The organism is Providencia sp. PROV150, from assembly GCF_028481025.1.
GTDB classification, from domain to species: Bacteria; Pseudomonadota; Gammaproteobacteria; order Enterobacterales; family Enterobacteriaceae; genus Providencia; species Providencia hangzhouensis.
Genome location: NZ_JAMPPJ010000024.1, coordinates 1 through 161,979 on the forward strand (window position 1 = coordinate 1; position 161,979 = coordinate 161,979).

Consider the following 161,979-nt stretch of genomic DNA (forward strand, 5'->3'; position numbering starts at 1 on the left):
CCGCTCGCGTCCGGAAGCCACTTGCTCAAGGTGCAGGTCACCGATATTGCGGGAAATAGCGAGAAAATCAGCGAGACGGTATGGGTCGACACGACGCTACCGGCTGCGACTGCGAATCTCACCGAAAGCAGCGACTCCGGTGCCAAAGGGGACAATCTTACGCAGCACCAAGCGGTCACACTGGAAGGAATAACCAAACCGCAATCGGCGGTAGTGATCCAGTTTGCGGGGCAGGAGTACAGCACCCTTGCTGATAAAGACGGGCAGTGGCAAGTGGCATTACCCGCAGTCAATCAAGACGGTGAGTATGATTATCAAGTGAGTGTGACCGATACTGTCGGAAATATCGGGACGTCCAACGGGCAGTTTATTGTCGATAGCAATATCACGCTGACTGCACACTTAGACCCAGCGAGCCAAGACAATTCGAATGCGTTGATAACCTACTCAAAACGGCCACAAATTAGTGGAGAAGCAGATCCCGAAAGTAAAATTACCGCTGAGTTTAAAGGACAAATTAAAACGGTTTACGCCGATAGCCAAGGAAAATGGTCTCTGATTTTTGATGTTGATGCGAATGAAGGCAAGGATAATCACTACAAGGTCATCGCAGAGGACGCTGCTGGTAACAAAGAGACAATTAGTCAGAGTTTTACATACCTGCCCTCATCAGTAGGATCTGGAGACATTCACCCCCCGACTCTAACCGCCACATTAGATGCTGCTTATGATAGTGGAAAGCAAGGTGACTATATCACTAATATTAAAGCGCCTAAATTTACTGGGAACGCCACGGTGGGGGCTAAAGTTAGATTGACCATCGGGAATGAAAGTTTCTCTACATTGGCAGATAAAGTCACTGGAAATTGGGAAATCCAAGTTAAAGAGCTCACTGAAGGGAACTGCCAGTATCTTGTGACGGCGGAACACCCAATAAATGGGCAAACAAAGGATATTACTGGGAATATTTTTATTGATACTACTGCTCCTACATCCACAATTGAATTAAGTACAGAGACAGATACAGGAACTAAAGGAAACTTTATTACTGCACATCGTAAACCTGTTTTTACAGGAAAAAGTGAGCCGGGGAGTGAAATCACACTGGAACTAAATAATGAGTCGGTTTCGACAGTTGTTGATAACAACGGTTTCTGGAGTTTATCTTTACCCAATGAATTACCAAAAGATTTTATTGGTGATTATAAAGTTACCGTTACGGATACGGCAAATAATCAATTTGAAACAATAGACACACTGACGATTAATTCGAGTAAACCGGAGATTACCGATGCTGCTCTGGCTTCACCTTGGAATAAAGGTAAATTTTATGGTGAGAAATCGACTAATGATTTGATGGCGACTTTCCAAGGAAAAGTAACCCCTGGTTCAAGTTTACAATTTAAATTTAGATTGAGCCAGAATCATGAGTATGCATTTCCCATTACAAAGATTGATAACGATGGAAATTGGTCTTTTAGCTTATCGCCAGGTTTTCTTAAAGTGGATCGCCGTTATGACCTTGATAATTCGGTATTAATTGCAACGTCTCCAGCTGGGTTGACGACAGAAAAGGTGATTGAAGAAAAAGGGATTCAAATAAAGGATTGCGTTTTAAATGTGGCATTTCAAGTTGCGGCAGAGTCGAGTAGCACTGGGGAAGTTGATAACTCACTAAGCTCAAGTCGTTCCCCAAAGTTACAGGGAAAGATTTCAGGGGCATCGGATAGAGATGAGCTTACAGGGACCATTTTTATTGGTGGAAAAACTTATTCAATAGCTTTTGGTAAAAGCAGAAGCTCATGGAATTTCAAAGTCCCCGACGATGTCCAGCTTCCTTTAGGAGAAGTCCCCTATACTCTCACATTTAAAGATGTTTATGGTTCGGTAAGGGAAGTATCTTCTTCTGTATTTATCAGTGATTTCAAGTTTTACCTTGACCCAGATACAGATTCTGGCCAAATCGGTAACCACTATACCAATCATAAAAAACCCGTTTATAAAGGCAAAATAACAGCCGGTGGCACGATCTCAGCCAAAGTAAATGGTAATAGTTATCCTATTCAAGCCAATGATCAGGGAGAGTGGCGTTTCGAAGTGCCGATTAAAGGGGATGGCGCTTACCATATTAGTTTTATCCAAGACGATGGTACAGTTTCAGTTGGGCAAACAACACTTAATATCCTTACTAAGGCACCCATATTTAATCATTTTCAGGTTGCTGAGGAGCAACTTCATGCGGGTACACAAGTTGCGAATGTAACCAATCCTAAATTAGTTTTCACTTATAATGGAAATATGGATTATTACTTGATAAACGTGAATGGAAAAACGACTCGACATAATAAGCTAAAAACTAAATATAATGGCTCTAAAACAGTTTTTGCTAATGAGCTGGCATTACCTGACGGCGAGCATGTGGCAAAAATAACTGCATTTGATATCGCGGGTAATAAAACTGAGCATGAAGTAATTATTAAAGTGCTCAGTGATGAATCCGGTAAGACTGCCCCAAGTATTGAATTTGGTGTGAATGATAAACAATTAATTTCTGAGAAAGATGGCAAATTACTTTTCAACCAAAATGATTTAACACTCACGGGTACGACAAGTGTCGCAAGTCTGATTACCATCAAAGACATAAATGGAAAAATACTTGGTACGACAAAGGCAAATAATCAGGGGGGTTGGCAGCTGAAATTACCCAGTGATGTTGTTCCTGTAGGTATTAAGGATGGTGAAAAAATTCAATTATCGGTTACGGCAAAGGATTTAGCTAATCGTGAAACGCAGTTTGAGTTTGATTTGGTATATGACATTACTCCTCCAGTATTGAATGCGGTATTAGACGAACAATCATCAAATGGCGGCACTATTCATGTTAACCAACCAACATTTAATGGAACAACCAAAGCCAATTCGGAAGTACGCTTGACGATCAATGGAAATATTTATCGTACGACCGCTGATCATGATGGTAACTGGCAGATTAAATTATCTGATAAGGAGGCCCTTGCTGAGGGAACTTACTCGTATGAAATCGAAGCTCAAGACATTTTTGGCCAAATTAGTCTACAACCTATTTCAGGCAATTTTACAGTAAAAACCATTGCTGTGGCGACCGGAGGGTTAACGTCAGACTCAGATTCGGGCATTCTGGATGATAATTGTACAAATATAAATAAGCCTATATTTACTGGGATAACTGAGCCGAATGCGATAATCCGATTAGTTTTCGATAATAAAATTGCCTCAACATTTGAAACTATCGCTAATGAAAAAGGGGAGTGGTCTATTCACGTTGATACTGAGTTAAGTGAAGGTCTTCATGATTATGTCATTTTTGCGATTGATAATATTAAAGGTATTAAAGGACAAGTTTCTGGGCAATTGGTGATTGATACATTAGCACCTGATTACCTTATTGGTGGTGTGGTAGATCCTATAGACTCCAGTACTAAACCGAATATTTTAACCAGTATGACGAGGCCGACTTTTGCTGGGATTGCAGAGCCTAGCGCTTATTTGGAAATCACAGTTGGTCAAGAGATCTACAAGAATATCCTTGCTGATAAACAAGGGGAGTGGAGCTTTACGTTAACAGAACCACTAAGCGATGGGACACATGATTATCATATAAGGGTAACTGACATTGCCGGGAACTTAGGGGCAGACAATTTAACCGGAAAAATTACTGTTGATACTCAAGCGCCAGAAATTTTAGGGGGGCTAAATAACACCACTGACTCAAGCCACAAGGGCGATAATATAACGAATATCAATAAGCCAAAATTTAGTGGGGTGACAGAGGCTGAGGCAGTTATTGCGCTTGAAATTGACGGTAAAATCTATCAAGGGGTGGCGGATGAAAAAGGAAACTGGGCGATATCTGTTACTGATGCCTTGATTGATAAAACCTATGATTATCGTATTGAAGTTAAAGATGCCGTGGGAAATAGGCAGGCGCTTACAGGGCAAATGACGATTGATACTAAAGCCCCTGAGCTTGTTGGCCACTTAGATGTTATGACTGACTCTGGCGAAAAAGGCGATGATATAACTAATATTAATACGCCAAAATTCAGTGGGACAACGGAGCCAGACACTCAGGTATTTTTAACCATTGATAATCATACCTATGAACAAAAAGCGAATAAATTAGGCCAATGGGAGATCTCGGTGTCGAACCCATTAGCTGAGGGTGTGTATGACTATGAAATTAATGCATACGATCAAGCGGGTAATCAGGCACAGCAATCAGGAAAGGTGACTATTGATACTAAAGCCCCTGAGCTTGTTGGTCACTTAGATGTTATGACTGACTCTGGCGAAAAAGGCGATGATATAACTAATATTAATACGCCAAAATTCAGTGGGACAACGGAGCCAGACACTCATGTATTTTTAACCATTGATAATCATACCTATGAACAAAAAGCGAATAAATTAGGCCAATGGGAGATCTCGGTGTTGAACCCATTAGCGGAGGGGGTGCATGACTATGAAGTTAATGTATATGATCAGGCAGGAAATCAGGCACAGGTTCAAGGTAATCTTACTATTTATTCCGATTTGCCCGATGCAACTGTAACGCCAATAGATAATACAGGCGGTACTCAGGTGGATATCCCGCCAATAGATACCTTAGCGCTTCCATCTGATATCGAGGAACACTATTTTTAATTGAATAATAGCCCTACCATGAAAATGGTAAGGCTAAAGTTTAAAGGTGAATAAAGTACTAAATCAAGGAATGGGGGAAGCTTGGCTGCGCATGAAAGCTTTTAAATGCCAGTAAAAAATAAGGGACATCATCATAGCCGACTTCTTGGGCGATACGTGTCATAGGCATATTTTCTGTTCTAGATAATATCATTGCTTTGTTCATTCGGGACATTAAGCTAATTTTGGAAAAACTTGTATATTCACTGGCTAGTCGTCGTTTAAGGGTTGAAGGACTCATATGGAGTTTTTTTGCGATAGTATCTAGAGTATGGCATTGTTTACCTGCGCTATGAAAAATTAAGTCATACACTTTATCTTTTATCGAGATATTCATTGAGGCATATAATGTAGAGGTAAATTCATTCACCAGTAAAAAAAATGATAGAATAAAGTTTAAATGAATATGAATAACATTATGGCTGGTCGGTGAGTTAGCTTCTTTAATTGCAGAATGAAATACATCTTCAATAATCGGGTTTTCTTGTAAGCTAGTACAACAAATTTGGCTTATTGAGTGTGTCTTTTTCTTATTAATAAATAATGCTGCATGCTGTTGGTAAAAGGATTTTAACATATCGGTGGTCATTGGAAGTACATCTACAGCCAGCAGATTGTGATTATCAAGATTGATTATCTCAATTGAAGATCCTTTGGGGAGAAAACAGATATCTGCAGCCGTTAGTATTTGCCATGGGCCTTCTTCTATCCGTATTTCAATTTCGCCAGACCTCACTTTAAATAGTAGAGAGTGAGTTAGATAAAAGCTATTTTTTATTTTATTTGATAGGGTTTCAATATAGGTATGAAACGATTTAACACAGAAATTAGTCGACATTTTTGAACCTAAATAAATATTACCTACGATTATTACCGTAAAATTATTCTGGTTGTGTCAAAGAATTGTTCACGGCTTCCATATTTTTAACAACAAACCTTGAGCTTGCATAAGCTGAAAGATCGATTTGTTATTACTTCCTGACTTAATAAACTTCAGTGTATAGCGATGTGGTTTATTAAAAGGAACGCAGGGATACTAATTTTATATAGGGTATATTGATTTAATTACTGGTCACGATTTTTTATGTTTTTGAGAGAGAACAATAAATTCTTAACGAGTCAGTAATATTCCGAGAGTCATTATTTTAACTCATTGTTTTTATTTAAAATAATTATTTTTATTTTAATATTGGAATTATGTTTTTAGAGTAAAAAAAAGATAAGTAAGAAAAAAACAAAGTGAAATGACAACTATTAGGTGCTTAACATTAAAAAATAGTAGGAGTAAATAAAAAGGCAGAGTACGTTGAATATACTTCTGCCTTATCGTGCGTTGGACCAGTAATCAATTCAATATTTGGTTTAACTGACTATATAGGCCTTGTGCGCTCTTCTTATAACCTTCGACGGAGAGGTGCACATTGTCAGGTCGTGCTAAATCTTGTGCTGCCCATGTGCGAATTGAACAAGGGCCACCCATGAAGGCTTGCCAGTCCCAAAATAGCGTATTTTCCTGAGCGGCAACCGCCTTTTGAATTTGAATCACACTCGTTAAATTCACTGGCATCTGAGCTTGGCAACTCGCCGCATCATTAAATTTAAGTGAATCATTCGGGCCGATAAGTAAAATAACGCTATTTGGCATTTGTTGGCGAATTAAGCGAATTTTGGCGCGTAAATTTTGCTCGTAAGCGGCTAAATCTAATGTATCGTTAAAAGCTTCATTGGTTCCATAGGCTAAAATCACCATATCAGGGGACATTTGAGCTAAGGTTTCGCTCCATTGTGGTTGCCATTTATCTGTCATACTCAGTGTTGCACCATTGAGCCCAAGAGCTGAAAACATTACTCCTGGTTTTTGCGAACGCACTAACCACCCACCAATTTTCAACCCATCACCTTTATTAACAGTAACTTGGGCTGGAAGCTGGGTATTTACAGGGGACGAAAATACCCACTGGTTGCCTGTGGCTGGCAATGCAACATTGGGGGAGACTGCAGGAGCGACACGCATTTGTGAGTCACTTGTGCTTTGGTATAGAGTTTGTAGCTGATAAGCACCTAGCGCAGGCTGTAAAGGCTTGAGCACTACTTTACTGTTGGCTGCTTGTGGCTCGGCAATTAGCCCACCAAGTGGGTAATCAAAGCGTTCATCTTTGCGGCTTGAAGCCAGTGACCACTCTTTCTTTTCGCTCATACGGTTAATGGTCGCTGTTCGTTGTCCAGGTACCGAAATCGGAGGAATGAAGCCTGGACCCGCGTCACCATAACGTTGCTGAAATAATGTTCTTAAATTACCGCTGAAAAAGTCAGCGGCTGTATGTGAATCACCAATTTGGACAATGTGAACTTGTTGGTTGCCTTGGCGCAACTTATTTGCCAACTGTGGCAAATTAGGCTCTGCGTTATTGACCAACTGCCCTTGTGCAACGACTGGCTGTCCTTTAGGCAGGCTAGTCGTGCGAGTTTTGTCTGATGTGTTCTGGCAAGACAATAAGCCCAGCGACAAAAGCGCAATCACGCTACCCGCCAATATTTTGGACTTAGCTTGACACAGTTTGTTCAGTTTCATGAGGTTCCTTTTCTTCCTCTTCTTCGAAATGAATGAGTGAGAATACTTTTTCAGCAATCAATTGTTGACCTTTTCCGCTGAAATGGATCCCGTCACCACTTCGCAATTTAATGGTACTACTCGCATCACCGATATAGTCAGAATAGGTATCGCCTTTATATTTAAAGACATCATTGACCGAAAAGTAAATTTCACCGTTGTCTTCAACTTCAGATTGGTAGAGGCTACTTAAGAATTTCATGCCATCGGAGAGCGTATTTTTACGCATATTAGGAGGCCCAACCCAAATAACATCAACATTGTGCTGGCGAGCGGTCGATATTATATCACCAATTCGTTCACGGTACACTTTTTCCCAATCTTCACTTTTAAATTTGACGTATTTATAACCCGTTTGTGGTGGCATATCCCAAGGGTCGTTAGGTCCTAAAAAAACGACTAAAACCTTAATGTTGGGGTTATCATTCAATGCCTTAGCAATGGTTTGGGGCCAATTGAAAAAGCGTGGATACGCCAGTCCTGTACTTTGCTTGCTTAGATTAATGCTATCGATATTATATTTTTTCAAGAGCATGTTTTTAACATGTGGAGCGACGCCTTGCATCATGGAGTCCCCCGCGAACAGGACTTGTTGGCCCTTTTCGATATTGGCAATATGTTTTGCCACGATTGGCTGATCTTTTTTGATTGTAAAACCACCAAAGTTAATTTTCTGGTTTTTCTCTCTAACTTGTGGTCGTTTAAGCCGCTCAGGGAAAGTAATCGATAAGCTTTCAGCTGGATAAATATAGCCATTTACGAAATGAAGACCAATTTGAAACTCTTTGGGGAAACTGAGTTTTTTATCTTTATTGGCCAGTTCAAGCTCTGCGGCTTGTTTGTCTTCCTGCGCTTTTTGCCCTGATGCGTAATAAGTGAATAAGCTTCCTGCTTCAAGCGCACCATCATGTAAGTAAGCACCATAATCCCAGATAGGATTCCCTGCCATTTTCGCCCATGGGGTATCTTGGTGATATTTTTGCTGCCAAAATCGTTCTAGTGAGCTTTGATTCAACCAAATTAATAATAGGCCAGCAATTAGGACAATAAATAAAATCTGCCCAACTTTGATTAGGGTATTTTTAAACTCAGAAGTTAGCATAAATAAACCCCGGCATACCTGAAGGAGAAAGCATAAACATAATAGTTAGAATAATCGCGAGCGGAATAGGATAATAATACCAAGGAATGGTTTGGTATTTTTTTGCCACATAATGGTAGCCTTGTACAAAATAAGGGTAGGTAATCAGTAGTAGCCAAAATGCGATTAGTAAGCCTAGGCTTGCATTAATTGAAGCAATAAAACCAGGTGCAATGATTTGATTGGCCATTAACAGGGCATCATCAAATGAGGGGCTACGGAAGAAAATCCATGCAAAGCAGACAAAATGGAAAGTAATAATTCGTGACACCCAAACGGATAATGTTTTATTAGGAATCACTTGGGTCCATCCTAATTTTTCCATGCATAAACTCTTAAGATTGAGTAGCACAATTCCTAATCCATGAATGGCTCCCCAAACTACAAATGTCATTGCTGCACCATGCCATAACCCTGAAATGACCATCGCAAGGAATACATTGGTATTCATACGGCTAAAACCTTTGCGGTTACCGCCTAGGGGGATATAAATATAGTCGCGAATAAATGTAGATAAGCTGATGTGCCAACGGGCCCAAAACTCTTTTAAATTTGCAGCTAAATAAGGCGCATTAAAGTTAACAGGGACTCTAAATCCTAATAATAACGCGATGCCCGTCACCAGATTGGTATAACCTGAGAAGTTAAAGTAAATATTCCAAGCATAGGCATAGGTTGCTACTAGGATCTCTCCCGCATTGTAACCCACGGGAGAATCAAAGACTGGATTTACAAAATTTTCAGACAAGTAAGAGCTAAATAAAAACAATTTCACTAGTGCTAATGAAATAAGCAATATCGCTTTTCGAGGATCTAAAACCTCACGGCTTTCCGCTTGTATTTGGGGAAGAAAGTTCTTCGCGCGGTTGATTGGCCCTGCGACGATGCTCGGAAAAAATGCAAGATACAATGTTACATCAAAGAAATCGGCTTTAGGAATTTCTTTGCGACAAACTGATACCGTATAGCTTACCGAATGGAATACATAAAATGAGAGTCCAAGTGGTGCGAGTATTTCCAATATAGGAAGACCAACACTAAAACCAAATTTATCGAGTGTTTGCTGAATAGTCTCTTGGAAGAATGAGTAATATTTAAAGGTGGTAAAGAAGCCAACAATGACAGCGGTAAGAATACCGTATATCCATCGACTAGAGAGCCAATTGGTTGCCACGTTGGTAAGCAAATAAATAATCAGTGTGTAGCTAAATAAGATATAAGCAAAGTCAGGACTAAATGAATAAACAAAAAAATAGCTAGCAGTGATTAATAAGCCATTTTGTAACTTTGCACTGGGCTGACAACCCCAATAAATAAGAAAAAAAATCAAGAAAGAGCCAAGAAACTCAAAAGAGAAGAAATTCATATTAGACTCAAAGATGTTAATTATTTTGTTAGAAGGTTAGGGTATATGATATTTGATCTCTTTTTCTATGCAATCAGAATATTGCTTGTCGTATTGCTCGTCATATTTCGAGCGGTGACTTTGTTGGCTACGTTCAGCTACCCTAGTCACATACTTATGTATGCTCCTAGGGATAGCTTCTCTTGCCGCCTCGCCACCACTCGAACTATTTAGAGCAATGTGGTGAAACTGAAATACCCAATAAAAGACAATTAAACCATCAGATTAAAAACGAGAGATAGCTTCTCTTGCCGCCTCGCCAACACTCGAACTATTTAAGGCAATAGAGTAAATCTAAAAAAACATAAAAAATGAATTGGTCGAATGAGTTAAGTAAGTTCAATGCGGTTTGTGAGGGATAAAAAAAATCCACTTAGTTAAGTGGATTTTTATGTCTTGTACCTGGTGATACAAAATTAAATGCGAGTGGCTGCTCTTTGCTGAGCTTGTGTAATCAATTCTTCATTACTCGCGTACATCTCTTGTAAATAGCGGTTATAAGTAGAACCTAACTCTGAGTACCCTTTCATATCATTGATTAACTTTTTAGTATCTAGCTCATCTTTTGATAGACGCTGTTTTGCTCGTGAAGTACGTAGTGACTCATAAGCATTATGGGTATTCATATTTTTCATATAAGCAGTCACGGTCTCTTCTACAGAAGAATATGTAGAATAGCCTTTAATCTTTCCTTGTTTGGTCTGGCAGCCACTACCGCAGCGCATACCAAATAAATTACCGTTTTGCAGAGCAAGTTGTGATGTACCCCAACCAGACTCTGTTGCTGCTTGTGTGGCAACTAAGTGTGTTGGCATGATGTCGACACGACTCAATAGTTTGTTCCAATTTAAACGTTTTGGATTACTACATTTCATACCATAGCTATTACAGATTTGTTCAAGACGGCGCAACTCTTGTGCGCTCCACTTCTTATTAGCCCGTACTGATAGCAACCAAGTACGTTCAGCCATAATCTGCTTATTCACTTTTTCAATAACAGGGACAACCGTTTTCAAAAATGCTTTCTTTCGAGGCGTACCAGAAGGGTATTTACGCAAGTCAGGGAGTGAGGTTTTAGCCTGACTTACATTCTGTTGCACAGTTTTATTAGTATACTCTTTATTGAGCATTGTGCTGGTACTGGTGGAGCCCATACTCAGGCTCGAAAATAAAAGTAAAAATAAGAAAGCGAAGACGGCGTTTGTCCTCATCGTTCGAGAGGGCATTTGCTTCTCCTAAGTATCTCTGAACAAAATTCGAGCGAATATTAGCAGATTAATTTTTCACGAGCTACATTTATCCGGGTGACATTAAGGAAACTTCTGTATTATTTTGTGGGTTTTTTTATATTAATATGAATGTATTGATTTTAAATGACCTAATGGTTTCGTTTGGTATATTTTCATATGATGAATGATAAATTAAACTGTTTATTCCCGTGGCATTTGCGCTTTACTTAAGTTAAATTTGAGTAAAAAACACACAATTCATTTAGTTATTATAGGGTTATTTTGTCTGAAAAATAAGCAGTTGGTGGTCTATTTTTTGACCGAAATGAGTTCTCCATCGTTTTATTAAAGCCTATCGAGGCGACAAAAGTGAAATAAGATTATTATCTGCAAATGAGTAAAAAGTGACATTTACCTTAAATTTTAAGCGCAACAATGTCAGGATAAAGTCCTATAGGGTGAGTCATATGGATATCACAAATAGTCCCTTTAAGGTTTTAAAATTTGTTGCAGTAAATCTTGTTGCTTCGCATCTTCCGCCAGCTGTGGAAAATCTGCCACTGTCCAATAAGAGGTCGGTTTGGGGAGCTGTTTCATATTTCCAGTAGGGAGCAAACGCAGTTGTGCGAGTAATGACAAATCATATTTGAGATAGCGGTCAGGCAACGTTAAAAATAATCCTTCAGATGGCATAATTTGTGGGGGCATCAGAGGATAACGTTGGTCACTTGTTTGGTAATCTCTTGTTAAAACAAGAAATTTCTCTGGTACTCTACGGTAACTGTTCCACCATAAACCATCAACGCTATCAAATATTTTTCGCGTGGTTTTTCTATCTTTGCTACCGAGTTGGTGAAGGGCCAGTGGAAGAATATTTTCCATTGATTGAGAGTAAGTGGCTAAAGAGCCTGCTCGGCCTTGTAGTATCAAAGTTAAGGCGAGACGGGAACCAAGTAAATTTGAGTACAGGTCTTCAGGGGAAAATGCGGAAACCCCTTCAGAAAACCCCGGTACAGATTGATAGCCATACCACTGTGCAATTTCATGCCATACCGCGAGTTGGAAAGCCAATTTTGCGGCTAAGTAGGCGCTTAGTGTATAGCGCTGTTTGGCGGATTGTGGCGGTTCAAATGCACTGAAATGTATTTGTCTATCCGCTAATTCTTCACTCAGTGACAACGACCATTGTTGGCCTAGACGTGGGTAAATTTGGCTAAATAAGTAAAAAGTATAATCTGCAGTATCTCTGACATGGGAAATATCAATAAACCCGCTTTTATCCGTATAGAGTAAGCCTATTTTTTCATTACTGAGCCCCATTAATGCCGCAGAGGCACCTAAAAAGCTGTCATTATAATGATGTTCTCCTAGGCTATTTGCTTCAACGATATTATCGATAGTGTAAAACGGGACAGGTAATCCCCATAGCTCAGCTTGCAAGTTGTAGCCAAAGGCGCAGCAAGCGCGCAAACCTTGTGGTGGGGCTAAGGAAGCAATAACAGGCCAATTTTGTGAGGCTTCTTCAAAAGTATAGGGGGTAATGACAGGCTCAATAGTGGGTAATTCCAGTTTGTCATGACTTTGGCAGGCGGCTAATAAAAGTCCAATTCCCATTGCCAGAACCCATTTGAACATTAAAATGCCTCCCCAACTTGAAAATATACCCCTGTACTGTTGCGGCCGACACCGAAATCCAAGCGAACATTCATTCTTGGTTTAAATTCAAAACGATAGCCTACGCCAACGGTGGGCAACCAATGCCCTTGGCCTAATTCAGAGGCAGTATCACTCATGGTTCCTGTTCCTAGCCAGCCTACAACGCCATGACGCCAATCGAGTTTATGACGAAGTTCTATTTGGCTGGTGAATATATTGTTATCACGATAACGACCTTCATAATACCCGCGCATGCGGTTACCATTACCGAGTAATGATAGCTGGTTCCACGGTACATTTCCGGTTGAAAACCTCGCATAATTGTCGAATGCAATAACAGTCTCTTCGGCTAAGGCATGGTAATAGGCATATTGTAATTGGGTGGTTTGGAAACGTGTATCGCTACCGAGGCTAGGCGCAAAATAAGTATAGATGGCCTCAAAAGCTTGCCCATGATAGGCATTGGGCAGAAAATCTCGTGTGTCATAACTGTAGTATGCACTAATGCCTGAATTTAACACCGAACGACCCCCAATTGAATTGGAGAAATACTGTTTGGCGCCATCATCAGGATCGCTGGCATTGATTGATGAAAAGTCCCAACCAAGACCAATATAAGTCGAATCGGCTAATTGATATAAGACTCTTGGGGTTATTTGGAATTCTTGGGAATGGTACTTTTCTTTATTGTGATCGTTTTTCCCTGCAGAATATCCCTTACCCCAGTAATACGTGGGAATATTGTTAATGGTGCCGGAAACAAATAACCGCCACTGGTCGTTATCAATAAAATTATAATTGGTAAAATTTAAGCCAAACGCGCCTGTAGACGACGCAAAACCACTTAAGCCAATAGAAGACGGCTGGGTTTGTTTATCTTCTTTATCTATTCGATATAAACCAACCAGCGCAGTACCAATACCAACGCCCATTTCGGGGGTATAAAATGGCCCCGGTAATACGCCCCAATCGACAGTTTTACTTTCATCAAAGCTATTTTTTCCACCGAGATCGTTTAACCAGCCATCGATTTGCTGGCGATCAGGGAGTAAATCAGCTTTAGCGGGAAAAATAATAAAAAGGCTGAGCAAGGCCAGCCTTTGGATAATTGCCGAATGCCACATTAAAAACGGAATTCCCCAGAAATATAAAAACTATTTCGGTTATTAAAACCGACTTCTGTTAACACATTAAAGTTTCTAGTGAGTTCGACACGGGCACCGATAGTATTATTCCATTTATGGGCAAGATGTTGTTTAACATCGAATTTTGCATCGTCTGGCGCTAATGCCATCAACCCACTCAATTCAGGCGGTAAATCTAGTTTATTAATATCACCTTTGAATCGTTGGGTAATATCTTGATACATGGCACCAGTCCAAATTTGTAGCTTTGTATTACCTTGACCAGGGATTAAAGGTTCAAAGATAAATTCATAACCAACCCGAGGAGTTACAACAAAAGCAGTAATGTCACCGTCTAAGATATCAAGGCTTGTTCTGGTATAGTTAAAATCTAATGTACTAAAGAATTGGTTATACCCACCAGCGAAGGTAACACCACCACCATACGTTTTTCCTTTATAATCTAATTCAAAAGGCAGATTTTTACCGATATCAATTATATTTTCTTTGCCAAAAATTTTGACCCGAGCTTTTACACTATCAAGATTTGTGGTTGATGTTCCTTTGGTTTTTCCATAAACGCCATATACGTTCATAAATGGAAAGACCCAAGTATCGAGTTTTAACATATGTGATTCATTCTTACTGCGTGTATGTCCTGTTTTAATCATTAAGTCATCATTTAAATCGAATTTAACAAAAGGAATATTTACGCCCTTTTCTGATTTAAAGGCTATTTTGTCAACTTTTATATCTTGACGTAGGTTCATATATCCGTAGCCGATCCCAAAAGGTTCCGGTAAATCATACCCTCGAGCGCGGGCTTCATCGCCCCAAATCGGCAGTACTCGTGACTCTGTGGTAGAAGAACGAGTAATGCCGCCTTCGCTGTTACTTTGTGGGACTCCAGACTCACTTACAGAGACCGAAAATAACGGACGATCACTATCGGCAAAGCTCACAGACATGCTCATAATAGAAGAAAGAATCAGTGCAGTACTGAATTGAATGCGTTTCATAAAATTGGCTCAATCTTTAGATAATAGAGAGGTGTAGTTAGGTATATCTATAATAGTTGGAATTTTAACATTGATAATTTTTTTATCGATAGCGCTTAATGCTTTTTTATGAAGATCTAAAACTAGATACCTGTATGTTAATTATTTATTTAAGATTATCATTTTTCATACCTAAAATAGCTGCCGATGCAAGAAATAACATCGGCACGATAGGGCTGAAAATACTACTTTTTGTTTTGTTGATGAAACTTAACACGCTCATGAAAATAGGCTTTTAAATGGTCTTCCATTTGGTGAATCTTTTGTTCTAAGGCGTTGACCAGCACTTCATCGCTATTCATATCGAAAACGCGCTGCATCGCCAGTTCATCAACATATTCTTTTTGTGCCTTGGTTAAATCAGCCATATTTGAATTACCTTTATTGAAATAGAACTTTTGCTTTATCAATTTAAAGCAAATTAAAGAAAGTGCATTATTGTGCCTCAGTCAATACAGTATGAAAAGTAGAATAACTGATTGTCGAATAATGATTATTTATTAACTTAGTTGCAATACGAAGGATCAAATCACAATCTCTGTTTGTTAAGAATAATCACAATATTCTTAATGAATATAAGCTGATATCCTCGCCAGAGTCACTTATTAATAGGTCTGAAAATGAATAATAAACAACACTACCTTGATACCGCAGCAGGTGAGGGTGAAAAAGAAGCATCAATGATGGTTGCTATCCCTGGTTCTGAGCTGACGTCTTTATTATTAGAGCAGCGTTTAGAAGAGCAAACTTATTTCACCGATGGTGAAATAGACTACATTCCTGAGGATGGCGGTTTTTTCTTTAGCTGTAAAAAAGATGAAGAAGAATTACGTTTTTATATCTCTTTAGTGGATAGCGACCCTGAATATACCATCAATCCTTATTTTGCCACTGATCCAATCAGCCCTGAGCTGTATGCAGAGGCCAGTGCTGCTCCTCAAGCAGTGATTGTTGAATGTTTATTTCAAGGGCAGCCATTAGCTAATTACCTTCAGCAGCTGAAAATTATTCAAATATTAGTGCCAGATTTATTACTAGGCTTGGATATTTCTGCCGCAGGGAAAGTGTTTACTCGTGAGTGGCTTAATTTCCAACTCATTGATGATTTGATGCCAAGCATTGATTCTTTGTATGTTGTTCATGCTATTTATGATCAAGAAGACAACGAAGACAAGCCGGAAGAAGAGCGTGCTCCGACCATGTATTGGTTCCATACTCACGGTTTGGCACGTTGTGGTTTATCGGAAGCAGAAATTATTATACCGCACCCGATTGCTTCTTATTATGGTATTCCCGAACTATTTTGGAGCTTCGTGAATAACAGTATTACTCACGGAAAAATCGTGTTTAATGAACCTATTTTTATTGGTCAAACCCAAGCAGGCTATGAGTATTTAGTTGCAGTACCGTTTGAAGAAGGGCTGTTGCATGTGGGTAAATCAACGCCAATTGATGATTTGAAGCCACTTGAAGAGATGAATTTCGAGTTTGGTGATGCGTCATCAGAGCGTTTCATGGGGGATTGGCATGATCGAGACGAATCTCATCAGCACCCATCCGCGATGTTGTTTCGTGTGACACAAGAAAACCCAGTATTAGAAAGTTTCTTTGAAGGTTTTGAAGATCAAAACGCCATGATGTTTATGCGCACCGATGAAGAAACGGCAGATATGTCGCGTAAAGCTAAATTGCGTTGGGAATATTTCACCCATATGTTAGATAACTATGGGCCAAAACAGGTCGCTCAGAAGAAAGGCTTTTTTGCCAAATTCCTTGGTAAAAACGAGGAAGCTGAAGATTCTGAATGGCGCTTTTTAGTGAAATGCGGTATTGGTTACCATGATGCAGAAGAAGATTTCGATGGTCATGAACATATGTGGTTTGAACCTGTTTCTTGGAATGGAGACCAGTTTGAAGGGCGTTTAATTAACCATCCTTTTTATGTGAAAAATATGCAAGAAGGGGAAGTTTATCCATTAACGCGCGACGATATTACGGATTGGACAATTTATTTCCAAGACGGCAGTTATACCCCTGATACGATATATAAATTGTTAAGTGGCGCTCAAGTTCACTAACTTGTCATACTCGTCATACTTCAAGCTGCATGGGTGTTGACTGCGCTCAGCCAGCCGAATCACATACTTATGTATGCTCATCGGTCTGTCTTCGTTTGTCGCCTACATGCAACTTGAATTATTTAGAGTATATACGCGCCACGATTCAAACCGCATGGGTGTTGACTGAGCTCCGCCAGCCGAATCACATACTTATTCAAGCTAGAGTACAAAGGTTTATGTTAGACTGGGCGCGCAATGCGCCCAATTTAATGATGAAAATTTAACGCCATGAATGAATCCGAGCTTTACCAATATGCCTTGTTTATGCTTTCCCGTCGTGATTATGGGAAAGCAGAGCTATTTGCTCGTATGAAACGGCGTATGTATGAAAAAAATGAAGGTATTATTGATGAGCCTTTAATTGAATTGGTGCTTGAAAGGCTAAGTGAGCAACATTTTCTTGATGACGACCGTGTCGCGGGGTTATTAATGCAAGGTTATCTCCGTAAAGGGTATGGACCATTGCGGATAAAACAAGAAATGCGGCAGAAAGGTTTCACTGAAACGGTTGTGGAAAAGCATTTTGCTACTCTAGATGTAGATTGGTTTGAAAAGGCCGCATTGGTTCGTAGTAAAAAATTCGGTGATGACCTTCCTCATGATTTCAAGGAAAAAAGCAAACAAATTAGATATTTACAGTATCGTGGTTTTTTTGGCGATATGATTTATGAGTTATTCAATGGTTAGTTTTCATATTGTTAATTTATAAAATCACTTACTTTTCAACTGGTTGAAATAAAATTTGAACATAGTTTTTGACGTTGTTTATTTTAGATTAATCAGTGAATTGTGAGTTCGATCTTTCTTTTATCAATTTAATGTTAACGTTAACATATCTTTGATCATATACTGTGTTCATGTTCTGGGCAGCTCACTTCACGATAAATCAAAAAAGAGAAGAAAGCGCTAGCAATGATATTTATTGGTTTAATTCAAATAGGTATTAATATGAAGATGTTACCGTTATCTGCGATTGCAGCGGCTTTTGTCATCCTATTCCCTTTGGTGGGGGATGCTCAAACGGATTTAAGCCGTATTGAGGCAAGGCTGGAGGCGTTAGAGAAAAGAGCTGAGTTGGCAGAACGACGTGCCGAAGCTGCTGAACAGAAAGCAGAAAAGCTCGAACGAGTGATGAATATGCATGAAACTACCAAACAACCCATATCAACCGTTGTTAAGGAGCCTATTTCCAATACAAATGTACCAAGGGAGAGTGAAGAAAAACCAACATCTGGGATCCAATACCACAATGATTACGGTGAACTTAAGCTTTATGGCGATGTTGAGTTCAATATGGATGGGGCGAGTCGTCAGGGACAAATTACATCTGTCAGAACGGCTCTTGGGAAAAACAACCAACCAAATAAGAGTGATAATTGGGATATTAATGGACGAATCTTGATTGGGGTAGATGGTAATCATTTGAAAGATAATGGAAATTATGCAGGGTTTTCTGTGCAGCCGCTTGCGGATATGACAGGAAAAATGAACCTTGATGATGCCGCTTTTTATTTCGGGCAAAAGGATCGCTGGCAAGTAAAGCTCGGCCGTTACGAAGCTTATGATATGTTCCCATTAGGACAAGATACGTTTGTACAGTATTCAGGCAATACGGCGAATGATTTGTACAGTGATGGGTTCGGTTATATTTATATGATGAAAGAAGGGCGTGGGCGTTCAGGTGATGGTGGTAGTGTTCAACTTTCCCATTCATTAGATGATTGGTATTTTGAAATTAACGCATTGGTTGAAGATGGTACCGCTTTATTCGATGATTCTAATTACCATGGTTATCAGCTAGATAATAAGAAAAATGTTATTTATTTAAGGCCTGTGGTGGCTTGGCAGCCGAATGATTTTAAAGTGGCTATTGCGATGGAATCCCAAGTTATCAACAATGCCTATGGGGATAACGTTGATGGTCATTGGAAGGATATGTCCAAACGTAATGGATATGGTATGACTTTAGGATGGAATAGCGTAGAAAAAGACTCAGATAATGGCGTGCAGCTAACATTCAGTACTGCATACCTAGATGCAATAGCAGAAACAGATTTATCGTTAGGTGGCTATGCCTTGTGGCGTCGCGCTCAACTAGGTTATATCTATGCGCATAATAATATTAAAGATTTTAATGCAGTAAATATTTCGACAGACCCTAATTCAGTATTGAATAACATCCCAGGTAAATATGATATTCATACTTTATATGCTTCTTATGAGTTACCTCAAATTTTAGCTATAGATAATTACAAAATTTATCTTGGTGCTTATTACTCTAAAATTAATGCAGATAACCCTAATTTGATTAGTCATCATGATGATGAACGCTATGGTGTTCGTGCTCGCTTCAAATATTTTTTCTAGTCTAAGTTAAGCCGTTCTTCCTATGTGTTGTTAATAAATAGGAAGATCGGCTGCAAAATAACTATCAAAAAGATTTTTTATTTATTTCTCTTGTGTTTTAACGCATTTCTATATTAAAAATCATCTGCTGACATGATCATTGTCAGTGAATTTTGCTTAATGATTAGGCAGAGTAATTTTTTTATAATTACAAAATAAGACAGGCAGGAGAAATAAATGATTGAGCTCTTAATCGGCGTTATTGTCGCCATTGGAGTTGGGCGTTATATCATAAAAGGGTATTCCGCAACGGGTGTGTTAATGACGGGAGGGATTTTACTTCTAATCATTACCGCTATTATGGGCAAAAGTATTTTACCAGGTTCTGTTCCAACGACGGGGTGGCGTGTAACAGATATTCTGGAATACATAAAATTCCTATTAATGAGCCGAGGTGGCGACCTTGGTATGATGATCATGGTGTTATGTGGGTTTGCATCTTATATGACTCACATTGGGGCGAATGATGTTGTGGTGAAAATCGCTTCTAAGCCATTAAAAATGATCAACTCACCTTATTTGTTGATGGTTGCTGCTTATATTGTGGCATGTTTGATGTCACTGGCGGTATCTTCTGCGACAGGCCTCGGTGTATTACTGATGGCGACATTATTCCCTGTAATGGTGAATGTCGGGATCAGCCGTGGTGCAGCAGCAGCAATCTGTGCATCGCCAGCGGCAATTATTTTAGCGCCGACATCTGGTGATGTTATCTTAGCGGCAAAAGCGGCCGAAATGCCATTAATCGACTTTGCATTTAAAACGACCTTACCGATTTCTATCGCGGCAATTGTGGCAATGTCAATCGCTCACTTCTTTTGGCAGCGTTACCTCGACAGAAAAGAAAATGTCACGACTGAAATGTTAGATGTGAATGAAATTAAAACCCATGCTCCTGCTTTCTACGCTATTTTACCTTTTACGCCAATTATCGGTGTTTTAGTGTTTGATGGTAAATGGGCGCCTGAATTGCATATTGTTACCATTATTGTTGGCTGTATTATTTTGGCTGCAATCATTGAATTCATCCGTAGCTTCAGCGCTAAACATGTCTATAGTGGCTTAGAAGTTTGCTACAAAGGTATGGCAGAAGCATTCGCAACGGTCGTTATGTTATTAGTGGCGGCTGGGGTATTTGCTCAAGGTTTAAGTACCATTGGCTTTATTAAAGGGCTCATTGACCTTGCACAGTCATTCGGTTCTGGCGCAATTGTGATGATGATTGCACTGGTGGTGATTACGATGTTAGCTGCGATGACCACAGGTTCAGGGAATGCACCGTTCTATGCATTTGTTGAACTAATTCCTCATTTAGCAAAACAAATGGGGGTCAATCCTGCTTACTTAGTGATACCAATGCTACAAGCCTCTAACTTAGGGCGGACTTTATCGCCGGTATCAGGGGTTGTCGTGGCCGTATCTGGTATGGCAAAAATCTCTCCGTTCGAAGTCGTGAAAAGAACGTCAATCCCAGTATTAGTTGGATTGGTTGTGGTTGTAATTGCGACAGAAATATTAGTGCCTATATATCTATAACATTTCAGTTTCTCAGGTAAAAAAAATGGCTGAGCGAATAACTCAGCCATTCCTCGAATTAAAAATTAAATACTTTATATCTAAAATTTACTCTTTTAATTGATTGCGAAATTATTTTTTTACAGAATAATTACGTGGTGTTTGTTCTTTTACGTTATTAACGAGATCTACCCCAAAAAGTTGAAAGAAATAGAGTAATTAAATTAGGTACTGTTGCCCATTTAATGCAAAATCTGCACATCTTATTTTAATAACGTTAATGATGAAGAACACAAGATGAGCACAATTGAAAAAGCAGTAGTTACAGAAGATAAACCTGTCAGTAAGTGGACTTATAAGGATTTTACTTGGGTACTTTCTTTATTTGGTACCGCCGTGGGGGCAGGCGTTTTATTCCTACCAATTAAAGCTGGTGCTGGGGGGTTTTGGCCATTAGTAGTATTAGCAATAATTGCAACGCCAATGATTTGGTTGGCTCATAAAGGGTTAGCTCGCTTTGTCTTATCCTCAAAAAATCCAAATGCCGATATTACCGATACGGTAGAAGAGCATTTTGGTAAAGTAGGCGCAAATATTATTACATTTGCCTATTTCTTTGCTATTTACCCTATCGTATTGATTTACGGTGTCGGTATCACGAATACTGTTGATTCGTTCTTAGTAAATCAATTAGGAATAGACCCACTACCACGATGGTTATTGTCTGGAGTATTGATTGCTGCAATGACTGCTGGTGTGGTATTTGGTCGCGACCTTATGTTAAAGCTCACCTCCCTAATGGTTTATCCTTTGGTATTCATTTTGTTAGCTTTATCATTGTATCTAATCCCTGAGTGGAATATGTCCATGCTAGAGGTGGCTCCTGATTGGAGTGCAATGCCTGTGATTGTTTGGATGGCGATCCCACTTATCGTATTCTCATTTAACCATAGCCCAATCATCAGCCAATTTACTAAAGACCAACGTCAGCAGTTTGGTGATAATGCAGTGGTAAAAACGGATATGATTACTGGTGGTGCAGCATTGATGCTGACTGGTTTCGTGATGTTTTTCGTTTTCTCTGTGGTGTTATCACTAAGCCCAGCAGAGCTTGCCGTTGCGAAAGAACAAAATATCAGTGTGTTATCACATATTGCGAATATCAACCCATCGCCAATCCTATCTTATTTAGGGCCTATTGTTGCTTTCGCTGCGATTGTATCAAGTTACTTTGGTCACTTCTTAGGCGCTCACGAAGGTTTGGTTGGGTTAATTAAATCTCGCTCTTCTTTCTCTGTGAAGAAAATTCAAACGGCATCCATGTTATTTATTGTGATAACAACCTGGATTGTGACTATTCGTAACCCAAGTATTTTAGGCATGATTGAAACGATGGGGGCACCAATGATTGCCGCTATCCTATTCATTCTACCTGTTGTTTCGATGAATATTGTTCCTGCAATGAAGAAATTTAGCACTTCAAAACTGGCACAAATCTTTACTTTTATCTGTGGATTAGCGTCTATTACTTCGGTTATTTATGGTGCATTTTTATAATGACTAAGTGATTCGTTAAGGGCTCTCACTCTATTAGTTAAGTGAGAGCCCCTTGTTGTTTAATTACTGTATATTTAATTAATCTTATTAAAGAATACTACTAACATGTTAAAGCCATCAATTTAGTAGTTATCAGGACGACCAAATCCAGGGTCGCTATAAGTTGGGTAGGTATCGAAAATATTGCCATTTCCTGTTGCTCTTGGATCGCCATGCTCTTTTAAAGTTGTCATTAATTGAGTATCTAGCTGTTCAAGAACGTCTGCATATTCTTTATTCTGAGCTAAATTATTGAGCTGATCTGGGTCCTTTAGAATATCATATAACTCAACATTAGGTCGTTTACCTGTCGCCAAGGTATAAAAAGGTTCTATTTCTTTCTTATCTTTTTCGGTAATGATGAATGCTTTTGTTGGGCTGGCATCAATATTAGCATAGCCGCTATAAACTTTATTGGCATATTCCTTAAATGTAACGTCGTCCTTGCCTGGTTTTCCTGCTGGCCAGCGGTTAGGTTCAAAGTTTTTGATATATAAATATTGATGAGTACGTAATGCACGAATAGGATAAGTTTCTAGTGGAACCTCTCCACCATCCATGTGCCTTTCCATAGCAGTAATAACCGATTCACGATGTGGCTGGTCATATTGCAAGGTTGGAAGCAGGCTTTTCCCAACCATTGATGATGGCGGATTAACTCCTGCTGCTTCTAAAAAGGTAGGAGCTAGATCGGTTAAGGATACAAGTGAGTCATTTGTACGTGATGGTTTGATGACATTATTCCACATAATGGCAAGTGGAACGTGTGTTCCTGCATCATATAGGGTTGCTTTCGCCCTTGGGAATGCCCAACCATTATCACCAGTAATAACAACAACGGTATTATCTAAAAGACCTTCTTTTTCAAGTTTATTAAGAATATCACCACAATTCTTATCAAATATCTGAGCTGCATCGATATAATCCGCGATGTCATCACGTACTATCTGGTTATCTGGTAAATAGTTAGGAACACCATCATCTTTAACTTTTATTCCTTTTTTAACTCCTTCTCCCGTTGTAAAAGGGCGATGAGGTTCAGGGCTACCGTACCAAAAACAGAATGGTGTATCTTTTGGTCGCTCAGCCATAAACGTATCAAAGTTTTTATATCGAGCGCCGGCTGGGTTTTGACTTCTTCCTCCTGGCTCAGTTTTACCAGGTGCCCAGCCTTTACCAGAGAAACCTACATAATAACCATTGTCCTTTAAGATATCGGTATATGTTAATAATTTTGAGGATAATGTACCTGCGAGATTAGCTCCTTGTTCTAGTTGGTAAATAGGTTTACCCGTTAAAATAGATCCCCGTGAGGCTGTGCATGTGGGGGCAGCGGTGAATGCATTAGGAAAATTAACTCCTGAGCGTTTAATTCGTTCAAAAGTTGGAAGGTTTAAACCAAGCTTATCAACGGCTTCGGAATTCTGCCAACTCCAATCATCTGCGATGAGAAAAAGAATATTTGGTCGAGGTCTAGCTGTAGCTGCAAAAACATTAGTGTTTGTTATTGCAAGTACAGATAAAGCCATCAACCCTTCACAAAGTGTTCTACGAGTGACATCTACCATTTTACAATCCTCATATACTTTACATTATCCCTTAAGGTAAATTAATACTGCTGATTTGATTTATATACTTATAAATAAAGAAAATATAATCTTTCTATTTGATATAGATTGGTATAGATTCATGAATATAATTACAAGTTAATTATGTATAGTAAAAATAATTAATTTGTAATTATAATATGTAATATAGTTCACATTTATTGTTCATGATCTATCAATAATAATATAAACTATCAAAATATGTTGGTGGGGGTAAAATGTTACCAAAGATTGATGTAAATGTATGTAAATCAGAGGATTGTAAGAATTTTGCACTAGTTGATTGCGCTGATTACGTTAAACCATCATTCAAACTTGGTTATAGAGCCATATATTGTCCTAAATGTGGCGGTAATAGTTATCTAATTAATAACGATGACTTAAAAAAAATATTTTATCCATATTGGTCTTTCTATATGAAAAATATAGAAAAAGCTTGTCCAAGCTGCTATTCAACTGAAAATATAAAATATGGAACAACAGCAATTGGTACTGTTAGGTATCAATGTAAGAATTGTAATAATGTTTATTCATTAAAAAATCTAAACAAATTTGATGATGTTGATAACAAACTCATAGAAAGCTTATTAAAAAACACCAAGGTTAGTACTATTTTTAAAGAGTTAAAAATTACACCGGCATCTTTTTATCGAAGATTAGAAAATATAAATGAAATATTAGATATATTATGTAGGAAAGTTGAAAAATATAAAATAAAAAATAAACTTTCATCAATAGAGACAAGTTTATTTAATTTAAATTGTAGGGTTGAAAATAAAACGGGACTATCTAATAATTTACACTGTATAGTTAGTTGCTGTTCTAAAACAGGTTATGTATTGTCTATTACGACAAATTGGAATGATCAAGAGTTATCACTAGAAAGTATTTATAAATCACAAAATATCCCAGCGGAATCTATTAATTTATTAGAAGAAAATACAATAGAAAAAATATATAAGAAATATGAATCATTTCATAAGCGTCATAGCTTTGATCATATCCACTATACGAGTGATAATGTGTCAAAACATGTTATAGAGCCTGTTGTTGCTGGCCATAGTCATTTTAAAACATTAGAGATATTGTTAGCACCGAATGTAAAACATCACTTTATTCATCATGAGGTTTATATTCGAGGAGCAGTATTAACAGCTTATGGGAATGCAATTAGAAATGAGAAATGTGATGTTTTCTATGTTATTTCTAATGAAAATAGAGATGGCATTCAATATAAACATACTGGAAGCTATAAAGTTGGATGGTGGAAGAATATTTGGCATGAATATAAAGATATTAATGGGGAAGGGTATAAATATATTTGTAATTTGACTAGTTCTAAAAACAATCAACCCTATGAGTATCTAAAGTTAAACCCATCATTAAAATATTCTGAAGAATTTATAAAAACGTTCTTGTATTTCTTCCCAAGTAAAAGAATAAATTCACTATCACCAAAAATTTTAGTTAAAATTCTTTCTTTATTTAGTAAATATTATAATTACTGCTGTATTCCTCCAAATGAAACACTAACAGCTGCTCAGCGTATAGGAGTGGCAAAACAACAGTATGACTTAAGTATGATATTGAATGTAGACTTGTATTCTGATAGCGAAGAGTAAAATATAGAGATATACCAACATAAATTGATAGTATTTTTCTGTTGATGATGAAATCAGTGGTTAAACGTGACTAAAATCACATATGTTCCAGTACGATTATTATTAACTACAGTCATCAAAAATGATGGCAATATATTTATTCTGGAGCAATTGTTATGAATAAAAAGTTATTAGTTTTACCCATAATTATAGGTTCGCTATTAGGTAGTACTCTTTCATATGCAAAAGATATTACTATCTATCATACTAATGATTTACATGCTCATGTTTCACCATTTAAAGTTCCTTATATTAGTAAAGATAGACAAGTAGGCGGGTTTGCTAATATAGCTAGTGTAGTTAAAGATGCTAAAAATAAAGAACAAGGTGTTTTTTTCTTTGATGCAGGTGACTATTTTACAGGGCCATATATTAGTACGTTAACAAATGGTGAAGCTGTAGTTGATATTATGAATGAAATGTCATTCGACGCAGTTTCAATTGGTAACCATGAATTTGATCATGGTGTTCCTAATATGTTAACTCAATTAAATAAGGCTAAATTTCCTGTTTTATTAGGAAATGTTTTTTATGAGAATTCAGAGAAACCTGTCTGGGATAAACCGTGGACTATTATAGAAAAAGATGGTGTTAAACTAGGTGTTATTGGCTTACACGGAAAATTTGCTTTTTACGACACAGTGAATAAAGATAAAAGAGAAGGTGTAGAAGCTAGAGACGAAGTCGAGTATTTACAAAAATATATTAATGAGCTGAAAGATAAAGTTGATATTACAGTATTACTGGTACATGAAGGCGTCCCTGCTCGTCAATCAAGTTTCGGTGCGACTGATGTATCTAGAATGCTACAAAAAGATATTGACCTAGCTAAACAAGTCGATGGTATCGATGTTTTAATTACAGGCCATGCTCATGTAGGGACACCAGAGCCCATTAAAGTAAATGATACCTTAATTGTTTCAACAGATTCTTATGGCATTAACTTAGGTAAGTTAGTGTTAGACGTTGATGATAATACAAATAAGATCAAAGGATATAAAGGGCAACTAATTAATATGTTCGCAGATGAACATACGCCAGACCCTGCAACTCAAAAGAAAATTGATGATTGGACTAAAAAGCTAGAAACAATCACGCTAGAAAAAATTGGAAATGCTAACGTCGAATTAACACGTGCTTATGGTGAATCATCTTTATTGGGTAACTTAATTACAGATGCTTTCTTGCAAACAGATTCACGCGCGAAAATTGCTTTTGTTAATAGCGGTGGTATTCGAAGCGAAATAGAAAAAGGTAATATTACTCTTGGTGATGTAATCAGTATGTTCCCATTCCCTGATGAACTTACTTACATGGAAATCAGTGGAAAAGATCTTCGTTCATTAATGAACCATGCCGCAAACTTGACAAATGGCGTATTACAAGTCTCTTCAGGCTTAGAAATGAAATATGACAGTAAGAAAAATCCAGACAGTCGAGTCGTTTCATTAAAATTAAATGGTAAAGATATTAATGATAACGAATATTATCCAATTGTTGTTAATTCTTTCTTAGCAACAGGTGGCGATGGTTTTGAAGCATTTAATAATGGTAAAAATACTAAAACAATCCCAGGTATCAGTGCTGCTGATGCGGTTATTGAATTTATTAAAAAGCAACCAAATCAAAATCCAAAATTAGATTTACGTATTAGTGATATAGCAAGTAAGTAATATATATAAAATAATGTCGATTAATTTCGGCATTATTATTAACTCTAACACTTTAATATATTTAAAATATAAGTTCCTTCTGAGGGAAATATGAATAAATCAAATATTCAGAGGCTATTTGCTATAAGCTGTCTGTCTTATTCATTCACTGGTGCATTAATTATAGTAACAGGAATGGTAATGGGTGATATTGCACAGTACTTTGGAGTGCCAATCACTAGTATGAGTAATACATTTACATTTCTAAATACAGGTATATTAGTTGCTATATTTCTTAATGTTTGGTTAATGGAAGTATTTGTAATTAAAAAACAACTAATATTTGGCTCTATTTTAATATTGTTATCTATAACGGGGCTTTTCTTTGGAAAATCCTTAATTATATTTTCTATTTGTATGTTTATTTTAGGTACCGTCAGTGGAATCACGATGTCTATTGGGACATTTTTGATCACTCAGTTATATGAAGGTAGACAGCGTGGTGCACGTTTATTATTCACCGATTCGTTTTTTAGTATGGCAGGAACGATATTCCCTGTTATTGCTGCTGCGATATTGACTCGCCATTTAGGCTGGTACTGGGTATATGGGTGTATCGCATTAATTTATCTAGGAATAATATCACTAACATTGCTCTCTGATTTTCCTGCCATTGGTAAAAAAGTTAATGCAGAAGAATCGTCTAAAAATGGAAGTAATGTATCAGTAAAGGTAACCTCTGAAAAATGGGGACTGAATGTTGTATTACTTTCCGCTGCTGCTGTTTGCTATATATTGGGACAGTTGGCTTTTATTCAATGGATACCTGAGTATACAACTAAAGACCTAGGAATGGATATCAGTGAAGCTGGCGTACTAGTGAGTTATTTTTGGACATCTTATATGATCGGTATGTGGGTGTTTAGTTTTGTTATCAAGTTTTTTGATTTACAAAGAGTCCTTGTATTTCTTGCGGCTTTAGCGACTATCGCAATGTATATATTTATTCACAGTGAACAAGTCAATCTATTACAATATATCATTTTTGGATTAGGTTTTGTTTCTAGTGCAATTTATCCAACTATTATTACTTTAGGTTCACAACAAACGAGTGTGTCATCGCCTAAATTAGTTAATTTTATTTTAACCTGTGGAACAGTTGGTACAATGTTAACTTTTGTCGTAACTGGTCCAGTGGTTGAGCACTTTGGTGTTCAGACCGCATTAATTACAGCTAATATTTTATATTTTACTGTTTTTGCTTGTTGTTTCTTACTTGGTTTCTTTACTAAACATAGAGTATTAAATTTAAGTCAGTCACACTAATAATGATAATTTATTTAAGATATGGTTCATTGTTTATAATAAAACAGGGATAGATAGAGTTATTTTAGAATGATTTTCTATCTACCGCGTAATTAATAAATACCTCTGATTTATCTATAATGTTTATTTTCAATAGCCTTTCTATATTTATTTTGAAATAAGCAGGGGTATTTCAAATGAAATTAATAAAAGTTTTTATTCGGAGATTATAATGGCAACGCCTCATATCAATGCGGAACTCGGTGATTTTTCTGATGTAGTTATCATGCCAGGAGATCCATTGCGAGCTAAATATATAGCAACTAAATTTCTTGAAGAAGCTAAAGAAGTTAATAATGTAAGAGGAATGCTTGCTTATACAGGAAATTATCGCGGGCGGAAAGTCTCTGTAATGGGGCATGGAATGGGTATTCCATCATGCTCTATTTATGCAAAAGAACTGATCACCGATTTCGGTGTTAAGAAAATTATACGTGTAGGTTCATGTGGTGCAGTGCGGCAAGATGTTAAGTTACGTGATGTAGTTATTGGGCTGGGTGCTTGTACTGATTCTAAAGTTAATAGAATGCGTTTCAAAGGGCATGATTATGCTGCAATTGCTGACTTCAATATGGTTTGTAGTGCTGTGCAAGCTGCAAGTGAGCATGGAATTTCTACTCAGGTTGGCAATTTATTTTCTGCAGATTTATTTTATACACCTGAACCGGATATGTTCGATATTATGGAAAAATACGGTATTTTAGGTGTCGAAATGGAGGCCGCGGGAATTTATGCTGTTGCTGCGGAATATGGAGCTAGAGCATTGACCATTTGTACGGTTTCTGACCATATACGAACTAATGAAAAATTATCAGCTGAAGAACGTCAAACTACGTTTGATGATATGATCAAAATTGCTATGGAGTCAGTACTGATTTGTGACGAGAAAACACCCTCATCCCGTAAAGGTTTTTCGTTAAATAGAGTTTTATTTCAAATTGAATAATGATAACTCAAACATGCTTAGGGCAGAAATTGCTCTAAGCATATTTGTTATTATAGGATCATTAATGGTGTTATTTGTCTGATTTCTTGAATAGAGTGACCTTGCTGTAATAGCGCAGCTAAGGTCTTCATTGGGGGAATAGAATGCTTGAAAATACTTTTATACCCTTCACATAAATAATTATGCGCTTTTCCATTTATAGAATTAATTCTTAGTTTTGGGCATCCGCCTTGACAAACGAATCGGTAGTCACATTCTAAACATACTTTAGAAAAGTCACTTTTACTCATTCCAAAATTTTTTTGTTTTTTACTATAAACTAAGTCAGTGAGGTTATCAGTCAATATATTACCAAGTTTATATTCTGGATATACAAAGTGATCGCAACTATAGATATCACCATTTTGCTCGATAACTAAACTTAATCCACATGTTGCACGCATTACGCACATACCAGGACTCTGTCCCATAACTGCTGCTAAGGTGTTCTCAAAAATCTGTACAAAAACACTGCCAATATCATTTTTGAACCAATAGTCAAAAATACTATTAATAAATGAAGCGTAAAGAGGGCCTGTTACAGACCATGGAGTGACATAAGCAAGAGTTTCAAGATTGGGACTAATTAGTTCACCTTGAAATACCCCCTGAGGTCGACGATCTACAGATGGGATAAACTGCAGATAATTCGCTTTCACTTCTTGTGTTAAATATTTATAGACTTCAAGCGGGTATTTGGCGGTATATTCATTTACTACGATCAATACATTAAATTCTACATTATATTTTTGTAAAATTCTCACTGCATTAACAACTTTATCATGAGTTGATTTCCCTGCATGAGTTTTTCTGTATTTGTCGTGGATGTGTTTAGTACCATCAAGAGATATACCCACTAAAAAATTATTTTTTGAAAGAAATTCTCCCCAATTGTCATCAATCAAAATGCCATTAGTTTGTAGTGTATTGGTTATCTTTTTCCCGTTAGCATATTTTTTTTGTAGTGAAAGTGCTTTTTGATAAAAATCGATACCAGCCATTGTAGGTTCACCACCCTGCCATGCAAACTCAACTAATTGAGTTGGGTTTTGTATTATATATTTTTTTATGTAGTTCTCTAATACATCATCACTCATGAATCGAGAAGGCGTTTTTTGGCTTAATGTCCCACTATCTTTGCCTTGATAGAAACAGTAGACACAATCAATATTACAAGTATAGCTTGTTGGTTTGGCCATTAGGTGAAAAGCAGGTTTCATGCTCAAAATCTCAGTAAAAGAACAAAAGGTCATAGTCAAATTTTTCCAAAGAAAAATATGAGATCTTCGTCACATTGACAATGTATTTAGTATATAACATTTTGGGTGTTATCAGTTTATGTTGTTTCAATAAAATAATTTTTACCCACACCAACATATAATGATAGTGGTTAATGAAATTTAAATTATGATTTTATTTTTTGTGATGCTCTTCAACTAATATTAAGAGACTGTAAATAAAATTATAGCGATGAGTTAGTTAATTTTTAGGCTTTATATGAAATATTTTAATAATAAAAAATACAGTTGGAGGTTTTAGTGAATAATAGAATTGGTTTTGCTATCCCTATTTTATCATTATTAATTTTGAGTCAGAATGCATTTTCTAGTAATGAGTCAAATGGATTTATTGACGGAGCTAAAGGTAATTTATTATTACGCAATTATTTCATTAATAAAAATTATGTTGGTGATTCAGCAGTTAAAAACTATTCTAGAGAATGGACTCAAAATTTCATATTAGAAATTAAGTCAGGTTATACACCAGGAGTCATTGGATTTGGGGTTGATGGGCTAGGGTTATTATCGGTAAAACTTGACGGAGGTAGAGGTACTACTGGTACAGGGCTTTTACCTGATGATTCACCGCATTCTTATGGTTATGTTGGAGCTACTGCGAAATCAAAATTTTCTAAATCAGAATTAAGATATGGAGACTTAAGACCTAGAAACCCGATGGTAATTGCGACAGATACTCGTTCTTTACCTCAGGTTTTTCGTGGACTAGATTTTTCTAGTAAAGAAATTGATGGCTTAGAATTACAATTTTCTGTACTCCAAAAAGGAAAGTCGAGAGTTTCAGAAGATATGGAAACACTAACATATAATAAAATCAAAGGTGGTGATTTTTATTATGGTGGTGGTAAGTATGTATACAGTAAAGATACATCATTTTCCCTTTGGAGTAGTAAATTCGAAGATATCTATCAGCAAAACTATGTAAATTTGACTCAATTCTATAATATAGACAATGTAAGGTTGGGGGCAGATTTAAATTATTGGTGGGGTAAGGATACAGGCAGTTCAAAAGCAGGAAAACTTGATAATAAAACATTCAGTTCTGCACTTACAGCTCAGTATGGCGGTAATAAATTAATTTTCGGTTATCAACACTTAGAGGGCAGTTCTAAATGGATGCGTTTAGATGGTGCTGGTGGTGGCTTTCTAAGCAATGACTCATTGAGTAATAGTTTTGATTCGCCGAAGGAACGTTCTTACCAAATCAGACATGAATATGATTTCACTCATGTGGGTGTTCCAGGGTTGAAAATAATGAATCGATATACTAAAGGGACTAATATTCATAATAAGTTTACGGATAATGGTCGCGAGTGGGTCCGTGAAACAGAACTATACTATACTTTCCAGACAGGCGCTTTAAAAAAACTTTCTGTGAGTTATAAAAATATTACGTTAAGACAAACTCATGGCACAAGAAATGAAAATGAAAACAGAATAACATTTAATTATCCATTAGGATTATTTTGATGTTATACCGTTTCTGTTATAGGTAATGACTGATTGGTTTCGCATGATTAATTAGGAATAATATATTATTTAATGAGATTTTTAGTGTCAACTTTGAATTTTATTATTATAGAAACTATTCATTAGATTAAATATAGAGGGGCTCTAGTTTGATTTATGACTCATGATCCCTTCTTTATCTCTTTTCTGTATCACATGAAATAATTTCAAGTAGATCGGGTTGTCTGTAATACGATCTGGGGTAATATCTATTGTTATCATAGAAAAAATATAACGACGTAATAATTACGTCCTTTGGCCATATTTTTCTGATGTGCCATAACAAGGATAACTAATGAAATTAGAAACATTATCGATTCACGCCGGTTACTCTCCTGACCCTACCACTAAGTCCGTTGCCGTGCCAATCTACCAAACCACCTCTTATGCTTTTGACGATACTCAGCATGGTGCTGACCTCTTCGATTTAAAAGTCGCGGGTAATATTTACACTCGTATCATGAACCCGACTAACGATGTTTTAGAGCAACGAGTTGCTGCGCTTGAAGGCGGTGTCGCTGGCTTGGCCGTTGCTTCTGGTATGGCGGCAATTACTTATGCGATTCAAACTATCGCGCAAGCTGGAGACAACATTGTTTCTGTAGCTAAATTATACGGTGGAACCTATAACTTATTTGCCCATGCTCTGCCGCGTTTAGGAATTGAAACACGTTTTGCGGAGCATGACGATCTCGCCGCATTTGATGCGCTTATTGATGATAAGACGCGGGCTATTTTTTGTGAGTCAATTTCAAACCCAGCGGGCTTTATTGTTGATATTGCGGCGCTCGCTGAAGTTGCACACCGCCATGGTATTCCTTTGATTGTCGATAATACGGTGGCGACACCTTATTTATGCCGTCCATTTGAACATGGGGCAGATATCGTCGTTCATTCATTGACAAAATATATTGGTGGTCACGGTACATCACTTGGCGGAATGGTTATTGATTCAGGTAAGTTTCCATGGACAAAATACCCGAATCGCTTTTCGTTATTGATAGAGCCGGATGTGGCATACCATGGTGTCAGTTATACCGAACATTTTGGTGCAGCGGCCTTTATTGCTCGTTGCCGTGTTGCGCCATTGCGCGGAACGGGTGCTGCATTATCACCGTTTAACGCATTCTTGATTTTACAAGGTTTAGAAACCCTCGCGCTAAGAATGGATAGACATACCGAAAATGCGCTAAAAGTTGCGAACTACCTGGAAAATCATCCACAAGTAGAGTGGGTGAAATATGCAGGGCTACCGAGTAACCCTGAACATGGCTTAGCGAAAAAGTATATGAACGGCAAGCCAGCAAGTATTATGTCGTTTGGTATTAAAGGTGGCCAAGAAGCAGGGGCGCGCTTTATTGATGCCTTGAAACTGATTGTGCGGTTGGTAAATATTGGTGATGCTAAATCACTAGCCTGTCACCCTGCATCAACGACACATCGTCAACTTAATGATGCAGAGTTAGCGCAGGCAGGAGTTTCTCGGGATATGATCCGCTTATCAATTGGCATAGAACATATTGATGATATTTTAGCAGACCTTGAACAGGCGTTAGCTGCTGCCAAATAGTTTTACTTTGTATGAATAACAACCGGTTATGGTGAATACCCTGACCGGTTTTTGTTTATAAACTGCCGTACACTTTTTTGTATTAATGACTAATATTAAGAACGAATTAAATTTTCACCTTATTTTTAAATACTGAACTATTCTTTAAACACTCAGTCTTATTATTTGATTCTTATCTCTTTTTGTATATGAGTTGTAGTATTCATTTATTGATTGTTTATATACAGCGACCTTTCTACCAACTAACGTTCGATTTGTTTAAATGAGGTTTAATTGCCATAACGATAATAGCTAAATAAAAGAGCGCGTTTGCTCAAACGAAATAAATAAAATGATTAAATATCAATAAAAAGAATGGTTGAGATGAGATGATTATGGCAAACAATAGAATTGCCTACCTTAAATGGTGTCTGTTATTTGGTTTTGTCCTAGTGACCTATTTTTTACCCTTAAATGGTAGGTTACTGTGGCAACCGGATGAACTGCGGTATGCAGAAATTAGTCGGGAATTGATTATAAGTTATAACTGGAGTGTTCCTGAACTTTTAGATATTCGTTATTTTGAGAAACCCATTTTTGGTTATTGGGTAGGGGCTGTTTTCCAAATGTTATTTGGTGAAAATAACATTTCTGTTCGTCTTGGAGTAGTATTTAGTACATTAGTCAGTGGGTTATTTGTTTATCTCAGCGCTAAAATGGCTTGGAAAAACTCACGTATTGCGTTTAATGCGGCCTTTATTTACCTTTCAATGTTGATGGTCTTTACCATCGGTACCTACAATATTCTTGATCCCATTGTGACAGCATTTATCACTATGGTGATTTTCTTTTTCCAATGGGGGTTAACGACAAAATACTTCTCTCATAAATTACTCGCTTTTATGATGATGGGAGTAGCATGTGGGCTAGGGGTATTAACAAAAGGTTTTCTCGTTTTAGTGCTGCCAGTACTTGTTTGCTCAGTTGCCGCTATTTACTTTAAGCAATTCAAAGAAGTATTTGTTTTCTCGTTTGTTTCACTGTTCACTGCTTTTGTCGTGTGCTTACCTTGGGCCTTTGTTATTGCCAGCCGTGAGCCTGATTTCTGGAACTATTTCTTCTGGGTTGAGCATATTCAACGTTTTATGGCGAATAACGCGCAAAACAAATCCCCATTTTGGTTTTATATCCCTATCTTGCTCGCTGCGGTATTACCTTGGCTAGGGTACCTTTTTGGTGCGCTACGTCACGCATGGCAGCAAAAAGGGTTACATATTTATTTTCTATTATGGTTTATCGTGCCATTTGTTTTTTTCAGTATTACTAAAGGAAAATTACTGACCTATATTTTGCCTTGTATTGCACCGATCGCGGTTCTTATGGCAGCCTACATTGAAAAAATACTGACTGAGAAAAACACACTCACTATTCGTTTGAATGCATTGATTAACACACTGATAGGTGGCGTTATTGCTGGTGGAATTATTGCTTCTGCTTATTACCCTAAACTGAATGTATATCAGGCCGATGAAAGTGGAAAGCTATGGTTAGCCGCTGGCGCATTTATTTTTTGGTTATTGGTTGCGTTGCTTTCTTTCAAACAACGGTTTTGGTATTTAGCCGCAGTGTGTACGGTGGCAATTAGCTTAACGGTAGGGCATGTGATCCCATCTCGTATTGCCAGTAATAATACGCCACAAGAGGTGATTGCGAAGTATCATCACCAGTTAGCTGATAAATCTGTATTGTTAACCAATAATGTCGGGCTAGGCACCACATTGGCATGGGTACTTAAACGCAGTGATATTACGATGCTTCACCAAACAGGGGAATTAGGCTACGGGCTAAAATACCCAGATGCTGCTAATCGGTTTTATAGCTTAAAGCAGTTACCTGATTTATTAAAAAATTATCATTATAAAGATGTGGCGGTGGTCGTAGAAAGTTCTCAGCGTGAATTGTTGGACGCATTACCCGGCAACCCAATTATTATTCGGGAAGGTAATCTTGTTTTAGCTTTTTATGAAGGCCAATAGAGACAGTACGTTGGGATGTTATTTGATAATCGCCGCCATACCATTTAGGTTTGGCGGCTATTTACATTAGCGTGTAGGCTTATTTAAAGTGCTCGAGTTTGACGCTGAATGAGATTTTTCCAGACCTGCGGGGAGACCATGATAAATTAATAGCATGGCCATGCTATTACTCATTGCATTCACTTCCACTTCGTTAACTGTACGGCTGTTACGTTGATGACGGCTAGTTAACGTATTTCTCATTGGGACGTCTCCTCAGTTTCTTTGATTAGGCGATTCGCTTCGGCAAGCTCATAGCGCCTTGGTGTTAGTGCGGTTGCACTGTGATTACGGGCTAGCAAGGTATAAATGGTTGGTAAAACAAACAGGGTAAATAATGTGCCAACTAACATACCAGTGACTATCACTAAGCCTAAGCCAAAGCGGCTATTTGCTCCTGCTCCAGTGGCGAATAGCAGAGGAACTAAGCCAATCACCATTGCTGCGGTTGTCATTAGTATTGGGCGTAAACGAATTTGTGCTGCTTTGAGAATGGCATGTCGTCTATCTAACCCTTCATTGGCTTGTAATTCATTGGCAAACTCAACCATCAATATTCCGTGTTTACTGATTAAGCCAATCAATGTGACTAAGCCGATTTGGGTGTAAATATTTAATGTTGCATAACCAAGTGCCAATGGAATTAACGCACCACAAATTGAAAGTGGAACAGTAATCAAGATAATCAATGGGTCGACTAAACTTTCATATTGTGCCGCTAAGACTAAGTAAATAATGATGAGCGCCGCCATAAAGGCAAAGGCGAGGGTGTTTCCTTCTTGTTTATATTGGCGCGAATCGGATTGCCAGTCATGGCTAAAACCTGCTGGTAGCTCATTGGCAATATTATCTAAATAAGCAACAGCTTGGCCTAATGTGACACCAGGAGCAGGTATTGCTTGGAAAATTGCCGCATTTTGCTGATTAAATTGCGTGAGTTTATTCGGTTCAACTTGGGTATTGATATCAACCACCGTTGACAGTGGGATCATAGTTCCCGCTTCCGATTTCACATAATGGCGTGAAAGGGCTTCCGGTGTTAAGCGTTGGCTACGAATACTTTGAGGGATCACATCATAAGAACGGCCATCCATCCCAAAGCGGTTAATATAGTTTTCCCCCACTAATAAGGTCAGTGATTCCCCGATATCTTGCATACGAATACCTAAGCTATTCGCTTTTGAACGGTTTATGCGGACTTCTACCACTGGGTTGTTGTAGTCGAGGTCACTATCTACCACCATAAACAGACCGCTTTCACGTGCTTGTTGCTTGATCTCTTCCATGGTTTTATAGAGTACCGAATAATCTTGCGGGCTTCTGAGAACCATTTGGATTGGCAAGCCACCCGTTGAACCTGGCAAGGCGGGTAACTGGAAAACGAAAATACTGTTCCCTTCGACATCACCGACGCGCCCTTGTAAGTCACCTTGGATCTCAGATGCGGCGCGGTCACGCTGCTCCCATGATGTCAAGTTAGTTCCCCCAAAGCTGGCGGAGGGGCCATCGGTTCCGTTAATAATCCAAGTACTTTCTGTTTCTGGCAACTCCATGAAAACATCATGTAATTTACGCGAAAAACGTTCTACATACTCGAGGTTAGCGTGTTGCGGAGATTTGATCGCCGTTAATACACTAGACTGGTCTTCCACAGGGGCTAATTCACGAGGAGCCGATTGATAAAGCAGTGGTAAGCTAATGAATACACCAACGGCAATAACACCTGTTAACCAACGGTTTTTCAAAGAGAAATTCAATACAATGGTATAGTAATGGGCTAAGGTAGAAAAGAAGGTTTCTGCCATACGTGCCATACGCCCTTCATTCTGTTTTGAGTTCAACATAAACGAGCTCATTACAGGGGAAAGGGTTAATGCCACAATACCCGAAACAATCACCGCCCCGGCCAACGTGAGTGCGAATTCTTTAAACAAAGCTCCCGTTAAACCTGACATCAGCCCTATTGGAGCATATACCGCTGCCAAGGTGATCGTCATCGCGATAACTGGGCCTGCCACTTCACGAGCACCAATTAAAGCCGCTAAAACTGGTGATTTCCCTTCTTCAATATGGCGATGGACGTTTTCGACCACAACGATAGCATCATCGACGACGAGACCAATTGCTAATACCATGGCCAGTAGCGTCAGTAAGTTAATACTAAACCCAAATGCCATCATGAGTGCGGCTGCACCTAACATAGATAGCGGAATAGCTAAAATTGGGATGATGACGCTGCGAATTGACCCTAAACACAGGTAAATAACCGCAATAACAATCAGTAGCGCCTCAACTAATGTGCTAATCACTTGGTCAATAGACGCTTTAATAAAGCGCGAAGTTTCAAATGCCATTTCCACCTTAACACCGGGTGGTAAGGTTTTGGTGATGTCAGGCATTAATTGATTCATGCCGTCAACGATTACTAGAGGGTTACCGGTTGGTGTGGCAAATAAACCAAGGTAAATAGCAGGCTCACCATTCATTAAACCACTGGTTTCTGTGGAAGCGGCTCCTAATTCAATGGTTCCCACATCTTTTAACCGTACTAATCCATTGCCGTCGTTGCGGATCACTAGATCACGAAACTCATCGACATTAGTGAGGTCGGTATTAACATAGACATTAGAAATCACGAACTCGCCTTTGACTTTACCGGGTGCCGCTTGGTAGTTGTTTTGGCGAACTGCTTGTGCAACATCCGCAGCGGTTAGCCCTCGGCCAGCTAATTTATCGGCATCCAGCCATAAACGCATTGCTAATTGTTGGCCTCCGAAGACTTGAACTTTAGCGACACCATCAATTGAGGAGTACATTGGTTCAATGACGCGAGAAATATAGTCTGTCAGGGCAGGAATGGATAAATTGGTGCTGGAAAAACCGATATAAGCAACCGCAGTAGATTCCCCAGAGGAAAGTTCAATCACAGGGTCATAAGCTTCTTTCGGTAATTTATAACGAACTTGGTTCACTTTCGCCATTACTTGCGCAAGGGCTTGAGTGGAGTCTCGGTTAAGTTCCATTCGTACGGTGACAAGGCTACTTCCTTGCACAGAAGAAGAAGACAGATAGTCTACGCCTTCCACAGAGGAAACCGCTTGTGCGATGGGCTGTGTCACAAACCCTTGCATCAATTTAGCTGATGCGCCAGGGTATTGCGTAGTAATGGTGATCGTCGAGCTTTCAAGTTGTGGATATTGGCGAATAGGCAACTTACTCAACGCAAATAAACCAATTAACACAATCAGCGCACTGACCACGAGAGCCAGAACAGGTCGGCGAACAAAAATATCAGTAAATTTCATTACGCCTTCCTTATGAACCTTGAGCCGTATTAGTGACAGGTTCAGACAATGTATCTTGGGCAACAGGGGTGACAGCAGAGCCGTCGTTTAAGCGTAATTGCCCAGAAGTGACGACTTTATCGTTAGCACTTAAGCCGTGTTCTATTTCAATTTTGCCATCCCAACGTTGCCCCGTTTTTACGGACACCCGCTTGACGGTCATCGCATCCCCTTCACCTTGCGTAATAAATACGGTATCGCCATAGGCGGTATACGTAACAGCGGTTTCTGGGATTGTAATGACTTCATTACTGGCTTGGCGTACCACATTCACATTGGCGTACATCCCAGCTTTTAATGTGCCATCGCTATTTTCTAATGTGGCTTGCAGGGCGATAGTACGTGATTTACCAATGAGTGGGTCAATGGCCGTAATACGGGCTGGAAAAGTTTTATTGGGATAAGCATCAACTGTAATATCAACAATTTGGCCTTGATGCAGTTCCGGTGAGGCCTGTTCATCTAAGGAAAAGTTGAGCTTTAAGGTTTTGGTATCCACCAGGCTGGCAATGGCTTCCCCTGGGTTTAAATACTGTCCTTCATGGACTTGGCGAATACCTATCGTACCGTCGAATGGCGCTCGGATCGTCTTTTGCGCAATCAATGCTTGGGTTTGGCGGATCAGGCCTTGGGCAATATCACGTTCAGCACGTGTACTGTCCACTTGAGCCTCTGCCACTAAATGTTGCGCAGATAATGAACGTGTTCTTTCATATAAGCGAGCCGCATTGCGCAACTGTGCTTGGTAACGTGATAAATCAGCTTGTTCAACGGCATCATTGAGTTGCACTAACAATTGGCCTTTTTTGACTTGCTGGCCAGATTCAAATGCAATTTTTGTTATACGGCCATTGGTTTCTGCGGCGACTAAGACTTGGCTGCCAGCTTCTAACTCACCTACACCGTAAAAAGTACGAGGCGCGGTATCTAAGCTAACAGGAGCCAATGCCACTTTTACGGGTGGGTATTGGTAGGCTGCTTGTTCGTCTTCTTCATTTTGTGCATAGGTCGAATAAATCGCGCTACCCGCCCCAACAGCGATCAAAACGGAACAAAGTGTCATTATTGTTTTTTTATTCATTAAATTTTCCTTCTATTTCTGCGTCTTTAACGCGAAATAAAGACCTCGAAAATGCCCTGCAATGGCGATAGCGATTAAGCCCCCAATAACAGCGATATGTTCAATTACCCAAAACATGGCGATTTGAGCTTGTTCTCCCGTGTAGCTCCAAAAGGTGTGGACAACCACAATAGTGAGGAACAAAAACACGGCTAACGCGCCAGTTCCAAGCCATAAAAGACGGTTAAATAGCACAAGAACAGAGCCAATTAACATGACAGCAGCAGAAGCAATATTGAAAAACCAATCTGGGTGAAGACCTGCGGCACGCATTTCGGCCAGACTATTTTCATAATCAAAAACTTTGGCTAAACCAGATGAAATAAATAAGACCAAGACTAGTAAGCGAGCAATAACCCATAAGCTATTGCTTTCTAACATTTTGGTAATCACCGATGGCATAAACCTATCCCCTTTTAAAAAATAACCTCAATTGACAAACTAGCAGGGTGGCACTATAAAACCTTAAGTTAAGTTGAGGTCAAGCAAAGGTGAGCTAAAATGGCAGACAAAGACACAAAAACGATAAAACCTCAGAAGAACGAGGGGAAAAAAATTGATTTTACTCGAGCATTAACGGTGGGCGAAGTGGCAAAACGCTCGGGAGTGCCTGTTTCTACAGTCCATTTTTATGAATCAAAGGGGCTAATTCAAAGTACACGAACTCAAGGGAATCAGCGACGATTTCACTCTGTTGTACTTCGTTACATCGCCATTATTAAGGTTGCTCAAAGTACGGGGATCCCACTACATGAAATTCAAGAGGCATTGGGGCGTTTTCCTGCAAATAGCGCGCTAACTTCGGAGCAATGGAAGGAGATGTCGACGCAATGGCGTAAATCTTTAGATAAGCGTATTCGGCAATTGACACGTTTACGTAATGAGTTGGATAACTGTATTGGTTGTGGTTGCTTATCACTCAGTGACTGTCCGCTGCGCAATCCTGATGATGTACTTGGTAGGAAAGGCCCTGGTGCCCGTATTTTAGAACGTCCATAAGTTATTTTATTAATTTCTGCGATTAATCATACTTTTCATTATTTGGATAGCCACTGCTGAAAGTGGCTATTTAACGATTTATATCATCACCTTACTATTTAAATTACCGCACATAATGGATATTTTTTGCGCCCATCGGCTACCCCTTTCCAGCATATTTGCGTAACTATTCGTTATGTTAATTTTTTGTAAACTCATTGTAACTAAATGAGAGAAAAAGAGGGTGACAAAGATGAAAGGCTTGAATAATAAGATTGCCATTGTGACTGGGGGAGCGACCAAAATTGGTGCAACCGTTGCGAAGGTATTAAGTGATTACGGCGTTAAAGTCACGATTTTTGACATTGATACCTTGAATGGTGAAAAGGTAGCTCAAAGTGAGCCCAATATTGATTTTCTTCCTGTCGATATCACTGACGACCAACAACTTAAACAAGGCATTGACCGTGTTGCGCAAAAATATGGGCAACTCGATTTTTTAGTTAATCTGGCTGCCACTTATCTTGATGAAGGCCAGTTATCTACAAGGCAGGATTGGCTCACTGCGTTGAATATTAATGTGGTGAGTGCAGTGATGGCTGCGCAGCTTGCAAAAGTACATTTCGCAAAATCGGGTAAAGGTGCCATCGTCAATTTTACCAGTATTTCTTCTTCTGTCGCCCAAACGGGTCGTTGGCTCTACCCTGCATCTAAAGCCACCATGTTAGAGGTAACTCGCAGCCAAGCAATGGATTATGCGGCTGAAGGAATTCGTGTAAATTCCGTTTCCCCTGGGTGGACTTGGTCCCGAGTTATGGATGAAATCACAGGGGGAGACCGCCAAAAAACAGACCGTGTTGCTGCTGATTACCACTTATTAAAGCGCGTTGGTGACCCAGAAGAAGTAGCTCAAGTTGTCGCGTTCCTACTTTCTGATTTGGCCAGCTTTGTTACAGGTGCGGATTACGCTGTCGATGGCGGTTACTCCGCTATGGGGCCTGAACAGGCTAAACCGGCAATTCCCCGTCTTGCTGAATAAGACACCATTTTAACTATTTTGTAGAGGAAAATACTATGCGCCGTATTGCTATCGTCGGTGGTGGTCAAGCGGGTATGCCATTAGCTTTGGGTCTACTCAATAAAGGTTATGAAGTCACTGTTGCAACAAACCGCACTCCAGATGACGTTAAAAATGGCCGAGTGATGTCGAGCCAGTGCATGTTCGATATTTCACTGCAATTTGAACGCGATTTAGGTATTAATTTTTGGGAAGAACAGTGTCCGCCGGTTGAAGGAATTGGCTTTACGGTTCCTCATCCCGAAAAAGCGGGGGAAAAAGTAATTTCTTGGCGTTCACGTCTCGATAATTATGCCCAAGCTGTCGACCAACGTATCAAAATGCCTTACTGGATGGAGTTATTTGCAGCTCGTGGCGGTAATTTACGAATTGAAGATGTTGGTATTGCAGAACTGGAACGCTTAGCGCAAACACACGATTTAGTCGTATTAGCGGGTGGAAAAGGGGAAATTGTTAAACTGCTTGAGCGCGATGCCTCCCGCTCACCTTATGACAAACCACAACGGGCCTTGGCACTGACTTATGTGCATGGCATGTTACCAACGCCAGAGTATTCACAAGTTTCTTTCAACTTAATACCCGGTGTTGGTGAGTATTTTGTGTTCCCATCACTGACGAATAGTGGTGATTGCCACATTATGGTGTTTGAAGGGATCCCCGGTGGGCCTATGGATCAGTGGAATGAAGCTCGTACTCCACAGGAACACTTGGCATACAGTAAAAAAATACTCAATACCTATTTACCTTGGGAAGCAGAACGTTGTCATAATGTTGAGTTAACTGATGATAATGGCATCTTAGCCGGAAGATTTGCACCAACAGTGAGAAAACCGGTGTTAACTTTACCATCAGGTAACATTGTGTTTGGTTTAGGAGATGCGTTAGTCACCAATGACCCACTAACGGGTCAAGGTTCGAATAACGCTACCAAGGCTTGTAAAGTCTATTATGACGCTATTTTAGCCCATGGTGACAAACCTTACACTGCAAAGTGGATGAATGACACATTTGAGCAGTTCTGGAAGTATGGTCGTCATGTTGTGGAATGGACCAATTCCTTACTCGCCCCACCTGAGCCGCATATTTTACACCTATTGGGTGCAGCCCAGCAGCTGCCATCCCTCGCACACACCATCGCGAATGCCTTTAATTACCCGCCCGTATTATTCCCTTGGTGGAAAGATGAGGCTGCTTGTGAGGCGTATATTCAATCGCAAATGATGGAAGAAGCTCGAGCTTAATGGGAGATATCAGTATGTCTATGATTGCAGAGGATACACTCATGTGTGATAGGGAATGGGGCGATACCGAATTTGAATCAAAGATATTGCGTAATCTGTTGGGATGTTACCCAACAGGCGTGGCTATTGTTACCACCCGAACTGCAGATGGCCGTGATGTTGGGTTAACTATTAACTCATTTGCGTCGTTATCACTTGACCCACCATTAGTGCTATGGAGCTTAGTGAATCATTCACCAAACCTAGCGGTATTTCGTGATTGTACTCATTTTACTATCAATATATTAGGCCACGGACACCAAGAACTAGCGATGCGTTTTGCGAACCCACGTATCGAAAATAAATTTGCAGATGTGGCTACCCACCTAACACCAGAAGGCGTTCCTGCATTGCATGGTGCTATTGCTACATTGGTGTGCGAAAACCATAAGCAAGACACGATTGGTGACCACTTATTAATGGTGGGGCATGTTCGCCGTATCGGTAGTGAAGCGGGTAAACCGTTAGTGTTCCATGGCGGTAGTTTTACTGCATTACATGAAGCGCCTTAAGGAGGGAGTGACTATGAACCAGCAAATTTTAATGACATTCGCGACACAATTGCAGCAAGGGAACATCCAAGTTATCGACCTGACACAAACCTTATCGCCTTCATTTCCGGCACTGCAATTACCTGAACAATTTGGGCAAGTTTGGTCATTTAGCATGGAACAAATTTCTTGCTACGACGATAACGGCCCTGCATGGTATTGGAATAATTTTAGTTGCGGAGAACATACCGGCACGCATTTTGATGCACCAATTCACTGGATCAGTGGCAAAGACCAAATCAACAACACCGTTGATACTATTCCAGTGGAAAACTTTGTAGCGCCAGCCGTTGTGGTAGATGCCAGTGCGGAAGTGGCTCAAAACCCTGATTGGGTGTTAACTGTAGAGTTTTTGCAAAAATGGGAAGAAAAGCACGGCACAATTCCTAAAGCAGCTTGGGTACTTTTCAGAACGGATTGGTCGAAAAAGGCGAATGACCCGGTTGCCTATGTAAGTATGCGTGAAGACGGTGCACACACGCCCGGACCATCGCAAGAAGCGGTTGAATGGCTTATTCATCAGCGTGATGTCAAAGGGTTTGGTGTTGAAACCATCAATACAGATGCAGGGCAATCATACAGTTGGCCAGTACCTTACCCTTGCCATACTTTAATGCATGGTCACAATAAATATGGCCTGCAATGTTTGACGAACCTCGACAAACTGCCTGCGACAGGTGTCGTGATTGTTGCTGCGCCACTTAAAATTGAAGGTGGCTCTGGCAGCCCATTACGTGTACTCGCACTTGTGGGGTGAGGTATGACAGCAAGCTCAACTCCTCAAGTGATAGTCGTGGGCAGTGGAATGAATTCCTTGATGTGTGCAGCCTTGTTGGCAGTACGTGGAAAATCAGTCCTCGTTCTTGAGCGAAATGACCGCTTAGGGGGCTGTATCCGCACTGAGAATTTGTTTGAGGGCTATACCCACGATTTACTTTCTTGCTGGTACTCCTTATTTGTTGGTAGCCCTGGGTACCAAGAGCTCGAACCCTATTTAAAGCAGTATGGATTAGAATTTGCTCAATGTGATTATTCAACGGGGTTAGTGCAACCGGATGGTCAATCGATTGCGTTAAAACGGGATATTTCTGAAGCGGCTAAGCAACTCGACCAGTTGGCTCCGGGGGATGGCCTTGCATTTCGTAAGATGGCGGAACAGCTATTTACGCAAGATGCAGCGCTTACATTTGGCCTATTAGGGCAAAACCCATATAGCGCCAATATGCTGAAATTATTATTTTCAGAATGGCGAAAACGTGGAGTTGATGGCTTGCTTGATTTTGCAAAAGCAGGAATAGAAAGCTTTCGCCGTTGGTCAGAACGTGAATTACAGCACGACTTTAGCCGAGCTTTGATGGCGCCATGGGTATTACATACCGGACTTGGGCCGGATGAAGCCAGTTCTGCATTAATTGGGAAATTAACCTTTGCGGCGGTGGTGGCTGGCGGTATGCCAGTGGTGAAAGGCGGCAGTGCTCGTATCGTGGAGGCTTTTGCGAAGGTTATTGAAGCGCATGGTGGCCAGCTAAAAACGGGTATGAATGTTGAAAAAATCATCACTACAGGTGAGGGGAGAAACCAACGAGCAACAGGAGTGATGGCGAATGGGCAAATCATTGCTGCGTCTGAAAGCGTAGTTTGTAACGTTACCCCAACGCAGCTGTATGGGTCATTACTCGAAAATACTTCACTGCAAGTGAGGGAAAAAGCGAGAGGTTACCGTTATGGGCGTGCGGGTATGCAAATTCATTTTGCTTTAAGCGCCCCTCCCCCTTGGTGTAATCCTGAACTGTTAAATGTACCACTGGTTCATTTCACTGAAAGCATGGAGCAAGTGTGTTTATCGGTGACACAGGCAAATAATGGTTATTTACCAGATAAACCGACATTTGGTATTGGCCAACCTACCGCGCTCGATCCCAGTCGAGCCCCAGAAGGAGGGTGGATCTTATGGATCCAAATGCAAGAGTTGCCTCGAGTGTTAAAGGGGGATTCTGCTGGTGAAATTTCAGTACCGGATGACGGGGGTTGGGATGAGCAAGTGCGAGAGGCTGTTGCAGATCGAATTCAACAGCGTTTAGAGCTGGTAATGCCAGGTTTTTCTAATTTGATAGTGGGACGCAAGGCAATTTCTCCCGCCGACCTAGAAAATTATAACTGTAACCTTGTTGGTGGTGACCCTTATTCAGGAACTTGTTCACCTGATCAGTTCTTCTGGTTGCGGCCTTTTGCTGCGACTGGCCAGACGAAAACGCATCAAACCGCAGTCAAAAACCTTTTTCATATTGGCGCCTCAACCCACCCCGGTCCGGGTTTAGGTGGTGGTTCAGGTTACCTTGTTGCACAAAAATTAGCAGTCAAACGCAGGACATAATAAATCAGCAAAGGATTTGTGACTTAACAGGTAAAGCACACACAGTAAGCAACCCACTATGGCAGGAAACATGATGAAAAAAACAACAATCGGTAAGCTTGTAGCAGGTTCGTGTCTCAGCATATTTTCGTTTGGTGCGATTGCCACCGAAGGTGGTGGTTTAGGGGTATACCCCGATGGGCTAGAAAACTTTATGTCAGGTGCATTGCCACCGCAAGGGGTACATGTACTGGTGTATGGTGGAAATGCGCATTATGACAGTATTCGCGATAACAAAGGCGATAAGATCCCTGTTCCGGGGTTTAGCGTCAATGTGAATGTACTCGCTCCTCGACTTATTTGGGTAACTGACCAAAAAGTCTTTGGTGGTGATCTGGCTTTTCATACGATTGTGCCATTATTGGATGTGACTGCAAAAGCGGCTGGGCAAAAAGATACTAGCCGCGGCCTCGGTGATATTACATTTGGCCCCGCATTAGGGTTTCATCCATCAGCCGATTTGCATTATGTGGTTGGGCTAGATGCGTATGCTCCAACAGGTAAATACAGCAAAACAGACCCATCAAGTTTAGGTAAGAATTATTGGGCGCTGCAACCAGTTTGGGCAATCAGTTATATTCCACCTGTTGGTGTAAATGCGGATTTGAAGATGATGTATGACTTTAACTTCCGCAATAACGATACGAAAACACGTTCAGGGCAAGCATTTCACGCTGATTATGCACTAGGTTGGGGGTTCGGCAATGGTTGGGTGGCAGGTATTGGGGGCTATGCATTTTGGCAAACGACAGATGATAGCGGACCAAATTCAGCACAAGGAAAAGCTCGAGCCTATTCTATTGGGCCTTCAATTCGCTATGCTAACCCGCAAGGGTGGCTATTTACTGCTAAATGGGAAAAGGATTTTGAAGTTAGAAACCGTCCAGAAGGTTCCCAAATTTATTTGAAGGCATCGATACCTTTTTAAACACGTTTGTATATCAAAACCCCATATTGGCATTACATAACAATATGGGGGGTATTTCTAAGAAAGTGATGATTGGGAATTTAGGCTTTTTTCATACTCTGACTTGGAGTTTCACCATAGCGTTGTTTGTAATCTGCACTAAAGCGACCCATATGGGCAAATCCCCAACGTAAAGCTACCCCAGTGACGCTAGTTGCTTCCCCTGAAAGGAGCTCTGCTCGAACTCGCTCCATCCGTAAATCACGTAAATACTGCATTGGGCTGATATCTAAGAACTCTTTAAAACCAGCATATAAACTGCGTAAGCTGACGCCTGCAATATGAGCTAGCTGCTCAACAGTGATAGGTTCATGGGCGTGAGCTTCTAAATATTCTTGCACTCTGCGTACGTGACGAGGACGAATTGTTGACCTTCGCATGCCTGAGTCTTCGATATAATTATGGCCTTGGGTAGAAAGTAAAGTGACAGAAACCAATTGTTCAACTTGAGTCGTGATCAATTTATGTTGTAAGAGATCGGGCGCGCGAGTTGCGCATTCAATCAGGTAATTCATCAAAGTGCGCCATGCAATGCAAGATTGCCAAGCAAAACCCAACTCAAAAACTAACGGTTTATCTAAAGTATGCCCTAGTTGGCCTACTAAGGATCTTTCGAGTAAAGAACGGGAAATGCGTAACATAAATTGATCGTTATCGCTATTCCAACGCATTATTGTTGATTCTTCAGGGCTAAGAAGTGAGGCCATCTGAGGAGTTGATTCAATACATTTTCCACCACTTTCGATGACTGCTGTACCTGATAGAGGCATTTGAACCAAAAAAAAGTCCTGTAGTTGCCCTGGAATAATGGAGACATCGGCACCATAGCGTAAGCGGCTTAGAGAAATATCCCCCATAGGAATATAGTGCATACGAGCATCAAGGCGTTGATGTGGATTAAGTAAGTTAAATTGATGTGGCTTCATGACTCGACCAACCATCGATTTAATCTCTTCAGGGTCAGCTGAGGTAAATAATAAACGCTCTGAAGAACAGAGCTGATTTTCAATCTGAGATGCAGATGAATGGGACCACGAGTTGCTCAACATCGGAGGTTCCTCCAAAATGATTTGCCAGCCCTGCTTTATAGAATAACCAAAATAGGGCCCGACTAATATTGCTTGTTATGTGTTTTTCTCAGTAAATTCAATTTATTATAATATTTTGCAATGACTTATTATATTAGGGAGGAATGCTTTCCATTTAAGTCAAATGAAGCCTTCCTTTTTGTTAACATTTTATTGACTATTTTTTAACTAGTCATGAGTTGAACATAACATAAACAAATTTTCTTACCTAGATAAAAACATGCAGAAACTATCCTAAAACTGCAAAAAAATAGAAACTATGCGGTTGTTGTGATAGCGATAACAATATAAAAAATAAAGTTATTTTTATTTCAATAACAGTAAAATATATATGATTTTTCATATTAAATTTTATGTTTACCTATCTTTTTCTTATTTAATTAATGTAATGCTCTAATTAATTATTTTATGGCGATGTTTTTTTCTGATTTGTTTGCTTTTGTGAGGCCTATTTTCTATTTAAACATGCTATTCAGTATTTTTTATTTATTTTATTGTTCTTTTTTTTCTACGCTATTTGGCGGAAAAACTAATTTTCTAGTTGTTTTAACTCACTATTTGTCCCTTATCTGCAAGCCTTATCCACTCTCTGCATAAATCTAATTTACATGATTAATCATGGATTGACCTGTTATTAACAAAAGATATACAAATAATAAACACAAAAAAGATAAAAACGTTCTGATGTTGATTGGTGAGGTTAAAATGGCTGAGCGATCGTTTGTACAAGAAGTTCAAAAATTACGGCAAGGGCAAGGTGAAACCTTCAGTGGTGAAGGGATCCTTGCTGTTACAAAAGCGCTATTAGAGTCGGGTGTATCTTATGTTGCGGGATATCAAGGTGCTCCTATCTCCCATTTGATGGATGTCCTTGCTGACGCACAAGATATTTTATCTGAATATGGTATTCGCTTTGAAAATAGCGCAAGTGAAGCAACTGCAGCGGCAACCTTAGCAGCCTCAGTTAATTATCCACTACGTGGAGCTGTGACTTTTAAAGCAACAGTGGGGACGAATGTCGCATCTGATGCCTTAGCTAACTTAGCTTCGGGTGGTGTGTTAGGTGGTGCTTTAATTATTGTTGGTGAAGACTATGGTGAGGGCTCTTCTATTATGCAAGAGCGTAGCCATGCTTTTGCGATGAAATCGCAGATGTGGTTGCTTGACCCTCGGCCCAATTTACCGTCTATCGTTCAAGCCGTGAAAGATGGTTTTGAGCTCTCTGAAGCCAGTAATACACCCGTTATGTTACAAATGCGTATTCGTTCTTGTCACGTTCACGGGCAATTTGTTTGCGCAGATAATCAGCGCCCTAAATTTACCGTCAAAGATGCGCTTGAGAACCCAACTCGAGACGTCAGTCGCATAGTATTACCCCCTGCTAGTTTCTTACATGAAAAAGAAAAAATTGAAGCTCGCTGGCCCGCTGCAATTAAATTTATTCAACAACATGAGTTAAATGAATTTTTTTCAGAAGACTCGGATGATGTTGGAATTGCGCTACAAGGCGGTTGTTACAACACGCTGATCCGCGCATTAAATCAGCTAGGGCTAGCGGATGTTTTTGGTAATAGCCAGATTCCTTTATATGTGATGAATGTGGCTTATCCATTGATTGACGATGAATTTGAACGCTTTTGTCGTCATAAAAAAGCCATTCTAGTTTTGGAAGAAGGCCAGCCAAATTTTGTTGAGCAAAATGTGGCGAATATTTTGCGTCAACGCAAGATTGATATTGCCCTGCATGGTAAGGATATGCTGCCAATGGCGGGGGAATATAATACTGCAACAGTGCTTGCGGGTTTACGTTCGTTTTTTGAATGCTATGGAAAGATAGCTCCACAAGTCAAAGTGGCTGCAAAACAGATTCGTATTCCAACGATTAATATTGCCACTCAAAAATCTGAAGAATCTTTACCTGAATACGTGAATGCAGCAGAGCCAACATTAGATGAATCTGTCCATGCGCGCCCACCAGGGTTTTGCACAGGTTGCCCCGAAAGGCCTATTTTTACTGCGATGAAGTTGGTGGAGCGTGAATTAGGCGAACATCATGTGAGTGCGGATATCGGCTGTCATTTATTTTCTATTCTACCGCCTTTTAATTTGGGGAATACCACCATGGGCTATGGGCTAGGAGGCGCAGGGGCTGCGGCTTTGAATGCAAAGGCTGGGAAACGTGCGATTTCAGTGATGGGAGATGGGGGGTTCTGGCATAACGGTTTAACCAGTGGTATTGCCAATAGTGTTTTTAACCGTAGTGATAACTTAACTATTGTGGTTGATAACAGCTATACCTCTGCGACAGGAGGGCAAGATATTCTCTCTTCGACAGCGTTGAATCCAACCCGTAGTACTGGTCATGAAATTGAAAAAGCGGTGAAAGGGGTGGGTGTTAATTGGGTGAAAACCATTAAACACACCTATGACTTAAAAACCATGACAAATACGTTACGTGAAGCTTTAACAACCGATGAGCAAGGGCCCAAGGTTCTGATTGCGCAAAGCGAATGTATGTTGAACAAACAACGCCGCGAAAAGAAAAAAGTGCGTAGTGATGTTGCCGCAGGCAAACGAGTGGTACGTGAGCGTTTTGGTGTCGACCCTGATACCTGTACCGGGGATCACTCTTGTATTCGTTTATCTGGTTGCCCGTCTTTATCAATTAAACCAAGCCAAGACCCATTAAGAACAGACCCGGTTGCAACAGTGATGGATAGCTGTGTCGGTTGTGGGCTATGTGGTGAAGTCTCTCACGCTGCTGTCTTGTGCCCTTCTTTTTTTAAAGCTCAAATTATTACTAACCCTAATGGTTGGGACAAATTGCGCCATCGTGTACGCGGTTGGTTTATTGGCTATTTACAGCGTCGTGACGCACGTCGTCGTGAACAATTTAGTTTCTAAGGGGGATGCATGAATTCTTTATCAACTGCATTACCATCAACAAAAGTCGCATTACAGCCGATTAAAATTGCCATTTTAGCCATGGGCGGCGAAGGCGGTGGAGTCCTTGCCGACTGGGTTGTCAACCTAGGTGAAGAAAACGGTTATTTTGCTCAAACGACTTCAGTGCCTGGCGTGGCACAGCGCACGGGGGCAACAATTTATTATGTGGAATTATTCCCAGGTGCTGATAACCCACAAACGCCTTCTCCTGTATTAGCGCTTATGCCGATGCCCGGTGATGTTGATGTTGTTTTGGCCTCTGAATTAATGGAAGCAGGCAGAGCAGTACAGCGCGGCTTTGTTACCCCAGAGCGCACAACATTGATCAGTTCAACACACCGTGTTTACTCTATCGCGGAAAAATCAGCCATGGGTGATGGGCGAGTCGATAGCCAAGCATTAATTCGCCACACTGCGGCATCTGCGCGTCAGTTTATTCACTTTGATATGGCACAAGCAGCACAAGAAAGTGGCAGTGTGATTAGTGCTGTTTTATTTGGTGCGCTGTTTGGTTCCGGTGTTTTGCCATTTAGCCGCGCACAATTTGAAGAAACGATTGTACGTGGAGGTGTTGGCGTAAAGCCAAGCTTGCGAGCGTTTACATTAGGAGCAGAAAAAGCGGCTAAACCCGAAGATGCATATCAGCCGGAGTCCACAAAGAACACCGTATATTCACCAAAAAATAAGCAGGTATCGCAACTATTAGCTCGTATCCAACATGAATTCTCTCCTCATGTGCAGTATCTCGTGACTGAAGGGACTCGCCGACTTATAGACTACCAAGACCCTGCCTATGCCACTTTATATTTGGATCGCCTCAATAACCTCTTTGCGCAAGATGGCGGGCAAGATGAGCGTTTGCAACGTGCGCTTGCGCGCCACTTAGCCCTTTGGATGTCCTATGAAGACACCATCCGAGTGGCTGATCTTAAAATTCGTGATAGCCGCTTTTCTCGCGTTCGCAATGAAGTACAGGCAAAAGATAATCAATTATTGGAGATCAATGAATTTATGCATCCAAGAATTGAAGAAATTTGCGAAACGCTTCCCAAAAATTTAGGTCGTTGGTTAATGCGTCCACATTGGTTACACAAAGCGCTTCGCAAAATGACCGAAAAGGGGCGCACGATAACTACCAGTTCTTTATTAGGTTTTTTACAGTTGTATCTATTAGCCGCATGGCGAAAAGGCCGACGTTCGACGTTACGTTATCAACTAGAAACGCAGCGCATTGAAAAGTGGTTAGCTGCTGTAATTAAAGCAGCGAAAGCTAACCCTGCACTTGCAACCGAAATTACCGAATGTCAACGCGTGGTTAAGGGGTATAGCGACACTCATGCGAGAGGGTTGCGTAATTTTAAAATCTTAATGGACATCGTTGCGCAGCAAGGTAACAAACTCACCCCCATTAATTTACGTGAACTACGTGAAGCCGCATTGGCCGATGAACATGGGAAAGAATTGGAAAAATGCCGTCAACGTTTAGCGATGAATTAAGGATAACATCATGAGTTTACTGATATTTACTAAGCCACATAAAATTCATTTTTCGGAGTGTGACCCCGCAGGGATTGTGTTTTACCCCCAGTATTTCGTGATGTTTAACAATTTACTTGAACGTTGGGTTGATGAATTAGTCCCTCAAGGCTTTGCGGGTTACATCATGGAACAACGCTTTGGCTTGCCGACAGTACACCTAGAAGCGGAGTTCAAGGCCATTAGCAAAATGGGGGATAACGTGATGTTAGAGCTACATGTACAGCGTATTGGTCGCAAGTCTCTGACGTTACATCAACGCTGTGTCAGTGTTGATGGAGTACTGCGCATGCAAGTGACGCAAACCTATGTGACAACATCATTAGAAACGCATCAAGCAATTCCTATCCCAGACGCCTTGTATCAGGTATTAACCGCTCAGCAACCAGTGTAAGCAAAGGAGAAATTCCATGAATATCGTGTGTATTGGCGGTGGTCCCGCAGGGCTTTATTTCGGGTTGCTGATGAAATTACAAAACCCACAAAACCGTGTAGTGGTGGTGGAACGTAATCGCCCTTATGACACTTTTGGTTGGGGGGTAGTATTTTCTGATGCCACGCTCAGTAATTTACGCCAAGCGGACCCTGTTTCTGCTGAAACTATTTCTGCGGAATTTAGCCACTGGGATGATATTGATGTGCACTTTAAAGGTGTATGTAACCGCAGTGGTGGCCACGGGTTTATCGGCATTGGGCGTAAAAAGTTACTCAATATATTACAAGACCGCTGTGTGGAGTTGGGTGTGGAGTTAGTGTTCGAAACCCAAGTAACGGATGACCAAGCGATTGCTCGCGAGTACCAAGCTGATTTGCTTATCGCTTCTGATGGCATTAATAGTACGGTGCGTACGCGTTATGAAAACGTATTTAAACCCGATATTGACCCACGTCGTTGCCGTTTTGTTTGGCTAGGTACAAAGAAGATTTTTGACGCCTTTACCTTCTTATTCGCTAAAAATGAGCACGGATGGTTTCAAGTTCATGCCTATCAATTTCAAGAAGGGTTATCGACCTTTATTGTGGAGACGACGGAAGAAACCTGGCTTAAAGCCGGTATTGACCAAATGTCTCAAGAGGATGGCATCGCTTATTGTGAAAAACTATTTGCGCCGTGGCTTGATGGTGAAAAACTGATTGCTAACGCAGCGCATTTACGTGGTGCCGCAATTTGGATCCGCTTCCCTCGGGTCATTTGTGGAAATTGGGTGCATTGGACGCAGCCCACACAAGGTAAAGACGTTCCCGTAGTATTGATGGGAGATGCCGCTCATACCGCCCATTTCTCTATTGGCTCTGGAACTAAATTAGCACTAGAAGATGCTATCGAGCTGTGTGAAAGCTTGAAAACTTCAGGGGGTGATTTACGTAAAGGGCTTGAGCATTACCAGAAGGTTCGCAGTGTCGAAGTTCTGAAAATTCAGAATGCGGCACGCAATTCGACAGAATGGTTTGAAAATGTCTGTCGTTATGAAAATTTAGCGCCAGAGCAATTTGCCTACTCTCTCTTAACGCGTTCACAGCGTATATCTCATGAAAATTTGCGCGTGCGTGATGCTGTATGGTTGGAAAACTATGAGCAGTGGTTTGCGGAACAAACAGGTGTGACTTCAAAGGCAAAAGTGCCCCCTATGCTGACACCTTATCATGTACGAGGTATCACTCTTAATAACCGCGTGGTCGCGTCACCAACATTGTTGTATTGCGCTAATCAGGGTATACCCGATGATTTTCATTTGGTACATCTGGGAAGCCGCGCATTAGGTGGTGTGGGTCTAGTGATGACTGAAATGACGGCTATAGCCCCCGATGCCCGTGTGACAAAAGGCTGTGTCGGTATTTGGAATGACGAGCAAGTTACTGCTTGGCAACGTGTGACTGATTTTATTCATCAAAAAACGGATGCCAAAATTGGCATTCAATTAGGCCATGCAGGGCGTCGTGGTTCAACTCAGCGAGGGTGGGAGAAAGAAAATCACCCAATGGATGCAGATAACTGGCCGTTAGTTTCTGCTTCAGCGTTGCCTTATTTACCGAATATCTCACAAACTCCGGTAGAGCTATCCGAGGCACAAATGACTACGGTGATTGACCAATTTGTTGCTGCAGCAAAACGAGCAGAAACGGCTGGTTTTGACTGGCTTGAACTGCAAGCCGGGCACGGTTATTTGCTGTCGAGCTTTATTTCTCCATTAACTAATCAGCGTACAGATAACTACGGTGGAGCGTTAGAAAATCGCTTACGTTTTCCGTTAGCCATCATTAGTGCTGTGCGTCAGGTGTGGTCAAAACCTTTGAGTGTACGTATTTCATCGACGGATTGGGTGGATGGCGGGACTACGGTTGATGACGCGGTGGAAATTGGCCGTGCAATGAAGCAAGCGGGCGCAGATATGATTGACTGCTCTTCAGGTGAAGTGTCACCGCAACAGCAACCGGTCTATGGTCGGATGTACCAAACACCAATGGCAGACCGTATTCGTAATGAAGCTGGAATACCGGTTATTGCCGTAGGTGCTATTACTGATGCTGACCAAGTCAACAGCATTATTGCCGCTGGGCGGGCGGATTTATGTGCTTTATCTCGGCCATTACTTTCTGACCCTGCATGGGTCTTACATGAATGTGCGCGTTATGGGTGGGAAACTCGTTGGCCGGCACCGTATGAATATGGGCGTCAGCAACTCGTTCAATCCTTGAAGTCGCGTTAAAGGCTTTGGCAAACAAAGAGGAAAATAGCATGAGTACACACTCCCATGACCAATACCGAGAAAATGTGGCAGGGCGTGCCGATGTGGCAGATACCCCTGAGCTAGTGGCGTATTACCAAGAACTAGATGCGTTGAAGACAGGTGCATTATGGACGGTCGCAAACAAGATTGAACCGTGGCAACCCAAATCAAGCTCAGTTCCTGTGTTGTGGCGCTACCGTGATTTACGCGAACATGTGTTGCGCTCAGTTGAACTGGTGACACCAGAAAAAGCGGGGCGTCGCGTAATCTATCTGAATAATCCCGGCCGCCAAGAAGTGGCTGCTGCAGTAGGTTGGCTGTACTCAGGTTTACAAGTCATGCACCCAGGAGAAGCCGCTTCGGCTCATGCCCACTCATCCTCAGCATTGCGTTTTATTATGGAAGGGCGTGGGGCATATACCATTGTCGAAGGGCAAAAAATGATGCTAGAAGCCAACGACTTTGTACTGACGCCGAATGGGACATGGCATGAACACGGCGTTGCAGAAGATGGTTTACCTTGTATCTGGCAAGATGGATTGGATATCCCGTTAGTCAATGCCATGGAAGCTGGGTTTTACAAAGTGCATCCTGACTTACATCAAGCACAAACACGACCTATCGATTACCCCGTTGGTATGTGGGGAGGAACCGCATTACGTCCTCACGATATCGGCTGGGATAAACCTTATTCACCATTATTTAAATACCAATGGGGGCCAACCTACGAGGCGTTGTGCCGTGCAGCGAAGGCAGCGGATGGCTCAGTATTTGATGATGTTTTGATGCACTACACTAACCCGCTCACAGGAGGACCTGTGATGCCAACCATTGGAGCGAGTATGCAATTACTGCGTCCGGGCTTTGTTGGTAAAGCTCATCGCCATACGGGAAGTTTTATTTATCAAGTAGCGAAAGGGCAAGGGTACTCCGTGATCAATGGGCAACGCTTTGATTGGCAAGAGCGTGATATTTTCTGTGTGCCATCGTGGATGTTCCATGAACATGTGAATACCTCACAAACCGAAGATGCTTGTCTGTTTTGCTTTAATGATTTACCCGTAATGCACTCTTTGGGGCTCTATTATGAAGAGGCTCTAGTAGAAAATGACGGTCACCAGAAAGTCGTTACCTAGGTGAGTATTATATTTCTTATTGATTAATATAAATAATTTTATTATTCCAATTTACGTGAAGAAGTGAGTGAGGCAATCACCTCATTCAAGGAGAAAGAAAATGCGCTTAATAACTTATCGTTCTGATGTGACCGCGGCAGCCCGTTTAGGAGCAGTTGTTAATCAACAAGTAGTGGATTTAGCCCTTCTGGCACAAGAGCAAGGGCTGTACTTGCCTGATAATATGTTGGACTTTATCGATTTAGGCCCACAAGGTGTGCGTGTTGGTACAGAACTTCTGAATACATATCAAGGGCAATTCCCAGCAGGGACTGCGTGGCCTGTACAAAATGTGAAAATTTTGGCGCCGATACCTCGCCCACGTAAAAATATTTTTGGTATTGGCTTAAACTATGTTGAACACGTGGCGGAATCCAGCCGTACATTAGACACCTCAAAAGATCTTCCAAAACAACCCGTTATCTTTTCTAAGCCCCCAACCACAGTGATTGGGCCGGGAGATGCCATTGAACATAACGCCAAAATTACCCAACAATTAGACTGGGAAGTGGAGTTGGCGGTGATTATTGGCACTCGTGCGAAAAGTGTCGTGGCAAAAGATGCTCTTAATTATGTGTTTGGCTACAGCTTGATGATTGATATGAGTGCGCGTGATTGCCGCCGTGCTGGGCAATGGATTTATTCTAAAGGGCAAGATACCTATGCACCATTTGGGCCATGCATTGTCACTGCTGATGAGATTCCAGATCCTCATACCTTAGATTTAAGCTTGAAGGTGAATGGTGTAACCAAACAATCCTCAAATACACGCCACATGTTATTTAATGTGAATACATTGATTGAAGATATTAGCCAAGGGATCACATTAGAACCAGGTGACATTATTGCAACAGGCACTCCTGAAGGGGTAGGGGCGGGAAGAACACCTCAAGAATGGGTCTGGCCGGGGGATGTGATTGAAGCATATGTTGAGAATATTGGTGAATTGCGCCATCCAGTTGTCGCCGTTTAAGGGGGAAGTATGCTTAATTTGCAGACGTTTAAAGCCGCTGCGGTACAAGCCGCTCCGGTGTTTCTCGATACCAATGCTACGGTAGATAAAGTTTGTCGTTTAATTGAAGAGGCGGCGGATAACGGAGCGAAATTGGTTGCATTTCCAGAGGTTTTTATTTCTGGTTACCCTTATTGGAGTTGGGTGATGAACCCGATAGATGGCAGTCCATGGTTTGAAAAACTGTGCAAATCTGCCATTGAAGTCCCAGGGCCTGAAATACAAAAAATTGCTCAAGCTGCCGCACGCCACCACATCAATGTTGTAATTGGTGTGAATGAGCGGAACCCTAATGGAATCGCTACGTTATATAATACATTAGTGACGATTTCTGATGAAGGAAGAATTCTGGGGCGCCATCGTAAATTAGTCCCAACATGGGCAGAAAAACTGACGTGGGCAAATGGAGATGCCTCTTCACTAAAAGTTCATCAAACCAGTATTGGGCCTCTTGGGGCGTTGGCCTGTGGGGAAAACACCAATACATTGGCGCGTTTTGCTCTATTGGCGCAAGGCGAGTTAGTCCATATTGCGAGCTATATCGCCTTACCCGTTGCACCAAAAGACTATGACATGGCCGAAGCGATTCGTTTACGCGCATCTGCCCACTGTTTCGAAGGCAAAGTTTTTACGATTGTTTCCTGTTCGACAGTGTCAGAAGAGATTATGGATGCAATGTCTGCAACTCACCCAGAAGCACGTGAGTTACTGGCTCGGCCAAATAGCGCTTTCTCAGGAGTTATCGGGCCTGATGGACGAGTTGTAGGCGAACCATTGGTTGACAAAGAAGGGATTGTTTACGGTGAAATTGATTTAAATCGCTGTATTCAACCACGACAAATGCATGATATTACAGGGCATTATAACCGTTTTGATATCTTTGATTTACAGGTGAACCGCCGGCCATTAACGGCAGCACGTTTTCACGGTAATGGGCAAGAAGATGAAGCTTTAAATGTATTTCCAGAATCAGGTGAGTCATTTGGGGAGAGGGAGATATGAGTTTAGCACGTACATATCGTATTGGGCAGATTGTCCCGTCATCAAATACCACGATGGAAACAGAAATTCCGGCTATATTACGGGCAAGAGAAGCTCTGTTTGCGGAGCGCTTTACCTTTCATTCAAGCCGTATGCGTATGCAAAAAGTTACCAAAGAGGAGCTGGCAAAAATGGACTCCGATAGTGACCGCTGCGCTATTGAATTGTCAGATGCTGCGGTTGATGTGCTGGGATATGCCTGTTTAGTTGCGATTATGAGCATGGGGAAAGGTTATCATCGCATTTCAGAAAAACGTTTGTTTCAACGTACGGTAGATAACGGTCATCCAGCACCTGTAGTGACTAGCGCTGGGGCATTAGTTGACGGCTTACATGTAATGGGCGCTAAAAAAGTGTCTATTTTAACGCCTTATATGAAGCCGTTGACGCAGTTAGTGATTGATTATATCGAAAGTGAAGGCATTGAAGTGGTAGATAGTATTTCATTGGAAATTCCAGATAATTTAGATGTGGGCCGACAAAACCCATTAGCACCAGTGGAAATTACGAAAAAACTCAATACCCAAGTAGATGCAATTGTGGCTTCTGCATGTGTGCAAATGCCTTCGCTACCCTCAATACAATTAATTGAAGACCGAGTTGGTTTACCTGTACTGTCTTCTTCGGTGGCGACGACCTATATGATGTTAAAAAAGTTGGGTTTAGAAACTCGTGTTGATGGGTTTGGTTCATTGCTAAGTGGAAAGTTTTAGCTGAATTATCGCCGACTTCTGCTACTCTTGAGGGGTTGTAATCAAATGCAATAATTCAAGATGTTATCAAGGGGAGCGAATGGCAAACTCAAAGGTTTTTGTTGATAATTATTTGCCTGCCCTATTGGGGCAGGCTTGGATGTTGGTTTCATCTGAGTTTCATGCCATTGTTGAAGAAAAAGGTTTGTCAATATTAGAGTGGAGAGTGTTATCCACACTAGCAGGTAATGGCTCGATGGGGATTACAGAGCTCTCACAAAAAACAGTCAGTAAACAACCGACAATTACTCGCGTACTACAACGGCTAGAACAGCAAGGGCACGTGGTTCGCCACAGTAACCATAATGGTAGTGATAAGCGCATAACACTTGTCAGTGTGACATCAAGTGGAATGTCACTAGTTGATGGTTTACTTATTGCAGCTCAGCAACACGAAGAAGTTGTTTTAGCTCCCTTGGGGCTACGTAAAAGTAAGATTCTTAAGCAAGTGCTACAAGAATTAATTGAGCGGCATAGTATAGAAAACACCAATACTGCAGATAAAAGCAATTCCGATAAAAATAATGAAAAAAAGCTAAAAAGAAAAAAATCAGGTAGCCTAAATTTATCTAAAGAAACAACAAAATAGTCGATTAATGATGGTTTAGTTCTATTTTTGATGGCAATACATAACTTATTATTGATATTGCGTTTAAATATTTATTTATCAAATAGATAAATAAGTTTCTTATGGGGCATTTAAGTCAGTGGTAATTTTTGCAACCTGATGATAGATAGGCTATTTCTTAATTTTATTATTTTTGTATCGATTGATTAATTGCCACTTTACATTGATTCATTTTATCTATTTACTTCATAACTGATAATTAATGATTAGCTAAACATGGAGCAATCAATGTCAGTAGTGACACTTGTACTCGTTTTTTTATTAGCCGTTGTTGTGAGCGTTTTTGTTTCACGACTGCTCAAAGATATTATTCCATTACCCCTGATCCAGATAGCACTAGGGGCTGGCTTGTCTTTATACGGTTTTACAGTTGAATTTGAACCTCATCTATTTCTATTTTTATTTATTCCTCCTTTATTATTCCTTGATGGATGGCGTATTCCTAAAGAAGCCTTATTTCAAGAAATTAAACCGATCATGTCGCTAGCCATAGGTTTAGTGGTTGTAACAGTGATTGGTATGGGCTTCTTTATACATTGGTTAATCCCAGCCATTTCTTTAGCTGTTGCCTTTGCGTTAGCGGCCATTTTATCGCCAACGGATCCCGTTTCCGTGTCTGCCATGACTGTCAATTCCCCATTGCCATCTCGAATGGCGCATATTTTGGAAGGGGAGTCATTGTTGAATGATGCAACGGGTCTGGTGTGCTTTAGTTTTGCAGTGGTCGCTGCGTTAACAGGTACATTTTCCCTTGCTTCAGCGGCTGGGCAATTTGTATTAGTGGCATTTGGCGGAATTTTAATTGGTTTGCTGGTGGCTTGGGCAATTGGCTGGTTAAACCAACTGCTCGTTAAGCGTACTGGGGAAGAACCTGCAATTCAAATTATGATCAGCTTACTGATGCCATTTACGGCTTATTTATTAGCTGAACATTTGCATGTTTCCGGTATTTTAGCGGCAGTAGTTGCCGGTATTGCCATGCACTATGAAAAAATTGCAGGTCGCATGCAAGCTGCTACACGTATGCAAAGTAAAGCGGTGTGGGATACGGTACAAACTGCGTTGAACGGGATGATTTTCATTTTGTTAGGCGAACAGTTACCGGGTATGTGGACAAATATGCCTGCTGTAGCAGAGGCCGCGGGTGCGAGCCATCCTTGGATGCTGTTTGTTTATGTGGCAATTATTACTGTGGCATTGGCAGTTTTACGGTTTAGCTGGGTGTGGATCTCGATGACTTTAACCGTCTTCCATAAACGCCGTCGCGGTAAAGAAGCGGATGTTATGCATATTCGTATGATGGCAGTAATGGCGACAGCAGGTGTGCGCGGAGCGATCACGTTAGCGGGTATTTTAACGTTACCTTTATTGATGCCAGATGGTTCATTATTCCCGAATCGTGACGTGGCTATTTTCTTAGCGATGGGGGTGATTTTATGCTCACTATTGATTGCCAGTATCGCACTGCCTATTTTAACGAAAGGGTTAGTACAAGACTTACCTTATGATAATGACGAAATTCGAGCGCGTTTAGCTTTAAATGAAGCCGCGATGGCACATTTACGTGAATTAATGAACCACCCATCGGATGATATGGATGAAATTGCTATGCGTACTGAAGTTGGGGCGCAACTATTAGAAATTTATGGCAGACGACTCGATAATTCGGATGAAACTGAGTCAGATGTCTATGATTTACATAAGATGATTAATATGGAACGCGAAATGTCTAAGTCGGCGTTAAAAGCGAAACGCGACGCGTTATATCAAATGCGTAAAAGTAAAAATATCAATGAAAGGGTGTATCACCGTTTACGTGATGAACTTGATTTAAAAGAAGAGACTCTGAATCACCATAAAAATGGTAAACATTAATTAGCGAAAACAAACGACCTGAATTTATTCAGGTCTTTTGTTATTGTAATTCAACTGAATTTGACGGCTTGTATTGAGTTCTGATAGGTTGGTTACAATTCAATTTAGGAAATTTATATGTCACAGGTTGTAGCAAGCTTAAGCATTATTATTACCATCACATAGTGGTGGGGATAAGCTACATCCTAAACCCGCCAGATAAGGCGGGTTTTTTGTCCTTATCTGGTTAATTATTCAGTAAGGAACTATTTATGAATTTAACAGAAGCATCTCCATTATTAAAAAAACAACCTCGTTTGCATTTTCTTTGTGGGAAAATTGCCTCTGGGAAATCGACATTAGCGAAACAACTGGCTAACCTCCCTCGTACTATTTTGCTCTGTGAAGATGAATGGCTTGCCGCTCTTTATCCTAATGAAATTACTGAATTGGCTCACTATGTCGAAAAAAGTGCTTTAGTAAAACAGGTATTGGAAGGCCATATTAGGCAATTGATACAGGCTGGGAATAATATCGTGATGGATTTTCCCGCCAACACACCAATACAGCGTCAATGGTTAATGTCTTTGGCGCAATCATCTGATGTATCTTATGTATTTCATGTATTGCAGGTAAGTAATGATGAGTGTAAGGCAAGGCTTGCTGCTCGTAATTTAGCAGGGGAAAACCCATTTCAAACATCTGAAACGCAGTTTGATTTAATTACGGCACATTTTTCTTATCCAACAAGTAGCGAGCGGTTAATCTGTAAATTTTATCCATAAAGGTAACATACCTGAGTAATAAACTTATGGAGGAGACTTATTACTCAGATTTATGGTCACTTAGGTCGATACATTTTGAGGTTTTGCTGCTGTTCAATCCAATAGTAATCAGCTGGCCCTCCAGCACGCAATAGTGGTTTCTGGCTAGCACAATCATATAAGCCATTATTCAAGGCTGATTCATCAATATGCACCATGACGACTTCTCCCATCACCATCCAAGTATCCAATAGTTGCCCATCCGCCCGTTTAAGTTGCTGATATTGTGTGACAACACATTCCATTGAAACGGGTGTTTGAGCGATACGAGGCGGTGAAACGAGTGTTGAAGGGAGGGGGGATAGCCCCGTTAATGCAAATTCGCTTTCACCATGTGCGAGTGTGGCACTACTCATATTTACGTGTTCACCGAGTGAAAGCGTAGCAAGGTTATAAACAAACTCCCCTGTTTCGATGGCATTAGTTACTGAATCTTTTTTACCAACACTCGAAAAGGCCAATATAGGTGGTGAATAATTGAAAATATTGAAAAAACTATAAGGAGCTAGATTGGTTCTACCTTTACTATCACAGGTTGATATCCAACCAATAGGTCTAGGACCAATGAGTGATGGGATAGGGTCATGGGGTAGCCCGTGACCCTGCTGTGGTTGGTAACTATAAAACTTTGCTATCATTTTGGAGTCCTTTTTAACATTACTTTAACGGATATTTGAACAAGGTGTTAGGTATTTAAATAATAAATGCTATTAATGCATAAAGAATGCAGTAAGTGGATATTTTATTTTTAATTTTTCTTATATTAACGTTTGAGGATGTAACTTAATATAATAATATTAAATTAAATAGTAATTGATGATTATCTTTATTTTATTTATGAGTTTTAGTATTGACTTTATTGCTTAACTCTATTTTTGTGTAAATCCAGTGGATTGATTTATTTTAATTAGAAGCTTTAATTTATTCTTTTAATTTCGTTATTTTCTGCATGTTAATATTTTTATATTTAATTAATCCGCCTTGCTATTATCTTGATTTATTTGTTTTTAACCTTTTGATTTTTAATATTTATTGTGTGTTCATCTAAGTTATATTACATGGGTTATATAATTTAATAGGAAATAGCTATCAAATTATATAAGTTCGATCGATACAAACGTATTTACAGAATTAATTAATAAACCTATATTTAAATTAAATTATTCTTTATTTTTATTAGATGTAAAAACAAACTGATTCTTAAGTTCGTAACGAGTCATTTAAAATTTCAAATGGGAGTTTTATTCATTGGAATTAATATGATAAAAACAAATGCGTTATTACGTCGGGATGTTGGGTTATTTTTAAGACAAGCCAGAATTGATAAATCATTAACAGGGTACCAACTAGCTAAAATACTAAAAATAAGTCAACAACAGGTTTCTCGTTATGAAAGAGGGGAAACCGGTATTAATGTTGAAGTATTGAATACTCTTTTGGGCGTATTAGAAAGAAATTGGCTAGAATTTTTTTTCAAAGTCCTAGTGAATCATTCGAATGAAATTGCAGATATAAGAATACAAAATGAATTTTTTAATCTCATCGAAAGATCACTTTTCTACTATTATGGGGAATCAAAAAAAAGATAATTTTCAATTGGGTATGTGGTTGGAGTAAAAAATCACTCATATGGTGATGCTTAGTTTTATGTCCTCTTTAATTGAATTAAATATCGAAATTAGATTTACGCTATTGAATATTTAATGGCGTATTTATTGTAGTTTAATTTTTTAATTGAAAGGAAAAATATATGCAATTTACCAAATTAAATATTGCACCCTATTTATCAAAATCATCTCGGTTATTTATTTTTACTGCATTAATAGCTGGTATTTTTTCAACAAATTCTGCTGCCGACAACACAGGTACAGTTGATTTCGAAGGTGTCGTTGTTAGTACTCCTTGTAATATAGCGCAATCCTCACTAAAGCAAGTTATTGATTTTGGACAATTATCTCGTCGAGCATTGGAAAATGGTCGCGTGGCTGAGGTGAAATTTAATATTGAATTTACTGGGTGTGATTTCACTGACTTTGATATTGATACAGCTGGAAAACCTATTGCTGTTAAATCAATGGAATTAGTGTTTACAGGGCAAAGCTATGCGGATGCAGCAAATACTTTACTTTCTACTTCTGCGGGTAATACCAACAATGTAGGAATTGGTATTGATGGATTTGAGTTTGGAAAAGCTAAAGATGTGCTTTCACGTATCATCAATAAAAAAGGAGATAACGTATTATCTTTCAAAGCGTTAGCAAAAGCTGTTGATACAACGAAAAGTGTATCGGAAGGTAAGTTCAGCGCAGTAACAAACTTTCGTATTACCTATCAATAACTAAATGGTTTAACCGCCAGAATTGACTGGTGGTTAAATATTGATTCGCTAGAGGGGGGGGCATGGTTAGTTATCAAAGGGTTATGAATATAATAGTCTTGTCGATAATGCTTATTTTTAGTATTCACTCATATGCAGACCCCAAAATTATTAAGCCCTACAACGTCAATGCAAGAACATTACTTAAAGGCAGTGTTATCGATGCGCCGTGTTCAATAACGTTGAAAAATCGCTATCAAACTATTGATTTTTCTTCTTTGGCTCTCGCTTTTTTGTCAAATAGCTTGCAAAGAGAAATGCATGATCAGCCTTTTATTATCGAGCTACAAGATTGTGGTAGTGCTTATTCAACCATTGACCTAAAAACATGGAAAATACGCTTTGTCGGCCAACGTGCGCAATATATTGATGCTTTTACGCTACAAGGTGCTTCCGAAGGGCTAGGCGTATCGGTATTAGACAATTCAAAAATACGATTACAGCCTAATAAGGTTTATTCATTATCTGACAATGTGTTGTATCAAGATAAATCAGGATACAGCCTTTTCCTTCGCTATTTCTTACGTTTGGAATTAACCGGACAGCCGATTCAAGCGGGCCGTTATTACGGGCTGATCCGCTTTTTCATCGATTACCAATAACACGCACGAAGAATATGTTTTTATGAGCTTCATTTTGAAGATGAACTCTTATTGCATTTAATCTGGTATAGCTAGGATGGTATAGAGCATGGTGTTCAAAACTAACGAAAAATTGAAGCTAGCTTGGCTCATTGCTTTTCTGTTACCGAGTTTTATAGGATGGAAAGCATTTGCAACTGAATTTAATACAGATGTTTTAGATGCAGATGATATGCAAAATATTGATATGAGCCAGTTTTCGGTAGCAGGGTATACGCTACCGGGGGATTATGTTTTTACTCTCTTTGTTAATGGGCAACGTTTAGGGGCACCCCGCAATATCTCCGTTTATGAAAATAAGCCTATTGCAGGCGAATCAACCCAAGCGACACAAACTATTTGTATTCCTCCTGATATCCTTGAGTTAATTGGGTTAAAGCGTTCTGCGATGGAGAAAGTGACACTTTCTCATAGTGGAAAATGCCTCGATTTTTCTGCGCTATCAGGCGTTCAAACAGCCATAGAGCTCAGCACCTTATCGCTGAAAATGACTATTCCGCAAATATGGATGGAATATCGCGACCCTTACTGGGTTCCTGCTAATTTATGGGAAGAAGGAATAGGTGGCGCATTTATTGATTACAATGCGAATATTTCTGCAACCAAGGAAACGAATAGTAATCGGCAAATCTATTTATCAAGTAATGGAATCACAGGGGTAAATTGGGGGGCTTGGCGCCTACGTGGTGATTACAGTACATCTTATCAGAAGCAACGGGGGGATTATCCTCAAGAAAAACATAACTTTGATTTTACTCGTCTTTATGCATTTACTTCATTGAAAGATAGTGCCTCAATCTTTACGTTGGGAGAAAATTATTTTTATTCGGATATCTTTGAATCTTGGCAATATACTGGTTTTTCTTTAGAAAGTGATGACCGCATGCTACCGCCTAAATTAGTGGGGTATGCACCTGAAATTATTGGTGTTGCAAATACTAATGCGATTGTAATTGTTCGCAGCCAAGAACGCATTATTTCTGAAACGGCAGTGCCTCCTGGACCATTTCGTATTCAAACACTTGATAGTGGGATCCGTGGTGTATTAGATGTGACTGTACGTGAAGAAAATGGGGAGGAGAGCAAGTTTAGTCTTAGTACAGCCTCGTTACCTTATTTAACACGTCCCGGACGCGTTATTTATAAAGTCGCAATGGGAAAGACGCGTTATGACAATCGGCATTTGACAGGTGAGCCTGTTGTAAGTGGTGAATTATCATATGGTGTTTCAAATGCATGGTCATTATATGGAGGAACTCAACTTAATGGTTATTACCAAAGTGCAGCATTAGGGATCGGACGGGATCTTTTTTCAATAGGCGCGGTTTCTTTTGATATCACACAATCTTTTGCCGATTTTTCAGATAAAAGACGCCAAGGCCGCTCTTATCGCGTTAATTACGCAAAATCTTTCGATGAGCTACGTACAGATATTACCTTTGCAGGCTACCGTTTTGCCGACAAAGAATACCGAACACTAACGCAATTTATGGATGAAGAGAGAATAGGTTATGGTACTCAGGCAGCAAAAGAAAATTATCAATTATATTTAAATAAATATTTTGATGATTTTAATATTTCTCTTAATTATCAATATAGTACTTATTGGCAGCACGATTCACAAACGCAATACGGTTTATACATTAATGCGCCTTTAAATTTTCCTCTTCTGTCCCAGAATGCCGCAAATTTATCATTATCAGCAACTCGTACTGAACGGGACAATGGCAATGAAGAAGATGCAATTAATCTCTATCTCACAGTACCATTATTCCGCGGTCATAGCATCACATTTTCTGAACTCTACTCACGGTCAGCGGGTAATAATCAATTTAATCATCAGGTTGGCTATAGTGGTTATGGGGAACAAGATAATTACAATATCAATGTTGGTTATAACCACGGCCAACATATTGATAATCAAGTGAGTTTGAGTGGCTTTTATTCACGAGATATCTCTCAAGCAAGTACATCTATAAATGCGAGCTATGTGCCTGATCAATACCACAGCATTGGCGGGTCAATCAATGGTGGGCTCACATTAACCTCGAAAGGGGCGGCACTGCACCGCTCAGCGCATGGTGATACACGACTTATGGTTGAAACCCCCGACGTGAGCGGTATTCCTCTCGATAATGGGGTGATTAAAACCAATGCATTTGGGTTGGCTGTTATTCCCAATGTGAATAGTTATCGAAAATCAACTGCTTCAATTAATACCAGCCAGTTACCCGATGATATCGAAAGCCTCGATCCCTCGACAGATATTACGTTAACCAAAGGTGCCATAGGCTATCGCAGCTTATCGGTGATGAAGGGGCATAAATTATTTGTTGTTTTTGCTTTGTCAGATGGAAAGCACCCACCTTTTGGCGCCAGTGTACGTAATAAAAATAACCAAGAAGTAGGGCTAGTGGGTGAAGGCGGTGTGACGTGGCTAGTGGGGGTATCACCTCAAGAAAAGTTGTCGTTGTATTGGAATAACCAGCCACAGTGCGAGTTATCTCTACCTGAAAAATTAAATGAGCTTACGGATTTGTTGTTGCTGCCATGTTCTTCAGCCAAAGCGGTCCGTTCAGTTTATTCATCATCAAGTAAATGATTGTGAGGCTAATTATGTGGAAGTTAGATATTTGTTATCAATGGATTGTGAGAGTACTGCTTGTCATACCTATATTATCATTTAATACCTACGCAGCAGTGACCCTGGATCGAACTCGGATTATTTTTCCTGGGGATGTGAAATCGATTAATATCAAGATAACTAATGATAACCCAGAAGAGGCGTATCTCGCACAAAGTTGGATTGAAGACCAACAAGGTAAGAAGCTAACAAAAGGAGCGTTATTGGCTACGCCGCCACTACAACGCGTAGAGCCGAATAGCCAAAGCTTAGTTCGCTTGAGTCTGACGCCTTTATTTAGTCAGTTACCGCAAGATAGGGAATCCGTATTTTATTTTAATTTGCGAGAAGTCCCGCCTAAATCTCATGATGCGAATACCTTACAAATTGCTTTGCAATCGCGAGTGAAGCTTTTTTATCGACCTCCGTCCATTTTAGCCAAGTCAGAAACAAACTGGGCACATAAGGTCACATTAATGAAAACGAATAAAGGGTATCAGCTCAATAATTCAACGCCTTTCAATTTGACGGTTATTGGCTTAGGTAATAACCAAAAACAGTCGGAACAAAGCCAATTTGAAGTGGTGATGGTGCCGCCTAAATCGACTCAAGAGTTTATTTCCCAGCCACTAACAAGACCTCATTTAACCTATATCAACGATTATGGCGGAAAACCGACTTTGGCTTTTCATTGCCAACAAGACGTTTGCACAGTGGTGGATGAACGTTAGTTAGCTGAGGGGGATATATGCCTAGCATCAATAATAGAAGGAGTAATGCATTGATAAAACATATGCTTATCGGTCTATTTTTCATCAGTGGCATGATAGGAGTGATGGCTTCAGCGAACGGACTTTTAAATCATACTGCGGTGAATGAATCACATTATGAAGATTTAAATAGTGGATGGTTAGAAGTGAGCGCTCGATTATTCAATTCGCCTTGCCACTTAAAACTATCAACCTCAGCGGTGATGTTGACTCAATGTGGCGCAGGCGGTGCATTTTCTGCGGATAAAACGCAAACAACGCCCGCACAAATACGCTTCTATGATGTGCAGAATGGAAATGTTACGGCCATAGAGAAAATGAATTTATTAAACGGTAATAATTTTATTCACCCACCTGTTTCAATGCATAAATCGAATTTATTACGGTTGGAGGTGGTTTATGAGTAAGGCAATTTTACTTTTAATCCTTGTACTTCCTATCTTTGGTTGGAGTAAGGAAAGCCTAGATGTGGAATTTAGCGGCATTTTAGTCAACAAAACCTGTCAGTTAGCGGCTGATTCCATCAATAAGCGGGTAAAAATTGAAAATATACGTTTGAAGTCGATTAATGACAACATTCCTAGTGATATTACACCATTTTTTATCACGATTGAAAAATGCAGCCAAGCCGACCTTAATAAGATGATTAAGATTACCTGGAAAAGCCCAAAACAAGTCACTGTAGAGGGAGGGAATTACCTTGGAACGGATGGAAGTAGTGGTGTACTGCTTGGTGTAGTTGATAAGCAAGGCGCACTTGTTACTTGGGATAAATCGATTGAGGTAACACCTGTTACGGTTACGGATGGGAGTCAACAATTGGAATTTGGTGTATTTGTGCGTAAAAATCCGTTGAATGAAGCAAAAAAAGGGGTTTTCTCAAGCTCAGCGACTTTTTCATTGGAGTATGAGTAATGAATACGATCAATTGGTTATCTAAATTTGTTTTGTGTTTTTTATTCCTCCCATTTATGTCTAAGTCGGATGTTTTAATCGATGTGAGTGCGACGTTAGTCGACCCAGCCTGCCACCTGCGTAGCGAAGATAACAGTACACCGTTAAAAATCAATTTTGGGGTGATTAATCTACCGCATAACTCTGATGATATTTCCCAATCCCATACATTTCCATTGTATTTAACTGGCTGTAATTGGAATAAATCACTCGGTATTATGATTAACCCCAAAAATAGTAACACTATGGTTTATCAAGGAAAAAGTATTTTATCCACTAGTACTGATGGCTTTGGCATTAATATCAATAATATAACTGGTGGTGTGGCTCATCCACTTGAAGTTAATCAAATTCAACAAATATTTCCAGAACAAATAGATGCCACTTTACAGCGAATTATTTTACAAGCTGAGCTAGTCAATACCCTACCAGCGAGCCAACTCCGTGCTGGAAAATTTAGTGCTATTGCCATGATTTCGGTCACTTACTATTAAGGCGGTAATATCGGTTATGTCTAATTTTCAAATCCTGTTTCAGGCGGTTTCTAGCTCTATGGTGAAAATACCATTTCCCTTATTTTTTAAGGGAGAGTTTTTTAAACAACCATCTAGCTTATTAATGTATTTTCTGGTGGCCATTCTTAGTTTGTATGGAATGAATGCTCATGCAGATTATGCATCTCGAATACAAAATTCCAATTCAGGTTATTCAATTCGGATCGATAGTAATAGTGTTATTGAACCCGTTGCACGAGTTGGTTCTGATGGCAAAAATTATTATCGTGTAGGAAACCCTATTGTTATTGATGGTAATAGTGCTCAAGTGAGTGTGTCTGGCTTGGTTGATTGTGTTGGGAGACGATGGGGGAGCAGCAATACAAGAATTCATTCATCACAGGCATTTCATCGTTTGTTTATGTATGTAGCTTCTGCGGGAGTCACGATTGATGGAAAAACAGCCTACCGGATCAATAACAATTTAGTGATGACGGTGGAAACTCCAATAATGAATTGGATAAATATTGATGCAGGAATGTGCTCATATGCTTATGTGGGGCTTGTTAGGGCTGCCCAAGAGTTTACCAGTCAATTTCCAGTTACTATTACATTTTTTATTAATGAGCAAATTATTGATGGAAAACTGGTTATTCCTGCAATGGATTTAGCGGGCTATGTTCGCGCTTTTACTGAGCCTAAAGCAGTGCCACCCTTTGATAGCTGGCCTTTATCTGACTCAACAGTGCCAATGCGTCTTGCCGCTTCTCAGTTAAATGTGAAAGCAATGTGCTCCACGCAAACGAGCTCTGGGCAGGCTAGCACAGTCAATTTGCGACACGGTCAATTAAGTAGTATTCATTACGATAGCTTGGTGACGGAAAGTATCAGATACACGTGCAAATTTGCTGCCTTAACGAAGGTAAGGTTACGGTTAGACTATGTGACAGATGGCGACCCACAAAAGCGCTTGCCAATGAAAGATGCTTCAAATAGAACGATTTACAGTAAGTTAGACATTGTGGATGAACAAACCGGCGCGACAGGTACAGATATTCGTGTGGGAATTCATTCAAATCGCACTATTTATATTCGTAGTCGTATTCAAGGAAATAATGCAGACGCAGGAAGTTATCAAGGGTCTGCATGGTTAATTGCCACATTTGACTAAATTGAATTTTTGAATGGTTAGGTGTTATCCACTAATTCTCTGAATAAAACTGGATGGACTTTGCCCTAACCATTTTTTAAACATGGTCGAAAAAGACCCAACGCTGCTGTAGCCTAAATCAAATGCGACCTCAGTAATGGATTTACCTGCAGAAATATGGGTAATCGCACTTAATAAGCAAGCTTGCTGCCGCCAGTCAGAGAAAGATAACCCCGTTTGAGCACCAAAAAAACGGCTAAATGAGCGCTCACTTTTATGTAGTTTTGCCGCCCACTCCTGTGGTAATGAGGTGATTTGTGGCGCTTTTAGGAATTCCCGACACAACTGGGCTAAATGTTCATCTCGTGGGATGGGGGCGTAGAAAGGCAGGGGCTCTGCTTGTGCAATTTCATACAAAATCAATTGGTACATCACACCATCACGACCATTTAAATCATATTCAATTGGGGTATCAACTGCTTCAAGCAATAGCTGACGAAGTAAGGGGGAAACCCTGAGTACTTCGCATTTGTTTCCCCTACGTGGAGCGGCTTTGGGCTCAATGTATAAGCTACGCGTACTGACATTCAACATGCGCGTTTCATGAGGTGTATTACAGGGGATCCAAACACCACTATCAGGCGGTATGACCCACTCGCCATCTGCGGTACTCACTTCAATCAAGCCTGTCGCACCATATAGAAACTGGGCACGGCGGTGAACGTGAGAATCAAGCAGCACGTTTGGTAAATAGTCTGTTCCGATAGCTAAAACATCACGCGGAGTTGCATCGACAGTTTTCAGAGGAATATTTCGCATAGGAATTTTTCTTGGCTGAGATTCAAAAGTTATCATATATTTTCTGAATATAGGCAATTTTTATTGATATAACCACATGTTTTTCATGGTTGGCTGGAATTCCAATGTGTTTGGCGGTTTTTCGAAAGTTGGTAAACAGGGAAATGTTTACCCTATCGCGGCAACCTAATGTATGCCAGAGGTAGAGTTATCATGGAAAATTATTACGATCAGGCGGGTAGTGAGAGTCTGATTGAACCCCTAACCCGTCGTCGGTTTATTCAAGGCAGCTCTGCGCTCATGGCTGTCCCATTTATTGCGACAAATACTGTTGCATCGACAGCAGAAAACCCGAATATCATCCCAACCACAACGCTGCAAAATGAAGGTGAGCGAGTGGTCTCCACCTGCAGTAGTTTTGACTGTGGTGGCAAATGTGATATTCGAGCACACGTTAAAGAAGGCGTGGTGACACGAATTAGTACCCGTCCAGATGCCGATTTAGACGAAGAGATGCCAATCATGCGTGCTTGCGTGCGTGGCCGCAGTTACCGGAAGTTCGTTTATCACCCAAATCGCCTGAAATACCCAATGAAAAGAGTGGGCAAACGTGGAGAAGGGCGCTTTGAGCGAATTAGCTGGGAAGAAGCGACAACCTTGATTGCTGACAACATGCAGCGTATCAACGCCCAATATGGCCCTGCATCGCGCTTTGTTAGTCTCAGTACTGGGGTGACTGGGGGAATTTTCTCCGGTGCCAATATGTTGCGTCGGTTGTTTAATATCACGGGTGGTTTTTTAGAAAATTACCACTCAGTGAGCAATGGCAATACCATGGCGGTTACGCCTTATACCTATGGCACGTCAGCAAGTGGTAGCACGCTAGACACATTAGAAAATACGCCATTGGTGATCTTGTGGGGACATAACCCGAACGAAACCATTTTTGGTCACACGAATCATTATTTCCAAAAAATGAAAAAAAATGGCACTAAATTTATTGTTGTCGACCCACGTTACTCGGATACCGCGTCGTCATTAGCGGATCAGTGGATCCCCATTTTGCCGACAACAGATAATGCGATGATGGATGCCATGATGTATGTGATCATCAGCGAAGGCCTGCATGATCAATCTTTTATCGACAAATTCACTATTGGTTTTGATGAGCACCAGATGCCCGACGGCATCCCTGAAAATGAGTCATTAGTGGCATATTTAATGGGGAAAAAAGATGGTGTGGTGAAAACTCCTGAATGGGCAGAACCTATCACCAAAGTCCCCGCTGATACCATTCGTCAACTGGCTCGCGAATATGCCAATACAAAACCGGCGGCCTTAATGCAAGGTTGGGGGCCTCAACGTCACATCTGTGGTGAACGTTCCGCCAGAGGGGCCACTCTGTTAGCCACAATTACCGGAAATGTAGGCGTAAAAGGGGGCTGGGCTGCGGGCTATGGCATGGCTGTGACCCCTGATTTACGTAAAACGTTAGCGGGCCCGAGCCTATTTGAAAACCCAGTTAAAGCGAAAATCAATATCACCAATTGGGTGCAAGCTTGTGAAGATAAAGCATTAGTTACGCCAGATAACGGTTTAAAAAACGCGGAAAAACTCGATACGGAAATCAAAATGATTTTTTCGTTAGCGGGTAACTATATGACTAACCAGAACCCCGATATTTTGCATGCTGCTAAAGTTCTGGAAGATGAAAGTAAAGTTGAGTTTATCGTTTACAGTGACTTATACATGACACCCAGCGCCAAGTATGCCGATATTTTATTGCCTGAAACCAGCTTCTTAGAACGTTGGAATGTGGGGGGAACATGGGGAACGGGCAACTACATTATTTTATCGGAAAAAGTGATTGAACCTGAGTTTGAGCGCCGTAGTGACTATGAATGGCTGCGAGAGGTAGCTGAAAAACTCGGCGTTGGTGAGAAATTCAGTGAAGGGCGTACAGAAAAACAGTGGATCGAGCATTTAGTCAATGATGCCCATCAGAAACGCGCTGAAGATGGCATTCCAACTTTTGATGAGCTGCTGGTTAAACGTCGTCATTTGTTAAAGCACAAACCCCATGTTGGCCATGTCGCTTTTGAGAAAAATATTAACGATATCGATAATAACCCATTTGAAACGCCATCTGGAAAAATTGAGATTTTCTCTCAGCGTCTTTATGAACGCAATGATGTGGATATCCCTGCGTTATCCCATTATGTGCCTGCCATTGAAGGGCCTGAAGATGAACTTGTTTCCCGATATCCATTGCAGTTGATTACTTGGAAAGGCCGTAACCGTGCCAATTCAACGCAATTTGCTAACCCGTGGCTACAAGAGGTACAGCGCCAAGAGTTGTGGATCAACCCCATTGATGCCAAAAAACGAAATATTACGGATGGAGAGCGCGTCAAAGTGAATAACGACCGCGGTATCACTATGGTGCCCGTCAAAATCACCCAGCGGATTATGCCCGGAGTGGTGGCTTTACAAGCAGGAGCATGGTGGCAACCTGATGAAAATGGCGTTGACCAAGGTGGTTGCGCTAACGTTTTAACATCAGCCCGTAGCACAGCAATGGCACATGGAAATGCTCATCAAACCTTATTGGTGGAGGTAAGCAAAGCATGAGTAAATTTCACGTTTATCCCGCTGTAAGCAGCAAACAGCTTGGTTTTTATATTGATTCTGCACGTTGCTCAGGTTGTAAAGCCTGTCAAGTTGCCTGTAAAGACAAAAATAATCTTGATGTGGGGCGCAAATATCGTCGCGTATACGAAGTCGCTGGCGGTGAGTTTATTGAAAATGGTACGGGAGGACTGGTGAATAACGTCTTTGCTTATACGTTATCCATTTCCTGCAACCACTGCGCCGACCCAATGTGTGTGAAAAACTGCCCGACAACGGCGATGCACAAGCGTGAAGGGGATGGCATCGTGATGGTCAATACAGACAAATGCGTGGGTTGTGGAACTTGCGCTTGGTCTTGCCCATATGGCGCACCGCAAATGAACCCTGAAACCAAGCAAATGTCGAAATGTGATTTTTGCATCGACCTGCAACTCAAAGGGGAGCAACCCGTCTGCGTCGCTACGTGCCCATTAGGGGCCATTCAGTTCGGCCCAATAGATGAACTCAGACAACGTTATGGCGAGCTGGCGGATGTCCGTGGGTTGCCAGACTCATCGATTACCCATCCCAATTTAGTGATCCACCCACATCTTGGGGCTGGTCGCACTCAAAACTCACAAGGAGAAGCCAAATGAATGAATGGCCATTATTGTTATTCACATTTTTAATGCAAACATCCATTGGGTTGAGTGTGATGTTAGCGCTTTTTGCGAAAAAATTATCAGCGGTTTTACCTCATAAAACGAATACACAATTTTTGCAGCAATACGTGTTTGTTGCCTGTGTATTTGCGGGGGTAGGTTTACTGTCTTCAATCACCCACTTAGGGGTTCCTTTGAATGCGCCTAATTCCTTGTTAAATATCTTTTCATCGTGGTTAAGCCGTGAAGTGGTTTTCACTGCAACCTATTTTACTTTTCTTGGGCTGACTTTTTTGTGGCTATGGTTCAAAAAGGAATTGTCGTTTCTGCTGCTTGGTTTGGCTATCATTGCTGGGTTATGTGATGTGTATGCCATGGCTTCAATTTATCGTTATACATCAATGTTAACGTGGATGAATGATAATACTTATTTGATGTTCTACGGCACGATGTTAACTGCGGGAGCTGCTGGGTATTATTTATTAATCAATTTGTTATTGCGCTTCCATGCAGGCTCGCCAGCGGCTCAAGTCTCAACGCGTGGGTTATGGGTGCTATGGGCGGTTATTGGCATTAGCTTATTAGCCCGTTTAGTTTATCAACCTGCCTATGAAAATTACTTAGTTAGCACGAGTTATCATAATGAATCGATTACATTTCCTATCGACTCTATTCATGCCTACCAAAGGATTTGGTCGCTGCGTATCACTAGCTGGGTAGTTGGAATACTGGCGGTGATTTTATTGGGATATGGATTATTTCGCCATATGCGACAGACTGCGAGTGGGGTTATGACTTCGAGCAGCAAAGGGTATTTAGTGGTGGGTTTTGCGGCTGCCATAATTGCTGAATTTATGCTGCGTTACTGTTTCTATACTATTCATCTGTAAATAAATAACAGTTTATCGCTTAGGAAATTACCTTTTTTATGATCCATTTTTCACACTATGCAGCAGCGTTTAATATCTTAGGCACTTGCTATTTATTTTCTCCAAATGATGATGCAAGCCATTATGCGATAAGTTTCTTCAAGCTAAATGACTTTGCATCTCAGTGGCCTTGTAAAATCAGTACTCAGCTTAGCGAACGCATCTCGGCATCGCTAAGCATCGAAATAGCGACGCTGCATACTCAGTGGACAAATTTATTTATTGGGCCTGAAGCATTACCTGCTCCGCCATGGGGCTCGGTATACCTCGACCCTGAAGGCGTATTACAGGGCTCTTCGACACTGGCGCTGAGCGAGTTTTTACAACGAGAGCGTTTAAAAATTCAGACGCGTTATCCAGAGCCTTCTGACCATGTTGGTTTAATGTTATTTCAAGCGGCAGTTTTGGCTTCACAAGTCAGGGAGGCAGCATTAAAAGAATTGCTAAATGACCATTTTGGGAGTTGGTTACCCCAGTTTTCTCAGCAATTAAATCGAACAACATGTAGCCCGTTTTATAACGCATTAACGGAATTAGCGCTGGTTACTGTAAAGTCATGTATATAATATTGTTCAGTATATTTGACTGTTTAATGGTTAATTAAACGTAATATTTGAATGGGTGAAAAGTTAACAAAATTTAATTAAATGAAAATTGATTTAGTTATAAGAAATGCAAATTAAAATGATTCTTACTTTACCTTTCTAAGCCATAATGCATTTTTAAGTCATACTACTTAATGATGTTTTTGGATATCCATAGGGGGTATAAAGTGGTCAATTTATTAAATCGTTTGTTGTCCCATGAAGATGCTGGCAGGTTGTTATTGCGTCTTTCCGTCGGTGGGCTCATGTTATTTCATGGTATGAGTAAATTAATGACAGGGGCGAGTGGTATTAAAGCGCTGCTAGCTTCTTATGGCTTACCTGAATTTATCGCTTATGGAACAATTTTAGGTGAAGTTGTTGCGCCTATTTTCATTATTTTAGGGATTTTAACTCGCCCATCTGCATTATTAGTTGCCTTCACTATGGTGATTGCATGGCTGATGATTGGGCTAGATAAAACATTCGTGCTTGATAAAACAGGCGCATGGGCGATTGAAAGTATCGTGTATTTCTTCTTGAGTGGTATTGCATTGGCATTTTTAGGTGCGGGTAAATATTCCATTATCAAAAACCCGAACTGGCGATAAATCCGTTTTTCTTTCGTGTTTGACATTGCCTTTGAAAAAAGACCATCAAAAATGTTCTGATGGTCTTTTTTTAATCATGATAGTCAATTAGTTGCTAGCACAATTGTACGCAAGAACTCGTCTAATAATCGGCTGTCACGGCAAGCGGGCTCAGGAAATTGCATTCGCTCTGCGTTGGCAATAACTTCCAAAACGAGCTTATCAATAGCTGGTCGCCTCGCGCCATAATCACTTTCAACTGCTTGGTGCTTAATAACCAGCAATTCATCTATCTCTGTGAGTACCTTGTTATCGGTAACTGTGGCCGCGACTAATTCAGAAAATGCCATTGGTGGCATGCTCTTACTTACTTCTATCCAACGCAGGGCTAATACCGCACGCAGCAGATAAAGATATTTTTTCAGTTTAACGCGCTCACCTTTAAAGTCAGTATGTAAATTACGCTTACTTATTGATAAATAGTGATAGCGTGATTTTAATGGTGAATAAAATTGCGCAGCCAGTTGCTCCAGTTGAGCAAAAAATGCTTCATCCTTAAAATAAACAATGGGTGAATGCAACCACTCTATTAATGCAGGGTTAGAATTACGCATTAATTTCAATGCCTTAGATAGCTCCCAACCCGATACATCCAGCTCATCATCAATTGGCTTTTCTATCACATCGCGCTTTTTATCTAGCGTTAGGTACCAAGCAAGTTTGTGAACATAGATAAATCGGACATCATAGTCGCTGTCGCGGGAGGCAAAGCCCCAACCGCGACTTCCGGACTCACACGCAAACAGTATTTTAACGTGATGAGTTTCTTCTATTTCTTTGAGTGTATTTCCTATCCGTTCTTTCATCAGCACGGATACACTTTCATGGCCAGTTTCCATGCTTTCTCCTGTTACTTTTTATATTTACCCTTTCACACACACCACTTGGCGTAGGGTATGAACAATTTCAACCAGTGATGATTGAGCCGCCATAACTGCGTCGATGTCTTTGTATGCCATCGGTATTTCGTCAATCACATCACTGTCTTTTCGGCACTCAACATGGGCGGTCGCCATTTTTTGGTCGCTTACAGAGAAACGTTTTTTCGCCTCTGTCCGGCTCATTACGCGTCCTGCGCCGTGGCTACAGGAACAAAAACTTTCTTCGTCACCTAAACCGCGCACGATAAAACTTTTTGCTCCCATAGACCCTGGAATGATCCCCATTTGGCCCTTTCGAGCCGACACGGCACCTTTTCGGGTTACCAGTACCTCTTCACCAAAGTGCTGTTCTTTTTGCACATAGTTATGATGGCAATTTACGGCTTCTTGCTCTGTGATAAACGGTTTTGGAATTTCGCGTGATAGTGCTTCCAGAACGCGGTGCATCATCACTTCACGGTTATGGCGAGCAAAGTCCTGCGCCCAACCTACCGCTTCCATATAGTCATTAAAATGCACGCTTCCTTCTTCGAAATACGCGAGGTCTCTATCCGGCAAATTGGCGATATGCTGTTGCATATCTTTTTGCGCTAATGTGATAAACAGATTACCAATCGCGTTTCCTACACCACGTGACCCGCTATGTAGCATTACCCACACGCGGTCTTGTTCATCCAAACACAGTTCAATAAAGTGGTTTCCCGTTCCCAATGTTCCTAAGTGGTTGTAATGATTGGTTCCACGCAGTTTTGGGTACTTATCACAGATACGTTTGAACTCTTCATCCAAGTGTGCCCAGTGGGTATCGACAATATCTGGTGTACGATGCCAAGCCCCTTTATCACGTCCATGTCGATGTGTAGTTCGACCGTGCGGAACCGCCGACTCAATAGCAAAACGGATGTTTTGCAAGCTATCCGGCAAATCCGATGCGGTTAAGGACGTTCGCACGGCAATCATTCCACAACCAATATCCACGCCGACTGCCGCAGGAATAATGGCCCCTTTGGTTGGTATCACACTTCCAATCGTCGAACCTTTCCCAACGTGTACATCAGGCATTACCGCAAGGTGCTTAAAAATAAACGGCATTTTAGCGGTGTTTTGTAGTTGTGTTACCGCTTTCGGGTCTACAGGCACGCCGTTGGTCCACATTTTTACAGGCACGCCATTTTCTTGAATTAATTGATTAAATTTATTGTTATTCATTGTTATTCCTTAATTTTTACCAATCCGTTTAATACTTGATCTAATCCACCGTAAACGGAAATTTGGTCGATTCGATGTGCGATACTTTCTAAGGTCTCAAGTTCTTTTAAACGCAATGCAACCGGGTTGTTTTCCATTACTTTTGCGGTATTTAACAGTGAACGAGTCGCGGCAGTTTCTTCGCGGCGGCGGATCACGTTAGCTTGTGCCGATTTTTCGGCTTCAACGACTTGGGATAAAATAGTGCGCATATCTCCCGGCAAAATGATGTCTTTTACACCGATACTGTCAATTTCTAGGCCAAATTCAACCACGCATTGCGCGACTTGAGCTAACATCAGCTCATCGACTAATTGTTTGTTTTCTAATAGTTCATCTAAGGTTCGAGTCCCCACGATTTCTCGTATTGAAAACTGCAATTCACGATATAAATGCTCTACAGGCTGACTCAATTTTGAGAACGCCAGTAAAATATCGTGATAGCGCCAGTTGGCGCACAGGTTGATGCGTAATGTGACTTTGTCTTTGGTTAAAATCTCTTGTCCGCTAATTTCTAATGATTGTAAACGGGTATCTATTATCTCAACTTCCGGTTTGTGGTTGATTTTCCAATAACCGTAAGTTCCCGGTTGTAATAAATCTTGTATCTCACCATCAATTTTTAACATACCGACATGCCATGCAGGTACTTGGCTAATCAAGGCCAACTCATTGCCTTTAATGCGTTTTTTACCCATCAGACGTGCAACGAATGCAGAGTCAATAACGCTATTTTCTAGCGACTGCGGCTCCACTTTTAAATTATTGCCATTTTTCCAATACAACCGACGGGTCGCTGGTGGCAATATTTCTGTCAAACTATTGTGCAAGTAAATAAAACCAATCTCGTCATCAGTCAAAGCGATGTCAATACAGTGGTCATCAACCCAATCAGGGTGAAATTGGCGTAAGTGGTCTGCTAGTTTTTCATCAATAGGTTCGTTATCAAGTGTGAACAATGACACAGTCAATCGATTGAACCAATCGTTTAAACGGTGCTCACCCGCAGTCAGTAATTGTTTAAAATCCCCATTTTTAGCGGTCAATGCGATTTGTCCTTGAGCGATATTTATTTTTTTCATTATTTTTCCTTTTTCAATATTTATCCGGCACTGAAGAAAAAAGCGAAGTGGTGAGGGGAAAAGTAGAGTGCCAAAATTGGCTGTCTAAATTTCTGCTCATCACTCGGCAAAGCTCTCGAGTGGCGGTTTTAAGCTTAACTTCTGCTTAGTTTTATACAGTTGGATTTGTATTTTTTTCAGGAGTCGAACCTGATAGCTAGGCTATTACCAAGGTATCTTCCTGACGGCGGCATACAGACCATGTAGTGGCTAAGCCACCATGTCTGCACCGGTTGAACTTGCAGTTCATACAATTTCCGGCAGTGGATGAATATAGTATTGCCAGAAGCGTGCCAACTTTTTTTAAAATGAAATAAATATTTCTACTACATTGAAAAATAAGTAAAAAATAATATTAAGAGAAAAGTGGGTAACATTGGCGTGGTAAATGGATTATGCTATTTATTATCTTTTTATATCGTAACTTATAAATTTATATAAATACTATGAGCAAGAAACGTAAGGTTGTGATTGGTGTATTGGGCACAGTACTCGATAGAAGAGGCAAAAAAGCCAATCGCTGGACAAAATGGCGGCCAACGGTTGGTCTTTGCCAACAGCCTGATTTGGATATTGGTCGTTTTGAATTACTGCATCAGGTGAATGACTATGGCATGGCGCACCGGGTGAAAGAGGATATTGAACAAGCTTCTCCCAATACGGAAGTGGTACTGCATGAGGTGGATATTGCTGACCCGTGGGATTTTGAAGAGGTTTATACCTCATTACTGGATTTTTCTTCGCATTATCAATTTGATACTGATAATGAAGAGTATCTTGTACATATCACTACGGGTACCCATGTGGTGCAAATCTGTTGGTTTTTATTAACGGAAGCTCATTATTTACCAGCCAAATTAATTCAAACTTCACCGAGCCAAAAAGGGCGAGAAAAAGACCCTATCGGCATTCATACCGTGATTGACCTTGATTTAAGCCGTTATACCCATATCACCAGCCGTTTCCAAACAGAGCAGCAACAGCAGGTTTCGTTTTTAAAATCGGGTATTGCCACCCGCAACGCGGCATTTAATACCATGATTGAGCAAATCGAACGTGTCGCACTGCGTTCTAAAGCCCCGATTTTACTCAATGGGCCAACGGGGGCGGGGAAGTCTTTCTTAGCTCGGCGAATTTATCAACTGCGTGAAAGTCGCCACCAAGTTAAAGGGCGCTTTGTGGAAGTAAACTGCGCTACCTTGCGTGGTGATAACGCTATGTCAACGCTGTTTGGTCATGTAAAAGGGGCATTCACAGGGGCAATCAACCCAAGGCGTGGATTACTGAAAGAAGCGGATGGCGGTATTTTATTTCTCGATGAAATTGCGGAACTTGGGCTAGATGAACAAGCAATGCTATTGAAAGCCATCGAAGAAAAAAGCTTTTTCCCTTATGGTTCAGATGAAGAAATTCACAGTGATTTTCAATTAATTGCAGGGACTCACCGTAATTTGGCGCAGCAAGTGGAGGAGGGCAAATTTCGTGAAGACCTATTTGCCCGTATCAATATGTGGACGTTTGCGTTACCGGGCTTGCGTGACCGCCGTGAAGACATCGAACCGAATATTGATTATGAATTAGCCAAATTTTGCCAAGAGCAACAAAGCCAAATTCGTTTTGATAGCGAAGCTCGCAATGTGTATGTGAAGTTTGCCTGTTCCTCTCAGGCCCTGTGGCGTGGCAATTTTCGTGAGTTGGGTGCATCCATTAGCCGGATGGCAACGTTTGCCGAACGCGGGCGTATTACTAAAGCGGTGGCCGAAGAAGAAATTGGCCGTTTGCAAGCCCAATGGCAGTCAAAATCAACCAATACATTACCAAAGCAAATTGGTGAAATTGATTTATTCGACCAGCAACAGCTGGCAACAGTGCTGGAAGTTTGTCGCCGTTCATCTACCCTTTCCGAAGCGGGGCGTGAGCTGTTTGCCGTTTCGCGGCAACATAAAAAACAGCCCAATGATGCAGATAGGCTGCGAAAGTATCTCGCTAAATTTGGATTGGATTGGGATGGGTTGAAGGGGAACGGTTGAAAAAATTTATAGTAGAAAGCCCCTATTAAGGGGCAAATTGTGACGCTGAAAGGGCAGTTAAATTAAGTCTATTTTATTGTTAGCAGTGTTATCCCATATTTTGAAATAGCTCCCTTAGCAAACTTAACGGTGTGCGTGTAGGACTATTTTTCTCATTTACTGTAGATTTAAAAAGAGTCCCAATACTCGGCTGAATATTTATCGCAGATCCATCCCTTAGAAAGTTAACTTGTATTGTTCGACTATCGCCATTCAGGGTGGCAATGATATTTATAGAACCTTCGACTAAGCTGCTGATTTCTAATTCTGTATTTCCATATTCATCAGTCAATTTAATTGGTGAGATAATGGCATTTGCTGCTTCAAAGTGAACGTGTGCTCCTGCGATGCTTTGTCGGCTATTATTCACAATATGCAGTTTAATTTTGTTTTTACTGATCCCATCTGCCACTGCATTGTTTTGAATGATATCGACGCTACCAATAAATGACTGGCTAATATCGGATTTAAAGTTATATATTTCATTAATTTCTGTACCATGCTCAATATTTGCTTTTATTGCATAACTTCCTGATACCAAACTAGTAAATTGAATGGAAGCTTCACCTTTACTGTTAGCGATGATGCTATGGGATTGTTCAGAAACTGATTTTTCTGCCTGAGCCTTCCACATAAAATGATTAAGTAATGAATAATATCCCGTATTTTTTTGATTAATAGAATTAAGATTTGCAGGCAATGTGAAATTGACTTTCGCATTGGGTACTGGGTGGCCAAGAGTATCTTTAATTACTACAGTGAATATATTTGTATTTTTACCATCAGCGACAGCATTATTTCTTTTTGCGGTATTCTTATGGGTGATAGTGAGAGCGCCTGTGTTGGTAACTTCAATTAACGTTTCTGCTTGTGGGGAAACATTTCCGTTAATGTCATAAGCCGTCACGGTTAAGCGATAAAGATTGAGTTGTGAGTTTTTAAATGAATGATTGGCAATTTTATAAGACGGTAGTTTTACTGAACTTTCTCTGCCATTAAGGTGTATTTCCCCCCCAGCGGCTATCAATTCAGGGGCTTCTATCACTATTTTTTCTAGCGGGTATTTCGTGGTTAAATTGCGGATAATAGAAAGTTCTTCTCCTGTCATACCCTGAATAACTTTCGGTAATGATAATGAAATTAAGCTTTTCTTTTGGTATTCCAACACAATATTGTTATTACGGTTAATAAAATCATAGCGATTGGTGGAAATATGGCGAGTGGCCGCTACCGCCGAAGTATCAAGATGTTGCGCTAAGCTCCTTCCTAGCAACCAATTAAACGCCACTTTAGCATTTGTCTCATTTGTTCCACTATTGCCTATTTTATGTTCTGCATTTATTGCGAGCAGGGGAAATGGAGACCAATTGACGCCGACGGTAGCCGCCATTGGGTCTTTCTGGCGCTCATTTTTGCCAAATAAAGCGACGTCATCTCCGTAATATTGTTCCAGTTTTAGGTTCGCACCTAAATTCGCATACGTGGGTAGCCAACCTTCAAGTTGAATATCCCAGCCGTTGGCGGGGCGTGCGTTATAATCATCGGCTAATTTGGATGCACTGCGCCAAGTCGATAGCCCCAAATAGCTATTCGCACTCATTCGAACGTAATCTTGAGCATATTCCACACCAAACCCTAAGCGCGAATGGTAATGGGATAAATCATGATCAAAGAAAGCATTTACCCCTATCATGCTACTTTGTTGGAAATGACGTAAACCAATACCGTTATTGGTCTGTAGCCGGCCATCAGTGCGGTGAATACTGTGCTGAGAAAATAACAACAAATCTTGTTGTTCATACCAAGGTACTAACCAATCTAATTGAGATGTCTTAATTGACAATTTTTTATCGAGATTAATATTTAGCCTGGCATTACCGGCTTTGGATAACCAATGTGTTATTTCATCCGTCGCCATATTTGCGGCTTTATGGCGAGCGTAATCTTGTGCCATATCTGCCAGATTTTTGGTGTTTTTTTCTTCAGAAGCAAAGTTTGCGGCATTTTGTCCATATTCCGCTAAAAAACGTTCAGTACTATCTTCGGGTTGGGTTCCTTCAAATTGAATGGCCTGACTACCGAGTGTAGGTAAATCGTCTAAATGGACGATTTGGGCATAACTTGGCACCATTGGCAAAATAGCCGTAGACCAAATTGCCGTAGAGAGGAGCAAACTGTTCGGTAGTTTAGGTTTCAATTTTGACGAAGGGGGATTCATCGAACATATTCCTGATATAAATATTAATATCGCTATTTTCAGGGCAGACAATGATCAGTGCTTGTGAATTGATCGGATGAATATGGAAATACGATTTGTATATTGGAAATATTTGGAATAACTGGCTTTGGTTGATAATCAAAAAATACGGAATACTATACAGATTAAAATAAATGATTTTTTTATTGGAAAAAATCTTACCATAATAAAAACAACAAATTAGATGAGGAAGTTATGGAGTTAACATTTTTAGGAACCAGTGCTGGGGTGCCGACAAAAGAGCGCAATGTCACCAGTATGATATTAAATTTAGTCGGTATCCGTAAAAGCTACTGGTTATTTGATTGTGGAGAAGGGACACAACATCGCATTTTAAATAGCCCATTTAAAACGCCAAAAATTGAGAAAATATTTATTACCCATTTACATGGCGACCATATTTTTGGTCTACCCGGTTTGTTATGTAGCCGCTCAATGGGTGGGGCAACAGACCCACTGACTGTTTATGGTCCAAAAGGGTTAAAACACTATATTGAAACGGTATTAGCCGTGAGTGTGTCTTATATGACATACCCGTTGGAAATCGTTGAAATTGAAGCTGGGCAGTTATTTGATGATGGGGTGTTAATTGTGACGGCTTATGCTCTTGACCACCGTGTTGAGTGCTACGGCTATCGTATTGAAGAACATCCAAAAAGTGGTGCATTAGACGCAGTCAAATTAGCCAATGACAATATTCCTCGCGGCCCTTGGATGCAAGCGCTTAAAGCGGGTGAAACCATCGTTCTTGATGATGGGCGAGTCGTGAATGGGGCTGATTACCTTGGTGAGCCTATTCCCGGTAAAGTCGTTGCGATTTTTGGTGATACTCAACCAACAGAACAAGCACTGGAGCTTGCGAGAAATGCCGATGTGATGATCCATGAAACCACCTTAGAGGCTGAATTTGCTCAAAAAGCCAATGAGCGTGGCCACTCGACTACGGTACAAGCGGCTGAGCTAGCACGCGCGGCAGGGGTTAAGCGTTTTATCGCAACCCATATTAGTGGTCGTTACGTGAGTGAAGATATACCAAGATTGCTTGCAGAGTGCCAATCGGTGTTCCTCGCAACAGAAATTGCAGAAGACTATTTAACCGTGAAGATTTAATGTTAGCGGGCAAGATATTGTCCGCTAAATCTATTGGCGATTTTAATAAATCACTTTCACAAAGCCATTACGGCAATATGTTTCATATTCATCAGAAAGCTGCCTATTTGTGACTATCACATCAAATTGTGATAATTCCCCCATATTGGCGGTCGCGACTTCATCGAACAGGTTATAAGGGGCGAGTAAAATCTTACGGATAGATTTTTCCATCGCTTTTTTCTTCATTGGTAAATCATCGAGATTATAGCAAGTTACGCCAAAATTTCCGTGCACGCCAGCCGCTGAAATAAAGGCTTTTTTAGGGTTGATTGAATCAAGTAATGAAGGGAGTGAAGGGTTGTAAAAAGAATCACTTTTAGGGCGATACTCCCCACCACATAAAAGCGCGGTGGCATTTTTCTTTTGGCTAAGGGCGAGAAAAACATTATGTGAGTAACAAATGCCAGTGAAATTAATCTCTTCGGGGATGAGTGAAATCAAGGTGGCCATTTCAATGCCATTATCAAAGAAGATCACATCATCTTCTGTCACCATACTCGCGGCAAGATTAGGGATATATAGTTCTTCGGTCTGGTCTGGGGTAAAAACATCGGCTTGCGGCTCTTGGGTAGCTAAGTTGGCTGGTTGGGTAACAGAAACAATATAGCCGCCAAGGAGTGACATAGGAATAGGGCCTTCTGTGTCTGCGCTGAGATCTCGTCGGATAGTCATCTCTGAAACTTCGAGTATTCTAGCGGCTTCTTTTAAATGAATGCGTCCTGAACGCTTTAAACATTCACTTAAACGGCGAAGGCGTTCTTTTTGTTTAGTTTCTATCACCCTACAATCCTTTTTAAATGCACAAAATTGGCGCGGTTAGACCGCGCCCCATCACTTAGTAGTCACTCGGCTTGGTCGCCGTTCCTGTGACAATTGATACACTCGCGCTGGCACCTACACGGTTTGCGCCAGCTTCAATCATTTTAATTGCGGTTTCACGGTCACGCACACCACCGGAGGCTTTTACACCGACTTCATCGCCAACCACTTTACGCATCAGGGCGACATGGTGCTCTGTTGCACCCATTGTACTGAAACCTGTTGAAGTTTTCACAAAACCGACTTTAATTGTGCGGCAAATTTCACAAACTTGTGTAATTTCTTCATCAGTTAATAGGCAGTTTTCTAAAATAACTTTTAATGTTGCTTTACCGCAGGCTGCAAATACCGCTTCGATATCACGACGGACAAAGTCTAAGTCGCCACTTTTTAGCATGCCAATGTTGATAACCATATCGACCTCATCAGCGCCACGGCGGACAGCTTCTGCGGCTTCAAATGCTTTGGCTTCAGTTAAGCATGCCCCTAGTGGAAAGCCTACCACACAGCAAACTTTAACGTCGCTGTTTTTTAAAAGTTCGCTGGCTAAAGGAACATAACCTGTGTTTACACATACAGAGGCAAAATGGTGTTCAGCAGCTTCCGTACACAGTTTAGTAATATCGCTGACAGTCGCATTCGCAGCAAGTAAAGTGTGATCAATATATTTTGCTAAGTCTTGCATTTTCAACTTTCCTATATAAATGTGGGATAGACAACAAAGAATGAGGAAATGTGGTAGATATAACACTTGATCATTCGTTATTCGAGATCCTAATCACAAATGATATTTTTGCAACATGATAATGTTACTATCATATCATTATGTGATTTATTTAACACGAGGGACATTATGGATATAGCAGTTATTGGTTCAAACATGGTTGATTTGATCACTTATATCGATCAAATGCCAAAAGAAGGCGAAACGTTAGAAGCGCCAGCTTTCAAAATTGGTTGCGGTGGTAAAGGTGCGAACCAAGCGGTTGCTGCTGCTAAGTTAAATTCAAAAGTGATCATGTTAACCAAAGTCGGCGATGATATTTTTGCAGATAATACGATCCGCAATCTTGAGTCTTACGGTATTAACACTCGTTATGTGGAAAAAGTACCTTGTACCTCAAGTGGTGTCGCGCCTATTTTTGTTAATCAAAATTCATCAAATAGCATTTTGATCGTCAAAGGGGCGAATAAATTTTTATCACCTGAAGATATCGATCGCGCAGCGGAAGATCTGAAAAAATGTAAATTGATCGTCCTGCAATTAGAAGTCCAGCTTGAGACGGTTTATCACGCAATTTCATTCGGCAATAAACATGGGATCCCAGTGTTGCTCAACCCAGCTCCAGCGCAACGTACGCTCGATCTCGATTTTGCTTGCCGATGTGATTTCTTTGTACCTAATGAAACGGAATTAGAAATTTTAACCAATATGCCAGTAGACACGATGGATAACATCCGTCGTGCCGCACAGTCTTTGCTGGATAAAGGGTTAAAAAATGTCATCGTGACATTAGGAGATAAAGGGGCGTTATGGATGACTCGCGACAGTGAGTTACATATACCCGCAATTAAAGTGAATGCCATTGACACCAGTGGTGCAGGGGATGCCTTTATCGGCTGTTTCTCTCATTACTATGTCCATACGGGGAATATTGAAGAAGCACTGAAAAAAGCAGTGATGTTTTCGGCCTTCAGTGTGACAGGGAAAGGGACTCAATCTTCTTATCCAAGTGTTGAGCAATTTAATGAATTTGTGCAAATCAACACAGCTAATGAATAGCTAAATAATAATAGTCCAACGTAGCTATATACCCTTTGAATAATTAAGTGGTCATCAGAGCCACATAGCCACTCATCGGGTATAAATTATAAAAATATAAGGGTTACTATGAACATTAAGAACATCACTCAGTTACCGGATGGCTACCTGAGTAAGACTCCTCTATTCCAATTTATCCTACTATCGTGCCTGTTCCCATTGTGGGGATGTGCAGCAGCATTAAATGATATTTTAATCACACAGTTTAAAAGTGTCTTTGAACTCAGTAACTTCGCCTCTGCTTTAGTGCAAAGTGCATTCTATGGTGGTTATTTCTTAATCGCTATTCCAGCGTCGTTAGTGATCAAAAAAACCAGTTATAAATATGCCATTATGGTGGGGCTGATCCTATACATCGCGGGTTGCAGTATGTTCTTCCCTGCGTCTCATATGGCGACTTACACCATGTTCTTGGCAGCTATTTTCGCCATTGCGATTGGTTTAAGCTTCCTTGAAACCGCAGCAAATACATATAGCTCAATGATAGGGCCTAAACAATACGCGACATTGCGTTTAAATATTAGCCAAACTTTCTACCCAATTGGCGCAGCGGGTGGGATCTTGCTAGGTAAGTATCTGGTATTTTCCGAGGGGGATAGTTTACAAAACCAAATGGCAGGAATGAATGCGGAACAAATTCATGAATTCCGTTTAGCCATGTTGGAAAATACTCTCGAACCTTACCGTTATATGATTATGGTATTGGTTGTGGTAATGATTTTATTCCTTATCACCAAGTTTCCTAAATGTAAAGTGGCAGAAACTCAAGATCATAAACGCCCAACCGCGGTAGAAACCTTAAAATATTTAGCGAAAAATAGCCGCTTTAGAAAAGGAATTATTGCCCAATTTTTATATGTCGGTATGCAAGTGGCTGTGTGGTCATTTACCATTCGTCTCGCATTAGAGATGGGGGATATTAACGAACGCGATGCCTCAAACTTTATGGTGTATAGCTTTGCCTGTTTCTTTATTGGGAAGTTTATCGCCAATATTCTAATGACTCGCTTTAATGCAGAAAAAGTCCTAATTATCTACTCGGTGATTGGGGCGTTGTTCCTGATTTATGTTGCGTTTATTCCGAGTTTCACTGCGGTGTATGCAGCGGTCATGGTGAGTATTTTGTTTGGACCTTGCTGGGCAACCATTTATGCAGGTACTTTGGATACCGTTGATAATGAGCATACCGAAATGGCTGGGGCGGTCATTGTGATGGCGATTGTCGGTGCTGCGGTTGTTCCTGCCGTTCAAGGCTATGTCGCAGATATGCTGCACTCATTACAACTTTCATTCCTCGTTTCCATGCTGTGCTTCGTGTATGTCGGTATTTACTTCGTTGGTGAACGCCGCTTTAAAGCCAAACAAGCTGCAAAATAGTGCTCAAATTGGGTAGTGTGAGCTACCCAATTCCATTTATCTTATTAAACCGTGAGTATGAAAATGAATACATTGATACCTCTTCACAAAAGCTTATTTACGGAAAACCCGACGCTTATTTTAAAAAATAACCAATTTACTGCCACTGCATTTCGTTACCAAACTGGCGTGGAAGGGCTACGAATTGAAAATCAGCAAGGGTATTTAACGATTTTACCTTTTTTAGGACAAATGATTTGGGATGCACAATTTTGTGGCCAAAATCTGAAAATGGAAAATATGTTTTCAGCGCCAAAACGTGTTCCAACGGTAGTTGAAACCTACGGTTGCTTTGCATTCCATTCAGGTTTAATCAGTAATGGTTGCCCTTCACCAGAAGATTCACATCCATTACATGGGGAAATGCCTTGTGCAGCAATGGATAGCGCTTGGCTTGAACTGACTGGCGAAAGTTTAAAAGTCGTCGGCGAATATGAGTATGTGATGGGTTTTGGTCATCATTATCGTGCGACACCGTCAGTGCAATTAAACTCAGATAGTGCATTATTTGATATTCATATGTCAGTCACCAATTTAGCATCGGTGCCTATGCCTCTCCAATATATGTGCCATATGAATTATGCTTACGTGGAGAATGCAACATTGACACAAAATATCCCCGAAAATGCGATTAAATTGCGTGAATCAATACCGGGGCATGTACAGCCAACTGAAAAATGGCTCGCATTTAATGAAGCGTTGAAATCTGGCAAAGTCACATTAAATCAGCTTAATCAGCCACAAATGTGTGACCCTGAAATTGTGTTTTTTATGGATGATCTTAGTCAATATACCGCAACGCCTGAGTTTAGAATGGTTTCACCCGCAGGAGATACGTATGTAACGCGTTTTAAATCTAATGAGCTAAATTATGCAACTCGTTGGATTTTGTATAATGGTGACCAAAAAGTTGGCGCATTTGTACTCCCTGCAACTTGTCGTCCAGAAGGTTTCCTTGCGGCGAAAAATAACCAAACACTGATTTGGTTAGAGGCAGGGCAAACTCGTGAATTTACTGTCACTACTGGTGTTGAAAAGTAGTTTTTTACTTTAAAAAGGCAGCACATTGCTGCCTTTTACTCATATTGCTGACATTCTTCTTCTAAATCGCGTAGAAGCGCCGCAGCATCATAAACTAATGTTTTTTCCCCATCAGACTGCATCATCAATGCAACCTTAATATTTGCTTCATGCATATCAGGCAGAATTTCTGTCATCAGGTGTTTAAGGGTAAATAGCATTGGCGTAAAATTTGCCCATTCACCCGTTAAACACAACTCAACAAATGCTTTGGCAGGCCATAGGGGGAGAAAAAGACATTTTTCATCATTCCATGCGGTAACGAGATTTTTCCCATCACCGAGGCTCCATACCTGTTCCCAGTCAGCGATTTTACCGACAAAATAGTTATACTGTTGGTATGGTCTAAGCGCATGGACATTTTTTATTTCTTTATCATTTGGGGAAAATAGGTTGTTATTCATTATTGGATAATCTAAAAAGTACCTGATAATTATTGGGAAAATTATCTTTATAATTGTTATCTTAATAACAAGATAACGAAAAACAATACACAGTAAAACAAATAAAAATAAGATCTATCAGGTAAATTTTAGGGCGGTTAGAAATGATAGAAGCATTACTTGAAAAATATGCGATTGGTATGACCTTAATTGCGACTTTTCTCGCAATCTATTTAGCTTTTGAGATTGTACATAAACGCCGTAAGCATAAACATAAGCGCAAAAGTATTTTGATCAATGTGATTCAAACTGTTGTGCTGTGTGGCGTGGTTATTGTTATTGCTCAATATGTAGACATGGCCGCAAAAGATTTTGATTTAACCTTTATTTCCACTTCTCTGGTTAATTTTATTACCATCTCATTGATTGCATTGATTTTAATGCGAAAACTGTTCCAACTAGCGAACCGACTAGAAAAAGCACAGATTAAAAAAGGCAGTGACCCCACTTCGGCACGTATTGTTGCCCGCGTGTTTAAAACAGCGATATTTGTCATTATGGTACTGCTGTTTGGCGAGCATTTTGGGATGAGCCTTTCTGGTTTGATGGCGTTTGGCGGGATTGGCGGTATTGCTATCGGTATGGCCGGTAAAGATATCCTGAGTAATTTTTTCTCTGGGTTAATGCTCTACTTTGACCGGCCCTTCAATATTGGTGATTGGGTCAGTTCACCGGATAGAAACATTGAAGGCACGGTGGTTGAAATCGGCTGGCGGATCACTAAAATTATTACGTTTGACCACCGTCCGCTATACATTCCCAACTCGGTTTTTTCTTCTATTAGTGTGGAAAACCCGGGGCGCATGACTAACCGACGTATCAAAACTGAAATTGGTTTGCGTTACGAAGATTCAGACAAAATTGGAGCTATTGTCGATGATATCCGCACGATGTTACAACAAGATGCGAATATCGATACCAGCCAAACCTTACTTGTTTATTTCGATGCTTTTGCCGACTCTTCGTTAAATATTATGGTGTATTGCTTTACCAAAACAACGGTTTGGGCTGAATGGCTAGCCGCACAGCAAGCGGTGTATTTGAAGATCATTGAGATAGTTAAACGCCACGATGCGGACTTTGCATTCCCATCACAGACTTTGTATGTGGAAAAAAACAACTAACATCCCATTACGGATAAATTGACCGATTAATTTGTGGTGTTCACAGGGTTAATTGGTTAATTTATCTTTTTATTATCTTTATGACGGCCTGAAGTATGGGGGAGCAGGTTGTGATGAGATAGAATTTTTATGCTATTAACCAGTGGCTTATAAAATATATTCGACTTTCCAAATCTTGCCCTCTTTTCTTACCATGCTAGTCATTTCAATTCCCTGATCTATCAAGTATATTGTCCGCCTCTTTTCCTCAGCTAACTAAGAGCCAGACTGCTATGAACAAAATCAATGTGGCATGTAGCCAGGGGATCGCAATCTATTTCACTAATGAATTTCAGTGGGTAGATATTCGCGATGCACAGTTAAACAATATTGCCGCTGTCGTGCTATCTGAACAAGATGCCAACCAAGGGCTGTGGGAAAGAGTTGTTGAGAGTCAGCTGAGTATTCCGCTGTTTATCATTAGTGATAAACAGCTGCCAACCGATGAAAATTTACCACCTTATTTAACGGCGCTATTACCGCCAGCCCCGGCTGCTCGTGAAGAAAATAGTCGTCAATTGCTCGATGCTGCAAATCAGTACCTTGAGCAGTTATTACCGCCATTTTTTGCTCGAATGATGGATTATGCTGCGGGCCATAATGTGACTTTCGCCTGTCCGGGGCACCAAGGCGGCCAATTTTTCCGTCGCCACCCAACAGGGGAGCAGTTTTATCAATTTTATGGTGAAAACCTGTTTCGTACCGATTTATGCAATGCCGATGTGGCAATGGGCGATTTATTGATCCACGAGGGCGCAGCGAAAGAGGCACAAAAATTTGCCGCGAAAGTTTTCAATGCGGACAAAACTTATTTTGTCTTAAATGGCACCTCATCATCCAACAAAGTCGTGCTAAATGCGCTATTAACACCGGGTGATTTAGTTTTGTTCGATCGTAATAATCATAAATCAAACCACCATGGGGCGCTGATACAGGCGGGGGCAACACCGGTCTACCTAGAAACGGCACGTAATCCTTTTGGCTTTATTGGCGGTATTGATGCGCACTGCTTCGATGAAAGTTATTTACGTGGGCTTATCCAAGAAGTGATGCCTGAAAAAGCACAAGCCCAACGGCCATTTCGCTTAGCGGTGATCCAACTTGGAACTTATGACGGTACTGTGTATAACGCAAGGCAAGTGGTTGATAAAATTGGCCATTTGTGTGATTACATTTTATTTGATTCTGCGTGGGTGGGGTATGAACAATTTATTCCAATGATGCGCCAGTGCTCGCCATTGCTACTTGAATTAAATGAAAATGACCCCGGTATTATGGTGACTCAGTCAGTTCATAAACAACTGGCTGGTTTCTCACAAGCGTCACAAATCCATAAAAAAGATAACCACATCAAGGGGCAAGAGCGCTTTGTTTCACACAAAAAACTCAACAATGCTTTTATGATGCACGCTTCGACGAGCCCATTTTATCCCTTGTTTGCCTCTTTAGATGTCAATGCACGTATTCACCAAGGTGATGCAGGCAAAATGATGTGGATGGACTGCGTGAAAGTGGGGATTGAGGTAAGAAAATCGATACTTCAGCACTGCCGTTATTTTAAGCCTTTTGTTCCTGAAATCGTTGATGGCAAGTTATGGCACGAATACCCAACAGAGCAAATCGCTGCTGAGCAACGCTTCTTTAACTTCATACCGCAAGAACGTTGGCATGCGTTTGATGGTTATGCACAGGACCAATACTTCGTTGACCCCTGTAAATTGATGCTAACGACGCCAGGTATTGATGTCGAAAGTGGAGAATATGACGCTTTTGGCGTGCCTGCGACGATTTTGGCGCATTTTTTACGTGAACACGGCGTGATCCCTGAAAAATGTGACTTAAATTCAATTTTATTTTTGTTAACACCCGCAGAAACCCGTGAAAAACTGGAACTGCTAGTATCCCATTTAGTCCGTTTCGAACAGCTACTGGATGAAGATGCGTTATTAGAAGATGTATTGCCTTCGGTTTATCAGCGTTATCAAGACCATTATCAGGGTTATACATTACGCCGTTTATGCCAAGAGATGCACCAACTCAGCGTTAATGACAATATTAAACAGCTGCAAAAAGAGATGTTCCGTAAAGCTCACTTCCCGGAAGTGAAAATGGCACCTCAACAAGCACATTTAGAGTTTATTCGTGGTAACTGTGAATTATTGCCATTAGATGAATTGGAAGGGCGTATTGCCGTTGAAGGGGCATTACCGTATCCACCGGGCGTATTATGTGTCGTACCTGGGGAAGTATGGTCGGGGCCAGTACTGCGTTATTTCAAAGCACTAGAAACGGGTATTAATGCATTACCGGGCTTTGCTCCTGAGTTACAAGGTGTGTATATTTCGAAAAATGAAGGTGAGAAAAAACGTGTCTATGCGCATGTTTTAAAATAAATTTCTAAGTATTCAGATATTAAGCATAGATTTTACCTTGCTAGCTGGTTAAATTGGGGTCAGTGCCATTTCTGACTCCAATTTTAATAAGGTAAGGTATGAGCAAAAAAATAATCCTCGATTGTGACCCCGGCCATGACGACGCTATCGCTTTATTACTGGCTTATGGTAACCCTGACATTGAATTATTGGCGGTAACAACCGTTGCTGGTAATCAAACCCTCGAAAAAGTCACTCATAATGCACTAGCTATCGCTGAAATGGCGAAGATTAGCGGTATTCCATTTGCCGCAGGCTCGGTACGCCCTTTAGTTCGGGAAATTGAAGTTGCGCCTGATATTCATGGGGAATCAGGGCTTGATGGGCCTGTATTACCGACACCAACATTGAAGCTTGATGAAAGACATGCAGTTTCACTGATTATCGAAACCATTATGTCTCACCCGCCTAAAACGGTGACTTTAGTTCCTACTGGCGCATTAACGAATATTGCGCTTGCTGCTCGTCTTGAGCCTCGCATTGTCGAACGAGTTAAAGAAGTGGTGCTGATGGGAGGGGGCTATCATGTTGGGAATTGGAGTGCGGTAGCTGAATTTAACATCAAAATTGACCCAGAAGCGGCTCATATTGTTTTCAATGAAAAATGGCCGTTAACCATGGTGGGCTTAGACCTTACCCATCAAGCGCTAGCAACTCCTGATGTAGTGAAGCAAATTGCTGCGATTGGTAGTGATTGTTCGCAATTTGTCGTCGAACTACTGGATTTTTTTGGGAAAATGTACAAGCAAGCTCAAGGCTTTGATGCTCCGCCAGTACACGACCCTTGTGCGGTTGCTTATGTTATTGACCCTAGCGTAATGACCACACAAAAAGTGCCTGTAAATATTGAACTGACTGGGACGCACACGTTAGGCATGACAGTGGCTGACTTCCGCCATCCTGCGCCTGAAAATTGCCATACTCAAGTTGCTGTTAAATTAGACCATCATAAATTTTGGCAGTTAATTATCGACGCATTAAAAAATATTGGGTAATAAATGGATAATGAAATAGAACAAATGCCCTATGAGGCATTAATTGAACGTAGCATGAATGCGTTACAGGCCAAAAACCAATTTCATTGTGATACATGGAAATTAGATGAAGCCGATTGGTCAGTGAACCAAGACGAAGGAACCATTATTTTTCATGCGCCTGATAATATAATGGCAACAGCGCCCGTTCAAATTGTTGGTACTTATGACCAAAGCCAAGGCAGTTGGATGTGGAGCTGGGCAAACAGTTCTATCGACAGCGCTTTAACACAAGATGCAATCGCGGTGAAAGCTTATGGCGAGCGGAAAGACAACGCATTATTAACCGCCCGCATTAGTCAAATTGAGGAGTATGACGCATGGCAATTAACGGCATTGGCTTGCGAACTCAATAATCAGCAAGGGGTGTACCGTGGAATTGCGGGGCATACTTTGGTATTTATGACATTTGGTGAAGTTTCTCTTAAACAAATTTAGGTTGTATTGGTGCTTTATCTCTGGTCGATAAGGCATTTTAGCGCCTTTATTCCATAACCTATCCGTTATACTCATTTTCTTTTTCAATGGGGAGCTTGGTCATGTTAGATATTGCACTCGAAGCTGCTAAATTAGTCAAAACCATGACAGTAGACGCTTTTGAAGGGGCGGGAAAGTTTGATTATAAACCCGATCGTTCCGTAGTTACGGAAACGGATACCCGAGTTGAAGAAGAAATTAGGGCATTCTTTGCACAAAAAACACCGAATATCGCTGTTTTAGGTGAGGAGTTTGGCTTTGTCGGTGAGCAGCAATTCAGTTCTGGTTGGGTAATTGACCCGATTGATGGTACGCGTGCATTTATTTATGGAGTGCCGTTATTTAGTACGTTAATTGCTTATGTGGAAAATGGGGAACCATTACTTAGTGTGATTAGTTTTCCCGCGATATCCACACTCTACTTTGCCTCACAAGGGGAAGGGTGCTGGGTGCAAACAGCTAGTCAGGCTCCAAGACAGCTTAAACTCGAAAGCCAATCGCCTAAATCATTATCAGAAGCAGTGGTAAGCGCATCAGGCATTCATAATAGTAATTATAATTCCCGAGAAGGGTCGCAAATTTATCATTTGGATGCGGTTGTGGGCCAAGCAAGGGATTTCATTTTTGCTAATGACGCTTATCAGCATGCCATGGTTGCCAGCGGTCGCATTCATGGTGCGATTGATACCATTATGAAACCTTGGGATAGTGCGGCGCTTATTCCGTGTATCCGAGAGGCGGGCGGGGAAGTTTGTGCATTAAATGGACAGCGTAAGCAAGCCATGTTTGCGGGAAGCTTGCTATCAGCCGCAACGCCAGAATTAGCGGAGCAAATTATTGAACTGATGAATAGTTGAAGATGAGAGCGTGAAGATAAGCCTCTTCACGCGATTTAGTTGATATAAATTAGCTAAAATCAAAATGCAAACGTAGTTTTTTGCAATGTAAGCAACGGAATAAATAACCTTGAGCAGCGCTGTCTTGATGGAGAATATTCGCGAGCTCTGAAATTGAAAAACCATAATCAGCGATATCATTTTCAAGGGAAACAAATTCATCGAGTCTATCTTTGATGTCATCCCAGTAAACATAGCCTATGAATTCACAAGGCTCTTGGCAGTGTGCGAGCCAAATTTCTTGTTGCCACCCTTGATAGCCCGGTGTTCGTTTAATTAGTTCATCAAACATTTCAGTAGGGTAGGGGTTTAGAGTATGTGAAAACTCGCCGTCCTCGTCATATTCGCAATCAATACCTTCAACACTGGCAGGGTCTTGAAACTCACCATCAAATTTTGCACTGGCAGAACCATCAGCAATACACCAAGGACACAAAGCATCAATATCCTCAGTAGAATAAAACGGGCTTTCATAATAAATATCAGTAGGTTGCTTACAACAATCACAGGTTACTGTTTTATCCGTCAGAAAAGCTTCTGTTTCAATAGGGTTCGGGTGGTACCTAAATGTAGGGAGTGTTCGGTTATTGAGTGGCATATACAGTTCCTATTAAAGGTTGCGCGAGAAGTAAACCAACTTTGGGAAAGCATACCACAAGGCTGCTTGATTATATCTTTCGATTTTATTCCATTGTGAGTTTCAGATAAAGTACATTGTTCAGTTAATTTGAATAAATTGAGCTATATTATTAGCTTTAACCTAAATAACATTGTCGATATGATGCCTTCATCGCAGACAACAAGGGTTGTCTCATCGAATAAAAAATGAAGGAATTAGACTATGAACATGTTAAAAACTTTGATGGCAGCTTCTGTATTATCTTTTGTCGCATTTGGTGCATCAGCAGCAACAATCACCGCAACAGGTGATACGCTAGCTTCAACAGAAGCGAAAATTGCAGCTAAAGCTAAAGCAGCGGGCGCAGATAGCTATACAATTACCAGTGCTCGTATGGGGAATTTTGTCACAATGAGCGCAGAAACTAAATAACGAATTGTGTGAATTCATCTTGTTGAAATATTTTTGATAAAAAGTGGTGTTTTAGGCGCGATAAGCAGATTAAATACCACTTTTGTTTTATCTGAACCCACATAGAGTACTTTTCTAATCATTGAGGAGTCGTTGATATGAGTTTCAAATATAACCGCCTAGATAAAGATAATGCAGCTGTATTACTTGTTGACCATCAAACGGGTTTGTTATCGCTAGTTCGTGACCAAGACCCAGATAAATTCAAGAACAGCGTGTTAGCACTGGCCGATTTGGCAAAATATTTTAACTTACCAACTATTTTGACTACATCTTTTGAAAATGGTCCTAATGGCCCGTTAGTTCCTGAATTAAAAGAAACATTTCCTGATGCCCCTTTCATTGCTCGCCCTGGTCAAATCAACGCGTGGGATAACGAAGAGTTCGTTAAAGCTGTCAAAGCCACAGGTAAAAAACAGCTGATTATTGCCGGTGTTGTGACAGAAGTATGCGTGGCATTTCCTGCACTATCTGCACTGGAAGAAGGCTATGAAGTTTTTGTGATCACTGATGCCTCAGGTACATTTAACCCGATTACACGTGATGCCGCGTGGGATAGAATGTCAAAAGCAGGTGCTCAATTGATGAGCTGGTTTGGTGCCGCTTGTGAATTACACCGTGATTGGCGTAATGATGTGGAAGGGTTAGGCACTTTGTTTTCAAACCATATCCCTGATTACCGCAACTTAATGACCAGCTATGCACTGCTTTCTGCGAAAAAATAGTGCGTAACTGGGTATTAAAATGACATAATTGGTTTAAAAATCCTCGATACGACATTGCTCATATCGGGGGTTATTTCGTTAAATTAACTGAGTTCAGCCGCTCATTTTCGTCATCATCGCACTTAATTCGCTCTATGTTATAATAGCCTGCTGTTTTTGCTTGGCTCCTTACTTTTGGGGGCTATCCATTTGATTTCAATACACAAGACCACCATGCATCAAAATACCTCAAAACAAGGCTACACCAACCTAAACCGATTTTCCGTTGCCCCTATGCTCGATTGGACAGATCGCCATTGCCGTTATTTTCATCGCTTATTAAGCAAAAACACCTTGCTGTATACCGAAATGGTCACAACAGGGGCGATTATTTACGGAAAAGGGGACTATCTTGCTTTTAGTGAGGAGGAACATCCTGTTTCCTTACAACTTGGTGGTAGCGACCCTGCTGCATTAGCCCAATGTGCCAAATTGGCACAAGAGCGTGGTTATGATGAAATTAATCTAAATGTGGGGTGCCCATCAGATCGCGTACAAAATGGGCGTTTTGGTGCTTGTTTAATGGGAGATGCACAGCTTGTTGCTGATTGTGTGAAAGCCATGCAAGACGTGGTTTCTATTCCTGTAACCGTAAAAACTCGTATTGGTATTGATGAGCAAGACAGCTACGCGTTTTTATGTGATTTTATTGAAACCGTTTCTGATAAAGGCGGTTGTGAAATGTTTATTATCCATGCACGTAAAGCATGGTTGTCCGGCCTTAGCCCAAAAGAAAATCGCGAAATCCCACCACTTGATTACCCGCGAGTTTATCAATTAAAACGTGATTTTCCTCATTTGACCATGGCGATTAATGGTGGAGTCAAAACGCTGGAAGAAGCAAAAGAGCATCTTCAACACCTAGATGGCGTCATGGTGGGGCGCGAAGCCTATCAAAACCCGTCTATTTTAACGGCGGTTGATAACCAATTGTTTGGTGAGCACTTTCCTGTCACTAATGGTGTTGACGCTGTTAGAGCGATGTACCCTTACATCGAAAAAGAGTTATCGAAAGGCGCTTATTTAGGCCATATGACCCGCCATATGTTAGGGATTTTCCAAGGTATCCCCGGCGCACGTCAGTGGCGTCGTCATTTAAGTGAAAATGCGCATAAAAAAGGGGCTGACTTAGCCGTTGTTGAGCAAGCTCTCGAATTTGTGACGCGTGGTGAGTGAGTATAAATTACTCGTAAAGGCAAAACTCTAGCTCAATTACAGTTACTTTATGTAACTTTATGGATTGTATAATATTTGTTCAGTTTGAGTGCGATCTTAATTGAACAAGTATAGGAATGTTTAAATGCATACGGTTATGTAATTCATTGAAATACTAATATCTTATTGATTTCGCACGTTGCCAACACCTAAGCCAGCTTTCGCTGGCTTAGGTCTTTGAAAAGGGGTGACATATGCAGCGATCCTCTCTATTTTCTTTACTCATTTCATTCTTTATTTGATGGGCTTCCTTGGCGAAAATTCCATCGAGAGAATCGATTATGTAAAAGCCAATTATCGTCAATCGCAGACTACAATGACATTTCTTGAATATAAAAGATCTAGTGAATGGTAAGTTCTATTTCTTGAATGGATATTTGTTACTATGTTTATTATATAATTTCATATTAAATATATGTGAATATTAATATCGAAATTTTGGTGTTTTTTGGATTAAAAAACTAATTGGTTATTGACAGAATAAAAATGTCGATGCTATAAGTGTTAATGAAATGTTTTTTTAATGTTTCATTTCACCTTCATGACATAAACATACCTATATACTTTTTAATCTAAAGTAAGGAGCTCATATGAGCGAAATTCAAAATATAGCCCGCCTATACAAATCTCCAAAAAGTGTTGAAGTAATAAATGCAGAAGGAAATAGTTTTACTGACATGATCCTACAGACAAAATCTGTGGCAACTGTTGCTTTAGATAAGCTTGCTTATCTGGCTGGAATCAAAAATGCACCAGCAGATGATAAATATTATCAACTTAATACAAGTAGCCTAAGCGAACTAATAAAAAGTGCAGAAAGTGCAGGTTATGACATAGAAGTGGTCAATATTTAATTATCTTGGCGGCCTGTAGGTTAGGGCTGCCACCTTAAATGAGGTTTTATATGGATGAAATTAATGATCTCAACCAAAAAATAACTATTACAGGGTTACATTGGATCTCACGATGGAGAGTTAATAATGGAAAGTCAGACTCATATGTTATTCCTTTCGTTACTACCTACCCTATAAATATTATCTATCATGGTGAGCATGAATTTAAATACGGTCAGTATGGGATTCATTTAGGCCAGCAAGATACGCTGACTTTCATCGGAAATACAGAGCAAATCATAACTGCAAAATTCATCGATTGCCGTGCAAATTCCCCCACATTCAGAGTGTCATTGGAATTTAATATTACTCCATCTTCGGCAAAAACACTTGTAATTCCACCTGGCATTGCTCATACATTTCATAATCTGGAAAATATATTCACAATTAATTCCTATGCACTTTTTCTTCCTGATATTGAAACATTATCGCGACCTGACCTTACTTGGTTTCCTGACAATGATGTTATAAATATACCAGAAAATGTTCATCCTTTAGAGGTATCTGGCTACTTTCCAATGACAGAAGAAGCAGCTGATATTGTTTATCATCGTATTGCTGAATATCAGCATAAAAATTTAATGAAACACAAATTTCAACATTTTGAAACTCGAGAGCTTAACTTAGATGATGGAAGCAAAATAAATGTACGTATCAGAGAGAAAATTAATGATGATGAGGTTTTGGTTCTACCTAATTCAATAATTATTGGTGTTGAATTTAAAGAAATTCCATCAGTCAAAACAGGGAAATACAGTGGAATTGTCCCACTGACAAGAATGTCACCGATGTATATTGTAGAACATGGTTATGAACATTACGATTTTGATTCTTATGGATTACATTTGGGCCAAGAAGACCATTTAACTTTTCTGGGTAAAGCCGAACATCAAATTACACTAAAGCTAGTTGATATGAGGGAAGGTTCGGATACTATTTTCGTTGAAGATGAAATAACATTCACTCCTTTGCCTAATGTGGAATTAGTTATTCCATGTGGTGTAGCGCATGCCCTGATGAATATGGCTGGCGTGGTTACTGTTAATAGACCGATTATTTATATCAGTGAGGATAAAGAATATATTCCTGGTCATGATGTAATAGACTGGCCAATAAAAAATCTAAATTATATGAGTTATAAGACAAATAATATCAAAGCAGATAAAAAATACTATGAGTTTCTGATTGAGAAGCAGAAGGAAATAGTCAGAGAGGCACCCACGCACAACACACCTAAATCAGTAGTGGTATTTGATGATAAGTTAGGTCGATATGTTAAAGTGTTATTGAAGGAGAAGGTATAAAAATATAAGTTATGAGCAACCTATTCTTTTTAATGCTTTTTTGCGTACTTACTGCGGATGGCCTTATGGTCTTTCTCACGCCAGTTCTAGTTTACCAGTTAACAGGTAGTATTGAATATTCAGGTTTATCCTATGCTCTATGGTGGTTACCAAGAATATTAATTATTCCACTTATTGGTAAATACATTGATAGACTTGGAGTACGCCCACTTTCTATTTTATCTGATGTTATCAAATCAATAGGATGTCTATTTTTAGCTTTCAATGATTTTTCTTCAGACCTAATAATTGCAGTCGCATTTGGTATTGTGGGTAGCCTAATATCAATAGGAAACTCTCAAACTATTATTTCTTATGAGAAAATTATCTCATTAATAAGTTACAAAAAGGAATATCATGTTAATTTAATATCAAGAATGGACTTTTCTGGAATGATAGTAGGTCCATTGATTGGCATGATAATTATCGACTATGGGATTCGTACAGTACTTATCATTCCACTTTTACTTTATATTATTAATGCTCTTTTTTTTATTTTAAAGAAAAAAGAATTGAGCAATATGAAGCATGAAGATAATCAGAATGTTTCAGGTCAGGAAAATGGGCTGTTCAAACACCATTTTATCTATATTTTTTCTATACCAATATTGTTTTTAACCGTATTACTCGCCATTGGTAATAATATGTTTGATAGCATTATTGAATCGAGTGGTACGGCATTGATTGACAAAGAAATGGGGCTTCCTGCGAAGTATTTCGGTTTTATTGATGTTGCGGCTGGCCTTTGTGGTGTCACTGGAACCTATCTCTATAGTTCATTAACTCACTTTATTCAGCGGAAAAAACTTCTACTTAGCGCGGTTCTGATTATTACGGGGAGTTCGATTTTTTTAATATCATATCCTTCATCATTTATAATATTCGTTTGTTTCTACGCAATTTCTATTATTGGTAAAGTCTTTACAGGAAATATTTGTCGAATGGTACGTATAGAATGTATTCCGTCAAATTATTTTGCTGGAGTCTCATCTATTATTGTATTGCTTAATCAGTCTGTGCTCCCTTTTATTGGAATGGTTATATACTTTTTTGGCGATTCAACAACTGTTATTTATTATTTTATGTCAGTAGCAGTAATGATTTCTTTTATATCTGGCGTCTATGTTTATCGGCACATAGCTTCCTCTGTTTAAGCTCTAGAATTAAATCTTAAAAATAGATAAAGCCCCTTAACTAGCAAAAATGACTGGCTAATTAAGGGGGCTATTTATCACGGAATAAGCAAACTCGAACCTTGGGTTTTTCTTGATTCGATAGTGAGATGGGCTTTCTGTGCATCTTTTAAAGCAAAAATTTGTGATTGCGGCACATCTACATTCACTTTTCCGCTTAAAATCATATCAAATAAGGCATTACTAGCTTGGTCTAGCTCAGCACGGTTAGTCACATAGACACCAAGTGATGGGCGAGTGACGTATAATCCGCCTTTTTGGTTTAAAATTCCTAAGTTTACACCGGTAACAGGACCAGAAGCGTTACCAAAACTCACCATTAAGCCGCGACGCTTGAGCGAGTCTAAAGAAGCAATCCATGTGGATTGGCCCACTGAGTCATACGCCACATTCACTTTCTCGCCATTAGTGATTTCTTTCACGCGAGCTGCAATGTCTTCTGTTTGGTAATTGATGACTTCCCATGCTCCGGCATCTTTGGCTCTTAACGCTTTATCTGCAGAACCCACCGTGCCTATCATCTTGGCGCCTAGCGCGTTTGCCCATTGGCAAGCTATCAACCCAACGCCACCTGCAGCGGCGTGGAACAGAAAGACTTCGTCACGTTTCAGTTGATATGTCTGATGGAATAAATAATAAACCGTCATGCCTTTTAATGAGCTGGCTGCGGCTTGTTCAAACGTAATGCCATCAGGGAGATGGGCTACAGCATTTTCAGGAACATTATGGACTTCGCTATAAGCACCTAGAGGGCCTTGCGCATAAACGACACGGTCACCGGGCTTGAAACCTGTGACATGGGCACCAGTTTTCACAACAACACCTGCCGCTTCTGTACCAAGGCCACTTGGTAGCTTAGCAACAGGGTATAAACCGCTGCGAACATAGGTGTCGATAAAGTTAATCCCGATAGCACGGTTTTCTATTTGAATTTCATTATCTGCTGGGTTTGCTGGGGAATAATCTACTAAGTTAAGTACATCAGCGCCGCCATGTTGCGCGAATTCAATACGTTTTGCCATGACAATCTCCAATAAGGACTATTCATTTTAATTACAATAACAATCGTTTTATCATAACGCCATGTTTCAATCAGAAGAATTATAGGTTTGTGCTTTCAGTGATGTATTTTATCTTGTGATTACTTTGCGCAAAGACGCAAAGAAAACCACAAAAAAATAAGATTGGCGTATACTAAGCGCAGATCGTTAATTATAGACTTGGATATTAATGTATGGCTAAAAAACCCTCATCAAATTTTAAAACGGATGCCCCACGAGACCACCAAATGGAAGGGTTAAAACTTCCACCACATTCTCTCGAAGCGGAGCAGTCTGTTTTAGGGGGGTTAATGTTAGATAACGAGCGTTGGGATACCGTTTCTGAACGTGTGACCCACGCTGATTTCTTTAGCCGCCCCCACCGTACCATTTTCTCACAGATGCAATTTTTGCTTGAGCAAGGCAAACCTATTGACCTTATCACCTTATCAGAATCACTAGAACAGCAGGGTGAGTTGGATAGCGTCGGTGGTTTTGCTTATTTGGCTGAGCTATCTAAAAATACGCCAAGTGCGGCGAATATTAATGCTTATGCAGACATCGTCCGCGAACGTGCGATTGTTCGGGATATGATTTCAGTCGCTAATGAAATTGCAGATGCAGGTTATGATCCACAAGGGCGAAGCAGTGAAGATCTCCTCGATTTAGCCGAAACCAAAGTATTCCAAATCGCTGAGTCAAGAGCGAATAAAGACGAGGGACCAAAAGGTATTGAAGCCATTTTGTCTGAAACCGTTGAAAAAATTGAGCAACTTTACCAACAACCGCACGACGGTGTTACTGGGGTTTCAACAGGTTACCAAGACCTCGATAAAAAAACCGCAGGTTTACAAGGTTCTGATTTAATTATTGTGGCCGCGCGTCCATCGATGGGGAAAACCACTTTTGCAATGAACTTGTGCGAAAACGCGGCGATGACGGAAGAAAAACCTGTTTTAATCTTCAGTTTAGAGATGCCAGGAAACCAAATCATGATGCGTATGTTGGCATCATTATCCCGTGTTGACCAAACCCGTATTCGTACTGGGCAACTTGATGATGAGGATTGGGCGCGAATTTCAAGCACGATGGGTATTTTGATGGAAAAGCGCAATATGTACATCGATGACTCTTCGGGCCTGACTCCCACAGAGGTTCGTTCACGTGCGAGGCGTATTTATCGTGAACATGGTGGTTTAAGTTTGATCATGATTGACTACCTCCAATTGATGCGAGTTCCTGCTCTTTCTGACAACCGTACGTTAGAAATTGCCGAAATTTCACGTTCACTTAAGGCGCTAGCGAAAGAATTAAATGTACCTGTGGTGGCTCTGTCGCAGTTAAACCGTAGTCTTGAGCAACGTGCCGATAAGCGCCCTGTTAACTCGGATTTACGTGAATCAGGGTCTATCGAGCAGGATGCGGACTTAATCATGTTTATCTATCGTGATGAGGTTTATCACGATAATAGTGAGCTCAAAGGGGTTGCGGAAATCATTCTCGGTAAACAGCGTAATGGGCCGATTGGTACGGTGCGGTTGACGTTTAATGGGCAGTGGTCGCGCTTCGATAATTATGCAGGGCCAGCTTATAATGATGAGGACTAAATCCTCATCATAAATACTCGTCATATTTTGCGCTGTCACGGTGTTGGCTGCACTCGGCTACGCGAATCATATACTTATGTATGCTTCTTGGATTAGCTCAATCGCCGCCTAGCGACAATGCAAACTATTTAGAGTATTAAAGTTAAACTAGTTTGAATAATTTTTTCTTTATACAGAAACAAGATCGAATGGAAATTGATATTTTTTAGCGTATAACAAATAGAGAATATATTGGGCTGCCAAAGGGCAGCTTAATTTTTAGCGGGTTTAGAGAAAAAGAACGAGGAAACAATGAAAGCGGCAACCGCATTGATAAACCGCCGCGCTCTGCGACACAACTTGCAACGGGTGAAAGAAATTGCACCAAATAGCCAGATGATTGCAGTTGTCAAAGCAAACGCTTATGGTCATGGGTTAGTAGGGGTTGGTCAGGCAGTAGAAGAGCTGGTGGATGGCTTTGGTGTGGCAAGACTCAATGAGGCGCTACTATTACGGCAGCACGGTGTGATAAAACCGATTGTTTTACTGGAGGGTTTTTTTGAACAATCTGACTTGTTGTTAATGGCAGAACACCAGATTGACACCGTGATCCACTGTATAGAACAGCTTGAAATGCTAGAAGCTACCAAATTACCCTATCCTCTTAAAGTTTGGATGAAACTGGATACAGGTATGCACCGCCTTGGCATACTTCCTAAAGATGCCGAAGGCTTTTATCAACGTTTACAACGCTGCCAGCAAGTTCAGCTCCCTATCAATATTGTTAGTCATTTTTGCCAAGCGGATGCCCCCCATTTACCGACAACTGAAAAACAAATTGCCTGCTTTAAACAGTTTATTGACGGTAAAGAGGGTGAGAAATCCATTGCCGCCTCCGCAGGAATTTTACTTTGGCCAGAAGCTCACTATGACTGGGTTCGTCCAGGGATCATGATGTATGGCGCTTCGCCACAAGAAGGGAAAAGTGCAGAAGACTTCGGTTTGCTTCCTGTGATGACACTAAAATCAACATTAATTGCGGTTAGGGAGCATGCGGCAGGACAATGTGTAGGTTATGGTGAAACATGGTGTAGTGACAAAGACACACTGCTTGGTGTTGTTGCAATCGGCTATGGTGATGGTTATCCACGTAACGTACCTTCAGGCACACCGGTGTTAATTAATGGGCGAAAAGTGCCTATTGTTGGGCGAATTTCCATGGATATGACAGTGGTGGATTTGGGACTAAATGCCGATGATAAAGTGGGGGATGACGTTATTTTGTGGGGAAATCAACTACCGGTTGAAGAAATTGCCACACAAACAGGCATTATCAACTATGAGTTACTGACGAAGTTAACCTCTAGAGTTGCAATGGAATATGTAGACGAATAGCCAGCAAAGGGTTATTTTCAGATAACAACGTAAAAATGGCGCTAAATATGGCAAATCATCGCTTGGTTTATTTAGCGTAAAATAATGATTAGGAGATGTCCTGTGTTCGAACATGTTGATGCTTATCCGGGCGACCCAATTCTGTCGTTAATGGATGAATTTAATAAAGACTCTCGTGAAAATAAAATTAATTTGAGTATCGGTCTTTACTATGATGGTGACGGGAAAACCCCTGAACTGGCGACAGTCGGTACGGCAAAAGCGGCGTTAAATAAACTGCCTGCAAGCGCATCACTGTATTTGCCTATGGAAGGTTTGAAAGATTACCGTACTGAATTACAAAAATTAGTATTTGGTGAGGATTGCCCGCTAATTGCACAGGAACGTATCGCTACCGTCCAAACGATTGGTGGTTCTGGTGCGTTAAAAATTGGTGCTGATTTTTTACATCAATATTATCCCGATTCCGAAGTGTGGTGCAGTGACCCAACTTGGGAAAACCATGCCTCTATTTTTTCAGGTGCGGGAACAAAAGTGCATTACTACCCGTACTTTGATGAAAAAACCAAAGGTGTTAAATTTGATGAGATGCTAGCGACATTCAAACAATTGCCTGCTAATAGCATCATCCTAATGCACCCGTGCTGTCATAACCCAACAGGCTCCGACCTGACTCCTGCACAATGGGATGAAGTCACTAAGGTAGCATTAGAACGCAAATTGATCCCATTTTTAGATATTGCTTATCAAGGTTTTGCAGAAGGCATTAATGAAGATGCTTATGCTATCCGAGCGATGGTTAAAGCTGGCTTACCCGTGTTTGTCAGTAACTCATTTTCTAAAATCTTTGGTATCTACGGTGAACGTGCAGGTGGGCTTTCTGTGATCTGTGAAAACCAAGATGAACGTGACCGTGTGTTAGGCCAGTTAAAAGCGGGTGTTCGCCGTTTATATTCTAGCCCGCCATCTAATGGTGCAAAAATTGTTGCTGCGGTATTAACCAACAGCGCTGAAAAAGCCAAATGGTTAGCGGAAGTGGAAGAGATGCGCTTACGTATTTTAGACATGCGTACGGTATTGGTCGATGAGCTAAAAAAAGCATTACCAAATCAAAATTTCGATCACTTATTAAAGCAGCGCGGCATGTTCAGCTACACTGGTTTTTCTAAAGAGCAAGTGGCTCGCCTGAAAGACGAATTTGCGGTTTACTTGGTTGGAACTGGCCGTGTTTGTATGGCAGGTGTCAATCGCCATAATGTTAAACGCATTGTTGAAGCATTTGCTGCCGTTAGCCAATAATTCTTAGCTATCGTAATAATTATCAGGGAACAAAATGCTCCCTGATAATCTTCTTACTTATTTTTTAATGGCCTTTCTACTTAGTAGCCGCGTTCTAAAATCGTTTTTAAGAACCGTGCGGTGTGAGATTTTTCACACTCAGCCACTTCTTCTGGTGTGCCTGCAATTAAGATTTCACCGCCGCCACTACCCCCTTCAGGGCCTAAATCGACAATCCAGTCCGCTGTCTTAATGACATCAAGGTTGTGCTCAATCACCACAATGGTGTTTCCTTGGTCACGAAGCTGATGTAAAACGACTAAGAGCTGTTGAATATCAGCAAAGTGCAGGCCAGTTGTTGGTTCATCCAAAATATAGATAGTTTGCCCTGTACCGCGTTTAGATAACTCTTTAGCTAATTTCACACGCTGTGCTTCACCACCAGAGAGCGTCGTCGCTGATTGACCGAGGCGGATATAGGATAAACCAACGTCCATCAGCGTTTGTAACTTGCGGGCAAGGGCAGGTACGGCATCAAAAAATTCACGAGACTCTTCGATGGTCATATCCAGCACTTCATGGATATTTTTACCTTTATATTTAATTTCTAGCGTTTCGCGGTTATAGCGTTTGCCTTTACATTGGTCACAAGGGACATACACATCAGGCAAGAAGTGCATTTCAACCTTGATAACCCCATCACCTTGGCAAGCTTCACAACGACCGCCTTTAACGTTAAAGCTAAAACGTCCTGGGTTATAACCACGAGTCCGAGACTCAGGCACACCGGCAAATAGTTCACGCACAGGTGTAAACACACCAGTATAGGTGGCAGGGTTCGAACGTGGTGTACGGCCTATTGGGCTCTGGTCAATATCAATGACCTTATCAAAGTGCTCTAAACCTTCTACATCTAAATAAGGGGCAGGGGTGATGGTTGTCGCCCCATTTAATTGGCGTTGAGCAATAGGGAATAGCGTATCGTTTATCAGTGTTGATTTACCTGAACCAGACACGCCAGTGATGCAGGTAAATAACCCAACAGGGACTTTTAACGTCACATTTTTCAGGTTATTACCCTTTGCCCCAAACACCGTCAGCATTTTATCTTTATTAATTGGAACGCGTTTCTGCGGGATATCAATTCTGCGCTCACCACTTAAAAATTTACCAGTGAGTGAATCAGGGTTTGCGACAATATCTTCCAGTGTTCCTTGGGCAACAATTTGCCCACCATGCACCCCAGCACCCGGGCCGATATCAATCACATGGTCTGCGGCGCGGATCGCGTCTTCGTCATGTTCAACGACGATCACGGTATTTCCTAGATCACGCAGGTGGATCAAGGTTTCAAGTAAGCGGTCATTATCACGTTGGTGTAAGCCAATTGAAGGTTCATCAAGGACATACATCACACCGACTAAACCTGCTCCAATTTGGCTTGCTAAACGAATGCGTTGTGCTTCGCCACCAGACAAGGTGTCAGCAGAGCGTGAAAGTGTCAGATAATTAAGCCCAACATTGACGAGAAATTTCAGGCGATCGCCAATTTCTTTTAAAACTTTTTCTGCGATTTGAGCGCGCTGGCCTGTGAGTTTTAGATTTTGGAAAAATTCCATTGCGTGGCCAATGCTGTAATCTGCGATTTCGGGCAATGTTGTATTTTCAACAAATACAAAGCGCGCCTCTTTACGTAAGCGCGTCCCATGGCAAGAGACACATGGACGGTTGCTGATATATTTCGCTAATTCTTCACGGACAGCCGTTGATTCTGTTTCTTTATAACGGCGTTCCATATTATTGAGCACGCCTTCAAAAGGGTGCCGGCGCACAGTGATGTCGCCACGGTCATTACGGTATTTAAACTCAATCGTTTCTTTGCCTGAACCATATAAAATAATTTTTTGAATGGCAGGACTCAGAGTGTCATAAGGCGCTTCCACATCAAATTTATAATGCTCAGCTAATGACATCAGCATTTGGAAATAGTAAAAATTACGGCGATCCCAACCCCGAATTGCACCACCTGCGAGTGAGATTTCAGTATTTTGAATGACTCTTTCGGGATCAAAAAACTGCTGAACACCTAAGCCATCACAGCTTGGACAGGCCCCTGCAGGGTTGTTAAAAGAAAATAGGCGAGGTTCAAGTTCCACCATACTGTAGCCGCAAACAGAGCAGGCAAAATTGGCAGAAAAAACCAGTTCTTCTGCATTCGCATCATCCATATCCGCGACAATTGCGGTACCGCCAGAGAGTTCTAGTGCGGTTTCAAAGGATTCGGCTAAACGCTGAGCAATATCATCACGAATTTTAAAACGATCGACAATGACTTCAATCGTATGTTTTTTCTGTAATTCGAGCTTTGGTGGATCGGATAGATCGCAAACTTCCCCATCAATTCGGGCACGGATATAGCCTTGGCTGGCTAAGTTATCGAGTAACTTAACATGCTCCCCTTTACGTTCTTTAACGACAGGAGCAAGTAGCATCATTCGGCGATCGGTGGGTTGAGCCAGAACATTATCGACCATCTGGCTAACAGTTTGAGCCGCAAGCGGTATGTCGTGATCAGGGCAGCGAGGTTCACCAACACGTGCAAATAATAGCCGCAGATAGTCATGAATTTCTGTGATGGTTCCGACCGTCGAACGTGGGTTGTGTGAAGTGGATTTTTGTTCAATCGAAATTGCAGGGGATAACCCTTCAATATGATCGACATCCGGTTTCTCCATTAAAGAAAGAAACTGGCGAGCATAAGCAGATAAAGATTCAACATAACGGCGCTGACCCTCTGCATACAGGGTATCAAAAGCTAAAGATGATTTCCCTGAACCAGATAACCCAGTAATAACAATGAGTTTGTCGCGAGGGATGATGAGATTGATGTTTTTCAGATTATGCGTGCGTGCGCCGCGGACTTCGATATTATCCATTTACCACTTCCCGGATGATTTGATATTGAACAATCGCAAGAGACTATTATCACATATTTATGGCTGAATGGATATACAGTATTTCCTATTCGTCATATTTCAAACCGTGGCGTTGTTGGCTGCTCTCAGCTACGCAGGTCACATACTTTTGTATGCTCCCCGCGATACCTTCGCTTGCCGCCTAGCCACAGCTTGAACTATTTAGAATAGGTTCTGCTCGTCATATTTCAAACAGTGGCGGTGTTGGCTGCTCTCAGCTACGCAGGTCACATACTTTTGTATGCTCCCCGCGATACCTTCGCTTGCCGCCTAGCCACAGCTTGAACTATTTAGAATAGGTTCTGCTCATCATATTTCAAACCGTGGTGTTGTTGGCTGCTCTCAGCTACGTAGGTCACATACTTTTGTATGCTCGCTGCGATATCTTCGCTTTATTTTTACTCGTCATATTTCAAACAGTGGCGGTGTTGGCTGCTCTCAGCTACGTAGGTCACATACTTTTGTATGCTCCCTACGATATCTTCGCTTGCCGCCTAGCCACTGCTTGAACTATTTAGAGTAAGATTTTAATGGTGAAACAGAAAAACAGAAAAACAGAAAAACAGAAAAACAGCGATCTGAATTTATCGAAAAGATAGATGCGGTGTGTATTATTTTGTGTCTATACTGACAAAAGCACTATGGAATTTCACTAAAAGCTGGAAAGCGTTTCGCAAATTAACAAGCTTAATTTCAAATATTGGTGCAAATCAGCTCTGTCGTGGTAAACTTCACGGCTAATCCAGAGATTAAAATTCAATGCATCAGGAGTAATAAATGGCCAGCAGAGGCGTAAATAAAGTAATTCTTATCGGTAACCTAGGACAAGATCCAGAAATCCGTTATATGCCTAACGGCGGAGCTGTGGCAAACCTGACTCTGGCAACTTCTGAAAGTTGGCGTGACAAGCAAACCGGTGAGATGCGTGAAAAAACCGAATGGCACCGCGTGGTTATTTTCGGCAAATTAGCGGAAGTGGCAGGTGAATACCTGAAAAAAGGTTCACAAGTCTATATCGAAGGTTCTCTGCAAACACGTAAATGGCAAGACCAAAGTGGTCAAGACCGTTACACGACAGAAGTTGTTGTGAATATCGGCGGCTCAATGCAAATGCTAGGTGGCCGTGGCGGTGATGCAGCATCACAAGGTCAAGGCGGCCAAGGCGGTTGGGGCCAACCTCAACAGCCACAAGCAGCACAACAATTTAGTGGTGGCGGAGCTCCAGCCGCACGCTCACCAGCACCTGCTCCACAAACTAATGAACCACCAATGGATTTCGATGACGATATTCCGTTCTAATTTATTGGCTGATTAGAATGCACAAAAAATAAAGGCTTCCTTGTGAAGCCTTTATTTTTTAATAAAGATAAATGTATAAAATTATATACCCAAAAAATTATTATTTTTTTATTAAGATAGTAAAGTAAATATAAAACTAAAACCTTAAGGTTTTATTAATTTTAAATTAAGGTTTTCTTAACTAAATGGGAAATAATAAAGCCCCAGTAGTTAACTTACATGGGGCTTTGTATTGGTAGTGTTATTAAAAAAGGAAATATAAATTTTATTTTCATATTAGCGTATCAAGCTACTTTAGGTTCCAGTAGTAATGGGTCATTTTGACTTTCACCCGATAGGCGATAGATTGACGGTGACGTACCTAAATAAGCTCTAAATCGCTTTGCAAAAGATTGTTGGGAGTCGAATTGGTATTTTAATGCAATATCAATAACTTGAAGCTCGGTGGAACATAGGTCTTTAGCGGCTTCACAAATTCTCCTTCGGCGAATATATTCACCTAAAGGCATACCTACGACTTTTCTAAATACTCTTTGTAAATGCCATTTTGTATATCCTGATCTGAGTGCGATATCATCGAGTAATAAACGACTGGTTAAGTTCATTTCAATCCAAACTAATATTTCATTAACAACTGTAGATTGAAATTCTGTGTATTTCCCATTACAGGGAACAGGGATTTCTTTATACATAATATCTTCCTATTAGTTACTTTTTAATCTTATCCGTCATTAAGTCAATAGCCAATAAATAAATGGTAAACAAAACCGAATACAGTTTGTTAATTTGTAAAATAGACAAAACACCGATTTTTAATTAGTTTATAGCCAGTAGAGTTTATCTTAAGGAGATATATTCATAATGATATCGATTAGCAACAGATGAAACTATTACGCCATTTGAATATAAAAACACGGTACTATGGTAAAGCTCTTCATTGGTTGCTGGGGATATATTTCTTTAGCTTCCAGAAACTAATTAAAATTATGGCTGAGATGACGACAGATAGGGTATTCATCGTCTGCCAACCGAATGTGAAGAAAAGAACCCCTGCTCCTAAGCTACCTATTCCACCGAAGAAATAGATAAGAAAATCGGTCATTCCCTGCACTTTAGCGCGTTCATGAGCTTCATAGGTATGTGGTAATAGGTTAGTAGTGCTGATTAAAATTAAATTCCAGGCGACACCGACAAAAATACCCGCCAACAAATAATTGTAAAAATGGTTACCTAGCAGGTTCATAGTCGCTGATAAAATTAACAATATGATACCGCAGAAAATAATGCGTTTTGTCCCTAAATGATGAATTAATGTTCCAGTGAAAAATGACGGTGCAAACATACCTAATACATGGAATTGAAATACAATTGCAATAGAGGAAAAGGCGAAATCATGTTGTTTCATAGATAACGGTATCGAGGCAAAGGTGAAAACCACAATGGCATATCCAACCGCGCTAACAATGGCGATTAATTTTAAAATAGGTTGTGAATACAATGCACTGTAGTCGCGTTTGACTAACACTTCATCCGATGGCGTTTTCACTATTTTCTTTAATGGCACAATTAATAATAGAATAAATGCGATTACATAAATGGCGGCTAACGTGATGAACGGCCCTGCAAACGGGTATTCTGTAAAAAATCGTTGGGTGGTAATAGCTAATGTTGGGCCGATTAAGGCTGCGGCAATGCCTCCACTCATAACTAGGCCAATGGCTTTTGCTCGTAAAGAAATGGGGGCTTCTTCAATTGCGGCAAAACGGAATTGTTGTGCAGTACCAATAGCAATCCCAGTAAAAAACAGTCCAATAGAAAAATAAATTAAATGGCTTTCTATCACGCCCAGAATAGAAAAGCCTGCGCCGATTAACCCACCGATGTTACCAATAATAAAGCCTACTCTTCTCGAATACTTTTGCATTAAAAACGCGATCGGAATAGTTGCTAGGATTAAGCCAACGTACTGGCTTACCAGTGGAATTGTTGCATAAGTTGGGTTGGTAGCCAGTTTTTCGCCAATAACCACTGCTACAGAAAGGACAATAGCATTTCCTGTGATAAATAATGCAAGTGTGATGGCTAACCACCAAACGGATTTTGGCATATATCCCTCTATTTATTAATTAAAAATCAATTAGTTAATATTTCCATCAAGGCGCAATCCCCTTGATTGGAGCAAAGGATACAACTTGAAGTTGACTTTAAGTCAAGGTTTTTTTGGGTGATTTAAAATAGCGATTAATGCTGTATTTTTTTATTTTTGTAGATAATATCTCCATTAGAGTGGTGTGTGATGAATGTCGCAATTACCATTCCTTTGGAATAAAACAAGAAAAAATGATTGTCATCCTGAGAAATTTATGTTTTCTTAAGAAAAGAAACTGAAAAACAACAATCAATAAATTAGACAGACTAAACAGGAAAATCCCGTGAACATGATTACTAATCACTCAAACCTACTACTAACCGCGCCATGTGCCGCGGTGGTCGTGCGTGTGGTGGTGGTCGTGGGCTTAGCGCCGTAACGGGTACAAATCAACGCAGATTTAGAAACCCCGCCGGCGCAAACCGAGCGGGGTTTTTTATCACCTCTCGCTCGGATCCGCAGGCTAGCAAAGGATAATTATGATGAGCGAATCGGGCACCACAACACCACATAAAACCCGCTTTACGGGTGCGGAATTAATCGTATATTTACTGGAAAAGCACGGTATTACTATCGTTTCAGGCATTCCAGGTGGAGCGGCTTTACCTTTTTATGACGCATTAGGTCAAAGCCAGAAAATCCGCCACATACTGGCACGTCATGAGCAAGGTGCAGGTTTTATAGCTCAGGGAATTGCTCGTACCACGGGAAAAGCCGCGGTTTGTATCTCTTCAAGTGGCCCTGGTGCGACAAACTTAGTGACCGCTATCGCAGATGCAAAGCTGGACTCTATCCCGCTGGTTTGTATTACTGCTCAAGTTTCTTCATCAATGATTGGTACAGATGCTTTCCAAGAAGTTGATACCTATGGTATTTCGATTCCAGTAACGAAACATAACTATTTGGTTCGTAATATCAATGAATTGCCACAAGTGATTTGTGATGCTTTTCGTATTGCAGAGTCAGGCCGCCCTGGACCTGTTTGGATTGATATTCCAAAAGATGTTCAAACAGCCACAATTGAACTAACTGAAATACCAGAAGTATTACCGAAAGATAAAGCCCCTGCATTTGACATGGAAAAAGTGCTACAAGCGGCTGAAATGATTAATAACGCGAAACGTCCAGTACTGTATTTTGGTGGTGGGGTAATTAGCTCCGATTCCACAGAAACGGCGATTGCATTTGCGGAAAAAGCAACGTTACCGACAACCATGACACTAATGGCACTTGGTACTATCCCGATGCGAAACCCCTTATATTTAGGGATGTTAGGTATGCATGCTGCCGCAAGTACTAACATGATTATGGAAGAATCGGATTTGTTAATTGTGATTGGCGCGCGTTTTGATGATAGAGCGATAGGGAAAGCTGAGAAATTTTGCCCTAACGCAAAAATTATCCATGTGGATATCGATAAAGCAGAAATTAGCAAAATTAAGCGCCCAGATATCGCCATTCATGCTGATGCGGGTCAAATATTGGAATTGTTATTGCCTTTAGTTGAACGTAATGAGCGCACAGAATGGATGGCGCAAGTTAATCAATTAAAAGAGAAATATCCATTGAATTTTAGCGAGGCTGATAACCCGTTAAACCATTATGGTTTAGTTCTGTCTACGGCACGTGCAGCAGGCGAAGATGCGATTGTGACAACGGATGTTGGTCAGCACCAAATGTGGGCAGCCCAAGCTTATCCTCTGTCTCGCCCACGTCAATGGCTGACATCAGGTGGGTTAGGTACCATGGGTTTTGGTCTGCCTGCCGCCATTGGTGCTGCGCTGGCAAAGCCCGAAAAAACCATTGTGTGTTTTTCCGGTGATGGCAGTTTGATGATGAATATTCAAGAGTTGGCAACCGCAGCGGAGCATCAACTGAATATCAAAATCATCTTAATGAATAACCAAGCGTTAGGAATGGTACATCAACAGCAAGATTTATTTTTTGAAAACCGCATATTTGCTGCAGCTTATCCGTATCAAACGGATTTTATCAAGATTGCGGAAGGGTTTGGTCTGCAAACTTGCGATTTAAATAATGAAGCAGACCCAGAGATGGCATTAGAAGCGATAATGAATACCAAAGGTCCATGTTTGATCCATGCCTTGATCGATGTTAATCAAAAGGTATATCCAATGGTTCCGCCGGGTGCAGCTAACATTGATATGATTGGAGCGTAATTATGGTATTTGAACATCATCCGATTGCTTTAGAGCTAATTGTTCGTAACCACCCAGGTGTTATGTCACATATTTGTGGTTTATTTGCCCGTAGAGCATTTAACGTTGATGGCATTCTATGTATGCCGATTAAAGATAAAGATGAGAGCCGTATATGGCTATTAGTACAAAAAGATGAGCGCTTGTCGCAAATGATTAACCAAGTTGAAAAATTAGAAGATGTTCGGGAAGTACGCTTTAGTGATGATTTGCGTCTTTTCGAAACAATGGAAAATTATTTGCAGTAATTCTGATATTAAACTTTATGACTTAAATAGCCCATTCAATTGCATGGGCTATTTTCTTTTACATTTAATTATAGTGATAATTTAGGGTTTCCTAAAACGAACAAGGATGATATAAAATCAGCTACTGAATAATGATTCTCTGAATGTATTGCAGGTTTGTATTTCGCAATATGAATAATAAACAGGTATAAAATTATGCAAAATAATATCTATTTGTCGGACACCTATCAGTATGAAGTTGAAACATCCCTACTGGTACAAGGGCATGATGATGAAGGTCATTGGATAGCTTTAAAAGATAACATTTTTCACCCACAAGGCGGCGGACAACCCATGGATACAGCATGGGTGAATGATATACCTGTTCGTATTAAGAAACAATCGGGTGGGCTAATTGTAGGATACATACCTGAAGGTGTTACTTTTAGCCAAGAAAATAATGTGGTTGCAAGGGTGGACAAAGAAAAACGTCAGCGCTACGCTGCTCTTCATACCGCCGGTCATTTGTTGAATTGGGAATTGCGTCGTTTTGGCTGGCTTGCACAAAAAGGCCATCATTTTCCTGATGAATCTCGAGTGGAATTTAGCATGATGGAAGGGGATGTTACTCCTTTTGATGAACTCGATAGCCAATATATTGAAGATATTGTTAACCAAAGCATTCGTAGTGGACGCTCCGTTGCAATAAAGCAAAAGGATGATTTACGGATCAGTTATATCGACCAAACTGAAGAAATGCCTTGTGGTGGAACACATGTTTCTTCGCTAGATAATATTCAGCATTTTTCAATTAAGTCGATGAAATTTAAAAAGGGGACACTGCGCATTAGTTATGATGCACAACATGCCGTAATTTAAACGCTATCACTAAGATGGGAGTAGGTCATAACAACAGTTGCTTGAAGTTCTCCTTCCATACAGAGATAACTATGTGGGAAATCACCACTGAAAGCATAAAAGTCCCCCGCCTCTAAGACGATATTTTGGTCGTTATGCAGTCGTAACATGAGTGAGCCAGAATTCACCATAATGTGTTCATGGGTTCCACTCATATGGGCGGGGCTATTGATGATAGCGCCTCTCTTCATGGTCAATTGCCAAATTTCAGAGATATTTCCCATGCTAATGCGAAATTTAAACTGTTGTGAATACTCTTTTTCGCTGGGAGTGGCTTTGAGGAAATAGGGATAAGCCTCATGTTGCCGAGTAAACAGGTCGCTAAGTGGAAAGCGTAGGGCAATAGCAATCGACTCTAATGTATCAATACGTGGGTTTGAGTCACCGGACTCCAGTTTGGATAAAGCCGCTTTCGATATTCCTGATATACGCGATAGTTCGTTTAGCGAAAGGTCTCTTGCTTGCCTCAGTAAGCGAATTTTTTGCCCGATTTTTATATTAATTTTTTTATCCACAATGTGTCTTTACCTGAATTTTAATTTATTGTGCTAATTCTGTATTACTCAGAGAAGCAAATTATACACGCTTAATTGTATATTGTATTTAAAGCGGCTATTTTGTTTTTTGATATAGATTTGAAATTTAAAACCCTACAAAAATAAAACTATTTTCTGTATTTGAAAGAAACTATAGTGAGGATGTTAAAAAACGTCTGGAGTTTAGGTCATGCCGTTTGAATTATTATCACCAGAAATGGCGATTTGTTTCTCAACACTGCTTTTTGCTTATTTGGTTTTTGGCATGGCGGGCTTTGGTTCAGCCCTGATTGCAACACCAGTATTAGCAATGTATTTGCCGTTAAATATGATTGTTCCAATTTTGGCGTTAATTGATTTAACTGCCGCGATTTTAAGTTTATTTAAAGATGGTAAAAATGCGGATTATCAGGAAATTAAATGGATAATTCCACTAATGATAGTGGGGAGTTTAGTCGGTGCTGCGATTTTATTAAAAACTCGCCCCGATATACTCGTATTACTACTTGGGTTATTCGTTGTAGGCTATGTACTCCATGCTTTCTTTTCTAAAAAAGCAAAATCACCCTTTTCAAAAGCATTGGTTGTTCCATTTAGTTTAGTGGGTGGTGTTTTTAGTGCTTTATTTGGTAGTGGTGGCTTTATTTATGCCATGTATTTATCTAGCCGAATTGAAGATAAACAGCGTTTTCGTATCACTCAAATGACATTAATTGGGTTTAGCACACTAACTCGAGTCGTGATATTTTTAGTGATGGGGGTGTATCTCAATCTAGATATTTTATTGATTGCTTTAGCGTTTTCTCCCGCCATGTTAATTGGTACGTGGGCTGGACGGCATATAACATTAAGAATTTCACGTGAAGGCTTTTTAAAAGTTATTAATGTCATCATTTTATTATCAGGTGTTGTGCTGCTTTATCGGTATTTTTTCGTCCTTTAAGTATTTAGAACGTCAAAAATAGTTTCATAAAGATAAATAGCAGAATATATAAGTCGTGTTACAATCACCGCAAACATTATTAGTTTCACTAGTAATGATGTGGTTTTTTATTTTTCATAATAATCTATTTTATGGAGTTAAAATCTGTTCTTTTGTAAAAAAGAAACGGGTTAATTTCAACATGAGCTCTGATAATCAGCGTTTACAAAATTTTCGTCGTTCCCCATCTTTTGCTATTTTTACTATCACTATGAGTATTGCGGTCATTGGTATCGTTATTGGGCTAAGTATTCCAATGGTTGCGCTTAGGCTAAATAACTATGGTTTCAATGAGTTGTATATTGGCATTATTTCGGCGGCACCTGCATTAGGCATGTTTTTAATTGCACCAGTGGTTCAACGTATTGTGCGTTGGTCAGGTAAGCGAAAAGCAATGCTATTGGCAACGATTGTTTCTGCCATTAGCTTATTACCACTATTGAGTACGTTACCTCTTTGGTTATTATTTCCGTTACGGTTAGTAACGGGCTTAGCGAGTGGTGTGATGATTTGCTTGGGGGAAACGTGGATTAACGAATTATCGCCTGAAAATAAACGGGGCCGTATTTTGGCAATTTACACTACAGTCTTCACAGTAAGCCAGCTACTTGGGCCTTCATTTATTGCTTATTATGGCGTGGAAGATAAATCACCTTTATTGATTTGTACGTTGATCCATTTAATCTCTGTGGTGCTATTTATTTTAATGGATCAAAAAGTCGGTGACCGTTTAGCTGAAAATGCCGCGAAATCTAATTTTTCAATTATTCAATTTGTAAAAATCGCACCGGGTATTTGTGGTGGAATTTTATTTTTTGCCTTCTTTGATGGAACCATTTTATCGATGTTCCCGATTTATGGTATGGGAATGGGGCATACAGAGGCGGTTGCTGCATTAATGATTAGCGCCATTCTTGCTGGGGATGCCATTATGCAGTTACCTTTTGGCTGGCTAGCAGATCATATGAATAGAGAAAAACTGTACCGAATTTGTGGCATTATCACACTTGTAGCCAGTCTATTATTGCCCTTCCTTATTACTCAACCTTATCTAATTTGGGTATTGTTGTTTGTTTTAGGGGCGACTGCAGGGGCAATTTATACCATTGCTTTGGTACAAATCGGCCAATATTTCAAAGGGAATGAGTTGATCATCGCTAATGCAGCTGCCGCTATGCTGTGGGGAATTGGCAATTTATCAGGGCCATTACTTGCTGGGGTTGCGACTTCAATCTCACCTGTAGGTTTACCGGTGTTATTGGTTCTGTCTGTAACAGTATTTTTATGGTTCACACGAGAAAAATACAGCGCCCAAACGGTTGAACAAGTTATCCAATAAGCTGATTTGCGGTGCTTTACTCAAATTAGCGAGCACCGCATATAAATTACTCAATAACTTTATACACAACTAGATTTTCTCGGAATTCATCTGGGCGGTGATTGTGCCAGAATAACTCCATGCCTTGTGGCGCAGGTTTAATCGTTTTTGAGAGTACAATTAGCCAGCGGCATTGTTCAGGTTTTTCAAACTGGTCTTGGCGTTGGTGTAATACGCCAGTGTAATAGTAGAGCATTGGCGCTTCAGATTCGCCAATATTATCAGAAGCCATACAATCATTTTCTGTAAATTGGCCAGATAAATGCTGGTTTAAATCGACAAAAACCCCTTCGAAACCTTTTGCGTAGTCTATCCACCCCAAAAACAGGGTTAAAATTACCCCCCAAACAGCACATAAGCCTAATAACCAGTTTTTCATCATATGAAAAGTAGGTGGTATAGGGTTTGGAATAATTTTATTGTGTAAAAACCATACCAATGTAATTAACAGAGCGCAGATAAATGCAATGGAAGAAAATGGCATTTGGTAGCTCATGGGGAGCCAGCGGCTAAATGGAGCTAGCCATTCTTGTTGATGACCAGTCAAGGCGATGAAATAGCAAGCCCATAAAAAAAGAATGAGTACAGACCATAAAATAGCCGCAAAGCGGGCAATTCCATTAAGGATTTTTTCAGGGAAACTAAGTAGTGTTTGGGTTCCTAAAATGGCCATTGGGGCAATAAAAGGCAATAAATATAGTGCGCGACCAGAAGCTGATATCTGTAGGAAAACAACGCCTAATAAAGGAAATAGTGCTAACAGAAATTCGTTTGAATTAAATAAACGCTTAATTGGGTGCCTTAGAAAATAAGCGACAGCTAGTAAACCGGAAGGAAAGGCAAATAAGGAAACCGCTGCAGGGATCCGCGTTAGGTTAGCTTTTGCGCCTAATTTCTCAACAGAAAAACCAAAGAAACGGCCGATATTATTTTCCCAAAACCACACTATAAATAAATCAGGATGCTGAAGGTAGAGTTGGATAGGCCAAGGTAAAATAGTGATAAGGGCGATTAAGCCTGCGGTTAAGCTGTGCAACCAAAATTGCTTAGTCCGGCACTGAGCAAGAAAAATGGGAGATAAGAACAGGCAAATCCAGAGAACTCCGGGGATGAAAACGCCTTTTGACAACATGGTGACGATGGTTCCAAGAGATAACCAAAGTGCAGACATGCGCATTTTTTGTTGTTGTATCAGCCCCAATAACCCATACAGACCAATGGTTGCGCCTGCCATCAGTGCAACATCGGTAAACATATCATGACTATGCCTGATAATCCCGGGGGCACAGGCATACAGTGCAAAAGCGACCCAAATGCGAGTATCAGTGAAGTCTGTGGCTTGGAAAAAACGACGTGCCAAAAGAATAAAAAATGAAAAATTGATCACCGAAAAAAATAAGCTTGCACTACGAGCTGCATCATAAAGTGGCATGAAGCTTGAAAATAAATGAGAGGTAATAGCTGCAACCCAATAATAAAGCGGGGGTTTTTCCATAAATGGCTCACCCGCATTTGTAGGTACTAACCATTTACCAGTCTCATACATAGTTTGAATAATACCAAAACTATAATTTTCATCTTGTTTCCAAGGGCTGTGGCTATATATTCCTGGTAATAAATACATAGCAAGAAAACTAATGAAAAGTAGTAAAATACTCCGCTGTAATATGATTAATGGTGCATTCTTATTTGACATTTTTAATATGTTTTATGTGTTTTTTACTTGATTAAATTGAAACTATAACTGCAGTTGATAATAATTCAGGTTATATACTTAAATATATATTTACTCAGCAAGTGATATTTATTTTTTAATAAAAAACAATAGGAACTGTTTTTTTAGCTCTATTTTTAGAAGACGCATATTACCACCAGTAAATAAGTTTTTAGCTATTGGTTTTGTAAGCAAATATTCTGGGATTGTATCAAAAAAATGATCCCCCTCTTTAAACAGACACTATATGAAAGGTATTTAGCTATTTTTACGTAAAGTAAATGTAACTAAAAAGAATCATTATTTGAAAATAATCTTTATTGCATAAGAATCTGCATATTTGGGTGCTAAAAACAGCAAATGGGTAAGAAATGCTAAAAATACTTGATCATTCCCCCTGTTTAGAATGATAATTACCCCCCTCACGATACGTTTTATTCTATTTTAAAAGCCAAACGATTGCGCAACTGTTTTTATTGGGTTTTTTTCTCAGTTAGTTTATTTTTTCTTAAAAACGTAATCGTTTACGTCAACGTATAGGTTAGTTGTTAGCAGTATTTGAGAATCTTCGTTTTCCATTAACAGCAGAGGTATACCATGTCAGGCCAACAGGCTTCATCCAGTTGCAAATTGGATTCATTTTTCAAGATAACAGCGCGCGGCTCTTCAGTTCGCCGTGAAATCATTGCAGGATTAACCACATTCTTAGCGATGGTTTATTCTGTCATCGTTGTACCTGGCATGTTAGGGCAAGCAGGATTCCCTCCAACTGCGGTCTTTATTGCAACCTGCTTAGTGGCTGGTTTTGGTTCTTTATTGATGGGGTTATGGGCCAATCTACCAATGGCGATTGGCTGTGCTATTTCACTGACTGCATTTACCGCATTTAGTTTGGTATTAGGGCAGCAAATTAGTATTCCTGTGGCATTAGGTGCCGTATTTTTAATGGGGTGTTTGTTCACCATCATTTCTGTGACAGGTATTCGTAGTTGGATATTACGCAATATGCCAATGGGTATTGCACATGGTACAGGTATTGGTATCGGTTTATTTTTACTGTTAATCGCTGCTAATGGAGTGGGTTTAGTGATCAAAAACCCAAATGCAGGCCTGCCTGTTGCTCTTGGTGAATTTACGTCTTTCCCTGTTTTGATGTCACTCATTGGTTTAGCGGTTATTTTTGGTTTAGAAAAACGTCGTGTTCCGGGTGGTGTACTCCTCGTTATTATTGCAATTTCAATTATTGGTTTAATTTTTGATCCCGCAGTGAAATATCAAGGTTTTTTCAAGTTGCCTTCATTGGGTGATGATGGGCTTTCATTGGTTTTCAATATGGATATCATGGGCGCATTACAGCCAATGGTATTGCCAAGCTTACTTGCATTAGTCATGACGGCGGTTTTTGATGCAACAGGCACTATTCGTGCGGTGGCGGGGCAAGCGAATTTATTGGATAAAGACGGTCAAATTATTGATGGCGGTAAAGCGTTAACCGCAGACTCTGTAAGCAGTATCTTTGCGGGTGCGATTGGTGCATCTCCTGCGGCGGTATATATTGAATCTGCAGCAGGTACCGCCGCTGGTGGTCGCACAGGTTTAACCGCCGTGGTTGTCGGCGTACTGTTTTTACTTATTCTCTTTTTATCGCCGCTATCTTATTTGGTGCCTGCCTATGCAACAGCTCCAGCATTGATGTATGTTGGGCTTTTAATGTTAAGTAATGTCTCTAAGCTTGATTTCGATGATTTTGTGGATTCAATGTCTGGCTTATTGTGTGCCGTATTCATTGTTCTGACTTGTAATATCGTCACGGGGATCATGTTAGGCTTTGCTGCTTTGGTTATCGGCCGCATTTGCGCAGGCGAATGGCGCAAATTGAATATTGGTACTGTGATTATTGCTGTACTTTTAGTGGTGTTTTACGCTTCAGGTCTGGCAATCTAAAGTGGATTATTTCAAAAAGGTGGCTAATGTTGCCACCTTTTTAACTTATTGTATTAATTAATCATAAAGTCTCAATTTTTTCCCCGAAAATGGATGGCTAGGGATAAAATAGAGAGAAGGCGGTTAATCAAGTGGATGTGCATGATTTCCACTGGTTACTGGCTTAGTCTTAATTATCATGGTCTGGACGGTGCTATCTCTTACTATGCGGCGGCAGGCAAAATTTTAGGTTCTAGTCGCTAGGTTAATTCAGTAAGGGCAACATGGAAATTTTCTTTACTATTCTTATTTTGATTTTAGCTGTCTCTGTTTCAGGGGTAGCCGCTAAAATTCTTCCTATTCGTATTCCTCTTCCTCTCATTCAAATTGCTATCGGTGCGCTGTTGGCTTGGCCTCAATTCGGCCTGCATGTCACCTTTGACCCAGAACTTTTTATGGTTCTGTTAATCCCACCTTTGTTGTTTGTTGATGGGTGGAAAACCCCAACACGCGAGTTCTTTCAAAATGGTCGAGAAATTTTTATTTTAGTGTTGGTTCTCGTGCTGGTTACAGTGATTGGGATTGGTTATTTAATTTACTGGTTGATGCCAGGTATTCCATTGATTGCTGCGTTTGCTCTAGCGGCTGTGCTATCTCCAACTGATGCCGTTGCGTTATCTTCAATTGTTGGAAAAGGGCGTATCCCTAAACGGATGATGAGTGTGCTAGAAGGGGAGGCATTGATGAATGATGCCTCTGGTCTGGTTGCATTAAAATTTGCGGTAGCAATTGCCATGGGAACCATGGTGTTTAGTGCTTCTGGCGTTACCATTGAATTTTTCAAAGTTGCGGTTGGCGGGCTACTCGCAGGTATTATCGTGACTTGGCTGTACAGCAAATCGTTACGTTTAATGAGCCGTTGGAGTGGTGATGACCCAGCAACCCAAATTGTATTTATGCTATTGCTGCCATTTGCATCATACATGATTGCGGAACATATTGGGTTTTCAGGTATTTTAGCCGCCGTTGCGGCGGGTATGACCATCACAAAATCGGGGGTTATCCGTAACGCTCCATTAGCGATGAGGCTACGTGCTGATAGCGTTTGGTCGATGCTTGAATTTGTCTTTAACGGGTTGGTTTTCATCATGTTAGGGCTTCAATTGCCCGGTATCTGGGAAACGTCTGTTATCCAAGCAGATCTCGACCCAAGCGTAGAAACGTGGATGCTATTTGCCGCGGTGGCAATTATCTATTTTGCTTTACTGTTATTGCGTTTTTGTTGGCTATGGCTGATGAAAAGGTTTAGCCGTTTATTCTTAAAGAAAAGACCACTGCAATTTGCGAACTATACCGTACGTGAGCTTTGGCTAGCCTCTTTTGCAGGGGTACGCGGGGCGATTACCTTAGCGGGTGTGCTCTCTATTCCGTTATTTTTAACGGATGGCTCGCCATTCCCTGCTCGTTACCAGCTCGTGTTTATTGCCGCGGGAGTTATCTTATTTTCCATTTTTGCAGGTGTGGTCGCTTTACCGCTTCTGCTGCGTAATTTTAAAGTGGGAGATAAAGAAGCGGATGCCAATGAAATTCGCATGGCAAAAGCCGCGATGGCGGAAGTGGCGATTGTCAGTTTAAATAAAATGCAGGAACGTTTATCTGCTGACGTTGATGAAAAACTCGATTCAGAAGATATCAGTGAAGTCGCTTCCCGCGTGACGGGTTATTTAAGGCGACGTACCGCAGGACAAGATGAAATTGACCATAATTTGCTGGTTGAAGACCTTGAACGGCGTTTCCGTTTAACGGCATTACGCGCAGAACGTGGTGAGCTTTATCACTTGCGCGCAACCAAGAAAATCAGTAATGAAACGCTACAAACGTTACTGGTTGACTTGGATTTATTAGAAGCCGTCTTGATCGAAAAAGAGCATTAAAACCAAAAAGCGAGTATTCTAGCCAACATTCTTAAGTTTGGGGCGAAATACAGCATTATGTGGTTACTTGTTATCACGACGCTGCTTTGGGCAGCGTCGTTTAGTCTTATCGGCGAATACCTTGCGGGTCAAGTAGATAGTTGGTTTTCAGTGTTAGTGCGGGTTGCACTGGCTTCGCTGGTTTTTTTACCTTTCCTACGTTGGCGCCAATTTAGCGCTAAAGTGATTGCGCTCTATATGCTAGTGGGCGCTTGCCAACTAGGTATCATGTACCTGTTTGTCTTCCATGCTTATCAATACCTTACTGTTGCTGAATTTTTGCTTTTTACGGTATTAACGCCGCTATATGTCACGTTAATTTATGACTTATTAGAACGGCAAAAGCTGCGTAAAGGTTATTTGTTTAGCTCACTATTAGCGGTAATCGGTGCTGCAATTATTCGTTATGACCACTTGAGTGAATCTTTTTGGTTAGGTTTACTTTTTGTGCAGTTAGCAAATATCTTTTTTGCGATTGGGCAGGTGGGGTATAAACGTCTGATGGAGGTGCATCCAATCCCTCAACATCAGGCTTTCTCATGGTTTTACCTTGGTGCAACGCTAATTGCATTACTTGGATGGCTGCTATTTGGTAATAAATCGATGATGCCGACAACGACTCTCCAGTGGGGCGTCTTACTGTGGTTGGGTATTGCAGCTTCAGGCATTGGCTACTTTATGTGGAACTATGGCGCAACCAAAGTGGATGCTGGAACCCTTGCTATTATGAATAACATGATGGTCCCAGCGGGGTTATTAGTGAATTTTGCTATCTGGCAACAACATCCGGATTGGCTGAGTTTTACCATAGGATCGAGCCTGATAGTTGCTTCTCTTTGGGTGCATAAGCGTTGGATCCTTTCGCGGCCTTCACATAAGACAAGTTCTCCACGGCGTGGTCCGTCGTCGTCTCAGTAAACGCTTCAATAGCTGGCTGGCGCTGTTCTCCTTCACGGCAAGCTGCATACAGCCGGCTCCATAAACCGCTACCCAAGGTTTTGGTTTTTACTAGCCCTTGTTTTTCAAATGAATCAACCGCCCAGTGAGGTAGTGCGGCAATGCCCATTTTGGCTGCAACCATTTGGATTAAAATTAATGTGTTATCGACATTTTTCACATTAGGTGACACGCCCGCAGGTTGCAGAAAATGGCGCCAAACATCGAAGCGATTCCGTTGTACAGGGTAGATAAGCAGTGTTTCATCTGCCAAATCATGGGGCTCAATATGCGGCCTTTTGGCTAACGGGTGGTCATTCGCTACAATCAATTTCACTTCATAATCAAACATTGGCGTATAGTGGATGCCTTGATCTGGCAAAATGTCAGAGGTCATCACAATATCCAATTCCCTTGACAGCAATTCAGGTTGAGGGTCGAACGTCACCCCTGACTTAAAATCTACGCTGACTTGTGGCCAAGTTTGTCTGAATTGTTGTAATGCAGGGGTCAACCACTGAATGCAGCTATGGCATTCAATCGCGATGCGTAACGCACAAACCCCAGGCTCATTACATACTCGAATAGCATCTTTCACCAATGGCAGAACCTGTTGCGCCAATTGTAATAAGACTTCCCCTTGTGGCGTAAAGCGCAATGGCTGGCTTTTACGAACAAATAACCGGAAACCTAGCCGATGCTCTAAATCACTAAACTGATGTGATAAAGCAGATTGTGTCTGGTGCAAGTGAGTTGCTGTTGCCGCTAATGAACCGTATTGGCTGAGCGCTTGCAATGTTTTTAAATGTTTTAGTTCGATCATGAGAAACCTTCACGGTGACAATGAAAAATTTGCGCTTGTGCTTTATACAGTACCTGTTGATTATGGATGTGTAAACATCTAGACGGCTAAATATTTTAAGGGGTCAATATGTCTGTTATAAATCATACACTTGGTTTTCCACGTGTCGGTCTAAAAAGAGAGCTAAAACGTGCACAAGAAGATTATTGGGCAGGCAAGATTGACCAAGCCGCTCTATTAGAAACTGGTTATCAACTACGTGTACGCCATTGGCAGCAACAAAAAGAGGCAGGTGTTGAGTTATTACCCGTTGGTGATTTCGCTTGGTATGACCAAGTGCTGACAACCAGTTTGTTATTAGGCAATGTGCCGCCACGCCATCAAAATGAAGATGGTTCGATTGATTTAGATACCTTATTTCGAGTAGCCCGCGGTCGCGCACCAACGGGCAAACCCGCTCCAGCAGGTGAGATGACGAAGTGGTTCAATACTAACTACCACTACATCGTGCCTGAATTTCAAAAAGGGCAACAATTTTCCCTGTCTTGGACACAGCTGCTTGATGAAGTCGATGAGGCATTAGCATTAGGCCATAATGTGAAACCGGTTATCATTGGCCCTATAACCTACCTTTGGTTAGGTAAAGTGAAAGGGGAACCATTTGACCGCTTATCATTATTGAATGAATTATTACCTGTTTATCAGGAGATCTTGTCGCGCTTAGCAGAAAAAGGTCTTGAGTGGGTGCAAATCGATGAGCCCGCATTAGTGTTAGATTTACCAGAGCAATGGCAGCAAGCTTATCAGCAGGCTTACCAAGCGCTATCAGGCCAAATAAAAATACTGCTAACCACCTATTTCGATGGTATTAGTCACCATGTAGACTTGATTAAGCAACTCCCTGTGCAAGGTCTACATGTTGATGTGGTTGCAGGTGCTGATAATATTGAAAAACTACATCAAATACTGCCAGCAGACTGGGTATTATCACTAGGAATTATTAATGGCCGTAATGTATGGAAGGCTGACTTAGGGGAAAAATTCTTACAGGTGAAGCCGCTCTTAGGTCAGCGTGATATATGGGTAGGAACGTCATGTTCATTACTGCACAGCCCAATTGACTTAAATGATGAGACGCGTTTAGATGCCGAAGTAAAAAGCTGGTTTGCTTTCGCTATCCAAAAATGTGAAGAGCTTGCTCTGTTAACTAAAGCGTTAAATCAGCCAACAGATAACCACATTGCTGAACTAAATACATACAGCGCACCTATTCGAGCGCGTAGAACATCAGCTCGTGTGAATAATGCTTCAGTGGCTCAGCGTTTGGCGGCAATCAGCGAAGGGGATACAGAACGTTATAGCCCCTATCCACAGCGAGCAGCGCGCCAACGTCAACGCTTTAACTTACCATTATGGCCAACAACCACGATTGGCTCATTTCCTCAAACAAGTGAAATCAGAACATTACGTTTAGACTTCAAAAAAGGGAATGTGGATAAAACCTACTATCGCACCAATATTAGTGAACATATTAAGCAAGCCATTAAAGAACAAGAAATTTTAGATATCGATGTCCTTGTGCATGGTGAAGCTGAACGTAATGACATGGTGGAATACTTTGGTGAGCACTTTGATGGCTATGTATTTACCCAAAATGGTTGGGTGCAAAGTTACGGTTCACGTTGCGTTAAACCGCCAGTGATTATTGGTGATATTAGTCGCCCAGAAGCCATTACGGTGGAGTGGGCAAAATATGCTCAATCTTTAACGGAGAAACCTGTCAAAGGGATGTTAACTGGCCCTGTCACTATTCTATGTTGGTCATTCCCACGTGAAGATGTTAGCCGTGAAACGATAGCGAAACAAATTGCGCTAGCGTTACGTGATGAAGTGGACGACTTACAAAAAGCGGGTATCGGTATTATTCAAATCGATGAGCCTGCACTGCGTGAAGGGTTACCATTGCGTCGAGACGAGTGGGCAGCTTACCTCAAATGGGCGGTTGATGCTTTCAAGCTCAGTGCTGCGATTGCGGATGACGACACGCAAATTCACACCCATATGTGCTATTGCGAATTCAATGACATCATGGATTCCATTGCGGCATTGGATGCCGACGTGATTACGATTGAAACATCACGTTCAGATATGGATTTGTTAGATGCATTCGAAGATTTTGATTATCCAAATGAAATTGGACCCGGTGTTTATGATATTCACTCACCAAATGTACCGAATGTGGAATGGATTGTTGCGCTATTAAGAAAGGCGGCGAAGCGTGTTCCGGTTGAGCGCTTATGGGTTAACCCAGATTGCGGCTTGAAAACTCGTGGCTGGCCAGAAACTCGCCAAGCATTAGCTAACATGGTTGAAGCAGCGAAACAGCTCAGAAATGATCAGTAAAATGGCGATTAGTTAGTGTGTCAAAAAGGCAGGTTTTCCCTGCCTTTTTAGAAAGTATTAACCAAATAATTTAGATTTCAGTAAGTTCATACCGATAGAAGCCAAATCGAGGTTTTCTGGGACTTCGCCATTTGGTGTGGCGCTATCAACCAACTGAGGAAGATATTTAGCAATCATTTCTGAGGTTGCTTGAGGCTCTAAGCCAACCTGTTGAGCTAATTCTTGGATATTTGCATTTCCAAAAACTTGCATTAATTGGCTGGCATCGATAGGTAAATTATTCCCTTCACTGATCCACGATGCAATAACACCGCCTAAGCCTTGCTCGTTAAATTTTTCGATAACACCTTGAAGGCCACCTTGCTCCTCAACCCAGTTTATTACTGATTGAAATTGTTGCATTTTATCGCCTGCAACCATACCCATCATTTGCTCAAATAACCCCATGTTATCTCCTAGGCAATCCGCCAATTTATGCTCTCATCCATAGTATGGAGCATTATTCAAAAAATTGTAGTCGGCTATTTTCAGCAATTTGAGTTTTAGGTCAATAGAAATGATGCATTGAATATAGCCCAGTAGAGAAACAAAGGTTTTTCATTTGTGAATTAAACGTGAATAAACATAACGAGCGTCACATTTTCTATCACATTATTCTGTGAAAGCATGTTTAAGGTAGATTTTTATTTATTTTGTTTTAATTCAATTATTTATGCTTATATTGTTTGTTTTTTATATTATCTCAAATGTGATATTAGTCATGTGTTTGTGAATTTTATTGTGTGAAAATTCACAACAGTCACGAAGATTAACAACATCAGGGGTCATTATGGGAAATTTCGTTAATAAAATTGGCGTGATTGGCCTAGGTTCTATGGGGATGGGGATCGCACAATCTCTTATAAAAAATAACATTCCTACCTATGGATTTGATTTAAACCAAGATGCATGCAAAAGCCTACTTAACGCAGGCGCAATTGCAGTGGGGCAAAATGCAGCGGAATTTGCCCATGAAATTGATGCTTTGTTGCTGGTGGTGGTTAATGGTCGTCAAGTTGAAGCCATTTTATTTTCGGGTGAACAGCCTTTAGTTGAACAACTACGCCCCGGTACGGTTATTGTGTTGCACAGTACCTTGGCTGCGGAACAAACTAAAAATATCGCTCAGCGCCTTGCCTCATATCAATTACCGCTTGTAGATGCGCCTATTTCAGGTGGCTCAATTAAAGCCGCTGAAGGGAAATTGACTGTAATGGCTTCAGGTGAACCAGCTCTATTTGAGCAGCTTTCACCCGTATTTAACGCTATTTCTGAGCGCTTATATCGCGTAGGGGATGAAGTCGGCTTAGGTTCAACCGTCAAAACGATTCACCAGTTATTAGCTGGGGTGCATATAGCTGTTGCCGCAGAAAGTATGGCTTTAGCCGCCAAAGCGGGTATTGACCTTGACGTGATGTACGACATTGTTACCCATGCAGCTGGAAATTCATGGATGTTTGAAAACCGTATGCAACATGTCTTAGACGGTGATTATACGCCAAAATCATCAGTCGATATTTTTGTCAAAGATTTAGGGCTAGTGATGGAAACAGGGAAAGCATTAAATTTCCCGCTGCCACTTGCTTCAACAGCCCATCAAATGTTTATTTCAGCGAGCAATGAAGGCTTTGGTCAGCAGGATGACAGCGCGGTGATCAAAACATTTAAAGGTATTACTTTACCGGAGAAAAAAGCATGACAGTGAAGTTAGGCGTAATAGCGGATGATTTTACCGGTGCGACAGATATTGCAGGCTTTATGGTGCAAAACGGTTGGAAGGTTGTTCAGCTATTGAATGAACCCGATGAAAACACACCAGTACCACAAGATGTTGATGCGATAGTGATCAGTTTGAAAAGCCGCTCTTGTCCTGTCGATGAAGCTGTTAGTGCATCGACCAATGCGTGTAAGTGGCTGAAGCAAAAAGCGAATTGTCAGCAAATTTTCTTTAAATATTGCTCAACGTTTGATTCAACCGAAAAAGGCAATATTGGCCCCGTTACAGATGCATTAATGGCACAACTGGGAACAGATTTAGCATTAGTTTGCCCAGCGTTACCTGTGAACGGCAGAACGGTTATTCACGGTCATTTATTTGTGAATGGCCAGCTACTTAATGAAAGTGGCATGCAGCATCACCCTGTAACCCCAATGACCGACGCAAATTTATTGCGTGTGATGGAAAAACAATCAAAAGGTAAAGCAGGTTTAGTCAAACTTGAAGATATTCAAAAAGGCAGTGACGTTGTTAGCCAAAAGCTTGCCGAGTTAGCTCAACAAGGTGTGAGTTACGCGGTCGTTGATAGCTTAACGATGGATGATTTGCTTCCTATCGCACAAGCGGTTAAAGCCATGCCACTGTTAACTGGGGGCTCCGGCCTCGGCGCTGCATTAGCGAATGTGGATAGCCAATGTCCATGGGGCGGTACAACGCAACGAGGTGAAAAGCCAACAGGTAAAAACAGAAAAACGGTTGTTTTATCGGGGAGTTGCTCGGTAATGACCAACAAACAAGTGCAAGCTTATCAGCAAGTTGCTCCTGCAAAAATGTTGGATGTGGGTGAATGTTTAAATAACTCAGAGTATGCCAAAACATTAGCTGATTGGGTGCAAGCACAGCAACTAACCGGTTTAGCGCCAATGCTTTATGCCACTCAATCCCCTGAATTATTGAAACAGACACAAGAAAAATATGGCGCAGCGGAATCAAGTTTCGCGGTCGAGAAGGTATTTGGTGAAGTTGTCGCACTGTTGCAAGCGAAAGGGTATGACACCTTTATTATTGCGGGTGGCGAAACCTCAGGAAAAGTGGTTCAAAGCCTTGGAACAGAACAATTAAGTATTGGTTCACCAATTGCCCCTGGTGTGCCATGGGTACAGGATTTAGCAAGCGGTAGCTGGTTGGCGCTGAAATCAGGTAATTTCGGCCAAGAAAATTTCTTCCAGTTTGCACAGGAGATGTTTAATGAGTGATGAAAAGGCGCTGCGCCAAGAGTTAGTCGATTGGGCTAAATCAATGTTTAACCGCGGATACAGTAGTGGTGGTGCAGGAAATATTAGTGCTCGGTTACCTGATGGTTCGATTATTGTGACACCGACAAACTCCAGCTTTGGTGATTTAGACCCTAACAAACTGAGTAAACTCGATGCACAAGGCAATTGGATTGGGGGTGATAAGCCGACAAAAGAAGTTTCTATGCATATGGCGATGTATTTGCAACGCCCTGATTGCCAAGCAGTTGTTCACCTTCACTCACCTTGGTTAACGGCGTTGTCTTGCTTGCCGGGGTTAGATACAAAAAATTGTTTACCTCCCATCACACCTTATTATGTGATGCGAGTGGGGAAATTGCCATTGATTGAATACTTGCCACCGGGGGATGACCGAATTGGTGAGGAAATTGCAAAATTAGCACCGACACATAATGCGGTATTGCTATCAAATCATGGTCCGGTCGTGGGTGGCAAAACGTTAAGACAAGCTTTCTTCAATGCAGAAGAGTTAGAAGATACAGCTCGCTTATATATCACATTACGCCCACATGGCTTTACAACATTAACGCAAGAGCAAGTTGAACAGCTCGAAAGTCGTTATCCACAAAAGTAGCGAGGCGAAAATGGCTAAATTTGCTGCAAATTTAAGCATGATGTTTACCGAAGTGCCTTTTATACAGCGCTTTGAACGTGCTGCAAATGCGGGATTCAAAGGTGTCGAATACCTCTTCCCTTATGAAGAAGATGCCGATGTCATTGCGGGTGAGCTGAGTAAACACCATTTAACACAAGCTCTGTTTAATATGCCAGCGGGAAATTGGGCACAAGGGGAGCGTGGTATGGCTTCGATCCCAGGTCGTGAGAAAGAATTTGCCGAAGGCGTACAAACGGCCTTGAAATACGCAAAAGCCTTAGGCTGTAAACAAGTTCATGCGATGGCGGGGAAAGTGAATGAAAACTATACACTTGAACAGCAAACTGCATGCTATATCAAAAATATTCAATATGCGGCGGATGTGATGGCTGAGCACGGTATTCGTGTGCTTATCGAACCCATCAATACCCGCGATATGCCCGGATACTTTTTGACGACACAAAAACAAGCTGAAGCATTACTACCTGAAATTGCTCGTGAAAATGTATTTATCCAGTTGGATTTATATCACTGCCAAATTATGGAAGGTGATTTATTGAAAACAATTGAACGTTTATGGGGTAAATTTAGTCACATTCAGATAGCGTCAGTTCCTTATCGTCATGAACCGGATAGCGGTGAAGTCAATTACCCATGGATTTTTAAGCAGTTGGATGAAATGGGGTATGAAGGCTGGTTAGGATGTGAATACCATCCAGCAGGCCGTACCGAAGATGGATTAGGCTGGCTTAAACAAGCAAATTCATAATTAGGAGAACCTATGCTCCCTTCTGAGCGTCGTGATTTTATTTACCGTTACGTGCATGAACATCAAACCGTATCGATCAGTGACTTGGTTGAGCTAATGAATGTCTCTCATATGACAGTGCGACGTGATATTCGGATGTTAGAAGAAGAAGGGAAGGTACTCAGTATTAGTGGTGGCGTTAAGTTAAATGATGTGCTGCGCCAAGAGTTACCTTGGAGTGAAAAAGCGCGGTTACATCATCGCCATAAGCGTGAAATTGGCCAGTTTGCCAGCTCACTAGTTGAAGATGGGCAAGTGGTGTATCTCGATGCGGGAACAACTACCTTTGAGATAGCACGCGTACTCGGCGAGCGTTTCAACTTAACGATTGTCACTAATGATTTTTCGATTATGCAGTACTTAATGAATAAGTCGCAGCTAAACCTATACCACACCGGGGGATTGGTGGATAAACGTAACCATTCTAGTGTAGGAAATACGGCTGCGATGATGCTGAAAACCCTCAATGTTGATATTGCTTTTATCAGCACCAGTTCATGGGATTTGCAGCACGGGGTTTCTACCCCGCATGAGGAAAAGGTTCAGATAAAACAAACGCTATTGGATGTTGCTCGCCGTTGTGTGCTGGTTTCAGACAGTAGTAAGTTCGGCAAATATGGCATGTTTCGTGTTTGCCCATTGAATCAATTGCACGACATCATTTGTGATGATCAGTTGCCAACTGATGTGGTGCAGCGGATAACAGAACAAAACATAAAACTTCATTTAATCAAGACATAAAACATAAATAATCTTACCTAAAACTGCATAGCCAGTTAAAAGGCTATAGCAAGGAGAATTACAATGAAAGTTATTATTACTGGTGGCGCAGGCTTTCTGGGCCAGCAGCTAGCCGCTGCTTTGCTTAAAAATAGCCAGGGTTTAAAATTTGACCACCTTGTTTTAGCCGATATTCAATGCCCTACATCACCGGTTGAAGATGCCAGAGTCAGTTGCGTCGCGTTAGATTTAACGCAAGCAGGGGCGGCTGATAAACTGATTGATGCACAAACCGATGTGGTTTTCCACCTCGCAGCTATCGTAAGTAGCCACGCTGAAAGTGATTTTGACTTGGGTATGAAGGTTAACTTTGAAGCCACTCGTCAATTATTGGAAGTCGCTCGTGCCAAGAACCCTGCAATCAAATTTATGTTCACCAGCTCCCTCGCTGTGTTTGGTGGTGAGCTACCTGATGTCATCACAGACTTGTGTGTCGTTAACCCACAATCGTCCTATGGTGCTCAAAAAGCTATGTGTGAATTGATGGTGAATGACTATTCACGTAAAGGCTTTGTTGATGGCCGTGTGATGCGTTTACCAACCATTAGTATTCGTCCGGGGGTGCCAAATAAAGCCGCCTCTTCATTCGCAAGTGGCATTATTCGTGAGCCATTAAATGGGGTTGAAAGTGTTTGTCCTGTTTCCCCTGATCTCGCGTTATGGTTATCTAGCCCTGAAACTGTGATTAACAACTTTATTCATGCGGTCAGTATCCCTGCTGAAAAATTTGGTAAATCACGCACGGTGAACCTGCCAGGTATCACCGTTACCGTCCAAGGTATGATCGATGCTTTGCGTGATGTTGCAGGCCAAGAAGCTGTGGATCTTATTCGCTTTGAGCCTGATGAAGCCATTAACCGTATTGTGGCGAGCTGGCCGGGCAAATTTGATATCAGCCGTGCATTGGATCTCGGTTTTCGTGCAGATGGCTCGTTTGGTGATGCGATCCGTTCGTTTATCACCCACCACGGTTCGTCTAAGTAGGAGATAGCCTATGTCCTATATTCCTGTTATTGGCCTCGCAGTGGCCATATTTGTCTTGATCTTCTTAGTATTACGAACGCGTGTTCATGCGTTATTAGCAATGCTAATTGCTGCAGCAATCGCGGGTATATCCGGTGGTTTGACTGCGGCAGAGACCGTGACAGTCATTACAAAAGGCTTTGGGTCAACACTCGGTAGCATCGGTATTGTTATCGGACTCGGGGTAATGATGGGAAGGGTGCTGGAAGTTTCAGGTGCTGCTGAACAGATCGCTTATAGCTTTATCAAATGGTTAGGAAAAAAGCGTGAAGAATGGGCGTTGGCAATTACCGGTTATATTGTCAGTATTCCTATCTTCGTTGATTCCGCTTTTGTGATTTTATACCCATTGGCAAAAGCATTAGCCAAAAATGGTAAACGTAGCATACTGACTTTAGGCGTTGCACTCGCTGGTGGGTTAGTGGTGACACACCACACCGTTCCACCAACACCTGGGCCTTTAGGCGTGGCAGGGATCTTTGGTGTCGATGTTGGCGCAATGATCCTAGCAGGAATGAGCCTCGCTATTCCTTGTGTTATCGGTATTGTTCTTTACGCAAAATGGTTAGGGACTAAATACCCTGAATTTATGCCAGATGAAACGGGTAGTGAAGACCTGAAAGAAGTTCACGCTCGTTATATGGAAGAAAAAGCGAATAAACCATTACCAAGCCTGTTCTTATCGCTTTTACCGATTATTACGCCTATTTTGTTAATTTTCATAAATGCAATTAATGGATTAATTCTTAAAACAGAATCTTTCCAAGGTATGGAAAGCAATTGGTATTTCCAAACATTTGAATTTTTAGGCGCACCCATTATTGCATTATCAATTAGTGTGTTGATCTCTGTTTACACATTAATGCCAAAAGCAACGAAAGAAGAAGTCATCGACCGTATGGAAGAAGGCTTACAAGCAGCCGGTATTATTCTGCTTGTTACGGGGGCTGGTGGTGCATTAGGCGCGGTAATGCGCGATAGTGGCACAGGAAACATTCTTGCTGAGCATGTAGCAAATCTGCCAATTACACCTGTATTGATTCCGTTTATCATCGCGACGTTGGTTCGTTTGATTCAAGGTTCGGGTACAGTAGCAATGATTACCGCAGCATCTATTTCTGCACCAATCATTAGCCAAATACCTGATATTAACTTATTGGTCGCAGCGCAAGCGGCAACCATGGGGTCTCTGTTCTTCGGTTACTTTAACGACAGCCTGTATTGGGTTGTGAACAGAATGATGGGAATTAAGGACGTTAAACAGCAAATCATTGTTTGGTCTATTCCGACCACCATTGCGTGGGCAATAGGTCTAGTTGGTGTCCTCGTTCTTGATGTAATTCTCTAATATAGCGTTACTATTTTTAGTTCTGCCAAATAATCAAAGCGCCCAGCAATCAGGGGCGCTTTTGTCGTTATATCAAACTTTCATCTATACTGATGACAATGGATTTTAAAGAGAAATAAAATCAATGAATAAATGTGATATAAATCACTTAATAATGAAATTAAACTTTTACTGCTTTCATTAAAAGTGACATTCATCACTAAAAAATTATGGCTTTATCGCTATATTATAAATAACGATTAATCAGTATTGACTGATTTAATGATGCCATTGTGTAAAGGAGTTTGAAATGTCTGACGTTTTCCACTTAGGTTTAAAGAAAAGTGACTTACAGGGTGCGACCGTAGCGATTGTTCCTGGGGATCCTAACCGTGTTGAAAAAATTGCACGTCTGATGGATAACCCTGTACACCTTGCGTCATTGCGTGAATACACCTCTTGGCGTGGTGAGGTTGACGGAAAAGCCGTCATTGTTTGTTCAACCGGTATCGGTGGCCCATCAACGTCTATTGCAGTCGAAGAACTTGCGCAGCTTGGTATTCGCACTTTCTTACGTATTGGTACAACAGGTGCAATCCAAGAAGATATCAATGTCGGTGATGTTTTAGTGACAACTGGAGCAGTTCGCTTAGACGGTGCTAGCCAACACTTCGCGCCATTAGAATACCCAGCAGTTGCCGATTTTGATTGTACCAATGCGCTTTATGCCGCAGCGAAAGATGCAGGTGCAACCGTTCATGTTGGTGTAACTGCATCATCTGATACCTTCTACCCAGGTCAAGAGCGTTATGATACCTATACTGGCCGTGTGATGCGTCATTTCAGAGGTTCGATGAAAGAGTGGCAAGACATGGGCGTGATGAACTACGAAATGGAATCAGCCACATTGCTGACTATGTGTTCTAGTAGTAAAGGGTTACGTGCTGGTATGGTTGCGGGTGTTATCGTAAATCGTACCCAACAAGAAATTCCAAATGAAGCGTTACTGAAGAAAACTGAAGGTAACGTATTAAGTATTGTGGTTGAAGCTGCACGCCGCTTACTGTAGTCCGTGATTTACTGGCCCGTTTACTTGACTTTCACTCGGTTGTGGACAAAAAGTAAGCGGGCTTAGTCCTTTTACATACCTCTTATTTCTCTTTATTTCCTTTATAAATGTTACAATTGTTAATCAATTTACAGGAAATATTCTGATCCTCTTATTCGCTAGATCTGTTATTGTCATAAAAACAATTATCAATATTATGTGCCCTTAAATTGTTCAGGTTACATTTGTTTTATTGCTAACTGGAATGAAAGCTGTAGGGCGAAAAGGAATTATTATGTCAACAACACCTTATCTTCATCCTTCTGTTTTGCCTTTAAAAGGCGGTATTAACTTCCGCGATCTTGGTGGTAAAAAACTCGCTAATGGTGGGAAGATCAAGCCTGGAGTCCTGTTTCGTTCCGGTGCGTTAGACCGATTAACTCAAGAGGACGAAGCTGTTCTACGTTCACAAAATCTTTTCCAAATCATTGATTATCGTGATGAAGCTGAAATCTTAGATAAGCCTGATGTCATTTGGCAAGGCGCGCATTATGTGCATGCGCCAGCAAATCCGTTAGCAAAAGAGGTCACAGCAAATTTAGATAAACTCACGCCTGAAATACTAGAACAATTTGACCCGCAAGCTTTTATGTTCCGTTTATATGAATTATTACCACTGAACAATCCTGCTTATCACCAATTGGTCAATTTACTCAAACAGCCAGAAAAAGGTGGTATCGTACAACACTGTGCGGTAGGAAAAGACCGTACTGGCGTCGGGTCCGCATTAGTATTATTTGCTTTAGGTGCAGATTTAGACACTGTAATGGAAGATTACTTACTGACTAATGAAACACTTGCACCATACCGCAAGCATTTACTCGAAGAACATGCAAAAACGATGGACGAAAGCATTGTGAAAAAATTTGAGTATGTCTATTCGGTACGTGAAGACTTTTTAAGAACGGCTCTAAACAGTATTGAAAGCCATTATGGCAATGTTGACCAATGGCTAGAAAAAGATTTTGGCTTAGGAAGGCAACAACGAGAAGCACTGCAGAGTCAGTTTTTGGACTAAGTTTCACTTACTGTAAGATGAGTTGTGGATAATCCATTTTTCCGTATCCACAACTTAGTTTTTCTAAAAATGTTTCTGCTTTGTTTAATCTTGATTTACCACTTTTTCGCTACAGTATTCTGATTATTCCCTAATGAAAGGAACTGACCGTGACACTCAATGAAATTGTCACCATAGTGACGGACTTTACACGCGAACATGAAGTATGGGCGCTTCCTATTATTTTCTTTTTGGCGTTTGGGGAATCTTTGGCATTTTTGTCACTCCTGTTACCAGCAACGGTTATTTTACTCGCGCTTGGCGCTTTAATTGGTGAAAGTAATATTACTTTCTGGCCAATATGGTTAGCAGCAGCTCTCGGTGCTTTCTTTGGGGACTGGCTCTCTTATTGGATTGGTTATCATTACAAAGAAAATGTACGCCATATGTGGCCGATTTCTCGTAACCCACAAATGATCGATAAAGGGCAGCGTTTCTTTGACCGATGGGGTATTTGGGGAATTTTCTTTGGGCGCTTCTTCGGGCCGTTACGAGCTATTGTTCCCTTGGTTGCAGGGATTTGCGCCATGCCACAACGGCATTTCCAACTTGCGAATATCGCTTCCGCGATGATTTGGGCATTTGGTATTTTAGCGCCGGGAGCGCTCGGCCTGAAATGGTTCGCAAGTTGGATAGGCTAAGCTTGCGAAGTGCTTCGCAAAATTTTCTTCGATGGCTAAATTACCTCTGGACACTTATACAGTATCCCATTACCTTACACTAGACTTTGTAAAGTAAGGATTTAACCGTGGATACCTCTCTTTTATATGCAGTTATTGGTGCGTTGAGTGGCGTTTTAGTTGGTGGTTTAGCCGCTTGGTTCTCTATTGCCCAAAAAATTGCGCAAAAAGATCAGGAACTACAACAACTCAACCGCCAACTTGCTGCAAGTGACGAAAAAAACATCCACCTTGCGCAATGGAAAGAAGAGTATGACAGGCTAGATCAAGAATTGCGCACTCAAAGGGATATTAACCGAGAACAAGAAGCGGAGCTTCGCGAAGTTATCACTCGTTTTGAACAGAACCAGCTAGCCAACGAAGAAAAACAGCGAATTTTACAAAATAGCGAACAACGGCTGACAGCACAATTCGAAAACTTAGCAAATCGTATTTTTGAACAAAATGAGCGTCGTGCATCAGAGCAACAACAAAAAAGCCTATTGGCGATGCTGTCACCTTTTCGTGAGCAATTAGAAGGTTTTCGTCAGCAAGTTCAGCAAAGTTTTGGTGAAGAAGCGAAAGAACGCCACACTTTAGCCTATGAAATTCGGCAATTACAGCAGCTCAATAATCAAATGACCAAAGAAGCGGTTAACCTGACACGAGCCTTGAAAGGGGATAACAAAATTCAAGGAAACTGGGGGGAAACTATTCTTACCAGGATCCTCGAAGTCTCAGGTTTACGTGAAGGAAGTGAGTTTGAAACCCAAGTTAGCATTAATACAAGTTATAATAGCCGCTATCAACCGGATGTGATTATCCATCTTCCTGAAGGGAAAGATGTGGTTGTTGATGCCAAAATGTCGTTGGTTTCCTATGAACAGTACTTCAATAGCGAAGATCCACATGAACAGCAACAGGCGTTAAAAAACCATGTGGCATCTATCCGCAATCACATGCGTATGCTAAGCCGCAAGGATTACCATCAGTTACCGGGAATTCGTTCATTAGATTACGTTTTAATGTTTATCCCTATTGAACCTGCGTATTTACTGGCTTTGAAAGAAGCTCCTGAGTTACTTGATGAAGGAATTAAACAGAATATTATGTTAGTTTGTCCTTCGACATTGTTAGTGGCGGTGAGGACAATTAATAATATTTGGCGGTATGAACGCCAAGGGCAAAATGCCCAGGAGATAGCAAATAGAGCAGCGAAAATGTATGACAAGCTGCGCTTGTTTGTGGATGATATGCAGGTTTTAGGCACCAGTCTTGATAAAGCAAATAATACTTACCTATCGGCAATGAAACGCCTTGCCGAAGGCCGTGGAAATTTAATTAGCCAGGCGGAAAGTTTTAAAGAGCTTGGGGTCGAAATTAAACAACCTATCCAGCCCCAATTGGTTGAGCGATCAGATACGTCTAATTGTGCGGAATCTTAGACTTCTGATAGGGTTTTGGCCCAAAGACTGTTACACTTCCTACAAAAGTTTGAATGATAAGCAGGCATAAGAGAAATGACTGAACCAACTAAAGAAACCATTGATTTCGGTTTCCGTACTGTCGGCAAAGAAGATAAAGCTGGCCTAGTAGCGAATGTTTTTCACTCAGTAGCATCAAAATATGACTTAATGAATGATTTGATGTCATTCGGTATCCATCGTATTTGGAAGCGTTTTACCATTGAAGCGAGTGGGGTGCGTCGTAATCAACGAGTACTTGACCTTGCAGGTGGAACGGGTGACTTAACCGCTAAATTTTCACGTTTAGTCGGTGAAAAAGGTGAGGTCATACTCGCAGATATTAATGATTCAATGCTAAAAATGGGGCGTGAGAAATTACGTGACCTAGGCATTGTTGGTAATGTTAATTATGTACAAGCCAATGCAGAAGAACTGCCATTCCCTGATAACTATTTTGATTGCATTACTATCTCTTTTGGTTTGCGTAATGTCACCGATAAAGACAAAGCGCTACGCTCTATGTTCCGAGTGTTAAAGCCGGGTGGGCGCTTATTGGTGTTAGAGTTCTCCAAGCCAATTATTGAGCCACTGAATAAAGCTTATGATGCCTATTCATTCCATATACTTCCTCGTATTGGTCAGGCGATCGTTAATGATCCCGATAGCTATCGCTATTTAGCTGAGTCAATCCGTATGCATCCAAACCAAGAAACACTAAAAGGTATGATGGAAAATGCAGGGTTTGAACAGGTGACGTACACTAATATGACAGGTGGAATTGTCGCATTGCATAAAGGGTTTAAATTCTAAGATGGAAGCACCATCAACACATACCGAAAATCAAAATACAGTTTTGTATTCTTTGATAACAGCATTGATGGAAACCTCTCTTAACCACATGTTGTTTAAAGAAAAAGTTCTACAGCCAGCTAGAATGCGCTTGGCCGGCAAGGTTATGGCTATTGAACTTAAAGAACTGAATAAAACGTTAACACTCGTTTTTGCTGAAAATCATGTTGATGTGTTAAGCCAGTGGGTTGAGCCTGCGGACTGTACCATTAAAACATCCATCTTTACGCTAGTTAAATTGAAAGACAAACAGCAATTATCTCAACTTATCAATCGTGGTGATATCGTGATTGAAGGGGATATGCAAATTGTACAGCACTGGTCTTCTTTACTTGACTTAGCAATTTGGAATCCTGCTCATTATCTATCACCTTACATTGGTGATGTTGCGGCAGAAGGTCTTAGCAAGTTCCTGAATAAAGGTGCTTGTCTTGCATCTCATTTAGTAAAACGGCAAAAAACGTATATCAAAGACGCAATAATTGAAGAATGGAAGATGGCGCCTAGCCAGCTTGAACTTGCTCATTTTAGTGATGAAGTTGAGCAAGTAGAAAATTCAATGAGTGCACTTGAGCAACGTTTAAGCCAGTTGGAGGAGAAGAATGACACCCGGTGAAATAAAACGACTTTACTTCATTATTCGGGTTTTTCTCTCTTACGGATTAGATGAGTTAATCCCCAAAACTAAACTAACGTTACCATTAAGAATAGGTCGCTTAGGTTTCTTTTGGATTAAAAATAAGCATAAAGACAAAACATTGGGCGAAAGACTTCGTCTCGCCCTTCAAGAACTCGGGCCAGTTTGGATCAAATTTGGCCAAATGCTATCGACTCGCCGAGATCTTTTCCCACCTGCAATCGCAGATCAATTGTCGCTATTGCAAGACAAAGTGGCAAGTTTTGATGGCAAACTGGCACGAGGCTATATTGAGGAATCTCTCGAAGGGCCTTTAGAGCAGTGGTTTGATGACTTCGATGAACAAGCTTTAGCTTCTGCGTCTATTGCTCAGGTGCATACCGCAACGTTAAAAGAAAATGGTAAAGATGTTGTCATCAAGGTTATTCGTCCTGATATTCTGCCAATTATTAAAGCTGATATTAAGTTAATGTATCGTATTGCAAATTGGGTTCCTTTGCTGCCAGATGGGCGGCGATTAAGACCCAAAGAAGTCGTGCGTGAATACGAAAAAACCTTGATCGATGAGCTGAATTTGCTCCGTGAATCGGCAAATGCCATTCAGCTTCGTCGTAACTTTGAAAATAGCGCCATGCTGTATATACCAGAGGTATATCCAGATTATTGCCGTGAAAACGTGATGGTCATGGAGCGTATCTACGGGATCCCAGTTTCCGATATTACTGCGCTTAAAGCGCAGGGAACGAATATGAAACTGCTGGCAGAGCGTGGTGTTAAGGTCTTCTTTACACAAGTTTTCCGCGACAGCTTTTTCCATGCTGACATGCATCCAGGAAATATCTTTGTTAGTTACGATCATCCAGAGGACCCTAAATACATAGGGATAGACTGTGGGATAGTCGGCTCATTAAACAAAGAAGATAAGCGTTATTTGGCAGAAAACTTCATTGCTTTTTTTAATCGTGATTATCGTAAGGTAGCAGAACTGCACGTTGACTCCGGCTGGGTCCCTTCAGACACAAATGTGGAAGACTTTGAGTTTGCTATCCGTACCGTATGTGAGCCTATTTTTGAAAAACCATTAGCTGAAATTTCGTTTGGGCAAGTATTATTGAATTTATTTAATACAGCACGTCGTTTCAACATGGAAGTTCAACCACAGTTGGTATTATTACAAAAAACATTATTGTATGTAGAAGGGCTAGGGCGGCAGCTTTACCCACAACTTGATCTCTGGAAAACCGCAAAACCATTTCTAGAGGACTGGGTTCATAGCCAAGTAGGGATACCTGCAATTACCCAAGCATTAAAAGAAAAAGCACCTTATTGGGCAGAAAAAATGCCTGAAATACCGGATTTAATTTATGGTGCATTACGGCAACATAAGTACTTACAATCAAATATCGATCAACTAACTCAACAACTGAAAAGTCAGCGTAATAAGCAGCGTAAATCTCAGTACCTTTTAGGTATCGGTGCTACATTTATTCTCTGTGGGACTCTATTCCTCATTTCTAATCTCACACCGTTTGGAATTGTATTTATGGTGGCAGGTGCACTGTCTTGGTTGTTTGGTTGGTGTAAAACCGGCGGAAATTAAGTAAACTTTGTTTTGCGACAAGTTTATAAGGCTGTGAACATTTCCGTATTTTGTGTTGGTTGTATATAATAGATCTAATAACAATTGATCCCAAAACTATATAGAGGTATTAACAATGGAATCAACTATTGCAATGGCTGCTTTCGGTAGTCCTTGGCAGCTCATTATCATTGCCTTACTTATTATTTTAATTTTCGGCACCAAAAAATTGCGTTCTTTAGGCTCAGATTTGGGTGAGTCACTCAAAGGCTTTAAAAAAGCAATGAACGATGACGAAAAAGCAAAAGCAGAACAAGAAAAGCAAGATGCTGACTTCGCACCTAAAAATATTACTGAACAACAGGCTGCTGAAAAGAAAGAAAGCCCAGTTGAGAGCAAAAACAAAGAGCAGGGTTAAACCGTGTTTGACATAGGTTTTAGTGAACTGTTGCTTATTGCAGTTATTGGTCTCGTTGTATTAGGCCCTGAGCGGTTACCAGTGGCAGTGAGAACTGTCGCTGGGTGGATCCGTGCGATGCGCTCTATGGCTGCAAATGTACAAAACGAGTTATCGCAAGAGTTAAAGCTGCAGGAGCTGCAAGAAACGCTGAAAAAGGTGGAAGAAAAAGCTAATTTAGAAGCGCTTTCTCCTGAACTTAAGCAGTCAATGGAAGAACTGCGTACAGCGGCACAATCGCTTAAAAGCGATTACCAAGCGACAACCAATGATATTGAAACAGAGTTAAACAAAGCAAAAGAGATCACTGACAGTTACGATAGTGCTGTAAAGGAAGCGAAAGATAATACTCAGCAGCCACCTGAAGAGTCTGATCCAAACCCTGAGCATGCTGCTAAAATGGCGGCTGTTGTTGAGGATGAAAAGCCAGAAGATTCAGTCGCCGTGAAAACAGTAGAATCACTCGATGCTAAAGTAAAAAACTCTAATCAAACTGAAAGTGAAAAATAACACATGGCTGTAAATGATACACAACCACTTATTAGCCACCTCATTGAACTTCGCAAACGGCTGTTAAACTGTTTAATTACAGTTTTAATTGTTTTTGCTGCGCTTGCTTATTTTTCAAATGATATCTATCGGCTGGTAGCAGCCCCTTTGATTGATAAGCTACCAGTAGGTTCGCAAATGAGTGCGACAGATGTGGCGTCAACATTCTTTACCCCAATTAAATTGACAATGATGGTTTCGGTTTTTGTATCGATACCGGTTATTCTCTATCAAATTTGGGCTTTTATTGCACCTGCCTTATACAAGCATGAACGCAAACTCATGTTGCCTTTGCTTGTTTCAAGTAGTTTCTTGTTTTATTTGGGAATGGCATTTGCCTACTTCGTTGTTTTTCCCCTCGCATTTGGTTTCTTTGTTAAAACGACCCCAGATAGCGTTAACTTTATTCCCGATATCAGTAAATATCTTAGTTTCGTCATGACATTATTCATGGCTTTTGGTGCGGCATTTGAAGTACCTATTGCAATTATTTTACTGTGTTGGACAGGCGTGACTACACCGGAATCCCTGAAACGTAAACGTCCTTATATTTTAGTTGGGGCATTTATCGTTGGGATGTTTTTAACGCCGCCAGATGTACTCTCTCAAACTTTGCTTGCTGTTCCAATGTATTTGCTTTTCGAGCTCGGAGTTTTACTATCCAATTTCTATGTTGGTAAAGGTAGAAACCGGCAAGAAGAGGCAGAGGAAGAAGAAAAAGAAGAGTCTTGATTTGCATTAAATTATCTTTAATTTGCAATGCAAAAAGGTGAAAAGCCCTTTAAGAAGGGCTTTTGATTGCTTAAAGCGTTCAATCTGTATTTTTTTTAAATTGCGTATTATCAACCACTTTAGGTACACTTTTATTTAAAATATTCAGTAAAAGAATAGAACGATACTCTCCATTAGGCTCATCAAAAATAGCTTGTACTCCCGCGAAAATACCTTCGGTAATTGTCACTTGGTCGCCATGTTTTGGTATATCTGGTGCGACGGAATAACTAACGGGGGTTTGTTGTAATAGCTCAATAATTTCTTCGGGGACTTCCGTCGGAAACTGGCCAAAACGAATAAAATGGCTAACCCCTCTTGTTGATTGGATGGTTGTCGTATGAATTTCATTATGATCAAATTTCACAAATAAGTAGTTTGGAAACAGGGCTTCTTGCACTGTCGCCCTTTTCCCTCTAACCACCTTTTCCATTTCAGTCATGGGCGTCATACAAACAACATTCTGTCGGTTTAAATGCTCCATAGCCCGTTCAATTTGGCCGCGTTTGCAATAAAGCAAATACCATTTTTCCATTTTTTTGAATTCCATCTGACAAAACTATGTTTATGATAACAAATTACGACATAACAATGTGACTAATGAAGAGCAGCACCATATTATTGATATTCTTAGGTCTATATTAACCGAATATAGTCTTATGATAACTGTAATGCAAAAAACAAATCAGTAGGAGACATAATGGATATCTTTTTGTTGAGTAACGGTAAGCTACCAGGCAACCCGGTATGGCTCAGCTACGCCTTACCTCGAATCAAAGAAATGATTGTTCGTAAGAACATAAAGTCAGCAGTTTTGGTTCCGTATGCAGTTCTTCGCGGTTCACATGACGAAAGAGCAGAACAGCTTTCAGATGCGTTGGGAATAAAAGTTACGTCTATTGAGCACTTTTCTAGTCCTGTGGAAGCGATTGAGCAGGCAGAATGTATTCTTGTGAGTGGTGGTAACACTTGGTGGTTGAATAAATGCCTACACGAGAACGGGTTGATAGTTGCGATTCAACGTGCGGTTCGTGAGCGTGGTGTGCCATATATCGGCTGGAGTGCAGGATGCAATGTAGCAACTCCAAGTATCCGTACTACGAATGATATGCCTGTTAGTAATGCTGCAATTATGCCATCTCTGGGGCTATTTCCATTACAAATTAACCCTCATTATATTGATGCTCATATTTCTGGTCATATGGGCGAAACTCGTGATGAACGATTACAAGAATTTTGTGTGATTAATCCTCATGAAGTTGTTGTTGCGCTCAGGGAAGGAAGTGGGTTACAAATTAAAGGTAATGAACTTCATTATTTCAGCGGAAAAGATGAAGGTTTTAAACTATTTCAGCATAATAAAACATTCTCAGAGCAATTTAATACATTACTATTAGAAAAATTAGTCCCTTTTGATTGCCAGTAAAATGGTATACTAAACCAGAAAAAGATTGATTTTTAAGTGCTTTAGACAGCAACTTGTAACCTTGGCCGGACGTCTTATAATGGGACTCCCCCTGTAACAGTAAAAGAAGATAATGAAATACCGTGACCTTAGAGATTTCATCTCGCAACTTGAGAAGCAAGGCGAGCTAAAACGCATTACAATGGAAGTCGACCCCTATTTGGAAATGACTGAAATTGCAGATCGCACACTAAGAGCAGGGGGGCCGGCCCTATTATTTGAAAATCCCAAAGGCTATAACATGCCTGTCTTGTGTAACCTGTTTGGAACAACTAAACGTGTTGCGATGGGGATGGGGCAAGAAGACATAAAAGCTTTACATGATGTAGGCAAATTACTTGCTTTCCTAAAAGAGCCTGATCCTCCGAAAGGCTTTCGTGACCTTTTCGATAAACTACCAAAATTCAAGCAAGTGCTAAATATGCCTGCAAAACGGCTAAGCTCTGCGCCTTGTCAGGAACAAATTTGGGCCGGTGAAGACGTTGACCTTACAAAAATCCCAGTTATGCATTGTTGGCCTGAAGATGCCGCTCCTTTAATTACATGGGGGCTGACAGTGACTAAAGGCCCACATAAAGAAAGGCAAAACTTAGGTATTTATCGTCAGCAAGTTCTTGGAAAAAACAAAGTTATTATGCGTTGGTTGTCTCATCGCGGTGGCGCTCTGGATTTTCAAGAATGGTGCCAAGCGCATCCCGGTGAAAAATTTCCTGTTGCAGTCGCCCTGGGTGCAGACCCAGCAACCATTTTAGGCGCGGTAACACCAGTCCCTGACACATTGTCAGAATATGCTTTTGCGGGGTTATTACGTGGTAATAAAACCGAGGTTGTTAAATGCATATCGAATGACCTTGAAGTTCCCGCTGGCGCTGAAATTATTTTAGAAGGGTATATTGAGCCAGGTGAAATGGCTCCCGAAGGTCCTTATGGTGACCATACCGGTTATTATAATGAAATAGACAGTTTCCCGGTATTTACTGTGACTCATGTGACTCAGCGTCGTGATGCAATTTATCATTCAACTTATACGGGAAGGCCACCAGATGAGCCCGCAGTATTAGGGGAAGCGTTAAACGAAGTCCTTGTTCCCATTCTTCAAAAACAATTTCCTGAAATTGTTGATTTTTATCTTCCTCCTGAAGGGTGCTCGTATCGTCTTGCCGTCGTAACAATGAAAAAACAATATGCAGGACATGCTAAAAGAGTCATGATGGGAGTCTGGTCATACCTGCGCCAATTCATGTACACTAAGTTTGTTATTGTTTGTGATGACGATATTAATGCACGGGACTGGAAAGATGTTATCTGGGCAATTACAACTCGGATGGATCCTGCCCGTGACACCGTGATGATGGAAAACACACCAATAGATTATCTCGACTTCGCTTCCCCTGTGTCTGGGCTGGGTTCAAAAATGGGGCTTGATGCCACCAATAAATGGCCGGGTGAGACAGATCGTGAGTGGGGGCGTCCTATCGTAATGACAGAGAGCGTTAAATCTCGCATTGATGATATTTGGGAACAATTAAATATTTTTGACAAAAAATAAGAGGGAAACCATGGCAACTTTAAGCTGTAAAGTAACATCTGTTGAATCTATCACGGATACGGTTTATCGGGTGATTTTGTTGCCAGATGGTCCTTTTCATTTTAAAGCAGGCCAATATTTAATGGTCGTGATGGATGAGCGTGACAAACGACCATTTTCAATGGCTTCAACTCCTCACAATAAAGAAACTATTGAGTTACATATCGGTGCTTCTGAAATCAATCTATATGCAATGGCAGTAATGGATAGAATTTTGGATCAAAAACGTATTGATATCGACATCCCACATGGTAAAGCTTGGTTTCGAGAAAATAGCAGTAATGCCATGATCTTAATTGCTGGTGGGACAGGTTTTTCCTATACCCACTCAGTATTGCTTGCGGCTTTAGCTGAAAACCCGAATCGTGATATCACTTTCTATTGGGGGGGGCGTCAATTGGAACACTTATACGATCTTGGCGAATTACAGGCCCTTAGTGAAAACTATCCTAATTTAAAGATCACACCAGTTGTAGAGCAACCAGATGAACTATGGCGAGGCAGAACAGGAACGGTTCTGAGTGCAGTGCTAGAAGATTTCGGTGACTTATCAGGCCATGATATCTATATTGCAGGCCGTTTTGAAATGGCGAAAATAGCTAGAGAACGGTTTTGTAATGAGCGCGGAGGTAAACCGGAGCAGTTATTCGGTGATGCTTATGAATTCATTTAACCCGTCCTAGTTTGAATTGTAGGGGTGTTGGCTTCATTCATTCGCCCTAGTCACATACTTTTGTATGCTCCTAGGGGCTCATTCACTTGCCGCCTACCTACAATTCGAACTATGAGGGTTAAACTTGTTATGGCTTTTGCGTGAAAACAGGCCAGTTCAAATTGTCGGGGGGTTGGCTTCATTCATTCGCCCTAGTCACATACTTTTGTATGCTCGTAGGGTCTCATTCATTTGCCACCTACCTACAACCCGAACTATGAGGGTTAAACTTGTTGTGGATATTCGGCTAGAAAGAGGCAAAAAAAACCCGCCCCTGACTAGGCGGGAACATCGACAAAATACAATGTTTGCGAAAACTAAAAATAAATTGTTAAACTCGTTCGATAATTGTGGCTATACCTTGGCCGAACCCGATACACATGGTGGCTAAACCAAACTGTTTATCGTTTTGTTCTAAATGATTAAGCAAAGCTGTTGAAATTCTTGCTCCTGAGCATCCCAAAGGGTGGCCAAGTGCAATAGCCCCTCCGCTGAGATTTACTTTATCATCTAATTGGTTTTCTGATAGCTTCAAGCCTTTTAGACATGCAATAGATTGTGCCGCAAAAGCTTCATTTAATTCAATAATATCAATATCATTTAAAGTTAGTCCTGCTCGCTTTAAAGCGAGCTCACTTGCTGGCACAGGCCCAAATCCCATGATTGATGGGTCACAGCCAACAACGGCCATTGCGCGTATTTTAGCTCGAGGTTTAATTCCTTGCTGAGTGGCATAACTTTCGCTGGTCAGTAGCATCGCGGACGCACCGTCAGATAGAGCAGATGAATTACCTGCGGTCACCGTCCCACTAACAGGGTCGAAGGCAGGGCGAAGAGCCGCTAAACCTTGCAAGCTTGCATCAAAGCGAATCACTTCATCATAATTTACTGAAATGAGGTTACCTGTGGCATCATGGCCATTAATTGGAACGATCTCGTTATTGAACTTCCCTTTTTCCGTTGCTAGGGCTGCAAGCTGGTGAGACCTTAATGCAAATGCATCTTGCTCTTCCCTGCTAATTTTATACATTTTGGCCAGCATTTCAGCGGTCAGTCCCATAGCGCCTGCGGCTTTAGCAACTCGTAAAGTCAGTTTAGGGTTGAAATCTATACCATGAGTCATTGGTACGTGACCCATATGCTCCACTCCACCAATGAGTACTGATTTTGCATCACCCGTCATAATTAACCGGCTCGCATCATGTATTGCTTGCATTGATGAACCACAAAGGCGATTTACTGTAACGGCAGGAACCGTATGAGGTATATCCGTGAGTAATGCTGCGTTTTTAGCAATATTAAACCCTTGCTCCAGTGTTTGCTGAACACAACCCCAGATGATGTCATCCAATTCTTTGTTACTTGCGTTTGGATTACGTTCAAAAATCGCATTCATGAGGTGTGCAGAAAGGTCTTCAGCTCTAATATGGCGAAATACCCCACCTTTTGAACGGCCCATTGGTGTACGTATTCCATCAATAATGACGACATTTTCCATAAAATTAACCTCTCGCAACTTTTTTGACATCAATCGCCACTACAGGTGGCTGTGGGTAATATCTTGCATTGGTAGCCGCTTTTTCTTTTAAGCCATTAGGCGCATGATATAGAGGACTTAAATGCTGTAAAGATTCCGTCGTTTTTAAGTAAGACTGGCTGCCTAAGGTATCTAAATAGCAGAACACCCCTCCTCTGAATGGTGGAAAGCCTAAACCATAAACTAAAGCAATATCTGCATCTGAAGGGCTTTGAATAATACCTTCCTCTAAGCAACGAACAACTTCGTTAATCATAGGAGCCATCATTCGAGCAATAATTTCTTCTTTGGTGAAAGTGCGCTTTGTTGGGCAAATAGTAGCAAGTAATTCATCAGCCCTAGGGTCATTAATTTTTTTCGGTTTCCCCTTTTTATCTTTTTCATATTGATAAAACCCTTGGCCATTCTTTTGACCAAATCGTTGTTGTTCATACATCACATCGATGGCATTTTTGCCTTTTTTCCCCATTCGTTCAGGAAAACCTTGAGCCATAACTTGCTCTGCATGAAAAGCAGTATCAATACCAACAACATCAAGAAGATAAGCAGGCCCCATTGGCCAGCCAAACTCTTTTTCCATGACTTTGTCTATTTCTCTAAAGTCAGCTCCATCTTGTAGCAGTAAGTTAAAGCCCGCAAAATAAGGAAAAAGTACCCGGTTAACAAAGAAGCCAGGGCAGTCATTGACAACAATAGGGGTTTTCCCCATTTTATTGGCGTAGGCAACAACCTTGGCAACAGTGTTATCAGAAGTTTGTTCTCCTCGGATAATTTCAACTAATGGCATCCGATGCACTGGGTTAAAAAAGTGCATACCGCAGAAATTTTCTGGGCGTTTTAGTGATTTTGCGAGGGTTGAAATTGGAATAGTTGATGTATTTGAAGCCAGTATAGTTTCACTTGTTACTAAGGACTCAACTTCAGATAATACAGCGGCTTTGACTTTCGGGTTCTCAACAACGGCTTCAACGACGATTTGGCTATTTTCCACCCCGTTGTAAGATAATGAGGGATGAATAGATGATAAGGTTGCCGCCATTTTCGCTGCGGTGATTTTCCCACGCTCAAATTGATTATTTAATAGCTTTTGTGCTTCTTCAATCCCTAAGTCTAATGACTTAACATTAATATCCTTCATTAAGACAGGTACGCCTTTACTGGCAGATTGATATGCAATGCCTCCGCCCATAATCCCTGCACCTAATACGGTAGCATGCGTTGGAATATCAACATGTTGTGCGATTTTTTTACTGTTTGACTTAACTTGTTGGTCATTTAGAAAAATATTCACTAACGCACGTGCAACATCACTATGCGCTAGAGGAACAAATGCAGCTGTTTCATGCTTCAAGGCTTCATCACGAGTGCAATTTGCTGCCTTTTCAATCGTATTTACAGCAGTCATAGGCGCTGGATAGTGTTTGCCTGCAACCTTGTACACCATCCCCTTAGCGACATTGAAACTCATCGTTTGCTCAATAGGTTTCAATTGTAGAGGGCTAAGCTTAGGTTGACGTTTTTTATGCCAATTGAAGGCCCCAGCAATTGCAGATTCAATGACTTGCAGCGCTGACTGTGCGAGAGCTTCTGTATTAACAACCGCGTCAACAAGGCCTAGTTTTAAAGCTTGCGAGGCATCGACATCTTTACCCGCAGTAATAATTTCTAATGCGCTATCCAAACCAATTAATCGAGGAAGCCGAACGGACCCACCAAAGCCAGGCATGATCCCAAGTTTTGTTTCAGGAAGCCCAATTCGAGCATCAGGTGAAGCGATGCGAAAATCAGTGGATAAAATGCATTCACAGCCACCACCTAATGCATAGCCATTAATGGCACAAATCGTTGGAACAGGTAGGTCTTCAATGCGATTAAAAATACTATTAGCGTAGTGCAACCAATCGCTTAGTGTTTCTTTTGACGCTTCAAAGAGTGAAAGAAATTCTTTGATATCAGCGCCAACAATAAAAGCGGGTTTATCAGAACGGAAAATTACACCTTGCAGCTCGGTTTGTTGCTCAAGAACAGACACGGCTTCATCAAGTGAAGCAACGGTGTGGGTATCCAATTTATTAATTGGCCCTGGTGAGTTAAAAACCAGTTCTGCAATCCCTTGTTTCAACCATTGAATATAGATAGTGTCACTTTGATAAAGCATTCTGCTCTCCTCTACGTGGTAGTGTTATCTGGTACGACCAGATGAGGTGAGTGTGACTAGAATGTTAATTAATTGCAAACTTTTAATAACAAAAATGGAAGGTTGGTCACAGCAATTAAGCGAAATAATTAATGATTTAAATGATAAAGGTATTATATATCAATTGATTAATGATGGTTTGCAACAGAGTGCATATCCGTTAATAACAGAACGTGGTAAGCTTGATTTTTCTAATTAATGCTGAAAGGTTGAAAGAAATGGAAAAACTGACTGCACTCTACGCTGAACACATTAAAACGTTACAAAACAGAACTCAGCAAGTTTTACAGCGCAGCAAATTAGATGCCATATTGATTCATTCGGGTGAACCCCTACGCATCTTTCTTGACGATAGCGACTATCCTTTTAAAGTTAATCCTCATTTCAAAGCGTGGGTACCTGTCACTGATGTTCCACACTCATGGTTATTAGTTGATGGCGTAAATAAGCCTAAGCTATGGTTTTATTCACCTGTTGATTATTGGCATAGTGTTGAACCACTGCCGAACAGTTTTTGGACCAAAGATATTGAGTTAATCCATTTAAAAAATGCAGATGACATTAAAACCTTCCTAGCAAGTCTACCGAAAGAAAATGTGGCTTATATTGGTTCTGCAACTGCAAGGGCTGAGTCATTAGGGATTTCGCTACATAATATCAATCCCAAACCTGTTTTAGATTACTATCATTATCATCGTTCTTATAAAACAGATTATGAACTTTACTGCATGCGTGAAGCGCAAAAAATGGCTGTAAATGGGCACCTCGCTGCTCTTGAAGCATTTCGCGCAGGAATGAGTGAGTTTGATATTAATATCAGTTATTTACAATCAACCGGGCATCGAGATACCAATGTCCCTTATGGTAACATTGTTGCACTGAATGAAAATGCAGCTGTATTGCATTACACTAAACTACAGCAAACGGTACCGAACGAATTACGCAGCTTTCTTATTGATGCAGGTGCTGAATATAACGGTTATGCTGCTGATATTACGAGAACTTATGCTGCAAAAGGGAAAGATGAATTTGCTGAATTAGTTGCGGATGTCAATACGGAACAGCTCGCTTTAATTGATACAATCAAGGCGGGAGTACGCTACACAGACTATCATGTAGATATGCATCATAGAATTGCTAAGATACTGACTAAACATGATATTATTAAAGGTATTAGTGAAGAGTCAATGGTGGAAAGTGGTTTAACAACGCCATTTTTGCCTCACGGTTTAGGGCATCCGCTTGGTTTACAAGTTCATGATGCTGCTGGTTTTATGCAGGATGACAGTGGTACACATCTCGCGGCTCCTAAAATGTATCCATTCTTGCGTTGTACTCGTGTTTTAGAACCTAAAATGGTGTTAACTATTGAGCCTGGGCTCTACTTCATTGAATCTCTATTATCTGAATGGAGAAATGGGGAGTTTAGCCAGCACTTTAATTGGGATAAAATCGAGTTCTTCAAACCTTACGGTGGTATTCGTATTGAAGATAATATTGTGATCCACGCAAATCGTATTGAAAATATGACTCGAGACTTACATTTACGTTAATGAAACCTTATTTAATACCGGCTGAAACTATTTCTTTTACAGAAGAGATCAAAAAAAGCCAATTTATTACGTATTTAGCTCATACAGATGGTATTGAAGCGGCAAAAGATTATATTCAATCAATTAAAACTCAATACCCAGATGCCCGGCACCATTGCTGGGCATTTGTTGCTGGTCGGCCTGATGATTCACAAAAGTTAGGGTTCTCTGATGACGGGGAACCGACAGGAACAGCAGGAAAGCCCATTATGGCGCAACTATTAGGTAGCAACCTAGGGGAGGTTACCTGTGTCGTCGTGCGTTATTTTGGTGGAATAAAGCTAGGGACGGGGGGGCTCGTTAAAGCCTATGGAAATGGTGCCCAGCAAGCATTAAAAATATTACCCACAAAGACAAAAGTACCACAAAAAATCTTTAACTTAGAGTGTGACTATTCATTGATTAATGCAATTGAACAACTGCTTGTTCAAGTGAATGGCACGGTTTTGCACAGTGATTATAATGAAACTGTCTCTTTACAAATTGCAATTCCTGCTACTCTTGAGCAGGAGGTCAATGATAAATTACGCGATGTAAGTCGTGGAGCCTTAACGCTCACGCCAGAATCGGAATAGTAAACAGTTTTATCAAGGAACCTGCCGAATGCATTTTCGTGCAATAACCCGTATAGTCGGGCTGCTTGTCATCATCTTTTCTTTTACCATGGTTATTCCTGGTATTGTTGCGCTAATTTATCGTGATGGTGCAGGGCGAGCTTTTAGCCAGACTTTTGTCACGGCTTTGCTAATTGGCCTTTTTTTGTGGCTACCAACCCGTAATAGCCGGCACGAACTTAAAGCAAAAGAAGGTTTTCTTATTGTTGTTTTATTTTGGACTGTGCTGGGAAGCGTTGGGGCATTGCCGTTTATTTTTTCGGAAAGGCCCAATCTTTCGGTAACTGATGCTTTTTTTGAATCTTTTTCAGGCTTGACTACAACTGGTGCGACAACGCTAACAGGGCTTGATTCCTTGCCCAAAGCTATTTTGTTTTATCGGCAAATGCTTCAATGGCTTGGGGGGATGGGGATAATTGTACTCGCTGTTGCAATCTTACCGCTTTTGGGCGTTGGGGGAATGCAGCTATACCGCGCAGAAATGCCGGGTCCTTTGAAAGACAATAAAATGCGCCCTCGTATTGCAGAGACGGCAAAAACATTATGGCTTATCTATGTACTACTCACAATTGCTTGTGCGGTGGCTTTATGGATAGCCGGAATGGATGTTTTTGATGCCATTTCTCACAGCTTTTCAACCATTGCTATCGGTGGGTTTTCAACTCATGATGCCAGTATTGGTTATTTCAACAGCCCTGCGATTAACACTATTATTGGTATTTTCCTGATTATCTCTGGTTGTAACTTCGGTTTACACTTTGCTGTATTAACCGGACGTAGTTTGGGAATTTATTGGCGCGATCCTGAATTTAGAATGTTCATAAGTTTCCAATTTGTCTTAGTGGTCATTTGTACTTTAGTGCTTATGTTTCATTCTGTTTATAGTAGTTTTGGTCAAACGCTTGACCAAGCCTTCTTCCAAGTTGTTTCAATGGCAACGACGGCTGGTTTTACAACGGATAGCTTTTCGGGATGGCCTCTTTTCTTACCAATGCTTCTATTATGTGCTGCATTTGTTGGGGGGTGTGCAGGCTCGACAGGTGGTGGGTTAAAAGTTATTCGTATCTTGTTACTTTTCTTACAAGGTTCGCGTGAGTTAAAACGCTTAGTTCATCCTAATGCAGTCTACACAATCAAACTGGGGCAAAGAGCATTACCAGAAAGAATAATTGAAGCCGTTTGGGGGTTCTTTTCTGCCTATGCACTTGTTTTTGTTGTTAGCTTATTATTGCTGATCGCAACAGGTGTTGATGAGTTTTCTGCGTTCTCAGCAATAGCGACCACACTCAATAACTTGGGACCAGGTCTTGGGACTGTCGCAGATAACTTCACATCAATGAATCCAGCTGGGAAATGGATTCTAGTGGTGACTATGTTATTTGGGCGCTTAGAGGTTTTCACTTTATTAGTGTTACTGACTCCCACTTTTTGGCGTGAATAGTCGAGCGCAACTAATAAATAATATTACCTATATAGAAATGATAATAATCTAGGAACAATAATGAGCTATTTACTTTTACATTCCAGTACGGATGGGCAAACTAAAAAAATTATTTTAAAAATAGCAGAACAACTGAGGAATTCAGGTCGTGAATGCGATATTCGTGATTTAAATACTGACCAACAGCTTAATTTATCAGGTTACGATAAAGTATTGGTAGGAGCATCCATTCGTTATGGGCATTTCAATAAAAAACTACAACGTTTTGTGACCTCCCATCAAAATCAATTGAACTCAATGAAAACAGGTTTTTTTGCTGTAAATTTGACGGCAAGAAAAGAAGGTAAGAATACAGTAGAAACTAACGCATATACGCGGAAGTTTTTAGAAGCGTGCCCTTGGAAGCCAACATTGAAATCTGTTTTTGCCGGAGCACTGTTTTACCCTCGTTATACATGGTTTGATAGAATGATGATCCGCCTAATTATGAAAATGACAGATGGCCCAACCGACCCAAAAACAGAAGTTGAATATACTAATTGGGAAAAGGTAGCCGAATTCGCAACTGAATTTGATAGTTTGTAGGTCGTAATTTCAACAAAATGTAGTTATTTTATGTTTTTTGTTTAATAAATCATCGCTTGGTAAAATAAATCAAAAAAACACTTGCGAGAATTTTTCGACTCCCTATAATGCGCATCCGTTGTCACGAT

The 161,979-nt window shown here is 40.8% G+C and carries 137 protein-coding genes; 100 read left to right on the top strand and 37 right to left on the bottom strand.

Going from position 1 to position 161,979, the window contains the following annotated elements; genetic code table 11:
- Positions 1 to 30: 30 nt before the first annotated feature.
- Positions 31 to 4,683, top strand: coding sequence for an Ig-like domain-containing protein (locus tag PSE83_RS15165; RefSeq protein ID WP_272660975.1), 4,653 nt, complete (start codon positions 31 to 33; stop codon positions 4,681 to 4,683).
- Between the two features lie 58 nt (positions 4,684 to 4,741).
- On the opposite strand, the gene PSE83_RS15170 is transcribed toward PSE83_RS15165, so the two are convergent.
- The 9 genes from PSE83_RS15170 to PSE83_RS15210 form a co-directional block, all read right to left on the bottom strand.
- Positions 4,742 to 5,560, bottom strand: coding sequence for a helix-turn-helix domain-containing protein (locus tag PSE83_RS15170; RefSeq protein ID WP_004261202.1), 819 nt, complete (start codon positions 5,558 to 5,560; stop codon positions 4,742 to 4,744).
- Between the two features lie 507 nt (positions 5,561 to 6,067).
- On the bottom strand, positions 6,068 to 7,294 hold the full coding sequence (locus tag PSE83_RS15175; protein WP_004261200.1) for an SGNH/GDSL hydrolase family protein: 1,227 nt from the start codon (positions 7,292 to 7,294) through the stop codon (positions 6,068 to 6,070).
- Entirely contained in the window at positions 7,266 to 8,435 is a 1,170-nt protein-coding gene (locus tag PSE83_RS15180; RefSeq protein WP_036958347.1) for an SGNH/GDSL hydrolase family protein, read from the bottom strand. Before PSE83_RS15180 ends, PSE83_RS15175 begins: the two co-directional genes overlap by 29 nt.
- Entirely contained in the window at positions 8,422 to 9,840 is a 1,419-nt protein-coding gene (locus tag PSE83_RS15185) for an MBOAT family O-acyltransferase (RefSeq protein WP_004261191.1), read from the bottom strand. Before PSE83_RS15185 ends, PSE83_RS15180 begins: the two co-directional genes overlap by 14 nt.
- Before the next feature lie 455 nt (positions 9,841 to 10,295).
- On the bottom strand, positions 10,296 to 11,105 hold the full coding sequence (locus tag PSE83_RS15190; protein WP_036958345.1) for a protein bax: 810 nt from the start codon (positions 11,103 to 11,105) through the stop codon (positions 10,296 to 10,298).
- Between the two features lie 492 nt (positions 11,106 to 11,597).
- Complete coding sequence (locus PSE83_RS15195; RefSeq protein WP_004261185.1) at positions 11,598 to 12,743, bottom strand: DUF4056 domain-containing protein; 1,146 nt, start codon at positions 12,741 to 12,743, stop codon at positions 11,598 to 11,600.
- On the bottom strand, positions 12,743 to 13,888 hold the full coding sequence (locus PSE83_RS15200) for a BamA/TamA family outer membrane protein (protein ID WP_272660967.1): 1,146 nt from the start codon (positions 13,886 to 13,888) through the stop codon (positions 12,743 to 12,745). Before PSE83_RS15200 ends, PSE83_RS15195 begins: the two co-directional genes overlap by 1 nt.
- Complete coding sequence (locus PSE83_RS15205) at positions 13,888 to 14,907, bottom strand: hypothetical protein (RefSeq protein WP_004261181.1); 1,020 nt, start codon at positions 14,905 to 14,907, stop codon at positions 13,888 to 13,890. The genes PSE83_RS15200 and PSE83_RS15205 overlap by 1 nt, the downstream gene beginning before the upstream one ends.
- 224 nt (positions 14,908 to 15,131) lie before the next feature.
- The gene (locus PSE83_RS15210) at positions 15,132 to 15,314 is read right to left on the bottom strand and encodes a hypothetical protein (RefSeq protein ID WP_004261179.1); all 183 of its coding nucleotides are present in this window, start codon (positions 15,312 to 15,314) and stop codon (positions 15,132 to 15,134) included.
- A 252-nt stretch (positions 15,315 to 15,566) separates the two neighbouring features.
- On the opposite strand from PSE83_RS15210, the gene PSE83_RS15215 reads away from it, so the two are divergent.
- The 5 genes from PSE83_RS15215 (at position 15,567) to PSE83_RS15235 (ending at position 22,544) form a co-directional block, all read left to right on the top strand.
- Complete coding sequence (locus PSE83_RS15215) at positions 15,567 to 17,024, top strand: DUF4026 domain-containing protein (RefSeq protein WP_164564439.1); 1,458 nt, start codon at positions 15,567 to 15,569, stop codon at positions 17,022 to 17,024.
- 270 nt (positions 17,025 to 17,294) lie between these two features.
- Positions 17,295 to 17,753, top strand: coding sequence for a regulatory protein RecX (locus PSE83_RS15220; RefSeq protein ID WP_004261175.1), 459 nt, complete (start codon positions 17,295 to 17,297; stop codon positions 17,751 to 17,753).
- Between the two features lie 261 nt (positions 17,754 to 18,014).
- The gene (locus PSE83_RS15225; RefSeq protein ID WP_036958415.1) at positions 18,015 to 19,433 is read left to right on the top strand and encodes a carbohydrate porin; all 1,419 of its coding nucleotides are present in this window, start codon (positions 18,015 to 18,017) and stop codon (positions 19,431 to 19,433) included.
- A gap of 216 nt (positions 19,434 to 19,649) precedes the next feature.
- The gene (gene dcuC, locus PSE83_RS15230; RefSeq protein ID WP_004261170.1) at positions 19,650 to 21,008 is read left to right on the top strand and encodes an anaerobic C4-dicarboxylate transporter DcuC; all 1,359 of its coding nucleotides are present in this window, start codon (positions 19,650 to 19,652) and stop codon (positions 21,006 to 21,008) included.
- A gap of 276 nt (positions 21,009 to 21,284) precedes the next feature.
- Positions 21,285 to 22,544 carry an aromatic amino acid transport family protein gene (locus tag PSE83_RS15235; RefSeq protein ID WP_004261167.1) on the top strand — a complete coding sequence of 420 codons (1,260 nt, stop codon included), beginning with the start codon at positions 21,285 to 21,287 and terminating at the stop codon, positions 22,542 to 22,544.
- Between the two features lie 122 nt (positions 22,545 to 22,666).
- On the opposite strand, the gene PSE83_RS15240 is transcribed toward PSE83_RS15235, so the two are convergent.
- Positions 22,667 to 24,151 (bottom strand): sulfatase family protein, encoded by a 1,485-nt coding sequence (locus PSE83_RS15240; RefSeq protein ID WP_004261164.1) that lies wholly within the window; start codon positions 24,149 to 24,151, stop codon positions 22,667 to 22,669.
- Between the two features lie 257 nt (positions 24,152 to 24,408).
- On the opposite strand from PSE83_RS15240, the gene PSE83_RS15245 reads away from it, so the two are divergent.
- From PSE83_RS15245 to deoD, 4 genes are all read left to right on the top strand, one after another.
- Positions 24,409 to 25,812 (top strand): transposase-like zinc-binding domain-containing protein, encoded by a 1,404-nt coding sequence (locus PSE83_RS15245; protein WP_004261160.1) that lies wholly within the window; start codon positions 24,409 to 24,411, stop codon positions 25,810 to 25,812.
- 155 nt (positions 25,813 to 25,967) lie between these two features.
- Positions 25,968 to 27,524, top strand: coding sequence for a bifunctional metallophosphatase/5'-nucleotidase (locus tag PSE83_RS15250; protein WP_004261157.1), 1,557 nt, complete (start codon positions 25,968 to 25,970; stop codon positions 27,522 to 27,524).
- 90 nt (positions 27,525 to 27,614) lie between these two features.
- Positions 27,615 to 28,829 carry an MFS transporter TsgA gene (gene tsgA, locus PSE83_RS15255; RefSeq protein ID WP_164564455.1) on the top strand — a complete coding sequence of 405 codons (1,215 nt, stop codon included), beginning with the start codon at positions 27,615 to 27,617 and terminating at the stop codon, positions 28,827 to 28,829.
- Between the two features lie 211 nt (positions 28,830 to 29,040).
- Complete coding sequence (gene deoD, locus PSE83_RS15260) at positions 29,041 to 29,814, top strand: purine-nucleoside phosphorylase (protein ID WP_110592508.1); 774 nt, start codon at positions 29,041 to 29,043, stop codon at positions 29,812 to 29,814.
- A gap of 50 nt (positions 29,815 to 29,864) precedes the next feature.
- Here deoD and PSE83_RS15265 read toward each other — a convergent pair whose 3' ends face one another.
- Positions 29,865 to 31,073 (bottom strand): anaerobic sulfatase maturase, encoded by a 1,209-nt coding sequence (locus PSE83_RS15265; protein ID WP_136134385.1) that lies wholly within the window; start codon positions 31,071 to 31,073, stop codon positions 29,865 to 29,867.
- Between the two features lie 318 nt (positions 31,074 to 31,391).
- Between PSE83_RS15265 and PSE83_RS15270 the strand changes: the two genes are divergently transcribed.
- The 3 genes from PSE83_RS15270 to arnT all read left to right on the top strand — a co-directional run bounded on the left by PSE83_RS15270 (position 31,392) and on the right by arnT (position 36,245).
- Positions 31,392 to 32,621 (top strand): OprD family outer membrane porin, encoded by a 1,230-nt coding sequence (locus PSE83_RS15270; RefSeq protein ID WP_004261143.1) that lies wholly within the window; start codon positions 31,392 to 31,394, stop codon positions 32,619 to 32,621.
- Between the two features lie 334 nt (positions 32,622 to 32,955).
- Positions 32,956 to 34,230 carry a bifunctional O-acetylhomoserine aminocarboxypropyltransferase/cysteine synthase gene (locus tag PSE83_RS15275; protein WP_004261138.1) on the top strand — a complete coding sequence of 425 codons (1,275 nt, stop codon included), beginning with the start codon at positions 32,956 to 32,958 and terminating at the stop codon, positions 34,228 to 34,230.
- Between the two features lie 368 nt (positions 34,231 to 34,598).
- Positions 34,599 to 36,245, top strand: coding sequence for a lipid IV(A) 4-amino-4-deoxy-L-arabinosyltransferase (gene arnT, locus PSE83_RS15280; protein ID WP_004261136.1), 1,647 nt, complete (start codon positions 34,599 to 34,601; stop codon positions 36,243 to 36,245).
- Between the two features lie 66 nt (positions 36,246 to 36,311).
- Here arnT and PSE83_RS15285 read toward each other — a convergent pair whose 3' ends face one another.
- Genes PSE83_RS15285 through PSE83_RS15300 form a run of 4 tightly spaced genes read right to left on the bottom strand, consistent with a single transcriptional unit; the run spans position 36,312 to position 41,150 of the window.
- Positions 36,312 to 36,488 (bottom strand): hypothetical protein, encoded by a 177-nt coding sequence (locus tag PSE83_RS15285; RefSeq protein ID WP_004261134.1) that lies wholly within the window; start codon positions 36,486 to 36,488, stop codon positions 36,312 to 36,314.
- A complete protein-coding gene (locus tag PSE83_RS15290) occupies positions 36,485 to 39,589 on the bottom strand; it encodes a MexW/MexI family multidrug efflux RND transporter permease subunit (RefSeq protein ID WP_004261131.1) in 3,105 nt (1,034 codons plus the stop codon). Before PSE83_RS15290 ends, PSE83_RS15285 begins: the two co-directional genes overlap by 4 nt.
- 10 nt (positions 39,590 to 39,599) lie before the next feature.
- Positions 39,600 to 40,709 carry an efflux RND transporter periplasmic adaptor subunit gene (locus PSE83_RS15295; protein WP_096864570.1) on the bottom strand — a complete coding sequence of 370 codons (1,110 nt, stop codon included), beginning with the start codon at positions 40,707 to 40,709 and terminating at the stop codon, positions 39,600 to 39,602.
- 12 nt (positions 40,710 to 40,721) lie between these two features.
- Positions 40,722 to 41,150 carry a DoxX family protein gene (locus tag PSE83_RS15300; protein WP_198633952.1) on the bottom strand — a complete coding sequence of 143 codons (429 nt, stop codon included), beginning with the start codon at positions 41,148 to 41,150 and terminating at the stop codon, positions 40,722 to 40,724.
- Between the two features lie 99 nt (positions 41,151 to 41,249).
- On the opposite strand from PSE83_RS15300, the gene soxR reads away from it, so the two are divergent.
- From soxR to PSE83_RS15335, 7 genes are all read left to right on the top strand, one after another.
- Positions 41,250 to 41,747 carry a redox-sensitive transcriptional activator SoxR gene (gene soxR, locus PSE83_RS15305; RefSeq protein WP_004261125.1) on the top strand — a complete coding sequence of 166 codons (498 nt, stop codon included), beginning with the start codon at positions 41,250 to 41,252 and terminating at the stop codon, positions 41,745 to 41,747.
- 232 nt (positions 41,748 to 41,979) lie between these two features.
- The gene (locus PSE83_RS15310; RefSeq protein WP_004261123.1) at positions 41,980 to 42,765 is read left to right on the top strand and encodes an SDR family oxidoreductase; all 786 of its coding nucleotides are present in this window, start codon (positions 41,980 to 41,982) and stop codon (positions 42,763 to 42,765) included.
- A gap of 35 nt (positions 42,766 to 42,800) precedes the next feature.
- Positions 42,801 to 44,045 (top strand): styrene monooxygenase/indole monooxygenase family protein, encoded by a 1,245-nt coding sequence (locus PSE83_RS15315; protein ID WP_094961446.1) that lies wholly within the window; start codon positions 42,801 to 42,803, stop codon positions 44,043 to 44,045.
- Between the two features lie 14 nt (positions 44,046 to 44,059).
- On the top strand, positions 44,060 to 44,596 hold the full coding sequence (locus tag PSE83_RS15320; RefSeq protein WP_226617123.1) for a flavin reductase family protein: 537 nt from the start codon (positions 44,060 to 44,062) through the stop codon (positions 44,594 to 44,596).
- A gap of 13 nt (positions 44,597 to 44,609) precedes the next feature.
- On the top strand, positions 44,610 to 45,392 hold the full coding sequence (locus tag PSE83_RS15325; protein ID WP_153673215.1) for a cyclase family protein: 783 nt from the start codon (positions 44,610 to 44,612) through the stop codon (positions 45,390 to 45,392).
- Between the two features lie 3 nt (positions 45,393 to 45,395).
- The gene (locus tag PSE83_RS15330; RefSeq protein WP_096864573.1) at positions 45,396 to 47,009 is read left to right on the top strand and encodes a phytoene desaturase family protein; all 1,614 of its coding nucleotides are present in this window, start codon (positions 45,396 to 45,398) and stop codon (positions 47,007 to 47,009) included.
- Positions 47,010 to 47,082: 73 nt separating this feature from the next.
- Positions 47,083 to 47,976 carry a SphA family protein gene (locus tag PSE83_RS15335; RefSeq protein WP_226617121.1) on the top strand — a complete coding sequence of 298 codons (894 nt, stop codon included), beginning with the start codon at positions 47,083 to 47,085 and terminating at the stop codon, positions 47,974 to 47,976.
- An 80-nt stretch (positions 47,977 to 48,056) separates the two neighbouring features.
- On the opposite strand, the gene PSE83_RS15340 is transcribed toward PSE83_RS15335, so the two are convergent.
- The gene (locus tag PSE83_RS15340) at positions 48,057 to 49,064 is read right to left on the bottom strand and encodes an AraC family transcriptional regulator (RefSeq protein WP_036958341.1); all 1,008 of its coding nucleotides are present in this window, start codon (positions 49,062 to 49,064) and stop codon (positions 48,057 to 48,059) included.
- A gap of 744 nt (positions 49,065 to 49,808) precedes the next feature.
- Between PSE83_RS15340 and PSE83_RS15345 the strand changes: the two genes are divergently transcribed.
- From PSE83_RS15345 to PSE83_RS15395, 11 genes are all read left to right on the top strand, one after another.
- The gene (locus tag PSE83_RS15345) at positions 49,809 to 52,007 is read left to right on the top strand and encodes a thiamine pyrophosphate-dependent enzyme (protein ID WP_164564462.1); all 2,199 of its coding nucleotides are present in this window, start codon (positions 49,809 to 49,811) and stop codon (positions 52,005 to 52,007) included.
- Positions 52,008 to 52,016: 9 nt separating this feature from the next.
- Entirely contained in the window at positions 52,017 to 53,546 is a 1,530-nt protein-coding gene (locus tag PSE83_RS15350) for an indolepyruvate oxidoreductase subunit beta family protein (protein ID WP_172766781.1), read from the top strand.
- A gap of 10 nt (positions 53,547 to 53,556) precedes the next feature.
- A complete protein-coding gene (locus PSE83_RS15355) occupies positions 53,557 to 53,979 on the top strand; it encodes an acyl-CoA thioesterase (RefSeq protein WP_004261103.1) in 423 nt (140 codons plus the stop codon).
- Positions 53,980 to 53,995: 16 nt separating this feature from the next.
- Positions 53,996 to 56,293: a bifunctional salicylyl-CoA 5-hydroxylase/oxidoreductase gene (locus tag PSE83_RS15360; protein ID WP_272660968.1), complete on the top strand. Its 2,298-nt coding sequence runs from the start codon at positions 53,996 to 53,998 to the stop codon at positions 56,291 to 56,293.
- A gap of 29 nt (positions 56,294 to 56,322) precedes the next feature.
- Complete coding sequence (locus tag PSE83_RS15365) at positions 56,323 to 57,450, top strand: cupin domain-containing protein (protein ID WP_004261095.1); 1,128 nt, start codon at positions 56,323 to 56,325, stop codon at positions 57,448 to 57,450.
- Between the two features lie 100 nt (positions 57,451 to 57,550).
- Positions 57,551 to 58,462 carry a fumarylacetoacetate hydrolase family protein gene (locus PSE83_RS15370; protein WP_004261092.1) on the top strand — a complete coding sequence of 304 codons (912 nt, stop codon included), beginning with the start codon at positions 57,551 to 57,553 and terminating at the stop codon, positions 58,460 to 58,462.
- A 9-nt stretch (positions 58,463 to 58,471) separates the two neighbouring features.
- Positions 58,472 to 59,503: a carbon-nitrogen hydrolase family protein gene (locus PSE83_RS15375; protein ID WP_272660969.1), complete on the top strand. Its 1,032-nt coding sequence runs from the start codon at positions 58,472 to 58,474 to the stop codon at positions 59,501 to 59,503.
- Entirely contained in the window at positions 59,500 to 60,255 is a 756-nt protein-coding gene (locus PSE83_RS15380; RefSeq protein WP_004261087.1) for a maleate cis-trans isomerase family protein, read from the top strand. The genes PSE83_RS15375 and PSE83_RS15380 overlap by 4 nt, the downstream gene beginning before the upstream one ends.
- A gap of 79 nt (positions 60,256 to 60,334) precedes the next feature.
- Positions 60,335 to 60,883, top strand: coding sequence for a MarR family winged helix-turn-helix transcriptional regulator (locus PSE83_RS15385; protein WP_110592497.1), 549 nt, complete (start codon positions 60,335 to 60,337; stop codon positions 60,881 to 60,883).
- Between the two features lie 267 nt (positions 60,884 to 61,150).
- Positions 61,151 to 62,797, top strand: coding sequence for a Na+/H+ antiporter (locus PSE83_RS15390; protein WP_036958339.1), 1,647 nt, complete (start codon positions 61,151 to 61,153; stop codon positions 62,795 to 62,797).
- A gap of 251 nt (positions 62,798 to 63,048) precedes the next feature.
- Positions 63,049 to 63,561 (top strand): AAA family ATPase, encoded by a 513-nt coding sequence (locus tag PSE83_RS15395; protein ID WP_096864579.1) that lies wholly within the window; start codon positions 63,049 to 63,051, stop codon positions 63,559 to 63,561.
- 56 nt (positions 63,562 to 63,617) lie between these two features.
- Here PSE83_RS15395 and PSE83_RS15400 read toward each other — a convergent pair whose 3' ends face one another.
- Positions 63,618 to 64,238 carry a flavin reductase family protein gene (locus PSE83_RS15400; protein ID WP_112307398.1) on the bottom strand — a complete coding sequence of 207 codons (621 nt, stop codon included), beginning with the start codon at positions 64,236 to 64,238 and terminating at the stop codon, positions 63,618 to 63,620.
- A 621-nt stretch (positions 64,239 to 64,859) separates the two neighbouring features.
- Here PSE83_RS15400 and PSE83_RS15405 point away from each other — a divergent pair.
- The 9 genes from PSE83_RS15405 to PSE83_RS15445 all read left to right on the top strand — a co-directional run bounded on the left by PSE83_RS15405 (position 64,860) and on the right by PSE83_RS15445 (position 72,630).
- Positions 64,860 to 65,189: a helix-turn-helix domain-containing protein gene (locus tag PSE83_RS15405; RefSeq protein WP_036958338.1), complete on the top strand. Its 330-nt coding sequence runs from the start codon at positions 64,860 to 64,862 to the stop codon at positions 65,187 to 65,189.
- A gap of 161 nt (positions 65,190 to 65,350) precedes the next feature.
- Positions 65,351 to 65,938 carry a fimbrial protein gene (locus PSE83_RS15410; RefSeq protein WP_004261070.1) on the top strand — a complete coding sequence of 196 codons (588 nt, stop codon included), beginning with the start codon at positions 65,351 to 65,353 and terminating at the stop codon, positions 65,936 to 65,938.
- A 62-nt stretch (positions 65,939 to 66,000) separates the two neighbouring features.
- Positions 66,001 to 66,579: a fimbrial protein gene (locus PSE83_RS15415; protein ID WP_096864581.1), complete on the top strand. Its 579-nt coding sequence runs from the start codon at positions 66,001 to 66,003 to the stop codon at positions 66,577 to 66,579.
- A gap of 88 nt (positions 66,580 to 66,667) precedes the next feature.
- Positions 66,668 to 69,220 carry a fimbria/pilus outer membrane usher protein gene (locus PSE83_RS15420; RefSeq protein ID WP_140172613.1) on the top strand — a complete coding sequence of 851 codons (2,553 nt, stop codon included), beginning with the start codon at positions 66,668 to 66,670 and terminating at the stop codon, positions 69,218 to 69,220.
- A gap of 14 nt (positions 69,221 to 69,234) precedes the next feature.
- Positions 69,235 to 69,972 carry a fimbrial biogenesis chaperone gene (locus PSE83_RS15425; RefSeq protein WP_232368717.1) on the top strand — a complete coding sequence of 246 codons (738 nt, stop codon included), beginning with the start codon at positions 69,235 to 69,237 and terminating at the stop codon, positions 69,970 to 69,972.
- A 17-nt stretch (positions 69,973 to 69,989) separates the two neighbouring features.
- Positions 69,990 to 70,418, top strand: coding sequence for a hypothetical protein (locus tag PSE83_RS15430; RefSeq protein ID WP_094961430.1), 429 nt, complete (start codon positions 69,990 to 69,992; stop codon positions 70,416 to 70,418).
- Positions 70,411 to 70,926 carry a fimbrial protein gene (locus PSE83_RS15435; RefSeq protein ID WP_198633947.1) on the top strand — a complete coding sequence of 172 codons (516 nt, stop codon included), beginning with the start codon at positions 70,411 to 70,413 and terminating at the stop codon, positions 70,924 to 70,926. The genes PSE83_RS15430 and PSE83_RS15435 overlap by 8 nt, the downstream gene beginning before the upstream one ends.
- Complete coding sequence (locus tag PSE83_RS15440; protein ID WP_198633946.1) at positions 70,926 to 71,459, top strand: fimbrial protein; 534 nt, start codon at positions 70,926 to 70,928, stop codon at positions 71,457 to 71,459. Before PSE83_RS15435 ends, PSE83_RS15440 begins: the two co-directional genes overlap by 1 nt.
- A gap of 16 nt (positions 71,460 to 71,475) precedes the next feature.
- Positions 71,476 to 72,630: an adhesin gene (locus tag PSE83_RS15445; protein WP_272536728.1), complete on the top strand. Its 1,155-nt coding sequence runs from the start codon at positions 71,476 to 71,478 to the stop codon at positions 72,628 to 72,630.
- A gap of 24 nt (positions 72,631 to 72,654) precedes the next feature.
- Here the strand turns inward: PSE83_RS15445 and PSE83_RS15450 are convergent, their stop codons facing one another.
- Entirely contained in the window at positions 72,655 to 73,428 is a 774-nt protein-coding gene (locus PSE83_RS15450; protein WP_094961426.1) for an AraC family transcriptional regulator, read from the bottom strand.
- 192 nt (positions 73,429 to 73,620) lie between these two features.
- Here PSE83_RS15450 and PSE83_RS15455 point away from each other — a divergent pair, with 192 nt between their 5' ends.
- From PSE83_RS15455 to PSE83_RS15475, 5 genes are all read left to right on the top strand, one after another.
- A complete protein-coding gene (locus tag PSE83_RS15455) occupies positions 73,621 to 76,038 on the top strand; it encodes a DMSO/selenate family reductase complex A subunit (protein WP_272660970.1) in 2,418 nt (805 codons plus the stop codon).
- Positions 76,035 to 76,673 (top strand): DMSO/selenate family reductase complex B subunit, encoded by a 639-nt coding sequence (locus PSE83_RS15460; RefSeq protein ID WP_004261008.1) that lies wholly within the window; start codon positions 76,035 to 76,037, stop codon positions 76,671 to 76,673. The genes PSE83_RS15455 and PSE83_RS15460 overlap by 4 nt, the downstream gene beginning before the upstream one ends.
- Positions 76,670 to 77,569 carry a dimethyl sulfoxide reductase anchor subunit family protein gene (locus tag PSE83_RS15465; protein ID WP_272660971.1) on the top strand — a complete coding sequence of 300 codons (900 nt, stop codon included), beginning with the start codon at positions 76,670 to 76,672 and terminating at the stop codon, positions 77,567 to 77,569. Before PSE83_RS15460 ends, PSE83_RS15465 begins: the two co-directional genes overlap by 4 nt.
- A gap of 38 nt (positions 77,570 to 77,607) precedes the next feature.
- Positions 77,608 to 78,174, top strand: coding sequence for a molecular chaperone TorD family protein (locus tag PSE83_RS15470; RefSeq protein ID WP_004260986.1), 567 nt, complete (start codon positions 77,608 to 77,610; stop codon positions 78,172 to 78,174).
- 173 nt (positions 78,175 to 78,347) lie between these two features.
- The gene (locus tag PSE83_RS15475; RefSeq protein WP_004260983.1) at positions 78,348 to 78,803 is read left to right on the top strand and encodes a DoxX family protein; all 456 of its coding nucleotides are present in this window, start codon (positions 78,348 to 78,350) and stop codon (positions 78,801 to 78,803) included.
- An 83-nt stretch (positions 78,804 to 78,886) separates the two neighbouring features.
- Here PSE83_RS15475 and PSE83_RS15480 read toward each other — a convergent pair whose 3' ends face one another.
- From PSE83_RS15480 to PSE83_RS15490, 3 genes are read right to left on the bottom strand one after another with little or no spacing between them, the layout of a single operon-like run.
- Positions 78,887 to 79,681 (bottom strand): nucleotidyltransferase domain-containing protein, encoded by a 795-nt coding sequence (locus PSE83_RS15480; RefSeq protein WP_004260980.1) that lies wholly within the window; start codon positions 79,679 to 79,681, stop codon positions 78,887 to 78,889.
- A gap of 24 nt (positions 79,682 to 79,705) precedes the next feature.
- The gene (locus PSE83_RS15485) at positions 79,706 to 80,932 is read right to left on the bottom strand and encodes an RtcB family protein (protein WP_110592488.1); all 1,227 of its coding nucleotides are present in this window, start codon (positions 80,930 to 80,932) and stop codon (positions 79,706 to 79,708) included.
- A gap of 2 nt (positions 80,933 to 80,934) precedes the next feature.
- Entirely contained in the window at positions 80,935 to 82,053 is a 1,119-nt protein-coding gene (locus tag PSE83_RS15490) for a slipin family protein (protein ID WP_004260972.1), read from the bottom strand.
- Between the two features lie 485 nt (positions 82,054 to 82,538).
- Here PSE83_RS15490 and rtcR point away from each other — a divergent pair, with 485 nt between their 5' ends.
- Positions 82,539 to 84,122 carry an RNA repair transcriptional activator RtcR gene (rtcR, locus tag PSE83_RS15495; protein ID WP_164564484.1) on the top strand — a complete coding sequence of 528 codons (1,584 nt, stop codon included), beginning with the start codon at positions 82,539 to 82,541 and terminating at the stop codon, positions 84,120 to 84,122.
- Positions 84,123 to 84,210: 88 nt separating this feature from the next.
- Here the strand turns inward: rtcR and PSE83_RS15500 are convergent, their stop codons facing one another.
- Entirely contained in the window at positions 84,211 to 86,379 is a 2,169-nt protein-coding gene (locus PSE83_RS15500) for an inverse autotransporter beta domain-containing protein (RefSeq protein WP_164564486.1), read from the bottom strand.
- Positions 86,380 to 86,613: 234 nt separating this feature from the next.
- On the opposite strand from PSE83_RS15500, the gene rnz reads away from it, so the two are divergent.
- Positions 86,614 to 87,528: a ribonuclease Z gene (gene rnz / locus PSE83_RS15505; RefSeq protein WP_272660972.1), complete on the top strand. Its 915-nt coding sequence runs from the start codon at positions 86,614 to 86,616 to the stop codon at positions 87,526 to 87,528.
- A 42-nt stretch (positions 87,529 to 87,570) separates the two neighbouring features.
- On the opposite strand, the gene deoR is transcribed toward rnz, so the two are convergent.
- Together deoR and deoC are read right to left on the bottom strand one after the other, a co-directional pair.
- Complete coding sequence (gene deoR / locus PSE83_RS15510; protein ID WP_004260957.1) at positions 87,571 to 88,350, bottom strand: DNA-binding transcriptional repressor DeoR; 780 nt, start codon at positions 88,348 to 88,350, stop codon at positions 87,571 to 87,573.
- Positions 88,351 to 88,405: 55 nt separating this feature from the next.
- Positions 88,406 to 89,074, bottom strand: coding sequence for a deoxyribose-phosphate aldolase (gene deoC / locus PSE83_RS15515; protein WP_004260954.1), 669 nt, complete (start codon positions 89,072 to 89,074; stop codon positions 88,406 to 88,408).
- Positions 89,075 to 89,242: 168 nt separating this feature from the next.
- On the opposite strand from deoC, the gene rbsK reads away from it, so the two are divergent.
- The 3 genes from rbsK to PSE83_RS15530 all read left to right on the top strand — a co-directional run bounded on the left by rbsK (position 89,243) and on the right by PSE83_RS15530 (position 92,668).
- A complete protein-coding gene (gene rbsK, locus PSE83_RS15520) occupies positions 89,243 to 90,172 on the top strand; it encodes a ribokinase (RefSeq protein ID WP_094961414.1) in 930 nt (309 codons plus the stop codon).
- Positions 90,173 to 90,280: 108 nt separating this feature from the next.
- A complete protein-coding gene (fucP, locus tag PSE83_RS15525) occupies positions 90,281 to 91,588 on the top strand; it encodes an L-fucose:H+ symporter permease (protein WP_004260949.1) in 1,308 nt (435 codons plus the stop codon).
- A gap of 63 nt (positions 91,589 to 91,651) precedes the next feature.
- Entirely contained in the window at positions 91,652 to 92,668 is a 1,017-nt protein-coding gene (locus PSE83_RS15530) for an aldose 1-epimerase family protein (protein ID WP_036958327.1), read from the top strand.
- Positions 92,669 to 92,703: 35 nt separating this feature from the next.
- On the opposite strand, the gene PSE83_RS15535 is transcribed toward PSE83_RS15530, so the two are convergent.
- On the bottom strand, positions 92,704 to 93,111 hold the full coding sequence (locus PSE83_RS15535) for a DUF2750 domain-containing protein (protein ID WP_094961411.1): 408 nt from the start codon (positions 93,109 to 93,111) through the stop codon (positions 92,704 to 92,706).
- Between the two features lie 143 nt (positions 93,112 to 93,254).
- Between PSE83_RS15535 and PSE83_RS15540 the strand changes: the two genes are divergently transcribed.
- The 5 genes from PSE83_RS15540 (at position 93,255) to PSE83_RS15560 (ending at position 99,113) form a co-directional block, all read left to right on the top strand.
- Positions 93,255 to 94,274 carry a mechanosensitive ion channel family protein gene (locus PSE83_RS15540; RefSeq protein ID WP_096864598.1) on the top strand — a complete coding sequence of 340 codons (1,020 nt, stop codon included), beginning with the start codon at positions 93,255 to 93,257 and terminating at the stop codon, positions 94,272 to 94,274.
- Between the two features lie 272 nt (positions 94,275 to 94,546).
- Positions 94,547 to 96,706: an ornithine decarboxylase gene (locus tag PSE83_RS15545; RefSeq protein ID WP_172766787.1), complete on the top strand. Its 2,160-nt coding sequence runs from the start codon at positions 94,547 to 94,549 to the stop codon at positions 96,704 to 96,706.
- Between the two features lie 98 nt (positions 96,707 to 96,804).
- On the top strand, positions 96,805 to 97,740 hold the full coding sequence (uriH, locus tag PSE83_RS15550; protein ID WP_172766788.1) for a uridine-preferring nucleoside hydrolase UriH: 936 nt from the start codon (positions 96,805 to 96,807) through the stop codon (positions 97,738 to 97,740).
- 3 nt (positions 97,741 to 97,743) lie between these two features.
- Positions 97,744 to 98,217, top strand: coding sequence for a DUF6882 domain-containing protein (locus tag PSE83_RS15555; RefSeq protein ID WP_094961408.1), 474 nt, complete (start codon positions 97,744 to 97,746; stop codon positions 98,215 to 98,217).
- A gap of 101 nt (positions 98,218 to 98,318) precedes the next feature.
- Positions 98,319 to 99,113: an inositol monophosphatase family protein gene (locus tag PSE83_RS15560; protein ID WP_140172634.1), complete on the top strand. Its 795-nt coding sequence runs from the start codon at positions 98,319 to 98,321 to the stop codon at positions 99,111 to 99,113.
- Positions 99,114 to 99,162: 49 nt separating this feature from the next.
- Here PSE83_RS15560 and cbrC read toward each other — a convergent pair whose 3' ends face one another.
- Entirely contained in the window at positions 99,163 to 99,750 is a 588-nt protein-coding gene (cbrC, locus tag PSE83_RS15565; RefSeq protein ID WP_210852970.1) for a PF03691 family colicin E2 tolerance protein CbrC, read from the bottom strand.
- A gap of 243 nt (positions 99,751 to 99,993) precedes the next feature.
- Between cbrC and PSE83_RS15570 the strand changes: the two genes are divergently transcribed.
- The 6 genes from PSE83_RS15570 (at position 99,994) to PSE83_RS15595 (ending at position 105,611) form a co-directional block, all read left to right on the top strand.
- The gene (locus tag PSE83_RS15570; protein ID WP_004260921.1) at positions 99,994 to 100,203 is read left to right on the top strand and encodes a YdgH/BhsA/McbA-like domain containing protein; all 210 of its coding nucleotides are present in this window, start codon (positions 99,994 to 99,996) and stop codon (positions 100,201 to 100,203) included.
- 137 nt (positions 100,204 to 100,340) lie between these two features.
- Positions 100,341 to 100,967, top strand: a complete 627-nt coding sequence (ycaC, locus tag PSE83_RS15575) for an isochorismate family cysteine hydrolase YcaC (RefSeq protein ID WP_136134413.1) — start codon at positions 100,341 to 100,343, stop codon at positions 100,965 to 100,967.
- A gap of 213 nt (positions 100,968 to 101,180) precedes the next feature.
- Positions 101,181 to 102,182 (top strand): tRNA dihydrouridine(20/20a) synthase DusA, encoded by a 1,002-nt coding sequence (gene dusA / locus PSE83_RS15580; RefSeq protein ID WP_164564514.1) that lies wholly within the window; start codon positions 101,181 to 101,183, stop codon positions 102,180 to 102,182.
- A 629-nt stretch (positions 102,183 to 102,811) separates the two neighbouring features.
- The gene (locus PSE83_RS15585; protein WP_004260915.1) at positions 102,812 to 103,075 is read left to right on the top strand and encodes a hypothetical protein; all 264 of its coding nucleotides are present in this window, start codon (positions 102,812 to 102,814) and stop codon (positions 103,073 to 103,075) included.
- A gap of 50 nt (positions 103,076 to 103,125) precedes the next feature.
- On the top strand, positions 103,126 to 104,418 hold the full coding sequence (locus PSE83_RS15590; RefSeq protein WP_036958323.1) for a dTDP-4-dehydrorhamnose 3,5-epimerase family protein: 1,293 nt from the start codon (positions 103,126 to 103,128) through the stop codon (positions 104,416 to 104,418).
- Positions 104,419 to 104,429: 11 nt separating this feature from the next.
- Entirely contained in the window at positions 104,430 to 105,611 is a 1,182-nt protein-coding gene (locus PSE83_RS15595) for an MFS transporter (RefSeq protein WP_036958321.1), read from the top strand.
- Between the two features lie 77 nt (positions 105,612 to 105,688).
- Here PSE83_RS15595 and PSE83_RS15600 read toward each other — a convergent pair whose 3' ends face one another.
- Positions 105,689 to 106,672 (bottom strand): quinone oxidoreductase, encoded by a 984-nt coding sequence (locus PSE83_RS15600; protein ID WP_004260907.1) that lies wholly within the window; start codon positions 106,670 to 106,672, stop codon positions 105,689 to 105,691.
- 212 nt (positions 106,673 to 106,884) lie between these two features.
- Between PSE83_RS15600 and dnaB the strand changes: the two genes are divergently transcribed.
- The 3 genes from dnaB to PSE83_RS15615 all read left to right on the top strand — a co-directional run bounded on the left by dnaB (position 106,885) and on the right by PSE83_RS15615 (position 110,970).
- The gene (gene dnaB / locus PSE83_RS15605; protein WP_004260904.1) at positions 106,885 to 108,297 is read left to right on the top strand and encodes a replicative DNA helicase; all 1,413 of its coding nucleotides are present in this window, start codon (positions 106,885 to 106,887) and stop codon (positions 108,295 to 108,297) included.
- Positions 108,298 to 108,588: 291 nt separating this feature from the next.
- The gene (alr, locus tag PSE83_RS15610) at positions 108,589 to 109,671 is read left to right on the top strand and encodes an alanine racemase (protein ID WP_004260901.1); all 1,083 of its coding nucleotides are present in this window, start codon (positions 108,589 to 108,591) and stop codon (positions 109,669 to 109,671) included.
- Between the two features lie 102 nt (positions 109,672 to 109,773).
- The gene (locus tag PSE83_RS15615; RefSeq protein WP_036958319.1) at positions 109,774 to 110,970 is read left to right on the top strand and encodes an amino acid aminotransferase; all 1,197 of its coding nucleotides are present in this window, start codon (positions 109,774 to 109,776) and stop codon (positions 110,968 to 110,970) included.
- Positions 110,971 to 111,050: 80 nt separating this feature from the next.
- Here PSE83_RS15615 and uvrA read toward each other — a convergent pair whose 3' ends face one another.
- Entirely contained in the window at positions 111,051 to 113,885 is a 2,835-nt protein-coding gene (uvrA, locus tag PSE83_RS15620) for an excinuclease ABC subunit UvrA (protein WP_004260897.1), read from the bottom strand.
- Positions 113,886 to 114,701: 816 nt separating this feature from the next.
- Here uvrA and PSE83_RS15625 point away from each other — a divergent pair.
- Complete coding sequence (locus tag PSE83_RS15625; RefSeq protein ID WP_004260894.1) at positions 114,702 to 115,223, top strand: single-stranded DNA-binding protein; 522 nt, start codon at positions 114,702 to 114,704, stop codon at positions 115,221 to 115,223.
- Between the two features lie 284 nt (positions 115,224 to 115,507).
- Here the strand turns inward: PSE83_RS15625 and PSE83_RS15630 are convergent, their stop codons facing one another.
- Together PSE83_RS15630 and PSE83_RS15635 are read right to left on the bottom strand one after the other, a co-directional pair.
- Positions 115,508 to 115,915 carry a helix-turn-helix domain-containing protein gene (locus PSE83_RS15630; RefSeq protein ID WP_004260890.1) on the bottom strand — a complete coding sequence of 136 codons (408 nt, stop codon included), beginning with the start codon at positions 115,913 to 115,915 and terminating at the stop codon, positions 115,508 to 115,510.
- 242 nt (positions 115,916 to 116,157) lie between these two features.
- Positions 116,158 to 117,330, bottom strand: a complete 1,173-nt coding sequence (locus PSE83_RS15635; protein ID WP_004260887.1) for an MFS transporter — start codon at positions 117,328 to 117,330, stop codon at positions 116,158 to 116,160.
- A 331-nt stretch (positions 117,331 to 117,661) separates the two neighbouring features.
- Between PSE83_RS15635 and ivbL the strand changes: the two genes are divergently transcribed.
- The 4 genes from ivbL (at position 117,662) to PSE83_RS15655 (ending at position 120,697) form a co-directional block, all read left to right on the top strand.
- Positions 117,662 to 117,751, top strand: coding sequence for an ilvB operon leader peptide IvbL (gene ivbL, locus PSE83_RS15640; RefSeq protein WP_099975407.1), 90 nt, complete (start codon positions 117,662 to 117,664; stop codon positions 117,749 to 117,751).
- A 103-nt stretch (positions 117,752 to 117,854) separates the two neighbouring features.
- Positions 117,855 to 119,552: an acetolactate synthase large subunit gene (gene ilvB, locus PSE83_RS15645; protein ID WP_036958316.1), complete on the top strand. Its 1,698-nt coding sequence runs from the start codon at positions 117,855 to 117,857 to the stop codon at positions 119,550 to 119,552.
- 2 nt (positions 119,553 to 119,554) lie between these two features.
- Entirely contained in the window at positions 119,555 to 119,839 is a 285-nt protein-coding gene (ilvN, locus tag PSE83_RS15650) for an acetolactate synthase small subunit (RefSeq protein WP_004260877.1), read from the top strand.
- A 195-nt stretch (positions 119,840 to 120,034) separates the two neighbouring features.
- The gene (locus PSE83_RS15655; RefSeq protein ID WP_004260874.1) at positions 120,035 to 120,697 is read left to right on the top strand and encodes a hypothetical protein; all 663 of its coding nucleotides are present in this window, start codon (positions 120,035 to 120,037) and stop codon (positions 120,695 to 120,697) included.
- Here the strand turns inward: PSE83_RS15655 and PSE83_RS15660 are convergent.
- Complete coding sequence (locus PSE83_RS15660) at positions 120,694 to 121,251, bottom strand: helix-turn-helix domain-containing protein (protein WP_004260872.1); 558 nt, start codon at positions 121,249 to 121,251, stop codon at positions 120,694 to 120,696. The genes PSE83_RS15655 and PSE83_RS15660 overlap by 4 nt on opposite strands.
- Before the next feature lie 211 nt (positions 121,252 to 121,462).
- Between PSE83_RS15660 and PSE83_RS15665 the strand changes: the two genes are divergently transcribed.
- Both PSE83_RS15665 and PSE83_RS15670 read left to right on the top strand, forming a co-directional pair.
- Entirely contained in the window at positions 121,463 to 122,215 is a 753-nt protein-coding gene (locus PSE83_RS15665) for a sulfite exporter TauE/SafE family protein (RefSeq protein WP_164564524.1), read from the top strand.
- Between the two features lie 94 nt (positions 122,216 to 122,309).
- Positions 122,310 to 123,593: an MFS transporter gene (locus PSE83_RS15670; protein WP_164565679.1), complete on the top strand. Its 1,284-nt coding sequence runs from the start codon at positions 122,310 to 122,312 to the stop codon at positions 123,591 to 123,593.
- A 46-nt stretch (positions 123,594 to 123,639) separates the two neighbouring features.
- On the opposite strand, the gene PSE83_RS15675 is transcribed toward PSE83_RS15670, so the two are convergent.
- The gene (locus tag PSE83_RS15675) at positions 123,640 to 125,328 is read right to left on the bottom strand and encodes an ArnT family glycosyltransferase (RefSeq protein ID WP_272660973.1); all 1,689 of its coding nucleotides are present in this window, start codon (positions 125,326 to 125,328) and stop codon (positions 123,640 to 123,642) included.
- A 615-nt stretch (positions 125,329 to 125,943) separates the two neighbouring features.
- Between PSE83_RS15675 and PSE83_RS15680 the strand changes: the two genes are divergently transcribed.
- The 3 genes from PSE83_RS15680 (at position 125,944) to PSE83_RS15690 (ending at position 130,160) form a co-directional block, all read left to right on the top strand.
- Entirely contained in the window at positions 125,944 to 127,290 is a 1,347-nt protein-coding gene (locus tag PSE83_RS15680) for an NCS2 family permease (RefSeq protein WP_004260863.1), read from the top strand.
- Between the two features lie 263 nt (positions 127,291 to 127,553).
- The gene (locus tag PSE83_RS15685; protein WP_004260862.1) at positions 127,554 to 129,203 is read left to right on the top strand and encodes a Na+/H+ antiporter; all 1,650 of its coding nucleotides are present in this window, start codon (positions 127,554 to 127,556) and stop codon (positions 129,201 to 129,203) included.
- A 57-nt stretch (positions 129,204 to 129,260) separates the two neighbouring features.
- The gene (locus PSE83_RS15690) at positions 129,261 to 130,160 is read left to right on the top strand and encodes a carboxylate/amino acid/amine transporter (protein WP_004260860.1); all 900 of its coding nucleotides are present in this window, start codon (positions 129,261 to 129,263) and stop codon (positions 130,158 to 130,160) included.
- Here the strand turns inward: PSE83_RS15690 and metR are convergent.
- The gene (gene metR, locus PSE83_RS15695; protein ID WP_198633937.1) at positions 130,045 to 131,001 is read right to left on the bottom strand and encodes an HTH-type transcriptional regulator MetR; all 957 of its coding nucleotides are present in this window, start codon (positions 130,999 to 131,001) and stop codon (positions 130,045 to 130,047) included. The genes PSE83_RS15690 and metR overlap by 116 nt on opposite strands.
- Positions 131,002 to 131,109: 108 nt before the next feature.
- Here metR and metE point away from each other — a divergent pair, with 108 nt between their 5' ends.
- Complete coding sequence (gene metE, locus PSE83_RS15700; protein WP_004260857.1) at positions 131,110 to 133,383, top strand: 5-methyltetrahydropteroyltriglutamate--homocysteine S-methyltransferase; 2,274 nt, start codon at positions 131,110 to 131,112, stop codon at positions 133,381 to 133,383.
- Between the two features lie 57 nt (positions 133,384 to 133,440).
- Here metE and PSE83_RS15705 read toward each other — a convergent pair whose 3' ends face one another.
- Positions 133,441 to 133,830 carry a YidB family protein gene (locus tag PSE83_RS15705; protein ID WP_004260854.1) on the bottom strand — a complete coding sequence of 130 codons (390 nt, stop codon included), beginning with the start codon at positions 133,828 to 133,830 and terminating at the stop codon, positions 133,441 to 133,443.
- 382 nt (positions 133,831 to 134,212) lie between these two features.
- Here PSE83_RS15705 and ltnD point away from each other — a divergent pair, with 382 nt between their 5' ends.
- The 17 genes from ltnD (at position 134,213) to tatC (ending at position 150,081) form a co-directional block, all read left to right on the top strand.
- Positions 134,213 to 135,121: an L-threonate dehydrogenase gene (ltnD, locus tag PSE83_RS15710; RefSeq protein WP_004260849.1), complete on the top strand. Its 909-nt coding sequence runs from the start codon at positions 134,213 to 134,215 to the stop codon at positions 135,119 to 135,121.
- The gene (gene otnK, locus PSE83_RS15715) at positions 135,118 to 136,395 is read left to right on the top strand and encodes a 3-oxo-tetronate kinase (RefSeq protein WP_004260846.1); all 1,278 of its coding nucleotides are present in this window, start codon (positions 135,118 to 135,120) and stop codon (positions 136,393 to 136,395) included. Before ltnD ends, otnK begins: the two co-directional genes overlap by 4 nt.
- Positions 136,388 to 137,029 (top strand): 3-oxo-tetronate 4-phosphate decarboxylase, encoded by a 642-nt coding sequence (gene otnC, locus PSE83_RS15720; protein ID WP_004260842.1) that lies wholly within the window; start codon positions 136,388 to 136,390, stop codon positions 137,027 to 137,029. The genes otnK and otnC overlap by 8 nt, the downstream gene beginning before the upstream one ends.
- 10 nt (positions 137,030 to 137,039) lie before the next feature.
- On the top strand, positions 137,040 to 137,819 hold the full coding sequence (gene otnI / locus PSE83_RS15725) for a 2-oxo-tetronate isomerase (protein WP_004260839.1): 780 nt from the start codon (positions 137,040 to 137,042) through the stop codon (positions 137,817 to 137,819).
- Between the two features lie 12 nt (positions 137,820 to 137,831).
- The gene (locus PSE83_RS15730; protein WP_004260836.1) at positions 137,832 to 138,599 is read left to right on the top strand and encodes a DeoR/GlpR family DNA-binding transcription regulator; all 768 of its coding nucleotides are present in this window, start codon (positions 137,832 to 137,834) and stop codon (positions 138,597 to 138,599) included.
- Positions 138,600 to 138,662: 63 nt separating this feature from the next.
- The gene (gene denD / locus PSE83_RS15735) at positions 138,663 to 139,622 is read left to right on the top strand and encodes a D-erythronate dehydrogenase (RefSeq protein WP_004260834.1); all 960 of its coding nucleotides are present in this window, start codon (positions 138,663 to 138,665) and stop codon (positions 139,620 to 139,622) included.
- Positions 139,623 to 139,632: 10 nt separating this feature from the next.
- Positions 139,633 to 141,009 carry a GntP family permease gene (locus tag PSE83_RS15740; RefSeq protein ID WP_272660974.1) on the top strand — a complete coding sequence of 459 codons (1,377 nt, stop codon included), beginning with the start codon at positions 139,633 to 139,635 and terminating at the stop codon, positions 141,007 to 141,009.
- A 289-nt stretch (positions 141,010 to 141,298) separates the two neighbouring features.
- A complete protein-coding gene (gene udp, locus PSE83_RS15745; protein WP_004260826.1) occupies positions 141,299 to 142,057 on the top strand; it encodes a uridine phosphorylase in 759 nt (252 codons plus the stop codon).
- Between the two features lie 274 nt (positions 142,058 to 142,331).
- Positions 142,332 to 143,114 (top strand): tyrosine-protein phosphatase, encoded by a 783-nt coding sequence (locus PSE83_RS15750; RefSeq protein WP_096865127.1) that lies wholly within the window; start codon positions 142,332 to 142,334, stop codon positions 143,112 to 143,114.
- A gap of 149 nt (positions 143,115 to 143,263) precedes the next feature.
- Positions 143,264 to 143,794, top strand: coding sequence for a DedA family protein (locus tag PSE83_RS15755; protein ID WP_004260821.1), 531 nt, complete (start codon positions 143,264 to 143,266; stop codon positions 143,792 to 143,794).
- Between the two features lie 107 nt (positions 143,795 to 143,901).
- Positions 143,902 to 145,257: a DNA recombination protein RmuC gene (rmuC, locus tag PSE83_RS15760; RefSeq protein ID WP_096865126.1), complete on the top strand. Its 1,356-nt coding sequence runs from the start codon at positions 143,902 to 143,904 to the stop codon at positions 145,255 to 145,257.
- 75 nt (positions 145,258 to 145,332) lie between these two features.
- Positions 145,333 to 146,088, top strand: coding sequence for a bifunctional demethylmenaquinone methyltransferase/2-methoxy-6-polyprenyl-1,4-benzoquinol methylase UbiE (ubiE, locus tag PSE83_RS15765; RefSeq protein WP_004260818.1), 756 nt, complete (start codon positions 145,333 to 145,335; stop codon positions 146,086 to 146,088).
- Between the two features lies 1 nt (position 146,089).
- Complete coding sequence (locus PSE83_RS15770) at positions 146,090 to 146,743, top strand: ubiquinone biosynthesis accessory factor UbiJ (RefSeq protein WP_094961391.1); 654 nt, start codon at positions 146,090 to 146,092, stop codon at positions 146,741 to 146,743.
- Positions 146,730 to 148,364 (top strand): ubiquinone biosynthesis regulatory protein kinase UbiB, encoded by a 1,635-nt coding sequence (gene ubiB, locus PSE83_RS15775; RefSeq protein ID WP_004260814.1) that lies wholly within the window; start codon positions 146,730 to 146,732, stop codon positions 148,362 to 148,364. Before PSE83_RS15770 ends, ubiB begins: the two co-directional genes overlap by 14 nt.
- A 115-nt stretch (positions 148,365 to 148,479) precedes the next feature.
- On the top strand, positions 148,480 to 148,761 hold the full coding sequence (gene tatA / locus PSE83_RS15780; RefSeq protein ID WP_004260812.1) for a twin-arginine translocase TatA/TatE family subunit: 282 nt from the start codon (positions 148,480 to 148,482) through the stop codon (positions 148,759 to 148,761).
- Positions 148,762 to 148,764: 3 nt separating this feature from the next.
- Positions 148,765 to 149,310, top strand: coding sequence for a Sec-independent protein translocase protein TatB (tatB, locus tag PSE83_RS15785; RefSeq protein WP_004260808.1), 546 nt, complete (start codon positions 148,765 to 148,767; stop codon positions 149,308 to 149,310).
- Between the two features lie 3 nt (positions 149,311 to 149,313).
- Positions 149,314 to 150,081 (top strand): Sec-independent protein translocase subunit TatC, encoded by a 768-nt coding sequence (gene tatC / locus PSE83_RS15790; protein WP_110592461.1) that lies wholly within the window; start codon positions 149,314 to 149,316, stop codon positions 150,079 to 150,081.
- A 79-nt stretch (positions 150,082 to 150,160) separates the two neighbouring features.
- On the opposite strand, the gene rfaH is transcribed toward tatC, so the two are convergent.
- Positions 150,161 to 150,655: a transcription/translation regulatory transformer protein RfaH gene (gene rfaH / locus PSE83_RS15795; protein WP_094961389.1), complete on the bottom strand. Its 495-nt coding sequence runs from the start codon at positions 150,653 to 150,655 to the stop codon at positions 150,161 to 150,163.
- 165 nt (positions 150,656 to 150,820) lie between these two features.
- On the opposite strand from rfaH, the gene pepE reads away from it, so the two are divergent.
- The 3 genes from pepE (at position 150,821) to fre (ending at position 153,846) form a co-directional block, all read left to right on the top strand.
- Positions 150,821 to 151,546, top strand: a complete 726-nt coding sequence (gene pepE, locus PSE83_RS15800; protein WP_096865123.1) for a dipeptidase PepE — start codon at positions 150,821 to 150,823, stop codon at positions 151,544 to 151,546.
- A gap of 112 nt (positions 151,547 to 151,658) precedes the next feature.
- On the top strand, positions 151,659 to 153,134 hold the full coding sequence (gene ubiD / locus PSE83_RS15805) for a 4-hydroxy-3-polyprenylbenzoate decarboxylase (protein WP_004260801.1): 1,476 nt from the start codon (positions 151,659 to 151,661) through the stop codon (positions 153,132 to 153,134).
- Between the two features lie 10 nt (positions 153,135 to 153,144).
- The gene (gene fre, locus PSE83_RS15810) at positions 153,145 to 153,846 is read left to right on the top strand and encodes an NAD(P)H-flavin reductase (protein WP_036958308.1); all 702 of its coding nucleotides are present in this window, start codon (positions 153,145 to 153,147) and stop codon (positions 153,844 to 153,846) included.
- A gap of 370 nt (positions 153,847 to 154,216) precedes the next feature.
- On the opposite strand, the gene fadA is transcribed toward fre, so the two are convergent.
- Together fadA and fadB are read right to left on the bottom strand one after the other, a co-directional pair.
- The gene (gene fadA / locus PSE83_RS15815) at positions 154,217 to 155,383 is read right to left on the bottom strand and encodes an acetyl-CoA C-acyltransferase FadA (RefSeq protein ID WP_196732267.1); all 1,167 of its coding nucleotides are present in this window, start codon (positions 155,381 to 155,383) and stop codon (positions 154,217 to 154,219) included.
- Between the two features lie 4 nt (positions 155,384 to 155,387).
- Positions 155,388 to 157,580: a fatty acid oxidation complex subunit alpha FadB gene (gene fadB, locus PSE83_RS15820; protein WP_094961385.1), complete on the bottom strand. Its 2,193-nt coding sequence runs from the start codon at positions 157,578 to 157,580 to the stop codon at positions 155,388 to 155,390.
- 52 nt (positions 157,581 to 157,632) lie between these two features.
- Between fadB and PSE83_RS15825 the strand changes: the two genes are divergently transcribed.
- From PSE83_RS15825 to hemG, 5 genes are read left to right on the top strand one after another with little or no spacing between them, the layout of a single operon-like run.
- Positions 157,633 to 157,818, top strand: a complete 186-nt coding sequence (locus PSE83_RS15825; RefSeq protein ID WP_141240669.1) for a hypothetical protein — start codon at positions 157,633 to 157,635, stop codon at positions 157,816 to 157,818.
- A 19-nt stretch (positions 157,819 to 157,837) separates the two neighbouring features.
- Positions 157,838 to 159,172 (top strand): Xaa-Pro dipeptidase, encoded by a 1,335-nt coding sequence (gene pepQ, locus PSE83_RS15830; protein WP_096865120.1) that lies wholly within the window; start codon positions 157,838 to 157,840, stop codon positions 159,170 to 159,172.
- Entirely contained in the window at positions 159,172 to 159,786 is a 615-nt protein-coding gene (locus tag PSE83_RS15835) for an IMPACT family protein (protein WP_094961383.1), read from the top strand. Before pepQ ends, PSE83_RS15835 begins: the two co-directional genes overlap by 1 nt.
- A gap of 28 nt (positions 159,787 to 159,814) precedes the next feature.
- The gene (gene trkH, locus PSE83_RS15840; protein ID WP_096865118.1) at positions 159,815 to 161,266 is read left to right on the top strand and encodes a Trk system potassium transporter TrkH; all 1,452 of its coding nucleotides are present in this window, start codon (positions 159,815 to 159,817) and stop codon (positions 161,264 to 161,266) included.
- 60 nt (positions 161,267 to 161,326) lie between these two features.
- Complete coding sequence (hemG, locus tag PSE83_RS15845) at positions 161,327 to 161,851, top strand: menaquinone-dependent protoporphyrinogen IX dehydrogenase (RefSeq protein ID WP_004260786.1); 525 nt, start codon at positions 161,327 to 161,329, stop codon at positions 161,849 to 161,851.
- The last annotated feature ends 128 nt before the right edge of the window (positions 161,852 to 161,979 follow it).

What these genes read in the sequence shown, in the direction of transcription:
- PSE83_RS15170 (WP_004261202.1), bottom strand. Translation starts at nt 5,560, where the DNA reads ATGTCGACTAATTTCTGTGTTAAATCGTTTCATACCTATATTGAAACC.
- PSE83_RS15175 (WP_004261200.1), bottom strand. Translation starts at nt 7,294, where the DNA reads ATGAAACTGAACAAACTGTGTCAAGCTAAGTCCAAAATATTGGCGGGT.
- PSE83_RS15180 (WP_036958347.1), bottom strand. Translation starts at nt 8,435, where the DNA reads ATGCTAACTTCTGAGTTTAAAAATACCCTAATCAAAGTTGGGCAGATT.
- PSE83_RS15185 (WP_004261191.1), bottom strand. Translation starts at nt 9,840, where the DNA reads ATGAATTTCTTCTCTTTTGAGTTTCTTGGCTCTTTCTTGATTTTTTTT.
- PSE83_RS15190 (WP_036958345.1), bottom strand. Translation starts at nt 11,105, where the DNA reads ATGCCCTCTCGAACGATGAGGACAAACGCCGTCTTCGCTTTCTTATTT.
- PSE83_RS15195 (WP_004261185.1), bottom strand. Translation starts at nt 12,743, where the DNA reads ATGTTCAAATGGGTTCTGGCAATGGGAATTGGACTTTTATTAGCCGCC.
- PSE83_RS15200 (WP_272660967.1), bottom strand. Translation starts at nt 13,888, where the DNA reads ATGTGGCATTCGGCAATTATCCAAAGGCTGGCCTTGCTCAGCCTTTTT.
- PSE83_RS15205 (WP_004261181.1), bottom strand. Translation starts at nt 14,907, where the DNA reads ATGAAACGCATTCAATTCAGTACTGCACTGATTCTTTCTTCTATTATG.
- PSE83_RS15210 (WP_004261179.1), bottom strand. Translation starts at nt 15,314, where the DNA reads ATGGCTGATTTAACCAAGGCACAAAAAGAATATGTTGATGAACTGGCG.
- PSE83_RS15215 (WP_164564439.1), top strand. Translation starts at nt 15,567, where the DNA reads ATGAATAATAAACAACACTACCTTGATACCGCAGCAGGTGAGGGTGAA.
- PSE83_RS15220 (WP_004261175.1), top strand. Translation starts at nt 17,295, where the DNA reads ATGAATGAATCCGAGCTTTACCAATATGCCTTGTTTATGCTTTCCCGT.
- PSE83_RS15225 (WP_036958415.1), top strand. Translation starts at nt 18,015, where the DNA reads ATGAAGATGTTACCGTTATCTGCGATTGCAGCGGCTTTTGTCATCCTA.
- dcuC (WP_004261170.1), top strand. Translation starts at nt 19,650, where the DNA reads ATGATTGAGCTCTTAATCGGCGTTATTGTCGCCATTGGAGTTGGGCGT.
- PSE83_RS15235 (WP_004261167.1), top strand. Translation starts at nt 21,285, where the DNA reads ATGAGCACAATTGAAAAAGCAGTAGTTACAGAAGATAAACCTGTCAGT.
- PSE83_RS15240 (WP_004261164.1), bottom strand. Translation starts at nt 24,151, where the DNA reads ATGGTAGATGTCACTCGTAGAACACTTTGTGAAGGGTTGATGGCTTTA.
- PSE83_RS15245 (WP_004261160.1), top strand. Translation starts at nt 24,409, where the DNA reads ATGTTACCAAAGATTGATGTAAATGTATGTAAATCAGAGGATTGTAAG.
- PSE83_RS15250 (WP_004261157.1), top strand. Translation starts at nt 25,968, where the DNA reads ATGAATAAAAAGTTATTAGTTTTACCCATAATTATAGGTTCGCTATTA.
- tsgA (WP_164564455.1), top strand. Translation starts at nt 27,615, where the DNA reads ATGAATAAATCAAATATTCAGAGGCTATTTGCTATAAGCTGTCTGTCT.
- deoD (WP_110592508.1), top strand. Translation starts at nt 29,041, where the DNA reads ATGGCAACGCCTCATATCAATGCGGAACTCGGTGATTTTTCTGATGTA.
- PSE83_RS15265 (WP_136134385.1), bottom strand. Translation starts at nt 31,073, where the DNA reads ATGAAACCTGCTTTTCACCTAATGGCCAAACCAACAAGCTATACTTGT.
- PSE83_RS15275 (WP_004261138.1), top strand. Translation starts at nt 32,956, where the DNA reads ATGAAATTAGAAACATTATCGATTCACGCCGGTTACTCTCCTGACCCT.
- arnT (WP_004261136.1), top strand. Translation starts at nt 34,599, where the DNA reads ATGATTATGGCAAACAATAGAATTGCCTACCTTAAATGGTGTCTGTTA.
- PSE83_RS15285 (WP_004261134.1), bottom strand. Translation starts at nt 36,488, where the DNA reads ATGAGAAATACGTTAACTAGCCGTCATCAACGTAACAGCCGTACAGTT.
- PSE83_RS15290 (WP_004261131.1), bottom strand. Translation starts at nt 39,589, where the DNA reads ATGAAATTTACTGATATTTTTGTTCGCCGACCTGTTCTGGCTCTCGTG.
- PSE83_RS15295 (WP_096864570.1), bottom strand. Translation starts at nt 40,709, where the DNA reads ATGAATAAAAAAACAATAATGACACTTTGTTCCGTTTTGATCGCTGTT.
- PSE83_RS15300 (WP_198633952.1), bottom strand. Translation starts at nt 41,150, where the DNA reads ATGCCATCGGTGATTACCAAAATGTTAGAAAGCAATAGCTTATGGGTT.
- soxR (WP_004261125.1), top strand. Translation starts at nt 41,250, where the DNA reads ATGGCAGACAAAGACACAAAAACGATAAAACCTCAGAAGAACGAGGGG.
- PSE83_RS15310 (WP_004261123.1), top strand. Translation starts at nt 41,980, where the DNA reads ATGAAAGGCTTGAATAATAAGATTGCCATTGTGACTGGGGGAGCGACC.
- PSE83_RS15315 (WP_094961446.1), top strand. Translation starts at nt 42,801, where the DNA reads ATGCGCCGTATTGCTATCGTCGGTGGTGGTCAAGCGGGTATGCCATTA.
- PSE83_RS15320 (WP_226617123.1), top strand. Translation starts at nt 44,060, where the DNA reads ATGTCTATGATTGCAGAGGATACACTCATGTGTGATAGGGAATGGGGC.
- PSE83_RS15325 (WP_153673215.1), top strand. Translation starts at nt 44,610, where the DNA reads ATGAACCAGCAAATTTTAATGACATTCGCGACACAATTGCAGCAAGGG.
- PSE83_RS15330 (WP_096864573.1), top strand. Translation starts at nt 45,396, where the DNA reads ATGACAGCAAGCTCAACTCCTCAAGTGATAGTCGTGGGCAGTGGAATG.
- PSE83_RS15335 (WP_226617121.1), top strand. Translation starts at nt 47,083, where the DNA reads ATGAAAAAAACAACAATCGGTAAGCTTGTAGCAGGTTCGTGTCTCAGC.
- PSE83_RS15340 (WP_036958341.1), bottom strand. Translation starts at nt 49,064, where the DNA reads ATGTTGAGCAACTCGTGGTCCCATTCATCTGCATCTCAGATTGAAAAT.
- PSE83_RS15345 (WP_164564462.1), top strand. Translation starts at nt 49,809, where the DNA reads ATGGCTGAGCGATCGTTTGTACAAGAAGTTCAAAAATTACGGCAAGGG.
- PSE83_RS15350 (WP_172766781.1), top strand. Translation starts at nt 52,017, where the DNA reads ATGAATTCTTTATCAACTGCATTACCATCAACAAAAGTCGCATTACAG.
- PSE83_RS15355 (WP_004261103.1), top strand. Translation starts at nt 53,557, where the DNA reads ATGAGTTTACTGATATTTACTAAGCCACATAAAATTCATTTTTCGGAG.
- PSE83_RS15360 (WP_272660968.1), top strand. Translation starts at nt 53,996, where the DNA reads ATGAATATCGTGTGTATTGGCGGTGGTCCCGCAGGGCTTTATTTCGGG.
- PSE83_RS15365 (WP_004261095.1), top strand. Translation starts at nt 56,323, where the DNA reads ATGAGTACACACTCCCATGACCAATACCGAGAAAATGTGGCAGGGCGT.
- PSE83_RS15370 (WP_004261092.1), top strand. Translation starts at nt 57,551, where the DNA reads ATGCGCTTAATAACTTATCGTTCTGATGTGACCGCGGCAGCCCGTTTA.
- PSE83_RS15375 (WP_272660969.1), top strand. Translation starts at nt 58,472, where the DNA reads ATGCTTAATTTGCAGACGTTTAAAGCCGCTGCGGTACAAGCCGCTCCG.
- PSE83_RS15380 (WP_004261087.1), top strand. Translation starts at nt 59,500, where the DNA reads ATGAGTTTAGCACGTACATATCGTATTGGGCAGATTGTCCCGTCATCA.
- PSE83_RS15385 (WP_110592497.1), top strand. Translation starts at nt 60,335, where the DNA reads ATGGCAAACTCAAAGGTTTTTGTTGATAATTATTTGCCTGCCCTATTG.
- PSE83_RS15390 (WP_036958339.1), top strand. Translation starts at nt 61,151, where the DNA reads ATGTCAGTAGTGACACTTGTACTCGTTTTTTTATTAGCCGTTGTTGTG.
- PSE83_RS15395 (WP_096864579.1), top strand. Translation starts at nt 63,049, where the DNA reads ATGAATTTAACAGAAGCATCTCCATTATTAAAAAAACAACCTCGTTTG.
- PSE83_RS15400 (WP_112307398.1), bottom strand. Translation starts at nt 64,238, where the DNA reads ATGATAGCAAAGTTTTATAGTTACCAACCACAGCAGGGTCACGGGCTA.
- PSE83_RS15405 (WP_036958338.1), top strand. Translation starts at nt 64,860, where the DNA reads ATGATAAAAACAAATGCGTTATTACGTCGGGATGTTGGGTTATTTTTA.
- PSE83_RS15410 (WP_004261070.1), top strand. Translation starts at nt 65,351, where the DNA reads ATGCAATTTACCAAATTAAATATTGCACCCTATTTATCAAAATCATCT.
- PSE83_RS15415 (WP_096864581.1), top strand. Translation starts at nt 66,001, where the DNA reads ATGGTTAGTTATCAAAGGGTTATGAATATAATAGTCTTGTCGATAATG.
- PSE83_RS15420 (WP_140172613.1), top strand. Translation starts at nt 66,668, where the DNA reads ATGGTGTTCAAAACTAACGAAAAATTGAAGCTAGCTTGGCTCATTGCT.
- PSE83_RS15425 (WP_232368717.1), top strand. Translation starts at nt 69,235, where the DNA reads ATGTGGAAGTTAGATATTTGTTATCAATGGATTGTGAGAGTACTGCTT.
- PSE83_RS15430 (WP_094961430.1), top strand. Translation starts at nt 69,990, where the DNA reads ATGCCTAGCATCAATAATAGAAGGAGTAATGCATTGATAAAACATATG.
- PSE83_RS15435 (WP_198633947.1), top strand. Translation starts at nt 70,411, where the DNA reads ATGAGTAAGGCAATTTTACTTTTAATCCTTGTACTTCCTATCTTTGGT.
- PSE83_RS15440 (WP_198633946.1), top strand. Translation starts at nt 70,926, where the DNA reads ATGAATACGATCAATTGGTTATCTAAATTTGTTTTGTGTTTTTTATTC.
- PSE83_RS15445 (WP_272536728.1), top strand. Translation starts at nt 71,476, where the DNA reads ATGTCTAATTTTCAAATCCTGTTTCAGGCGGTTTCTAGCTCTATGGTG.
- PSE83_RS15450 (WP_094961426.1), bottom strand. Translation starts at nt 73,428, where the DNA reads ATGCGAAATATTCCTCTGAAAACTGTCGATGCAACTCCGCGTGATGTT.
- PSE83_RS15455 (WP_272660970.1), top strand. Translation starts at nt 73,621, where the DNA reads ATGGAAAATTATTACGATCAGGCGGGTAGTGAGAGTCTGATTGAACCC.
- PSE83_RS15460 (WP_004261008.1), top strand. Translation starts at nt 76,035, where the DNA reads ATGAGTAAATTTCACGTTTATCCCGCTGTAAGCAGCAAACAGCTTGGT.
- PSE83_RS15465 (WP_272660971.1), top strand. Translation starts at nt 76,670, where the DNA reads ATGAATGAATGGCCATTATTGTTATTCACATTTTTAATGCAAACATCC.
- PSE83_RS15470 (WP_004260986.1), top strand. Translation starts at nt 77,608, where the DNA reads ATGATCCATTTTTCACACTATGCAGCAGCGTTTAATATCTTAGGCACT.
- PSE83_RS15475 (WP_004260983.1), top strand. Translation starts at nt 78,348, where the DNA reads ATGATGTTTTTGGATATCCATAGGGGGTATAAAGTGGTCAATTTATTA.
- PSE83_RS15480 (WP_004260980.1), bottom strand. Translation starts at nt 79,681, where the DNA reads ATGGAAACTGGCCATGAAAGTGTATCCGTGCTGATGAAAGAACGGATA.
- PSE83_RS15485 (WP_110592488.1), bottom strand. Translation starts at nt 80,932, where the DNA reads ATGAATAACAATAAATTTAATCAATTAATTCAAGAAAATGGCGTGCCT.
- PSE83_RS15490 (WP_004260972.1), bottom strand. Translation starts at nt 82,053, where the DNA reads ATGAAAAAAATAAATATCGCTCAAGGACAAATCGCATTGACCGCTAAA.
- rtcR (WP_164564484.1), top strand. Translation starts at nt 82,539, where the DNA reads ATGAGCAAGAAACGTAAGGTTGTGATTGGTGTATTGGGCACAGTACTC.
- PSE83_RS15500 (WP_164564486.1), bottom strand. Translation starts at nt 86,379, where the DNA reads ATGAATCCCCCTTCGTCAAAATTGAAACCTAAACTACCGAACAGTTTG.
- rnz (WP_272660972.1), top strand. Translation starts at nt 86,614, where the DNA reads ATGGAGTTAACATTTTTAGGAACCAGTGCTGGGGTGCCGACAAAAGAG.
- deoC (WP_004260954.1), bottom strand. Translation starts at nt 89,074, where the DNA reads ATGCAAGACTTAGCAAAATATATTGATCACACTTTACTTGCTGCGAAT.
- rbsK (WP_094961414.1), top strand. Translation starts at nt 89,243, where the DNA reads ATGGATATAGCAGTTATTGGTTCAAACATGGTTGATTTGATCACTTAT.
- fucP (WP_004260949.1), top strand. Translation starts at nt 90,281, where the DNA reads ATGAACATTAAGAACATCACTCAGTTACCGGATGGCTACCTGAGTAAG.
- PSE83_RS15530 (WP_036958327.1), top strand. Translation starts at nt 91,652, where the DNA reads ATGAATACATTGATACCTCTTCACAAAAGCTTATTTACGGAAAACCCG.
- PSE83_RS15535 (WP_094961411.1), bottom strand. Translation starts at nt 93,111, where the DNA reads ATGAATAACAACCTATTTTCCCCAAATGATAAAGAAATAAAAAATGTC.
- PSE83_RS15540 (WP_096864598.1), top strand. Translation starts at nt 93,255, where the DNA reads ATGATAGAAGCATTACTTGAAAAATATGCGATTGGTATGACCTTAATT.
- PSE83_RS15545 (WP_172766787.1), top strand. Translation starts at nt 94,547, where the DNA reads ATGAACAAAATCAATGTGGCATGTAGCCAGGGGATCGCAATCTATTTC.
- uriH (WP_172766788.1), top strand. Translation starts at nt 96,805, where the DNA reads ATGAGCAAAAAAATAATCCTCGATTGTGACCCCGGCCATGACGACGCT.
- PSE83_RS15555 (WP_094961408.1), top strand. Translation starts at nt 97,744, where the DNA reads ATGGATAATGAAATAGAACAAATGCCCTATGAGGCATTAATTGAACGT.
- PSE83_RS15560 (WP_140172634.1), top strand. Translation starts at nt 98,319, where the DNA reads ATGTTAGATATTGCACTCGAAGCTGCTAAATTAGTCAAAACCATGACA.
- cbrC (WP_210852970.1), bottom strand. Translation starts at nt 99,750, where the DNA reads ATGCCACTCAATAACCGAACACTCCCTACATTTAGGTACCACCCGAAC.
- PSE83_RS15570 (WP_004260921.1), top strand. Translation starts at nt 99,994, where the DNA reads ATGAACATGTTAAAAACTTTGATGGCAGCTTCTGTATTATCTTTTGTC.
- ycaC (WP_136134413.1), top strand. Translation starts at nt 100,341, where the DNA reads ATGAGTTTCAAATATAACCGCCTAGATAAAGATAATGCAGCTGTATTA.
- dusA (WP_164564514.1), top strand. Translation starts at nt 101,181, where the DNA reads ATGCATCAAAATACCTCAAAACAAGGCTACACCAACCTAAACCGATTT.
- PSE83_RS15585 (WP_004260915.1), top strand. Translation starts at nt 102,812, where the DNA reads ATGAGCGAAATTCAAAATATAGCCCGCCTATACAAATCTCCAAAAAGT.
- PSE83_RS15590 (WP_036958323.1), top strand. Translation starts at nt 103,126, where the DNA reads ATGGATGAAATTAATGATCTCAACCAAAAAATAACTATTACAGGGTTA.
- PSE83_RS15595 (WP_036958321.1), top strand. Translation starts at nt 104,430, where the DNA reads ATGAGCAACCTATTCTTTTTAATGCTTTTTTGCGTACTTACTGCGGAT.
- PSE83_RS15600 (WP_004260907.1), bottom strand. Translation starts at nt 106,672, where the DNA reads ATGGCAAAACGTATTGAATTCGCGCAACATGGCGGCGCTGATGTACTT.
- dnaB (WP_004260904.1), top strand. Translation starts at nt 106,885, where the DNA reads ATGGCTAAAAAACCCTCATCAAATTTTAAAACGGATGCCCCACGAGAC.
- alr (WP_004260901.1), top strand. Translation starts at nt 108,589, where the DNA reads ATGAAAGCGGCAACCGCATTGATAAACCGCCGCGCTCTGCGACACAAC.
- uvrA (WP_004260897.1), bottom strand. Translation starts at nt 113,885, where the DNA reads ATGGATAATATCGAAGTCCGCGGCGCACGCACGCATAATCTGAAAAAC.
- PSE83_RS15625 (WP_004260894.1), top strand. Translation starts at nt 114,702, where the DNA reads ATGGCCAGCAGAGGCGTAAATAAAGTAATTCTTATCGGTAACCTAGGA.
- PSE83_RS15630 (WP_004260890.1), bottom strand. Translation starts at nt 115,915, where the DNA reads ATGTATAAAGAAATCCCTGTTCCCTGTAATGGGAAATACACAGAATTT.
- PSE83_RS15635 (WP_004260887.1), bottom strand. Translation starts at nt 117,330, where the DNA reads ATGCCAAAATCCGTTTGGTGGTTAGCCATCACACTTGCATTATTTATC.
- ivbL (WP_099975407.1), top strand. Translation starts at nt 117,662, where the DNA reads ATGATTACTAATCACTCAAACCTACTACTAACCGCGCCATGTGCCGCG.
- ilvB (WP_036958316.1), top strand. Translation starts at nt 117,855, where the DNA reads ATGAGCGAATCGGGCACCACAACACCACATAAAACCCGCTTTACGGGT.
- ilvN (WP_004260877.1), top strand. Translation starts at nt 119,555, where the DNA reads ATGGTATTTGAACATCATCCGATTGCTTTAGAGCTAATTGTTCGTAAC.
- PSE83_RS15655 (WP_004260874.1), top strand. Translation starts at nt 120,035, where the DNA reads ATGCAAAATAATATCTATTTGTCGGACACCTATCAGTATGAAGTTGAA.
- PSE83_RS15665 (WP_164564524.1), top strand. Translation starts at nt 121,463, where the DNA reads ATGCCGTTTGAATTATTATCACCAGAAATGGCGATTTGTTTCTCAACA.
- PSE83_RS15670 (WP_164565679.1), top strand. Translation starts at nt 122,310, where the DNA reads ATGATGTGGTTTTTTATTTTTCATAATAATCTATTTTATGGAGTTAAA.
- PSE83_RS15675 (WP_272660973.1), bottom strand. Translation starts at nt 125,328, where the DNA reads ATGTCAAATAAGAATGCACCATTAATCATATTACAGCGGAGTATTTTA.
- PSE83_RS15680 (WP_004260863.1), top strand. Translation starts at nt 125,944, where the DNA reads ATGTCAGGCCAACAGGCTTCATCCAGTTGCAAATTGGATTCATTTTTC.
- PSE83_RS15685 (WP_004260862.1), top strand. Translation starts at nt 127,554, where the DNA reads ATGGAAATTTTCTTTACTATTCTTATTTTGATTTTAGCTGTCTCTGTT.
- PSE83_RS15690 (WP_004260860.1), top strand. Translation starts at nt 129,261, where the DNA reads ATGTGGTTACTTGTTATCACGACGCTGCTTTGGGCAGCGTCGTTTAGT.
- metR (WP_198633937.1), bottom strand. Translation starts at nt 131,001, where the DNA reads ATGATCGAACTAAAACATTTAAAAACATTGCAAGCGCTCAGCCAATAC.
- metE (WP_004260857.1), top strand. Translation starts at nt 131,110, where the DNA reads ATGTCTGTTATAAATCATACACTTGGTTTTCCACGTGTCGGTCTAAAA.
- PSE83_RS15705 (WP_004260854.1), bottom strand. Translation starts at nt 133,830, where the DNA reads ATGGGGTTATTTGAGCAAATGATGGGTATGGTTGCAGGCGATAAAATG.
- ltnD (WP_004260849.1), top strand. Translation starts at nt 134,213, where the DNA reads ATGGGAAATTTCGTTAATAAAATTGGCGTGATTGGCCTAGGTTCTATG.
- otnK (WP_004260846.1), top strand. Translation starts at nt 135,118, where the DNA reads ATGACAGTGAAGTTAGGCGTAATAGCGGATGATTTTACCGGTGCGACA.
- otnC (WP_004260842.1), top strand. Translation starts at nt 136,388, where the DNA reads ATGAGTGATGAAAAGGCGCTGCGCCAAGAGTTAGTCGATTGGGCTAAA.
- otnI (WP_004260839.1), top strand. Translation starts at nt 137,040, where the DNA reads ATGGCTAAATTTGCTGCAAATTTAAGCATGATGTTTACCGAAGTGCCT.
- PSE83_RS15730 (WP_004260836.1), top strand. Translation starts at nt 137,832, where the DNA reads ATGCTCCCTTCTGAGCGTCGTGATTTTATTTACCGTTACGTGCATGAA.
- denD (WP_004260834.1), top strand. Translation starts at nt 138,663, where the DNA reads ATGAAAGTTATTATTACTGGTGGCGCAGGCTTTCTGGGCCAGCAGCTA.
- PSE83_RS15740 (WP_272660974.1), top strand. Translation starts at nt 139,633, where the DNA reads ATGTCCTATATTCCTGTTATTGGCCTCGCAGTGGCCATATTTGTCTTG.
- udp (WP_004260826.1), top strand. Translation starts at nt 141,299, where the DNA reads ATGTCTGACGTTTTCCACTTAGGTTTAAAGAAAAGTGACTTACAGGGT.
- PSE83_RS15750 (WP_096865127.1), top strand. Translation starts at nt 142,332, where the DNA reads ATGTCAACAACACCTTATCTTCATCCTTCTGTTTTGCCTTTAAAAGGC.
- ubiE (WP_004260818.1), top strand. Translation starts at nt 145,333, where the DNA reads ATGACTGAACCAACTAAAGAAACCATTGATTTCGGTTTCCGTACTGTC.
- PSE83_RS15770 (WP_094961391.1), top strand. Translation starts at nt 146,090, where the DNA reads ATGGAAGCACCATCAACACATACCGAAAATCAAAATACAGTTTTGTAT.
- ubiB (WP_004260814.1), top strand. Translation starts at nt 146,730, where the DNA reads ATGACACCCGGTGAAATAAAACGACTTTACTTCATTATTCGGGTTTTT.
- tatA (WP_004260812.1), top strand. Translation starts at nt 148,480, where the DNA reads ATGGAATCAACTATTGCAATGGCTGCTTTCGGTAGTCCTTGGCAGCTC.
- tatC (WP_110592461.1), top strand. Translation starts at nt 149,314, where the DNA reads ATGGCTGTAAATGATACACAACCACTTATTAGCCACCTCATTGAACTT.
- rfaH (WP_094961389.1), bottom strand. Translation starts at nt 150,655, where the DNA reads ATGGAAAAATGGTATTTGCTTTATTGCAAACGCGGCCAAATTGAACGG.
- pepE (WP_096865123.1), top strand. Translation starts at nt 150,821, where the DNA reads ATGGATATCTTTTTGTTGAGTAACGGTAAGCTACCAGGCAACCCGGTA.
- ubiD (WP_004260801.1), top strand. Translation starts at nt 151,659, where the DNA reads ATGAAATACCGTGACCTTAGAGATTTCATCTCGCAACTTGAGAAGCAA.
- fre (WP_036958308.1), top strand. Translation starts at nt 153,145, where the DNA reads ATGGCAACTTTAAGCTGTAAAGTAACATCTGTTGAATCTATCACGGAT.
- fadA (WP_196732267.1), bottom strand. Translation starts at nt 155,383, where the DNA reads ATGGAAAATGTCGTCATTATTGATGGAATACGTACACCAATGGGCCGT.
- fadB (WP_094961385.1), bottom strand. Translation starts at nt 157,580, where the DNA reads ATGCTTTATCAAAGTGACACTATCTATATTCAATGGTTGAAACAAGGG.
- pepQ (WP_096865120.1), top strand. Translation starts at nt 157,838, where the DNA reads ATGGAAAAACTGACTGCACTCTACGCTGAACACATTAAAACGTTACAA.
- PSE83_RS15835 (WP_094961383.1), top strand. Translation starts at nt 159,172, where the DNA reads ATGAAACCTTATTTAATACCGGCTGAAACTATTTCTTTTACAGAAGAG.
- trkH (WP_096865118.1), top strand. Translation starts at nt 159,815, where the DNA reads ATGCATTTTCGTGCAATAACCCGTATAGTCGGGCTGCTTGTCATCATC.
- hemG (WP_004260786.1), top strand. Translation starts at nt 161,327, where the DNA reads ATGAGCTATTTACTTTTACATTCCAGTACGGATGGGCAAACTAAAAAA.